The 230,686-nt window shown below is 70.4% G+C and carries 212 protein-coding genes, 3 tRNA genes and 1 pseudogene (1 of these 216 cut by a window edge); 120 read left to right on the top strand and 96 right to left on the bottom strand.

Going from position 1 to position 230,686, the window contains the following annotated elements; all coding sequences use genetic code 11:
- Together OQ02_RS01875 and OQ02_RS01870 are read left to right on the top strand one after the other, a co-directional pair.
- Positions 1–885, top strand: the 3' portion of a protein-coding gene (locus tag OQ02_RS01875; RefSeq protein ID WP_033436930.1) for a 3-oxoacyl-ACP reductase. The gene continues 423 nt to the left of window position 1, outside the view; only the last 885 of its 1,308 coding nucleotides appear in the window; its start codon lies beyond the left edge, outside the window; its stop codon occupies positions 883–885.
- Complete coding sequence (locus OQ02_RS01870) at positions 885–1,694, top strand: MaoC/PaaZ C-terminal domain-containing protein (RefSeq protein WP_033436397.1); 810 nt, start codon at positions 885–887, stop codon at positions 1,692–1,694. The genes OQ02_RS01875 and OQ02_RS01870 overlap by 1 nt, the downstream gene beginning before the upstream one ends.
- Here the strand turns inward: OQ02_RS01870 and OQ02_RS01865 are convergent.
- The gene (locus tag OQ02_RS01865; protein ID WP_051771526.1) at positions 1,691–2,377 is read right to left on the bottom strand and encodes a TetR/AcrR family transcriptional regulator; all 687 of its coding nucleotides are present in this window, start codon (positions 2,375–2,377) and stop codon (positions 1,691–1,693) included. The genes OQ02_RS01870 and OQ02_RS01865 overlap by 4 nt on opposite strands.
- Positions 2,378–2,479: 102 nt before the next feature.
- Between OQ02_RS01865 and OQ02_RS01860 the strand changes: the two genes are divergently transcribed.
- Together OQ02_RS01860 and OQ02_RS01855 are read left to right on the top strand one after the other, a co-directional pair.
- Positions 2,480–3,124 (top strand): SCP2 sterol-binding domain-containing protein, encoded by a 645-nt coding sequence (locus OQ02_RS01860; protein ID WP_033436396.1) that lies wholly within the window; start codon positions 2,480–2,482, stop codon positions 3,122–3,124.
- 7 nt (positions 3,125–3,131) lie between these two features.
- Complete coding sequence (locus tag OQ02_RS01855; RefSeq protein ID WP_033436395.1) at positions 3,132–4,346, top strand: acyl-CoA dehydrogenase family protein; 1,215 nt, start codon at positions 3,132–3,134, stop codon at positions 4,344–4,346.
- 105 nt (positions 4,347–4,451) lie between these two features.
- Here the strand turns inward: OQ02_RS01855 and OQ02_RS01850 are convergent, their stop codons facing one another.
- From OQ02_RS01850 to OQ02_RS01835, 4 genes are read right to left on the bottom strand one after another with little or no spacing between them, the layout of a single operon-like run.
- The gene (locus OQ02_RS01850; RefSeq protein WP_033436394.1) at positions 4,452–4,667 is read right to left on the bottom strand and encodes a hypothetical protein; all 216 of its coding nucleotides are present in this window, start codon (positions 4,665–4,667) and stop codon (positions 4,452–4,454) included.
- Between the two features lie 50 nt (positions 4,668–4,717).
- Entirely contained in the window at positions 4,718–5,014 is a 297-nt protein-coding gene (locus tag OQ02_RS01845) for an AMED_5909 family protein (protein WP_051771522.1), read from the bottom strand.
- A complete protein-coding gene (locus OQ02_RS01840) occupies positions 5,011–5,286 on the bottom strand; it encodes a hypothetical protein (RefSeq protein ID WP_033436393.1) in 276 nt (91 codons plus the stop codon). Before OQ02_RS01840 ends, OQ02_RS01845 begins: the two co-directional genes overlap by 4 nt.
- Before the next feature lies 1 nt (position 5,287).
- Positions 5,288–5,746 carry a hypothetical protein gene (locus OQ02_RS01835; RefSeq protein ID WP_033436392.1) on the bottom strand — a complete coding sequence of 153 codons (459 nt, stop codon included), beginning with the start codon at positions 5,744–5,746 and terminating at the stop codon, positions 5,288–5,290.
- Between the two features lie 225 nt (positions 5,747–5,971).
- On the opposite strand from OQ02_RS01835, the gene OQ02_RS01830 reads away from it, so the two are divergent.
- Together OQ02_RS01830 and OQ02_RS42110 are read left to right on the top strand one after the other, a co-directional pair.
- Positions 5,972–6,814: a GntR family transcriptional regulator gene (locus tag OQ02_RS01830; protein ID WP_197043193.1), complete on the top strand. Its 843-nt coding sequence runs from the start codon at positions 5,972–5,974 to the stop codon at positions 6,812–6,814.
- Entirely contained in the window at positions 6,811–7,518 is a 708-nt protein-coding gene (locus tag OQ02_RS42110) for an HAD family hydrolase (protein WP_081915325.1), read from the top strand. Before OQ02_RS01830 ends, OQ02_RS42110 begins: the two co-directional genes overlap by 4 nt.
- Before the next feature lie 5 nt (positions 7,519–7,523).
- Here the strand turns inward: OQ02_RS42110 and OQ02_RS42105 are convergent, their stop codons facing one another.
- Positions 7,524–10,781 carry an NACHT domain-containing protein gene (locus OQ02_RS42105; RefSeq protein ID WP_081915384.1) on the bottom strand — a complete coding sequence of 1,086 codons (3,258 nt, stop codon included), beginning with the start codon at positions 10,779–10,781 and terminating at the stop codon, positions 7,524–7,526.
- 785 nt (positions 10,782–11,566) lie between these two features.
- On the bottom strand, positions 11,567–12,301 hold the full coding sequence (locus OQ02_RS44655; protein WP_197043219.1) for a DUF3885 domain-containing protein: 735 nt from the start codon (positions 12,299–12,301) through the stop codon (positions 11,567–11,569).
- 37 nt (positions 12,302–12,338) lie between these two features.
- Between OQ02_RS44655 and OQ02_RS01815 the strand changes: the two genes are divergently transcribed.
- A complete protein-coding gene (locus OQ02_RS01815) occupies positions 12,339–12,710 on the top strand; it encodes a VOC family protein (RefSeq protein ID WP_033436390.1) in 372 nt (123 codons plus the stop codon).
- A 1-nt stretch (position 12,711) separates the two neighbouring features.
- Here OQ02_RS01815 and OQ02_RS01810 read toward each other — a convergent pair whose 3' ends face one another.
- Positions 12,712–13,617: a helix-turn-helix domain-containing protein gene (locus OQ02_RS01810; RefSeq protein WP_033436389.1), complete on the bottom strand. Its 906-nt coding sequence runs from the start codon at positions 13,615–13,617 to the stop codon at positions 12,712–12,714.
- Between the two features lie 73 nt (positions 13,618–13,690).
- Here OQ02_RS01810 and OQ02_RS40700 point away from each other — a divergent pair, with 73 nt between their 5' ends.
- Positions 13,691–15,046, top strand: a complete 1,356-nt coding sequence (locus OQ02_RS40700; protein ID WP_156076835.1) for a pentapeptide repeat-containing protein — start codon at positions 13,691–13,693, stop codon at positions 15,044–15,046.
- On the opposite strand, the gene OQ02_RS01800 is transcribed toward OQ02_RS40700, so the two are convergent.
- The 3 genes from OQ02_RS01800 to pdhA are packed head-to-tail and all read right to left on the bottom strand — an operon-like array spanning position 15,040 to position 18,666.
- Positions 15,040–16,440, bottom strand: coding sequence for a dihydrolipoamide acetyltransferase family protein (locus OQ02_RS01800; protein WP_033436388.1), 1,401 nt, complete (start codon positions 16,438–16,440; stop codon positions 15,040–15,042). The genes OQ02_RS40700 and OQ02_RS01800 overlap by 7 nt on opposite strands.
- 10 nt (positions 16,441–16,450) lie before the next feature.
- Positions 16,451–17,473: an alpha-ketoacid dehydrogenase subunit beta gene (locus OQ02_RS01795; RefSeq protein WP_033436387.1), complete on the bottom strand. Its 1,023-nt coding sequence runs from the start codon at positions 17,471–17,473 to the stop codon at positions 16,451–16,453.
- The gene (gene pdhA / locus OQ02_RS01790) at positions 17,473–18,666 is read right to left on the bottom strand and encodes a pyruvate dehydrogenase (acetyl-transferring) E1 component subunit alpha (RefSeq protein WP_033436386.1); all 1,194 of its coding nucleotides are present in this window, start codon (positions 18,664–18,666) and stop codon (positions 17,473–17,475) included. The genes OQ02_RS01795 and pdhA overlap by 1 nt, the downstream gene beginning before the upstream one ends.
- A gap of 471 nt (positions 18,667–19,137) precedes the next feature.
- Between pdhA and OQ02_RS01785 the strand changes: the two genes are divergently transcribed.
- Entirely contained in the window at positions 19,138–20,550 is a 1,413-nt protein-coding gene (locus OQ02_RS01785; RefSeq protein WP_033436385.1) for a M20/M25/M40 family metallo-hydrolase, read from the top strand.
- A gap of 19 nt (positions 20,551–20,569) precedes the next feature.
- Here OQ02_RS01785 and OQ02_RS01780 read toward each other — a convergent pair whose 3' ends face one another.
- Together OQ02_RS01780 and OQ02_RS01775 are read right to left on the bottom strand one after the other, a co-directional pair.
- On the bottom strand, positions 20,570–21,043 hold the full coding sequence (locus OQ02_RS01780; RefSeq protein WP_033436924.1) for a hypothetical protein: 474 nt from the start codon (positions 21,041–21,043) through the stop codon (positions 20,570–20,572).
- Positions 21,040–23,073: a hypothetical protein gene (locus OQ02_RS01775; RefSeq protein WP_033436384.1), complete on the bottom strand. Its 2,034-nt coding sequence runs from the start codon at positions 23,071–23,073 to the stop codon at positions 21,040–21,042. Before OQ02_RS01775 ends, OQ02_RS01780 begins: the two co-directional genes overlap by 4 nt.
- Positions 23,074–23,232: 159 nt before the next feature.
- On the opposite strand from OQ02_RS01775, the gene OQ02_RS01770 reads away from it, so the two are divergent.
- The 5 genes from OQ02_RS01770 (at position 23,233) to OQ02_RS01750 (ending at position 30,773) form a co-directional block, all read left to right on the top strand.
- Positions 23,233–25,914 (top strand): MGH1-like glycoside hydrolase domain-containing protein, encoded by a 2,682-nt coding sequence (locus OQ02_RS01770; protein WP_231499829.1) that lies wholly within the window; start codon positions 23,233–23,235, stop codon positions 25,912–25,914.
- A gap of 156 nt (positions 25,915–26,070) precedes the next feature.
- The gene (locus OQ02_RS01765; RefSeq protein ID WP_033436383.1) at positions 26,071–26,889 is read left to right on the top strand and encodes a transporter substrate-binding domain-containing protein; all 819 of its coding nucleotides are present in this window, start codon (positions 26,071–26,073) and stop codon (positions 26,887–26,889) included.
- Positions 26,890–26,962: 73 nt separating this feature from the next.
- On the top strand, positions 26,963–27,787 hold the full coding sequence (locus OQ02_RS01760; protein ID WP_033436382.1) for an amino acid ABC transporter permease: 825 nt from the start codon (positions 26,963–26,965) through the stop codon (positions 27,785–27,787).
- Positions 27,784–28,545 carry an amino acid ABC transporter ATP-binding protein gene (locus OQ02_RS01755; RefSeq protein ID WP_033436381.1) on the top strand — a complete coding sequence of 254 codons (762 nt, stop codon included), beginning with the start codon at positions 27,784–27,786 and terminating at the stop codon, positions 28,543–28,545. The genes OQ02_RS01760 and OQ02_RS01755 overlap by 4 nt, the downstream gene beginning before the upstream one ends.
- Before the next feature lie 68 nt (positions 28,546–28,613).
- Positions 28,614–30,773 (top strand): hypothetical protein, encoded by a 2,160-nt coding sequence (locus OQ02_RS01750; protein ID WP_051771514.1) that lies wholly within the window; start codon positions 28,614–28,616, stop codon positions 30,771–30,773.
- Positions 30,774–30,837: 64 nt separating this feature from the next.
- Here OQ02_RS01750 and mctP read toward each other — a convergent pair whose 3' ends face one another.
- From mctP to OQ02_RS01715, 7 genes are all read right to left on the bottom strand, one after another.
- Positions 30,838–32,472, bottom strand: coding sequence for a monocarboxylate uptake permease MctP (gene mctP, locus OQ02_RS01745; RefSeq protein ID WP_033436380.1), 1,635 nt, complete (start codon positions 32,470–32,472; stop codon positions 30,838–30,840).
- Positions 32,472–32,738: a DUF3311 domain-containing protein gene (locus tag OQ02_RS01740; protein WP_033436379.1), complete on the bottom strand. Its 267-nt coding sequence runs from the start codon at positions 32,736–32,738 to the stop codon at positions 32,472–32,474. The genes mctP and OQ02_RS01740 overlap by 1 nt, the downstream gene beginning before the upstream one ends.
- Positions 32,739–32,859: 121 nt before the next feature.
- Positions 32,860–33,594: a GntR family transcriptional regulator gene (locus OQ02_RS01735; RefSeq protein ID WP_051771512.1), complete on the bottom strand. Its 735-nt coding sequence runs from the start codon at positions 33,592–33,594 to the stop codon at positions 32,860–32,862.
- Positions 33,595–33,729: 135 nt separating this feature from the next.
- Positions 33,730–34,554, bottom strand: coding sequence for a hypothetical protein (locus OQ02_RS01730; protein ID WP_033436378.1), 825 nt, complete (start codon positions 34,552–34,554; stop codon positions 33,730–33,732).
- A 2-nt stretch (positions 34,555–34,556) separates the two neighbouring features.
- Positions 34,557–35,669 (bottom strand): WXG100 family type VII secretion target, encoded by a 1,113-nt coding sequence (locus tag OQ02_RS01725; protein ID WP_033436377.1) that lies wholly within the window; start codon positions 35,667–35,669, stop codon positions 34,557–34,559.
- 18 nt (positions 35,670–35,687) lie between these two features.
- Positions 35,688–36,011: a hypothetical protein gene (locus OQ02_RS01720; protein ID WP_033436376.1), complete on the bottom strand. Its 324-nt coding sequence runs from the start codon at positions 36,009–36,011 to the stop codon at positions 35,688–35,690.
- Positions 36,012–36,045: 34 nt separating this feature from the next.
- Complete coding sequence (locus OQ02_RS01715; RefSeq protein WP_033436375.1) at positions 36,046–36,759, bottom strand: YbaB/EbfC family nucleoid-associated protein; 714 nt, start codon at positions 36,757–36,759, stop codon at positions 36,046–36,048.
- 175 nt (positions 36,760–36,934) lie between these two features.
- Between OQ02_RS01715 and OQ02_RS01710 the strand changes: the two genes are divergently transcribed.
- On the top strand, positions 36,935–38,191 hold the full coding sequence (locus tag OQ02_RS01710; RefSeq protein ID WP_063746990.1) for a hypothetical protein: 1,257 nt from the start codon (positions 36,935–36,937) through the stop codon (positions 38,189–38,191).
- 5 nt (positions 38,192–38,196) lie between these two features.
- Complete coding sequence (locus OQ02_RS01705; protein WP_033436374.1) at positions 38,197–39,024, top strand: septum formation family protein; 828 nt, start codon at positions 38,197–38,199, stop codon at positions 39,022–39,024.
- Between the two features lie 51 nt (positions 39,025–39,075).
- Here the strand turns inward: OQ02_RS01705 and OQ02_RS01700 are convergent, their stop codons facing one another.
- The 10 genes from OQ02_RS01700 to OQ02_RS01655 form a co-directional block, all read right to left on the bottom strand.
- Complete coding sequence (locus tag OQ02_RS01700) at positions 39,076–39,552, bottom strand: hypothetical protein (RefSeq protein ID WP_033436373.1); 477 nt, start codon at positions 39,550–39,552, stop codon at positions 39,076–39,078.
- Positions 39,553–39,662: 110 nt separating this feature from the next.
- On the bottom strand, positions 39,663–41,474 hold the full coding sequence (locus tag OQ02_RS01695; protein WP_033436372.1) for a phosphoenolpyruvate carboxykinase (GTP): 1,812 nt from the start codon (positions 41,472–41,474) through the stop codon (positions 39,663–39,665).
- Positions 41,475–41,843: 369 nt separating this feature from the next.
- Positions 41,844–43,052 carry a DUF2716 domain-containing protein gene (locus OQ02_RS41835; protein WP_033436371.1) on the bottom strand — a complete coding sequence of 403 codons (1,209 nt, stop codon included), beginning with the start codon at positions 43,050–43,052 and terminating at the stop codon, positions 41,844–41,846.
- Entirely contained in the window at positions 43,049–43,519 is a 471-nt protein-coding gene (locus OQ02_RS01685; RefSeq protein WP_033436370.1) for a GNAT family N-acetyltransferase, read from the bottom strand. The genes OQ02_RS41835 and OQ02_RS01685 overlap by 4 nt, the downstream gene beginning before the upstream one ends.
- Before the next feature lie 90 nt (positions 43,520–43,609).
- The gene (locus OQ02_RS01680) at positions 43,610–44,284 is read right to left on the bottom strand and encodes a hypothetical protein (RefSeq protein WP_033436369.1); all 675 of its coding nucleotides are present in this window, start codon (positions 44,282–44,284) and stop codon (positions 43,610–43,612) included.
- A gap of 312 nt (positions 44,285–44,596) precedes the next feature.
- Positions 44,597–45,046: a class F sortase gene (locus tag OQ02_RS01675; RefSeq protein WP_197043192.1), complete on the bottom strand. Its 450-nt coding sequence runs from the start codon at positions 45,044–45,046 to the stop codon at positions 44,597–44,599.
- 253 nt (positions 45,047–45,299) lie between these two features.
- A complete protein-coding gene (locus OQ02_RS01670; RefSeq protein WP_197043191.1) occupies positions 45,300–46,082 on the bottom strand; it encodes a hypothetical protein in 783 nt (260 codons plus the stop codon).
- A gap of 257 nt (positions 46,083–46,339) precedes the next feature.
- Positions 46,340–48,157 (bottom strand): dynamin family protein, encoded by a 1,818-nt coding sequence (locus OQ02_RS01665; protein ID WP_033436368.1) that lies wholly within the window; start codon positions 48,155–48,157, stop codon positions 46,340–46,342.
- A 7-nt stretch (positions 48,158–48,164) separates the two neighbouring features.
- Entirely contained in the window at positions 48,165–48,545 is a 381-nt protein-coding gene (grpE, locus tag OQ02_RS01660; RefSeq protein WP_033436367.1) for a nucleotide exchange factor GrpE, read from the bottom strand.
- Complete coding sequence (locus OQ02_RS01655) at positions 48,542–50,137, bottom strand: dynamin family protein (protein ID WP_033436366.1); 1,596 nt, start codon at positions 50,135–50,137, stop codon at positions 48,542–48,544. Before OQ02_RS01655 ends, grpE begins: the two co-directional genes overlap by 4 nt.
- An 85-nt stretch (positions 50,138–50,222) precedes the next feature.
- Between OQ02_RS01655 and OQ02_RS01650 the strand changes: the two genes are divergently transcribed.
- From OQ02_RS01650 to OQ02_RS01640, 3 genes are all read left to right on the top strand, one after another.
- Positions 50,223–50,720 (top strand): hypothetical protein, encoded by a 498-nt coding sequence (locus tag OQ02_RS01650; RefSeq protein ID WP_051771506.1) that lies wholly within the window; start codon positions 50,223–50,225, stop codon positions 50,718–50,720.
- 100 nt (positions 50,721–50,820) lie between these two features.
- Positions 50,821–52,005: a sensor histidine kinase gene (locus OQ02_RS01645; RefSeq protein ID WP_442973564.1), complete on the top strand. Its 1,185-nt coding sequence runs from the start codon at positions 50,821–50,823 to the stop codon at positions 52,003–52,005.
- A gap of 27 nt (positions 52,006–52,032) precedes the next feature.
- Positions 52,033–52,689 (top strand): response regulator, encoded by a 657-nt coding sequence (locus OQ02_RS01640; protein WP_033436364.1) that lies wholly within the window; start codon positions 52,033–52,035, stop codon positions 52,687–52,689.
- Between the two features lie 24 nt (positions 52,690–52,713).
- Here OQ02_RS01640 and OQ02_RS01635 read toward each other — a convergent pair whose 3' ends face one another.
- Together OQ02_RS01635 and OQ02_RS01630 are read right to left on the bottom strand one after the other, a co-directional pair.
- Positions 52,714–53,625: an SDR family oxidoreductase gene (locus OQ02_RS01635; RefSeq protein WP_033436916.1), complete on the bottom strand. Its 912-nt coding sequence runs from the start codon at positions 53,623–53,625 to the stop codon at positions 52,714–52,716.
- Positions 53,625–54,194, bottom strand: coding sequence for a TetR/AcrR family transcriptional regulator (locus tag OQ02_RS01630; RefSeq protein ID WP_033436363.1), 570 nt, complete (start codon positions 54,192–54,194; stop codon positions 53,625–53,627). The genes OQ02_RS01635 and OQ02_RS01630 overlap by 1 nt, the downstream gene beginning before the upstream one ends.
- 67 nt (positions 54,195–54,261) lie before the next feature.
- Between OQ02_RS01630 and OQ02_RS01625 the strand changes: the two genes are divergently transcribed.
- Positions 54,262–55,056 carry an HAD family hydrolase gene (locus OQ02_RS01625; protein ID WP_033436362.1) on the top strand — a complete coding sequence of 265 codons (795 nt, stop codon included), beginning with the start codon at positions 54,262–54,264 and terminating at the stop codon, positions 55,054–55,056.
- A gap of 202 nt (positions 55,057–55,258) precedes the next feature.
- Here OQ02_RS01625 and OQ02_RS01620 read toward each other — a convergent pair whose 3' ends face one another.
- Positions 55,259–55,693, bottom strand: coding sequence for a PPOX class F420-dependent oxidoreductase (locus OQ02_RS01620; protein WP_033436361.1), 435 nt, complete (start codon positions 55,691–55,693; stop codon positions 55,259–55,261).
- A 213-nt stretch (positions 55,694–55,906) separates the two neighbouring features.
- On the opposite strand from OQ02_RS01620, the gene OQ02_RS01615 reads away from it, so the two are divergent.
- The 3 genes from OQ02_RS01615 (at position 55,907) to OQ02_RS01605 (ending at position 58,652) form a co-directional block, all read left to right on the top strand.
- Positions 55,907–56,827, top strand: a complete 921-nt coding sequence (locus OQ02_RS01615) for an ABC transporter ATP-binding protein (protein ID WP_033436360.1) — start codon at positions 55,907–55,909, stop codon at positions 56,825–56,827.
- Positions 56,828–56,833: 6 nt separating this feature from the next.
- Positions 56,834–57,598, top strand: a complete 765-nt coding sequence (locus OQ02_RS01610; protein ID WP_033436359.1) for an ABC transporter permease — start codon at positions 56,834–56,836, stop codon at positions 57,596–57,598.
- Between the two features lie 145 nt (positions 57,599–57,743).
- Positions 57,744–58,652 carry an ABC transporter ATP-binding protein gene (locus tag OQ02_RS01605; protein WP_033436358.1) on the top strand — a complete coding sequence of 303 codons (909 nt, stop codon included), beginning with the start codon at positions 57,744–57,746 and terminating at the stop codon, positions 58,650–58,652.
- 11 nt (positions 58,653–58,663) lie between these two features.
- Here OQ02_RS01605 and OQ02_RS01600 read toward each other — a convergent pair whose 3' ends face one another.
- A complete protein-coding gene (locus OQ02_RS01600; protein ID WP_156076834.1) occupies positions 58,664–59,836 on the bottom strand; it encodes a S8 family serine peptidase in 1,173 nt (390 codons plus the stop codon).
- 245 nt (positions 59,837–60,081) lie between these two features.
- Between OQ02_RS01600 and OQ02_RS01595 the strand changes: the two genes are divergently transcribed.
- The 4 genes from OQ02_RS01595 (at position 60,082) to OQ02_RS01580 (ending at position 64,100) form a co-directional block, all read left to right on the top strand.
- On the top strand, positions 60,082–60,663 hold the full coding sequence (locus tag OQ02_RS01595; protein ID WP_051771504.1) for a hypothetical protein: 582 nt from the start codon (positions 60,082–60,084) through the stop codon (positions 60,661–60,663).
- A 92-nt stretch (positions 60,664–60,755) separates the two neighbouring features.
- Complete coding sequence (gene trmB / locus OQ02_RS01590; protein WP_051771500.1) at positions 60,756–61,397, top strand: tRNA (guanosine(46)-N7)-methyltransferase TrmB; 642 nt, start codon at positions 60,756–60,758, stop codon at positions 61,395–61,397.
- Between the two features lie 181 nt (positions 61,398–61,578).
- Entirely contained in the window at positions 61,579–62,664 is a 1,086-nt protein-coding gene (locus tag OQ02_RS01585; protein WP_051771497.1) for a nitric oxide synthase oxygenase, read from the top strand.
- A gap of 275 nt (positions 62,665–62,939) precedes the next feature.
- Positions 62,940–64,100, top strand: coding sequence for a sensor histidine kinase (locus OQ02_RS01580; RefSeq protein ID WP_033436355.1), 1,161 nt, complete (start codon positions 62,940–62,942; stop codon positions 64,098–64,100).
- Positions 64,101–64,209: 109 nt separating this feature from the next.
- Here OQ02_RS01580 and OQ02_RS01575 read toward each other — a convergent pair whose 3' ends face one another.
- On the bottom strand, positions 64,210–65,718 hold the full coding sequence (locus tag OQ02_RS01575; RefSeq protein WP_033436354.1) for a hypothetical protein: 1,509 nt from the start codon (positions 65,716–65,718) through the stop codon (positions 64,210–64,212).
- 171 nt (positions 65,719–65,889) lie between these two features.
- Here OQ02_RS01575 and OQ02_RS01570 point away from each other — a divergent pair, with 171 nt between their 5' ends.
- Both OQ02_RS01570 and OQ02_RS01565 read left to right on the top strand, forming a co-directional pair.
- On the top strand, positions 65,890–67,191 hold the full coding sequence (locus tag OQ02_RS01570; RefSeq protein ID WP_033436353.1) for an amidohydrolase family protein: 1,302 nt from the start codon (positions 65,890–65,892) through the stop codon (positions 67,189–67,191).
- 65 nt (positions 67,192–67,256) lie between these two features.
- Positions 67,257–67,838 carry a hypothetical protein gene (locus OQ02_RS01565; RefSeq protein ID WP_033436352.1) on the top strand — a complete coding sequence of 194 codons (582 nt, stop codon included), beginning with the start codon at positions 67,257–67,259 and terminating at the stop codon, positions 67,836–67,838.
- On the opposite strand, the gene OQ02_RS01560 is transcribed toward OQ02_RS01565, so the two are convergent.
- From OQ02_RS01560 to OQ02_RS01550, 3 genes are all read right to left on the bottom strand, one after another.
- Positions 67,835–68,515 (bottom strand): SDR family oxidoreductase, encoded by a 681-nt coding sequence (locus OQ02_RS01560; protein WP_033436351.1) that lies wholly within the window; start codon positions 68,513–68,515, stop codon positions 67,835–67,837. The two genes, OQ02_RS01565 and OQ02_RS01560, sit on opposite strands and share 4 nt — an antisense overlap.
- A gap of 205 nt (positions 68,516–68,720) precedes the next feature.
- Positions 68,721–70,760 (bottom strand): PhoX family protein, encoded by a 2,040-nt coding sequence (locus OQ02_RS01555; RefSeq protein WP_231499828.1) that lies wholly within the window; start codon positions 70,758–70,760, stop codon positions 68,721–68,723.
- 220 nt (positions 70,761–70,980) lie between these two features.
- Positions 70,981–72,990, bottom strand: coding sequence for a PhoX family protein (locus tag OQ02_RS01550; protein ID WP_033436913.1), 2,010 nt, complete (start codon positions 72,988–72,990; stop codon positions 70,981–70,983).
- Positions 72,991–73,127: 137 nt separating this feature from the next.
- On the opposite strand from OQ02_RS01550, the gene OQ02_RS01545 reads away from it, so the two are divergent.
- On the top strand, positions 73,128–73,766 hold the full coding sequence (locus OQ02_RS01545) for an HAD family hydrolase (RefSeq protein ID WP_033436912.1): 639 nt from the start codon (positions 73,128–73,130) through the stop codon (positions 73,764–73,766).
- A 69-nt stretch (positions 73,767–73,835) separates the two neighbouring features.
- Here OQ02_RS01545 and OQ02_RS01540 read toward each other — a convergent pair whose 3' ends face one another.
- Positions 73,836–74,927 (bottom strand): inositol-3-phosphate synthase, encoded by a 1,092-nt coding sequence (locus OQ02_RS01540; protein WP_033436349.1) that lies wholly within the window; start codon positions 74,925–74,927, stop codon positions 73,836–73,838.
- A 74-nt stretch (positions 74,928–75,001) separates the two neighbouring features.
- Positions 75,002–75,547 carry a PadR family transcriptional regulator gene (locus OQ02_RS01535; RefSeq protein ID WP_033436348.1) on the bottom strand — a complete coding sequence of 182 codons (546 nt, stop codon included), beginning with the start codon at positions 75,545–75,547 and terminating at the stop codon, positions 75,002–75,004.
- Positions 75,548–75,716: 169 nt separating this feature from the next.
- Between OQ02_RS01535 and OQ02_RS01530 the strand changes: the two genes are divergently transcribed.
- From OQ02_RS01530 to OQ02_RS01495, 8 genes are all read left to right on the top strand, one after another.
- Positions 75,717–76,121, top strand: coding sequence for a DUF5318 domain-containing protein (locus OQ02_RS01530; protein WP_197043190.1), 405 nt, complete (start codon positions 75,717–75,719; stop codon positions 76,119–76,121).
- Positions 76,122–76,800: 679 nt separating this feature from the next.
- Positions 76,801–79,278, top strand: a complete 2,478-nt coding sequence (locus tag OQ02_RS01525; protein WP_231499827.1) for a transglycosylase domain-containing protein — start codon at positions 76,801–76,803, stop codon at positions 79,276–79,278.
- Positions 79,279–79,569: 291 nt separating this feature from the next.
- The gene (locus tag OQ02_RS01520) at positions 79,570–80,070 is read left to right on the top strand and encodes a hypothetical protein (protein WP_156076833.1); all 501 of its coding nucleotides are present in this window, start codon (positions 79,570–79,572) and stop codon (positions 80,068–80,070) included.
- An 89-nt stretch (positions 80,071–80,159) separates the two neighbouring features.
- Complete coding sequence (locus OQ02_RS01515; RefSeq protein ID WP_081915323.1) at positions 80,160–81,341, top strand: hypothetical protein; 1,182 nt, start codon at positions 80,160–80,162, stop codon at positions 81,339–81,341.
- Between the two features lie 96 nt (positions 81,342–81,437).
- Complete coding sequence (locus tag OQ02_RS01510) at positions 81,438–83,006, top strand: glycosyltransferase family 87 protein (RefSeq protein ID WP_033436909.1); 1,569 nt, start codon at positions 81,438–81,440, stop codon at positions 83,004–83,006.
- Between the two features lie 310 nt (positions 83,007–83,316).
- On the top strand, positions 83,317–86,712 hold the full coding sequence (locus OQ02_RS01505; RefSeq protein WP_051771495.1) for an RICIN domain-containing protein: 3,396 nt from the start codon (positions 83,317–83,319) through the stop codon (positions 86,710–86,712).
- Between the two features lie 162 nt (positions 86,713–86,874).
- Positions 86,875–91,158, top strand: coding sequence for a golvesin C-terminal-like domain-containing protein (locus OQ02_RS01500; RefSeq protein WP_231499826.1), 4,284 nt, complete (start codon positions 86,875–86,877; stop codon positions 91,156–91,158).
- A 16-nt stretch (positions 91,159–91,174) separates the two neighbouring features.
- A complete protein-coding gene (locus tag OQ02_RS01495) occupies positions 91,175–91,432 on the top strand; it encodes a hypothetical protein (protein WP_033436344.1) in 258 nt (85 codons plus the stop codon).
- Between the two features lie 11 nt (positions 91,433–91,443).
- Here OQ02_RS01495 and OQ02_RS42095 read toward each other — a convergent pair whose 3' ends face one another.
- From OQ02_RS42095 to OQ02_RS01475, 5 genes are all read right to left on the bottom strand, one after another.
- Positions 91,444–91,611, bottom strand: a complete 168-nt coding sequence (locus OQ02_RS42095; protein ID WP_081915322.1) for a DUF397 domain-containing protein — start codon at positions 91,609–91,611, stop codon at positions 91,444–91,446.
- A gap of 14 nt (positions 91,612–91,625) precedes the next feature.
- Complete coding sequence (locus OQ02_RS01490; RefSeq protein WP_197043189.1) at positions 91,626–92,474, bottom strand: helix-turn-helix domain-containing protein; 849 nt, start codon at positions 92,472–92,474, stop codon at positions 91,626–91,628.
- 193 nt (positions 92,475–92,667) lie between these two features.
- Complete coding sequence (locus OQ02_RS01485) at positions 92,668–94,251, bottom strand: hypothetical protein (protein ID WP_033436342.1); 1,584 nt, start codon at positions 94,249–94,251, stop codon at positions 92,668–92,670.
- Between the two features lie 21 nt (positions 94,252–94,272).
- A complete protein-coding gene (locus tag OQ02_RS01480; RefSeq protein WP_197043188.1) occupies positions 94,273–95,682 on the bottom strand; it encodes a glycosyltransferase family 87 protein in 1,410 nt (469 codons plus the stop codon).
- Positions 95,679–96,449, bottom strand: coding sequence for a deoxyribonuclease IV (locus tag OQ02_RS01475; protein ID WP_033436341.1), 771 nt, complete (start codon positions 96,447–96,449; stop codon positions 95,679–95,681). Before OQ02_RS01475 ends, OQ02_RS01480 begins: the two co-directional genes overlap by 4 nt.
- Positions 96,450–96,623: 174 nt before the next feature.
- On the opposite strand from OQ02_RS01475, the gene OQ02_RS01470 reads away from it, so the two are divergent.
- From OQ02_RS01470 to dnaB, 6 genes are all read left to right on the top strand, one after another.
- Positions 96,624–97,622 carry a hypothetical protein gene (locus tag OQ02_RS01470; RefSeq protein WP_033436340.1) on the top strand — a complete coding sequence of 333 codons (999 nt, stop codon included), beginning with the start codon at positions 96,624–96,626 and terminating at the stop codon, positions 97,620–97,622.
- Positions 97,623–97,779: 157 nt separating this feature from the next.
- Positions 97,780–98,133: a 30S ribosomal protein S6 gene (gene rpsF, locus OQ02_RS01465; protein WP_081915380.1), complete on the top strand. Its 354-nt coding sequence runs from the start codon at positions 97,780–97,782 to the stop codon at positions 98,131–98,133.
- Positions 98,134–98,145: 12 nt separating this feature from the next.
- Positions 98,146–98,643 (top strand): single-stranded DNA-binding protein, encoded by a 498-nt coding sequence (locus OQ02_RS01460; protein WP_033436338.1) that lies wholly within the window; start codon positions 98,146–98,148, stop codon positions 98,641–98,643.
- A 51-nt stretch (positions 98,644–98,694) separates the two neighbouring features.
- Positions 98,695–98,934 carry a 30S ribosomal protein S18 gene (rpsR, locus tag OQ02_RS01455; RefSeq protein WP_015805710.1) on the top strand — a complete coding sequence of 80 codons (240 nt, stop codon included), beginning with the start codon at positions 98,695–98,697 and terminating at the stop codon, positions 98,932–98,934.
- A gap of 13 nt (positions 98,935–98,947) precedes the next feature.
- A complete protein-coding gene (gene rplI / locus OQ02_RS01450; protein WP_033436906.1) occupies positions 98,948–99,406 on the top strand; it encodes a 50S ribosomal protein L9 in 459 nt (152 codons plus the stop codon).
- A 412-nt stretch (positions 99,407–99,818) separates the two neighbouring features.
- Complete coding sequence (gene dnaB, locus OQ02_RS01445) at positions 99,819–102,230, top strand: replicative DNA helicase (RefSeq protein ID WP_033436337.1); 2,412 nt, start codon at positions 99,819–99,821, stop codon at positions 102,228–102,230.
- Positions 102,231–102,434: 204 nt separating this feature from the next.
- On the opposite strand, the gene OQ02_RS01440 is transcribed toward dnaB, so the two are convergent.
- On the bottom strand, positions 102,435–102,959 hold the full coding sequence (locus tag OQ02_RS01440) for a GNAT family N-acetyltransferase (protein ID WP_051771488.1): 525 nt from the start codon (positions 102,957–102,959) through the stop codon (positions 102,435–102,437).
- A 70-nt stretch (positions 102,960–103,029) separates the two neighbouring features.
- On the opposite strand from OQ02_RS01440, the gene OQ02_RS01435 reads away from it, so the two are divergent.
- From OQ02_RS01435 to OQ02_RS01420, 4 genes are all read left to right on the top strand, one after another.
- Entirely contained in the window at positions 103,030–103,587 is a 558-nt protein-coding gene (locus OQ02_RS01435) for a hypothetical protein (protein WP_033436335.1), read from the top strand.
- Positions 103,588–103,712: 125 nt separating this feature from the next.
- Positions 103,713–104,276 carry a TetR/AcrR family transcriptional regulator gene (locus tag OQ02_RS01430; protein ID WP_033436334.1) on the top strand — a complete coding sequence of 188 codons (564 nt, stop codon included), beginning with the start codon at positions 103,713–103,715 and terminating at the stop codon, positions 104,274–104,276.
- 19 nt (positions 104,277–104,295) lie between these two features.
- Complete coding sequence (locus OQ02_RS40690; RefSeq protein ID WP_051771485.1) at positions 104,296–105,180, top strand: exonuclease domain-containing protein; 885 nt, start codon at positions 104,296–104,298, stop codon at positions 105,178–105,180.
- Between the two features lie 81 nt (positions 105,181–105,261).
- Entirely contained in the window at positions 105,262–106,029 is a 768-nt protein-coding gene (locus OQ02_RS01420; RefSeq protein ID WP_231499825.1) for a diguanylate cyclase domain-containing protein, read from the top strand.
- 63 nt (positions 106,030–106,092) lie between these two features.
- Here OQ02_RS01420 and OQ02_RS01415 read toward each other — a convergent pair whose 3' ends face one another.
- The 3 genes from OQ02_RS01415 to OQ02_RS01405 all read right to left on the bottom strand — a co-directional run bounded on the left by OQ02_RS01415 (position 106,093) and on the right by OQ02_RS01405 (position 113,062).
- Entirely contained in the window at positions 106,093–109,473 is a 3,381-nt protein-coding gene (locus OQ02_RS01415; RefSeq protein ID WP_156076831.1) for a hypothetical protein, read from the bottom strand.
- Between the two features lie 199 nt (positions 109,474–109,672).
- The gene (locus OQ02_RS01410) at positions 109,673–110,527 is read right to left on the bottom strand and encodes a hypothetical protein (RefSeq protein ID WP_033436331.1); all 855 of its coding nucleotides are present in this window, start codon (positions 110,525–110,527) and stop codon (positions 109,673–109,675) included.
- A 168-nt stretch (positions 110,528–110,695) separates the two neighbouring features.
- Entirely contained in the window at positions 110,696–113,062 is a 2,367-nt protein-coding gene (locus tag OQ02_RS01405) for a hypothetical protein (protein ID WP_231499824.1), read from the bottom strand.
- Between the two features lie 140 nt (positions 113,063–113,202).
- Between OQ02_RS01405 and OQ02_RS01400 the strand changes: the two genes are divergently transcribed.
- The gene (locus tag OQ02_RS01400) at positions 113,203–114,396 is read left to right on the top strand and encodes an AI-2E family transporter (protein ID WP_081915379.1); all 1,194 of its coding nucleotides are present in this window, start codon (positions 113,203–113,205) and stop codon (positions 114,394–114,396) included.
- A 1-nt stretch (position 114,397) separates the two neighbouring features.
- Here the strand turns inward: OQ02_RS01400 and OQ02_RS01395 are convergent, their stop codons facing one another.
- Positions 114,398–115,594 (bottom strand): GGDEF domain-containing protein, encoded by a 1,197-nt coding sequence (locus OQ02_RS01395; RefSeq protein WP_033436329.1) that lies wholly within the window; start codon positions 115,592–115,594, stop codon positions 114,398–114,400.
- Between the two features lie 203 nt (positions 115,595–115,797).
- On the opposite strand from OQ02_RS01395, the gene macS reads away from it, so the two are divergent.
- The 8 genes from macS (at position 115,798) to OQ02_RS01355 (ending at position 122,889) form a co-directional block, all read left to right on the top strand.
- Positions 115,798–116,904, top strand: a complete 1,107-nt coding sequence (macS, locus tag OQ02_RS01390) for a MacS family sensor histidine kinase (RefSeq protein ID WP_033436328.1) — start codon at positions 115,798–115,800, stop codon at positions 116,902–116,904.
- Positions 116,901–117,551, top strand: coding sequence for a response regulator (locus OQ02_RS01385; protein ID WP_033436327.1), 651 nt, complete (start codon positions 116,901–116,903; stop codon positions 117,549–117,551). Before macS ends, OQ02_RS01385 begins: the two co-directional genes overlap by 4 nt.
- Before the next feature lie 3 nt (positions 117,552–117,554).
- Complete coding sequence (locus OQ02_RS01380; protein ID WP_033436326.1) at positions 117,555–118,142, top strand: DUF1707 SHOCT-like domain-containing protein; 588 nt, start codon at positions 117,555–117,557, stop codon at positions 118,140–118,142.
- Between the two features lie 18 nt (positions 118,143–118,160).
- Positions 118,161–118,481, top strand: a complete 321-nt coding sequence (locus OQ02_RS01375; protein ID WP_197043187.1) for a type II toxin-antitoxin system TacA family antitoxin — start codon at positions 118,161–118,163, stop codon at positions 118,479–118,481.
- Positions 118,478–118,978 carry a hypothetical protein gene (locus tag OQ02_RS01370; RefSeq protein WP_081915320.1) on the top strand — a complete coding sequence of 167 codons (501 nt, stop codon included), beginning with the start codon at positions 118,478–118,480 and terminating at the stop codon, positions 118,976–118,978. Before OQ02_RS01375 ends, OQ02_RS01370 begins: the two co-directional genes overlap by 4 nt.
- Before the next feature lie 198 nt (positions 118,979–119,176).
- On the top strand, positions 119,177–120,640 hold the full coding sequence (locus OQ02_RS01365) for an SDR family oxidoreductase (protein WP_033436324.1): 1,464 nt from the start codon (positions 119,177–119,179) through the stop codon (positions 120,638–120,640).
- Between the two features lie 36 nt (positions 120,641–120,676).
- Entirely contained in the window at positions 120,677–121,711 is a 1,035-nt protein-coding gene (tdh, locus tag OQ02_RS01360) for an L-threonine 3-dehydrogenase (RefSeq protein WP_033436323.1), read from the top strand.
- A complete protein-coding gene (locus OQ02_RS01355) occupies positions 121,711–122,889 on the top strand; it encodes a glycine C-acetyltransferase (RefSeq protein WP_033436322.1) in 1,179 nt (392 codons plus the stop codon). The genes tdh and OQ02_RS01355 overlap by 1 nt, the downstream gene beginning before the upstream one ends.
- A gap of 1 nt (position 122,890) precedes the next feature.
- Here OQ02_RS01355 and OQ02_RS01350 read toward each other — a convergent pair whose 3' ends face one another.
- Both OQ02_RS01350 and OQ02_RS01345 read right to left on the bottom strand, forming a co-directional pair.
- Positions 122,891–123,076 carry a hypothetical protein gene (locus tag OQ02_RS01350; protein ID WP_033436321.1) on the bottom strand — a complete coding sequence of 62 codons (186 nt, stop codon included), beginning with the start codon at positions 123,074–123,076 and terminating at the stop codon, positions 122,891–122,893.
- 25 nt (positions 123,077–123,101) lie between these two features.
- Positions 123,102–123,851 (bottom strand): class I SAM-dependent methyltransferase, encoded by a 750-nt coding sequence (locus tag OQ02_RS01345; protein WP_033436320.1) that lies wholly within the window; start codon positions 123,849–123,851, stop codon positions 123,102–123,104.
- Positions 123,852–123,916: 65 nt separating this feature from the next.
- Here OQ02_RS01345 and OQ02_RS01340 point away from each other — a divergent pair, with 65 nt between their 5' ends.
- Positions 123,917–124,786 carry a LysR family transcriptional regulator gene (locus OQ02_RS01340; RefSeq protein ID WP_033436902.1) on the top strand — a complete coding sequence of 290 codons (870 nt, stop codon included), beginning with the start codon at positions 123,917–123,919 and terminating at the stop codon, positions 124,784–124,786.
- 80 nt (positions 124,787–124,866) lie between these two features.
- On the opposite strand, the gene ptsP is transcribed toward OQ02_RS01340, so the two are convergent.
- Complete coding sequence (ptsP, locus tag OQ02_RS01335; RefSeq protein WP_033436319.1) at positions 124,867–126,498, bottom strand: phosphoenolpyruvate--protein phosphotransferase; 1,632 nt, start codon at positions 126,496–126,498, stop codon at positions 124,867–124,869.
- 415 nt (positions 126,499–126,913) lie between these two features.
- Positions 126,914–127,777, bottom strand: a complete 864-nt coding sequence (locus OQ02_RS01330) for a ribokinase (protein ID WP_033436318.1) — start codon at positions 127,775–127,777, stop codon at positions 126,914–126,916.
- A 96-nt stretch (positions 127,778–127,873) separates the two neighbouring features.
- Between OQ02_RS01330 and OQ02_RS01325 the strand changes: the two genes are divergently transcribed.
- Both OQ02_RS01325 and OQ02_RS01320 read left to right on the top strand, forming a co-directional pair.
- Complete coding sequence (locus tag OQ02_RS01325) at positions 127,874–130,192, top strand: DUF2339 domain-containing protein (RefSeq protein ID WP_033436317.1); 2,319 nt, start codon at positions 127,874–127,876, stop codon at positions 130,190–130,192.
- A gap of 272 nt (positions 130,193–130,464) precedes the next feature.
- Complete coding sequence (locus OQ02_RS01320) at positions 130,465–131,481, top strand: YncE family protein (protein WP_033436316.1); 1,017 nt, start codon at positions 130,465–130,467, stop codon at positions 131,479–131,481.
- Positions 131,482–131,489: 8 nt separating this feature from the next.
- Here OQ02_RS01320 and OQ02_RS01315 read toward each other — a convergent pair whose 3' ends face one another.
- Positions 131,490–133,619: an MMPL family transporter gene (locus OQ02_RS01315; protein ID WP_033436315.1), complete on the bottom strand. Its 2,130-nt coding sequence runs from the start codon at positions 133,617–133,619 to the stop codon at positions 131,490–131,492.
- 122 nt (positions 133,620–133,741) lie between these two features.
- Between OQ02_RS01315 and OQ02_RS01310 the strand changes: the two genes are divergently transcribed.
- Positions 133,742–134,488, top strand: coding sequence for a TetR/AcrR family transcriptional regulator (locus OQ02_RS01310; RefSeq protein WP_033436314.1), 747 nt, complete (start codon positions 133,742–133,744; stop codon positions 134,486–134,488).
- Between the two features lie 127 nt (positions 134,489–134,615).
- On the top strand, positions 134,616–135,266 hold the full coding sequence (locus OQ02_RS01305; protein WP_156076830.1) for a hypothetical protein: 651 nt from the start codon (positions 134,616–134,618) through the stop codon (positions 135,264–135,266).
- 21 nt (positions 135,267–135,287) lie between these two features.
- Here OQ02_RS01305 and leuS read toward each other — a convergent pair whose 3' ends face one another.
- Both leuS and OQ02_RS01295 read right to left on the bottom strand, forming a co-directional pair.
- Positions 135,288–138,086 carry a leucine--tRNA ligase gene (leuS, locus tag OQ02_RS01300; RefSeq protein ID WP_033436900.1) on the bottom strand — a complete coding sequence of 933 codons (2,799 nt, stop codon included), beginning with the start codon at positions 138,084–138,086 and terminating at the stop codon, positions 135,288–135,290.
- Positions 138,087–138,235: 149 nt separating this feature from the next.
- A complete protein-coding gene (locus OQ02_RS01295) occupies positions 138,236–139,351 on the bottom strand; it encodes an esterase-like activity of phytase family protein (RefSeq protein WP_033436313.1) in 1,116 nt (371 codons plus the stop codon).
- A gap of 102 nt (positions 139,352–139,453) precedes the next feature.
- On the opposite strand from OQ02_RS01295, the gene OQ02_RS01290 reads away from it, so the two are divergent.
- Positions 139,454–139,858: an SdpI family protein gene (locus OQ02_RS01290; RefSeq protein ID WP_033436312.1), complete on the top strand. Its 405-nt coding sequence runs from the start codon at positions 139,454–139,456 to the stop codon at positions 139,856–139,858.
- Between the two features lie 39 nt (positions 139,859–139,897).
- On the opposite strand, the gene OQ02_RS01285 is transcribed toward OQ02_RS01290, so the two are convergent.
- Positions 139,898–140,479 carry a YqgE/AlgH family protein gene (locus OQ02_RS01285; protein WP_033436311.1) on the bottom strand — a complete coding sequence of 194 codons (582 nt, stop codon included), beginning with the start codon at positions 140,477–140,479 and terminating at the stop codon, positions 139,898–139,900.
- Positions 140,480–140,796: 317 nt separating this feature from the next.
- Between OQ02_RS01285 and OQ02_RS01275 the strand changes: the two genes are divergently transcribed.
- Entirely contained in the window at positions 140,797–142,092 is a 1,296-nt protein-coding gene (locus tag OQ02_RS01275; RefSeq protein WP_033436309.1) for an MFS transporter, read from the top strand.
- Here the strand turns inward: OQ02_RS01275 and OQ02_RS01270 are convergent.
- Together OQ02_RS01270 and OQ02_RS01265 are read right to left on the bottom strand one after the other, a co-directional pair.
- On the bottom strand, positions 142,081–142,323 hold the full coding sequence (locus OQ02_RS01270) for a response regulator transcription factor (RefSeq protein WP_197043185.1): 243 nt from the start codon (positions 142,321–142,323) through the stop codon (positions 142,081–142,083). The genes OQ02_RS01275 and OQ02_RS01270 overlap by 12 nt on opposite strands.
- A 112-nt stretch (positions 142,324–142,435) precedes the next feature.
- A complete protein-coding gene (locus OQ02_RS01265; RefSeq protein ID WP_033436307.1) occupies positions 142,436–143,902 on the bottom strand; it encodes a CCA tRNA nucleotidyltransferase in 1,467 nt (488 codons plus the stop codon).
- A gap of 136 nt (positions 143,903–144,038) precedes the next feature.
- Here OQ02_RS01265 and OQ02_RS01260 point away from each other — a divergent pair, with 136 nt between their 5' ends.
- Genes OQ02_RS01260 through OQ02_RS01245 form a run of 4 tightly spaced genes read left to right on the top strand, consistent with a single transcriptional unit; the run spans position 144,039 to position 150,019 of the window.
- The gene (locus OQ02_RS01260; protein WP_033436306.1) at positions 144,039–144,557 is read left to right on the top strand and encodes an NUDIX hydrolase; all 519 of its coding nucleotides are present in this window, start codon (positions 144,039–144,041) and stop codon (positions 144,555–144,557) included.
- Positions 144,554–146,821: a DUF6049 family protein gene (locus OQ02_RS01255; protein ID WP_033436305.1), complete on the top strand. Its 2,268-nt coding sequence runs from the start codon at positions 144,554–144,556 to the stop codon at positions 146,819–146,821. Before OQ02_RS01260 ends, OQ02_RS01255 begins: the two co-directional genes overlap by 4 nt.
- Positions 146,818–148,452, top strand: coding sequence for a murein biosynthesis integral membrane protein MurJ (gene murJ / locus OQ02_RS01250; RefSeq protein WP_081915318.1), 1,635 nt, complete (start codon positions 146,818–146,820; stop codon positions 148,450–148,452). The genes OQ02_RS01255 and murJ overlap by 4 nt, the downstream gene beginning before the upstream one ends.
- A gap of 37 nt (positions 148,453–148,489) precedes the next feature.
- Entirely contained in the window at positions 148,490–150,019 is a 1,530-nt protein-coding gene (locus OQ02_RS01245) for a protein kinase family protein (RefSeq protein WP_033436303.1), read from the top strand.
- A 21-nt stretch (positions 150,020–150,040) separates the two neighbouring features.
- Here the strand turns inward: OQ02_RS01245 and OQ02_RS01240 are convergent, their stop codons facing one another.
- Entirely contained in the window at positions 150,041–150,679 is a 639-nt protein-coding gene (locus OQ02_RS01240; RefSeq protein ID WP_033436302.1) for a TetR/AcrR family transcriptional regulator, read from the bottom strand.
- 257 nt (positions 150,680–150,936) lie between these two features.
- On the opposite strand from OQ02_RS01240, the gene OQ02_RS01235 reads away from it, so the two are divergent.
- The 8 genes from OQ02_RS01235 to OQ02_RS01200 all read left to right on the top strand — a co-directional run bounded on the left by OQ02_RS01235 (position 150,937) and on the right by OQ02_RS01200 (position 156,691).
- Entirely contained in the window at positions 150,937–151,311 is a 375-nt protein-coding gene (locus OQ02_RS01235; RefSeq protein ID WP_033436301.1) for a VOC family protein, read from the top strand.
- 92 nt (positions 151,312–151,403) lie between these two features.
- Entirely contained in the window at positions 151,404–152,021 is a 618-nt protein-coding gene (gene sigM, locus OQ02_RS01230; protein WP_033436300.1) for an RNA polymerase sigma factor SigM, read from the top strand.
- On the top strand, positions 152,018–152,767 hold the full coding sequence (locus OQ02_RS01225; protein WP_033436299.1) for a hypothetical protein: 750 nt from the start codon (positions 152,018–152,020) through the stop codon (positions 152,765–152,767). Before sigM ends, OQ02_RS01225 begins: the two co-directional genes overlap by 4 nt.
- 103 nt (positions 152,768–152,870) lie before the next feature.
- Positions 152,871–153,863, top strand: a complete 993-nt coding sequence (gene trxB / locus OQ02_RS01220; RefSeq protein WP_033436298.1) for a thioredoxin-disulfide reductase — start codon at positions 152,871–152,873, stop codon at positions 153,861–153,863.
- A 28-nt stretch (positions 153,864–153,891) separates the two neighbouring features.
- Positions 153,892–154,218: a thioredoxin gene (trxA, locus tag OQ02_RS01215; protein WP_033436297.1), complete on the top strand. Its 327-nt coding sequence runs from the start codon at positions 153,892–153,894 to the stop codon at positions 154,216–154,218.
- A gap of 170 nt (positions 154,219–154,388) precedes the next feature.
- Positions 154,389–155,531, top strand: a complete 1,143-nt coding sequence (locus tag OQ02_RS01210) for an N-acetylmuramoyl-L-alanine amidase (RefSeq protein ID WP_033436296.1) — start codon at positions 154,389–154,391, stop codon at positions 155,529–155,531.
- 46 nt (positions 155,532–155,577) lie between these two features.
- Positions 155,578–156,537, top strand: coding sequence for a helix-turn-helix domain-containing protein (locus OQ02_RS01205; protein ID WP_156076829.1), 960 nt, complete (start codon positions 155,578–155,580; stop codon positions 156,535–156,537).
- Complete coding sequence (locus OQ02_RS01200; RefSeq protein ID WP_033436294.1) at positions 156,512–156,691, top strand: DUF397 domain-containing protein; 180 nt, start codon at positions 156,512–156,514, stop codon at positions 156,689–156,691. The genes OQ02_RS01205 and OQ02_RS01200 overlap by 26 nt, the downstream gene beginning before the upstream one ends.
- Position 156,692: 1 nt before the next feature.
- Here OQ02_RS01200 and OQ02_RS39985 read toward each other — a convergent pair whose 3' ends face one another.
- On the bottom strand, positions 156,693–156,917 hold the full coding sequence (locus OQ02_RS39985) for a hypothetical protein (RefSeq protein ID WP_037329515.1): 225 nt from the start codon (positions 156,915–156,917) through the stop codon (positions 156,693–156,695).
- 40 nt (positions 156,918–156,957) lie between these two features.
- On the opposite strand from OQ02_RS39985, the gene OQ02_RS01195 reads away from it, so the two are divergent.
- A complete protein-coding gene (locus tag OQ02_RS01195; RefSeq protein ID WP_033436899.1) occupies positions 156,958–157,377 on the top strand; it encodes a hypothetical protein in 420 nt (139 codons plus the stop codon).
- 5 nt (positions 157,378–157,382) lie between these two features.
- Here OQ02_RS01195 and OQ02_RS01190 read toward each other — a convergent pair whose 3' ends face one another.
- Complete coding sequence (locus OQ02_RS01190; RefSeq protein ID WP_156076828.1) at positions 157,383–158,015, bottom strand: GNAT family N-acetyltransferase; 633 nt, start codon at positions 158,013–158,015, stop codon at positions 157,383–157,385.
- Positions 158,016–158,159: 144 nt separating this feature from the next.
- Between OQ02_RS01190 and OQ02_RS01185 the strand changes: the two genes are divergently transcribed.
- Positions 158,160–159,476: an aminotransferase-like domain-containing protein gene (locus tag OQ02_RS01185; protein WP_033436292.1), complete on the top strand. Its 1,317-nt coding sequence runs from the start codon at positions 158,160–158,162 to the stop codon at positions 159,474–159,476.
- A 14-nt stretch (positions 159,477–159,490) separates the two neighbouring features.
- The gene (locus OQ02_RS01180; protein WP_033436291.1) at positions 159,491–160,435 is read left to right on the top strand and encodes a D-alanine--D-alanine ligase family protein; all 945 of its coding nucleotides are present in this window, start codon (positions 159,491–159,493) and stop codon (positions 160,433–160,435) included.
- Between the two features lie 136 nt (positions 160,436–160,571).
- Here OQ02_RS01180 and OQ02_RS01175 read toward each other — a convergent pair whose 3' ends face one another.
- From OQ02_RS01175 to OQ02_RS01160, 4 genes are all read right to left on the bottom strand, one after another.
- The gene (locus OQ02_RS01175) at positions 160,572–161,570 is read right to left on the bottom strand and encodes a ParB/RepB/Spo0J family partition protein (RefSeq protein ID WP_033436290.1); all 999 of its coding nucleotides are present in this window, start codon (positions 161,568–161,570) and stop codon (positions 160,572–160,574) included.
- The gene (locus OQ02_RS01170; RefSeq protein ID WP_033436289.1) at positions 161,567–162,463 is read right to left on the bottom strand and encodes a ParA family protein; all 897 of its coding nucleotides are present in this window, start codon (positions 162,461–162,463) and stop codon (positions 161,567–161,569) included. Before OQ02_RS01170 ends, OQ02_RS01175 begins: the two co-directional genes overlap by 4 nt.
- Positions 162,464–162,591: 128 nt before the next feature.
- A complete protein-coding gene (rsmG, locus tag OQ02_RS01165; RefSeq protein WP_033436288.1) occupies positions 162,592–163,269 on the bottom strand; it encodes a 16S rRNA (guanine(527)-N(7))-methyltransferase RsmG in 678 nt (225 codons plus the stop codon).
- Between the two features lie 176 nt (positions 163,270–163,445).
- On the bottom strand, positions 163,446–163,904 hold the full coding sequence (locus OQ02_RS01160) for an NUDIX domain-containing protein (protein WP_033436287.1): 459 nt from the start codon (positions 163,902–163,904) through the stop codon (positions 163,446–163,448).
- A gap of 45 nt (positions 163,905–163,949) precedes the next feature.
- On the opposite strand from OQ02_RS01160, the gene OQ02_RS01155 reads away from it, so the two are divergent.
- On the top strand, positions 163,950–164,939 hold the full coding sequence (locus OQ02_RS01155) for a methyltransferase domain-containing protein (protein WP_231499823.1): 990 nt from the start codon (positions 163,950–163,952) through the stop codon (positions 164,937–164,939).
- A gap of 58 nt (positions 164,940–164,997) precedes the next feature.
- Here the strand turns inward: OQ02_RS01155 and OQ02_RS01150 are convergent, their stop codons facing one another.
- Genes OQ02_RS01150 through rpmH form a run of 5 tightly spaced genes read right to left on the bottom strand, consistent with a single transcriptional unit; the run spans position 164,998 to position 167,575 of the window.
- Positions 164,998–165,540: a Jag family protein gene (locus OQ02_RS01150; RefSeq protein WP_033436286.1), complete on the bottom strand. Its 543-nt coding sequence runs from the start codon at positions 165,538–165,540 to the stop codon at positions 164,998–165,000.
- Between the two features lie 18 nt (positions 165,541–165,558).
- Positions 165,559–166,602, bottom strand: coding sequence for a membrane protein insertase YidC (gene yidC / locus OQ02_RS01145; protein WP_033436285.1), 1,044 nt, complete (start codon positions 166,600–166,602; stop codon positions 165,559–165,561).
- A 3-nt stretch (positions 166,603–166,605) separates the two neighbouring features.
- Positions 166,606–166,878 (bottom strand): membrane protein insertion efficiency factor YidD, encoded by a 273-nt coding sequence (gene yidD, locus OQ02_RS42090; RefSeq protein ID WP_053714550.1) that lies wholly within the window; start codon positions 166,876–166,878, stop codon positions 166,606–166,608.
- Positions 166,875–167,417 carry a ribonuclease P protein component gene (gene rnpA / locus OQ02_RS41830; RefSeq protein WP_081915317.1) on the bottom strand — a complete coding sequence of 181 codons (543 nt, stop codon included), beginning with the start codon at positions 167,415–167,417 and terminating at the stop codon, positions 166,875–166,877. The genes yidD and rnpA overlap by 4 nt, the downstream gene beginning before the upstream one ends.
- A gap of 14 nt (positions 167,418–167,431) precedes the next feature.
- On the bottom strand, positions 167,432–167,575 hold the full coding sequence (rpmH, locus tag OQ02_RS42085) for a 50S ribosomal protein L34 (RefSeq protein ID WP_081915316.1): 144 nt from the start codon (positions 167,573–167,575) through the stop codon (positions 167,432–167,434).
- Between the two features lie 453 nt (positions 167,576–168,028).
- Here rpmH and dnaA point away from each other — a divergent pair, with 453 nt between their 5' ends.
- The 11 genes and pseudogenes from dnaA to OQ02_RS01090 all read left to right on the top strand — a co-directional run bounded on the left by dnaA (position 168,029) and on the right by OQ02_RS01090 (position 181,745).
- Positions 168,029–169,591 (top strand): chromosomal replication initiator protein DnaA, encoded by a 1,563-nt coding sequence (gene dnaA / locus OQ02_RS01135; RefSeq protein ID WP_033436284.1) that lies wholly within the window; start codon positions 168,029–168,031, stop codon positions 169,589–169,591.
- A gap of 2,048 nt (positions 169,592–171,639) precedes the next feature.
- Positions 171,640–172,776, top strand: a complete 1,137-nt coding sequence (gene dnaN, locus OQ02_RS01130; protein WP_033436283.1) for a DNA polymerase III subunit beta — start codon at positions 171,640–171,642, stop codon at positions 172,774–172,776.
- 40 nt (positions 172,777–172,816) lie between these two features.
- Complete coding sequence (gene gnd / locus OQ02_RS01125) at positions 172,817–173,731, top strand: phosphogluconate dehydrogenase (NAD(+)-dependent, decarboxylating) (RefSeq protein WP_081915314.1); 915 nt, start codon at positions 172,817–172,819, stop codon at positions 173,729–173,731.
- A gap of 4 nt (positions 173,732–173,735) precedes the next feature.
- Entirely contained in the window at positions 173,736–174,851 is a 1,116-nt protein-coding gene (gene recF / locus OQ02_RS01120; protein ID WP_033436282.1) for a DNA replication/repair protein RecF, read from the top strand.
- A gap of 118 nt (positions 174,852–174,969) precedes the next feature.
- Positions 174,970–175,470, top strand: coding sequence for a DciA family protein (locus OQ02_RS01115; protein WP_033436281.1), 501 nt, complete (start codon positions 174,970–174,972; stop codon positions 175,468–175,470).
- Positions 175,471–175,707: 237 nt separating this feature from the next.
- Positions 175,708–177,678, top strand: coding sequence for a DNA topoisomerase (ATP-hydrolyzing) subunit B (gyrB, locus tag OQ02_RS01110; protein WP_033436280.1), 1,971 nt, complete (start codon positions 175,708–175,710; stop codon positions 177,676–177,678).
- 50 nt (positions 177,679–177,728) lie between these two features.
- Positions 177,729–180,362: a DNA gyrase subunit A gene (gene gyrA / locus OQ02_RS01105; protein ID WP_269321582.1), complete on the top strand. Its 2,634-nt coding sequence runs from the start codon at positions 177,729–177,731 to the stop codon at positions 180,360–180,362.
- A 26-nt stretch (positions 180,363–180,388) separates the two neighbouring features.
- Positions 180,389–181,348: a DUF3566 domain-containing protein gene (locus OQ02_RS43515; RefSeq protein WP_033436279.1), complete on the top strand. Its 960-nt coding sequence runs from the start codon at positions 180,389–180,391 to the stop codon at positions 181,346–181,348.
- 63 nt (positions 181,349–181,411) lie between these two features.
- Positions 181,412–181,485: transfer RNA gene (locus OQ02_RS01095), tRNA-Ile, on the top strand.
- Positions 181,486–181,520: 35 nt separating this feature from the next.
- Positions 181,521–181,634: pseudogene (locus OQ02_RS45525) on the top strand (DLW-39 family protein); the annotation flags it as partial.
- Between the two features lie 38 nt (positions 181,635–181,672).
- A tRNA-Ala gene (locus OQ02_RS01090) sits at positions 181,673–181,745 on the top strand.
- 299 nt (positions 181,746–182,044) lie between these two features.
- Here OQ02_RS01090 and OQ02_RS01085 read toward each other — a convergent pair.
- Positions 182,045–182,470 (bottom strand): DoxX family protein, encoded by a 426-nt coding sequence (locus OQ02_RS01085; protein ID WP_033436278.1) that lies wholly within the window; start codon positions 182,468–182,470, stop codon positions 182,045–182,047.
- Between the two features lie 126 nt (positions 182,471–182,596).
- On the opposite strand from OQ02_RS01085, the gene OQ02_RS01080 reads away from it, so the two are divergent.
- Positions 182,597–183,145 carry a DUF2020 domain-containing protein gene (locus OQ02_RS01080; RefSeq protein WP_033436277.1) on the top strand — a complete coding sequence of 183 codons (549 nt, stop codon included), beginning with the start codon at positions 182,597–182,599 and terminating at the stop codon, positions 183,143–183,145.
- A 90-nt stretch (positions 183,146–183,235) separates the two neighbouring features.
- On the opposite strand, the gene OQ02_RS01075 is transcribed toward OQ02_RS01080, so the two are convergent.
- Complete coding sequence (locus tag OQ02_RS01075; protein WP_156076826.1) at positions 183,236–183,841, bottom strand: hypothetical protein; 606 nt, start codon at positions 183,839–183,841, stop codon at positions 183,236–183,238.
- 96 nt (positions 183,842–183,937) lie between these two features.
- Between OQ02_RS01075 and OQ02_RS01070 the strand changes: the two genes are divergently transcribed.
- Entirely contained in the window at positions 183,938–184,486 is a 549-nt protein-coding gene (locus tag OQ02_RS01070; protein WP_033436276.1) for a peptidylprolyl isomerase, read from the top strand.
- Between the two features lie 177 nt (positions 184,487–184,663).
- Positions 184,664–185,371 carry a rhomboid family intramembrane serine protease gene (locus OQ02_RS01065; RefSeq protein ID WP_231499821.1) on the top strand — a complete coding sequence of 236 codons (708 nt, stop codon included), beginning with the start codon at positions 184,664–184,666 and terminating at the stop codon, positions 185,369–185,371.
- 33 nt (positions 185,372–185,404) lie between these two features.
- On the opposite strand, the gene OQ02_RS01060 is transcribed toward OQ02_RS01065, so the two are convergent.
- On the bottom strand, positions 185,405–185,818 hold the full coding sequence (locus OQ02_RS01060; RefSeq protein ID WP_033436274.1) for a PH domain-containing protein: 414 nt from the start codon (positions 185,816–185,818) through the stop codon (positions 185,405–185,407).
- A gap of 216 nt (positions 185,819–186,034) precedes the next feature.
- Entirely contained in the window at positions 186,035–186,301 is a 267-nt protein-coding gene (gene crgA, locus OQ02_RS01055) for a cell division protein CrgA (protein ID WP_033436273.1), read from the bottom strand.
- A gap of 138 nt (positions 186,302–186,439) precedes the next feature.
- On the opposite strand from crgA, the gene OQ02_RS46905 reads away from it, so the two are divergent.
- Genes OQ02_RS46905 through OQ02_RS01040 form a run of 3 tightly spaced genes read left to right on the top strand, consistent with a single transcriptional unit; the run spans position 186,440 to position 189,376 of the window.
- The gene (locus OQ02_RS46905; RefSeq protein ID WP_331281518.1) at positions 186,440–188,521 is read left to right on the top strand and encodes a class E sortase; all 2,082 of its coding nucleotides are present in this window, start codon (positions 186,440–186,442) and stop codon (positions 188,519–188,521) included.
- On the top strand, positions 188,521–188,679 hold the full coding sequence (locus OQ02_RS44650; RefSeq protein ID WP_170185175.1) for a hypothetical protein: 159 nt from the start codon (positions 188,521–188,523) through the stop codon (positions 188,677–188,679). The genes OQ02_RS46905 and OQ02_RS44650 overlap by 1 nt, the downstream gene beginning before the upstream one ends.
- Positions 188,680–188,731: 52 nt before the next feature.
- Positions 188,732–189,376 (top strand): aminodeoxychorismate/anthranilate synthase component II, encoded by a 645-nt coding sequence (locus OQ02_RS01040; RefSeq protein ID WP_033436271.1) that lies wholly within the window; start codon positions 188,732–188,734, stop codon positions 189,374–189,376.
- 152 nt (positions 189,377–189,528) lie between these two features.
- On the opposite strand, the gene pknB is transcribed toward OQ02_RS01040, so the two are convergent.
- The 7 genes from pknB to OQ02_RS01005 form a co-directional block, all read right to left on the bottom strand.
- Complete coding sequence (gene pknB / locus OQ02_RS01035; RefSeq protein WP_033436270.1) at positions 189,529–191,532, bottom strand: Stk1 family PASTA domain-containing Ser/Thr kinase; 2,004 nt, start codon at positions 191,530–191,532, stop codon at positions 189,529–189,531.
- A gap of 72 nt (positions 191,533–191,604) precedes the next feature.
- Positions 191,605–193,032 (bottom strand): serine/threonine-protein kinase, encoded by a 1,428-nt coding sequence (locus tag OQ02_RS01030; RefSeq protein ID WP_033436269.1) that lies wholly within the window; start codon positions 193,030–193,032, stop codon positions 191,605–191,607.
- Positions 193,032–194,495, bottom strand: a complete 1,464-nt coding sequence (locus OQ02_RS01025) for a peptidoglycan D,D-transpeptidase FtsI family protein (protein WP_033436268.1) — start codon at positions 194,493–194,495, stop codon at positions 193,032–193,034. The genes OQ02_RS01030 and OQ02_RS01025 overlap by 1 nt, the downstream gene beginning before the upstream one ends.
- Complete coding sequence (locus OQ02_RS01020; protein WP_033436267.1) at positions 194,492–195,955, bottom strand: FtsW/RodA/SpoVE family cell cycle protein; 1,464 nt, start codon at positions 195,953–195,955, stop codon at positions 194,492–194,494. Before OQ02_RS01020 ends, OQ02_RS01025 begins: the two co-directional genes overlap by 4 nt.
- Before the next feature lie 4 nt (positions 195,956–195,959).
- A complete protein-coding gene (locus OQ02_RS01015; protein WP_033436266.1) occupies positions 195,960–197,372 on the bottom strand; it encodes a PP2C family protein-serine/threonine phosphatase in 1,413 nt (470 codons plus the stop codon).
- The gene (locus tag OQ02_RS01010; protein ID WP_033436265.1) at positions 197,369–197,830 is read right to left on the bottom strand and encodes an FHA domain-containing protein FhaB/FipA; all 462 of its coding nucleotides are present in this window, start codon (positions 197,828–197,830) and stop codon (positions 197,369–197,371) included. The genes OQ02_RS01015 and OQ02_RS01010 overlap by 4 nt, the downstream gene beginning before the upstream one ends.
- 70 nt (positions 197,831–197,900) lie before the next feature.
- Positions 197,901–199,094, bottom strand: a complete 1,194-nt coding sequence (locus OQ02_RS01005) for a DUF3662 and FHA domain-containing protein (protein ID WP_033436264.1) — start codon at positions 199,092–199,094, stop codon at positions 197,901–197,903.
- A 116-nt stretch (positions 199,095–199,210) separates the two neighbouring features.
- Between OQ02_RS01005 and OQ02_RS01000 the strand changes: the two genes are divergently transcribed.
- From OQ02_RS01000 to OQ02_RS00990, 3 genes are all read left to right on the top strand, one after another.
- Positions 199,211–199,293: transfer RNA gene (locus tag OQ02_RS01000), tRNA-Leu, on the top strand.
- 460 nt (positions 199,294–199,753) lie between these two features.
- Complete coding sequence (locus OQ02_RS00995; RefSeq protein ID WP_033436263.1) at positions 199,754–200,371, top strand: hypothetical protein; 618 nt, start codon at positions 199,754–199,756, stop codon at positions 200,369–200,371.
- Between the two features lie 14 nt (positions 200,372–200,385).
- Positions 200,386–201,018: an NAD(P)-binding oxidoreductase gene (locus tag OQ02_RS00990; protein ID WP_033436262.1), complete on the top strand. Its 633-nt coding sequence runs from the start codon at positions 200,386–200,388 to the stop codon at positions 201,016–201,018.
- On the opposite strand, the gene OQ02_RS00985 is transcribed toward OQ02_RS00990, so the two are convergent.
- Positions 201,015–202,319 carry a D-arabinono-1,4-lactone oxidase gene (locus OQ02_RS00985; protein ID WP_033436261.1) on the bottom strand — a complete coding sequence of 435 codons (1,305 nt, stop codon included), beginning with the start codon at positions 202,317–202,319 and terminating at the stop codon, positions 201,015–201,017. The genes OQ02_RS00990 and OQ02_RS00985 overlap by 4 nt on opposite strands.
- 71 nt (positions 202,320–202,390) lie before the next feature.
- On the opposite strand from OQ02_RS00985, the gene OQ02_RS00980 reads away from it, so the two are divergent.
- Entirely contained in the window at positions 202,391–203,578 is a 1,188-nt protein-coding gene (locus OQ02_RS00980) for an amino acid deaminase/aldolase (protein ID WP_033436260.1), read from the top strand.
- An 80-nt stretch (positions 203,579–203,658) separates the two neighbouring features.
- On the opposite strand, the gene OQ02_RS00975 is transcribed toward OQ02_RS00980, so the two are convergent.
- The gene (locus tag OQ02_RS00975) at positions 203,659–204,273 is read right to left on the bottom strand and encodes a TetR/AcrR family transcriptional regulator (RefSeq protein WP_033436259.1); all 615 of its coding nucleotides are present in this window, start codon (positions 204,271–204,273) and stop codon (positions 203,659–203,661) included.
- Between the two features lie 102 nt (positions 204,274–204,375).
- On the opposite strand from OQ02_RS00975, the gene OQ02_RS00970 reads away from it, so the two are divergent.
- Genes OQ02_RS00970 through OQ02_RS00960 form a run of 3 tightly spaced genes read left to right on the top strand, consistent with a single transcriptional unit; the run spans position 204,376 to position 207,642 of the window.
- Positions 204,376–205,620, top strand: a complete 1,245-nt coding sequence (locus OQ02_RS00970) for a GH1 family beta-glucosidase (RefSeq protein WP_033436258.1) — start codon at positions 204,376–204,378, stop codon at positions 205,618–205,620.
- Positions 205,621–205,667: 47 nt separating this feature from the next.
- Positions 205,668–206,840 (top strand): MFS transporter, encoded by a 1,173-nt coding sequence (locus OQ02_RS00965; RefSeq protein WP_081915374.1) that lies wholly within the window; start codon positions 205,668–205,670, stop codon positions 206,838–206,840.
- A gap of 16 nt (positions 206,841–206,856) precedes the next feature.
- Complete coding sequence (locus OQ02_RS00960) at positions 206,857–207,642, top strand: SDR family NAD(P)-dependent oxidoreductase (RefSeq protein ID WP_231499818.1); 786 nt, start codon at positions 206,857–206,859, stop codon at positions 207,640–207,642.
- Positions 207,643–207,901: 259 nt separating this feature from the next.
- Here OQ02_RS00960 and OQ02_RS00955 read toward each other — a convergent pair whose 3' ends face one another.
- Positions 207,902–208,264 carry a hypothetical protein gene (locus tag OQ02_RS00955; protein WP_033436255.1) on the bottom strand — a complete coding sequence of 121 codons (363 nt, stop codon included), beginning with the start codon at positions 208,262–208,264 and terminating at the stop codon, positions 207,902–207,904.
- Between the two features lie 13 nt (positions 208,265–208,277).
- Positions 208,278–208,607, bottom strand: coding sequence for a hypothetical protein (locus OQ02_RS00950; protein ID WP_156076825.1), 330 nt, complete (start codon positions 208,605–208,607; stop codon positions 208,278–208,280).
- A gap of 270 nt (positions 208,608–208,877) precedes the next feature.
- Here OQ02_RS00950 and OQ02_RS00945 point away from each other — a divergent pair, with 270 nt between their 5' ends.
- From OQ02_RS00945 to OQ02_RS00935, 3 genes are all read left to right on the top strand, one after another.
- Complete coding sequence (locus OQ02_RS00945) at positions 208,878–210,200, top strand: helix-turn-helix domain-containing protein (protein ID WP_197043212.1); 1,323 nt, start codon at positions 208,878–208,880, stop codon at positions 210,198–210,200.
- Between the two features lie 19 nt (positions 210,201–210,219).
- Positions 210,220–211,110: an aminoglycoside phosphotransferase family protein gene (locus tag OQ02_RS00940; RefSeq protein ID WP_033436252.1), complete on the top strand. Its 891-nt coding sequence runs from the start codon at positions 210,220–210,222 to the stop codon at positions 211,108–211,110.
- 95 nt (positions 211,111–211,205) lie between these two features.
- Positions 211,206–211,502, top strand: coding sequence for a hypothetical protein (locus OQ02_RS00935; protein WP_231499817.1), 297 nt, complete (start codon positions 211,206–211,208; stop codon positions 211,500–211,502).
- Between the two features lie 119 nt (positions 211,503–211,621).
- Here OQ02_RS00935 and OQ02_RS00930 read toward each other — a convergent pair whose 3' ends face one another.
- From OQ02_RS00930 to OQ02_RS00915, 4 genes are read right to left on the bottom strand one after another with little or no spacing between them, the layout of a single operon-like run.
- Complete coding sequence (locus OQ02_RS00930; protein ID WP_033436251.1) at positions 211,622–212,644, bottom strand: copper resistance D family protein; 1,023 nt, start codon at positions 212,642–212,644, stop codon at positions 211,622–211,624.
- Positions 212,641–213,183: a copper resistance CopC family protein gene (locus OQ02_RS00925; protein WP_033436250.1), complete on the bottom strand. Its 543-nt coding sequence runs from the start codon at positions 213,181–213,183 to the stop codon at positions 212,641–212,643. The genes OQ02_RS00930 and OQ02_RS00925 overlap by 4 nt, the downstream gene beginning before the upstream one ends.
- The gene (locus OQ02_RS00920; protein WP_033436249.1) at positions 213,180–213,935 is read right to left on the bottom strand and encodes a YcnI family copper-binding membrane protein; all 756 of its coding nucleotides are present in this window, start codon (positions 213,933–213,935) and stop codon (positions 213,180–213,182) included. The genes OQ02_RS00925 and OQ02_RS00920 overlap by 4 nt, the downstream gene beginning before the upstream one ends.
- A gap of 46 nt (positions 213,936–213,981) precedes the next feature.
- A complete protein-coding gene (locus OQ02_RS00915; RefSeq protein ID WP_051771465.1) occupies positions 213,982–214,506 on the bottom strand; it encodes a hypothetical protein in 525 nt (174 codons plus the stop codon).
- Positions 214,507–214,598: 92 nt separating this feature from the next.
- Here OQ02_RS00915 and OQ02_RS00910 point away from each other — a divergent pair, with 92 nt between their 5' ends.
- Entirely contained in the window at positions 214,599–216,284 is a 1,686-nt protein-coding gene (locus OQ02_RS00910) for a BCCT family transporter (protein WP_033436248.1), read from the top strand.
- 4 nt (positions 216,285–216,288) lie between these two features.
- On the opposite strand, the gene OQ02_RS00905 is transcribed toward OQ02_RS00910, so the two are convergent.
- Entirely contained in the window at positions 216,289–217,014 is a 726-nt protein-coding gene (locus OQ02_RS00905) for a hypothetical protein (RefSeq protein WP_033436247.1), read from the bottom strand.
- A 127-nt stretch (positions 217,015–217,141) separates the two neighbouring features.
- Here OQ02_RS00905 and OQ02_RS00900 point away from each other — a divergent pair, with 127 nt between their 5' ends.
- On the top strand, positions 217,142–218,593 hold the full coding sequence (locus tag OQ02_RS00900; RefSeq protein ID WP_033436246.1) for a flavin monoamine oxidase family protein: 1,452 nt from the start codon (positions 217,142–217,144) through the stop codon (positions 218,591–218,593).
- A gap of 18 nt (positions 218,594–218,611) precedes the next feature.
- The gene (gene mtnK, locus OQ02_RS00895; protein WP_051771459.1) at positions 218,612–219,874 is read left to right on the top strand and encodes an S-methyl-5-thioribose kinase; all 1,263 of its coding nucleotides are present in this window, start codon (positions 218,612–218,614) and stop codon (positions 219,872–219,874) included.
- Between the two features lie 29 nt (positions 219,875–219,903).
- On the opposite strand, the gene OQ02_RS00890 is transcribed toward mtnK, so the two are convergent.
- A complete protein-coding gene (locus OQ02_RS00890; protein WP_033436245.1) occupies positions 219,904–220,335 on the bottom strand; it encodes a DUF6474 family protein in 432 nt (143 codons plus the stop codon).
- Positions 220,336–220,454: 119 nt separating this feature from the next.
- Between OQ02_RS00890 and OQ02_RS00885 the strand changes: the two genes are divergently transcribed.
- Positions 220,455–222,089 (top strand): TM0106 family RecB-like putative nuclease, encoded by a 1,635-nt coding sequence (locus tag OQ02_RS00885; RefSeq protein ID WP_033436244.1) that lies wholly within the window; start codon positions 220,455–220,457, stop codon positions 222,087–222,089.
- Between the two features lie 46 nt (positions 222,090–222,135).
- Here the strand turns inward: OQ02_RS00885 and OQ02_RS00880 are convergent, their stop codons facing one another.
- Positions 222,136–222,888, bottom strand: a complete 753-nt coding sequence (locus OQ02_RS00880; RefSeq protein WP_033436243.1) for an SDR family NAD(P)-dependent oxidoreductase — start codon at positions 222,886–222,888, stop codon at positions 222,136–222,138.
- A 280-nt stretch (positions 222,889–223,168) separates the two neighbouring features.
- Between OQ02_RS00880 and OQ02_RS00875 the strand changes: the two genes are divergently transcribed.
- The gene (locus tag OQ02_RS00875) at positions 223,169–224,467 is read left to right on the top strand and encodes a UDP-glucose dehydrogenase family protein (RefSeq protein WP_033436242.1); all 1,299 of its coding nucleotides are present in this window, start codon (positions 223,169–223,171) and stop codon (positions 224,465–224,467) included.
- Between the two features lie 85 nt (positions 224,468–224,552).
- Positions 224,553–226,334 carry a gamma-glutamyltransferase family protein gene (locus OQ02_RS00870; protein ID WP_033436241.1) on the top strand — a complete coding sequence of 594 codons (1,782 nt, stop codon included), beginning with the start codon at positions 224,553–224,555 and terminating at the stop codon, positions 226,332–226,334.
- A gap of 97 nt (positions 226,335–226,431) precedes the next feature.
- Here OQ02_RS00870 and OQ02_RS00865 read toward each other — a convergent pair whose 3' ends face one another.
- Both OQ02_RS00865 and OQ02_RS00860 read right to left on the bottom strand, forming a co-directional pair.
- Positions 226,432–226,758 carry a hypothetical protein gene (locus tag OQ02_RS00865; RefSeq protein WP_033436240.1) on the bottom strand — a complete coding sequence of 109 codons (327 nt, stop codon included), beginning with the start codon at positions 226,756–226,758 and terminating at the stop codon, positions 226,432–226,434.
- A gap of 65 nt (positions 226,759–226,823) precedes the next feature.
- Complete coding sequence (locus OQ02_RS00860; protein WP_033436239.1) at positions 226,824–227,081, bottom strand: hypothetical protein; 258 nt, start codon at positions 227,079–227,081, stop codon at positions 226,824–226,826.
- 101 nt (positions 227,082–227,182) lie between these two features.
- On the opposite strand from OQ02_RS00860, the gene OQ02_RS00855 reads away from it, so the two are divergent.
- The 7 genes from OQ02_RS00855 to OQ02_RS00825 all read left to right on the top strand — a co-directional run bounded on the left by OQ02_RS00855 (position 227,183) and on the right by OQ02_RS00825 (position 230,668).
- The gene (locus OQ02_RS00855; protein ID WP_051771734.1) at positions 227,183–228,001 is read left to right on the top strand and encodes a helix-turn-helix domain-containing protein; all 819 of its coding nucleotides are present in this window, start codon (positions 227,183–227,185) and stop codon (positions 227,999–228,001) included.
- 10 nt (positions 228,002–228,011) lie between these two features.
- The gene (locus OQ02_RS00850; protein WP_033436237.1) at positions 228,012–228,194 is read left to right on the top strand and encodes a DUF397 domain-containing protein; all 183 of its coding nucleotides are present in this window, start codon (positions 228,012–228,014) and stop codon (positions 228,192–228,194) included.
- Positions 228,195–228,227: 33 nt separating this feature from the next.
- Positions 228,228–228,404, top strand: coding sequence for a DUF397 domain-containing protein (locus OQ02_RS00845; RefSeq protein ID WP_231499816.1), 177 nt, complete (start codon positions 228,228–228,230; stop codon positions 228,402–228,404).
- Between the two features lie 46 nt (positions 228,405–228,450).
- Positions 228,451–228,738 carry a type II toxin-antitoxin system Phd/YefM family antitoxin gene (locus tag OQ02_RS00840; RefSeq protein ID WP_033436235.1) on the top strand — a complete coding sequence of 96 codons (288 nt, stop codon included), beginning with the start codon at positions 228,451–228,453 and terminating at the stop codon, positions 228,736–228,738.
- Entirely contained in the window at positions 228,735–229,145 is a 411-nt protein-coding gene (locus tag OQ02_RS00835) for a type II toxin-antitoxin system VapC family toxin (protein ID WP_033436234.1), read from the top strand. Before OQ02_RS00840 ends, OQ02_RS00835 begins: the two co-directional genes overlap by 4 nt.
- 64 nt (positions 229,146–229,209) lie before the next feature.
- Positions 229,210–230,112 (top strand): sensor histidine kinase, encoded by a 903-nt coding sequence (locus tag OQ02_RS00830; RefSeq protein ID WP_051771456.1) that lies wholly within the window; start codon positions 229,210–229,212, stop codon positions 230,110–230,112.
- The gene (locus OQ02_RS00825; protein WP_033436233.1) at positions 230,009–230,668 is read left to right on the top strand and encodes a response regulator transcription factor; all 660 of its coding nucleotides are present in this window, start codon (positions 230,009–230,011) and stop codon (positions 230,666–230,668) included. The genes OQ02_RS00830 and OQ02_RS00825 overlap by 104 nt, the downstream gene beginning before the upstream one ends.
- The last annotated feature ends 18 nt before the right edge of the window (positions 230,669–230,686 follow it).

Here is a 230,686-nt window from a genome sequence, read left to right as displayed (position 1 = left end):
GGCACGGCGCAGCTCGTGTACGTCGCGCCCGGCGCCGAGGACGCGATCGGGTCGACGCTGCGGTTCCTGCTGTCCGGGCGGTCCGCGTACGTGTCGGGGCAGGTGATCCGGATCGGGCCGGCCGACGTGACCGAGCCGGAGGACTGGGACCGACCGCTGGCCGGGAAGGTCGCGCTGGTCACCGGCGCGTCGCGGGGCATCGGCGCGGCGATCGCCGAGGTGCTGGGCCGCGACGGCGCGCACGTCGTGTGCCTGGACGTGCCGGCGCAGGGCGACGAGCTGTCGACGGTGGCGAACCGGGTCGGCGGCACCGCGCTCCAACTCGACCTCACCGCGCCGGACGCGCCCGCGCGGATCGTCGGGCACGTCACGCAGCGGCACAGTGGTGTGGACGTCGTGGTGCACAACGCGGGCATCACGCGGGACCGCACGCTCGGCCGGATGGACGAGGACCGGTGGAACGCGGTGATCACGGTGAACCTGGCCGCGCAGGAACGGGTCGACGAGGCGTTGTTCGAGGCGGATGGCGTGCGGCCCAACGGACGGATCATCGGCGTGTCGTCCATCGCGGGCATCGCCGGGAACGTCGGCCAGACCAACTACGCCACCAGCAAGGCGGGCGTGATCGGCATGGTCGACTCGCTGTCCCGGCGGGTCGCGGGCCGGGCCACGGTGAACGCGGTCGCGCCGGGGTTCATCGAGACGAGGATGACGGCCGCCGTGCCGCTGTTCATCCGCGAGGCGGGGCGGCGGATGAACAGCATGTCGCAGGGCGGGCTGCCGGTGGACGTCGCCGAGACGATCGCGTGGTTCGCGCACCCGGCGTCGGCCGGCGTGAACGGCAACGTCGTGCGGGTGTGCGGGCAGAGCCTGCTGGGGGCGTGATGGCGAACCTGACCTTGTTGTACGCCAAGGCCGCGCTGACCGGGTTCACCCGGCGCGGCGACACCCTGCCGGAGTCCTCTTTGGACGCCGAGCTCACGGTCGACCCGGCGCACGTGGCCCGGTACGCCAAGGCGTGCGGTTTCGGCGTGCGCGACGAGCTGCCGATCACCTACCCGCACGTGCTCGGGTTCGAGCTCCAGCTCCGGCTGATGACTGGTCCCGGCTTCCCGTTCCCGCCGGCCGGTCTGGTGCACGTGGCCAACCGGATCACGCAGCACCGGCCGTTGACGGTGTCCGAGCCGCTGTCGCTGCACGTGGCGTTGGCGAACCTCCGGCCGCACGAGCGCGGGCAGCAGTTCGACGTGGTGACCGCGGTGTCCGTCGACGGCGAGGAAGCGTGGGTCGACGTGTCGACTTATCTCCGGCGGAGCGGGAGTGCGGTGTCGGCGCGCGAGAACCCGGAGCCGCCCGTGCCGACGGCGCGGTGGCGGCTGCCCCGCGACCTCGGGCGGCGGTACGCGGACGTGTCCGGCGACCGGAACCCGATCCACCTGAACGCGTTGGCGGCCAAGGTGTTCGGCTTCCCCCGCGCCATCGCGCACGGGATGTGGTCGAAGGCGCGGTGCCTGGCCGCGCTCGAAGGCCGGCTGCCCGACGCGTACGAGGTCGACGTGCGGTTCAAGGCGCCGATCCTGCTGCCGGGGGCGGTCGACTTCTCGACCTCGCCCACCGGTGACGGCCGGCGGTTCTCGCTGTGGTCGGACCGACCGCACCTGGAGGGCGTGATCAGCCCTTCCCGGCGGACCTAGGCGTCTTCGGCGGCGTACTCGGTCCGCCGTGACGGCGGGTGCCACACCTCGCCCGCGACGAGGTCGCCGAACCCCATCCAGACCAGGTTCATCAGCCGGGCGGCGACCACGCCGGCCGGCTCCGCGGGGTTGTCGAGCCACCAGTCGGCCAGCGACTCGCCCGCACCGACCAGTGCCGCGGCCAGCGACTCGGCTTCCTTGTCGCCCGCGCGTGGCACGTTGGCGAAGTCGGACGAGTGCACCAGCAGCGCCGCCACCAGGCTGATAGCCCGGCCGCGCATGTCGGCCAGCTCCGCGGCGAACGGGCCGCCCTGCGAGGACGCCTGCCGGTGCAGGACCTGCCAGCCGGCCCGGTTCGCGCCGACGAACCCGAAGAAGGCCCGAAGTCCGCTCCACAGCTGGACGTCCGGTGGGGCCTCGGCCTCGACGCCCTCCGAGATCGCTTCCATCATCCGGGTCGCCTCGCGGCGGATGCAGGTGGCGAACAGCTCTTCCTTGGAGCCGAGGTACGCGTAGAGCATGGGCTTCGAGATGCCCGCGACCTCGGAGATCTCGTCCATCGACGCGGCGTGGAACCCCAACCGCGAGAACACGTCCACCGCGGCGTCCATGATCTGCCGTTCGCGCACGGCGCGCGGCAGTCTCTTGGCCCGACCCGAGCGGACCGGTTGCTCTGCGTGCATCGCACCCCCTGGATGGCTGGGACAAGATTACTCCGAGGGCCTTGCCGCCTTACCTACTCACCAGTAGGCTTACCCCGTAGTAGGTAGCCGGAGGTGTCACACATGACCATCGACCTCACCACCGAGGCGATCTCGAAGCTCAGCCCTCGGGAGTTGATCTCCACGCTCCAGCAGGTCGATCCGGGTGATCCGGCGCTGAAGGACGTCGACATCGACGTGATCGCGCGCGGCGTCGACCCGAAGAAGCTGGGCCAGGACGAGTTCGCGGATCTGCTCGCCGCGCTCGGCGTGTTGGCCGACGGCGGAGCCGACCTGGACCTGGCGAAGATGGACGCGCAGAACTTCGCGCGGATCATCTCGCGCGCGTCCAAGGAGCAGGTCGAGGCCGTGACGTCCCGGCCGGGTCTGCGCGAACGCGTGCTGGACGAGGTGTTCCGCCGCATGGAAGCGCACTTCCGCACCGACCGCGCGGGTGCCACGCGTGCCGTCGTGCACTTCCGGCTGACCGGCGGTGCCACCTCGGACGACGTGTACGAGGCGGTCATCGAGGACGCGACGTGCACGATCAACAAGGGCGAGACCCGTGAACCCCGGGCGACCGTGACCCTGGGGCCGGTGGAGTTCCTGAAGCTCGCGACCGGCAACGCGTCGGCGCCGGTGCTGTTCATGACGGGGAAGCTGAAGGTCAAGGGCGACCTGGGCTTCGCGGCCGGGTTCATGACCCTGTTCGACGTTCCGAAGGCGTGAGGGGATCATGGGCGGCTTTTCGCTGGAGCTGAACGAGGACCAGGTCGACCTGCGCGAGTGGGTGCACGGGTTCGCGAAGGACGTGATGCGGTCCGCGGCGTCGGAGTGGGACGAGCGGGAGGAGACGCCGTGGCCGGTGATCCAGGAGGCGGCGAAGATCGGCCTGTACGGGTTCGAGTCGCTGGCCACGTGGTTCGCCGACCCGGTCGGCCTGTCGTTGGCCATCGCGACGGAGGAGCTGTTCTGGGGTGACGCCGGGATCGCGCTGGCGCTGATGGGGACGGGCCTCGCGGCGGCGGGGATCTTCGCGTCCGGGACGCCCGAGCAGCTGGCCGAGTGGGTACCGGAGTGCTACGGCAGCGCGGACGACCCGAAGGTGGCGGCGTTCTGCGCGTCGGAGCCGCAGGCCGGTTCGGACGTGGCGGGGTACCGGACGCGGGCCGTGTACGACGAGGCCAGCGACGAGTGGGTGCTCAACGGGCAGAAGGCGTGGGCGACGAACGGCGGCATCGCGAACGTCCACGTCGTGACCGCGGTGGTGGATTCAGCGCTGGGATCGCGCGGCCAGGCCGGCTTCGTCATCCCGCCGGGTACGCCCGGGTTGTCGTCACCGGGGAAGATCAAGAAGCACGGGATGCGGGCTTCGCACACGGCGGACGTGTTCTTGGACGACGTGCGGGTGCCCGGACGGTGCCTGTTGGGTGGCAAGGAGCGGTTGGACGCCCGGCTGGCACGTGCCCGTGAGGGGCAGAAGGCCGGTGGGCAGGCCGCGATGGCGACGTTCGAGACGACCCGGCCGACGGTGGGTGCGATGGCGGTCGGCGTCGCGCGGGCGGCGTACGAGTACTCGCTGGAGTACGCGAAGGACCGTTCGGCGTTCGGCCGGAAGATCATCGAGAACCAGGCCATCGCGTTCGACCTGGCGAACATGAAGATGGAGATCGACGCGGCCCGGTTGCTGGTGTGGCGGGCGGCGTGGATGGGCCGCAACAACGTGCCGTTCACGGCGGGTGAGGGGTCGATGTCGAAGCTCAAGGCCGGTGAGGTGTCGGTTTGGGCTACGGAACGCGCGATCCACATCCTGGGCGGGGCGGGGTACACGCGCGAGCACCCGGTGGAGCGGATGCACCGCGACGCCAAGATCTTCACCATCTTCGAGGGGACGTCGGAGATCCAGCGGTTGGTGGTGGCGCGCGCTATCTCTGGCATCCACATCAAGTAGGCCTGGCTGATCAGGTCACCCGGTCTGGGCGGGGTCTTCAGGACGCGGAAGACCCCGCCCACTGCTTGCAGTTGTTGTCACCCGAACCGCTGGCACCTGACCTAGTCAGCGGTCCTCAACGACTTCGAAGAGGTCCGCGAAGCTCATCATCCTGAACGCGCTCAACGCACCGGCGATGAACACCGGACCGGGCCGCAGTTCGTCGGCCAACACCCGACCCACCGTCGAACGGTGAACCCCAAGCGCGTCGGCGATCTCGTAGTCGGACTCCAGGCCCGCGACGCGCGTCGCCAGGTCGAACCGGTCCACTCGTAGCCGCACGGTGTACCGAACTCCGCCACCGTCGGCACGCGACCGCCTACGCCGACGCCTCACCGGTCACCTCCGCCGTCCCCGGCACGTCCGGCATCGGTCGCGGCAGCGATGGCCTCACCTTTCTCCCGCTCACGCTTGGCCCAGTACAACGCCTCGTGGTGGTGCCCACGGTCGATCTCCGCGACCCGCCCGTACACCTCCGCCGACCGCAGGTAGAACGCCCGCCGCACAGCCGGTTCCGCGTCAGGTGCCGGCATCACCCTGACCAGCGCTTCATGCGCGTCTTTCAACGACGTGACAGCCCACGCTGCCCGCCACAGTCCCTCATTCGAAGCCCGCTTCGCCTTGCTCATGTCCCGTCCTCGTCCGGGTTGGCACGGGCGTGCTCGATCCGCGCCCGACGATCGAATTCCTCGGCAGCAATGGCGCAGGCGTGACGAGCCCACAAGGGCACCGCCAGATCAGCGGCCAAGATCCGCCACGCCCACGCCACCGCCGAGTAGCTGTCAGCCAACCGAAGCCGTGCCGCCGCCCCGTCCTCAGTGGACGCCGCGAACAGGGCTTCGGTCTGCTCCGCGTACGCGAGGTTCCAGCGAGCGACCGCCTCACGAGACGGCCGCGCCACCTCAAGCCGCCTTCTGCTCGCCCTGGGGCTTGTCCGCACGCTTCGGGGCAGCGCCCACCTGCGGCGACACGATGCCCGTAGCCCGGATCGTGAACCCCTGGTACTTGTACCGATCACCCATCACCCGCGGCTCGACCGTCAGCCCTTCGAACGCCACCGGCCGCACCTCCACACCAGGCATCACCTGCACGGCCTGCGGCGGCACCGGCTGCACGTCAGCCAGGATCGTCACCGTCACCGACGCGTCCCGCTCCTTCTCGGCGGACGGGTCCGTGGCCACGACCTTCCACTGCCGCTTGCCCGTGCGCTCGTCCACACGCTGTTTGGCCTGCCGACCGCGCCCCTTGTCCTCCGCGCTCATGTACTCCATGTCCGGCGCGACCTCACCGACCATCAGCGCCCCCATCGGGAACACCTGGTCAAACGACGCCTCGAACCGAGTTCCGTACGGAACCGCCACCAGCCACCTCCGTCACCTTGCCAGCCTGCCTATGCGAGCTAGCCATGTTACGAGAGTAAGACAGCTTGGCTAGCCAAGTCAAGCAAGTGGCGAGCGTCAGCCGATCGAGCTAGCCCTCTAGGCGGTCTAGCCAAGTGCGAACAGACACTGCGAACATGGTGCAAACCGACAGCTTTGCGGCGCTTTGCGTCCCGCTTTGCACTGGACGACACCAGACGAGGAGTCATGGCACTCGACCCGGATGACCCGCGACCGCCGTACGTGCAGGTCGCGAACGCACTGCGCGCCGCCATCCTGACCAAGGTCTTCAAGGCGGGCGACAAGCTGCCGTCACGCGCGGAGCTGGCGAAGAAGTACGAAGTCGCGCCGATGACCGTGCAGAGCGCGCTACGCGAGCTGCGCGACGAGGGCTTGATCGTCTCCCGCCAGGGCAGCGGCGTGTTCGTCCGAGAGCGCACCGAGCGCCCGGTTGGCCTGCGCCCGCACATCGAGCAGGCGTTTACGTCCGACCGCGTGACGATCGACTTCGCCGGGTTCTCCGGCGAGACCCTTCACGGCATCCTTCAGGAGCCACTGGACAAGATCCGCATCGGCCGGCTCACACCCGAGACGATCCACGTCCGCATCCTGGTTCCGGACCCCACCGTCCCGTGGTCGGTGCCGTGCACCGTCGAGGACCGGTCCGACAGTCCCGCCTTCCGCGAGCGCGCCGCCGAGATCATGCGCCGCCACACCCTCGCCATCGTGGACAACGTCACGGAGCTGGGCGAACTGGGTCTGGTCAAGGACGCCACAGCAGAAGTCCGCGTCCACCCAGCGGCACCACTCTTCAAGCTCTACCTGATCAACGACAACGAAGCCTTCTTCGGCTTCTACCCCGTCCGCGAGCATGTCCTATCCCTAGGCGGCCAACCCCAAGCCATCTACGACCTCATGGGCAAGGACGCCATCCTCTTCCACCACAGCACAACCGACGATGACACCAGCACCGGCAGCCAATACGTAGACCAAGCCCGCACCTGGTTCGACAGCCTGTGGATGAGCATCGCCATGGAGTACTCGCGATGAACACCAGTCAGGCACCCGCATCCGACCCAGACGTGTTGCGTCGCATTCTCCGAAACACAGAGGTCCTCCTGCTCGACTTCGACGGTCCGATCTGCTCGGTCTTTTCCGGCATTCCCGCGCGGTACGTCGCCCGCCAACTTCGCGACATACTGGCAAACGAAGGACACATCGACTTACCAGCTGAGATCGGCAAGACCGGGGATCCGTTCGACCACTTGCACTACGCCGCCACGCTGGGGCCGGAACAAGCCCGCTACGTCGAAGCCGCACTCCGAGCATACGAAATCGAGGCCGTCGTCAGCGCCGAGCCGACGCCTGGCGCACACGAACTCATGCGTACGTGGAGCAGTATCCGCGGCAAGGTCGGGATCGTCAGCAACAACTCGGAAGCTGCCGTCTCGACCTACCTACGTCTACACGACCTAGTAGGCGTTGTGCGCCTCATATCTGCCCGCACGCAAGCCGATCCTCTACTACTCAAACCGGACGGACACCTAGTTGAGCAGGCCATCAGAGCAATGGGCGTCGAGCCCATACTCTGCACGCTTGTTGGCGACTCGATTTCCGATATTCAGGCGGCAAAGGCTGTCGGCGTCCGTTCAATCGGTTACATCAATAAAAAGTGGAAGTGGTCCACACTAGCTAGTGCTGCCCCCGACGCATTGACGTCGAGTATAACGCACCTTATCGACTTTACGAAGTAAAGACACTACATAAGCTCCACCTTTGCCCTACGTCCCAGCTTGTCTTTCCCCATCACCTTAATCCCCTTCGGTCCCCTAACCCTGACCCGTACATCATCTACACCAGAAAGTTCCGAAAGATCGATAGAATCCTCAGGGGTATACAAGAACAGCATCCGCAATTTAGTCAAGTCGCGAAGTGGCTTAAGGCTCGGCAACGGGACGAAAGCACTCCCCAGATGGAGAATACTCAGCTTTTTGCAGTCTGATACGACACCTGCGTCGGTGACCGGAGTATCGGCGAGATTAGCAAACTCCAAATTCGGAATCTCCTTAAGTACTGACAAATCCGTAAGTTGGCGAGCCCTAATGTAGACACCCGTGAGCGTAGTCCGCCATTTACGAATAGCATCAATAGAAGTTAATGAATGCGCTTTTGACAGAAGGAGGAACTTGAGCTTTTCCAGTTGATGAAGATCTGCCAATTGCTCCAAGCTCGCCAGTTCACTGGCATGCCAGAACCCGATGCGTTCCAGCATTAGAGAAGCAGCAAAGTTATCCGTCAAGGAGTTCATTGACGACAGGTTCAATACTTGAATTTGTTTTAGACTGGTCAGAGCGGATAGTCCATTGTCAGCGCTTACAGATGCAGCATCAAACTCCAACTTCGTCAAATTTGAGAGGCGTTCAAGTTGTGACAGGTCTACACCTTCTCCCACATCACCAAGGTGGATGTCCTGTAGACTTTGCTGGTCGCAAATATCCGAGATATCATGAAGCAGCTTGTCTTCATAAACGTTAAGAGTCCTGAGTCTCGCCATATTAGGAACGAAGGAATAGTCGCCATACCCTTCCGAGAAACGGCAAACAAGAGTACCGCAGCTAACATTACTCAAGTACGCGGTTCTATCTGAGTCTTTGATCTCCAGATAGTCGATGCGGCGACGCTTCGACATCACCTCCGCACCAAACTCCGCTACGTCAAACCTATCCCAAGCAGCCAATAGTTCCGCGTCAATGTCAGAATTTGAGTCATTTGACAGGTTGGCAATTAGCGATAGAGCCAAGTCCCCGCCAATAAGGCTAGCCATTCTGATGGTTGCCGCCACCTGCCTGGCATTACGCGGTGGCTGGCTTGATACCAACTCCAGTGCTAGATCCCCTGCGCCAGCCAACGCAGCAGCATCGCGCATGGATCGCGGAGGGATGAGTTTCTTGGCAACCTCTTGAATCTTCGCATTCAACGGAGCTGCTATCTGAGCCGACGTCTGCAGGCACCCAATTGCCAGCAGTTGGAGTGCGTGTCGATTGTTTGACTCGGCAAGACTTCGATCTAGAATGCCTCTTACTAGGTCGTCTCGCTGTTGCTGATGGGCGTGACCAGAAGCCATAACTATGACTTCGCGCCATTGATCATCATGTGCGTGACGAATTAGAACACCAATGTCGTCAGTTTCTACCGCCGCAGCAGCAGCGAGATATTCTTGGAAGGTCTTGTGCACGAAGTCGATCCGATCGATTACTGGCTTCCGCAACAGACCGCTTCGCGCGAGTAGAGTGCTGAGGACATCGCTAGCTTCGCCCAGATGACGCGTCATCGTCTGCAAACGAGCCGAAATGCGTTGGGTGAGTCGGTCGATACTCGCGTCCGCTTGGCCGTTCCTTATTAGCCAGTATGCGATATCTTGTAGGATTATTAGTTTTTCAGTTCTGGACATCACAATATTTGTTCCACCTACCTGACGCTCGACATCACGCCTTTCTAATAGCATCTCAAGGGCTACCGCGTAAAGCTCCATACGATCGTTGGGCAGCTGCATCCTACGATCTAAATGAAGAGCGCATATTAGTGCCGCGAGTAGTGGGCTTGTCGTGAGCTGGCGCAGATGCTTCCGCAGCCTTATGGTTCTTAGAATTTCCTCTTCTGATCTTTGCAGACGTTCAATCATTTCTACGTCGACAGCCGTCTCACGGAAAGCCTTGTGCCAATGCGTCACGAAGTTTCCGATGTCCGCGTTAGTCATCGGCTGGATTTCGACAACATCGAATCCCGCGTGTCTAAGCCAAGCATCACCTACGACAGCGGGCCTCGAACTCACGATATAGCTAGTTCTCGGAAAGGTCTCGACCAATTCAATTAGCCAGGAACGGACATTATCGCGACGTACTTCTGAGACCTCATCAAGGCCATCGATGAGAACCATTGCTGATCCACTACGTAGAGCATCATGTACCCAGTTGTCGGGCATCTCATTAGAAATATGTCGGCCGAGACTTTCTAGGAGCTGCTCGGGCCGAGGCAGATCTCGATCAGAGCACGAGCGAAGTCTAATCATGAACGGAATTTTTCCGTTCCAGGCGTCCAAGGGTTCATCGAAGCTCCGACGAGCGGCATTAACGGCCATCCACTGGAGTAGCGTTGTTTTTCCCGAGCCTGCTTCGCCGCGAAGGAAGATCCTGTTGGTGACAGCCAATGCCCTCTGAATAGTAGTATCATCGAGAGCTTTAGTCGTTCCCTTATCATCGTCTATGCGGTCGACCTCGTTCGTCCGGATTCGTTCAGCGAGCGAAGGCGAAAGAACGCTTAGACTAATATAAGCAGTACTGAGGGTGTATGTACGCAGGGTATCTGAAACTGAAATACCGAACAGTTCGATCTTGTCGAGCTGCGTAGCGACCAGTTGACGGTATGCAGCCTCAAAAATCCCGACCCGATGACCTGCGTTTCGTTGTGGAACACGGTCGAGAAGTTGGCCGATTTGCCTAGAAATGTCGGATTGACGCGCTAGCAGATTACTGAACGCATCGACAGTAAATCCCGGAAATGTACTGCACATCTCGACAATGTATCCACAACACATGGATACAATGCGGTCGTAAAGCTGGATGGCGTCTAAGCCAAGGCCGTCCACCGCAGCAACGCTATCAGTTCGTAGTTGGCGCTCGAGGAAGAGTGGGTCCAGATCGGCAGCGAAAAGGTCCTTGTTGTCAAGCTTAACTTGATCGAAGACCTCTTTAGCAGCTAGAATAGCGGAATTGCGATCATTTTCGGGCAGGTCCCTGAATTCCGCCTCAAGGGACGTCAATAGTTTATCCGCTACCGTCTCCTCGAGTTCCTCGAACATGCGCTTTACCCGACGTTGTTCACGCCATCCAGATACTTTTAGCTCGATAATGTCGACTACGCGTATGCTCGTATCCTTCGCGATTTCGTTATCTTTCAGCCAAATCTTGCATACAGCCTTTACTACGGCCGCACCAAGAGCAACCCCTGGATCGATCATATCGCTATTATCGTCCGCACGAGACGATGTGTTTCACTTACGGTGATCGACAGTTGCCGAACTTGGCTATATGGGATCAAGGCGCGCCGCCTGCGGCGGCGCGCGGTGCGGTCCGACGCACGTTCGCACCGACTCCCCGCATCACGGCACGCCGGGCTCCCGCTTCGCTCCGCCCGTCGGCGTGCGCGGAGTCGGTGCACGTGGTCGGGTGGCGGCGCGCCTCAACGGCCGCCAGGACGACGAGCTCCCAGCGGCATCGGTCGGGACGATCGCGCGGTCACGCGGCTTGGTCGGGCTGGGCACGGCGATCGACGCCCGCCGACGCTCCGCGCCAGCGGCCAACGGGGAGTGTCCGGGCATGGCGGAGGGCACCACCTCGGCACGTGAGTCGTCGCGGTTGGCGACTGGGTGCCGTGGTGGTGCCCTCGGTTGTTGATCAGATCTCAGGCCGTCTCCAGGCCGTGAGAGGTCGAGAAGGGTTGGTCAACGACGACGAACGTTGATTAGGTATGCGCAGGTCAGGCCGCGATTCCAAGTGATGTGGGCACGTCAGGGCCACCCCAGCGCAAGATCTTCACCATCTTCGAGGGGACGTCGGAGATCCAGCGGTTGGTAGTGGCCAGGGCCATTTCGGGGATGCACATCAAATAGGCCTGGCTGATCAGGTCACCCGGTCTGGGCGGGGTCTTCAGGACGCGGAAGACACCGCCCACTGCTTTCGGGACGTTCGGCGGTTTGATCGTGTCCCGGCGCAGCGGTGGTGTCTTCGTCCGCGATCACACCGATCACAAGCCCTGCGGATGGTTGGAGAGCCAGTCTGCGTGCCTGGCCCTCAGTGCGTCACGCTCCTCGCTGGTCGGGAGCAGGACGTCGGCGCCGCCGTCATAGGGGTGGTGGATGCGGGTCATCGCCACGTCGGTGATCATCACGTTGGCCTCGACGTCATCCGCCACGTCGCGGAGCAGGGGGTCGATCGCCCCGGTGGTCCACGGGATCCGTTTGGCGTACAGGTGCCAGTACGACGGTCCGTCCGGGTCCGGGTCGATGCAGATCGTGGTCCAGTAGTCGGTCCCCGGCTTCGGATCGTCGCGCCACTCCATGGTGATGACGTAGACGTCCTCACCGGCGAAAAGCTCGTCCAGCACTGTGTTGTAGCGCTCCAGGACGATGGCGTACTCCGCTTCGGTCTCGGCGTACCGCTTGGACTCCGGCAGGCTGTGGAAACGCACCCAGCGTTCCCAATACACCTGTTTCAACATGTAGGCCACCGGCTCGCAGCGGCTCCAGTTGCGGTTCCACTGGTGGAGTAGGTCCGGGACGGGGTACGACGCGAGTAGCCAGTTGTCCAGACAGGCGACGATGTCGGTCGAAGTGGGGCGCAGCTCGACCGCGGCGTGCCGGAGAGGCCCGGTCAGCTCCAGGACCAGCACTTCACCACGGGTGTAGAAGGTGGGCACGATCGCCTGTCGTAGCCAGTAGTCCTGGTGGTCCGCCACCCATCGGCACACGGCGTCGTTCAACGAACGTCCCTCGGATCTCGCGGTTAGGCTCGGGTGCATGGTCGGGGTGTTGCAGTGCGTTGTCATTGATTGCCCGGAGCCTAAGGCGTTGGCGTCGTTCTACCAGGGGGTTTTCGGCGGCGAGGTGGACAAGCCGGACCGCCGGTGGAAGCTGGACGACGACTGGTCGACGTTGCACCTCGACGGAGGGCTGGTCCTCGGCTTCCAGCGTGCCGCGGAGTACGTGGCGCCCGAGTGGCCTGATCCGGGCAAGCCCCAGCAGTTCCACCTCGACGTCGGGGTGAAGGACCTCGGCTCGGCCAAGGCCGAGGTCCTCCGACTGGGCGGGACCTTGTTGGACGACTCCAACGAGGTCTGGTGGGTGTTCGCCGATCCGGCCGGCCACCCGTTCTGCCTGGTCTGGGAGTGAGTCAGCTGCCCGCTTCGGTCAACCAGCGCCGTTCGGCGGTGTTGTCGGGAACGGGGTTCTCCCAGCCGTTGATCGTCGCGAGCAACGCCCAGTAGCGCTCGGCCCTCGGATCGCCGAACTCCTCCAAGCGCTTGGACAGCTCCGGGCCGACCGGCAGGTTCAGGGCCGTCGACCACCTCTCGTCGACCCGCGCGACAACGGCTGCCGCCTCGGCCGAGTCGGGGGCGATGCCCGCGTCCAACGCCTCACGGGCCTGGGCGATCGAGTACTGGAACGCCTCCATGGCCTCCTCGGAACGACCGGACATGTCGACGCCTTCGGCCCGCATCTCCTGGTGCCGCTCCGACATGTTCCTGATCGACGCCCGGAAGTCCGGGTCGCGCACCATGTTCGCGAGTTCGACCCACGCCTCCAGCTGCTCGGTCGTCGGGTCGTCCGGCAGCTCGACCCGGACCGACCGCATCATCTGCTCGAATCCGGGATCCAGCTCCAACCCGCCGAACACCTCGTCGAAGAAGTCGTCGAGGATCGCTTGCCGCTCTTCCTCCGACAACCGCGCCAATTCGTGCACCAGCTCCACCTCCCCGTTCCGCGCCACGACCCGCAGCACGGCCCGGCGCAACCGGAGCGTGCGCATCTGCGCGTCGATGGCTTCCGCGTGCGTCCGGGCCACGTCGGCCACGGACACCTCCCGCGCCAACACCCGCTGCGCCGTGGGCAGGTCCACGCCCAGGTCACGCAGGGTCCGCACGAGCTTGAGCCGCGCCAACCCGTCGACGTCGTAGGTGCGGAACCCGCCCACCGTGCGCCCCGCCACGGGGATCACGCCGGAGTCGGAGTAGAACCGGACCGTCCGCGTGGACAGCCCGGTCATCCGCGCCAGTTCGCCGATCGAGTAGTGCGTCACGGGGACCACCTTGAACTCTCCAGTTACTGGAACTTCAACCGATTAACGCCATCGTCCGGCAGGATTGCACCTCGTGCTGGACCACCTCGCCCCCTACCTGCCGGCCGGTCTCACGTTCCTGGGGTGGCTGTGGCTGGTGGCGTGGTTCACCGCCCGCCAGCGGCGCAAGCGCGCGTCGGTGACGACTCTCGAAGTCCCCACCGCAGGGGTCGCGCCCGTCCGACACATGCCCGCGAGCGTCAAGGGGTCGATGGCGGGCGCACTGGTCAAGTGGCTGTTCGTGGCCGCAGTGCTCGCCGCCGCCACCGGGTACGGGCTCTACCGACTACTCGGCCGGCCCGCGCTGCCCTCGTCCACCAGCTTCACCACCGCCGAGCTGCTCGACCTGCTGAAGATCGGTCTGGCCGTGGTCGGTGGGCTGGGTGCGGTCGTGGCGCTGGCGGTCGGGTACCGCAAGCAGCAGGTTTCGGAGGCCGCGCACGTGATCGCCAACCGGCAGGAGGAGCGGGAGCGAACGAAGTTCTTCAACGAGCGCTACGGCAGGGCGGCCGAGCAGCTCGGCCACGAGAGCTTCGCGGTCCGCCTCGCCGGGGTGTACGCCATGGTCGGTCTGGCCGACGACTGGCCGGAGCAGCGGCAGATCTGCGTGGACGTGCTGTCCGGCTACCTGCGCACGCCCTACCCGCAGGACGACCGGACGGAGCGCGAGGTGCGGCAGGAGATCATCAACGCCCTGCTGGACCACACGTTGCAGCGGCGGTGGCAGGTCGGAAAGATCCGAATGGACTTCCGCGGCGTCGAGTTCGAGGACCTGGACCTGTCGCGGCGGACGTTCAGCGGCACCTTCAGCTTCGACAACGCGATCTTCCACGGCAAGCGCACCGACTTCGCCAACTGCCGGTTCAACGGGACGGTCAGCTTCCGCAAGGCGAAGTTCATCTCGAACACCACCTCCTTCGAGGGGATCTCCGCGCTGTCTTCCACGTTGGACTTCAGCGAGGCCGAGTTCACCGGCGACGTCGTCGACTTTTCGACGGCGGACCTGGTCCGCAGCACCGTCGACCTGACGGGCGCAGTCCTGCGCGACACCGTTCTCACCTTCCGCGGGCTCGTCGGCCGAGCCCTGACCATCGCGCTCGACTCCGTCGAGCTGAGCCGCTCGACCGTCGACCTGTCGATGATGCACCTGCCCGTTCAGCAGACGAAGTCGGTGATCGGACTTCGCGCCGTCGACGCGCAGCAGTGCGCGTTCCGGTTCGGCGGTGGCTATTTGCCGAACACCGACGTACGGCTGACCGACGCGGAGTTCACCGAATGCACGGTCGAAACGGATGGCACGGAGCCGGCAGACGTGGTGCGGGCGCTGCGCGGGATCGGTGGCGTCGGGAGCCCGGACGGGACTCCCGACGCCACCGGGGAACCTCAGTAGGTCATCGCCACGCCGGGGTCGGCCAGCAGTGCGCCCACGTCGGCCAGGAACTGCGAGCCCTGTTGGCCGTCGACCACCCGGTGGTCGAAGCTGAGCGCCAGCTGGCAGACCTTGCGCGGCACCACCTGGCCGTCCACCACCCACGGCATGTCCCGGATCGCGCCCAAGGCGAGGATCGCCGACTCGCCGGGGTTGATGATCGGGGTGCCGGTGTCCACGCCGAAGACGCCCACGTTCGTGATGGTGATGGTGCCGCCCATCATGTCCGCGGGTGTCGTCTTGCCGTCACGGGCCGTCGTGGCCAGTTCGTCCAGGGCCACGGCCAACTCGCGCAGTGACATCCGGTCGGCGTCGCGGACCTTCGGGACCACCAGGCCACGCGGCGTCGCGGCGGCGATGCCGAGGTGCACGTAGTCCTTGTAGACGATCTCCTGCGCCGCCGCGTCCCACGTCGCGTTGACGTCGGGGGTGCGGCGGGCGGCCAGGACGACCGCCTTGGCGGCGAACGCCAACGGCGTGATCTTGACGCCGCGGAACTCGCGCGTCTCCTTCAGACGCGCCCGCAGCTCCATCATCGGCGTCACGTCGACCGTCAGGAACTCGGTGACGTGCGGCGCGGTGAACGCGCTGTCCACCATCGCCTGCGCGGTCGCCTTGCGGACGCCCTTGATCGGGACGCGGCGCTCCCGCGTCCCGCTGTCCACGAGGGACGCGGTCGGCGCGGTGGGTGCGACGGCCTGTTCGACGTCGTCCCGGGTGATCACGCCGCCCGGACCGGAGCCGGCGAGGGCGAAGAGGTCGACGCCCAGGTCCTTGGCCAGCTTGCGCACCGGCGGTTTGGCCAGTGGCACGTAGCCACCCCTAGCCGCCGGAGCCGAAACAGGAACCGGGGCAGGGGCAGGAACCGGCGCAGGCGCAGGGGCGACCGGCGCAGGAGCAGGAGCGGCGACGGGAGCAGGAGCCGCGGCTGCGGGAGCCGAGGTGTCCTTGCGCGCACGGCGCTTCGCCGCACCCGCCCGGGGCCCGTAGCCCACCAGCGTGGCGATCCGGCCGCCCGGCATCTCCTCACCGATCTTGCCGTTCGACTCCGCCGGAGCGGGAGCAGAAGCAGCAGGAGCGGCGGGAGCGGCGGGCGACGCCGCGCCGGACGGGTCCGTGTCGATCGTGATGATCGGGACGCCGACCTCGACCGTCTGACCGACCTCGGCCAGCAACTCGGTCACCACGCCGTCCCACGGGCACGGCAGCTCGACGGCCGCCTTGGCCGTCTCGATCTCGACGATGACCTGGTTGACCTTCACCGCGTCACCCGGCTTGACGTGCCAGGTGAGGATCTCGGCCTCGGTCAGCCCCTCTGCCGTGTCGGGCATGGGGAACTGCTTGAACTGCGGCACAGCTATCCCCCTACCAGGCCAGCGAGCGGTCGACGGCGTGCAGCACGCGGTCGAGGTCGGGGAGGAATTCCTCTTCCAACTTCGACGGCGGGTACGGGGTGTCGAAACCGGTCACCCGCAGCACCGGCGCCTGCAGGGAGTAGAAGCACTCCTGCTGCACCTTGGCCGCGATCTCGCTGGAGATGGAGGACTCGCTCGGCGCCTCGGTCACCACGACCAGCCGACCGGTCCGCCGCACCGACTCGTACACCGGCGCGAGGTCGAGCGGCGACAGCGTGCGCAGGTCGATGACCTCCAGCGAACGCCCCTCCTCCTCGGCCGCCGCGGCAGCCTCCATGGACGTCCGCACGGACGGGCCGTACGTCACGACCGTGACGTCCGTGCCGGTGCGCAGGGTGCGCGAGCGGAACAGCGGTCCGGGCGCGGCGGTCGTGTCGACCTCGCCCTTCTCGTAGTAGCGCCGCTTCGGCTCGAAGAACAGCACCGGGTCGTCGCAGTCGATCGCCTGCTGGATCATCCAGTACGCGTCGGCCGGGTTCGAGCACGTCACGACCTTGAGGCCGGCGGTGTGCGCGAAGTACGACTCGGGCGACTCGGAGTGGTGCTCGACCGCGCCGATGCCGCCGCCGAACGGCACCCGGATCACCATGGGCAGCTTGAGCCGGCCCTGGGTGCGGTAGTGCAGCTTGGCGACCTGCGACACGATCTGGTCGAAGCCGGGGAAGATGAAGCCGTCGAACTGGATCTCGCACACCGGCCGGTAGCCCCGGATCGCGAGGCCGACGGCGGCGCCGATGATGCCGGACTCGGACAGCGGCGTGTCCAGCACGCGCTGCTCGCCGAAGTCCTTCTGGAGGCCGTCGGTGATCCGGAAGACGCCGCCGAGCTTGCCGACGTCCTCACCCATCACGATGACCTTGGGGTTGGCCTCCATCGACGCGCGCAGGCCGTTGTTCAACGCCTTCGCGATGGTCAGCGTCTGCACCGCGGCGGGCGCGGCGGACGTGGGGCGGTCCATCGTCGGAGCAGCCATCAGTGCTCACCTCCCGCGAACCCGGCGTGGTACGCCAGGAACTCGTCGCGTTGCGCCTCCAGGACCGGGTTGCCCTCGGCGTAGACCTCGCTGAAGATCCGCCCGGGGGGCGGGTCGGGCAGGTTGACGCAGTAGTCCCGCAGCTCGATGGCGATCTGCTCGGCCTCGGCCTCGATGGACTCGAAGAACGCCTGGTCCGCCCACTGCTGCTTGACCAGGTGCACCTTGACCCGCTCGATCGGGTCCTTGAGCTTCCACAGCTCCAGCTCGTCGGACAGCCGGTAGCGGGACGGGTCGTCGGAGGTGGTGTGCGCGTCCATCCGGTAGGTGAACGCCTCGATCAGGATCGGGCCGTTGCCCTGGCGGCACTCCTCCAGCGCCCAGCGGGTGACCGCGAGGGTGGCCAGCACGTCGTTGCCGTCGACCCGGATGCCGGGGAAGCCGTAGCCGCGGGCCCGCTGGTAGAGCGGGAGCCGGGACTGGCGCTCGGTGGGCTCGGAGATGGCCCACTGGTTGTTCTGGCAGAAGAACACCAGCGGCGCGTCGTAGACCGCGGCCCAGACGAAGCCCTCGTGCACGTCGCCCTGGCTGGTGGCGCCGTCGCCGAAGAAGCAGATGGTGGCCTCGCCGTCGGAGTCGCCCACCTTGCCGTCGAACTTCTGGCCCATGGCGTAGCCGGCGGCGTTGAGCACCTGGTTGCCGATGACGATCGTGTACGGGTGGAACCGGGTCGCGACCGGGTCCCACGTGCCGTTGTCGGTGCCGCGGAAGATGCCGAGCAGCTCGGTCGGCTTGACGCCCCGGGTCCACGCGATGCCGTGCTCGCGGTAGCTGGGGAACGCCATGTCCTCCGGGCGCATGGCCCGGCCGGCGCCGATCTGCGCGGCTTCCTGGCCCAGCAGCGGCACCCAGATGCCGAGCTGGCCCTTGCGCTGCAGGGCGTTCGCCTCGCGGTCGACGCGGCGGACGAGGACCATGTCGCGGTACAGCCCGCGCAGTTCCTCGGCCGTGATGTCGATGTCGAAATCCGGGTGCTGGACGCGCTCGCCCTCGGGGGTGAGCAGCTGCACCAGGTCGGCGCCGCCCTCGTCTGTCGCTCGCAAGCCTGCGATCACCTGTTCGGCTGTCGGTTTGGCAGCAGTTGCCGGGGCGGCATCCGGCCCTGGGTGCGTCCATTTCTCGGGGGACGACATGCGCCTTGTCTCCTCGTCTACGAGACCGCCCGGTCGCTTGTGACGACACTGCGCGGCTGCACCGCCAGTCGCCGTGCCCCTCGGTGTCGGGGTCGGTCAACCGTCGGCGCTGACGGTGTTCTCATCCACATCCTGACATGGCACCTGCCCCGATGGTGAGCCCCATCCCAGTTCGTAACTCTTCACGCAGCGGCCTGACGTGCACCAACGGTCGGAAGACCAATCTTCGGCAGTCCGAGTAGGCCGTTCGTTGATCGAACACCCTTGTCCAGGTTATCGCCGGTTAACTACCGAACGTAGGCTTCCGCACACGTCCGGTCGGCCGAACTGCCCACGTGGGCACCCCTTGCTGTGGATGGACTACCGACCATCGGCAGACGCACCATTTCCACCACGCGAAATCTCCGGATCGGCCGTCGGATCGCCCGCTCACCGGTCCGCCGGTGAAACGGGTCGTGACAGGATCGGGGCGTGGACCGTTCAGCGCTGACCCGTACCGTTCGCGGGCTCTGGGAGGACGACATCCTCCCGAGCCTGTCCGCCTTGGTCGCGATCCCCGCGATCTCCCCCTCGTTCGACCCCGCGTGGGCATCGCACGGCCACCTGGCCGCCGCGGTGGAGCACGTGCGCGCCTGGCTCGCCGACCGCGATCTGCCGGGCGCCACCGTCGAGGTCGTCCAACTACCCGACCTGACGCCGTTGCTGCTGGTCGACGTGCCCGGCACGGCGCCGACGTCCGACACCGTGCTGATGTACGGGCACCTGGACAAGCAGCCGCCGGTGGGTGGCTGGGGCGAAGGGCTCGGGCCGTGGACGCCGGTCCTGCGCGACGGGCGGCTGTACGGCCGGGGTTCCGCCGACGACGGGTACTCGGGGTACGCGGCGATCGCGGCCATCGAGGGGGTGCGACAGGCGGGCGGCACGCACTCGCGGTGCGTCATCCTGCTGGAGACCGGCGAGGAGTCCGGCAGCCCGGACCTGCCCGCGTACCTGGACCACCTGCGGTCCCGGCTCGGTGACGTGTCGCTGGTCGTGTGCCTCGACTCGGGCGGCAGCGACTACGAGCGGATGTGGCTGACCACGTCGCTGCGCGGGCTGGTGCAGGTCACCATGACGGTGAAGGTGCTGGAAGGCGGGCTGCACTCGGGGCTGGCGAGCGGGATCGTGCCGTCGTCGTTCCGGATCGCGCGGCAGCTGCTGGACCGGCTGGAGGACGCGGCGACCGGTGAGGTGCTGCTGCCGGAGATGCACGTCGAGATCCCGGAGGACCGGGTGCTCGAGGTGCGCGACTCGGTGGCCAGCGCGCCCGGTGTGCTCGTCGGCAGCGTGCCGTGGGCGGGCGGGACGCAGCCCGTGGCGTCGGACGAGGTCGAGTTGGCGCTGAACGCCGGGTGGCGGCCGACGCTGTCGGTGACCGGGGCGGACGGGCTGCCGGCGCCGGACGACGCGGGCAACGTGCTGCGGCCGTCCACCACGCTGGTGCTGAGCTTCCGGCTGCCGCCGACGGCCGACTCCTCGGCGGTGGTCGAGGCGATCCGGCGGGCGTTGACGACGGACGTGCCGTACGGGGCTTCGGTGGAGCTGTCGCGGATCGAGGCGGCGGACGGGTGGAACGCGCCGACGCTGGCGCCGTGGCTGCGCGAGACGCTGGACCTGGTCGGCAAGGAGGTGTTCGACGCGCCGTGGCGGACGGTGGCGCTGGGCGGCTCGATCCCGTTCATGGCGCTGCTGCCGGAGGCGTACCCGGAGGCGCAGTTCCTGGTCACGGGTGCGGTGGGGCCGGACTCGAACTGCCACGTGCCGGACGAGTGGCTGCACCTGGCGCAGGCGGCGCGGATCACCGAGGCCGTGGCCGTGGTGCTGGACGCGCACGCCCGGCGTTGATCGAGTCTGGTCGAGCGGTTCAGCCGGTCAGCCGGTCGAGTTCGGCGGTGAGGTCGGCCCGCAGGTCGTCGTGCTGCGGGCCGAGGGCGGTGGCCGGGTCGGTCCAGCGTTCCGCCGGGTAGAGGTAGACCGGGTGGCGCACGACCGGCTCCGGCTCCCAGTGGTAGCGGGCGCGGACGTGGGCGTGCAGCCACGGGTCGGTGTTGCCCAGGATCTCCAGGTTGACCCGGCGGAACTCCGGGTCACGCCGGCCGCACACCCGTTCCACCGCTTCGGCCAGCAGCTCCATGTCCGCGAGGAAGTCCAGCCGGCGGTGGCGCGGCAGGTCGGTCAGGCGGTGGACGCCGGGTGTGTCGGTGAGCAGCACGCAGTAGCCGGGGAGGAACTGGACGTCCCCGATCACCGCGAAGCCGGCGGAGAGCCGCCGGAGCACGGTCGGGTTCTCGCCGCGCAGGGCCGAGCCGATGCGGTCGTTCTTCCAGTCTTCGGTCACGCCGACCATCTTCGGTCGATGTCCCGGAGCAGGGCCAGGCCCGCGTCCGGGTTCGTGCCCGCGTAGCGGCGGGCGCGGGCGAGTTGGTCGAAGTCCAGCTCCCGCATCCGCTCCTCGGTGAGGTCCGCGGTGAAGGTTTGTCGGACCGTGGCGAGGAAGCGGGTGCGGGCGGCGATGGCGTCCCGCAGGTGGCGGACGCGGTCCGACCTGTCCTTGTAGGAGTCGCGGACCTTGTCGCTGAACGCCTTGAGGTCGGTGGTCGGGCGTTCGTCCAGCAGGCGCAGGAGGTCGGTGACGCCGTCGCGGTCGTCCACGGCGGTCAGGGCGTCGGCGGTGGCCTGGCAGGCTCGGGTCAGCTCGGCGTCGGCGAGGGCCCGGACCACGTCCGCGATATCGCGTCCGGGCCGTTCACGGCCCAGTTCCACGATGGCCCGCGCGGTGCGGACCAGTTGGCGGGCCAGGCCGCCGGAGAACACGTACGCGAGGGCCTGGAACTGCTCGGACAGGTCGAGGACGTAGCGGCGCAGGAGCTTCCGGGCGTACTCGAAGTCGAGGTAGTCGACCCGGACCACCTCGTCGAACGAGCTGTCGAAGACGCTGCGCAGGCCGATGCCGGACAGCTCGAAGTCGTGCTGCGCCTCGGTCGAGACGGAGACCAGGTAGTAGCAGCCCTGGACGTCGAAGACCGCCTTGATCTCGTTGAGCAGGCGGCGGGCGGGCTCGCCGGTGCCGATGCGGTCGAGCTCGTCGACGCCGATGACCACCCGACCGGGTTTCACCTCACGTTCGGTGGCCTGTTCGGCGGCGATCCGGCTCAGGAACCCCCGGAAGCGTTTGACCACCTCCGGGTAGGTGAGCGCCCGACCGGCCATGGTCACGGCCCGCTTGCCCGCCAGCTCGAACCCCTTGAACCCGCCCTTGCCGCTGATCTCGTCCGCGTACGTGCGCACGTAGTTGAGGGCGGCCAGGTGGTCCCGCGCGACGGCGACCAGCGGGTGCGGCCGGACCTTCCGCGCCAACCGCCGACTCCCGCCGCGCTGCCCGAACCGGTCGACCACCGCCTCGCACACCTCGGCGAACAGGTGGACCACGAACTCCTGCGGCACGTAGTCGACCGGCGCGGACACCAGGACGGCCAGGTCGGGCGCGCGGTCCGCGGACCGGTACCGGCCGCCGCAGAACGCCCGGAGCAGGTTCGTCTTGCCCGCGCCGCGCGGCCCGGCGACGGCGAAGCTCCCGCCGTCCAGCCTCTCGACCAGCCCGGCCAGCACGGCGCCCGCCGGTGTCGGCACGTGCATCCGCAGCGGGTCGGCGCGGACCAGGGACGACACCTCCCGCACGGTCAGGACGGTGGCGTGGACGGGCGGCGTGACCTCGTTCAGCTTGCTGTAGAGGACCGGCAGCACGCCGTCGACCAGCACGCTCTCCTCCCACGCCACGAGCGCGGCGCGCGCCACCTCGCCCTGGCCCGAGTGCCGGAAGCTCCTGAACAACGTGCGGACGGAGAGGACGGCCGAGGCGTTGACCAGGCCGAAGCCCACGAGGGCCAGGAGGAACGGCCAGCGCGGCGGGTCGAGCCGGGACAACGGCTCCACCGCGGTCAGGGGCAGGAACCACCCGCAGGCCAACCAGGCGATCAGCAGCCGGCGGCCGACGCGCCCCTGCGACCAGTGCACCACCAGGAGCGCGCTGAGCACGACCGCGAGCGCCGCCGCGCCGCCGACGACCGCGAGCACCCCGGCCGACGGCAGACCGGCCAGGAGTGCGACGAACGAACCGAGGGCCGCGAAGCCCAGGACCGGCGTGACGAGCAGCACCCACCGGCCGATCGGGGCGTTCGGCGCGAACAGGGCCCACCAGCCCGGCCGCTCGTCCCGGTAACGCTGTTCCGCCTGGCCCGCCGCGGCCAGCACGGCGGCCTCCGCGCCGGACAAGGACTCGATCAGGGCTTCCCGCGTCACCTGCTTCGACGTGACCGCCCGCGCGACCTCCGGGCGTTCCAGCGCCGCCGTGACCGCGCGCTCCAGCACCCGTTCCGGGTGGTCCGCGCCGCTGTGCCCAGGGAGGTAAGTCGTAGTCCACGGAGAGTGACGATCGCAGTCCACTGACAGGGTTTGCAAACACCGGTCAGGACCGTGACCTAACCGACCGGTAACCGGTTAACTGGATCGATGCCGCACACTGGCGGAGTGAACGAGCAAAGCCGGCAAGCCGAGCGGACGCGGTTGGCGGACTCCGACCCGCCCACCGCACCGTGGCGACTCTGGGGCCCCTACCTGGCCGGACGCCAGTGGGGGACGGTCCGGGAGGACTACTCGGCGGGGGGCGACGCGTGGACGTCCTTCCCGTTCGACCACGCCCGCTCACGCGCCTACCGCTGGGGCGAGGACGGCATCGCCGGCATCTGCGACGTGCACGGCTTCCTGAACCTGGCCGTCGCTCTCTGGAACGGCCGCGACCCGATCCTCAAGGAGCGCTACTTCGGGCTCACCAACAACGAGGGCAACCACGGCGAGGACGTCAAGGAGCACTGGTGGGTCACCGACGGCACGCCGACGCACTCCTGGATGCAGGTCGTCTACCGCTACCCGCAGGCTGAGTTCCCGTACGCCGAGCTGCGCGAGACGGCCAAGCGCGCCGGCCGCAACGAGCGCGAGCCCGAGCTGTCCGACACCGGCGCGCTGGACGAGAACCGGTTCTTCGACGTCCGGGTCAGCTACGCCAAGGCCGGTCCGAAGGACGTCTGCGTCGAGCTGACCGCCACCAACCACGGCCCGGACCCGGCGCCGCTGCACCTGCTCCCCCAGTTCTGGTTCCGCAACACGTGGGCGTGGGGCCGCGACGACCGCATGCCGAGGCTCACCGCCAGCACGAGGGACGGCTGGCGCCGGATCACCGCCGAGCACGGCGCTCTCGGCCGCTACACGCTGCACGTCGAGGGCACGCCGACCCTGCTGGTCACCGACAACGAGACCAACGAGGTCGAGCTGTTCGGCACGTCCGCGAACCCGACCCGCTACACCAAGGACGGCATCGACCGGTACGTCGTCGGCCGCGACCCGAAGGCGTGCCAGGTCGTCGGCCCGGACGACACGGGCGAACCCGGGACGAAGGTCGCCGCCTGGTACTCGTTCGACCCGGTCGAGCCGGGCGAGTCGGTCACCGTCCGGCTGCGCCTGGTGGAGGGCGACGGGCACCTCGACGCGTTCGGCCCGAGCTTCCAGGACACCCTGGACCAGCGCAAAGCCGAGGCGGACGAGTTCCACCACACCGATCTCGACCCGAAGCGCGCCGCCGTCGTCAGGCGCGCGCTCGCCGGGCTGATGTGGAACAAGCAGCACTACCGCTTCCGCACCCGCGAGTGGCTGGACGGCGACCCGGCGCAGCCCGCCGCGCCGACGTCCCGCAAGAACATGCACGCCCGCAACGCGCACTGGCGGCACTTCGACGTGGCCGACGTGATCTCCATGCCGGACGAGTGGGAGTACCCGTGGTTCGCCGCGTGGGACCTGGCGTTCCACACCGTGCCGTTCGCGAAGGTCGACCCGGCGTTCGCCAAGGAGCAGCTGCTCCTGCTGTGCCGCGAGTGGCTGATGCACCCGAACGGCCAGCTGCCCGCGTACGAGTGGGAGTTCGGCGACGTCAACCCGCCGGTGCACGCGTGGGCGGCGTTGCAGGTCTACCGGTCCGAGGAGCGGAAGGACCGGAAGTTCCTGGCCAAGGTCTTCCACAAGCTGCTGCTGAACTTCTCGTGGTGGGTGAACCGCAAGGACGCCGACGGCAGCTACCTGTTCGAGGGCGGCTTCCTCGGCATGGACAACATCGGCCCGGTGAACCGGTCCGAGCCGATGCTCGGCCAGTGGCGACTGGAGCAGTCGGACGCCACGTCGTGGATGGCGGCGTACAGCCTGCACCTGATGCAGATCGCGCTGGAGCTGGCGCGGCACGACGAGTCGTACGAGGACGTGGCCACGAAGTTCGTGGAGCACTTCCTGAGCATCGCCGAGGCGTCCACCCAGTTCGGTTCGGGCGGGCGCGGCATCTGGGACGAGACGGACGGGTTCTGCTACGACGTGGTGTCCCGCCGGCTGCCGGACGGGCACGTGGAGTCCCAGCCGGTGCGGGTGCGGTCGATGGTGGGCCTGATCCCGGTGCTGGCGTGCGCCGTGCTGGAGCCGTGGGTGTTCGAGGAGCTGCCCGATTTCGCCCGGCGGCTGGAGCACCTGCTGTCGAAGCGGCCGGAGTTGCAGCAGTTCCTGAGCCGCAGCGGCGGCGGTGCGCTGCTCAGCCTGCTGGACGAGCGCAAGCTGCGGCGGGTGCTGAGCCGGATGCTGGACGAGGGCGAGTTCCTGTCGCCGCACGGCATCCGCAGCTTGTCCGCGGCGCACCGCGAGGGCCTCGAGGTGCAGGTCGCGGACCAGGAGCACCGGATGGGCTACGAGCCGGGCGAGTCGCGCACGCCGATGTTCGGCGGCAACTCGAACTGGCGCGGCCCGGTGTGGTTCCCGACGAACGCCCTGCTCGTGGAGGCCCTGCGGACGATCGAGGAGTTCCACGGCGGAAGGTTCCACGTGGAACTTCCCACTCGCAGCACCCGGCACGTGACGGCCGGGCGGGCGGCGGACGAGCTGGTCCGCCGACTCGTGTCGCTGTTCATGCCCGACCACGACGGGCGCCGGCCGGCCGACGGCAAGCGGATCGAGGCGACGGACTCGCCCCTGTGGCGCGAGCACGTGACCTTCAGCGAGTACTTCGACGGGGACACCGGCGAAGGGCTGGGCGCGACGCACCAGACCGGCTGGACGGCCCTGGTCGCGAGCTTGTTGACAGATCGTCGCCAAACCGGCGCTGTGGGTGAATCAAATGAGTGATTTAAGCCAAACGACTGAACATTTTGTCGCTGAACGTCACCTGTGACGCAAGATTCATGCACACCGAAGCTCTGTAACACGCGCGTGCTGTGCACCCAGTCACCCAAGTGGCAGTATGCCGAACACTCGACCGACACAGTTACAAGGAGTGACGCCGTGGCCCGTCGTACCAGGCACGCTGCGCTCGCCCTGTTCCCCGTGCTCGCCTTGGCGGCCACGATGACGGCGTGCGCGACCAAGGTCAACACCGGCTCGTCTAGCGACGGGTCGAGCATCAACCTGGTCCAGAGCGGCAAGCTGACCACCTGTACGCACCTGTCCTACAAGCCGTTCCAGTTCAGCGAGGGCGACAAGACCGTCGGCTTCGACGTCGAGCTCGTCGACCTGGTGGCCAAGGAGCTGGGCGTCACCCAGCAGATCTTCGACACGCCGTTCGAGACCATCACGTCGGGCACGAGCTTCAGCGCGAACCAGTGCGACCTGGCCGCGGCCGGCATGACGATCACCGACGAGCGCAAGGCGGTGATCGACTTCTCCGACCCGTACTTCGAGGCCTCGCAGGCGCTGCTGGTCAAGAAGGGGTCCGGGATCAAGGACCTGGCCGGGCTGAAGGGCAAGAAGCTCGCCGTCCAGCAGGACACCACCGGTGAGAAGTACGCGAACGACAACGCGGCGGCCAACGGCTACACCGTGGTGCAGTTCGAGGACCTGCCGCTGATGGAGACCGCCGTGCGCACCGGCGCGGTCGACGCGGGCATCAACGACAACGGCGTGCTCTTCGACTACGCCAAGGAGTTCCCGGACACCGAGGTGACCGCGGAGTTCGACACCGGCGAGCAGTACGGCATCGGCGTCAAGAAGGGCAACACCGCGCTCCAGAGCAAGATCAACGAGGTGTTGAAGAAGGCCAAGGAGAGCGGCGAGTACGACACGATCTACGAGAAGTGGTTCGGCAAGAAGCCGGAGAGCAAGTAACCGGCTGACGACGGGGCCGGTGCTGTGACAGGCACCGGCCCCGTGCCTTGTCCACCCACTGCGAGGAATCCACATGGCACTCTCGAAACGACAGCGGGCGCGAGCGATCCGCATCGGTCAGTACGCCCTGCTGGTCGTGGTCGTCGTCGCCCTGGCCCTGAGCGCGGACTGGGAGCAGGTCCGCAAGGCGTTCTTCAACACCGAGATCGCGTCGGCGATGTTCCCGAACGTCATCACGGTGGCGTTGAAGAACACCATCATCTACACCGCCCTCGGCTTCGCGTTCGGCCTGGCGCTCGGCCTGGTCCTGGCGCTGATGCGGCTGTCGTCGGTCGCGCCGTACCGCTGGATCGCGATGGTCTACATCGAGGTCTTCCGCGGTGTGCCCGCACTGCTGGTCTTCATCGCCATCTACTACGGCGTGCCGATCGCGTTCCAGCTCCAGTTCGACCCGCTGAGCACGGTGATGCTGGCGCTCGGCAGCGTCGGCGCGGCCTACATGGCGGAGACGATCCGCGCCGGCATCCAGGCCGTGCCCAAGGGCCAGATCGAGGCGGCCCGCTCGCTGGGCATGTCCAGCGCCCGCGCGACGGTCACCATCGTGATCCCGCAGGCGTTCCGGATCATCCTGCCGCCGCTGACCAACGAGCTGATCCTGCTCACCAAGGACTCGTCGCTGATCTACATCCTGGGCCTGTTCCGCGAGCAGTACGAGCTGACCAAGTTCGGCCGCGAGACGCTGAGCCGGTCGCCGTCCCTGACGCCGATCCTCATCGCGGGCCTGTGCTACCTGATCATCACGCTGCCGCTGGGCCACCTGTCGCGGTACCTGGAGAAGCGCACCGGCGGCAAGAAGATCAGCACGCCGGAGTCGACCGGATTGGGGGTGTCGGCGTGAGCGACGTCGTCGTCGAGGTCACCGGCCTGAAGAAGTCGTTCGGCACGCTGGACGTTCTGAAGGGCATCGACCTCCAGGTCAACCGCGGTGATGTCGTGTGCATCATCGGGCCGTCCGGCTCGGGCAAGTCAACGCTGCTGCGCTGCGTGAACCTGCTGGAGGAGCCGACCGGCGGCAAGATCGTGGTGGACGGCGCCGAGCTGACCGACCCGGACGTGGACATCGACAAGGCCCGCACCAAGATCGGCATGGTGTTCCAGTCGTTCAACCTGTTCTCCCACCTGAACGTGCTGGCGAACCTCACGGTCGCGCAGCGCAAGGTGCTCAAGCGGGGCGAGCAGGAGGCGCAGGAGGTCGCGCTGCGGAACCTGGAGCGGGTCGGGCTGTCGGACAAGGTCAACGCCATGCCCGCGCAGCTGTCCGGTGGGCAGCAGCAGCGGGCGGCGATCGCGCGGGCGCTGTCGATGGACCCGGACGTGATGCTGTTCGACGAGCCCACCTCGGCGCTGGACCCGGAGCTCGTCGGTGACGTGCTCGGGGTGATGCGGCAGCTGGCCGACGAGGGCATGACGATGCTCGTGGTGACGCACGAGATGCAGTTCGCCCGCGAGGTGGCCGACCGGGTGCTGTTCATGGACGGCGGGTACGTCGTCGAGGAAGGGCCGGCCGAGCAGGTCATCGGAGCGCCGCAGCACGAGCGCACGCAGTCGTTCCTGGCCCGCGTGCTCGACCCGACGCACCACGGCCCGCGCGACTGACCCACCCCGGCCCGGCGCACGCCGGGCGCTCCTTGCCAACGGGTCGGTCGACCAGCATTGTCGATCACATGACCGATGAGGGGGCGCGGGGGCTGGACGTGTTCGACCCCAGCCCGCCGCGCTCCGCCCGGCTCGCCGCGGCCGAGGTGCTGCGCGGCGTTGGCGAGCCGGACGGGACGTGGCGGTTACCGAGGCGGCGGGCCGGTATCCCGCCGGTGGTGCGGGTGGCGGACCGGTTCCTGACCGGTGTGCTCGACCTGCGCGCGGTGGAGTTCCCCTACCTGCTGGAGTTCGTCCGCTGCCGGTTCGAGGAGCCGCCGGACCTCCGGCAGGGCAAGCTGGCCGGTATCGGGTTCGCCGACTGCTGGCTCCCCGGCCTGTCCGCGCGGAACTTGAGCAGCGCCAACGAGGTCTCCTTGGCCGGCAGCACGGTCGACGGCCTGGTCGACCTGGTCGACGCGGACGTGGCCGGGTCGCTGTCGTTGCAGGACAGCACGTTGCGGGCGCCGGACGGCATCGCGTTCCACGCGGACCGGTTGAAGCTCGCGGGCGGGTTGCTGGCGCAGCGGGTCCAGGTCGTCGGCGAGCTGCGGATGGCGGGCGCGCACGTCGGCGGGTACTGCAACTTCAGCGGCGGGCTGCTGAACAACCCGCTGGGCCACTCGTTCAACGGCACCGGGCTGCACGTGGGCGGCAACCTCCTGATGAACGGCTGCGCGCTGAACGGCACCGTGCTGCTCGCGGGCGCGCGGGTCGACTCCGCGCTGACCCTGCGCGGCACGACGGCCGCCGACGGCCGGGCCGACGACGACGCGCTGGACCCGCACTCCGACCCGAACGCCACCCTCGTCTTCGACCGCATCACGGTGGACGGCGACGTGCAGCTGGACCGAGGTTTCCGCAGCTCGGGCACGGTGCGCATGGTCAACGCCACGCTCGGCGGCACGCTGTCGCTGTCCGGCGGCACGTTCGACTCGCTGGACGACCGCACACCGGTCGACGGTGCCGCGACGACCGACCCCACGGGCTACGGGCGGGCGCTGCACCTCGACGGCACGCAGGTCGGCGGGGACATCATCGGCCGTCAGGCGCACGTGCGCGGCCAGTTCCGCATGGTCGACCTCCAGGCCAAGGGCAGCCTCATCCTCGACGGGTCCACGCTGGACAACCCGCGGGCGGACGCCGTGCTGGGCAACCGGTCCCGCATCGGCAGCAACCTCACCGCCCGCGAGGTGGAGGTGACCGGCGGGCTGGAGCTGCGCGGCGTGCACGTCGGCGCGAACCTGGACCTGCGCGGCAGCCGGATCACGAAACCCGGCCGCTACCGGCACCAGCCGGCGGGCAAGCCGTCGGTGGACGTCGGCGGCGCGACCATCGGGCGTGACCTGATCTGCGCCGGCGGTGCGAAGGAGTTCGTGGCGCACGGCGGTGTGCGGGCCAGGCGGGCGCAGATCGGCCGGATGGCCACGTTCGCGGGCTCGGTGCTCGGCGACAAGCTGGACGCGCACCCGTTGAACCTGCTGGGGATGCAGGTGCAGGAGCTGGTGGTCACGCCGGTCAGCCCGCCGCGCGGTGATGTGACGTTGCGGCAGGTGCGCTGCACGGTGCTGGACGACAACGAGTTCTTCTGGGGCACGACCGGCCGGATCGACCTGGAGGAGTTCCGCTACGACTCGCTGCGGCACCCGATCGACCTGCGTGACGACGAGGAGGTCGACCGGCGGCTGCGCTGGCTGCGGCAGGCGATGCGGCGCACCTACCGGCCCGGCCCGTACGACCAGTTCGCCGAGATGCTGCGGGCCGGCGGCAACGACGAGCACGCGGCGACGGTGCTGGTGGAGAAGCAACGGCTGCGGTACCGGGCCGTCGCCGAGGGCCGCCGCTGGCTCCGGCCGCTGGTGCTGCTGTGGAGCTGGCTGCAGCGCGCGATGGTCGGCTACGGCTACCGCCCGGCCCGCGCGCTGGCGTGGCTGGTGGTCGCGTGGCTGCTGGGGAGCACCTGGTTCGCCACCGGGCCGGAGCTGGACGAGATCAACGCGGACGACGAGCTGTCGTGGAACGCGTGGCTGTACACCATCGACCTGGTGGTGCCGATCGTCGACTTCGGCAACAAGAACCGGTGGAACGTGCCGGGCATGTCGCAGTGGATCGCGTCGGGGCTGATCGTGACGGGCTGGGTGCTGGCCACGACGGTCGCGGCGGGCATCACCCGCATGCTGAAGCGCTGACGCGACGAGCCCCGCCCGGCTGGGTGCCGGACGGGGCTCGTCGGTGTCGGTAACCGGTGGGCGGTCAGTGGATGGCGACCGGCTTGACCCGCTCGCTGTCCTCGTCCACGTGGTAGTCGTCGGCTTGGGTCTGGTCGGTCCCGTTGAACCACCGTGCCCGCTTGGCGATCAGCGTGACGAGCACGGCGACCACCAGGTTGGCCACGACGGCGACCGCGCCGACGTAGATCTGCACGGCCGACCCGGCGAACGGGTGCCAGCCGAACAGCGACAGCTTGTCCAGCGGCAGCGCGGAGCCGGCGAAGTGCGACTTGCCGACGGCCGGGTTGCCGATGTTGTACAGCAGGTACATGCCGTAGCCCATGCCGGCGATCCAGCCCGCGATCAGGCCGTACACGTGGAACCACCGCGTGTAGAGCGCGATCGCCACGGCCGGCAGCGTCTGGAGGATCATCACGCCGCCGATGAGCTGGAGGTCGATGGAGAACTGCGGGTCGATGAACACGATGAACACGACCGCGCCGAACTTCACCACCAGCGACGCGAGCTTGGCCTGCTTGGCCTCCTGCTTCGGCGTCGCGTCCTTCTTCAGGTACTCCTTGTAGATGTTGCGCGTCCACAGGTTCGCCGCCGCGATCGACATGATCGCCGCGGGCACCAGGGCGCCGATCGCGATGGCCGCGAACGCGACACCGGCGAACCAGCCCGGGAACTCCTGGCCGAACAGCACCGGCACGATGGTGTTGGTGTCCGGGCGGCCGGTGGCCTGGTTGGTGATCGGCTTGACGCCGGCCGTGATGGCGACGAAGCCGAGCATCGCCAGCAGGCCCAGGAGCAGCGAGTACGCGGGCAGCGCGACCATGTTCCGCTTGATCACGTTGCGGCCGCGCGAGGCGAGGATGCCGGTCAGCGAGTGCGGGTAGAGGAACAGCGCCAACGCCGAGCCCAGGGCCAGCGTCGCGTACTGGAGCTGGTTGTTGCCGTTGAGGATGATCCCGTCGGCCTTGCTCTCGGACGCGGCGTACTTCGCCTGCGCGCTGTCGAAGATCGCGCCCCAGCCGCCGAACTTCGACGGCAGGTAGATCACGGCGACCAGGATCACGATGTAGATCAGCGTGTCCTTGACGAACGCGATCAGCGCGGGCGCGCGCAGGCCCGACTGGTACGTGTAGAGCGCGAGGATGACGAACGCGATGAACAGCGGCAGGTGGCCGAGGATGCCGGAGCCGTTGAGGCCCATCGTGCGCAGCACGGCCTCCAGGCCGACGAGCTGCAACGCGATGTACGGCATGGTGGCGACGATGCCGGTGATCGCGACCAGCAGCGCGAGCCAGTGCGAGCCGTACCGGCCCCGGACGAAGTCCGCCGGCGTCACGTAGCCGTGCACGCGGGAGACCGACCACATGCGCACCAGCGGCAGGAACACGATCGGGTACAGGATGATGGTGTAGGGCAGGGCGAAGAAGCCCATCGCGCCGGCGCCGAAGACCAGCGCGGGCACGGCGACGAACGTGTACGCGGTGTACAGGTCACCGCCGACCAGGAACCAGGTGATCCAGGAGCCGAACTTGCGGCCGCCGAGGCCCCACTCGTCCAGGTGGTCGAGGGTGTCGCCGGCTTTCCACTTCGCTGCGAAGAAGCCCAGGACGGTGACCAGCAGGAACAGCGCGCTGAACACCACCAACTCGGTCCACTGCATTACTTGGCCCCCTCGTCCAGGTCGTCCACGCCCAGCTTGTCCGGCTTGCCCGTGACGACGGGGTCGTCCTTGGTCTTGAGGTAGACCAGGCCGACGCAGACGACACCCACCGGAACCCAGACGAACTGGTACCAGTAGAAGAACGGCAGCCCGAACAGCCTCGGCTCATCGGTGTTGAACCAGGGCGTGACGAGCATCAGGAGCGGAACGAGCAGGAGCAGGTTCCAGTTGCTCCAGCGGAGGCTGGATTTTCGAGCTGACGGCATGTGCCCCTCCGTACGGCGGCCCAGTGACGCGGTGTCGCGCGATGCTAGGCCGGAGGGAGGACAGTCGTCACCATGTCGAGTGGGTTACCGACCGATGAAGTAGCAGGATCGTGACCAACTTTCACTCGCCAGGCACGGTGCCGGGGAGGTCACCGCGCAGGTCGCCGCGCAGGCCGGTCACCAGGTGGTTCTCTGCCTGGTCGAGGTACGCGAGCAGGGCGTCTTCGGCCTGCCGAACCAGGCCGGCGTCCAGGTGTCCGACGATGGCCTGGTTCTGCGGCAGGTAGTCGCGGTAGAAGTCCTCGTGGTCGCCCATCACGTGGAAGGCGAGGCGCAGTTCGGCGAGCAGGCGCTTCACCTCCTCGTCCAGCCGGGCGCTGCCGGCCAGGGCGGTGAGGGCCTGGTGGAACTTCACGTTCGCGGTGCCGACGCCCGTCCAGTCGTCCTTCTCGCGGCTGGTCAGGCCGAGGTCGACGGCGTCGCGCACGGCCTGCCTGGCGCGGTCGTCGGCGTCCGGCCAGCGTCGGACGGCGCCGCACTCGATGATCCGGCGGGCGGCGTAGAGGTCCACGACGTCGGCCGCGTCGGGGCGGCGGACGAAGACGCCCTTGCTGTACTCGTGCACGAGGAGGCGTTCGTGGGTGAGCAGGCGGAACGCCTCGCGCAGGGTGTTGCGCGAGACGCGGAGGGCTTCGCCGAGTGCCTTCTCGTTCAGCTGCCGACCGGGCTTGATGTCGCCGTCGAGGACGCTGGTGCGGAGCTTGTCGGCGACGCGTTCGGCGGTGCTGGAGCGGTCGAGGTCGCCGCGGTCCTTCGCGAGGGCGTCCAGCCAGCCGTCTGCCGCAGCGGTCGTCATGCGAACGAGTCTAGTGACGGTGAACGCGAGTGACGTTGAACGAGGCTACTGCCCCACGAGTGAAATGGGGGATTGAAGTATCGTTGAACAATATTCGATGGTGATGCGGTGGAACGCTGGCTCAGGACGTGAGCGTCAGGCCGGCGCGGGCGGGTGGGCCGGTGTCACGTGGGGCATCCGGTCGAGCAGGCCGAGGATCACGTCGACCTTGTCCAGGACCTGGTCCGGGTCGATCCGGCCGTGCACCGTGCCGAAGACCAACCCGGACTCGAACGTCAGGTCGAAGGGCATCGGGCTCCTGAAGGACGGCGATTCCACCTGGCCGAGCATCAGCTCGACGACCTCCGGGCTGAACGTCCGTGCCGCAGCGGACAGGTCGGCGGTGAACACGACGAAGTGACCGTCCACGGGTTCAGGCAACCTGACCTTCAGCCACTGCCGCTGCTCACGCGCCACCGTCGACGGCGCTTCAACGGCTGGTTCGCGGTCCGGGTCGGGAATGCGCTTCGGCGGCAGCGGTCGGCCCAGGTAGTCCACGAGTTGCCGCCGGCTGATCTTCATGGGCGCTACGATCGAGGTGGCCACCTCGATCCGGTACTCGTAGTGCGTAGTCGTACCGGCCGTCGGGACGGTCTTCTTCATCGACGCCTCGCTCACGCGCACCGACCACCTGCCCCGACGGAAGGCCAGCGCGGTGTCGAAGCGTGCCCGCCGCACGGTCCCGAAGCGGTTGATCAGGCCTTCGCTCTCCCTGTGCAGCGGCGGCAGGAGTTCGGCCGACCACGCGCGAGCTTCGGCGGGACCGCTGATCCTCCCGCCGAGGCGGCCCGCGAACGCGGCCAGCGCCTCGGCGTGCTCACGCTCCTCCTTCCGCTCACTGCGCCACTTCCACCAGAACACCAGGCCGATCAAACCCGCCATGACGGCGAGGAGCGGGGAGAGATCCAGCAAGTACTCCATGATCAGATGTCCAGGTACCCCTCGGTCTGCTGCTTGGACTGGTCTTTGCCGGTGTCGTCGTAGTCGGCCGCCTTCTGACCGGCGCCGTAGTTCCGGACCGGCTTGTCGACGCCGGCGTTCGCGCGGGTGCCGACCCCCAACTGCGATCGCGTCGCGTCGACGACCGCGCCCTTCAGGGATCCGGCGAACCCGTCCTGCATCCGTTCGCCGAGCATGCCCTTCTCTGCCCACAGCTTGTCCAGCATCGACTTGTTCCTGACGCCGTTGGCCTCCAGGCTTCTGGCCTGCTTACCCGCCATCGAGCGCTGGAAGGCCGCCTTGACGTTCCCGGCACGCTTGCTCAGGTTCCGCAGGAAGTCGAGGATCTTGGTCAGGAACTGCTTCAGCTTGGCCACGATCCGGGCCACCTTGCTACCGGTGGTGGCGACCCGCACGCCGGTCGCAGCCCCCGCCGCAGCCGTCGATGCCCCGAAGCTGGGCACGGCAGCGGCCAGGGCCGGGATCCAGATCATGATCAACCAGGTGATCAGCTCGGTGAGGATCGCCTTGATGAAGTCCTCGACGATCGTCATGATCATGCTGGAGATCTGGAGCACCTGAGCGATCTCACCGGCCTGACCGGCGACGCCGTCGATGCCGTCGGCGAACTCGCCCAGTTTCGTGCTCGCCGCCTCGGCAGCGTCTCCACCCCAGCTCGTCACCGAACTCGCCAAGTCCTTCTCGAACGTCTCGCGCAGGGTGGCCACGCCCTTGCCGATGGCGTTGAAGTTCTCTGCGGCCTGGGCGAGTGCGGGGCCGTCGCCACTGACGAAGTGGATGGCGTCCTCCAGCGGCTGCACCACGCTGATCAAGAAGTTCAGCCCTTGTCCGACCAGCCAGCCGATCGGGTCGACCGCGATGCTGTAGGCGGACGTGCCGACCGCCCCCATGACCGCAGCGCCTTCGGAGATCAGGCCGGTTACCTCGGCACCGCCTTTGTCCTGTGCCTTGCCCCACGCTTCCTTGGTCTTGAGGTAGTTGCCGTAGAAGGGGACGGCTTCCGCCATCTTCTGGCTGGTTTCCTTCTCACCGACGGTGATCTCGACACCGCCGGCCGTGGTTTTCTCTTCAGCCATCGCCGTGTTTCCCCCTTCCTACTGGATGTCGAGCTCGACTTGCAGGCCGTTGAAGAGTTCCTTCACCGCTTGTTCCTGCTCGTCGTAGTCCTGAGCCGCGCCGTTGAACTTGTCCGCCCCGGACTGGAGGCCGTCTTGAAGAGCCTGGAAAAGGTCGCCGAGGTCACCGAGCATTTGTGTGTACTGGCTCTTCACGAACAGGCCGACCACGCCCCAGGACTTGTCGGAGACATCCGCCTTGGCCACGAGGCCGGCGATCTCGGCGGCAGTGCCGCGGTGGCCGTCGAGCTTGCCGGCGAACTGCCGCAGTTCCTCGACGTTGACGTCGAATCCGCCGCTCAACGCGCACTCCTCATCTGCTTGCCCAAGAACACTGTCAGCGGTCCTCGTCGTCGAAGAGGTTCAGGAAACGGCCGTTCTTGTCCTGCGTGGGACCGGAAGGCGGGGGCGTCTTGGGCTTGTCGTCGTCGCGCAGGAACCGCTGCTGCGAGAAGTCGTCCGGCTCTTCCGGCGCCGGCCTTCGGGGCGGGGGAGGCGGTGCCGCGGGGCCGGGCGGTGGCATCCGGTGTGGCCCCGGGCCCGTCATCGGCGGCGGTGGCATCGGTGGCCTGCCGGCGGGGAACGGGCCTGCCGGGGGCGGACCGGGACGTGGCGGGACGGGCGGTGGCGTCTGGCTCGGAGGGGGCTGCTCCGTCATCGCCCGCAGTTCCTGCGGTGAGACGCCGAACAGCTGGGCCTGGGTCTCCAGCACCTGCTCGGTGAGGTTCATGTCGTCGCCGAGCGCGTTCTCCACGATCCCCGCCTGCCGCCGCGCCGCCTCGGCCACGGCCTGCCGCAGGGTCGCCATCAGCGCGCCGGCCAACGCGTGCGGCGGACGGCGCATGGCCTGGTCGGTCAGCCGGATGTCCTTGATCGCCCCGGACGGCCCCGCCACCACGGTCACCGCCCGGTCCGGCGATGTCGCCACCACTTCGAGGGCGGCCAGCTCCTGCTGCATCTCCCCGATGCCCGCGACCTGCTGGTCGACCCGCTGGATCCTGGCCTGGAACTGCTCGAACTGGGCGACGAGCTGGTCGAACGCGGCCGACACGACAAGACCTCCGGGAAAGTGGCGAACTCCGGCGACGGGTACCGGCCGGGCGAACGTCGCCCATGGTGGCAAGGCGGTGACTGGCTGTGTGGCAGAACGGACGAACTGCCGCCGTGAAACCTCCGCGCCGTTCGGCGGGTTTCACCACCCGGCGGTCGTTCGGGAGTATCGGTGGGTGATCAAACGACTCCGCGCGGTCATCCCGTTGGCCCTTGGCCTGTCCCTCCTCGCCCTGCCCGGCACGGCCCACGCGCAACGCGCACCCTGCTTCGCCCCGACCGCTCCCACCACCGTGGAGGAACAGCGGTTGGACGACCGGCTCACGCCGACCGGTCCGGAGGTCGGGCCCGAGTTGGTGCGGTTGGGCGGTTTCGACGACGACGTCAGCCGGTTCACCGACCGGCTGTGCGGGCCGACCTCCCGTTCCGAAGCCCTCCGGCTCACCCTGTCCAGCGGCACGGAGTTGTGGCGTGCGGCGGTGGAGCGGGCCCGGTCGGCGCAGGCGTGGGACGCCTATGACGACCGGCCGCTGTACTGGGCCCGGCTGCTGGGCACCAAGGCGCTCCGGCAGTGGCAGCCGCGCGGGTGGCAGCTCACCGCCGCCGAGCGGGCCGCGCTGGTCGACTCGTTCGACCGGGCCTCGCGGGGAGTCTCGGACCTGCGGTTCGCGCCGGGCGTCCGGCGGATCGCGGTCACCGGGTTCGACCCGTTCCAGCTCACCGGCACGTCCGTGCGGCGCAGCAACCCGGCCGGGGCGGCGGCGTTGCGGCTCGACGGGAAGGTGATCGACACGCCGTCCGGTCCCGTGGTGGTGGAGGCCGCCGTCCTGCCGGTGCTGTGGGGTTCGTTCGACCAGGGGATCGTCGAGCGGTTCTACGGCCCGGCGCTCGGGTTCCGGCCGGACGCCCTGGTCACCGTCAGCCAGGGCCGGCCTGGGCGGTTCGACGTCGAGCGGTGGGCGGCTCGGTGGCGGGGCGGGTTCGCGGACAACAACGACGTCGGCGCGCTCGGTGTCGTGCCGGACGCGGCCGGGTGGCCCCAGCCGGCGCACGAGTTCATCGAGACGACGTTGCCGCACCAGCGGATGGTCGACGCGGGGACCACGCCGTTCCCCGTGCTCTACAACCGGTCGTTCTGCGAGTGGCCGTTGGGCACCACCCCCGGCACCGGCACGCCGAGCTGCCGCACCGACGAGCCGACGCCCGGCGCGGCGGCGGCGCAGGGCAGCGGCGGCGACTACCTGTCCAACGAGTCGATGTACCGGGCGAACCGGCTGCGGCTGGGTCTGGGCGCGACCACCACCGCCGGCGGCCACCTGCACACGCCCGTGCTGGGCCAGCCCGCCGACCCGACCGCGCTCACCGACCCGGCGTTCGAGCGGGAACGCCGTGCGATCGCCGATCAGGTGGCCGCGCTGGTGTCAGTAATCTGACCGACGTGAGGGGCTGGCGGGCGACGGTCGTGGCACTGTCCGCGCTGTCGCTCGCCGCCTGCACGGCCCACGTCCAGGGCGCGCCGGACGCCGAGGTGGTCCGACCCTCCCTCACCCCGACGGTCGACCAGCTGCCCAAACCGGGCCAGTGCACGAACACCGGCCTCGAAGTCCTCGACTGCGGGACCGAGCACGAGGCCGAGGTGACCGAGGTCGGCTCGGTCGAGTTGGGCGCCGAGTACCCGAGCGACCGCGACCTGCGCCGCGCCGTCCTGCCCGCGTGCCGCGCCGCCCTCACCGCGTACCTCGGCAGCGCCGACCACGACGCCACCCGCCTCCAGTCGCACGCGTTCTGGCCGAGCCGTGACGGCTGGGCGAAGGGCGACCGCTGGCGCGTCTGCGCGGTGGTCGAGCTGAAGCCGGACGGCAGCCGGGTGCGGCGCAAGACCACGGCCAAGGACCTCCTCAAGGCGGCCGGGTTCGCCACGGTGCAGCTGTGCGCCTCCGCCTCACCGGGTGAAGCCAAGGACGCCGGGATCACCGCCTGCGACGGCCCGCACAAGGCCGAAGCGGTGCCGGGCGTGCTCACTCTGGGCAATCCACAGGACCCGGCACCGTCCCTTGACCAGGTGAACGCCCAAGCCGCCGAGCACTGCGCGAAAGCGGTCACGAACTACGTCGGCGCACCGCGCGCGGACGTCTTCGCGTCGTGGCGGGCGTTCGGCAGCCAAGCCTGGTCCGAGGGCCACACGTCGGCGATCTGCTACGCCGAGGCGACCCGCCCGTTCACCGGCCGGCTGTGGGGTCTGGGCGGCAACCCGCTCCCCGGCTGATCCACAGCAACCCACAGGCTGTGCACAGCTCTGTCCACAACCTGTGGACAACTACCGCCGTCGCCAGGCGAGCAGCACCAGCAACACGCCGACCAGAATCGGAGCGCCGCTCGCGAAAACGGGCCTGAGCACGGGCAAGAAGGCGACCACGCCCAGTTCGTAGAGCACCGAAGCGGTCAACGCGATGACGCCGGCGGTCAGCGGCGCGGCTGGGGACAGCTTCCCCAGGCCCACCACTCCCACCACCAGTCCCGCCAGTCCCAGGGCGACCAACCCCCGGACGCGCACCTCGTCGAACTGGTCCAGCCCGTAGCCCCACGCGAGCCCCGCGACGGGCGTCGCGAGCGCACCGAGCAGGAACCCGCCCAGCTGCCACCACGCCGACACCCCCGTCCGAACGGGTGCCGCGGCGCCCTCGGTCGACCCACCGACCGGGTAGTACCGCACGTTCCCCGGAGTCGGACCGACCTGTGGTTCGGGTGGGCCGTCGTAGTGCAGTCCGCCGAGGAAATCGTCCTGCTGGGTCACTCTTCCTTGGTACCTCCGGACGAGCCGGAAATCACCCAGAGCAACCAAAAAGAGACCCGGTGGACGCCGTTGGCCACCGGGTCTCACGCCATGAAGCGCAGGGGAAGGGCTCAGCCGAGCCGGAGCTTCAGCGCCTCCAGCTCGTCGCGCAGCGAGGTCGGCACCTTCTCGCCGATCTTGGCGAACCACTCCTCGATCATCGGGATCTCGGCCCGCCACTCGTCGGCGTCGAACTCCAGCGACGCCTCGACGTCCTCGCGCGACGCGTCAAGGCCGGACAGGTCCAAGTTGTCCGCCGTGGGCACGTGGCCGATCGGCGTCTCGACCGCGGCGGCCTTGCCCTCGATGCGCTCGATGGCCCACTTCAGCACGCGCGAGTTCTCGCCGAACCCAGGCCACAGGAAGCGCTTGTCGTCACCGCGGCGGAACCAGTTGACGTAGAAGATCTTCGGCAGCTTGTCCGCGTCGGCCGACTTGCCGGTGTCGATCCAGTGCTGGAAGTAGTCACCGGCGTGGTAGCCGATGAACGGCAGCATCGCCATCGGGTCGCGGCGCACGACGCCGGTCTTGCCGACGGCGGCGGCGGTCGTCTCGCTGGACAGCGTGGCACCCATGAACACGCCGTGCTGCCAGTCGCGCGACTCGGTGATCAGCGGAACGGTCGTGGCGCGCCGGCCGCCGAAGAAGATGGCCGAGATGGGGACGCCGTTCGGGTCCTCCCACTCCGGCGCCTTGATGTCGCACTGCGCGATCGGCGTGCAGTACCGGGAGTTCGGGTGCGACGACAGCTCCTCGCCGCCCGGCGTCCAGTCCTGCTTCTTCCACGAGGTCAGGTGGGCGGGCGGCTCGCCCATGCCCTCCCACCACACGTCGCCGTCGTCGGTCAGCGCGACGTTCGTGAACAGCGAGTTCCCCTTCTCGATGGTGCGCATCGCGTTGGGGTTGGTGTGGTAGTCGGTGCCGGGCGCGACGCCGAAGAAGCCGTTCTCCGGGTTGACCGCGTACAGCCGGCCGTCCTCGCCGAACCGCATCCAGGCGATGTCGTCGCCCAGGGTCTCGACCTTCCAGCCCGGGATGGTCGGCTCCAGCATGGCCAGGTTGGTCTTGCCGCAGGCGCTCGGGAACGCGGCGGCGATGTAGTACGCCTTCTGCTCCGGCGAGGTCAGCTTGAGGATCAGCATGTGCTCGGCGAGCCAGCCCTCGTCCCGCGCCATCACGGAGGCGATGCGCAGCGAGTAGCACTTCTTGCCCAGCAGCGCGTTGCCGCCGTAACCCGAGCCGAACGACCAGATCGTCCGCTCTTCGGGGAACTGGGTGATGTACTTGGTTTCGTTGCACGGCCACGGGACGTCGTCCTGGCCCGGCTCCAGCGGCGCGCCGATCGAGTGCAGCGCCTGGACGAAGTCGGCGTCCTCGCCGAATCGCGCCAAGGCCTTCGTGCCCATGCGCGTCATGATGTGCATCGAGACGACGACGTACTCGGAGTCGGTGATCTCCACGCCCAACATCGGCTTCTCCGCGTCGAGCGGGCCCATGCAGAACGGGATCACGTACATCGTGCGACCGCGCATCGAGCCCCGGTACAGCTCGGTCATGATCGCTTTCATCTCGCCCGGGTCCATCCAGTTGTTCGTGGGACCGGCGTCGGCCGGGTCCACGGAACAGATGAAGGTGCGCTCTTCGACCCGGGCGACATCCGTGGGGTCCGAGGCGGCCCAGAAGGAGTTGGCTTTCTTCTTCAGCGGAACGAAGGTGCCCGCGTCCACGAGTTTGGCGGTGAGCCGGTTCCACTCTTCCTGGGAGCCGTCTGCCCACACCACTTCATCGGGGCAGGTCAGCTCGGCGACCTCGCGCACCCAGGACAGGAGGCGCGGGTGGTTGGTGGGTGCCTGGTCGAGACCGGGAATGGTCACTGCCGTCATCTCGTCTCGTCTCCTAGCTGAGCGCCAGCCCACGGTGGACGCCGTTGTCCTGGTGGGACGTCCTCGGGAATGGCTCCGCCCGCCCGGTGGAGGGCGTGCCGGTTAAGGGGATAGACGGAGGTTAGCCGGGTTAATCCCGGGTAACGCACATCTGACCTGTCGGCTGGCTCACAAAACCGATTCTGGAATCGATTCAGCACCCGATCACCACAAATCGGCCTGTGACCTGGGCTTTAGTTCGGGGAATGCAAGGGCGCGCAGGTGCGTCGATCACCACACGACCGGGTGTACGGGTGGTGACGCGTGGGAGCGCTCTCATCGTGGCGCGCAAGAATTGCTGCGTCGAAATGCCCGAATTTCTCGACCGTTTCAGGAACGGCGGACCGGCGGTCCCAACAAGTTCGTCAGCGGTTGTTCCACGTGTGCCACGAGGGATTCGCCGAACACGCACAGCGTGTGCTCCCAAGGGTGTCCGAACGTGCCGAACCGCAGATCCCTTGGGACGTAGAGGAAGTAGTCCCCGTCCGGGTGCACCCCGCCCGGCCACGGCGGCTGCCCCGGCCGGCCGACGCGGTCCGGGTCGAACCGGTAGCCGACGTGCTGCCAGTCGAGCCAGTGCAGCTCCTCCCGCGCGACGGCGCGCAGACCGGCGACGACCACGTCCTGCAACTCGTCCACACCGTCGTCGTCGTCGACGTTGAGGTGCCAGGTCACCGAGCCCGGCGGCTCCGCGATGCCGGGGAAGGCGTGCACGCTCGGCCGGAACCTGAACCGACTGCCGAAGTCGTCCCAGATCTCCGTGTACCCGGGTTGGTCGAACAGCGGCACGACCGGGCGGGTCGCGGCGGGCGGCCCCGGCGGCGTCCAGAGGTAGGAGCGCGCCGTGGTGACCTCGCGGAAGCCCGCGTCCAGCAGGACGTCCCGCAGCCCGCCGTCCGCTTCGGCGTAGAACGTCGACTTCGGCGGTGCCCACCGCGCCCAGTCCGCCAGCACGGCCGGCACCCGCGACCACGGCCCGGTGAGACCGCCGATCACCACCGAGCCATCGCCCGTGATCTCCGCCCAGCCGACGCCCACGACCTCGCCGCCGGAGAGGACGACCCGGACGTTCGCGTCGTAGAGCCGGATGGGGCCGTCGGCTTCAAGGTCCGCGAACGGCGTGCGGTGGTGGCCGTCGGCCCGCCGGCGGACTTCCGGCAGGTCTTCGTCCCGCAGTCCGCGCACGTCCGGACCTGTCGGCGCGGTGATCTCGTGCGCGGTGATCTCGTGCGCGGCGAGGACGGAACGCTCCCAGCCGGGCGTGAACCCGGCGGCGAGCAGGTGGACCGGGAGGTCGGGTGACTCGTGCGCGTAGGTCTTCCACTCCACCGGCTCGCAGCGTTCGGCGAAGTGCGCCTTCTGGCGTTCGACCAGATCGGCGAGGTCGACACCCGTGAGGTCGTGGTGCTCAACGGTGCCGTGCGTGCCGTAGTGGACGCGGGTGACCGGACCGTCCTGCTCGACCACCGCGCCGACCGGCGGGTGCCACGGCATGCGCGGCCAGGCGTCGTCGGCGGGTCGGTTCTCGCGCGTGGTCATCGGTCGAGCCGCTTGTAGTACTGGACCTGGGGGAACGCGGTGAAGCCCGCGCGTTCGCAGGTGCGGCGGGCCGGGGCGTGGCCGGGGTCGCCGCCCGTGCCGACGACGGCGAGCGCGACGCCCGCTTCCCGGAGTCGGTCCACGGCGAACTCGGTCAGGGCGGTGCCGATGCCCTGGCGTTGGTGGTCGGGGTCGACGGCCAACATGTGGATCTCGCCGTTGCCCGCGCGAACCGCGACGAACCCGACTGCGCGGTCCTGCCGGTCGGCCACCCACACGGCTGTCGCGTCGTCCCGGCAGACGTCCTCGACGGCTTTCGCCTGCGTCGGCTCCCAGTCCGGGAAGAGCGCTTCGTAGATCGGAACGCCCAGGGCTGCGCGGAACGAGTCGAACACCGGGGTCCAGGCGCGGAGCGAGAACTCCACGACGGCGGCGATGTCGTCGGCCGTCAGCGGGCGGATGACCATGTGGCCATCATCGCGCCATGCGCACCACGTCCGCACCCGTGTTTGCGGTGCCGGCCCCGGCCGCGCCACGCACGGTCAGGGCCGGGGTGATCAGTTCGGGCTGATCCACTGGCCGGTGACGGCGTCGATGCGGACCACGCCGGAGACGGTGACCTTCTCCTCCGACCAGGCCTCGTCGCTGTCGGGCGTGTACTTGCCGTCCTCGCCGATGCGGCCGTGTTCGACCTCGGTCCACTCGTCGTCACCGGTGTGCTTCGAGACGGTGACCTCACCGTCCTGGGTGATCTCGGTGGCCAGGTCGGCGTTGCCGTCACCGTCGGCGTCGGTGAAGAGCCAGGTGTCGCCCTCTTCGTCGCGCACGACCGCCGTGTCCGCACGGCCGTCGCCGTCGGTGTCCTCGGTGGCAGGCCCGACGTTCTGGTCCGCGCCGTCCTCGGTGTCGACCACGATCGACTTGCCCGCGTTCGTGTTCGTCTGCTGGCTGTGGTCGTCCGACGGCTCCACCGCGATCCACTCGCCGGAACCCTCGTCGAACGCGGCCTGGCCGGTCAGCTCGCCGTCGGCGTCGAACGTGCTCATCAGGTCGGCCTGGCCGTCGCCGTCCGTGTCGCTGAACGCGAGGTGCCCGCCGTCGTCGGTCTCCACGACCGCGCTCTCCTCGACACCGTCCTGGTCCAGGTCGTAGGTCGCCTCGGCGGTGTACTCCTCGTCACTGACCGTGACCTTCAGCTCGCCGTCGGTCGCGCCTGTTTCGTCGATGTACACCTTTTCCCACCCTCTCGCGTGTTCCTCCAGGTCTGACTCACGTTATGCCTGTTCGGTTCCGCCGGGGAAGGCTCGGTACCGGGCTCGCCGGAAACCGAGTGCACGACGGGTGAGCACCACAGCTCGATGCGGTCCCACGATCGGAGGCCGGCCGCACTGACGTCTTGTCACCCAGGGTGATCACCAGAAGGCGCGCGCGAACTCCTCGATCCGGTCAGTGGCAAGCCCGGTCGTGAACTGGTTCCTCAACGGCCCCGACTACGAGTTGTTCTCCGGGAGAAGAAATCGATTCACCCGACCCGGGTCGGTCGATCAGGGGTGGACGTCAACGAGCTTGGCATAGGCGACGATGTTGTCGGTATAGGTGTTGCGCGATTCGTCGAATTCGCCGCCACAGGTGATCAGGCGCAGACCGGCGTGATCGATCGCCCCGTAGACGTCGTCGGTCGGGAAACCGTTCTTCGGGTGCTGCCGCACCGACGTCACGGCGAAGGTCGCGATGCTGTCGTCCTCACGGCGGACTTGGACTCGGTCACCCGGTTGGAGGGTGCCGAGCCGGTGGAACACGCCGGGCTCGCCGTTCCAGTCGACGTGGCCCGCGATGATCGCCGGTCCGAGAGCGCCGGGGGTCGGGGCGCCCGTGTACCAGCCCGCGTCGTCACCGTTGCCGGGAACTTCCAGGGCGCCGTCGGCCGTCAGTCCCAGATCGACCAACGGGGAGGAGACCCGCAGAACGGGAATGGTGATCTCGACCGGCGCCACCGAGTCCATCAGCGGCCCCGTGGTGGGAGTCCGGGGTGCCTCGGCTGACGACTTCGCCTCCTGCGTGGAAGTGGTCGTCGCAGGTGGGCCGACCGCTCGTTCGGGCAGTCCCGGCGCTGCCGACCAGTGGGTCGGCAGACCGAGGGCGAGCAGGACGGCGCCCGTCACAGCGAGACCGACCGCCACCACGTTCCAGCGTGCTCGGCGGCGGTCGGTCTCGCTGCGGTCCCGCAGGCCCATCACTGCCCTTCGGCTACTGCCGACCGAGGCGCCGACGTGCCGGCACCGTCCCGGCCGCGCCGAGCAGCGCGAGTCCGCCGAGCAGCAGCAGTGCCTCCGAACCGATGCCCGCGGACGGGCCGGTACCGGTCTCGACCCCACCTGCCGGGACCGAGCCCGGAGCCGCGGCGGTGACCATGCCGCAGGTCGCCGGGTTGGTCGCCTCCTCCGGGATGCCGTCGACCCCCAGCGACTTGGCGAACGTCGATTCGCCGAGGGCCTCCATGTCGTAGGTGCCGTTGCCGTTGACATCGATACCGTGCTGCACGATGTGCAGGTTCTTGAGGTTCGCGATGGTGCCGGGGGGAAGCGCGCTCGCTTCGATGGTGCGTTCGTAGGTCAGCACGCCTTCGGCGTTGGCCTTGGGCATGCGGTCCACCGCCAACCCGCTGGCCTTGGTCGTGTCGCCCTCCGTGGTCAGCGAGACGAAGATGTCGCCGTAGGCGGGCAGGCCCTCTTCGGTGTTGATGAACCCGTCGCCGTCGGTGTCGGCGGACTTGTCCGGGCACCTGAAGTGGCCTGACGCCGCACCGTGGATGTGCTGGGCGTGCGGCGCGTTGGGGGTCATCCCCTTCGACTTGATCGACACCTTGAGCGCGCCGCCCGTCGGCGTCAGGGTGGCGGTGCCGGTGGCACCGGTGCCGTTGATGTCCCCCAACTGGAGGGTGAAGGATTCTTCGTTCGCCTGGGCGACAGGCCCGAACACCAACGCCAGCCCTGTCACCGGGATCACCAATAGGACGTTTCGCAACTTCATCGCCGGAATCCCTTGTTCGATTGGACCCGGTTCTGCCAGTTCGTCGCCGACGCCGGATCAGCTCGACGTTAGGACACACGTCGGGGAGGTGCAGCGCGAAGCTCATCCGCATTCCGCTTATTGCACTCGCCAGGGTGAACTGGTGTCCTGATCTCGTTTACCTGACCGGGTGAGATTGCCGCGCCCGGCAACGCGAAATTTTCAGGGGATCGGGTGAACAGCCGGCTATAGCCGCTTCACCCGCACCGAGCGCGAGGTCAAGCGCGGTCGCGCACCGCGCGGATCCGGGCCAGCAACTCGTCCACCTTGACCCGGCCGGCGGTCAGCTCGGCCACCTTCCGCGTCACCGCCTGCAACGCACGGGCGCGTTCACCGGCTTCCATCCGCAGCGCCTTGTCGACCTCGCGCAGTTCCGCCTCGATCGCGTCGACCCGCTTGCCCAGCGCGTCGTCCAGCGCCAGCGACAACTGCTGCTCGGCCTCGATCAACTGCTCCGCCACCAACTGGTCCACGGTGGACCGCGCGTCCGCGATGGCGTCCGACAGCCACTGCTTCAAGTGCTGCTTGTCGGCCGAGTGCTTGCGGGTCCGGGCCATCCACCAGCCCGCGCCGAGCCCCAGCGCGATCGTCACCGGCAGCACGATCGGGTTCAGCGCCGCCACCCCGAGCCCGGCCAGCGGCAACGCGGCCAAGCGGCCCGCGCCCAACCCGCCGGACACGCCCATGAACACCAGCAACTTGTCCTCGGCCGTCGGCGCGCGCTTCTCCGGCGGCCTCAGCACGACCGGCGGCGTCACGCCCCGCGCGAACTGGCTGCGGATCACCGCCAGCTCGTCCGCCGAGAACAGGTCCGCCAACGCCGAGTCCGCCACCTTCGACAGCCGCACCGCCAACCCGGCGCTGATCCGCCCGGACACCACCTGCAACGCCGCGTCCACCTGCTGCGGCAGCGCCGCCAGCCGTTCGCGGTCCGCCGCGTCGATGGCCGTGCGGAACCACGTCTGCACGTCCCGCATCTGCCGGCTGACCTCGTGCGCGCCCTCCACCCGGGCCCGCTGCACCTCGCCGCGCAACCGCACCTGCCAGCTGCGCGTGGACGAACGGCGTTGGGAGTTCAGCTCGTCACGCCGTCCGCGCAACGTCTCGGCTTCCTCTTCACCGGACGACAACGCGCGCTTGTCCGCCTCGTTCCGCGCGATCAGCTCGTCCAGCACGGTCGCCAGCGCGCGCAACCCGTTGGCCTCGCCGAGCATCGCCGCCCGGCCGACCACCAGCTCCTGCAACGCCTCCTGCAACTCCCCGATCCCGGACCGCTCGCGCAGCATCGCCGCCGCGTCCGGGTTCGGCGCCTTCGACGCCAGCTCGAACATCCGCGACGACACCGGGTGGAACTTGGCGCCGCGGAACCGGGGCGCGTGCTCGGCCAGCAGCGCCTGGTCGGCCTCCAGCACCTGCCGCCACCCCCGGTACTGGTCGACCTTGGTCAACGCGAACACCACGGTCTCGACGCGTTCACCGACCGTGCGGAGGAAGTCCAGCTCACCACGGGTGAACGGGGCCGACGCGTCGACCACGAACAGCAGCGCGGTCGCGGTGGCGGCGGCTTCGGCGGCCAGCTCGCCGTGCACCGAGTCGAGCCCGCCGACGCCCGGCGTGTCCACAACGGACAGTCGTTCCAGCAGCGGGATCGGCGCGTCGACCTCGACGTACCGGGGCGGCAGCATGCCCTCGGGCAGCTCGTGCGCCGCCGACACCCAGTTCACCAGCTCGGACCGGTCGAACGGCACCGGCGACATCGACCCGGCGTAGCAGGCGCGGGCGTCCCACTCCTCGCCGTACCGGAACACGAGGTACGTCGCGGTCGCCACCTCGGCGTCGACCGGCGACAGTCCCGGCGTCGCCAGCAAGGCGTTGACCAGCGAACTCTTGCCCCGGTTCGTCTCACCGACGACCACGACCGACGCGGGACCGGCGCGGCGGGTCTCCACGAACGACGCCGCCGCCGGGTCGAGGGTGCGGACCAGGTTCGTGAGCTTCTCCCTGGTCTGCCGGACGATCTGCGGGAGGGTGCTCATCAGACCTTCACCGTGCGGTGTAGACGGTGACGATCGGCGCGCGCAGCGTCCGGCCGCGATCGGCGAACCCGACCACTTCGGTCTCCGCGACCACACCGTCGAGCGACGCGTCCTCCGTCGGCGCGGTGCCGCCCGCCTCGTGCCGGGACGGGTCGAACCGCTCGCCGTCCGGCCGCACCGCTGTCACGCCGATGGCCGCCAAGCCCTCTTCCAGGCGTTCCACCACCCCGGCGCTGCGGGCCCGGTCCAGCGCGTAAAGGCAGAGCTGCACCAACGCGCGCCGCTCCGCCAGCGCCTGGTCGAGCAGCTCGCCGGCGATGGTGTGCTCCAGCGTCGTCGTCTCCACAGCGTGGTCGGACGCGGACGCGCCCGGTTCCGTTCCGCTCATCGCCGTCCCCGCAGTTGTTGCCAGATCAGGAAGTACGCCCGGTGCACCACGTGCGCCACCCGGCTCTGCGCGGGCGTGGCGCCGAAAGAAGCGAAGGAACGCCACCAGCCCGCCCGTTCCAGCGCGTACGCCATCAGCTCCTGGGGCGGACGGCCGCGCAGGCCGAGCTGCTCCGAGAGGTCCGGTGAGCTGCCGAACCGCAGCACCTCTTCCACCAGGTCGGTCGGCATCGCCACGGCGCCGGACGCGACCAGCGTCAACGCCTCCAGCAGCCGCAGCTGGTGCGCCTCGGGCTTGGCCAGCAGCACCTCGATCGCGTCGTGCACGCGCTGCCGCTCGTTCGGGTCACCGGAGGCTGCGGCCAGCGACGTGACCGACGCCAGCGCGGCGGCGGCCTTGATGCCGTCGGCCCGCGACCGGAACACCGCGTTGAGCTTCGCGCGCACGCCGTCCAGCCCGGAGGCGTCGAGCAGCTTGCGGCGCAGGGCTCCCGCCGTGATGTTCGGTTCGCCGTCGATCGCTTCGAGCGCCTTGCCGATGCCGTAGAGGTCCAGCTTCTCCAGCAGCCGGGTGCGGGTGCCGACCGGCACGTCGCACTCCCAGCTCACGAACAGGTCCGCCGAGATCATCATCGTCTCGCGGGTCGCCTCGTCCAGGTCGGCCAGCCGGCGCAGCGCGTCCGCGTCGGCCGACGTGAAGCCGCCGGTCTCGGTGGACTCGGCGACCAGGCCGATCACCGGCAGCACGTCCGCGACCCGCGGTTTGAGGGTGTGCGCCTGGCGTTCGGCGAGCAGCACCGCGGCCTGCCACGTGTCGCCGTTCGAGCCCTCGACGGTCTCGGCCGCGATCGTGTCGGCCTTGTTCAGCACCGCGATCGCGTTCACCGGGCCGGCCTCGCGGCTCGCGGTGGCGGCGGTGAACGCGGCGAGCGCCTGCTGGTCGTCCGCTCGCACGCCCTGCGTGACGACGTAGAGGACGGCTTCCGCGCCGGCGACCGCGTTCCGGGACACCGGGTCCAGCCCAACAGAGTCGGACACAGCGGAATCGGACACAGCGGAATCGGTGCCGGCGGAGTCGGAGTCAGGCCCGGTGTGCGACAACGTGCCGAGCAGCGCCTCGGTGCGCGCCACCGACGCCGCGTCCAGTGATCCGAGGCCGGGGGTGTCGATCACGGTCAGGTCCCGCAGCACCGCGTTCGTCAGGTACGCCTCGACGTGCGACACCTTGTCGATGTCCACGCCGAGGTCGGGCGGGATCGACCCGTTCGGCTGGAACGGCAGGACCTGCTTGCGGCCGTCGGTGAACACGACCTCGATCCGGTCCACCGTCCCGTACTGGAAGCGGGTCACCAGCCGCGTGCACTCGCCCACGTCCGTCGGCGCGACCCGGCGTCCGATCAGCGCGTTGACCAGCGTCGACTTCCCGGACTTGATCCGACCGGCGACGGCGACCTGCAACGGCGCGGACAGCCGGCGCAGCACCTCGCGGAACCCGGCCGCGGTCGCGGGCGACACCTGCGGCTGCAAGCCGACGCACAGGTTCGCCACCGCCGCCGAAAGCGGACCGGCGAGCTGCTGGGCCTGCGTCTTCACGCCGGAGATCGTGCCACGTCAGCCGGTCACGCGGTTTGCCAACACGACCACCGGGGTATTTCGGCGATCGACGAGGAGGTGCGCCATGGAACAGGGCTATGCGGTGTTCCTGCTGCTCGGCGTGGTGCTGGTGCTGATCGACGGCCAGCTGATCTACCGCGGCGGCAAGGGGTACATGAACCGCGCGTACGGCGACCCGGAAGCCGCGAGGTCGATGACCAGGCTCGCGACCGTGCTCTTCCACCTCGTGGTGCTGGGACTGCTCGCCATCGTGTCGATCATCTCCGTGAACACCGGCGACCCGGTCAAGGACGTCGTGGTGAAGCTCGGCGTCATGCTCCTGGTCCTGGCGCTGGTGCACGCGGTGACGATGTTGATCCTCGGCCGGATCCGCGACCGCCAGCTCCAGCAGCAACTGGCCGACGAGATGGCCGAGGAGCACCGGCAGTACGAGCAGCAGCGGGCGGTGCCGCCGCAGACCCGCGTCGAACAGGCCGCCGCGGAGCCCGCTCGGGCGGAACGCCCGCATGCGCCGCGGGCCGAGGACCTGGTCGACCCGACGCAGGTCAAGACCACGAGGTAGGCGGCCGTGGCGGTGTCCACGCTCATCCGCCCTGAGGATTAGCCGGGGGTCAACCCGTGGCGCGACGCGCGGCGGGCAGACCCCTATCTACCCTGGTCACGTGCGGCGACTGAGCCTGTGGATGCGAGCGCACCCGGCCTTCGGGGACTCCCTGATGGCCGGGTTGCTGTTCGTGCTCGACATGGTCGCGCTGATCAGCGACGGCACCCGCGTGCCCGGCTCCACGCTGCTGTTCGTCGGCGCGATGCTGATCGTGCCAGTGGTGTTCCGCCGGCAGTACCCGCTGGGCGCGTCGTACGTGATCCTGTTCGGCGGCGCGGTGCAGCTGGTCACGCACGGCGACCTTCACACCGGGTTGCCGGTCCGGCTGGCCGACTTCGCGCTGCCGATCGCGCTGTACACGGTCGTCGTGTACGTCGGCCGCCGGCAGGGCCTGCTGTTCGCGATCTGGCTGGCCATCGGCACGTTCATCTGGGCCTTGTGGCCCATGGGGGCGAGCGGCGAGGCCGCGTTCATGGTGTTCGTGATCGCGGTCGTGTTCGGGTTCAGCTGGGCGATGGGCGAGTTCGTCGGCGCGCGCCGGGCGTACCACTGGGAGCTGGAGCAGCGGCTCAAGCTGCTGGAGACCGAACGGGACCAGCAGGCGCGGATCGCGGTCGGCGAGGAGCGGTCGCGGATCGCGCGCGAGCTGCACGACGTGGTCGCGCACGCGGTGAGCGTGATGGTGGTGCAGGCCGACGGCGCGAGCTATGCGATCAGGACCAACCCCGACCTGGCCGAGGCGGCGGTGCGGACCATCGCGGACACCGGGCGGCAGGCGTTGACCGAGCTGCGGCGGCTGCTGGGCGTGCTGCGTTCGGAGGACCAGTCGGGCACCCAGTGGATGCCCCAGCCCGGCGCGGGTGACCTGCTCGAACTGGCCGAGAACTGCCGGGCGGCGGGCTTGCCGGTGCGGCTGGAGACGCAGGGCGACCTCGACGCGTTGCCCGCGGGCCTGGGGCTCGGCGTGTACCGGATCGTCCAAGAGGCGTTGACCAACACGTTGAAGCACGCGGGCGCGGGCGCTTCGGCCACCGTCCGCGTCACGCAGGCCGTGGATCAGGTAGAGGTGGAGGTGGCGGACGACGGGTTCGGCACGCCGCACGACCTGGTCGCGGTGTCCGGCGGCAACGGGCTGATCGGCATGCGGGAACGCGCCGGCGTGCTCGGGGGCTCGCTGGAGGCCGGTCCGAACCCCGGTGGCGGGTGGCGGGTTCGCGCCGTGCTCCCGCTGGTCCCGGCATAGGGTGCCGGTGTCTACGAAGGGGACGGTGTGATCCGCGTACTGCTGGTGGACGACCAGGAACTCATGCGCATGGGCTTCCGCATGGTGCTCGGCGCGCAGGAGGACGTCGACGTGGTCGGCGAGGCGGCCAACGGGCTCGACGCCGTGCACCTGGCGGAACAGCTGCGGCCCGACGTGGTGCTGATGGACGTGCGGATGCCGGTGCTCGACGGGGTCGAGGCGACCAAGCGGATCGCCGAGGCGGGCACCGCGAAGGTGCTCGTGATGACCACGTTCGACCTGGACGAGTACGCGTTGTCGGCGTTGCGGAACGGCGCCTCCGGGTTCCTGCTGAAGGACACCCCGCCGGGTGACCTGGTGTCGGCGCTGCGCGCGGTGGCCAGCGGTGACGCGGTGGTCTCGCCTTCGGTGACCAAGCGGCTGCTGAGCCGGTTCCTCGGTGACGGCGGCGGTGAGCTGCGGGACGCGGCGGTGCTGGAGGCGTTGACCGAGCGGGAGCGCGAGGTGCTGGTGCTGATCGCCAAGGGGCTGTCGAACACCGAGATCGCGCGGAAGCTGTTCCTGTCGGAGGCGACGGTGAAGACGCACGTCGGTCGGATCCTGGCGAAGCTGGAGCTGCGGGACCGGGTGCAGGCCGTCGTGCTGGCGTACGAGACGGGGCTCGTGCGGCCCGGCGACGTCTGACCCGGTCCCTCCTCAGCCGGGCGGTCAGCGGTAGTTCGCGACGTCCACGGTGGTGGGGTCGACGCCCGCCTTGAAGACCTCTTCGAACCACCGGCCCCAGTCGGGCCGTGAACCGTCCAGGTCGGTGAAGCCGTACTCGCGCATGAGGGTCCACGACGCGAGCGCCTTGCCGGTGAACCGGTGGCGGTCCGGATCGGCGGCCAGCGCCGCCACGCCGCGCCCCACGTAGCGCGGCGTCTCGGACATCGCGTAGTGCGGCTCCTTGGCGATCGCGTCGCGCCAGTTGTCCTCCGTGACGCCGAAGTGCTCCAGCATCTGCTCCGACCTCAGGAACCCGGGCGTCACGGCGACGGACGTGCCGCCGAACGGCTCCAGCTCCTTCGCCATGACCGTGCCGAACCGCCGGATCGCGACCTTCACCGAGTCGTACGCCAGCGACTCGCTGTAGAACTCGTCGCTGTCGCCGTCGGTCACCTCGACCAGCAGCCCGCCCGGCTGCCTCACCAGCAGCGGCAGCAGGCGGTGCAGCGTGACCAGGTGCGCCTGCACGCTGTTGCGCCACATCCGCAGCTGCCGGTCGAGGTCCTGCTCCCAGAAGACCTTGAACTCGGTGTCCGCCTCGCCGCCCCACACGTCGTCCACGAGGACGTCCAGCTGTCCGTCCACTTCGGACTCGACGCGGGCGCGGAACGCGTCGACGTCGGCCGGCACGGTGAAGTCGCAGCGCACCGGGATGCCCCGGCCGCCGGCCGCCGTGACGAGCTCGGCGGTCTCCTCGATCGTCTCGTCGCGGCCGATCGGCGACTTCTGCTCGCGGGTCGACCGGCCGCCGACGAACACCGTCGCGCCCGCCGCGCCCAACTCGACCGCTATCGCCCGGCCCGCACCTCGCGTCGCACCCGTGACCGCCGCGACCTTGCCCGTCAGATCCGCCATCATCTCCCCTTCCACGCGTCCAGCACCGCGTCCACGTCCTGCGCCAGTCGGTCGGCGAGCACGCCGCGCGGCCGGATCGACCAGTCCATCGACACGCCGTAGAGCAACCCCGTGAGCACCCGCGCCGCACGTTCGGGTGGCGGACCGTGCGGAAGATCCACCCGTCGGGTGATGTCCGCCACGGTCTGCTCGGTCGCCGCGTACAGGTCGGCGAGCAGCGCGCGCAGCTCCGGGTCGATCAGGTCGACGCCGAGCTGCGCCAGGTGGTTCTGCGCCTCGGCCGGGTCCGTCACGTCCTCGAACCACGAGAGCAGCGCCGCCCGCAGGCCTTCGAGCGGGTCTTCCCGTGCCGCCGCCTGACGCATCCGGCGCGTGACGTCGGCCGCGGTTTGCCTGGTCAGGGCCTGGAGCAGGCCGCTCTTGGAGCCGAACCGCTGCGCCACCGTGCCGACGGAGACCTCCGCTCGCGCGGCCACGTCGGCGATGGTGAACCCCGGCCCCTTGCGGGCGATCACCTGCGCCGCCGCGGCCAGCAGGCGTTCGTCCGTGATCGTCTTCGGTCGTGCCACGTGGTTATTGAACCACGGTTCAGTAATGGCCGCACACCCGGTTCGGTCGCCCAGTAGGGTGAGGCCAGTGACCTGGAGACCGCGCCTCATCGCCCTGGACATCGACGGCACCATCACCCCGGTCGGCCGAGAGGACGTCGCGCCGGCGGTGCGTGCGGCGATCAAGCGGGCCGTCGATCACGGCGCGCACGTCGTGCTGTCCACCGGGCGGAGCCTCATCGGGACGCGTCCGGTCGTCGAAGACCTCGGCCTGCACGGGACCACCGCCATCAGCTCCAACGGCGCGGTGTGGTGGGACACGGACTCCGGCGAAGTCGTGCGGAAGGTCGAGTTCCTGCCCGGTCCGTCGGTCGAACGCCTGCGTGACCGGTTGCCCGACTCGGTGTTCGCGGTCGAGCTGACGGGGGTGGGGAACTTGTCGCTCGGCCGGTTCCCGGACGGTGACCTGTGGGGCGAGGTGCGCGAGGTGACGTTCGAGGAGCTGGCCGCGACGCCCACGTCACGGCTGGTCATGCGTTGGGTCGGGCGTGCGCCGGAGGAACTGGCGTTGCGGATGCTGGACATCGAGCTGCCCGGCGTTTCGGCGTCGTGCGACCACAACGAGCCTTGGCTGACGTTGTCGCCGCCCGGGGTGACGAAGGGTGCGGCCTTGGAGGAGTTGCGGCGGCAGCTCGGGGTGTCCGAAGAGGACACGTTGGCCATCGGGGACGGCTCGAACGACGTGGAGATGCTGCGGTGGGCCGCGCACGGCGTGGCCATGGGTCAGGCGCCGGCGGCCGTGCAGGCGGTCGCGGACGAGGTCACCGGGACGATCCTGGACGACGGCGCGGCGGCGGTGCTGGACCGGTACTTCGCCGCCTGACCGTGCGTTCCGACAGCTCGGGGGCACGTCGGCACGGCAGCGGCTCGGCACGGCAGCAGGTCGGCACGGCAGCGGCACGCCTCCGAGCGGTCGCCCCTCGACCCCGAGCGGTCGCCTTGCGAAAGCTCCCGGCGTTCTGAGCGTTGAATTCAGGTGTTCCGAACGTAGGACTCACGCGTCCCGAACGTAGGACTCACGCGAGTTAGTCGGCGATGGCGATCTTGGCGACGATCTTGGCGTCGCGGATGCGGACCACCACCTCGCCGGGCACGCCGTTGCGCTCGGCGTACTCGTTCGCGCGGTCCGCGCCCATGTACCGGGCGCCGATGCGGCCCGCCCAGTAGCGCACCTGCTCGGGGTCGTCGACGACCTCGGCCCGGCCGGACACGGTGACGAACGCGAACGGCGGCCGTTCGTCGTCCAGGCAGACCGACACCCGCCCGTCGCGCACGATCGCCTTGCCCTTGATCGACTCCAGGTACGTGGTGAACACCAGCGTGCCGCCGTCCAGGTCGACCCACACGGGTGAGACGTGCGGCGACCCGTCCTTGCGCACGACCGCGAGCTTGCCGGTCCGCGCCGGCGTGGCCGAAACGAACTCGCGCCACCAGCCGGCGGGCGCCTCGGTGTAAGCCATGACCGGACACCGTAGTTGCCGCCCGTCCCTGAGAGTTATCCGGTCCACGCCTCAGGGACAACTCAGGGTAGTCACCGATTACTACGACCGAGGTCTTGGACACGATAAGACTGAAGTCGCACGGCCGCGTCAACTACAGACCGATGTGCGAGACCCCGTGGACCGGGCAAGGTTTACCCGAGTCCGGGGGATGTGCCGTCCAGGGGAGAGATCATGATCGAGGCTATCGGCCTCACCAAGCGCTACGGGAAGACGGTTGCGGTGGACGACCTGTCCTTCGCCGTCGAACCCGGTCGGGTCACCGGATTCCTCGGTCCCAACGGCGCGGGCAAGTCCACCACCATGCGGATGATGCTCGGCCTCGACCGGCCGACCGCGGGGAAGGTGCTGATCGACGGCAAGCCGTACGCGCAGCTCGACCGTCCACTGCGGACCGTCGGTGCCCTGCTCGACGCGAAGTGGGTGCACCCGAACCGCTCGGCGCGGGCGCACCTCCAGTGGATGGCCAAGTCGAACGGCCTGCCCGACAAGCGGGTGGACGAGGTGCTCGACCTGGTCGGTCTGACCAAGGTGGCCAAGCGCCGCGCCGGCGGCTTCTCGCTGGGCATGTCCCAGCGCCTCGGCATCGCGGGTGCCCTGCTGGGTGACCCGAAGGTGTTGCTGTTCGACGAGCCGGTCAACGGCCTGGACCCGGAGGGCATCCTCTGGATCCGCCAGTTCATGCAGGGCCTGGCCGCCGACGGCCGGACCGTGCTGGTGTCCAGCCACCTGCTGTCCGAGATGGCCGTCACCGCCCAGGACCTGGTGGTCATCGGGCGCGGCAAGCTCATCTCGCAGTCCAGCACCACCGAGTTCGTCGAGCGGTCGACCGAGAACACGGTCAAGGTGCGCAGCCCGCACGCGGACAAGCTGGGCGCGATGCTCATCGACAAGGGCTTCACCGTCCGTGAGGACGACGACGGTTCGCTCGTCGTATCGGGTGTGGCCAGTGACGAGATCGGGGACATCGCGGCGGCGAGCGGTGTGGTGCTGCACGAGCTGAGCCCGCAGCGCGGTTCGCTCGAACAGGCATTCATGCAGCTCACCGGCGATTCTGTGGAGTACCACGCCGAGCTCGCCGAGACGGGGAAGTGACCAGCGATGACTCTGCTCGCCGTTGAACGGATCAAGCTCTTCACCACGCGCTCGCCGTGGTGGTCCATGCTGCTGGCCCTCGGGTTGACCATCGGCATCACCGCGATCATCGCGGCGAACTGGGGCGCGGAAGCGCCGATGCCCGTGCTGGGCGCGGTCTTCGTGCACAACCTCGGGCTGTACGTGATCATGGTGATGGCCGCGCTGGCGGTCACCACCGAGTACCGCTTCGGCACGATCAAGGCGACGTTCCAGGCGGTGCCGGACCGCATCTCGCCGCTGGTCGCCAAGGCGGTCGTCGTGGTGCTGCTGGCCGGCCTGGTCGGCCTGGTCTCCGCGTTCGGGTCGTGGGGCCTGAGCTGGCTGCTCGCGGAGAACACCTCCGAGCTGGCGCTCGAATCGGCCAACGACTGGCGGCACGTGGCCGGCGTCGGCCTCGTCTACGCGGCGGGCGCGCTGCTCGCGCTGGGCGTCGGCGCGCTGGTGCGGCAGACCGCGGGCGCGGTGTCGATCATCCTGGTGTTCGCGCTGGTGCTGGAGAGCGTGGTCGGGTTCATCCCGAACATCGGCGACGACATCCAGAAGTGGATGCCGTTCACCGTGGCGGGCAAGTTCATCTTCGGCAACCCGGACCCGAGCGTCATCCCGGACGGCCAGGGCCCGCCCGCCATCGGCGAGCTGAGCCCGTGGGGTTCGTTCGGGTACTTCGCCGCAGTGGCGCTGGCGATCTACATCATCTCGCTGGTGGTCGTGAAGCGGCGGGACGCGTAAGGGGGAACCCGCGTGGCCGGCGTCGGGGATCGGCGCGCGGGACGTCATGGGGGGAGAGGAGGAGCTCGGGTCGCCTTGTCGGGAGGTGGCCCGAGCTCTTCTGCCTCAGGTTTCGCCACCAGCGTTTGATCGGACGGGAGATGTCATGATCGAAGCGACCGGCCTCACCAAGCACTACGGCAGGACGGTGGCCGTGGACGACCTGTCGTTCACCGTGCGACCGGGCCGGGTCACCGGCTTCCTCGGCCCCAACGGCGCGGGCAAGTCCACCACCATGCGGATGATCCTGGGCCTCGACCACCCCACCCGCGGCCGGGTCACCGTCGACGGCGAGGACTACCGCTCGCTGCACCAGCCGCTGCGCGTCGTCGGCGCGCTGCTCGACGCGAAGTGGGTGCACCCCAACCGGTCGGCGCGGGCGCACCTGCACTGGCTGGCCCGGTCCAACGACATCCCCACCACGCGTGTGGACGAGGTGCTGGAGATGGTCGGCCTGACCCAGGTCGCCAAGCGCCGCGCCGGCGGTTTCTCCCTCGGCATGTCCCAGCGCCTCGGCATCGCGGGCGCGCTGCTCGGCGACCCGCGGGTGCTGATGTTCGACGAGCCGGTCAACGGCCTCGACCCCGAGGGCATCCACTGGATCCGCCAGTTCATGCACCGGCTCGCCGACGAGGGCCGGACCGTGTTCGTGTCCAGCCACCTGCTGTCGGAGATGGCCCAGACCGCGCAGGACCTGATCGTGATCGGGCGCGGCAGGCTCATCGCGCAGACCAGCACCGAGCAGTTCATCAAGGACGCCACCGAGGACACGGTCCGCGTCCGCACACCGGAGGCCGACCGGCTGCGCGGGCTGCTGAGCGGACGCGCCCGCGTCGCCGACGCCGCGGCCTCCGACGGCGCGCTCGTCGTGCACGGCGTCGAGTCGTCGTTCATCGGCGAGCTGGCCGCCGCGAACGGCATCACGCTGCACGAGCTGAGCCCGCAACTCGGTTCGCTGGAGGAGGCCTTCATGCAACTCACGAAGGAATCCGTCGAATACCACGCGCACGAGTAATCGGTCTATCACTACCGGTCGCCGCGCCAGAAGTCGTCGGACGGCGGCGGGATTTCGGTGACCACCGGAACGGGGGTCCGGCGGGCGCGGTTCCGCCGGACCAGCAGCAGCGCCACCACGAGGACGACCGCGGCGAGGCCGCCGGCGGCGATCAGGACCAGGTCGTCATCGCCCGACCCGGGCGGCGGCGCAGTCAGGCTCTCGACCGACGTCGGTCCGGGCGTGGCGGACGACGTGAGCGGCGGCGGCGCGAGCGGGTTCCGCTCGACCGGCGGCACGTCGGCTGTCAGCGCTCCCACCGGGTTGACCAGGCCGAACCCGGTCCGGCTGTCCCGTCCGGGCGCCATCAGGTCGGTCGCCGTGACGATGAGCCGGTTCACCACGTTGCCCGCGTCCAGCTCCGGGTAGCGGGCCCGGACCAGCGCCGCCGCGCCGGAGACCAGGGCCGTCGCCGCGCTCGTGCCGTCGACCCCGGCGTACCCGGTGTTCTGCACCTTCAGCGGCATGGCGGTGACGATCCCCTGCGCGGGCGCGGCCAGCACCGCCTCCGGGCCGGTGTTCGACTCCGGCCACGGCCCGTTGCCCTCCACCGTGCCCGAGACCGCGATGACGCCCTTGATGTTCGCGGGCGCGCCGATGTGCTCCTCGCCCTCGTTGCCGGTGCCCGCGATCACCACGGCGTCGTGGTCGAGCGCGTAGTTGATCGCGCGCAGCAGGTCGGGGGTGAGCGTCGCGAGCGAGGTCAGGGACAGGTTGACCACGTCGGCGCCCTGGTCGACGGCCCAGGTCACGCCCTCGGAGACGGACGCGGTGGTGAACTTCTCGCCGTCCGCGCCGACCGACACCGGCAGGATCATCGCGCCGGGCGCCACGCCGAGCGCACCGCCGTCCACGCCCCGGCCGGCGATCAGCGTCGCCATCGCGGTGCCGTGACCGTCGTCGTCCCGGGTGCCGTCCGTGCCGCTCGCCGTGCCGAACCCCGTGCCGGGCAGCAACGCGCCCGCGAGGTCCGGCACGTCCGCGTCCACGCCCGAGTCCACCACCGCGACGACCACGCCGTCGCCACGCGTGATCGCGTGCGCGGCCGGTACGCCGAGGGCGGCGAGGTGCCACTGCTGCTCCTCGATCGTCTGCGCCCCGGCGACCCCCGGAATGATCGTCGCGAGCAAGATCGCGACGGCCACCGCTCTCCCCGTCACCCAATCCCCCTTGTGTTCGGGATCACAAATATTCCATGTCGGTCATGTTTCACAGTTCCCGATTCGGGCAAGCGGAGTAAGGCGTTCGTTAAGACGTCGTGAACTCCGGCACAGGTCCATGACAAGCGCATCTGAACCGGGTCAGATGGAAAGCGCGAATCGTGAGGTGGGCACCTGCCCGCACGCGAATTCGGATACCCCCCGTCAAGGAACCCTCCGGAGGTGAACCCGTGACGGTGCTTGATCCGGACCTGAACGCCGACCACTCGGCAGCCGGGCCCAAGGAACTGCCACGGCAACGCGACCACGCCCTTCGCGTCGAACCGATGCTGGCGCTGGAATGGTCGCATGCGATCGAAGCCGCGGGAGGCGTCGGTGTCGCCGACTCGCCCGCGCAGACCCGTCGGGCCTGGATCCACCGGGCCGACGAACAGCAAGTGCTCGCGCTCTTCCGCGCGGTGGGCAAGGAGGCACCGGCACCCTGGTGGCTCCGCGCCCTCGACCGGGGCAGGATCGCCTCGCGCGCGGCGGCGTTCGCCGTCGAGGACGAGGTGACCAGCCTGCTCGGCAGCCGGCCGGGTTGGGTGTTCGTCCCGTGGGCGACCGAGGGCGAGGTCGGGTACTGGGAGTTCGTGCCGTCGGAGAGCGGCGTCTACGGCCCGGCCGAGCCCACCACGGTGCAGTTCACGGACCGGCACCCCGGTTTCGTCGACCTGCTCCCGGCGCACCGGGGCCCCGGTCAGCGCCAAGCCATCGAGTTCACCCCGGCCGCGCTGCGCGAGCAGATCGAGGACCTGGAGAACATCGCCTAGCGCACCACCTAGGCTGTACGCCCGTGACGTCCAGCCACCAGCGACCGCAGCACCACCGATCCGTCGTCAGCTACGTACAACGCGGCGAACGGATGACCGTGGGGCAGCAGCGCGCATGGGACCGCCACTGGGAGCGCTTGGGCCAAGAGGTCAAGGCGCTCCCGGCCGGTCCCGTGCACTTCGACGAGTGGTTCGGCCGCGAGGCCCCCGTGGTGCTCGAGATCGGTTCCGGCATGGGTGAGACGACCGCCCAGCTGGTGGCCGCCGCACCCGACGTGAACTACGTGGCCGTCGAGGTCTACAAGCCGGGCCTGGCGCAGCTCCTGCTGCGCGCCGAAGCGCTCGGCGTGACCAACCTGCGGGTCCTGCGCGGTGACGCGGTCGACCTGCTCACCGACCACGTCCCGGCCGGTTCGCTGTCCGGCGTGCGGATCTACTTCCCCGACCCGTGGCCGAAGAAGAAGCACCACAAGCGGCGGCTCGTGCAGCCCGAGTTCGTGCACCTCCTCGCGACGCGCCTGCGTCCGGGCGGCACGCTGCACCTGGCCACCGACTGGGAGCAGTACGCCGACCAGATGCTGGAGGTGTGCTCGGCCGAGCCGCTGCTGCGCAACCGGTACGACGGGTGGGCGCCGCGGCCGGAGTGGCGGCCGGTGACGAAGTTCGAGCAGCGGGCCGTCGAGGAGGACCGGATCAGCCACGACCTGATGTTCGAGCGGAACGAACTCACCTGACCGTGGCATGCAGTTCGGGCCCGGTTCGACCGATGCGGCGACTGCCTGTCGTTTCGTCACCGGATCGAGTGGACTCTGTTGATCACTCGATGTGCCCCGTCTGGCAGTGACGTGTGACACCGTTCCGCAACTACGGTTGCCGCCCGTGACCGCAGTTGACAACGGACCGATAACGTTCGACGTGGACGCGGCGGAGGGTTTCCTCCGCATGTTCCACATCGCCCACCCCGGAGCGGGCCCCGTCGGGCCCCGGCTGAGCCGCATGCGCGACGAGGTCGCCGAGACCGGCACCTACCGCCAGACCACCGAGGAACTGGCCTACGGCGCGCGGATCGCGTTGCGCGACTCCGGCTGGTGCACCAGCGGCGTGCCGTGGCGCCGGCTCAAGGTCCGCGACCTGCGCGGCTTCCGCAACGCCGCCGCCGTGGCCGGAGAATGCGTCGAGCACCTGCGGCTCGCCACCAACGGCGGCGCGATCCGCCCGCTGGTGACGGTGTTCGCGCCGGACACCCCGGACACGCCCGGACCGTGCATCTGGAACGAGCAGCTGATCCGGTACGCGGGTCACGGCGTCGGCACCGGCGACCGCCGCTACACCGCGTTCACCGAGGCCGTCCAGGGCATGGGCTGGCGGCCACCGGCCACACCCGGCCGCTTCGACCTGCTGCCGCTCGTGGTGGAGACCGCGCACGAGGGCGCGAAGCTGTTCACCGTCCCGCCGGACGTCGTGCACGAGGTGCTGCTCGAACACCCGGAACTGCCCTGGTTCGGGCAGCTCGGCCTGCGCTGGCACGCGGTGCCCGTGATCACGAACATGAGGCTGACCATCGGCGGCATCACCTACCCCGCCGCGCCGTTCAACTCGTGGTTCGTCGGCTCCGAGATCGGCGCCCGCAGCCTGGCCGACGAGAACGCCTACGGCGCTGCCCGGCCCGTCGCCGAAGCCCTCGGACTCGACACGGCCACCGAGCGCTCGTTGTGGCGGGACCGCGCCGTGGTGGAGCTGAACCGGGCCGTGCTGCACTCGTTCGACCTCGCCGAGGTCACCATCACCGACCACCACGCCGAGTCACGCCACCGGCTGTCGTGGCTGCGCTCCCGTCAGCGCACGTCCGGCAACCGCCCCGCGTTCCGACTCGACCCGACCGCCGCCCTCCGCGCCCGGACCGGCGGCCCCGCCCGCTTTTCCCACTCGCCTTCGGAAACGACCCGTCCTCATTCACCCGGACGGCTCGCCGAACTGCTCCGGCAGCGCGCCGGCGGATGAGCCGCACGGCTATTCCTGGGAATCGATCAACAACCCCGACAACGCCATCAACACCAGCACCAGCAGGCCGAGCACCGCACCCGCCCAAGTAGCGACCACTCCGAACACGTGTTCCTCCGTTCCCCGACTCGCTCCTCCAGAGTCACCTCCGAATTCGTCATCCGACATCGGCCACTGGTGTGTTTCGCGTAGCGTTCGGGTCAGCCTTGCGGTTGACACCCCACCCGACCGGGGAGGGACGCGCTCTCAGCCGCGAGGACCTACCGTGGCACCCCGTGGAGAGCACTCACCTCGGGTGGCGGCCCCTGATCCGCCGCCAGTGGCCGCTTGCCTGCGCCCTCCTCTTCTTCCTCGGCAGCGAGGTCATCGGCCGGACGGCCTGGTGGCAGCTCCCCGGCACGGCCGTCGTGTGCGCGCTCGCCGTGCTCGCGCCCCGGCGACCGTTCGACGCCGCGCTGGCCGCCGCGACGGCCGTGGCGGCGAGTTCCGTCGTGCTCCGGGTGCTGGACGTCGTGCCCGAGGTGCCGCTCGTCAGCGGGTTGGTGCTGTCCGAGTCGGCGGCGGTGATGGCGATCATCGCGGTCGTCGTCCGGCACGCGCCGCTGCTGCGGGCCGTCGTCGGCGTGGTCGTGCTCGTGGTGGTGTCCGCCGGCACCGGTGTCGTCCGGCCGGACTACTGGGCGCGGACCTGGCCCGACTACGACCCGTCCATCTGGCAGCACCTGATCGGCGGCGGGGTGCTGCTGACGCTGTCGGTCGGCACCGGGCTGTACTTCCGGGCCCGTGACCGGGAACGCGCCACCGCCGTGCGGGCCGAGGTGGCGGCGGCGCAGCACGCCGAGCGGATGGCGTTGGCGCGCGAGCTGCACGACGTGATCGCGCACTACGTGACCGGGATGGTGGTGCACGCGCAGGCGGCGCAGGCCGTGCCGGCTGCCGTGCCGGAAGTGCTGCCGATCATCGTGCGCAGCGGCAACGAGGCGTTGACCGAGATGCGCCGGCTGGTGGGGACGTTGCGCGGCACCGACGGTGACGCGCCGACGGTGACCAGCGACCTGGCCGACGACGTGCGCGGGGTGGTGGAGCAGTCCGGTCAGCCGGTGCGGCTGCACGTCGACCTGCCCGTGCCCGTGCCGCCGTCGTTGGGGCGTTCGGTGCTGCGGTTGGTGCAGGAGTCGTTGACCAACACCCGGAAGCACGCCGGCGGTCTGTCCCGTGTGGACGTTTCGGTGGTGGTGGAGGACGGGGTGGTGAACGTGGTCGTGGCCGACGACGGGCGGGCGCCGAGCGCGAACCCGGCCGGTGGGAGCGGTGGGTACGGGTTGGTCGGCATGCGGGAGCGGGTCGAACTGCTCGGCGGTCGCTTCAGCGCGGGTCGGCGGGCCGGTGGGGGCTGGGAGGTGCGCGCCGCGCTGCCCGTCGCGGAGGACGGGTGACTCGTAGTCGGGGATCGGTGCCGTCTGTGCCGTCTGTGCCGTCGGGGTCGGTGCGGTCAGGGTCGGTGCGGTCAGGGTCGGTGCGGTCAGGGTCGGGCGTGCCGTCGGGTCAGGGGAGTTCCGCCGGCAGCGGGTAGGTGAAGGGCTTCGGCGGGTCGTCCAAGGCCAGGTGGCGATCCGCGACCGGCCTGTCCGGACGCGTTCGTCGAGCCTGGTCGGGGATGGTGGGGCGGTGGTCGTCCGCGCGGTCGTCCGGGTGGTCGTCCCGGTGGTCGGCGGCGGTAGTGGTGGTTGTGGCTGCGGTGGCGGTGGCGGTGGCGGTGGCGGACAGCCTGAGGTTTTGCTCGCGCAACTGCTCCACCTGGTGCTCCAGCTCGGCGATCCGCGTCTGCGCTTCGCGGTGGACCCGGACCACCGTCCACAGGAGCTGGTACGCGTGCCGCTCGCCGTTCTCCGTCCCTTGTGGACCGGGCGGCTGGGCCTTCGGGCGCCGTGCCTTCGGCCGTGGTGATGTCGGCGTCCGGTCTTCCGGCTTGCGGGTTTCCTGCTTCCGGGCCTCCGGCTTTCGGGGTTTTGGTCGCTGCGACGTCGGTGGCCGGGGCACCGGCGGCTTGGGTTCGGGGGGCTTGGGCGTGGGTGGTTTGGGTGTCGGTGGCCGGGGCACCGGCGGTCGGGGCGCTGGAGGCTTGGGCGAGGGAGGCTTGGGCGCCGAGGGATCGGGGGTCGAAGGATCGGGGTTCGAGAACTTGACCGCCAACGGGGTCGGTGCCGAGAGCGTCGGCGCCGAGGGACTTGCCGCCGCGGACCTGAGCGTTGACGGAGCGGGTGCCGCAGGCTCGGGTGCAGCAGAATCGAGCGCTGCGGGCTTGAGGGCTGCGGGCTTGGGTGCAGCAGACTTGAGCGCTGCCGGCTTGAGCGTTGCGGGCTCGGGTGCAGCAGGCTTGAGCGCTGGGGACATCGGCGCTGCGGGCTTCAGGGCTGCGGGATCGAGGGCTGCGGGATCGAGGGTCGGCGGTTCCGGGTTCGGTTCCGGTTCCGGGTTCGGTTCGGGTGCCGGTAGGCGGGGTTCGGGCACCGGGGTTTCGGCGTCGGTCTCGGGCAAGCCGTGCTTCCGCGCCCAGCCCGGCCCGCCGATCATCGTCGTGGTGATGTCGTCCATCCCGGCCTCCAACCACTTCGGACGGTGGAGTTCGGCGTCGTTCTCCACGCCGGCTGCGAGGCAGTGCAGGTAGCGGGCCGTCGCCAGCACTTCCAGCGCGCGCCGCGGGTGCACGGCGTCGTTGATCAGGTCGGCGATCCGGTCCCACGGCGGCAGGCTGTCCGCCCGGGCCTCCACACCGATCCAGCGCGTGACGTCGGCCCGCACCGCGGCGAGCGACAGGCCTTCGGCCCAGTGCCCGGGAACCCTCGCCGCACGCCGGAGGACCCGCCGGTACGCGGAACCCATCCGGCCGTGCTCGTCGACGAGGTGCACCAGCAGGAACAACCCCAGCCAACGACGTTCCCGGGACAGGTCCGGGTCGGTGAAATCGGCCTCCGAACGGAGGATCGTCACCGCGGGCCGTTCCCGACCGCGCCGCGCGCCGGACTCACCGTCACTTCCACCGACACGAGCCACTGCCACTCCTTCGCCGGATCAGCGGGACCACCACCTCACCCAACGTTTCGGAGGCTACGTCCGTCCGGCGGCCGACACCGTCCAAAACGGTCAAACCCACTGTTCGGGTTACGGTGTGCCGCGCGCCGCCACGTCGTGTGTCGCTCGATCGGGTGCGGCAGGATCGTCGTCATGTCACTGCGTCTGCACGCCCCCGTCGTCCTGCCCTGCGATCCCGCCTGCACCGTTCTCCGCGACGCCGTGGTCGACGTCGTCGACGGTCGGGTCGCGTACGTCGGCTCGGAGGCCGACGCCCCGGAGTTCACCGGTGAAGTCCGCCGGTTGAGCGGAATCCTGCTGCCCGGTCTGGTGAACACCCACGCGCACAGCCCGATGGTGCTGTTGCGCGGCATGGGCGGTGACCTGCCGCTGATGCGCTGGCTGCAGGAGGCGATGTGGCCGGCCGAGGCGAAGATGAAGCCCGAGGACATCCGGGTCGGCATGCTGCTCGGCGCGGTGGAGATGCTGCGCAACGGCGTGACCACCAGCGCCGAGATGTACTTCCACGGTGAGCAGCTGGCCGACGCGGTGCTGGCGGCCGGCTCGCGGGTGCTGTTCGGCGCGGCGATCATGGATCTGCCGGGGATGCCGTGGCGGCCGATGACCGACGAGATCACCCGGTGGATCGACGCGGACGGCCTTCGGTTCGGGCCGGACGAGCGGATCGAGCTGAGCTACGGGCCGCACTCGGCGTACATCCTCACGCCGGAGGCGCTGGGCGAGATCGCCGGCGAGGCCCGTGAACGCGGGGCGTTGTTGCAGGTCCACGTCGCCGAGTCGGTGGAGGAGGACGTGGCGCAGCGCGCGTCGCACGGCTCCGTGCCGCGGTTGCTGGAGCAGGCCGGCGTGCTCGGCGGGCGGGTGTTGTCGGCGCATTCCGTGCACCTGTCGCCCGAGGACGTGCAGATCTACGCCAAGCACCAGGTCGGGATCGCGCACTGCCCCGGCTCGAACACCAAGCTGGCGTCCGGCATCGCGCCGCTGCGGTCGTACCTCGACGCCGGTGTGCCGGTCGGGTTGGGCACGGACGGTCCGGCGTCCAACGACGACCTGGACCTGTTCGAGGAGGCCAGGTTGGCGGCGCTGCTGGCGCGGGTGACGTCGCAGGACGCGACGGCGATGCGTGCGGCGGACGCGTTGCTGCTGGCCACGCGCGGTGGGGCGGCGGCGTTGGGCCGGAACGACCTCGGTGCGCTGGAACCCGGCCGGTGGGGTGACGTCGTGCACGTGGACGTGGACGACCCGGCGTTCGCGACGGGCTTGGACGCGCCGGACGAGCAGGTGCTGGCGAACCTGGTGTGGGCGTCGGGGACGCGGCGGGTCAAGGACGTGTGGGTGGCCGGCAAGCAGGTCGTGGCGGACGGCGAGACGACCAACGTGGACCGGCGTGAGGCGCAGGCCGCTGTGCGCACCGTAGCCGCTCGGCTCCGGTAGGCAACGGATCTCGCCCCCAGTGCGTTTCCACCAGTGGATGGTTCCGAGCACTGAGGGGATTCGTGATGATTCGCAGGACGTTCACCGCCGTGTTGGTGGCGGCTTCGCTGGTGGGTTTCGGTGGCTCGGCGGTCGCCGCGGAGTCGGCGGAGTTCACGTGGCCGCCGGCCGACATCACGCCGGTGCACGAGACGGTGGCGCAGTTGGAGGTCCGCACGGCCGGGTTCGACGCGCGTGAGGTGGAGTTGGTGCCCCAGGTGGTGCGCGGCGCTTCGGACGTGCTGACCGGCACGTGGGGGCATGAGGCGGCAGGGCTGTTCGACGGGCAGCAGTACGTGAACAACAACGTCCGCTTCACCACGCCTCGCGGTGCGACCGGGTTCTTCATCCAGATCCACGCGCCGGGCTTCTTCACCACCGCTCCGGCGGGGATGTGCGAGATGTCGACGTGCACCGGTTCGGTGCGGACGGCGGACGGCGGCCTGGTGCTGTTCACCGAGCACACCGGTGAGTGGGGTTCGCGCACCGCGTACAGCTACCGGCCGAACGGCGAGGTCGTGTACGTGTCGACCGGCTACTCGTCGGTGGTGTCGAACCGGCAGTTGGCGCTGTTGGCGACCGACCGGGCGTTCACCTTCGTGAGCTAGCGGGGCCGGGGTCGGACGACGATCTCGGTGACGTGGGCGTCGTCGGTCGCGTTGACGGCGGTGGCCACGGCGTGGGCGACGGAGTCCGCGTGCAGGTAGAGGTGCGGCTGGTAGTCGCCGCTCTCCTGCTCGCGGACTCCTCGCTGCATGTCGGTGTCCACGCGTCCGGGGTGGACGGACGTGACGCGGAGGTCTTCCTCTTCGGCGCGCAGGACGTCACCGAAGGCGCGCAGGGCGAACTTGCTCGCCGCGTACGCGCCCCAGTTCGGGTTGGCGCGCAGCCCGGCGCCGGAGTTGATCAGGATCACGTGGCCGCGGGCGGCGCGCAGGAGCGGCAGTGCCAGCCGGGTGAGTTCGGCGACCGCGACGACGTTCAGGTCGAACGTCCGGCGCCAGACGTCGGCGGTCGTGTCGGCGATCGTGCCGAGTTCCGCGATGCCCGCGCTGTGCACGAGGACGTCCAGGCGGGTGAGGCCGGCGGTGGCGGTGGCCAGGGCGTCGGGGTCGGTCAGCTCCACCGGCCAGGGGCGGGCGGACTCCAGTGACCCGGCCAGTCCGGCCAACGCCGTTTCGTCCCGACCGCCGAGGAGCAGGTCGTGCGTCGGGGCGAGGACACGGGCGACAGCCGCACCGATGCCGCGTGACGCACCGGTGATCAGGGCAACGGGTCGGGTCATGGAACGACCCTAACCGGCGGGTTCGACGTGGCGCACCGGAGGACTCGCGGCGTGCCGAGCGTTCAACTCACGCGTTCTGAGCGTTGAACTCAGGTGTCCTGAACGTAGGACTCACGGGGCCTGAACGTAGGACTCACGGGTCCTGGATGTAGGACTCACGAGGGGGGAGGGCTCGGGCACGGGCGCGAGCCCTCCTCCTCGGGGGTCAGCCGCAGATGCGGCCCTTGTCCTTCTTCCACACCGCGACGACGGACGGGCGCGGCTGGGAGGTGCCGCCGTCCGGCCAGTGCGACAGCGGGTTCTGCGCCGACGCGCCGTCGATCTCACCCGGGTGCTGCACGGCCACCAGCACGAAGTCGTCCTCGATGACCGGGCCGCAGGTCTCGGCGCCCTTCGGCACGGTGAGGAACTGCTTCACCCGGCCGCGGTACGGGCCCTCGACCGGCACCGCGAACAGGCCGTCGTTGGACTTCAGCGCGTTGCCGTCGGTGGAGATCCACAGGTTGCCCTGCGAGTCGAACGCGACGTTGTCCGGGCACGAGATCGGCGAGACCTGGGTCTTGTCGTAGCCGCCGAAGTACGTGTCAGGCGACGTCGGGTCGCCGCACACCAGCATCAGCTTCCAGGAGAACGTCGTGGCGGTGTTGTCGCCGCGGCGCTCCTCCAGCTCCAGCACGTGCCCGTGCCGGTTGTTGAGGCGCGGGTTCGGCTCGGTGGCGCCTTCCTTGCCCGCCTTGCCGCGGTCGGTGTTGTTGGTCAGCGCCGCGTACACCCGGCGGTTGCGCGGGTTCGGCTCGACGTCCTCGGGGCGGTCCATCTTGGTCGGGCCGACCGCGTCCGCCGCGAGCCGCGTGAAGACGTAGACCTCTTCGGCGGTGAAGCCGGGCACGAACGACCGGTTGCCGCTCGCCAGCGGGATCCACTCGCCGGTGCCGTCGAACTCGCCGTCGGCGGGCAGCTTGCCGGTGCCGTCGATCTCGGCGACCGGGCTGTCGCCGAGGAACTTGGCGACGTACAGCGTGCCGCTGTCCAGCAGCTTCCTGTTGTGCTCACGCGCGTGCTTGCTGTTGCCCGGCTTGAACTTCTCGTCGGACACGAACTTGTACATGTAGTCGAAGCGCTCGTCGTCGCCCATGTACGCGACCACGCGGCCGTCCTCGGCGATGATGACGTTCGCGCCCTCGTGCTTGAAGCGGCCGAGCGCGGTGTGCTTGACCGGCGTCGAGGTCGGGTCGAGCGGGTCGATCTCGACGACCCAGCCGAACCGGTTGACCTCGTTGGGCTCCTGCGCCACGTCGAAGCGCTTGTCGAACCGCTCCCACTTGCGCTCGGACGCCGCGCCGCGCAGGCCGTACCGGGCCAGCCGCGCCTGGGTCGCCGGGTCGGTGACCGAGCCGGCGTTGCCGAAGTACTGGTTGAAGTTCTCCTCGCCGGACAGGATCGTGCCCCACGGGGTGACGCCGCCGGCGCAGTTGTTCAGCGTGCCGAGCACCTTCGTGCCGGTCGGGTCCGCGGAGGTCTTGAGCAGGTCGGAGCCCGCGGCCGGGCCGGTGACCTTGAACTCCGAGGTCGCGGTCAGCCGCCGGTTGTAGCGCCGGTCCACCTTGGGCACCAGGTTGCCGCTGCGCCGGTCCCGCTCGACCAGGACGACGGAGGCGCCGTGCGCGGCCCACGCGATCTCGGTCTGCTCACGGGTCGGGTTGGCGGAGTCCCAGTTCCGGAACAGGAACTCCTCGCTGGTGTACTCGTGGTTGGCCACGAGCAGCCACTGGTCGTGCCTGCCGACCGGCACCAGGCCGAGGAAGTCGCAGTTGTAGCCGAACTGCTTCGCCTGCGCCGCCGGGGTCTGGCGGTCGAAGTCGAACTCCGGCGCGCCGGGCAGCACCGGGTCGCCCCAGCGCAGCACGACGTCCTGCTCGTAGCCCTCGGGCGTGACGACCCGGTCCTCGGTGTTGGGCGCGACGGCGGTGAAGTTGAGGCCGTCCTTGCGGCGTCCGCCACCCAGGTCGACGTCGGCGTCGGGCTTGGGCTTCGCGGCGGCGCTGCCCGCACCGACCAGCCCGACACCCGCGCCCGCGACGGCGAACACCGCGCCCGCCTTCAGCAGCCCGCGGCGACGCACGACCTCGCCGACGACGTCGCCGAAGTAGGCGTTGCCGGAGGTGTTGGGCGCCTCGTGCGCGCACGCGTCGCCGCAGCGGTTCTTGCAGGTGATCGCCGAACGCCCGAGGGGATGGTTGGCCAACAGGGGCAGCAGGCGACGGCCCCGATCGGTGGATGAGGACACACGGACCTCCGAGATAGCTCAGTGGGAACCGGCCGACCGTAAGAGGGCAAGTACTCCACCAGCGGACTTCGAGGTGAACGCGAAGCGAACACCTCGACCGTCCGTCCGGAGAAACCGCCTGCTCACACGCGGTGTGGTCGGTCGATCGCACTGGGCGACCCCGAAGTGCCGTGCGGCGTCACCCGCCGATGCGGTGCCCTTCCCGCCAGACCGCGACCACCGACGGGCGCGGTTGCGAGTCACCGCCGTCCGGCCAGTGCGAGGCCGGGTTGTCCGCGCTCGCGCCGTCCACCTCGCCGGGGTGCTGCACGCACACCGTGATCACGCGTTCGCCGATCACCGGCCCGCACGTCTCCGCGCCGCGCGGCACGGTGAGGAACGCCTTCAGGTGACCGCGTCGGGCCCCCGACACCGGCACCGCGTACAGGCCGTCGTTGTAGCCGTTGAGCGCGCCGGCCGAGTCGCTGGAGATCCACAGGTTCCCGTGCCGGTCGAACGCCACGTTGTCCGGGCTGGAGATCGGGGAGACGCGGGACTTGTCGTAGCCGGCGAAGTAGGTGTCCGGTGACGCCGGGTCGCCGCACACCAGCATGAGGTTCCAGGAGAACGCGAGCGCGAGGGCGTCGCCACCGCGTTCGGTGAGCTCCAGCACCTGCCCGTGCTTGTTGTTCACCCGCGGGTTGGGCTCGGTCGCGCCTTCCTTGCCCGGCTTGCCCCGGTCGACGTTGTTGCTGAGGGCGCAGTAGACGACGCCGGTGTGCGGGTGGGTCTGGATGTCCTCGGGACGGTCCATCTTGGTCGCGCCGACCTTGTCCGCCGCGAGCCGGGTGAAGACGTAGACCTCCTCGGCCGTCATGCCGGGCACGAACGACCGGTCGCCGGCGGCGAGCGCGACCCACTCACCGGCGCCGTCGAAACGGCCGTCGGACGGCAGCTTCCCGGAGCCGTCGATCTCGGCGGGCGGGCTGTCGCCGGTGAACCTGGCGACGTACAGCGTGCCGTCGTCCAGCAACGTCATGTTGTGCCGGCGGGCGGCCTTGCTGTTGCCCTTGCGGACCTTGCCGGTGGAGATGAACTTGTAGATGTACTCGAACCGCTCGTCGTCACCGGAGTAGGCGACCACGCGCCCATCGTCGGCGACGCGGACGTTGGCGCACTCGTGCTTGAGGCGGCCCAGCGCGGTGTGCTTGACCGGCGTCGAGTCGGGGTCGGTCGGGTCGAGTTCGACGACGTACCCGAACCGGTTGGCCTCGTTGGGCTCCTGCGCGAGGTCGAACCGCGCGTCGAACCGCTCCCACTTCCGGGTGGTCGCGGTGCCGGTGATGCCGTAGCGGGTCAGGCGCGGGTCGGCGAGCGCTTCGGCGTTGCCGAAGTACTGGTTGAAGTTCTCCTCGCCGGACAGGATCGTGCCCCACGGGGTGACGCCGCCGGCGCAGTTGTTCAGCGTGCCGAGCACGAGGGTGCCGGTCGGGTCCGCGGAGGTCTTGAGCAGGTCGGAGCCGGCGGCCGGGCCGGTGAGCCGGAACGGCGTGGTGGCCGTGATGCGGCGGTTGTAGCGGGAGAACTGCGGGGTGAGGCGGCCGTTGTGCGCCTGCTGGACCTGCACCACGGACAGGCCGTGCGCGGCCCACGCGATCTCGACCTGCTCGCGCGTCGGGTTCTCCGGGTCGTAGCCGCGGAACATGAACGGCTCGCCGGTGTACTCGTGGTTGGTCACCAGCAGGTTCGTCCGGCCCACCGCGTCCTGCGGCAGCAGCGCGGCGAAGTCGCAGTTGTAGCCGAACTGGCGGGCCTGCGCGGCGGCGGTCTGGTGGTCGAAGTCGAACTCCGGCGCGTCGGCGAAGAGCGGGTCGCCCCAGCGGATCACGACTTCCTGGGTGTAGCCCTCGGGGATGACGACGGCGTCGAGCGCGTTCGGCGCGACCGGGTCGAAGTCCAGCCCGGCGGCGTGCGGTTCGGCCGCCGCGACGCCCGTGCCGCCGGCGCAGCCCGCGGTGGCCGCCACGCCGCCGAGGGCCGCGACGACCACGCCGGCCTTGATCGCGGTGCGCCGGTCGACCAGGTCGCCGAAGTACGGGTTGTCCGACGTGTTCGGCACGTCGTGGAAGCACGCGTCACCGCAGCGGTACTTGCAGGTGACGGCCGCGCGACCGGCGGAGTGGTTGGGCAGCAGTGGAAGGTGAAGCACCAAGGCGCGGCCTCCTACGCTCAGTACGGGACCAACCGACAGTAGGCCGGCGTTCACCGCTTGTTAACCCACCGATTCCGTTCCGACCAGAACGAGTTCGGTCGGCACCCGCGCCTCGCGGCACTACGGTCATGGGCGTGGATGCTGTGGTGTTCGACCTCGACGGCGTGCTGGTGGACTCCGAGCGGATGTGGGACGAGGTGCGGCAGGCCTTCGCCGCCCGGCACGGCGGCACGTGGCTGCCCGCGTCGACCCGGGCGATGCAGGGCATGAGCACACCCGAGTGGGCGACCTACCTGGTGACCGAGGTGGGCGTCCGGCTGACCCCCGCCGAGACCGCCGCGGGCGTGATCGGCGAGATGGCCGAGCGCTACGCCGAAGGGCCGCCGGTGCTGCCGGGCGCGGTGGAGATCGTGCGCGAGGTGGCGTCCCGGTACCCGGTGGCCATCGCGAGCTCGTCACCGCCGGTGCTGATCAAGTCGTTCCTGGCCGCGACCGACCTGACCGACGTGGTGCCGGTGGCGCTGTCCAGCGAGCAGGCGGGCGCGGGCAAGCCGGCGCCGGACGTCTACCTGCTGGCGGCGTCCAAGCTGGGCGTCGAGCCGACCTTCTGCGCCGCCGTGGAGGACTCGACCAACGGCCTCCGCTCAGCCCTGGCCGCGGGCATGGCCGTGTACGCCGTGCCCAACCCGCACTTCCCACCGGACCCGGAGGTGTTGCGGCAGGTCACGGTGTTGCGCGCGCTGTCGGACCTGCCCGCCGCGCTGGCCGGCTGACCGGACGGCGAACACCCCCTGCACTCGGTGAGCGCAGGGGGTGGGCACAGACGCACAATGCCGAACGGGTCAGCGCTCCACGTCACCGCGGATGAACGCCTCGACCGCCTCGTGCGCCTCGGAGTCCGAGTACTGCACCGGCGGGGACTTCATGAAGTACGACGACGCGGAGAGGATCGGGCCGCCGATCCCCCGGTCCAGCGCGATCTTCGCGGCGCGCACCGCGTCGATGATGATGCCCGCCGAGTTCGGCGAGTCCCACACCTCGAGCTTGTACTCCAGGCTCAGCGGCACGTCGCCGAACGCACGGCCCTCCAGCCGCACGTACGCCCACTTGCGGTCGTCGAGCCACGCCACGTAGTCCGACGGTCCGATGTGCACGTTGCGCTTGCCCATCTCGCGGTCGACCTGCGACGTCACCGCCTGCGTCTTGGAGACCTTCTTGGACTCCAGCCGCTCCAGCTCCTTCATGTTCAGGAAGTCCATGTTCCCGCCCACGTTGAGCTGCATCGTGCGGTCGAGCTGCACGCCGCGGTCCTCGAACAGCTTGGCCAGCACGCGGTGCGTGATGGTGGCGCCGACCTGCGACTTGATGTCGTCGCCGACGATCGGCACGCCGGCCGCGCGGAACTTCTCCGCCCACACCGGGTCCGAGGCGATGAACACGGGCAGCGCGTTGACGAACGCCACCCCGGCGTCGATCGCGGCCTGCGCGTAGAAGCGGTCCGCGTCCTCGGAGCCGACCGGCAGGTAGGACACCAGCACGTCGACGTCGGCGTCGCGCAGCACCTGGACCACGTCCACCGGCTCGTCGTCGGACTCCTCGATGGTCTCCCGGTAGAACCGGCCGAGCCCGTCGAGGGTGTGCCCGCGCTGCACGGTGACGCCGAGCGGCGGCACGTCCGCGATCTTGATCGTGTTGTTCTCACTCGCCCCGATGGCCTCGGACAGGTCCGTGCCGACCTTCTTGGCGTCCACGTCGAACGCGGCGACGAACTCGATGTCGCGCACGTGGTAGTCGCCGAACCGGACGTGCATCAGGCCGGGCACCTTGGCGGCCGGGTCGGCGTCGCGGTAGTAGTGGACACCCTGCACCAGCGACGCCGCGCAGTTGCCGACCCCGACAATGGCCACTCGAACGGTGCGGCGGTTGTCGCCCATGCCGAGTCCTCCTTCGTTCTTCCGTGTTCGCTTACTCGGGCGTTGCTTCTTCGGGGTTTGCTTCTTCGGGGTGCTCATGGGTCCTGCTCGCGCTGTTCGGCCTGCTCGTGGGCGATCAGCTCGTTCAACCACCGCACCTCGCGCTCGGTGCTCTCCAACCCGAGCCGGTGCAACTCCCTGGTGTACCGGTCGATGCGCTCGCTGGTCGCTGATAACGAGGTGCGCAGCCCCTCACGACGTTCCTCGACCCGCCGCCGGCGGCCTTCCAGGATGCGCATCCTGATCTCGGCCGGAGTGCGGGAGAAGAAGGCGAGGTGGACGCCGAACGAGTCGTCGTCCCACGTCTGAGGGCCGGCGTTGGCCAGCAGGTCGGCGAACCTCTCCTTGCCCTCGGCGGTGAGCCGGTAGACCTTGCGCGCCCGGCGGCCCCAGCGGGCCGAATCGTCGTCGGGGACCTCCTCGACGATCAGCCCACCACGTTGCAACTTGCGCAGCGTGGGGTAGAGCGTTCCGTAGGAGAACGCGCGGAACGCTCCCAACAGCTCGTGCAAACGCTTGCGCAGCTCGTAGCCGTGCATCGGCGCTTCGTGCAGCAGGCCGAGGATCGCGAACTCCAGCACGCGGGCACCTCCTCGCACCAGTGAGCGCCGATGTGTGGGCTCAGTATATCGGCCCGATACATCTGCGCATCCTGATGCGATGTCGCGTGCCCCACAGTGGCCCCTGCCTTCGGCCCACTGCCCCGAACGGCCCATCGACCCGATTCGGGCGGCACGTACTCTGGTCGTCGTGTTGACCCAACGCCAAGTCGTGGACTACGCCCTGCAGCGCCGCGCGCTGCTGGCGGAGGTCTACGCGGGTCGAGTGGGCACGATGGAGGTCTGCGACGCCAGCCCGTACCTGCTGCGAGCTGCGAAGTTCCACGGCCAACCGAGCCAGGTGACCTGCCCGGTGTGCCGGAAGGAACCGCTCACCCACGTGTCCTGGGTCTACGGCGACGAGCTCAAGCACGCGGCCGGGTCCGCGCGCACCGCCGACGAGCTGGCCCGCATGGCGAACCTCTTCGAGGAGTTCACCGTGTACGTGGTCGAAGTTTGCCGCACATGTAGTTGGAACCACCTGGTGCAGTCATACGTCCTGGGTACGCGTGGCCTGGATTCTCGCAAGCCGCGCAGGAGGACCGCGGCGGAGTGAACCGGCTCCGGCCACGGGCGCCGCTCCCACAAGGAGCAGTGGCGTACGACCACCGAACCGCGTGCAGGAGCACGCCGGTCTGGGAGGCCATTTCGTGAACGACCAGCATGACGACAGGCATCGTGGCGCGGAGCCGCAGTGGCCGACCGGGGAGGACCCGGACGGCGGCCTGCACTCACCGCGGCACGGAGCCGGGGATCAGCCGGAGCGTCCGAACACCCCACCAGGTGGTTTCGCGCGCACTCCGGCCGACGGCCCCGGCCCTCGGCACGGCGCACCCCCGCAGGGGACTCCGCCGGGAGGGTTCTCCCGCCCGGCGACCCCACCGGGCGGAATGCCACCGCAGGGAGGAACACCGCCCGGCGGCATCCCCCGTGGCGGCCCCCGCCGACCCGGCGGTCCTGCCGGTCCCGGCGGTCCTGCCGGTCCCGGTGGTGCGGGCGTTCCCGGCGGTTCCAGCGGTGCGGGCGGCCCTGGTGGTGCGGGCAGTCCCGGTGGTTCCAGCGGTGCGGGCGGCCCTGGTGGTGCGGGCAGTCCCGGTGGTTCCGGTCGTGCGGGCGGTCCTGGTGGCCCCGGTGGTCCTGGCGGTCCCGGCCCGAACGGCGGCAGGCACGGCGCGCCGGGTGACGGCCCCGGCCGTCCCGGTGCCCGGCCCGGCGGTCCGGGCGGTCCCGATGGCGTGGCGGCGGCCGGCAGCGTGCCCGGCGGCCCGCCCCAGCGCCCGAACACCCCTCCCGGCGGCGTGCGCCGACCCGGCGCGCCCGGTGGACCGGTGCCGCCCGGCGGCCGTCCCCCGATGGCCGGCCCCGGCGGTCCGCGCCGGCCCGGCGGCGGACCAGGCCCGGAACGGCGTCCCGGCGAGGAGCCGACGGACCTGCTGCCCCCCGTGTACCAGTCCACGCCTCGCGAACCGGAACTCCTCACCCACCGCGAGGACGAGGTCGAGCTCGAACCGTTCTACGACGACGAGTACGACGAGGAGCTGACCGAGGAGGAGGCCCGCGCCGTGCGCCGGAAGAAGATCTGGCGCCGGGTGCGCCGCACCACCTACGTGGCCTTCGGCCTGATGCTCGTCGCGCCGGTCGTCGCCTTCGCCATCGCCTACCAGGTGGTGGAGGTGCCGAACCCCGAGGTGGAGGCCGCCAAGCAGGACAAGGCGATCACCATCCTCTACTCCGACGGCTCGCCGATGACCAAGATCGCCCAGGCCGAGGGGAACCGCACCCTCGTCAAGTACGAGGACCTGCCGCAATCCATCAAGGACGCGGTCATGGCGGCCGAGGACCCGACGTTCATGACGAACGTCGGCTTCGACCTGACCGCCATCGCCCGCGCCGGCTGGTACCAGCTCAAGGGCGAGCAGAGCGGTGGCTCCGGCCTCACCCAGCAGTACGTGAAGGCGGCCACCGAGCAGGACGGCATGACCCTGAGCCGCAAGTTCACCGAGGCCGTCACCGCGTACAAGATGTCCCAGCAGCAGGACAAGAAGGACATCCTCACCGCGTACCTGAACACGGTCTACTTCGGCAAGGGCGCCTCCGGCATCAAGACCGCGGCGAAGGCGTACTTCGGGCACGACGACCTCAAGAACCTCACGCACTCGCAGGCCGCCCTGCTCGCGGGCATGATCCAGAACCCCGGTCGCGACTGGCAGCCCGCGTACCTGCTCGAGCGCTGGAACTACGTGATGGACCAGATGGTCGAGCACAAGATGATCGAACCGGCCTACCGCGCGAGCGAACCGTTCCCGGAGCCCGTGCCGGACGCCGAACAGGCCGGCCTCGCCGGACCGCGGCTGCACATCCTCCAGCAGGTCAAGCAGGAGATGTCCGAGCTGCAGTGGGGCGTCGACCGGTTGAAGAAGATCGGTGGCACCGTCCACACCACCATCGACCCGCCGATGCAGGCGGCGGCGGAGGCGGCGGTGGACGACGTGATGAAGGGTCAGGACCCGATCCTGAAGACCTCGATGTCGGCCATCGACCCGAACACCGGCGCGGTCAAGGCCTACTGGGGCAGTGCGACCGGCGACGGCCTCGACTACCAGACGGGCGTGCTCCAGGAGCCCGGGTCGTCGTTCAAGCCGTTCGACTTCGTCGCGGCCCTCAAGCAGGGCGAAGGCGCGGGCGAGGCGTACGACGGCAGCTCGCCGCGCGAGTTCCCCGGCCGCATGGGCAACAACGCGGTCCGCAACTCGCCCGGCGTGGCGTGCAACACCCCGAAGCGGTGCAGCGTGCGCGAGGCCATGGTGAAGTCGGTCAACACCGTCTTCTTCGACATGGCCCTCAAGTTCGGCACCAACAAGGTCGCCGAAGCGGCGTTCGCCGCGGGCATCCCCAAGGAGGTGACGATCGGCGACAAGACGACCCAGCTCCTGGTGGACGAGGGCGGCGCCCAGCCGAACGGCAACATCTCCATCGGCGGTTACCTGGTGCGGCCGTTCGACATCACCTCCGCTTACGCCACGTTCGCGGCGCGCGGTGTGTACCACAAGCCGTTCTTCGTCTCGAAGATCACCAACGCCGAGAACGTCGCGATCTACCACCACATCGACGAGACGCGGCCCGCGTTCGACGACGACCCGACGAAGAGCCAGGACATCGCGGACAACGTCACCGACGTGCTCAAGGGCATCCCGAAGGGCGCAATCGCGTGCGCAGGCGGGCGCGATTGCGCCGGCAAGACCGGCACGCACGAACTCCAGGGCACCAGCCGGAACGCGAAGGCGTGGATGGCGGGCTACACGCCGACGCTCGCGGCCAGCGTCTGGATCGGCACCGACGCGGGCAACATCGCGCTCGTCAACGCCGCCGGCAAGGACATCTACGGCAGTGGCCTGCCGGGTGAGATCTGGAAGAAGTTCATGGACGGTGCCCTGAACGGCACGGCCATGGAGAAGTTCCCGAAGCCGAAGCCGATCGGCCAGTTCGAGGAGCCCAAGCCCCTCACGACGACTCCGCCCACCACGACGAGCGAGAAGACGAAGGAAAGCGACAAGAAGCCGACGACGACCGAGCCGGCCACGACGACCCGGACGACGCCGACGACGACCCGCTCGACGAACCCGTGCCGGCCGCCGCTCTGCGCGCCGACCACGACGGGGGAGCCCGAACCGTCTTCCGACCCGATCGTCGGCGGCACGGCACCGACCGGTTAGCGAATCGGATCACGCACGTCAGAAGGGGCCCGGCCATGTGCCGGGCCCCTTTTTTTCGTCTGGAGCGCAGGCAGGCGGGTACGACCCCGGTCTCACCGGCGGGCGTCGATTCGTTGACACTGGGCGACCAGCCGGGTTTACTCACGTTATCCGCCGCTTTGCCAGGCCGAAAAAGGCCGGCAAGCCATAGGCGGTAACCATTCACCAGGACACCCCCAGCCTTTTTGAGCTTGGGGGGAATTCCGCCATCCCCTGATTCGACCGCGGTCGAGAAGTCGAGAGGAAACCACGGTGAGGAACGCCCGAAAAGTTCTGGCAGGCATTGCCCTGTCACTGTTCGCAATAGTCTCGATCAGCGGTCCGGCGCAGGCCGACCCGGTCACCGAGCACTGCGTCGTGGTGACCGGCAAGTCGCCGAAGGACGCGGTCCGGAAAGCGTGCTCGACCGACCCGAACGCCCCCGAGCTGAAGACGCTCGCGGTGGGCGTACAGCTGATGACCTGGTACGACAACTGGCAGTGGGACGGCAGCAACGGCCAGGTGACCTGGTACGGGTACGCCGGGACCTGCGACGCCGAGGGCTACCTCATCTACTTCGACGAGAACAACTTCCCCACGTGGAGGAACCGCATCTCGTCCTTCGCCGTGCACGGTGGCTGCTGGACCACGATGGCGTACGACGTGGCCTACGACCCGTTCGCGGGCACTAACCGCTACCAGGGTGACACTTCCTACGTCGGCGACGGCATGAACGATTTCATCGAAGGTTTCTGGGTCACCACTCCTCGTTGACACCCGGCCCCGCCGATCTCGCCGGCGGGACACGCCGCCCGCACCACGGCGGGTTTTCACCGGAACACCTGACAGCAAGGAGATTTGTCATGCGCAAAAACAGGATCGCCGCGGCGGGAATGCTCGCCGCGGCGGGGGTCGCGCTGCTGGGTGTCCAGCCCGCCGGCGCCGACACGACCGGGCCGATCGACCTGGGCACGCTGCCCGGCGGCACGGAGAGCAGGGCCGTCGACATCAGCGAGACCGGGGTGGTCGTGGGTGAGGCGACCACGGCCGCCGGCGAGACGCACGCCGTGCGCTGGGGCGTCGACCACGCGATCAGTCAGCTCGGCACGCTGCCGGGCAGCACGTGGAGCACCGCCGTCGATGTCGACGACACCGGCGCGGTGATCGTCGGCGTCGCGGAGTTGTCGGGTCAGCGGCGGCCGGTCCGCTGGGACGCGACCGGCGAGATCACCGCGCTGCAGCTCCTGCCCGGCGGCGTCAGAGGCGAGGTGGCGGAGGTCAACGCGTCGGGGGTCGCGGTCGGTCACTCGTCCGCCGCGGACGGCCGGACGCACGCGGTGAAGTGGTCCGCCGACGGCACGGTGACCGACCTGGGCTTCCTGCCCGGCGGCACTTACACGTCGGTCGGCCAGAGCGTGACCGACCGGGCGTCGTCGATCAACGACGCCGGTGTCGTCGTCGGCGCGGTCTACACGCCGGACGCCAAGATCCACGCGGTGCGCTGGGACGCGGACGGCACGATCAGCGAGCTCGCCCCGCCGGCCGCCGGGCGGGCCTGGGCGAACCTCGTCAACGACGCGGGCGACGTGGTCGGGTCGTTCCAGCCAGGCACGGCGCCGACCGAGGCGGTTCGGTGGACCGGGACCGGCGCGAGTGCGCTGAGCACGGCCGGCAGGACCTACTACGACCTGGTGGGGTTGAACGAGTCGGGCGTCGTCGTGGGCAACGCGGTGGTCAGCCGCTGGCGCTACCTGGCCCTGTCCTGGGACGCGGCGGGGCAGCTCACCGAACTGCCCCCGTTGGCGGGCGACGTGTCGAGCGTTGCCGTGGACGTGACCGCGAGCGGTTCCGTGGTCGGCAACTCCGAGTCGGCCGGTGAGACCGACCGCGCGGTGCGCTGGACCGGTGGCGCCATCCAGGAACTCGGCGCACCGGCGGGTTCGACGTCGACCAGCGTGGTCGCGGCGAACGACGGCGGCGCGGTCGTCGGCTACACGGTCCTGCCCGGGTTCCACGCGCACGCCGTGCTCTGGCCCACGAGCTGACCCGGCTCGGGCTCGCCGCGGACCTTCGGGGCCGCGGCGGGCCCGAGTGCCGGACCTCACAACCTCCATCGACCCGTGCCCGTAGCATCCGTGCCCGTGGCCAGCCCTTCGCAGCACCCGCAGGCGAACGCCGACGACGCCGACTCGCTCGGTCCGGACGAGCGGGTCAACCCGACGTGGACCGAACCGCTGGCGCGGAAGGCGAGCAAGCCGCTGGGCGGCCCGGTGGGCAGGCACGCGTCGGTCGGGCGGCAGTGGTTCTGGACGCCGTTGCGGGTGGTGCTGCTGTTCGCGGTCGTGACACTGGCGCTGTCGTGGTTCCAGAAGTCCCCGTGCATCCAGCAGTACGTGGACGGCAACGGCGTGGTGCAGCTCGACTGGCGGGGCAGCAAGCAGTTCACCGCGATGTGCTACTCGGACACCGTGCCGCTGTACACGGCCGAGCGCTTGGACAAGCCTGACACGTTCCCCTACAAGACGTCCTGGGTCGACGACGAGGGCAAGCCGACGGCGCACGTGCGGTACATGGAGTACCCGGTGTTGACGGGCATGTTCCAGCTGCTCAACGCCCGGATGGCGCAGGGGTGGACGGTGATCGCCTCGTCGGGGTGGCTGCCCAACCCGATGACGGTGATCGTGTACTTCAACATCACCGCGCTGTGGTTGGCGCTGGCGTGGCTGGTGACGGCGTACGCGGTGGCGCAGCTGGCCAGGCGGCGGCCGTACGACGCGGTGCTGGTGGCGGTGTCACCGCTGGTGATCGTGCACGCGTTCACGAACTTCGACACGTTGGCGACGGCGTTCGCGACGGCGGGCATGTTGGCGTGGGCGCGGAAGAAGCCGGTGCTGGCGGGCGTGCTGCTGGGGCTGGGCGGCGCGGCGAAGCTGTACCCGTTGTTCCTGCTGGGTCCGTTGCTGCTGTTGTGCTGGCGGTCGGACCGGATGCGCGCCGGTTTGACGACCCTGGGCGCGACGATGGCCACGTGGGCACTGGTGAACGCGCCGATCGCCTTCCTCTACCCGGACGGGTGGCGTGAGTTCTTCCGCCTGAACACCGAACGCGGGGTGGACCCGGATTCGCTGTACAACGTGGTCGCCCAGTGGACCGGGTGGCCCGGTTTCGACCCGGGCCTAACGCACGGTCAGGCGCCCGAGGTCTTGAACACGGTCAGCGCGGTGCTGTTCCTGGTGTGCTGCGCGGCGATCGGTTTCGTCACCCTGTCCGCGCCACGGCGGCCCCGGTTCGCGCAGCTGGCGTTCCTGGTGGTGGCGGCGTTCCTGCTGACCAACAAGGTGTGGAGCCCGCAGTACTCGCTCTGGCTCGTGCCGCTGGCGGTGCTGGCGCTGCCGCGGTGGAAGCTGCTGCTGGCGTGGATGGCCGTGGACGCGTTCGTGTGGGTGCCGCGGATGTTTTTCTACCTCGGCGAGGACAACAAGGGCCTGCCGATCGACTGGTTCCTCGGCGCGGTGGTGGCGCGGGACGTGGCGGTGCTCGTGCTGTGCGCGTTCATCGTCCGCGAGATCTACCGACCCGCCCGTGATCTGGTGCGCCAAAGCGGCGATGACGACCCGTGTGGCGGTTTCCTGGACGGCGCTCCGGATCGCCGCGTGCTGCGTTTCAAGCCCTATCGCGGGGCCACCACTGCATCCGTTGACAATTCATGATCAGCCCGTTTTACTGAGTTGACCGGTCACTGCGGAGTGCCGGAATCAGGGGGGCTGATGAATACTTTTCTTTTGCGCCCGTCGTTTTCCCGAAACAGTTCGGGCGCTTTCTGAGCTGACGTTCACCAGCTCCTCCACACCCGCCTTTCTCGGGCGGTGATCACGTTCTTCGACACACCCCCGCTCAGTCGTGGCGGCCGGGTGCGCTCAAGGACGCCCAATTAACGGCACGTGCCGAAGAATAGTTCCACCGTGCGGCGAAATCGCCGTGCGGTGTCGGCGCGCGCCTCGATGACGATGAAAGGCAACCATGTCAAGAACGTGGTCGCGAGCCGCGCTGTGCGCGTTCTCGCTGCTGCTGCTCGGCCCGGTGGTGGGTACCGCGCAAGCGGAACCGACGCTTCCGCCCGGGTCCGTGCAGGCAACGCAGGCGGCGGCACCGCCGGTGGAACCGCCCTCGATCGACGACGGCAAGCGCGACGAGCTCCTCGGCCCGGGGTGGCAGGAGTCGGGCGACCTGCTGTGGACGACCTCCGGTGACGCCGAGGGCTTCCACCTGCTGACCGCCGAGGCCAGGACGGGCTACACCTGGCGCACCACCGCCTCGCTGCGGCAGCCCGGTCTGCCCGCCGACCAGTGGATCGGCAACGCCTGCGTGACGGGGTCGGGTAAGCGCGCGGTCGTCGTGTACGCGCCCCGCACGTTCACCAACGACGACAAGCTCGCCAACCGCGGCGGGTACACGGCCGTGGTGGACCTCGCGTCCGGTGCGGTGACGGAACTCCCGGTCCGCACCAGCCTCGCCTACTTCAACCCGGGCTGCGGCGCGGGCGACGTCGTCGCCCTCACCCAGGGCGCGGACACGGACCTGGGCAAGACCGGCGTGTTCACCCTGGACACCGCGACCGGGGCGCTCAGCGGGCGCACCGAGCTGCGCAGCCAGCTCACCTCGGCCGTGCCGACCCCGAAGGGGCTGGTCGTGGCCGCCGCGGGCACGTTGGCGCTGGTCGGCGCGGACGGCAAGCTCGAACGCCTCACCCCGACCCGCGGCGTGGCGTACAACCTCACGCCGGACGCGGACGGTGGCGTGGTCTACGCACAGGGCGCGGACAAGGACGGCGTCGAGGTGCGACGCTTCCCCGGTTCCGGCAAGGAATCGGAGCTGCTGGCGACGGGCCGCACCGGCGAGGTCGGCATCGCCCGCGGCACGGCGGGCCGGGTGTTCCTGACCGGCAAGCCCGCGAAGGTCGAGAAGCTGCCCAGGAGCGTCACCGAGCTCGACGTCGACGCCCGCGCGGAGGTCTCCACCTCCGGTGAGGCCGCGGTCACCGGGCTGCGCGCGTCCGGCAAGGCGACCCTCGCCACCCAGCCGGTGCACATCGCGGCGAAGAGCACGAAGACCGGCCGCGACCTCGGGTTCACCGTGAACCCGGCGGACAACCCGGTCCGCGGCACGGGGTCGGAGGCGAAGGGCGTCGAGGTCCGGCAGCCACCGGCGAACGGCGACGCCACCACCGGCGAGGTCGGCATCACGGCCGACGACCCGGACTCGCTGTGCTCCGTGCCGCGCAACGACCCGGCCATCCAGGTGATGCAGCCCAAGCCGAAGCAGGTGGAGTGGGCGGCGGACATGGCGATCGAGGGCGGCCTGACCATCCAGCGGCCGGCGAACTGGCACAGCAACGGGCTACCCGCCTACAGCCCGCAGGGCCTCTTCCCGCCCCGCATCATGACCGGCAAGGTCCCCGCGCAGGTCATGCTCGGCATCCTGGGCCAGGAATCCAACCTCTGGCAGGCCAGCAGGTACATCATGCCGGGCGACTACGGCAACCCGCTGATCGGCAACTACTACGGCCTCGAGAGCTACGACGACGACCCGGACAACGACTGGATCATCCGGCCCGAGCACGCCGACTGCGGCTACGGCGTGTCCCAGATGACCGACGGGATGCGGCGCGGCGGCAGCCTGTCGTCCCTGCAGCAGAAGGCGGTCGCGACCGACTACGCGGCGGCCATCGCCGCCGGGATGCAGTTGCTCCAGGACAAGTGGATCCAGTTGCAGGCCGCCGGCGTGCGGATGAACGACAACGACCCGTCGAAGATCGAGAACTGGTTCGCGGCGGCGTGGGCGTACAACTCCGGCTACCACCCGCCGGGCGAGGAAGGCTCGAACGGCGCGCACGGCCTCGGCTGGGTGAACAACCCGGCCAACCCGCGCTACCCCGAGGGCCGCGCGCCGTTCGGCAAGGACCCGCGCGACTTCGCGAAGCCCCAGCAGTGGCCCTACCCCGAGCGGGTCATGGGCTTCGCGGCCAACCCGCCGTCCGGGTACGAGGCGCCGGGCGTCGAGGTGCCGTTCTTCCGCGCCGCCTGGTGGAACTCCGAGGCGTTCCGCGACGGCGTCAAGCCGAGCTGGTGGACCTTCTGCGACCCGGCGAAGAACTCGTGCTCCAAGGACAACGACTACCTCCCGAACCACCCGGACGTGGTCGGTGAGCCGGCAGGGCCGTGCGGGCACAAGTCCGTGGACGGGTACTACGACCTGAAGTGCTGGTGGCACGACGCGGTCAGCTGGAAGGACGACTGCCCGAACACCTGCGGCAACGAGTTCATCCGCTACGACTACCCGGCGTACGCCAACGCCGAGCCCGCCGACGGCACCAGCTACCCGCCGACGTGCGGCACGGCCGGGCTGCCGACCAGCGCCCTGGTGGTGGACGACATCCCGCGGCTGACCCCGCCGGTCCGGAACGTCGGCTGCAAGCGCACCAACTTCGCCGACGGCACCTTCCAGCTGACCTTCGGCCGCAACGCCGCGGGTCAGGAGTCCGGGAAGATCGCCCTCCAGCAGTCCGGCGGCGGGTACGGCTCGCACTTCTACTTCACCGACCTGGGCATCGCCTCCGACGTGGTGAGCGAACAGCTGGCGGTCTCGGCGCGGTGGACGCTGGGCCAGGTGCTGACCTCGCCGGCGGAGGTGTGGGTCAACCGGCCGATGGCCATGGAGGACAGCCGGCAGTCGATCGAGTACGTGGTCGACACGGCCAACGGGCCGCTGACCGTCAACGCGGTGTGGCCGGGCACCGGCGACAAGTGGATCAACCTCGGCACGTTCCCGTTCAACGGCAAGCCGTCGGTGTCGGTCAGCTCCCTCAAGAAGACCAGCTTCGCCACCCCGGACAAGATCGCTTTCGACGCGGTCGCGTTCGTCCCGGCGGAAGCGTCGAGCGGCAAGGTCGCCAAGATCACCAGTCACGCGAACCTGTGCCTGGCGCCCCAGGGCAGCGGGGTCGATTCGGGCGTGCCCGCCGTGCAGCGGACGTGCACCGGTGACTTCGCGGAGAAGTGGGCCGTGAACTGGATCACCACCTACACCGACGCGAACGGCCTCAAGCGCTACGTCTACCAGTTCCGCAACGAGAACAGCGGCAAGTGCCTGGAAGTCCCGGACAACCGGACGGACGTGGGCGCACCCGTTCAGCAGGCGAATTGCGTGTGGGGCGCCTACAACCAGCAGTGGGCGTCCGGCAGCACCATTCTCGACATCAACGGCAAGAACGACTTCGCCAACCGCAACAGCGGGCTGTACATGGGTCTCGCGGGCTGCAACACGACGCCGGGCGCTCCGGTGCAGCAGATCCCGTTCGGCCTGGTCTGCAACAACGACGCCTATGCCACCACCTGGCGTTTCTCCTTCCTGAACTGATCGGTCGGGCTGACCGCGAACAACCGCGTCATCACGGTCGGAGCGATTCCGACCGTGATGACGCGCGCCCTGGAACTCGAAAGGAAAAGAACCGTGAACCGAGCGGTAGAGATGACGAGCAGAGGACGCAGTCGTACTGCGTCCCGGTCGGAGGGCTGAGCCGTGCGACTGCGACAACCACGACGACGAGCGCGGGGCGGCCGGATCGCCTCGGCGGGCGCCGCGGCGGTGATGCTGGTGTCGGCCTACGGTCCGCCGGCCGCCGCGCAACCCGCCGACCAGGACCTCCCGGTGCAGGCCGCGAAGGCGACCGCTCCCGTGGCCGTCCCCGAGGACCGGCGCGAGGCCGTGCTGGGCGCGGACTGGCGCACTTCGGGTGACCGGGCGGTGCTCACCAGCGGTGACGGCGCGGGGTTCCACCTGCTGGTGGCCGACGCCGCCGTCGGGTACCAGTGGCGGCGCATCGCGTCGCTGTCGGAACCGGCGGTCGACACCGACCAGTGGATCGGCAACGCCTGCGTGACCGGTTCCGGCAGCCGGGCGGTAGTGGTCTACGCGCCGAGGACGTTCACCAACAAGCCCACCCTGGCCCGGCGTGGCGGGTTCACCGCCGTGGTCGACCTGCGGTCCGGCGAGGTCACGAAGCTGCCGGTCACCGCGAGCCTCGCCTACTTCAGCCCGTCCTGCGGACCCGGCGAGGAGGCGCTGCTGACGCAGGAGGGCGACGAGGACCTGGGCCGCACCCGACTGGTGCGGGTGGACGCGGCGGGCGCGAGCGTCGGCGCACGGGTCGAGGTGGCCGGGCAGGTCACGTCCGCCGTGCCGACGGCCCACGGGATCGTGGCCGCCGACAGCGGCGCGATCGTGCGCATCGACGACCAGGGCGCGCGGCACGTGCTCGCGCCGACCACGGGCGTGGCCTACGACCTGGCCGCCGACGCGGAAGGCGGCGTCGTGTACGCCGAGCGCGACGGGAGCGACAAGGCGCTGGTGCGGCGGCTCGCCGTGCCCGCCCCCGGTGCCGCTCCCGGTGCCGCCACCACGCTCGCGAACGGCGGCCTCACCGACCTCGGCGTGACCGCCCCGCGTGGCGGTCGGGTCTTCGTCACGGGCGTCGGCCGCGACGCCGCCAAGAAGGCCGCGCCCGGCGGTGTGTCCCTTGTGGACGTGCCACGGGGTGCCCGGCTCTCGCTGGACGGCCGGCTCGCCGTCACGTCGGTGCGCCGGGCCGAGCAGCCCGACCCTAGGGCGCCGGTCGCCGACCCCACGTCTCCCCAGCCGCTGGCCCTGTCGGCCACCGCGGTGGGGACGGGCGAGGGCGTCGACCTCTCGGTTCCCCTCCAGCCCGCCGAGGGGACGCCGTTCGCCGAGGCCGGCCACGCGCTGACCCCGGCGCTGACCGCGGGCGGCGGGGTGTCCGCCTCGGCGAGCGACCCGAACAGCCCCGCGGACCTCGCGGACCGGACGTGCGCGGTGCCGCGCAACGATCCGGCCAACCAGGTCATGCAGCCCAAGCCCCGGCAGGTGGAGTGGGCCGTCGACCAGGCGGTGCGCAACTCCCTGACGGTCGGCCGACCGGCGAACTGGAAGAACCTGGGCATGCCGGCCTACACCCCGCAGGGGCTCTTCCCGTCGGTGCCGCTCGACGGCGGCGGGAACGTGCCGGCGCAGGTGATGCTGGGCGTGGCCGCGCAGGAGTCCAACCTGTGGCAGGCGGCGCGGTTCGCGCTGCCCGGCGTGACGGCGAACCCCTTGATCGGCAACTACTTCGGGGTCGACATCTACAACGGCGACCCCGGTGACGACTGGACGATCAGGTGGGACGAGGCGGACTGCGGTTACGGCGTCACGCAGCTCACCGACGGCATGCGGCTGGCCGGTCGCGAGCGCCCGAACGAGACGGCGCTGCCGTACCAGAGCCAGCGCGCGGTGGCGCTCGACTTCGCCGCCAACGTGGCGGCGGGCCTGCGAGTGCTCCAGTCCAAGTGGAACCAGGTGGCGCGGGCCGGCCTGAAGGTCAACAACGGCGATCCGTCGAAGATCGAGAACTGGTTCTTCGCGGCGTGGGCGTACAACTCCGGCTTCTACCCCGACAAGGGTGACGGCTCGCCCTGGGGCGTCGGCTGGCTGAACAACCCGGCCAACCCGCGCTACCCGGCCAACCGGCCGTCCTTCCTGGACACCGGGTACGGGGACGCCGCGCACCCGCAGGACTGGCCCTACCCGGAGAAGGTCATCGGCTGGGCGGGCCACCCCGTCGAGGTGCTGGAGTCACCCGGCGTCCTGGTCAGCGGGTACCGCCCGGCGTGGTGGAACGGCGACGAGATCAGCGCGCCGCGCAACCGGGCGCGAGCGCAGCCGCCGGTGAACCAGTTCTGCGACTCGTCCAACTCGTGCGAGCCGGGTGCCCGGCACACGCCCGACGCGCCGGAGGTGATCGGCGAGCCCGCCGGGCCGTGCGCCCACAAGAACGCCTCGGGCCAGTACGACCTCAAGTGCTGGTACCACCGGTCGAGCACGTGGAAGGCCGACTGCGACTACACCTGCGGCAACGAGCTGCTCCGGTTCGACCCGGGCTGGGCGTACCAGGACGACGGCACGTCCTACCCGCCGCAGTGCACGCTGAGCGGCCTGCCGTCCGGCGCGAGGATCGTCGACGACGTACCGGACAACGCCCCGGTGGTGCGCCCGAACTGCCCGAAGCCGTTCACCAACGCGGGCACGTTCCAGTTCACCTTCGCCGACGACGGCACGGGCCACCACCCCGGCAAGATCGACACCCACCAGATCGGCGGCGGCTTCGGCGGCCACTTCTGGTTCACCCACACCAGGACCGCCGCGGACGAGGGCGGCAAGCTGCGGGTCCGTGCCGGCTGGCGGCTGGCCAACGCCCACACCGGCCCGATGTCGGTGCTGGTGGCCCTGCCCGACCACGGCGCGCACACCAACCTGGCGTCCTACGTGGTGAAGACCGCGCGGGGCGACGTGACGCGCACCGTCAAGCAGCCCGGCACGGGCAACCGCTGGGTGCGGTTGGGTTCGTTCATGTTCAACGGCGTGCCCGAGGTGGTCCTGGACTCGGTGACCCCCAACGGGAACGGCACCGAGGACATCGCCTTCGACGCGGTCGCCTTCGTGCCGATCAGCGGCGACTTCCACGAGGAGACCGTGGAGGCCGTGGCCGTGTTCGACGAGGACCAGAACATCGACACCCCGCTGGTGGCGTCATGGCTGGCGGGCACCCTCGGCGACCGGGTCAAGCTGTACGACTGGGGCGTCAAGTCGTCCGGCGACATGATGGCGCTGTCGGGTTGCTCGACCGCGACGAGCGGTTGCCTGCCCCCGGCGACGAAGGCGGCGGCTTCCCGGTGGCGCGACGAGGTGCTGGCGGCGGGCAGCGAGGCGGTGAACCACCCGGACGGTGCCAGCGGACCGCTGTGGATCGGGTTCGCCCAGCCCTACACCGACCGCCCGACGACCGACCAGCGGCCGGCGCACTTCAGCGACGACGACCGGTACAAGATCCGCACGAAGGCCACGGTCACGTTCGTGACCGGTCCCGACGGCAAGATCATCCCCGGCAGCGAGGCCGCCTACTACGAGAACCGGACGGGGAACACCCACCTGCCGAAGATCATGGTGGAGCTGATCCGGGCCGTGCAGCAGGACTACGCGATCCCCGCGCCCGACCTGAGGTTCCGGCTGCCGGACCTCAACGCGCACGACGGCGCGTGGACCTCGGTGGACCCGTTGGCGAAGGGCATCGCGCCGGGTCGGGCGTACTCCTCGGGCGGCACCGCGCCGGTGCTGCTCGACGCGTCCGGCGCGCAGACCACCACCAACGCGGTGTGCGTGCAGGCGGTGACGGGCGCGGGCGGCTCCATCGCGTACCGGCCGATGCTGGCCGCGTCCGGTCCGGCCGACAACATGACGGCGTGGGCGGAGCGGCTGGCGCAGGACAGCCGGGTCGCCGAACCGGTGAAGCGGCTCGCGGCGGACCTCCGCGACATGTTCTTCAACCGGGGCTGGGTGTCCGGCGTGACCGCGTCGATCTTCGCCGACGCGCCGCCCATCTGGCAGGAGCTGTACTTCAAGGCGTGCGCGGACGGCTCCGTGCAGCCTGCCCGATCGCAAACTCCGGTGCTGGTCAGCAGCCTGATGCCCGACCAGTACCTCTACCACAACGGGCGGGCGATGGACCGGACCGGTCGCTACTCCGGCAGCAACCAGCCCGTCGCCAAGGGGGACTTCTTCCGGTTCGCCGCCGTGCCCGAGTTCTCGTCGGAAACCGGGTACGGCCTGTGCAGCGCGGTTTCGTCGCAGGAGCGGCTGGGCAACCCGTGGCAGATCAACCCGATGGTCCCGACCGACCCCGGGATCAACCCGCCGTTCAAGAAGTTCTGCTCGCTCGGGACACTGGTACCCGATCCAGGGCACAGCGGCTGATCGGGAGGATGGACGAGTGGGGCTGATCGTGGTCGCGTTGGCGTTCGTCGCCGCGGGTATCTGGTTCGCGGTGGCGCTCGCGCCGGTGCGGAACGTGCCGGCGCGGCTGGCCCTGTTCGCCGTGCACCTCGGGCTGTCCGCTTGGGCGGTGACGGCGACCGCCGCCGAGTTCGGCGCGTCCGACGACCTCGTCCTGGCGTGCGCGGTCGTCGGGCCGGGAGTGCTGGTGGTGTTCGTCCGGCTCGGCGCGCTGCTGGTCCGGCGCAACGACTGACGGTGCGCCGGTCAGCGCACCGTCGTCAGGAAGCTCCGCCACGCCTGCGGGCTGACGGCGAGCCGGTGGCCTTCGGGGTTCTTGGAATCCCGAAGGCCGACCACCCGCTCGCCGTGCGCGACCTCGACGCAGTTCTGGCCCGCAGTGCTGTAGCTGCTAGTACGCCAGGTCAAGGTCATGTCTGCCCCTCTGGTCAGTAGGGGATGGTCTCCCCCGACAGCTCGTCGATCACCTGACCGATCAGCTTCGCCGAGCGCCCGACGTCCAGCGCGTCCGCGATCAACCGGTCGAACGTGAGGTTGTACCGCTCGATGTCGGCTTTGTCCTCCAGGTAGAGGCCACCGGTCTGGTTCTCCAAATAGATCACGTCGGGGTCCTGCCGGCGATCCTCGAACCGGGTGATCACGAACGGACCGCTCATCGCCGGGTGCTGTCCGGCGGAGAACGGCAGCACCTGCAACGTCACCGATGGTTGGTGCGCCAGCTCCAACAAGTGCTGCAACTGCTCGCGCATCACCCGCTCACCGCCGACCACCCTCCGGATGGCCGACTCGTTCAACACCACCCAGAGGTTCAACTCGCCGTTGAGGACCCGCTCCTGCCGAGCCAGCCGCACCTCGGTGTAGCGCTCGGCATCGATGTCGTCCCGTGGGCGAGTGACGTGGTTGACGGCATTGGCGTAAGCCTCGGTCTGCATCAGGCCGGGTACCACTTCGGCCTCATAGGTGCAGATCCGAGTGGCCTCGGCTTCGAGGTTGGCGTAGGTGATGAACTTGGACGTCATCACGCTCGCGTGCTTGTGCCAGCGACCCTGCTCGCGGGCCTCCTTGGCCAGGGCGATCAGCGGCTCCCACTCGGGCTCCGGAACGGCCAGGTAGTCGAGCACCACCTTGACCTCCATCGGCCGGATGGCGAGGAACCCGGCTTCGATCTTGGAGATCCGCCCCTGGGTGCAGTCGAGGACCTTCGAGATGTCGATGTGCGTGCGGTTCGCCTCTTCGCGGAGTCGGCGCAACTCGTGCCCGAGTCGCCGTCGGCGCAAGGTGCTCCCCCGTGGCGCGGTCATGCTGATGATGCCTCCGTCAGGACAGGATTGGGATGACCGCCACCCTGGCCCGGGGGCGCCACCGACGACCAGCCGGACCGCACAGGTTCACCCGATGGTGAGCGATATTCCTCTGGCATATTCCGGAGTTACGCCCCGGAGGTACCGACCCGGGGTTGCCGACCTGGAGTCACCGGTGCCCGTCCAGGCGAGCGCGGAGACCGGCGAGCCGCTGGTCGGTCGGCACCGCGTGCACGGCGTCGAGCCGGTCGAGCACGTCCAGCAGCGCCGGGCTCTCCGCTACCGCCCGCCCCAGCTCGGCCGCGTCCACGACGTGCGGGAACGGGGCGAGCGCCGGGTGGCCGCGGGTCAGCGGCTCGTTGTCGGCGCGCGGCAGCAACACCCGCGAGAACGGGTCGGAGCCCGGGGCGTCGAGCACCACGAGCGTGTCGTCGGTCCGCCGTTCGGCGACCAGGGCGTCGAGTTCGCGCGCGAGGCCGGGGCTCAGCTCGGCCGCCCAGACGATCACCTGGTCGGCGACCCCGATCAGCGTCGAGACGGTGTCGAACCACGTCTCGTCCGGCAGGTATAACCGGACCGGCGCGGTGAACTGGCCGAAGTCCTGCCCCAGCTCCAACTCGGCCGCCGTGGTGCTGGCCACGAGGACCAGTGGTACCGCCGCGGCCAGTTCGCTCAGCGCGGACGCGCCGGGACTGAAGTTGATCACCTGCACGTGGTCCGCGGGCACGTCGTCCGGGTCTTCCCCGAAGGGCGGCGACGCCGCGATCCCGGACCGCTCGGTCAGCTCGAAGTTGCGGAGCAGCAGGACGAACGGCTCGCCGGCGCACAACCACGCACGCACCTGACCGACGGACCTCCGGTGCCGATCACGGGCCTCCCGGGCCAGCTGCCGCATCCGGTTGCGCGGCGCACCCGCCAGCAGCCAGTGCACGAACCCGAGGCCCTTGAACCGACGCCGACGGTCCCAGTACCGCTGGCGCTCCAGGTAGTCGAGCTTCAGCTCGGCCTCGCCCACGTCGAACCGGTCCAGCACGCCGACGGCGTGCCGCGCGCGGCCGACCCACCGGTCCACGTCCGGCGACGCGCCCGGCGCGTCCGCACCGAACTCCGCGGTGATCTCGGCGAACCGCCGACGCGCGTCGGTTTCGCGGTCGACCTGCAGCCACAGCAGCGCCTCGTTGCCCAACGCGTGCGCCCGCCACCCGCGCAGCTCGGGGTCGTCGCTGCCGCGGCACCGCCCGGCGAGCTCCCGCCAGAGCGCGGCCAGTTCGCGGGTCTTGGCCTGGTCGAGCGCGGCGGACCTGCCGCTCAGCTGCACGAGGCCGGACAACGCCCGGCACACCGCCCGCTCCACCCGCACGTCGACCGGGCCGCGGACGGCGTCGACCGCCTCACGCAGCACGCCGACCGCGCGGGCGGTCGTCCCCCGGTCGACCGCCCGCCCGGCGCAGGTGTCGGTCAGCGCCATGATCGCGCGGGCCGTCAGGTCGGGCTCGACGCCGCGGGCGACGTGCCGCCCCAGCCTGCCCAGCACGAGGAACGCATCACCGCCGCGCCCGCGGTCGAACAGCTCCACCGCGACCTCGAACCCCAGGAACGCGAAGGTGTCCGGATCGCCGTGCGCCGACAAGGTGTCGAAGAACCAGTCCAGGAACCGCTCGTCACCGACCCGCGGCCCCGACTCATGCCGCAGCGCGTCCCACCGCACGAGCACCGAACCCACGACCTCCGCCGCGGTGAACTCGTCGTCCATCGGCGTCGACCCCCTGGTCGATCAGGCGGCGGGTGTGGAAGCGGAACGTCGGCGGAGGGCGGGTTTCCGGTCCTTGAAAGTGACCTCGGAGCGGAGGAAGACGAAGAACAGGGCCACCAGGAGCGCCGCACGACCCCACACGCCGATCACCACGGCCTGCGCCGAGAACCCGTCGTAGATGCCCGACGGCTCACCGAACTCGATCGCGTAGTACCACCGGAAGATGCCGACGCCCATCGCGAAGTCGGCCGCGAAGTACGCCGCGACCCAACCCCAGTTCACCCGCAGCAGCACGAACATCGGCACCAGCCACAGCGTGTACTGCGGCGAGTGCACCTTGTGCAGCAGCAGGAACCCGCACAGCATCGCCGCCGACACCGGCACCCACGGGTACGTGCCCTCGCGCAGGTACCGCCGCCACCCGATCCAGCACGCCAGCGCGAACGACGCCACGATCCCCACCGGGGACAGCACGCCGACCACCGTCTGCATGGTCAGGTCCGACATGAACGGGCGCATCGACCAGAACCAGACCGAGTTCGTGGTGATGTCCACCCGCCGCAGGCCCTGGAACGCGAACGACGCCTTCCAGCCCTCCAACCCGACCACCACGAACGGCAGGTTGATCAGCACCACGGTCAGCACGGACGCCAGCGCCACCCGTGCCGCGCCGACGAAGTCGTACCGCGTCCCGCGCGGCAGCCCTCGCCCACCGGGACCGCCGGTCAGCACGTACAGGCACAGCGGCAGCACGAAGATCGCCGGGTAGATCTTGAACGCGAACCCGATGCCCAGCAGCACCGACGCGGCCACCGCGCGGTCCACCAACGGACGCTCACGCCGTCCCCAGCCCCGGTGCACGACGTACACCGCCGCCACCGCGCAGAACACGACCGGCAGGTCCCAGTTGTGGAACGCGTACAGCACCATCGGCGGGCCGAGCGCCCAGATCAGCGCCCGCCACCGGCTCAGCTTGCCCAGCAGCCACCCGGTGGCCAGCCCGAACGGCGCCATCAGCAGCGCCGAGAACAGCAGGAACGCCGCGTCGGTCTGCGCGAAGATCGCACCCGCCCAGATCAGCAGCCCGGTCAGCACCGGGTACTCGACCACGCCCCCGACCAGCACGCCCTTGCTGTTGATGCTGCCGTGCACGTACGGGAACACGTGCCGGTCGACGTCACGCCCGATCCACAGGTGCTGGATGTCCGAGTAGCAGACTTCGGCCTTGTTGCGCTCCTCGTAGTCCGGCGCGCTGCGGCCCCACTGGTCGAACTCCGGGCCGGTGCAGCGGTCCTTGTTCAGGAAGCCGACGAACATCGTCAGCCCGCACAGGAGGACGACCGCGGCGAGCGCGACCCGACCGAACCGCGGCAACCGCGACCCGGCGTCCGCGCGCTCGGGCACGGCCACCACCTCCCGTGTCACGCTCATCGGCCCAAGTGCTCGCGGAGGAACGCGATGTCCGCGGCCTGGCCCTCGTCCGGTGTCTCGACCAGCACCGGCGAACCGGCGGCGGCGGCCACCGCGACCAGTTGCTCCGGGTCGATCGTGCCGGACGCGATGTTGGCGTGCCGGTCGCGCGCCGAGCCGAACTCGTCGCGCGAGCTGTTCAGGTGGACCAGGTCGACCCGGCCGGTGATGGCCTTCACCCGGTCGACGATGCCGACCAGGTCCTCGCCGGAGGCGAACGCGTGGCACGTGTCGAGGCAGAACCCGGCGCCGAACTCGCCGACCGCGTCCCACAGCCTGCCGAGCATGTCGAACGTGCGCGCCATGGCGTTGTCGCCGCCCGCGGTGTTCTCGATCAGGATCGGCACGGCGAAACCGCCGCTCTCCGCCTGCCGCTCGAACATCTTCCGCCAGTTCGCGATGCCGGCGGCCGGGTCCTCGCCCTTGGTGACGTGGCCGCCGTGCACGATCAGGCCCTTGGCGCCGACCTTGGCCGCCGCCTCGGCGTGCTGGAGCACGATCTTCCGGGACGGTATCCGGATCCGGTTGTTCAGCGACGCGACGTTCGCCAGGTACGGCGCGTGGATGAAGACGTCCAGGTCGGACGCCAGCAGCCCGTCGGTCTGCGGGTGTGGTGCGGGCGCCTTCCAACCCTGCGGGTCGGCCAGGAAGAACTGGACCACGTCGGCACCGCGCTCGACCGCGGCGCCGAGCGGGTCGTCGTCGCGGACGTGGGCCCCGATGCGCATGACTGTGCAGGGTAGTCGGGCGGTGCAACGCACCGCCGACGGCCGCCGATACGAAATATGTCACCGCGCGGGGGTGGTTCGCGTCACCATCAGCACCTACGCTCGTTACTTGCAAGTAGGTACCCGTGCTCGCACGGTTCGGAACCCGGACCAGGCACTGCCAGGAGGCCAGACATGCGGACCCGGCTCACCCGACTGCTGAGCGCGGGCGCCGTCGTCTTCGCGGTCGGCGCGGCGGGGGCCGCAGCCGGGTCCGGAGCCGCCGTGGCGGCCGAACCCGTCGTCGTGGGCAGCTGCGCGACCACCGTGCAGGGCGCGCCGGGCACGCCCGTGTCGCTGAGCACGACCGCCGTGCTCGACCCGGTGGTCGACCTGATCCGGGCCATCCCGCTGCTCGGTCCGCCGCTCGCGGACCCGTTCCAGCAGGCGTTCTCGGCCCTGCCGCCCATCCCGATCGGGGTGATCCCCACCGGCACCGGTGTGATCACCGGCGGCGAGATCGCGGACAAGGTCAACGCCGAGCTGGTCAAGCTGCCGCTGCTCGGGCCGATCATCGTCACCCTCTCCACCGGCGTGCGCACCGAGCTGACCAAGCTGTGCGGCGTCGCGGTGCAGGGCGTCAACACCGCCGTCGCGCCCGTCCAGGACGGGTCGAAAGCGATCGCGGACGGCTCGCAGCAGGTCGTCGGCGCGATCCCCGGCCTGCCCGGCGCCAAGCCGTCACCGACCGAACCGCCGCAGGCGGGGAAGCCGGGCGAACCGGGCACCCCGAACCCCGGCGCCCCGACCGAGCGGCAGGACCCGCTCGCCCCGGTCGGCGGTGTCGACGGGCGGCTGGACGTGCCGCTGTACGGCTCGAACCCGTGGGGCGGCAACTTCGGCCGCGTGCCGCTGTTCGGCTACGGCTCCCTGCCGTTCGCCATCCCCGGCCGGTACGCGCCGGCACCGGGCGTGCGCTACGGCGGCGGGGTGAGCGGCTACCGGCCCGGACACGGGCTGCCCGGCGCGGACGACTCGGACGGCGTGCAGACCGCGGGCCGTGCCCAGGCGCTGCCCGGCATCGGCCGGATGGGCGGTGGCGTCGCGGCGCCCGTGTTGCTCGCCGTGCTGCTGCTGTCCTGCGTGACGGGCGCGCTCGTGCGGACGTGGGTGCTGCGGCGCGCGGTGGCCTGAACCCCGCTCGAACACCCGGCTCGAACACCCGGTCGGCTCCGAGGCCAGGTAAAGAGCACGTCCGGGGCCTGTTACCCTTCGTGGAGTTGCTGACGCGACGACCCTCCTGCCACGGAACGTCCGTGGCCGCCGAGTCCACAGGAGGTGAGTGGTCTTCATGCGTCATTACGAAGTGATGGTCATCCTCGACCCCAGTCTCGACGAGCGCACGATCGCGCCGTCCCTCGACACGTTCCTCAACGTCATCCGCACCACGGGTGGCAACGTGGAGAAGGTCGAGGTGTGGGGCAAGCGCAGGCTGAGCTTCGAGATCAACAAGAACCCCGAGGGCATCTACGCCGTCCTCGACCTGATCTCCAGCCCGGAAGCAGTGAAGGAACTGGACCGCCAGCTGGGCCTCCAGGAGACGGTGCTCCGGACCAAGGTCATCCGCCGCGAGCCCGCCAAGGCCGCGAAGGTCGCGGCGAGGATCGCCGCCAAGGCCGCGGTCAAGGCTGCCAAGAAGGCTTAGGAGCCGCTCACCATGGCTGGCGAGACGACGATCACGGTGGTCGGGAACCTGACCGCCGATCCCGAGCTGCGCTTCACCCAGTCCGGCGCCGCGGTGGCGAGCTTCACCGTGGCATCCACCCCTCGCACGTTCGACAAGGCGAGCGGCGAGTGGAAGGACGGCGAAGCGCTGTTCCTGCGGTGCAACGTGTGGCGTCAGGTCGCGGAGAACGTGGCCGAGTCGCTCACCCGCGGTTCGCGCGTGCTCGTTTCCGGGCGGCTGCGCCAGCGTTCCTTCGAGACGAAGGAAGGCGAGAAGCGCACCGTCATCGAGCTTGAGGTCGACGAGATCGGCCCCTCGCTGCGCTACGCGACCGCGAAGGTCAACAAGGTGAGCCGCGGGGACGGCGGCGGCGGCTTCGGCGGCGGCGGTCAGTCTCGCGGTGGCGGCGGCAGCGCCCCGGCCGACGACCCGTGGGGCTCCGCGCCCCCGGCCGGCTCCGGTGGCTTCGCCGACGAGCCCCCCTTCTAGACCGGCACCGGTCCACTCCACACTTCACTGCGTAATACCAGGAGTCCACACATGGCCAAGCCGCCTGTGCGCAAGCCCAAGAAGAAGGTCTGCGCGTTCTGCAAGGACAAGAACGCCAACCTCATCGACTACAAGGACACCACCCTGCTCCGGAAGTACATCTCGGACCGGGGCAAGATCCGCGCCCGCCGGGTCACCGGCAACTGCTCCCAGCACCAGCGCGACGTCGCGGTCGCCGTCAAGAACGCCCGCGAGATGGCGCTGCTGCCCTACACCTCGACCGCTCGCTGAGAAAGGGGAGGGCATCGTGAAGCTCATCCTCACCGCTGACGTGACCGGCCTCGGCGGCCCCGGCGACATCGTCGAGGTCAAGGACGGCTACGGCCGCAACTACCTGCTGCCCCGCGGCCTGGCGATCGTCGCCACCAAGGGCGCGGCCAAGCAGGTCGAGGTCATCCGCCGGGCGCAGGACAACCGCCGGGTCCGCGACCTCGACCACGCCAAGGAGATCAAGGCCTCGCTCGAGGGCCTCGGCTCCGTGACGCTGAAGGCCAAGGCCGCGGCGGGCTCGAAGAAGCTGTTCGGCTCCGTCACCTCGTCCGACGTCGTGTCGGCCGTGCGTGCGGCCGGCGGCCCGACGCTGGACAAGCGGGCCGTCGAGATCGCGGGTCACATCAAGACCCTCGGCAAGCACTCGGTGAGCGTCCGGCTCCACCCGGAGGTCACCGTGTCGCTCTCCGTCGAGGTCGCGAACGCGGGCTGACGTTTCCACCGGAAGCGCCGTTCGACCAGGTGTTCTGGTCGGACGGCGCTTTCGTGCGTTCGGCTGTGGACAACCCTTGTGACGGGTGGACCGCGACACGCCGTGCCGACGGTCACACGCGACACGCCGAAGGTGTGACCCACTACTTTTCCACAAACTTATCCACAGGGTTTGACCTGCGGATACTTTTGTTCAGGGCCGAGTTGTACCCAGGTTGTCCACAGCTTTCCCCAGGCCTGTGGTCAGCTCGGCGCGACCATCCCCAAGCTGTCCACCGGCTTGTCCACAGGCTCGTTTGCCTACGCCATCCAGGTGGCTCTAGCGTCGCTGGATCGCCGGGCGTGGCCTAGCCGAAATTGTCGGACCCACGGGGTACAACATCCGCACGGCAGCAGAATGGGGTGAGCTCACGGTGGCGCTGGTGGACGACCGGGGCATGGCCGAGCCCGGCTTCGAACGGCAGCCGCCGCAGGACCTCGCCGCCGAGCAGTCGGTGCTGGGCGGGATGCTGCTGAGCAAGGACGCGATCGCCGACGTGGTCGAGGTCCTGGCGCCCAACGACTTCTACCGGCCCGCTCACCAGGCCGTGTACGACTGCGTCCTCGACCTGTACGGGCGGGGTGAGCCGGCGGACCCGATCACGGTGTCGGCCGAGCTGGAGCGCCGGGGTGAGCTGCTGCGCGTCGGCGGCGCCCCGTACCTGCACACCCTCATCGCCACCGTGCCGACGGCCGCGAACGCGTCCTACTACGCCGAGATCGTGGCGGAGAAGGCGGTGCTGCGGCGGTTGGTCGAGGCCGGGACGCGGATCGTCCAGCTGGGCTACAACGGCGCCGAGGGCGCCGACGTGGACGAGGTGGTCGACCGGGCGCAGGCCGCGATCTACGAGGTCACCGAGCGCCGCACCACCGAGGACTACGTGGTGCTGGAGGAGCTGCTCCAGCCGACCATGGACGAGATCGACGCCATCGCCTCGCGCGGCGGCTCGTCCCTCGGCATCCCCACCGGCTTCGCCGACCTGGACGAGCTGACCAACGGCCTCCACCCCGGGCAGATGATCATCGTCGCGGCCCGGCCGGGTGTGGGCAAGGCCCTCGCGCTCGACACCCCTCTCGTCACCCCCACCGGGTGGACGACCATGGGCGAGGTCGCCGTGGGCGACCGGCTCATCGGCGCCGACGGCCGGCCCACGACGGTGGTGGCCGCGACCGAGGTGATGCGTGGCAGGCCGTGCTACGAGGTCGAGTTCTCCGACGGCTCGGTGCTGGTGGCCGATGGCGAACACCAGTGGCTCACCGAGACCAGGGCGTCACGCCGTTCGGCACGGGAGACCGAGGTGGGGCGACAGCGCGCCATCGGTGGTGTCCGCACGACGCAGGAGATCGCCGCGAGCCTGCGCTGCGAGACGGCGGACCGACGGCTCAACCACTCGGTGTCCACCACCCGACCGCTGGACCTGCCGGACGCGTCGCTGCCCATCGGTCCGTACACGCTCGGCGCGTGGTTGGGTGACGGACACCCCGCGAGCTCCAGGTTCACCGCGGCGGATCCCGAGATCGCGTGGAACATCGAGGCCGAGGGCTACGACGTCGTGCCTCGGGGCGGACTGCTCCACGACATCGAGCTGCCCGTTCCCGGTTCGCCCACGTCGAGCCCGGTGCAGGCGCTTCTGCGCGGCCTCGGCGTGCTGGGGGACAAGCACATCCCGACGACTTACCTGCGGGCATCCGTCGCACAACGGCGGGCGCTGCTGGCGGGGCTGCTCGACACCGACGGCACGGTGACGGCCGGCGGGTCCGTGCAGTTCGCGGTGACCGACCGGCGCCTCGCCGAAGACGTCCGTGAATTGGTGGTGAGCCTCGGCTACCGGTGCTCGACCACCACCAAGCGGGTTCGCGGGCGCGGCGAGCTCACTTCCACCGCCTACGTCCTGACCTTCGGCACCGACGACGACGTGTTCCACCTGGAGCGGAAGCGACTGGTGCTCAAGGAACGGCGGCGCAGCCGGAGCGCGGTCCGAACCGGGTCGCGGTTCATCGTCGACGTCCGCCCGATCCCGAGTGTGCCGGTGCGCTGCGTCGAGGTGGACAACGCCGACCACCTCTACCTCGCCGGCCGGTCGATGATCCCGACCCACAACTCGACCCTGGGACTCGACTTCGCGCGGTCGTGCTCGGTGAAGCACGGGTTGACCAGTGCGATCTTCTCGCTGGAAATGTCGCGGACCGAGATCGTCATGCGCATGCTGTCCGCCGAGGCGCGGATCAGGCTCGGTGACATGCGCGGTGGGCGGATGAGCGATGACGACTGGACGAGGCTCGCCCGGCGGATGAGCGAGATCAGCGAGGCGCCGCTGTTCGTGGACGACTCGCCGAACCTGACCATGATGGAGATCCGGGCCAAGGCGAGGCGGTTGAAGCAGCGCCACGACCTGCGGCTGGTGGTCGTCGACTACCTCCAGCTGATGTCGTCGGGCAAGCGGACCGAGTCGCGGCAGCAGGAGGTGTCCGAGTTCTCCCGGAACCTGAAGCTCATCGCCAAGGAGCTGGAGGTGCCGGTCATCGCGATCAGCCAGCTGAACCGTGGCCCGGAACAACGCACCGACAAGCGTCCGCAGCTGTCCGACCTGCGTGAATCCGGTTCGCTGGAGCAGGACGCCGACATGGTGATCCTGATCAACCGCCCGGACGCGTGGGAGCGGGACGACCCGCGGGCCGGCGAGGCGGACCTGATCATCGCCAAGCACCGCGCCGGCCCCACCGCCACCATCACCGTCGCCCACCAGCTGCACTACAGCCGTTTCGCCGACCTCGCCCAGGGCTGACGGGACCGGCGTCGAACCGCCGTTGCTGCTCTTGGTGGTGGACGAAGGCGCCCGCACGTCCCCATGGTCGGTGGGCAGGGAGGTGCCCAGTCCCGCCTCGACCGCTGCCCAGTCGACCCGTTCGTCGGCGCCGAAGTCGGCGGGCATGATGCGCAGCAGCGCGTCGACGTCACCGGGGCTTGCCGTCGTTCCCTCCGCTGTCGGTCAGGTCAGGTCGTGGTGGAGGCGCAGTTCGGTCAGCTCGGTGCCGCCGGGTCCGCGGTCGAGCTGGGAACGTCCGGTGTCCGTCCAGCCGTTGCGGTGGTAGAAGCGCAGGGCGGGTTCGTTGGTGTCGAGGACCCACAAGCCGGCGTGGGTGAAGCCGGCGGACCGGAGCCGGTCGAGGGCGGCGGCGTGGAGCAGGGTGCCGATGCCGCGTCGCCAGACGTCGGGTGCCAGGTACAGCGCGTAGAGGTCGCCGAGCGCTGGGTCGGCGCGGTCGGCGGGCACGAGCGGCGGGCCGGTCGAGGCGAAGCCGACGACGGCGTCGGCGATCGTGGCGACGACCGCGCCGGTGCGCGGAGCGCGGGCGGTGAGGACCTTCGACCAGAACTCCTCCCGCTCGGGGACGGACAGGCCGGCCAGCACGTCGTCGGGGAGCAGACCTCGGTACGCGGCGCGCCAGGACCGCACGAGCACGTCGGCGATGGCGTGGGCGTCGGCTTGCGTCGCGTCTCGGAGCTCGACCACGCTGCCGATGCTTTCATGGTCGGAAGCCCGCGAACGCCATCACCGCGGTGGTGGGTGGAGAGGTGTCCCGGTGTGCGAAGTAGATCATGAGGCGGCGGTCGCGGCGGTCGCGGAGCTGACTGTGGCGTACCCGCACCTCGTGCGGGAGCCTCCCCGGCACCTCGCGCTGGTGGGGTGCGAGGACGTGGCGTGGTCGGCGATCCCCGGCTGCCCGGAGGACGTCCCGGTCGTGCTGCGCGGCCTGCTCGATCCCGACACGGCCGAGGAAGCCGAGCGCGCGCTGAGCCTGCTGGTGATGTCAGGGCCGATGCGCATCAGTGCCGTGATGCCGGCGGTCGTGCCGTTCCTGCTGCGACTCGCGGCCGACCCCTCGGTGCCCCGCCGTGGTCGTCTGTTCGACGTCGTGCTGGTGGCCGCGGCCCTGTCCGAGCCGACCGACCCCGACAACGCGGCGGCCCTGGCGATGAGTGGTCGGGAGGAGGACCACCCCGAACGAGCCCTGTGCCGGGCGGCGTTCGCAGCCGACGCGGAGTGGGTGCGCCGGCTGCCGGCCGACGACGGACTGCCGGAAGGCGCGGAGCTGCGCGACTACGAACGCGATTACCTGGTCGAAGCCGCCGGGCTGTGACGCGCACGAACCCGTTGCCCTGACTCGAACTGCTCCCGGGATCCGGCGCACGACCCGGTGTCGGGCACTGGACAGCTCAAGTCCGAAGCGTTCCCGGACCGCAGAAGTGCGCATACGATCAAGGGATGCCACCCGACGCGGCGCGGCGCAGCGACCGTTCGAGGCGGGCGATCCTCGTGGCCGCGCTGGAACTGGTCGAGGCGCTCGGCTACTCGAAGTTGACCATCGAGGCGGTGGCCGCCCGAGCCGGGGTCGGCAAGCAGACGATCTACCGGTGGTGGCCGTCCAAGGGTCCGCTGCTGTTCGAGGCGTTCGTGGAGCTGGGACCGGCGTGGGCGGACGCGGTGCCCAGTGGGGACCTGGCCGCCGACCTCAAGCGCGAGTTGCTGGTCGCGGTGGAGGAATCGGCGGAACGGCGGTTCGACCAGGTGTGCCGGGTGCTGGTGCACGAGTCCCGCACCGACCTGGTGACGTTGCTGCTGATGCCGCGCCGGGTGGTGCTGGAGGAACGGCTGCTCGCGGCCAAGCGGTCGGGCGAGGTGCGGGTCGACGTCGACGTGTCGGCGGCGGTGGAGTTGCTGCTGGGGCCGGTCTACCAGCGCTGGTTGCTCCGGACCGCGCCGTTGACCGGTGACTTCGTCGACGCGATCGTCGATCTCGTGCTCCGCGCGCTGAGGGAACGACCATGATCGGTAGTCTTCGCCGATCATGGAGTACGCCGTGGTCGACGTGGAGACGACCGGCTTCGCCGCGCGTGGTTCGGACCGGATCGTCGAAGTCGCCGTCGTGCAGCTGGATTCCGCCGGTCGGGTGACCGGCGAGTGGTGCACCCTGCTCAACCCCGGACGTGACCTCGGGCCGCAGCACGTGCACCGGATCCGGGCGGCGGACGTGTGGCACGCGCCGACGTTCGCGGACGCGGCCGGCGCGTTGGCGGCGCGGCTCGCGGGGCGGGTGGTCGTCGCGCACAACCTGTCCTTCGACGCCCGGTTCCTGACCGCCGAGTTCGCCCGCATCGGGGTGGACCTGCCGGTGGGCGGGCTGTGCACGATGCGGCTCGCCGCCCGGTACCTGCCGGAGCGGGTCGGGCGTTCGCTGAGGGCGTGCTGCGAGGCGGCCGGGGTGGTGCTCGAATCGGCGCACTCCGCGTTGCACGACGCCCGCGCCACGGCCCGGTTGTTCGCCCACTACGTCGGCTTCGGCGTGCCGGACGCCGAGCCGGTGCCGGACGTGCCGCTGCGCGGGGATGTCGCCGAGGTGCGACGCGGGGCGGCGGCGGTGCCGCGGCGACGGTCGGAGTCGGTCACGCTGGCCCGCGGTGACCGGGTGGTGTTCACCGGGCAGATGCGCTCGCCGCGCGACGAGTGGATCGACCGGGCGGCGGCGCTCGGGCTGGTCAGCCAGGGGTACGTGACCAAGGCGACCAGGGTGCTCGTGGCCGCGGACCCGTTCACGTTGTCGAGCAAGGCGCAGCGGGCGCGGGCGTACCGGGTGCCGATCGTGTCCGAGGTGGACTTCGCCGGGATGCTCGGCAGCCTGGGTGTTACACCGCCGGCCAAAGATCACCGGACCGGGTGGCCTCGGGCCTATTGAAAAGCCCGTGGCCCGAGTGGAGGCTCTTCACGGACAGGCGCTGCGCTCGGCGGAAGGCACGAGCCCATGAGTACCGTGCAGATGACGGCTTCGCTTGCGGTGTGGGACGAATTCGTCTCCGCGCTGCCGGTCGGGGTGCTGCTCCAGGACGAGAACGGCGTGGTCCTCGCGGCGAACCGGCTGGCGTCGACGCTGCTCGGCGACGCCTCGGCCCGTGACGACTCCGGTGCGCCGTTGCCCAGTTGCGCCGAGCTGGCCGCGCAGGTGCTGCGCACCGGGTCGCCGCTGACGATCCCGGTGGTGCTGCCGCACGCCCAGGTCTGGGCCGACTACCACCCGATCACCTCGCGCAGCCAGGTCCTGGTGCTGCTGCGACCGGTGCAGTCGGACGTGCCGCACAGCGCCGGGCTGCTCGACGCGCTGACCGGGCTGCCGGGGCGGGCGCTGCTGCTCGACCGGCTGGACCAGGCGTTGATCCGCGCCCGGACGCAGGGGACGCTGGCGACGCTGGTGCTGGTGGACGTGCACCGGATGGCGGCGGTGAACGCGGCCCACGGCTTCCGGCGCGGTGACGAGCTGCTCGCGGTGCTGGCCCGCCGGCTGCGGGAGGGCTTGCGGGCGGACTACACGGTGGCGCGGTACGGCGGTGATTCGTTCGCCGTGGTCGCGGAGCACCCGGACGGCAGCGGTGAGGCGGTCGCGGAACGGGTGCACGAGCTGGCCGGTCGCGCGGTGCGGCTCGGCGGCGCGCGGGTGCGGCCCGGCGTGCGGGTGTGCTGGGTGACCAGTGACGGTGACGCGCCGCCGCACTCGGTGGTCGCGCACGTCGAGGAACGCCTGCGCACCTGACCCGACACGGGACAGGGCCCCTGGCACGTCGTGCCAGGGGCCCTGTCGCGGGAGGGTGGTGGATCAGATGCGCGGCATCACGGTCGTGTCCTCGAGCGAGTTGAACACGGTGCGGGCGTCGATGCCGGCCAGCGCGGGCGCCTGGGTGCGGTTCGTGAGGTCGTTCGTCCGCAGACCCTGGTGCGGGTTGACGTTCAGGCCGGTCAACGCCATCTGCGGCATGGCCGGGGCCGCGGTGCGCGGCTGGGCCAGACCCGGCGTCGGCAGCACGAACGGCAGCGCGGCCGGGACCGCGACGGACGCGCCGCGGGCGATCCGGCCGACGACCGGCACGCTGTTCAGCGGCAGCTGCTGCTGCAGACCGGGCGTGGCGCCCAGGTCGCCGACCAGCGGCAGGGTGCCGCCGAACGAACGGTCCTCGGCGGCGTCGGCCCGCGCGGCGCGGGACAGCTCGGCACCGGACATCCCGGAACGCGTCGCCGCGGCGCGGGACACGCCCGACACCGCGGACACGACGGGCAGCTCACGGGTGACGCCGCTCAGCCGGTCCACGATCGTCGGCAGCGCGTGCCGGGTGTCCTCGACCTTGCCGAGCGGGTCGATCACACCGACCTGCGGCAGCTGGTCGGTGACGGGCGCGAGAGCGTCCACCTGCGGCACGGCGGGCAGCTGCTCGGTCGGCAGCTCCAGCTTCGGCAGCACGGCGGTCGCGTCGTCCAGGCCGGAGGTCGGCCCGGCAACGGCGGGCTTCGGCGCCTGCGCCACCACCGCGCGGGTCGCCGGGTCGACGCCCGCCAGGCCCTTGACCGGCAGGCCTTCGAGCCCGCCGAGGCGCGGCGTGTGGAGCGTCATCAGGTACCCCGGCAGCGTTTGCAGCATGTCCAGGCTCGGCAGCTCGGTGGCGCCCAAGAGGCTGTCGACCGAGGCCGGCAGCTCGATGCCCCGGGTCACGCCGACGGCCGGTGCCTCGCCCGCCCTGTCCGCGCCGGTCCGCACGTCGTTGCGGTCCTGCGTGTTGGCGGTGGCGGTGCCGAGCACGTCCAGCGGGATGCCGAACAGGCGGGCGAACGCCTCGGTGGGCACCTCGATGTCCCGCGCGCTGGCGGCGCCGTAGCCGGACGTGGTGGTCTCGCCACCGGACCGGCTGGACGACCGGCTGCCGGTCGCGGTGTCGGCGAGGCCGCCGACGCTGACCGCGTCACCGTGCACCGCCGGCGACACGCCCGCGGGCGCGGTGACCAGGTTGCCGGACCACGCGCTGTCCTCGCCCGACGTCAGGTGCCGGCCGCCGGCGGTCAGGCCGGCCTTGTTGTCCGTCCGGGACGTGCCGTTGCCGGCGACCGAGACGGCGTCGCCGAACACCTGGAGCGGAACCGCCGGCTGGGCGCCGACGCCGTTGCCCGAGAACGAGCCGTCGTCACCGGAGGTCTGCACGTCGCCACCGGAGCGGGAGGCGAAGTCGTTGGTGCTGTCGGACCGGGCGTTGCCGCCCGCGCCGACCGCGCTGCCGAACACCTGCGGGGACGACGATTCCGGCAGCGACACCACGTTGCCCGAGAGCGAGCCCTCGTCGCCGGTGGTCATGGCCGAACCGCCCGAGCGGGAGTCGAGCCGGTTGTTCGTGGCGGACGCGCCGTTGCCGACGCCGACGACGGAGTCGCCGAAGACCTGCGCCGGGTTCGAGGTGGGCGCGTGCACGACGTTGCCCGACACCGATCCGTGGCGGCCGTTGGCGCTCGGCGGGTTGCCGAGGTCGATCGTGGTGTCGCTGTCGGTCCGCGACGTCGGGTTGGCGACCGCGCCGCCCGAGTTGCCGAACACCTGGCCGCCCAGGGCGGTCGGGGTGGACACGACGTTGCTGGACACCGTGCCGTTGTCGTCGATGCTGGTCGGCACGCGGCCCGAGCGGATGACCTTGGTCTCGGTGGCCCGGCCCGACGGGGTGCCCACCGCGCCGGTGCCGTTGCCGAACGCCTCGGCGGGCGCGCCGATCGGGACCTGGCCGACGTTGCCCGAGCCGACCGCGTCGTTGCCGGTCGTGCCGTTGTAGCCGCCGGAGTCCGCGATGACGTCGTTGCGGCAGCCGCCCTCGGCGATGCCGCCCGCGGTGGTGCCGTTGCCGCACAGGTCGACCGCGCCGGCCGGGGGCAGGTGCGCACCGTTGGACGACAGGACGGACCGGTCGCCGTTGGTGAACGTGTCGCCGCCCGCGGTCGCGGTGGCCTCGTTCGAGTGCCGGGCCGTGGTGGTGCCGACGCCGGACGTCGCGTTGCCCGCGTTGGACACCGGCAACGCCACCGGCGAGTCGGCGAAGTTACCGGACAGCACCGAGTCCTGGCCGGAGGTGGAGCTGTTGCCGCCGGCTTCGGCGGTGTGCTCCATCGAGTTGTCGACCCGGGCGAGGCCACCGCCGGTCAGGGCGTTGCCGCCGGTGGCGACGGGACCGGCGAAGGCGGGCTGGACGGTGTTGCCGGCGAGGGTGCTCCCGTTGCCGGAGGTGGTGGACCACATCGGCGTGCCGTAGCGGTTCACGCGGGTGTCGCCCGCGTCGGCGGACGCCTGGTTCTCGGCGATCGCGTCGGCGGTGCCCGCGGCGGCGACACCGTTGCCACTGACCGCGACGATCGGGGCGAGCGGCGCGCCGAGGACGTTGCCGCCGCCGGAGCTGCGGTCACCGGTGGTGGTCAGCGAGCCGCCGGCGGCGGTGCTGTTGGACGCCGAGGCGTCGGTGTGCGAGTTGCCGCCCGCGGCGACCGCGTTGTCGGTCACCTGGACCGGCACGGCGCCCTGGACCGCGGCGATGTTGCCGGACAGCGAGCCGTCCTGGCCGGAGGTCTGGACGTCACCGCCCGCGACCGCCCGCTGCTCGGAGGAGCCGCGGGCCTCGGCGTTGGCCAGCGCGGCGATCGCGTTGCCGTCGACCTGCGGTGAGACCGCCGCAGCGCCTTGCGCCACGTTGCCGGCCAGGGTGCCGTACGAGCCGTCGGTCTTGGTGTCGCCGGTGCTCGAGACGGACCGGGTGCAGGTGTTGTCGCTGTAGGCGTCGCCGCCCGCCGCGATCGCGTTGCCGCACGCGCTGACCGGCACGACCACGTCGGCGTCGGCGGTGTTGCCGCGGGTGAGGTGCGACGTGTCCACCGAGTCCAGCCGGTGCTGCGCGCCGCGGACCAGGGGGTTGGCCGGTGCGGCGGCGCGGCCGGGGAGCAGGCCCGCGACGGTCGGCGTGGCGATCTCGCGGTGGATCGTCGGCAGGTCGCGGTTGCCCGCCGGGGTGCCCAGGTTGTTGTGGTCGACGTCGACCGGGATGCGCACCTTCGCGTCGAGCGGGTTCGGCGGTGCGTCGGGGTTGACGTTGTCCTGGGCTGAAGCGATGCCCGTACCGAGCATCAGCAAACCACCAGTGACAAGTGCGGTCTGGAGACCGCGCTTGGCCCAGGTTTGCATGAGTTCTCCTTCTTTCGGTGTCCCTTGCGGGAGGTGAGGGGTGGTCGGACGCGGAAACCGCGTCACAGACGGACGACCACCCTGATCGGGGGGCGTGGAAGGCGCGGCACGTCGACCGGGAAGGCAGCGCAGACGAACAGCGCGCCGGTCGATCACCGGGTCAGCTCGTGGACGAGCTGCCGCGGACCGCGCGCTGTGGTCAGTCGGGCGTGGTGCCGGGCTGCTTGCCCGGTGCCACGACGTTCCGCTCGGTGGCGGGGAACAGAGCCCTGGCCACCGCGGCGTCGAAACGGTCGGTCGAGACGGCCGAGAACGGGCCGTTGCCGCCGCCGGAGGAACCGGAAGCGTCGCCACCGCAGGAGCAGTGGACCGGCGCGCCGAGCGGCGCGAACGGCATCAACGGCATTCCGGAGGGGCCGCCGGGCAGCGACGAACCGGTGTCGGCCGGCAGCGCGGTGTTCGCCTGCCGGGTCAGGTCCAGCCACATCGGGCCGGCCTTGCGGGACACCCCTTGCACCACCGGGGTACCGGCGGGAACCGGCGCGGCGGTGGCGGCCGGGGTGGCCTCGGTGACGCGCTGCGCCGAGTCGCCGCCGGCCACCGCTTCGGTGGTCGACTGCTCGGACGTGCGCGTCTGGAACCAGCCGCCGAAGTTCTCGACGGCGTCGCGGAGGTCTCCGGTGACGCGGCCGATGTCAGGCGGGCCGGATTCGCGCACCCGTGGGGTGCGGATCGTGGTGTCGAGCTCTCGCACGGCTTCGCCGACGGGGACCGGCACGACCTGGTCCAGCGTGACCGGGGTTCGGCCGACCGGCGTCCGGGTGGCCTCGTCGAGCGTGGCCTCGAACGGGTTGTGCCGCGCCACCGTGACATCGGTGAGCGAGGTGGTGCCGGTGACCTGGTCGACCGGTTCCTGCGCCGACGCCGGAGCCGCGGCCAGCGCCCAGGCGGCGGCGGAGCCGGCCAGCGTGCCGCCGACGACCAGCAGGGCGCGGGAGAGCAGCCGCCGAACGCGGCTCGCCCCCGATCCCTCTCGCTGGTCGACGTGCGACATCGCTGCTACCTCCGCCTGGAAGCCCTGGGTTTCGCCGGCGACGTGATCCGGTGATCAAGCCGACGACGAGAGCGTGCCAGTAGGTGCGTCGCCGGCGCACTCGATCGCCGCCCTGTTCGCCGTATCGTGTGACGAACACTCCGTGTTGTCGACCGTCACGGCGTGTGATCAGACGCGCTTGAGCACCCGTGCCGCGCCGGCGGCGGCCGTGGACGCCAGGATCCAGCCCACCGCGATCAGCGTGCTGGAGATCCACTGCGAGGCGCCGCTGAACCGCCACTTGCCGTCCTGGCCGAGGTCCACGATCGGGATCAGCAGGTCCATCGACAGCAGCCACGCGTTCCACGACGGCGACTCGTCCTCGTTCAGCTTCGGCATCTCGTGGCCGAGGAACCACCCCGAGCCGGCCAGCCAGAACGCGGCCAGCCAGGCGATCGCGAGCCACGGCCGGTAGCCGTAGCCGACCGTCCAGCGCTGGAGGAAGCCCCACACCCGGCCCGCGACACCGAGTTCCGAGTAGCGCCGGTGCTGCTTCTCCAGCTGCACGGCCTGCGCCAGCTCCTCCTCGCCGCCGTCCCGGTACACCGCCGCCAGCTGCTCGTACGGTCCCGGCGCGAAGTCCGGCTGCACCTCGCGCAGCCACCGCAGCCGGGTGCGCACGCCGACGTGCGGCGTGGACGAGATCGAGCTGAACGTGAAGTCCTCCACGTCCACACCGCCCGTCGCGGCCCACAGGCCCGGCCCGTCCAGCACCGTCGTCGCGCGCACCCTGGTCAGCACGACCCGGCCGACCGGGGTGCGGTCCTCGGACAGCCGCAGCACGAGCTGGCTCACCGTGAGCCCGTAGGCGTTCAGCGCGATGTCGCTGCCCGGACCGCCCAGCCGGGCACCGGCGAACGTGGCCATCTTGCCGACCTCGGCCAGCCTGGTCCGCACGCCGCCGACGGCGGTGAAGCCGTGGCTGCACAGGAAGTCCTTGCCGATGGTGGCGACGCGGGCGTCCAGCGACGGTTTCACGGTGCCGTCCGGGCGGCGGCGCGGTGCGAGCAGGGACGCGCCGGAGCAGTCGAGGGTGGAGCCGATCTCGGCGTTCTGGAGGCGCAGTGAGCCGCGGGCGCGCAGGTCGCGGAGGAACAGGGTGCCGCCGACCCGGAGGCGGTCGGCGAACAGGACGTCGATGCCGGGGCCGTGCAGCTGGACGCCGGAGAGCGACGCGCTGCCCCGCACGTGCGCGTCCACCAGGCGCACCTGCCCGTACGCGCACAGGGCGGAGTCGCGTTCGCCGTCGCCCTTGAAGCCGCCGTCGACCGCGCCGCGCGCTTCGAGGTCGCCCCGCACCCGGATGCCGTCGGCGTGCAGGGCCACCGGGATGCGCTGGTCGCCGGTGTGATCGGTCTGCTCCCGCACCACGTCCTTCCGGCCGATCACCGCGCCGGACAGCCGCAGGTAGCCGCCGATGTCGGCGTTGGGCAGGCGGACCGTGCCGGACGAGGTGAAGCCGTCGTCCAGTTCCACGTTGCCGTCGACCCGGAGGCGGTCGGCGACGAGCGCGGCGGCCTCGTCGGCCGTGCCGCGCGGGATCACCAGGACCGGGCGGTCGACCACGCTGGCGTGCAGGCGGGCGCCGGAGAACACGACGCTGCCACCGACGCGCGCGCCGTCGAGCAGGATGCGGCCCTCGGCGGTGAACCGGCCGCCCTCGGCGTCGCAGAACAGGTTGCCCGCGATGGTGGCGCCGGTGGCGTCGAGGGCGTTCTGGCCGGCGTTGAGCAGGCGCGCGCCGCCGAGGTGCACGTTCCCGCCGACGTTCGCGCCGCGCAACCGCACCTCACCGCCCGCGCGCAGCGCGATGGCCTGGAGGGAGCCGGACAGCCGGATGCGGGCGGCGAGCAGGGCGTGGTCGCCGCCCTTGCTCCGCAGCACGGCGCCGGCCAGCCGGAACGTGCCGTCGACCGTGGCGTCGGTCAGGTCGACCACGCCGTCGCTGGTGAAACCGGCCTCCAGCACCAGGTCGCTGGCGACGCGCAGGTTCCGACCCCACAGGCCGGGCACCTTGCAGCCGCGCATCCGCAGGCCGATCAGGCGTGCCATCCGGAGGTCCGGTGGCCGTTCGAAGGTGCAGTCGAGGAAGTCGATCACGTGCTCGACCCGAGCACCCTCGACCGCGAACAGGCCGACGACGTTCGCGCCGACCAGGCGGAGGGCGGCGTTCCGGGGGCCGTCGGCGAGGAGGGACGACAGGAGTTCGCCCCGGACGGTGCGCTCGCGCTTGGGTGCCTTCGGGTCGAACCGCAGCGGGCGTCCGGCGGCGAACGCGGCGCGCACGGCGTCTTCGACGCTCCGAGGGGTGGCGGCGGCTCGTCTGGTGGTGGCGGACGGGGCGGTGGCGGCGGACGGGGCGGTGGCGGCGGCGATCCGGGCGGGTTCGACCGCAACGGGGGTGTCTGCGGGCTTGGCGATGTCTGCGGGCTCGGCGGCTGCGGCGGGCTCGGCGTCGACGGTCGCGGCGGTGTTGGCGGGGTCGTCGGCGGTCACGGTGCGATCCGATCACTCGTGGCGTGGGTCGCGCCAGGGTTTGCCGGAAGCCGAAACGTGTGGTTCGACATGCCCCGACGCGACACCCGCCATGTCCGACCAGCACACTCTCGCGGTCGGTGCGGGCTACCGTGATCGGCGTGACGGGGACGGAAGCGGAGATCGGCAAGAGGGTGCCGCGACTGCTGCGGGTGTCAGCGGCGTTGAGCTGGCGGTTCGTGGCGGTGGTCGCCGCCCTCTACGTGGTGTTCCAGGTGGTCGGGTTCCTGGCCACGATCGTCATCCCGACCGGGGTGGCGCTGTTGCTGGCGGCGTTGCTGTCGCCGGCGGTCTCGCAGCTGACCCGGTCCGGCATGCCGCGCGGGCTGGCCACGGGCGTGGTGCTGGTCGGCGGCATCGCGGTCGTCGGCGGTGTGCTCACGTTCGTCATCACCGAGTTCTCCAAGGGCCTGCCGCAGCTGCAGGAGCAGGTCAGCGCGAGCCTCGACACGATCCGCGGCTGGCTCAAGGACGGCCCGCTGCACCTGAGCGACCTCCAGCTCCAGCAGTACCTCGACAAGGTCGTCGAGACGGTCAAGGAGAACCAGTCCGAGATCACGTCCGGCGCGCTCACCACGGCCGCCACCGTCGGCGAGCTGCTGACCGGGTTCATCCTCGCGCTCTTCACGCTCATCTTCTTCCTGCACGACGGCGACGGGATCTGGAAGTTCATGATCCGGATCGTGCCGCGCGACGTGCGCGAGCGGGCCGACGTGGCGGGGCGGCGCGGGTTCTCCTCGCTCGTGTCGTACGTGCGCGCAACGGCGCTGGTCGCGGTGGTGGACGCGGTCGGCGTGGGCATCGGCCTGTGGATCGTGGACGTCCCGCTGGTGGTGCCGCTGTCGGCGCTGGTCTTCCTCGGCGCGTTCATCCCGATCGTGGGCGCGGTGATCACCGGCGCGGTGGCGGTGCTGGTGGCGCTGGTGGCCAACGGGCCACTGGAGGCGTTGATCATCCTGGCGGTGCTCATCGGGGTGATGCAGCTGGAGAGCCACGTGCTGCAACCGCTGCTGCTGGGACGCGCGGTGAAGCTGCACCCGTTGGCGGTGGTGCTGGCGATCACCGCCGGCTTGGTCGTCAGCGGCATCGCGGGCGCGTTGCTGTCCGTGCCGCTGCTGGCGGTGCTGAACTCGGGGATCAGGTCGTTGCTGTCGGAGTCGGACCGGGCCGTCGAGCCGCGCCAGGTCGACGTCCTCGAACCGCAGGAGAGCGGTCCCGTGGACACCGGCGGTGAACGGGTCGAGGACGTCGACGACCGGGAGGAACCCGACTCGGACCACAGCGGGAAGCAGTAGGTCAGGCCATCTCGACCAGGTTGCGGCCGTAGCCCTTGGCGGCGAGCAGCGCGGCGTCGGCCGCGACCAGCAGGTCCGGCAGCTCGTAGCCGAACCGCTGGGTGGTGGCCACGCCGATGCTCACCGTCAGCCCCGTGAGCAGGTGTTCCCTGCCGTCCGTGCCGACCGTGGGCACGGCCAGGTCGGCCACGGCGTGCCGCACGCGTTGCGCCACGGAACGCGCGATGGCCGGTTCCGCGTCGGGCAGCAGCACGACGAACTCCTCACCGCCGAACCGCCCGACCAGGTCGCCGCTGCGGACGGTGTTGGTGAGCAGCAGCGCCACCGCGCTCAGCGCCGAGTCGCCCGCGAGGTGGCCGACCTCGTCGTTCACCCGCTTGAAGTGGTCGAGGTCGAGCAGCATCACGGCCATCGGCCGGCTGCGGGTCCGCGCCTTCGACAGCTCGTACCGCGCGCGGCCGTCCCAGTGCACGGCGTTGGCCAGGCCGGTCTTCGCGTCGCGCTGCGCGGAACGCCGCCAGTGCGGCAGCTGCGCGGCGCGTTCCAGCAGGGCCAGCGGCGGCCCGGCCATCAGCGCGTGGACCGCGGTGGTGGCGGAGGAGAAGCCCATCAGGCCGCCGATGCTCACCGCGACGATGCCCAGCACGACGTCGATCGGCTCGCCGACGACCTCCTCGCCGGGCGCGCTCGGGTTGCGCAGCTTCAGGCCGAGCGCGATCACGCCCGCCCGGACCACCAGCAGCACCGTCGCGCCGAGCACCATGACCGCCAGGTCCGTGCTCGGCTGGGCCCAGCCGATGACGTAGCGGGTGCTGAACACGGCCAGCGCGGTCGCGGAGAGGGTGAACACCCAGCGGTGCGACTCGGGGCGTTGCGCCAGCACGCCGTGCAGCGCGGGGCCGAAGAGCAGCAGCACGAGCAGGTTGCTCGGCAACGCCACCAGGCCCGCGGTCAGGTAGCAGAGGTGCGCGGCCCACGGGTTCCGCTCGGGCTCGCCCACCCGGTGGCTGTAGATCGAACTGCCGATGATCACGGCGCCGGCGGTGCCCGCGACGGCCGCGAACCGGCCGATCTCAGCCGGTGTCGGCTGGGGTGACGACACGATCGCGAAGACGACGACGGCCAGTGCGCCGAGGTCGACGAGCAGCCAGTAGACCAGCGCGGACCGCTTGAGCGTCCACAGTGGCCAGCGGCGCACGCTGAGCCCTCCCTCGCCAGCAGCAGCCTGCGAGCGTCCCCTCCCCCGAGGTCACGCTCCGTGACCTCCGTCAGCCTTCCACAGATGTCGATGTCGGAACAGACGGCCACCTGGGGGTTAGCCACGCCACTCGGACACGGCAAGATTGGGTGCGAAGGGAGCACACTGTGCACACAAAGCCAACCGATCAGGCTCCATCGGTGATGGAGGACCCGGTCGCGCACCTCTGGCGGGGAACGGTTGCTCTACGCATAGTGACGTTCCTGTTCGCCCTGGGGAACGTCCTGGTCCAGCGCGACGACTACGAGCGCGAGTGGCTCGCGTGGTCGGCGGTCGGGGCGATGGTCCTGTGGTCGGCGTTCACCGTCCACGCCTACAGCCGGGAGAGCGGGCGGCGGCCGTGGGTCGTGGTCGCGGACCTGCTGGTGGCGTGCGGGCTGATGTCCCTGTCGCCGTTGATCATGACGGACTCCCAGTTCCTCTTCAACGTCCCGCTGATCACCACCATCTGGGCGGCCGGGCCGCCGGTGGCGGCGGGTGCGCTCGGCGGGCAGGTCGCGGGCGCGCTGTCCGGGTTCGCGGTGGGGTTGAGCACGTACCTCAACCGCGCCGGGCTCACCGTCGACCTGGTGCGGGACGTGGTGCTGCTGACCGCCGCGGGTTTCGTGGTCGGCATGGCGTCGACCACGGCGCGTCGTTCGGCGGTGCGGTTGGCGCAGGCGTTGCGGACCGAGGCGGCGACGGCGGAGCGGGAACGGCTGGCCCGGTCCATTCACGACGGTGTGCTGCAGGTGCTGGCGCGGGTGCGCAAGCGCGGTAGCGAGCTCGGCGGTGAGGCGGCGGAACTCGCCGAGCTGGCCGGTGAGCAGGAGGTGGCGCTGCGGTCGCTGGTGGCCGCCGCGCCGACCGAGTCCACTGTGGACGGCGACGCGGACCTGCGGCCGGCGCTGCAACTGCTCGCCACCCCCCGGGTCCAGGTGTCCACGCCGGCCACGCAGGTGATGCTGCCGGCCGCGACGGCGTTCGAGCTGACCGCCGTCGTGCGGGAGGCTTTGTCCAACGTGGACAAGCACGCGGGAGCGGACGCGCGGGCGTGGGTGCTGCTCGAAGACCTCGGCGAAGAGGTCGTGCTGAGCATCCGCGACGACGGCCCCGGCATCCCCGACGGTCGGCTCGCGTCCGCCGAGGCGGAAGGGCGAATGGGTGTCGCCCAGTCCATCCGGGGCCGGGTGGAGGCGCTTCGTGGGACCCTGGAGCTGCAAACGGGGCCGGGGGAGGGCACCGAGTGGGAGGTGCGGGTCTACCGATGAGCGTTTCCGTGATGGTGGTGGACGACCACCCACTGTGGCGTGACGGTGTCGCGCGCGACTTGGCCGAACGCGGCTTCGAGGTCGTCGCGACGGCCGGTGACGCCGCGTCGGCGGTGCGGATCGCCCGCGCGGTGCGGCCGGACGTGGTGCTGATGGACCTGAACCTCGGTGAGACCACGGGGGTCGAGGCGACCACGATGATCACCGGCGCGCTGGAGGGCACCAGGGTGCTGGTGCTGTCGGCCAGCGGTGAGCACAGCGACGTGCTGGAGGCGGTGAAGGCGGGCGCGTCCGGCTACCTGGTGAAGTCGGCGTCGGCCGAGGAGCTGGTGGAGGCGGTGAACCGGACGGCGGCCGGTGACGCGGTGTTCACCGCCGGCCTGGCCGGGCTGGTGCTCGGCGAGTACCGGCGGATGGCCGCCACGCCGGACGAGGACAAGCCGCAGCTCACCGAGCGGGAGACCGAGGTGCTGCGGCTGGTGGCGAAGGGGCTGACGGCGCGGCAGATCGCGAACCGGCTGGTCATCTCGCACCGGACGGTGGAGAACCACGTGCAGTCCACCCTGCGCAAGCTTCAACTGCACAACCGCGTCGAGCTGGCGCGGTACGCGATCGAGCACGGACTGGACGTCGAGCCGGAGGGCTGAGCCATGACCGAACCCGCGATGACCGATCCGAAGGACTACCGGGTGTCCGACGGCGAGCGCGAGCACGTCGTCGAGATCCTGCAGAAGGCGATCGGCCGGGGGCTGATCACGTTGGACGAGTTCACCGAGCGCACCGACACGGCGCTGGCGGCGCGGACGCGGGGGCAGCTGAACTCGGTGCTGCTGGACCTGCCGGGCGTGGTGAACCACGAGCAGGTGATGCCCGTGCCGCAGGACCGGCAGGAGCTGAAGGCCACCATGTCCACCGTCAACCGCAAGGGTGCGTGGGCGGTGCCGCGGCAGCTCGTCGTGCGCAGCCGGATGGGGACGACGGACCTGGACTTCCGCGAAGCCTCCATCCCGCACTCGGTGGTGGACATCGAGCTGGACGTGACGGCCGGGTCGGTGAAGCTGGTGCTGCCGGAGGGCGCGACGGTGGACGCGGACGGCGTCGAGCTGGCCGCGAGCACCCTGAAGGACAAGGTGGGCACGGGCTCGAACGGCCGGCCGCACTTCGTGGTGCACGGTCACGTGCGCGCGGGCAACGTGGAGATCAAGAAGAAGAAGGCCCGCTGGCTCCGGAGCGCGTGACCTCGCACGATCGGGTGGTTGATCACCACCGCAGTCGCGCCGTCCGGACGAAGTACGTACATTGGCGGCGTGTCGCACAAAGATGCCCGTCTAGAGCTTCGACTCGATCCCGTCACCAAAGCGCAACTCGAAGAGGCAGCCGAGTTGACCCGACAATCCACCAGCGCCTTCGTCCTCGGAGCCGCGATCGCCGCTGCGGAGAAGGTGCTCGGGCACACCAACGTGACGATGATGCCTGCCGAGCAGTTCGACGAGCTCATGGCCACCTTGGACATCCCGGACGACGCTCCCGCACTCGCCGAACTGGCCACCAGGTCGCGCAGGTTCACGCGCAAGTGATCGACTGGAACTCGACGGCACTGACGCCGGAACACGATCCGACCGAGTTCGGCTGCGGTGTGCCGGTGCTCGACCACTGGCTCAAGACCCATGCCATCGACGCGGACCGACGAGGTACAGCACGCACACATGTGTGGACCCCGCTCGGCAACAACCGGGTCGTGGCCTACTACTCACTCACCCCGTATTTGGCGGCGAGGAGAGGGCTGACAAGCGCGCTCGCGGGTGGCGTCAACGCCTCGGTGCCCGGATACCTGCTGGCCAAACTCGCTCTCGACAAAACCCTGCACGGCAGGGGGCATGGCGCGGAGCTCCTTTACGACGCGCTGAGCCGGGTCGCGCAGGTCGCCGATCTCGCGTCCGGACGACTGCTCGTCGTGGACGCGATCGACGAGAGCGCCGCAGCGTTCTACCGGAAGTACCAGTTCACACCCGTAGCCGACACCCCCCACCGGCTGGTGATCAAGATCGCGACGATTCGACGGGCATTCGGCTGACAGGGGGCTGCCCGATCACCTGCGCCAGGCCGAAACCGTCCTCGACCGGGCCGCACAACATCGAGGCCGACGCCGTCGACCTGGGCGTTGCGGCGATCTTCGACCCGTTCTGCGACACCGTGCACACCGCCCTGCCGTTCCTCGTGACCACCGCTTTCCCGCCGTGCGAGGTGACCGCGGTCCGGCGAGGATCGTGACGTGCACTGCCTCGTCACCGGCGCGACCGGCTACCTCGGCGGACGGCTCGTGCCCCGGCTGGTCGCGGCGGGCCACCGGGTCAGGTGCCTGGTCCGCGACCCGCGCAAGCTGCGGGACGTGCCGTGGGCGGGGCAGGTGGAGGTCGTGCGCGGCGACGTGCTCGACCCGGCGTCCCTGGACGCGGCGATGCGCGACGTCGACGTCGTGCACTACCTAGTGCACTCGTTGAGCGATCCGAACTTCGCCGACGCGGACCGGCGTGCTGCGGAGAACACAGCACGCGCTGCGGCGGACGCGGGGGTGCAGCGGATCGTCTACCTGGGCGGGCTGCACCCGCCGGGGGTGGCGTTGTCGCCCCACCTCGCCTCGCGCAAAGAGGTCGGGGACGTGTTCCTGCGCAGCCCGGTGCCCTCCGTGGTGCTGCAAGCGGCCGTGGTCATCGGGTCTGGTTCGGCGAGCTTCGAGATGCTGCGCTACCTCGCCGAACGGCTGCCGGTCATGATCACGCCGCGCTGGGTGCGCAACCGGGTCCAGCCGATCGCGGTGCGGGACGTGCTGCGGTACCTGGTCGAGGCGGTGGGGCTGCCGGCCGAGGTGAACCGGACGTTCGACATCGGCGGCCCGGACGTGCTGACCTACCTGGACATGATGCTCCGGTACGCCGAGGTGGCCGGCCTGCGCCGGCGGCGCGTCCTGCCCGTGCCGGTGCTCACGCCGCGCCTGTCCGCCCACTGGGTCAACCTGGTCACGCCCGTGCCGCGCTCGATCGCCGCGCCGTTGATCGAGTCGCTGGTGCACGAGGTGGTGTGCCGGGAGCACGACATCGAGACGTTCCTGCCGGGCGGGAACACCGGCTACGACCAGGCGGTGGCCTCCGCGCTGACGAAGGTCCGCGACGCGGACGTGGAGACCCGCTGGTCGGGCGCGTCGGTGCCGGGCGCGCCCGCCGACCCGCTGCCGACGGACCCCGAGTGGTCCGGCGGCTCCTCGTACGTCGACGTGCGGGAACGGCGGACCGCCGCCTCACCGGAACGGCTGTGGCAGGTCGTGGAGGGCATCGGCGGCGAGCACGGCTGGTACTCGTTCCCGCTGGCCTGGGCGGTGCGCGGGTGGCTGGACCGGTTGGTCGGCGGGGTCGGTCTGCGGCGCGGGCGGCGTGATCCCCGGCGCCTGCACGTGGGCGAGGCGCTGGACTTCTGGCGGGTGGAGGAGCTCGACCGCGGGCGGCTGCTGCGGTTGCGCGCGGAGATGCGGGTGCCGGGGTCGGCCTGGCTGGAGCTGCGGGTCACGGCGGCGGACGGCGGCGGGTCGACCTACCGGCAGCGGGCGGTGTTCGTGCCGCGCGGGCTGGCCGGGCACGTGTACTGGTGGCTGGTGTGGCCGTTCCACGGTGTGGTGTTCGGCGGCATGGCCCGCAACATCGCCAGTGAAGCTGCGCTTACGAGTGAATTCAGAAAGTCCTGATGGACTGCACAAGCGTGCGCGGGCACACTCGCCGGCATGAAGGCACTGGTCAAGGCGACCGCCGGGCCGGGACTGTCCTTGACCGACGTCCCGGACCCCACCCCCGGCCCGGGTGACGTCGTGGTGCGGGTGCTGCGCGCCGGCATCTGCGGCACCGACCTGCACATCGACTCGTGGGACGACTGGGCCGCGCACAACATCAAGGCGCCGCTCGTGCTCGGGCACGAGTTCGTCGGCGAGGTGGTGGAGACCGGCGCCTCGGTGACCGGGGTGAAGGTCGGGGACCTCGTCAGCGGCGAGGGGCACCTGGTCTGCGGCACGTGCCGGAACTGCAAGGCCGGCCGCCGCCACCTGTGCGCCAACACGCGCGGCCTCGGCGTGCACAGCGACGGCGCGTTCGCGCAGTACGTGGTGCTGCCCGAGCAGAACGCCTGGGTGCACCGCACCGCCGTCGACCTCGACGTGGCGGCGATCTTCGACCCGTTCGGCAACGCCGTGCACACCGCGCTGTCGTTCCCGGTCATCGGCGAGGACGTGCTGATCACCGGCGCCGGCCCGATCGGGATCATGGCGGCGGCCGTGGCCAAGCACGCCGGCGCGCGCAACGTCGTGATCACCGACATCAGCGAGCACCGGCTCGACCTGGCCCGGAAGGTCGGCGTCGACCTCGCGCTGAACGTCGCCGAGCGCACCATCGCCGAAGCGCAGACCGAACTCGGCCTGTCCGAGGGCTTCGACGTCGGCATGGAGATGTCCGGCAAGCCCGTCGCCCTGCGGGACATGATCGCCAACATGACGCACGGCGGCCGGATCGCGATGCTGGGCCTGCCCGCCGAGGAGTTCGCGGTCGACTGGAGCAGCGTCGTGCTGAAGATGCTCCAGATCAAGGGCATCTACGGCCGGGAGATGTTCGAGACCTGGTACTCGATGTCGGTCCTGCTGCAACGCGGCCTCGACCTGACCCCGGTGATCACGCACCGGTTCGACTTCACGGCGTTCGAAGAGGCGTTCGCGACGGCTCGCGAGGGCAAGTGCGGCAAGGTCATCCTCGACTGGACGGGAGCTCACTGATGTACGGCGCGATGCGCGAGGACCTGCGGACCGGCCTGGACGAGATCCGGGCGGCCGGGCTCTACAAGGCGGAACGGGTGATCGGCACGCCGCAGAACGCCGCCGTCCGCGTCGGCTCCGGCGCCGAGGTGCTGAACTTCTGCGCCAACAACTACCTGGGCCTGGCCGACCACCCGCGCCTGGTGGAGGCCGCGCACGAGGCGTTGGACCGGTGGGGCTTCGGCATGGCGTCGGTGCGGTTCATCTGCGGCACGCAGGAGCCGCACAAGGAGCTGGAGCTGCGGCTCTCCGAATTCCTCGGCACCGAGGACACCATCCTCTACAGCTCCTGCTTCGACGCCAACGGCGGCCTGTTCGAGACCCTGCTCGGCGCCGACGACGCGATCATCTCCGACGAGCTGAACCACGCGTCGATCATCGACGGCGTGCGGCTGGCGAAGGCCCGGCGGTACCGGTACAAGAACCGGGACATGGACGACCTGGAGCGGCAGCTCAAGGACTCCGCCGACGCCCGGTACCGGCTGATCGCCACCGACGGCGTGTTCTCGATGGACGGCTACCTGGCCCCGCTGGACGAGATCTGCGACCTGGCCGACCGGTACGACGCGCTGGTGATGGTGGACGACTCGCACGCCGTCGGCTTCACCGGCCCGAACGGCCGCGGCACGCCGGAGCTGTTCGGCGTCCAGGACCGGGTGGACATCGTCACCGGCACGCTCGGCAAGGCGCTCGGCGGCGCCAGCGGCGGGTACACGTCCGGGCGGGCGGAGATCGTGGAGATGCTGCGGCAGCGGTCACGGCCGTACCTGTTCTCCAACTCGCTGGCGCCGTCGATCACGGCCGCCGCGATCACCGCGCTCGACCTGCTCAGCTCGTCCGGTGAGCTGCTGACCCGGCTGCGCGAGAACACCGCCCTGTTCCGGTCGCGGATGACCGAAGAGGGCTTCGACCTGCTGCCGGGGGAGCACCCGATCATCCCGGTGATGATCGGTGACGCGGCGAAGGCGTCCCGGATGGCCGACCTGCTGCTGGAGCGGGGCATCTACGTGATCGGCTTCTCGTACCCGGTCGTGCCGCACGGCAAGGCGAGGATCCGGACGCAGATGTCGGCCGCGCACACGACCGACGACGTGAACCGGGCGGTGGACGCGTTCGTGGCCGCACGAGCCCACATGTGAGCTAGCGCCTGCCCCAGATGCCGAGGAACACGAGCAGGATCGCGGGCACGATGATCGCGCCGATGACCACCGCGCCGCTCACCGCGAACCCGCCCGCCCGGATGCTGGGCCAGACGATCCCGAACACGACCAGGACCAGCAGGCCGAGGCCCGTGATGACCAATTCCGGGGTGCGGTTCCGACGCATGCCCCTTGGTACCGCACCCGGCGCGCTACCGCTTGACGGCCTCGATCAAAATCCGCTGGGAGTGCGCCACGAACGGGCCGTGGCGCTCGATGAAGTCGTGCAGCCGGGCCAGGCGGTCGCGGTAGGCGTCCGCGGTGAAGCCGGGGACGATCCAGATGACCTTGCGCAGGAAGTGGACCACCGCCGCGATGTCGTGGAACTCCATCCGGAGGGCTTCCTGGCGCACGTCGACGACCTCCAGCCCGGCCTCCTCCGCCTGGGCCACGAGCACCAGCGGGCTCCGGCCGGGGTCCACCGGCTGCGGGCCCATCATGAGGTCGGTCAGCTCCCGCACCGAGCCCGCGCCGACCTGCTGGGACAGGTGGGCGCCGCCCGGCCGCAGCACCCGGCGCACCTCGTCCCAGCGGGTCAGCACCGGGTGCCTGGCGACCACCAGGTCGAAGTGGTCGGACGGGAACGGCAGGTCCGCCGCGTCGTCGACCTCGCGCACGTCGGCGTCGAACTTCGCCAGCGCGCGCCGGGCGATGTCGAGGTTCGGCGGCCAGGACTCGGTCGCCGCCAGGACCGGTGGCGCCACCGGGATCGCGGCCAGCACCTCGCCGCCGCCGGTCTGGAGGTCGAGCGCCGCCCCGGCCTTCGCCATCCGGTCGGCGAGCAGGCGCGCGTAACCCCACGACGGTCGCTGCTCCGTCGCGCGACCCGTGAACCAGGAGAAGTCCCAGCCCTCGGTCGGCACTGCTTCGCCCTCGGCGACGAGGTCCTCGAACGTCGGCATGGCACGAGGGTGGCAGGTGGCGGTTTCCCCCGCACCGGCATTTCGCCGTGGGTGAGGATGTGCCGGTGATCGACCCACGACGGCTCCGGGTGCTGCGCGCGCTCGCCGACCACGGCACCGTGACCGCGGCGGCGCAGGCGTTGCACCTCACGCCGTCCGCGGTGTCGCAGCAGTTGGCGGCGTTGGAGTCCGAGGTGGGGCAGTCGCTGCTGCGGCGGCGTGGGCGGCGGGTGTCGTTGACGGCGGCCGGTGAGCTGCTGGTCCGGCACGCCAACGCGGTGGCGGCGGAGCTGGAACGGGCCGAGGCGACGTTGGCCGCGTTCACGTCGGGCAGCACCGGGCCGGTGGAGGTGGGCAGCTTCGCGTCCGCGATCACGCAGGTGGTGGCGCCCGCGCTGGCGGCGTTGCGGGTGGCCGCGCCGGGCGTGACGCTGCGGGTGCGGGACGTGGAGGGGCACGCCAGCGTGCCGCTGCTGCTGGACGGCGAGATCGACCTGGCCATCACCGAGGAGTACCGGCTGCGGACGGACGACCGGCGGCTGACCCGGTTCCCCCTGTACACCGAGCCGTTCGACGTGGTCCTGCCGCCGGAGCACCGGTTGGAGGGGCAGCCGGACGTCGACCTGGCGGAGCTGGCCGACGACGACTGGGTGGTGACGCTGCCCGGCAACCCGGTGCGGGACGTCGTGCAGCAGGCCTGCGAGCACGCCGGCTTCGCGCCGCGGATCACGCACACGTCCGACGACTTCCGGGCCATCGGCGCGTTGGTGCGCGCCGGTGCCGGCGTTGCCTTGGTACCGCGCAACGCGGTGCGAGGCGTGCCCGTCTGCGGCACGGCCCCGCTGCGGCGGGTGGTCGCGGCGGTGCGGCGGGGCAGCGAGGAGCACCCGTTGATCAGGCTGGTGCGCGACGCGCTGCTGGACGCCGTGCGCTAGTGCGCGGGGCGGTCACCGTGCGTCCGGATCAGCCTGACCGCCGAGCGGGCGAAGGAGCTGCGATGAACTGGACTCGATCCCTAGTGGGGGGCGCGGGCGGCGAGCTTCGCTGAGGCCGGGTCGGCGGCGGCGAGGGCGCCGGCGGCGGCCAGCTGGCACAGGTCGAAGCTGGTGGACGCGAGCTTCGCGCCGACGCCCGCCAGCGCGGTGTGGTTCATCGACAGGCTGGTGACGCCCAGCCCGGTCAGCACGCACGCCAGCAGCGGGTCGGCGGCGGCTTCACCGCACACGCCGACGGGCTTGCCCAGGGCCGTGCCGGCGTCGCCGACGAGCTTGATCAGCCGGAGCAGCGCGGGCTGCCACGGGTCGTTGAGGGCGGCCACCGCGCCGACCTGCCGGTCCGCCGCGAAGACGTACTGCGCCAGGTCGTTGGTGCCGATGGACGCGAAGTCGACCACGGCCAGGATCTCGCGGGCGACGAGCGCCGCCGCCGGGATCTCGATCATCACGCCCGCGCGCCGCAGACCCGCCGCACGCGCCCGTTCCACGAACCACGCGGCCTCGGCGGCGGTGGCGACCATCGGCGCCATCACGGACACCTCGGCCCCGGTCTCCGCGCCGGCCGACGCGATCGCTTCGAGCTGGCGTTCCAGCACGTCCGGGCGGTCGAAGGCGACCCGCAGGCCGCGCACGCCGAGCGCCGGGTTCGGCTCCGGCTCGGGGGACAGGAACGCCAGGGGCTTGTCCGCGCCGGCGTCCAGGGTCCGCACCACCACGGGCTTGCCCTCGAACGGCGCGAGCACCGCGACGTACGCCGCCCGCTGCGCGTCCACCGACGGCTCCGACGACGCCGACAGGAAGCAGAACTCGGTCCGGAACAGCCCGACGCCTTCCGCACCGCCAGCGGCGGCGGCCACCGCGTCCGCGGCCGAGCCGACGTTGCCGAGCACCTTCACCCGGTGCCCGTCGCGCAGCACGCCGACGCCGTTCCACGACGCGCGACCGGCCACGTGCGCCGCCCGCACCGTCCCGTCGGACACGTCCACCACACCGGTGTCACCGTCGACGGAGAGCGCCGACGCCTCCAGGTCCAGCACGCCCCGGCACGCGACCACGGCCGGGATGCCGAGCGAACGGGCCAGGATCGCGGTGTGCGAGGTGGGGCCGCCTTCCTCCGTGACCAGCGCCAACACCTTGGTCGGGTCGAGCCCGGCGGTGTCGGCCGGCGCGAGGTCGCGGGCCACCAGCACGGACGGCGACGTCAACGACGGCACACCGGGCGCGGCGACGCCGAGCAGTTCGGCCACCAGCCGGTCCCGCACGTCCCGCACGTCACGGGCGCGTTCGGCCATGTACCCGCCGGCCGCCTCCAGGGCCGAGATGAACCCGGCGGCGGCCTGGTGCACGGCCCGTGCGGCGGGCAACGACTCGGACGTCACCAGCTTCTCGGCCTGGGACAGCAGCGCCGGGTCGGCCGCCATCGCCGCGGTCGTCTCCAGCACGTCCTTGGCGTCACCGCTCGCGTTGGCCGCCCGCGCGTGCAACCGGGCCACCACCACGTCCGCGGCGGGCCTGATCCGCGCCGCCTCGGCCGCAGGGTCCGCCGGCGCGGGCACCGCGGGTGGCTCACCCAGCGGCTCGGCCACCCGGACCACCGGACCGGAAGCCCGACCGGAACTCACACCGACACCGCTCAGCCGCGCGCTCGACATGGTCTAGACCATACCCTCCCCGTCGACAGGACGTGAAGGTCAAGCCAACGCCACTCCGCGCGAACCCGCTACCCCATCCGCTGCTTCAGCCACCGCAACGCCGGCACTCCCTGCGCCGCCTGGAACGCCCGCGGCGTCCGGGCACGATGGCGGCGACCTCGGCACTCCGGTACATGGCCGGGCTGTGCGGGTTGGCGGACGTCCCGACTGCCTTCGCGAACACCCGCCGCCCGTCGGCCGGCTCCGGCCGTGACGCCGGCCTCGGCGAGAACCCGCCCGCGCAGTTCACCGCCCGGACGACCGCCGACCGATGCCGTCCACGATCGCGGCACGGACCTCTGCGGGCACCTGTGCCCAGGTCGACCGGTTGCCGCCGATGCCTTCCACACGATGGTCCGGCTCGCGCGGTCGCAGGTCACCTGGTTTTCCGGACCTGCTCCAGCGTCGGGTACGACGGCTGCGCGCCGGCGGACGTCACCGACAGGGCGGCCACGCGGGCGGCGAACCCGGCGGCGTCCGCCAACGACGAGCCGGACGACAGGCCGAACGCCAGCGCGCCCGCGAACGCGTCACCGGCACCGGTCGTGTCCACAACGGACACTTCCGGCGCGCCCACCTCCACCACACCGGACGACGTGACCACGGCCGCGCCGAGCGCGCCCAACGTGACCACGGCAGACCGCGGACCCAGCTCCAGCAGGCCTTCGTACGACGACGCCAGCGACGCGGCCTCGTGCTCGTTCACGATCAGCGGGTCCAGCAGGGCCAGCGTGTCGGCCGGCACCTCGACCACCGGCGACAGGTTCAGCACCGGCCGCACCCCACGCGAAGCCGCCACCCGCACGGCGTGCGACACCGTCGGCACCGGCACTTCGAGCGAGCACACCAGCACCGTCACGTCGTCCCAGGTCAGGGCGTCCACATCGGACGCGGTGACGTCCGAGTTCGCGCCGGGCGCGACGACGATCGAGTTCTCGCCGTCCGGCGTCACGGTGATGTAGGCGATGCCGGTCGGTCGGGACGACCGGCGCACGAAGTCCGTCCGGACGCCCGACGACGACAGCGAGGACAGCAGCAGGTCGCCGTACTGGTCCGCGCCGACCGCGCCGACGAACCCGACCGGGGCGCCGAGCCGGGCGGCGGCGACGGCGGTGTTGGCGCCCTTGCCGCCGGGCAGCACGACCGTGTCGCCGCCGAGCACCGTCTCACCGCCGGCGGGGCGGCGTGGCACGGACACGACGAGGTCGGCGTTGGCCGAACCGAGCACGAGAACCGTCACGGGGGAACTCTGCCAGGTCCCGGCGTGACCTGTTCGGTACCGGGTTGAGTAGTGGTACGGATTCCGGATACCCGCGCGAGCGGCAATTCTGGTCACATGACCGGGACTGGGCAGGAACCTCTGATAAGGCTGGCAGACGAACTCGGCCACCTGGGCCGCCGCTTGGAGGCGGTGGGGCAGGAGTTGCACCGGGTGAGCAGCGCCCAGTCGGTGGCCACCTTGCCGCACCCGGCCTCCACCAGCACCGCCACCATTAGCGCCGCAGCCACCAGCACCGCCGGTGAGCCAGGGCCGGCCAGGCTGGACGCCGATCGGCAAGACACCCCGGCGCAACCCACCCCGGCGCAGCCCGACGCCGCCGCACACGCCCATGCCGCAAGCCAAGCCGGCGCGGCACAGGCGGCAACCCGGCCCATCAGCCCGACCACGCACACCGCAGCCCTGGCCAACCCGACCGGGCACGCCCCGAGCCAGGCCGGCTCAACCGCACAGACCGCGAGCCAGACCGGCCCGACCGGACACGCGCAGAGCCAAGCCGCCGCCATCCCGGGCCACCCCGGCGCCACCGGCCAGCCCAACCCCACCGGGCACACCGCAGGCCAGCCCGGCACCACCGCACACACCGCAGGACAGCCCGGCACCACCGCACACACCGCAGGACAGCCCGGCACCGCCGGGCACACCGCAGGCCACCCCGGCGCCACCGGACATGCCACCGGCCAGACCGTCCCGACCGGGCACACCACAGGACAGCCCGGCACCACCGGATACCCGACCGGATACCCCACCGGCCAGGCCGGCCCGGCCGCCTACCCGCCGCCGCAGCCCAACCAGACCTGGGCCGCACCCTGGACACCGGCTCCTCCGCAGCCGCCCCGCCCCTCCCTCTTCGACCGCCTCGGCCAGGACGGCGCGGGCAGCAAGCTCCTCGCCTGGGTCGGCGGCGCGGTCACCCTGCTCGGTGTCGTCCTCCTCCTGGTCCTCGCCGTGCAACGCGGCTACCTCGGCCCGCTGCCCCGCGTCCTCGGCGGCGCGGCGCTCGGCGGTGTGCTGGTCGGCCTCGGCCTCTGGCTGCACCGCACCCCCGCCGGCCGCACCGGCGCGTTCGCCCTCGCCGCCACCGGCATCGCCGTCCTCTACCTGGACGTCATCGCGGCCACCTCGATCTACGAGTACCTGCCCGCGGGCGGTGGCCTGGTCGCCGGTCTGCTCATCGCGGGTGGTGGGCTGCTCCTCGCGCTGCGCTGGGATTCGGACCTGCTGGCCATCGGCGTCGTCGCCGCCTGTGCCGTGTGCGCCCCCGTCCTCACCCAGGGCTTCACACCACTGCTCGTCGCGTTCCTGCTTGTCCTGAAGATCGCGGCCAGTCCCGTCCACCTCAAGAAGGACTGGCCGTGGCTCGCCGTCACCGCCGGTGTCCCCCCGCTGCTCACCTCGGTCCTCGTCATCGGGCGCACCGACCAGTACACGCTCGCGGGCATCGCCCTGCTGGCCGCCGTGATCGGCGTGGCCGCCGCTGTCCTCACGATCAGGGCACGGCCGAACGACTTCACCGCCCTCGCCCTCGCCGTCGGCTCACCGATGCCCGCCCTGCTCACCACCGCCGTCCTGGACCGCTTCCTCGGCGCCGCGGTCGCCGGCGCGGTCGCGGTGATGATGATGGCCCTGTGGGCGGCCGGACGGCGCGCGTTGCCGGCGAAGTTCAGCGCGGCGGTCGGCGGTGTCGGTGTGTTCGCGTTGTTCCAGGCGACTTCACTCGCCTTGGACGGCAGCACGCGTGCCGCCGTGGTGCTGGCCGAAGCCTTGTTGTTGGCGTTCCTGGCCAAGGTCCTCTCGTCGCGCGGTCCGCTGCTCGGTTCCGCCGTGTTCGGCGCCATCGGGTTCCTGCTCACCGCTTCGCAAGCCGTGCCGCCGCGGTTGATCCTGGACGAACCGTGGCGCGTGGACAGTGCCGGTTTCCTCGTGTCCGGCATGCTGACCTCACTGGTCCTCGGTGTCCTGATGGTGGTGCTGCCGTGGGTGGCGACCAGCCTCAACGTCCTTGGCAGGCACCCGTTCCCGTGGGTCGTGGGCGGTGTCGTCCTGCTGTACGCGGCGGCCGGTGTCGTGTTGTGCGCGGCGCTGCTGGTGTCGCAGGACGTGACCGGGTTCCTCTTCGGTCACTCGATCGTGACGGTGTCGTGGACGGTCGCCGCGCTGGTCCTGCTGGTACGCGGCATCGACCGGAAATCCCTGCGGGTGGCCGGATTGGTGCTGGTCGGAGCAGCGGTGGCGAAGCTGCTCCTGTTCGACATGGCCGCGTTGGACGGCATCGCCCGCGTGCTCGCGTTCATCGGCGCCGGTCTCGTCCTCCTGACAGCGGGCACCCGTTACGCCAAGCTGGTGGCAACTCGACGAATTTCGGTTGATTCGTAGCTCTCGGGATCCAAAACGGCACGAATTACGTCAACCTGGTGGTAGTTCTAAGTCGTCGGGGTGCGACCACCGGTGCATCGCACCGGGAGGTGTCCGGCGTCGGTCGTTTCGCCCCCCGAGCGACCGGCGCCGGGCAGACAACCCCGCTGCCGCCCGTACCGCCGTCGCGGGCGGCAGCCGGCCGCGGTGCGGGTCACCCGGTCCGGCACACATGGCACCCGTCCGTAGGACGAGGGTAGAAGCCGATCACGCGACGGTGTTCCCATCCAGCCATGTGGGGACGACGACGCATCGCAGCCCTCGGCACCGCCGCCCTCCTGATCACCGCCGCGGTCGCCGCCGCCGGCCAGCCCCGACCACACCTGATCACCACCACCGGCAGCCCCGCGCCCAAGGCGTACGTCATCGCCCACAACGGCCGCATGCAGCTGCTCGACACGACCGACGGCAAAACCCTCGCCGGCGTGAGCACCGGGGCGTGGGCGACCGGCGCCGCGGTCGGACCGGACCGCCGCCGGGTGTACGTGGTCAACGGCTGGGCGGGGCTGATCACCGCGATCGACTCGGCGGAGGGCAAGGTCGTCGGGCGCATCGACGCCGGCGCGCGACTCGCCCAGGCGGTGCTGCGGCCGGACGGCGAACGCCTCTACGTCACCGGGAGCGGCGCGGTCGCCGTGGTCGACCCGGTGACGTTCCGCCTGATCGCGGTGATCCGGGTGGGCGGTCAGCCGCAGGGCATCGCGGTCACCCCGGACGGGCTGCGCCTGTACGTGGCCAACGCGCAGGACGGCACGGTGAGCGTGCTCGACACGAGGACCGCCAGCCCCAAGACCACGATCGACATCGGCGGCCTGCCGCAGAACGTCGCGATCAGCCCGGACGGCGACGCGGTCTACGTCAGCTCGCTCGACCTCACCGAGGGCACCGGCACGGTGTCCGCGATCGACCCGCGCACCGACGAGCTCCGCTGGTCGACGCCCGTCGGCAAGGGCGCGGGCAGCATCGCCGTCACCCCCGACGGGCGGCACGTCTACGTCGCGCTCGACCGCGGGGTCGCCGTGCTCGACACGGCGACCCACACCACCGAGACCCTGCCGTTCACCGCCAGGACGTTGGCCATCGCGCCCGCCGACCGCCGCGTGTTCCTGGCCACCGGCAACAGCATCACCGTGCTGGACAGCGCCGACAACGAGGTGCTGACGACGTTCCAGCTGAGCGGCCTGGACGGCGATGGCCGCGGCTTCGCAGCCGCGGCCATCGCGTTCGAACCACCCGAGTACGTGTCCTAGACCCCGGGCTAGACCCGTTGCGGCACCTTGGTGTGACCGCCTTCGCCACCGGCGTTCTCGTCCTCCACCGGCGCTTCCTCGTGGATCGCCATCCGCTCCTGGATCCGCCGCAGCGGTCCCGGAGCCCACCACACCGCGTCGCCGAGCACCTTCAGCACGGCGGGCACCAGCAGCATCCGGACCACGGTGGCGTCCAGCGCGAGCGCCAGGATCATGCCGACGCCGACGAACCGCATGAGCGTGATCTGCGAGAACGCGAACGCGCCGGTCACCACGATCAGCAGCAGCGCCGCCGCCGTGATCACCCGCCCGGTCTTGGCCAGGCCGGTGGTCACCGCCTCCTCGGTCGACGCGCCGCGACCGCGCGCCTCGACCATCCGGGACAGCAGGAACACCTCGTAGTCCGTGGACAACCCGAAGACCATGGCCGCCATCAGCACCACGATCCCGGACTCCAGCGGCGCGGGCGTGATGCCGAGCAGCGAAGTGCCGTGGCCCTCCTGGAACACCCACACCAGCACGCCGAACGTCGCGGCCAGGCTCAGCGTGCTCATCAGCACGGCCTTGATCGGCAGCAGCACCGAGCCGAACGCCAGGAACATCAGCACGAACGTCGCGCCGACCAGCAGCAGCACCATCCACGGCAGCTTCTCGCCGATCGCGTCGAGGCTGTCGGTCACCAGCGCCGTGCTGCCGCCGACGAGCACTTCGCTGCCCGGCGCGGGCAACGCGCGCACGTCCCGCAGCGCCTGCTTCGACTTGTCGCCGAACGCGTCCTGGTCCAGCCCGGCGTTGATCAGCCAGACGCCGTTGGCGGGCTCGGCGCTGATCTGCGCTTCGCCCACACCGGGCACCGCGCTCACGTCACCGACGAACTCCTGCACGTCGGCGGGCGACGGGTCGCCGGTGATCACGATCTTGAAGCCGGAGTTGGACAGCGCGGCGAAGTCGGAGTTGACGGTCTCGACGGCGACGCGCGCGGCGTGGCCCTCCGGCAGCACCTTCTCGGTGACCTCGCCGAACTTCACGCCCAGGAACGGAGTGCCGAGCGCGAGCAGCACCAGGACGATCGGCAGCGCGAACAGCACGGGGCGCTTCATCACGCGGCCGGCCAGCCGGCGCCAGCCCGCCTCCGACGGCGGCTTCTTCTTGCGCCACGGCATGGCGAACTTGTCCACGCGGTGGCCGAGGATGCCCAGCAGGGCGGGGAGCAGGGTCAGCGACACGATCGCCGCGATCGCCACCGCGGCCATGCCGCCGTAGCTGAGGGACTTCAGGAAGCCCTGCGGGAACAGCAGCAGCCCGGCGAGCGCGATGACCAGCAGCGTGGCCGAGAACATCACGGTGCGTCCCGCCGACATGACGGTGCGGCGCACCGCGTCCGGCGTGCTGCGACCCGCGGCCAGTTCCTCGCGGAACCGCCCCACCATGAACAACCCGTAGTCGATCGCCATGCCGAGGCCGAGCAGGCTGGCCACGTTCACCGCGAACGTGTTCACGTCGGACGCGTACGAGATGGCGTGCAGCACGCCGAGCGAGCCCATGATCGCCAGGCCGCCGACGAGCACCGGGAGCGACGCCGCGACCAGGCCGCCGAAGATGATGATCAGCAGCACCAGCACGATCGGCAGCGAGACCGTCTCGGCCTTGGCGAGGTCGGAGGCGGAGAGGTCGTTGATCGCCTTCTGGGTCGGCACGAGGCCGCCGACCTGCGTTTCCAACCCGTCGACCGGAAGTTGGCCGGAGATCCGCTCGTACTGCTCGATCTGCGCGTTCGGGGAACTCGACCGCAGCGTGATCACCGCGAGCGACTTGCCGCTGTCCGGTGACGGGAACAGCGGCTGCACCTTCAGCACGGCGTCGGTCGGCAGACCGGACAGCTGATCGGTGATCTTCTGGAGCTGCGTGGGTTCAACGGTGTTGTAGACCACGAGGACGTCGCCGCCCTGGCGGCCGAACGCGTCCTGGGCGACCTGGTTGGCGCGCGCGGCCTCGCTGTCAGGGGCTTCGTAGCCGCCCTGGCCGAGGCGGTCGAACACGCCGAGGCCCCAGATGCCGCCGACCACCGCCAGGGCCACTGTCGCGACGAGCACCACCCATCTGCGGCGGTACGCCAGCGATCCCCACTTCGCGAACACGCGTCCTCCCAGGACTGATGCGTTACCGTTTGGGTGAATGGCGTCAACTTCGTAAACGGCGTTCACCGACAGTTCCGAAGCTATACCCGGTGAACACCGTTTACAACTCGATTGGGTGACATATGACCGAGGCCACTCGCCGAGAGCGGCTACGCGCTGAGACCGAGCGCGACATCCGGCGACAGGCCCGTGCCCTGCTCGTCGCGCGCGGTAGAGACGCCGTGACGCTCCGTGCCATCGCGCGCGAGCTGGGCATCACCGCTCCCGCGCTGTACCGGTACTACGACTCGCGGGAGGACCTGCTCCGCCGGCTCGCCGACGACATCTGCACCGACCTCGCCGCGGAGCTGAACGCCGACCTCCGGCAGATCGGCGAGGACGACATCAGCGCGCAGGTCTACTCGGTGTGCCGCGGCTTCCGGCGCTGGGCCCTCGCGCACCCGCAGGAGTTCGCGCTGGTGTTCGCGTCCACAGAGGACACCCTGGGCAGCTGCGGGCCGGACGGCGAGCGCGGCCACGTCGGCGACCAGTTCGGCCGGGTGTTCCTGGAGGTCGCGGGCCGGCTGATCGCGAGCCACCCGCTGCCGACCGGCATCGGCGCGGACGTGCCGGAGAACCTGCACGCCGACCTGGCGGAGTTCCAGCAGATCCTGCTCGCCACCGTCAACGACCGCGGGGTCGCCGTGGACGAGCAGGGCCTGCCGCTCGGCGCGGTCTACCACATGACGCAGTCGTGGGTCCGCATCTACGGGCACGTGGCACTGGAGGTGTTCGGCCGCTTCCCGTTCGCCGTGTCGAACCCGGAGCCCATGTACGACAGCATGCTGGCGCAGATCCTCGGCGAATTGGGTTTCCCTCCGCAACCATGAGCTGCGACTTCCGGGCACACCTGATGGGCCGTTCGAGGGCTTTTCACCCTCCCGGGGCAACTTGTGCCCGTGATGACGGTTCCATGGGGCGTCCGCGAAGGCGAGGACGTCCGGGACCGGGGGAGTGGTGGCGCGGAAGGCAGGCGGGTCCGACAAGGGATCAGGCGGTGTGGCGTTCGCCGCCGCGGTGCTGGTCGTGCTCGCCGCGGCGGGCGGCGCGGGCGGCGCGGCGATGAACTCGGGCGCGAGCGGCGGCGGTGGCGCGGCGCCGGCAGCGGCGGAGAGCATCGGCGTCCGCAAGTGGGACGCCAAGCGCGCCGCGCGCAGCGGTGACACCGAACGCGCCATGGGTCACCTGGGCGTCGCGATCACCAAGCAGGCGCTCAAGCAGGAGCTCGACTGCGCGGAGAACTCGTTCGGCCAGGTGCGCGACTTCTTCCTCCGCACCCCGTGCACCTCGCTGGACCGCCTGCTGCTGGCGGTCGGCGACCGGGCGGGCAACGCGGCGATCGTGTCGGTGGCGTGGGTGACGTTCCCCGGCCGCAACCAGGCGCGGCAGTTCGACCGGGTCATCGACGTGGCCGGTTCGGGTGACGTGAAACCGTTGGGCGGTGCGGTCGTCGGACTGCCGGACGTCCAGTTCACCGCCCGGCACTACTCGTCGGAGACCAAGGACACGACGATCACCATCGCCGAGGCCGAACCGGCAACCGGGCACGTCGAGCCGGACCTGCTCGACGCCATGACCGAAGTCGCCGCCCAGTTGCCGCGTCCGTAGTCCTCGTCCTGGCGAACCGCCTCACAGCACCAGGTTCACCAGCCGGCCCGGCACCACGATCACCTTGCGCGGCGTGCCGCCGTTCAGCAGCTCGGCCACCTTCTCCTCCGCCAGCGCCGCCGCCTGCACCTCGTCGACGGACGCCGACGCGGACACCACGACCCGCGCCTTCACCTTGCCGTTGACCTGGACCGGGTACTCCACCGTGTCCTCGACCAGGTACTTCTCGTCCGCCTTCGGGAACGGGCCGTGCGCCAACGACTCGCCGTGACCCAGCTTCGACCACAGCTCCTCGGCGATGTGCGGGCTCAACGGCGCCAGCATCAGCACCAGCGGCTCGGCCAGGACGCGCGGCGCGCCACCGGAGAAGTGCTTGGTGACGTAGTTGTTCAGCTCGATCAGCTTCGCGCCCGCCGTGTTGTACCGCAGGTTCACGAAGTCCTCGTGCACACCGGCGATCGTCTTGTGCAGCAGCCGCAGCGCTTCCTCGCCCGGGTCCGCATCGGTGACCCGCACCGAGCCCGTGCTCTCGTCGACCAGGTTCCGCCACAGCCGCTGCAGGAACCGCTGCGCGCCGACGACGTCCTTCGTCGCCCACGGCCGCGACACGTCCATCGGGCCCATCGACATCTCGTACAGCCGGAACGTGTCCGCGCCGTACTTCGCGCACATGTCGTCCGGCGTCACGACGTTCCGCAGGGTCTTGCCCATCTTGCCGTACTCGCGGCGCACCTCTTCGCCCTCGAAGAAGAACTTGCCGTCGCGCTCCTCGACGTGCTCGGCGGGCACGTACGTCCCGCGCGCGTCGGTGTACGCGTACGCCTCGATGTAGCCCTGGTTGAACAGCCGCCGGTACGGCTCGTCACCGGACACGTGCCCCAGGTCGAACAGCACCTTCTGCCAGAACCGCGAGTACAGCAGGTGCAGCACCGCGTGCTCCACACCACCGATGTACAGGTCGACGCCGCCCGGGTCGGACCCGCCGTGCTCGCCGGTGCGCGGGCCCAGCCAGTACCGCTCGTTCTCCGGGTTGACGAACCGCTCCGTCTCCGTGGGGTCCACGTACCGCAGCTGGTACCAGCACGAGCCCGCCCAGTTGGGCATGGTGTTGGTCTCGCGCCGGTACTTCCGCGGCCCGTCGCCCAGGTCCAGCTCGACGGTGATCCAGTCCTGCGCCCGGGACAGCGGCGGCGACGGCTCGGAGTTCGCGTCCTCCGGGTCGAACGTCCGCGGCGAGTAGTCGTCCACGTCGGGCAGTTCGATGGGCAGCATCGACTCCGGCACGGCGATCGGCGCGCCGTCCTCGTCGTACACGATCGGGAACGGCTCGCCCCAGTACCGCTGGCGCGAGAACAGCCAGTCGCGCAGCTTGTACTGCACGGTGCCCTCGCCCCGGCCCTGCTCCTCCAGCCAGGCGATGATCTTCTTCTTCGCCTCGGCGACGTCCAGCCCGTCCAGGCTGACGCTGCTCTCGTGGCTGGAGTTGATCGCGGGCCCGACGCCGGTGTACGCCTCGCCCTCGAAGTCCGCCGACGGCTGCACGGTCCGGATGATCGGCAGGTCGAACGCCTTCGCGAAGTCCCAGTCGCGCTGGTCCTGGCCCGGCACCGCCATGATCGCGCCGGTGCCGTACCCCATCAGCACGTAGTCCGCGACGTACACCGGGATCCGCGCGCCGTTGACCGGGTTCACCGCGTGCGCGCCGGTGAAGACGCCGGTCTTCTCCTTGTTCTCCTGCCGGTCCAGTTCGGACTTGCGGGCCACCTCGCGCCGGTACGCCGCGATCTCCTCGACCCGATCGGCGGACGCGATCACGTCCAGCAGCGGGTGCTCGGGCGCCAGCACCATGTACGTCGCGCCGAACAGCGTGTCGGGCCGGGTGGTGAACACCTCGATGTCCAGGGACGAGCCCTCGACCGCGAACTTGACCCGCGCGCCGTGCGAGCGCCCGATCCAGTTGCGCTGCATGGCCTTGACCTTCTCCGGCCAGTCCAGCCGGTCCAGGTCGTCGATCAGCCGGTCCGAGTACGCGGTGATCCGCATCATCCACTGGCGCAGGGAACGCCGGAACACCGGGAAGTTGCCGCGCTCGCTGCGGCCGTCCGCGGTGACTTCCTCGTTCGCCAGCACGGTGCCCAGACCGGGGCACCAGTTCACCGGTGCCTCGGACAGGTACGCCAGGCGGTACTGCCCCAGCAGCTTCTGCCGCTCCACGCCCGTCAGCTCGGCCCACGGCTCGCCCGGCGTCGGCCGCTCACCCGAGGCGAACTCCGCCTCCAGCTCGGCGATCGGCCGGGCCTTGCCCGCCGCGGTGTCGTACCAGGAGTTGAAGATCTGCAGGAAGATCCACTGGGTCCACTTGTAGTAGCCCGGGTCGATGGTGGAGATCCGGCGGCGCTCGTCGTGGCCCAGACCCAGCGAGCGGATCTGCCGCAGGTAGGTCTGGATGTTCTCCTCGGTGGTCTTGCGCGGGTGCTGGCCGGTCCGCACCGCGTACTGCTCGGCGGGCAGGCCGAACGCGTCGAAGCCCATCGTGTGCAGCACGTTGCGGCCGGTCATCCGGTGGTACCGGGCGAACACGTCGGTGCCGATGAAGCCCAGCGGGTGGCCGACGTGCAGGCCGGCGCCCGACGGGTACGGGAACATGTCCTGCACGAACAGCTTGTCGGCCGGGACGTCACCCTCGAGCGGCCCGACCGGGTTCGGCGCGTGGAAGGTGCCGTGCTCCTCCCAGTGCTGCTGCCACCGCTGCTCGATCTCGCCCGCCAGTTCGGCGGTGTAGCGGAAGGCGGGCGTCGCGTCCGCCGCGTCGGTGCTCATCGGGATGTCCCTCTCCATCGGTACCTGCCCCTGACATGACGAAACCCCCCAGCCCGGAAGGGCGTGAGGGGTTGCCGCGCGGACCTGGTTGACGAGGTCTGCGCGGCTAGCTAAGGAGCAGGCGGGCCTTGCTCATGCCGTCAACGGTATCAGCGCACCGCAAGTGCGATGAACCGGGTGAACTCCTCGGCCGCGAAGTTGTCGTCGCTGACCAGTAGCAAGGTGCGCTCGCCGGTGCGCAGCCGCGGGCCCCAGGTCAGGCCTTCGACGTTGTCGATCACGGGTAGCGGGAAGTCGTGCAGGTCGGCGAGGAGCCTCTTGCGGACCGGGCGCACTCCGTCTTCCAGGACGTCCTGGTCGCGCACGTCCGACGCGCCCGCGATGTCCACCTGGAAGAGGCGGACCTTGTAGTCGGCGCCGGGCACCCAGCTGCGTTCGAGCGCGTAGTACCGGCCGGGCACCTGCTGGTCGGCGAGGATCGCGGGCACGCCGGTGTCCGGGCCCCACGGGCCGGGCTCGGGCTCGGCGAACAGCGGCTCCAGCGGGTAGGCGTGCTGGGCGAGGACGGCGCCGTCGCGGCCCTGCACGGTGAGGCGGGTGAGCGCGCCGCGGTCCGCGGTGGGCAGGTCGCCGTCCTGCAGGAGCGGACCCTCGACCACGCTGGTGACGAGCGCGCCGCGGGCGGAGAACGTGATCGCTTCGAGGGCGAGGTTGCGGCGCGGGCCGCGGTCCGGGGTGATGGCGTAGTTCGCGGGCAACGGCAGGCTGCCCGCGTACGAGCCGTCCCGGCGGGCCTGCTGGATGGACGGCTGGACCACGGCCGGACCGGTGGTCTTGGGCCGCTCGCCCTCCTGGCTCCACCAGTAGTCACCGGTCACCGGGTCGATCCGGATCTCCTCCGGGTCCACCGTGCGGCCGTCGTCCAGCGGCGGCAGCGAGTAGGTGTTCCCGTCCGGGTGCAGGAGCGCCCGGGTGCCGGTGATGCGGACGTCGTGCACGCCGGAGTCGTCGACGGCGAGTTCGGCGGTGTAGAAGCGGGCCGGGTTCGTGTACGAGCGGTCGTCGCTGATCAGGACGTACTCGCCGGTGCGCGGGTCGCGGTCGACGCCGGACAGGCCGCCGACCGTGGTGCCCTGGAACTGGAGGCCGTGCGGGAGGGTCGTCTGGCCGAGGAAGCGGACCTGCGGCGCGGCGCCTGCGGCCGGAGCGGCCGATACCAACGCCGCCGCGACGCCCACCGCGGCCAAGCAAGATCGAAGCTTCATTGTGCTGAGCTTGCCGAGCGGGAAGTCCGACCGTAAGAGCACCTTCGGGTGAAGCCGGGGCTGGTTCGACCAAGATCGAAAGACCCGCCTACCCTCGGCAGGGTGAACATCGTGCTGCCAGTGGTGCTGGGTCTGATCGGCGTCGCCTTCGGGACGATCGGTTTCCTGGGCGTGCGGGGCCTGCTGCACCGCAACCGCTTCTTCGGCGTGCGCACCAAGGCCGCGCTGCGTGACGACGAGACGTTCGCGCTGGCCAACAAGGTCGCCGGTGTGCCGAACGTGACCGCGGGCGCGATCGCCCTGGTGGCGGCCGTTGCGGCGGCGGTGACCCCCGGGTCGGCGCTGGTGATGGGCCTGGTCGGGCTGGTCGGCAGCCTGGTGCTCGCGGGTGCGGGCGGCGTGCTGGGCCACCGCGCGGCCGAGGCCATGCCCGCGCAGGCGCCCGCGGGTTGCGGCGGCTGCGCGTGCTCCACCGGTGGCGGCTGCGGAGTGCTGACCCGCGCCTGAGCCGTTCGCGACGCCGGGGTCGCCGGGTCGCCGGATCGGCTAGTTGCGGCGGGTGTCGGTGGGGTAGGTCGCCAGCAGGGCGGTCGGCATGCCCTGACGGCGCAGCACGCGACCCCACAGGTCGACGTTCGGCGGGGTGAGGACGTCGTCCGGCAGGCCCTTCACCACGATCCAGTCACCGCGGGCGATCTCGTTGCCCAGCTGGCCCTCGCCCCAGCCCGAGTAGCCCGCGAACACGCGCATCCCGCGCACCTTCGCCACCAGGGCGTCCGGGTCCGCGTCCAGGTCGACCAACGCCACCGGACCGTGTACGCCGACCACACCGTCGAGTGACGCCAGGTTCTCGCCGGTGCGCAACGCGGCCAGGCACAGCGCCGTCTTCTGCTCCACCGGCCCGCCGATGTACACCGCCTGCGGCCGGGTCACGTGCGGCCCCCACGCGGGCAGGACGTCGTGCACGGCGACCTCGCTCGGCCGGTTCAACACCACCCCGAGGGTGCCTTCGCCCCGGTGGTCGATGATGTAGACCACGGTCCGGCGGAAGTTGGCGTCGGTCAGGCTGGGTGCCGCGACCAGCAGGGAACCCGGTTCGACGTCGGCATCAGGGCGCACGGTGTGCATGATCCCAGACGGCGCCCGCCATCCCCGCCGCGCAGCACGTCCAAGGCGTCATGGGCGGAACATCCGGGCTACCGTGTTCGTTGTAGGGAGCGTCAGGCGCCATCGAGTCCCCCGGGCCCACTTCACAGCCTGCGCGGAACACCGTTCGGCTGGAGCCGCGTAGTGCCACCCGCCGAGAGGCGACCGGGCGCCTGGCGCCAGGGAGGCCGGACCCGTTCGGGTCCGGCCTTCGTGGTTCCCGGGGTTCCCGCACCGTTGGCGTTCCGCTTCCCTTCCCGGCACGTCGTGCGCGCACGTCGAGGCATAGGCTCACCGACGTGACCACTGCCGGCAGCACCGCGGCGAAGCACCACCTCGGTGTCCGGAAGCTCCTCGCGGTCGCCGATTTCCGCAGGTTGCTGGCCTCCCGGCTGGCGGCCCAGTGGGGCGACGGCCTGTTCCAGGCGGGTCTCGCGGGCGCGGTCCTGTTCAACCCGGAGCGCCACGCCGACCCGCTCGCCGTCGCGGCCGGGTTCGCCGTGCTGCTGCTCCCGTACTCCCTGGTGGGGCCGTTCGCGGGTGCCCTGTTGGACCGGTGGGACCGCCGCCGGGTGCTGGTCGTGGCGAACCTCACCCGCGGGCTCTTCATCCTGCTCACCGCCGCGGCCGTCGGCGCCGGGCTGGACGGCGTGCCGCTGTACGCCTCGGCGCTGTTCGTCACGGGGGTGAGCCGGTTCGTCGGCTCCGGCCTGTCCGCGTCCCTGCCGCACGTCGTCGACGGCGACCACCTGGTCGAGGCGAACGCGTTCGTCACCACGCTCGGCGCGTTGACCGCCGTGCTCGGCGCGGGGTGCGCGGTCGGGTTGCGGGCGCTCCTGGGCTCGGGGGACGGCGGCTCGGCCTGGACCACGACGTTCGCCGTCGCGGGGTCGCTCGGCGCCGCTTTCCTCGCGTCCCGGTTCGCGCGTGGCGTCCTCGGGCCGGACGAGGTGGACGAGCCCAGCCGGACGGTCACGGCCGTCGCCATGGGCCTGCTGGACGGCGCGCGGGCCGCGTGGCGCGCTCCCAGCGTCGCCGCCGCCCTGCTGGCGCTGCTCGCGCACCGGGCCGGGTTCGGGGTGTCGCTGCTGCTCACGCTGCTGCTGATGCGCAACTCGCTCACCGACTTCGGGCCGTTCAAGGCGGGCATGGCGGGGCTCGGCGAGGTCGCGATCGCGGGCGGCGCGGGCATCCTGCTGGCGGGACTCGTGACCGACCGCGTGGTGGACGTGCTCGGCCGGCGCGGCACGGTCTGCGGCGCGCTGCTGCTGGCCTCGGCGACCCAGCTCGGCCTCGGCCTGCCCATGCTGCTGCCGACCATCCTGGCCGCGTCGTTCTTCCTCACGTTCGCGGGTCAGGTGGTCAAGCTGTGCGTGGACGCGGCCGTGCAGGGCGACATCGGCGACGAGGTCCGCGGCCGGGTGTTCGCCCTGTACGACACGCTGTTCAACGTCACGCAGGTGGCCGCCGTCACCGCCGCGGCGGCCGTCGTGCCGCTGGACGGCCGCTCACCGGGTCTGGTGATCGCCGCGACGGTGGCGTACCTGCTCGGCCTGCTCGGCTACCTCGTGCTGACCAAGCGGTCACCGCGGTAGCGGCAACCGGATGATCCCGGTCTCGTGGGCGTAGACCACCGCGGCCATCCGGTCGCGCAGGTTCAGCGCCCGCAGGATCTCGGACACCACCGCGCCCACCTGGTGCTGGCTCAGCGCCAGCACCCTCGCTATCTCGTGGTCGGCGAGCCCTCTGGCCAGGCAGCGCAGCACCGCGCGCTGCCGGTCGGTCAACGCGTCCAACCCCTGTGCCCGGGTGCCCCCCTCGGACAATCCCCAAGCATTCATACGACACCACCCCCAGTGCGCGTGCGACGCACACAGTCATGGTCTCGCAACAGGCTGTCACTGGCCAAGCCGTAAGCCCGAGATTGGGCAGTTGGTGTCAATCACCAGGCGGCCGGACGCCCTCCGCACGCGCCCACGCGAGCAGTTCGGCCACCGCCTCGTCGTGGTCCAGCGGACCCCGGTCCAGGCGCAACTCCTTGAGGAACTTCCACGCCTTGCCGACCATCGGGCCGGGCGGCAGCCCCAGCAGCCGCATGATCTCGTTGCCGTCGAGGTCCGGCCGGACCCGGTTCAGGTCCTCCTCGGCGGCGATCCGCTCGATCCGGCGCTCCAGGTCGTCGTACGTCCGCTGGAGCGCGTTGGCCTTCCGCTTGTTCCGGGTGGTGCAGTCGGCCCGGACGAGCTTGTGCAGCCGCGTCAGCAGGTGATCGGCGTCGGTGACGTACCGGCGCACCGCCGAGTCCGTCCACTCACCGCTGCCGTAGCCGTGGAACCGCAGGTGGAGGTACACGAGGTTGGCGACGTCCTCGATGATCTCCTTCGAGTACTTGAGGGCGCGCAAACGCTTGCGGACCATCTTCGCGCCGACCACCTCGTGGTGGTGGAACGACACACCGCCGCCCTCCTCGAACCGCCGGGTGTCCGGCTTGCCGATGTCGTGCAGCAGCGCGGCCAGCCGGAGGACCAGGTCCGGTTCCGGCCCGCTCGCCGGGTCCGCGGCCTCCAGGTCGATGGCCTGGTCGAGCACGACCAGCGAGTGGTGGAACACGTCCTTGTGCTGGTGGTGCTCGTCGATCTCCAGCTTCATCGCGGGCAGCTCGGGCAGCACGACGTCGGCGAGCCCGGCCTCCACCATCAGCTCGACGCCCGCGCGCGGGTGCGCGCCGGTGAGCAGCTTGGACAGCTCCACCTGCACGCGTTCGGCGGTGATGCGGGTCAGCTCGCCGGCCATGGCGGTCATCGCGTCGAGGACGCGGGGCGCCACGGTGAAGCCGATCTGGGACACGAACCGGGCCGCGCGCAGCATCCGCAGCGGGTCGTCGGAGAACGACTCCTGCGGCGTCGCGGGGGTGTCCAGGACCTTGGCCTCCAGCGCCGCACGCCCGCCGGTCGGGTCGATGAGCCGCCGTTCGACCACGTCGTACGCCATCGCGTTGACGGTGAAGTCGCGGCGGACCAGGTCGCCCTCGATGGTGTCGCCGAACGTCACCTCGGGGTTGCGGGTCACGCCGTCGTAGGCGTCGGCGCGGAACGTGGTGATCTCGACGGTCTGCCCGTGCTTGGTCGCGCCGACCGTGCCGAACGCGATGCCGGTGTCCCAGATCGCATCCGCCCAGCCCTTGACCAGCGCCATGATCTGCGGCGGGCGGGCGTCGGTGGTGAAGTCCAGGTCGCCGGAGAGCCGGCCGAGCATCGCGTCCCGCACGCTGCCGCCCACCAGGTAGAGGCGATGACCGGCCGCGGTGAAGCGGGCGGCCAGGTCTTCGGCGACGGGGAGGGCGCTCAGCAGTTCCACCACGGCATTGTCCTGCCCAGCGGCGGTGGAGGTGACGGGTCCGGACACGAGGAGCCAGCCTACTGGTCGGGGGCGGGCCACCCGAACGAGTTGTCCACAGAGGAGCACCCACGGGTAACGGCGATCACTGATCGCTACAGGGCTGTCACGTCCCGTAATTGCAGGTCGCCACTACCATCAGGGCATGCCCCAGTCGTCCGGTCGCTCCGGCGGTCCCAAGCCGAGGCGCCGGAACAGGCGTCGCGGCCGGCGGCTGAAGACCGTCGACGAGACCTCGGCGGGCGGACTGGTGCTGGACTTCGAGCAGCACGTCGCCGCGGTGATCGGGCGGCTCGACCGACGCGGCCGGTTGTTGTGGTCGCTGCCCAAGGGGCACATCGAAGCTGGTGAGACCGCGGAACAGACCGCGGTGCGCGAGGTCGCCGAGGAGACCGGTATTCATAGCAGGGTGCTGCGACCCCTCGGTTCGATCGACTACTGGTTCGTGGCCGAGGACCGGCGGGTGCACAAGACCGTCCACCACTTCCTCCTGGAAGCGCTGGGCGGCGAGCTTTCCGACGAAGACGTGGAGGTCACCGAGGTGGCGTGGGTGCCCCTTGGCGAACTGGACGACCGGCTCGCCTACGCGGACGAGCGTCGACTGGTGCGCCGAGCCGCCGAACTGCTCTCCGAGTACCAGACGGACGGGGCGGAGTCGGCGTGAAACGGCTGCTGGCCGCACTCGCGGCGGCGGGGGTCCTCGTCGTGACGACGGGAACCCCGGCCCAGGCGGCGCCCTCCGACGGCGAGCGGTTGCCGGTCAGGCCGGCGCCCGCGACCCAGGTGTGGTCGACCAGGGCGCTGTCCGGCCAACCAGGTCAGCAGTCGCAGGTCTTCCTGCGCCTGGACGTCGAGGAGATGACCCCCCGGGTGATCACCGCGGACGGGCCGGAGACGATCACCATCGCCGGCCAGGTGGTCAACGTCAGCGACCGGACGATCAAGGACATCGAGCTGCGCCTGGAGCGCGGCGACCCGCTGACCAGCGAGGACGAGGTCCGCAAGGCGCTGCGCGAACCGACCGACGCGGAGGTCGTGCAGCCGTACTTCACCCGGATCGCGGACCGCCTCGACCGCAACGAGTCGAAGCCGTTCACGCTCACCGTCCCGCTGCGCGGCGGCGCCGACCCGACCGCGCTGCGGATCAGCGAGCCGGGCATCTACCCCATCCTGGCCAACATCAACGGCGTGCCCGACTACGGCGGCCGGGCCCGGCTGGCCGCGTTGAGCACCCTCCTCCCCGTGCTCGCGATGCCGGGCGGCACGCCGCCGCCCGCGCCCGCGAACCCGGCCAAGATCACCCTGCTGTGGCCGCTGGCCGACCGGCCTCGGCTCGTCTCCACCGGCCCCACCGTGCTCACCGACGACGAGCTGGCGGGCTCGGTCGCCATGGGCGGCCGGCTGTACGGCCTGCTCAAGGCGTACGAATCGGCGCTGACCAGCCCGTTGGGCGCGGGCGTCTGCCTGGCCGTCGACCCGGACCTGCTGCGCACGGTCGCCGCGATGGGCGAGGGCTACGAGGTGCGCGGACAGGGCGCGGGCAAGGGCGCGAACGAGGCCGGGCTGTGGCTGGCCCAGCTGCGCCTCCTCGTCGCCGGCCGCTGCGTGATCGCGCTGCCCGACGCGGACGCCGACCTGGTCGCGCTGTCCCGGGCCCAGCTCACCGAGCTGAGCGGCCTCGCGCTGAACGGCGCCGACGTGGTCCGCCAGATCCTCGGCGTGCAGCCGACCCAGGGCCTGACCTGGCCCGAGGACGGCGTGCTCGACGAGCAGACGCTGGCCTCCCTCACCACGCAGGGCGTCACGTCGCTGGTGATCGACCAGTCGGCCGTCGCCGGCACGCCCGGCACCGGGCCCGTCCGGCTCGACGCGGCGGCCGACCGGCCGGTCACGGCGGTGCGCGTCGACGGCATGGTGTCCGACGCGCTGCGCGGTGCGGCGGCGACCCGGCCGGTCGCGGGCGTGACCACGCCGAGCGAGACCCGGCCGGTGTCGGTGCAGAACGCGCTGGCCGCGCTGACCTTCCGGGCCGGGTTCCAGGACACCGGCCAGAACGTGGTCATCGCACCGCCGCGCCGGTGGAACGCGCCGACCGGCGAGCTGCGCACGCTGCTCCAGACCACGAACGCGCTGATCGACGACAGGTTCGCCGCCCCGGCGGCCCTCGGCTCGCTGCTGGAGGCCACGCCGCAGCAGCAGGCGATGTTGAGCTACCCCGTCGAGTCCGGCGCGCGCGAGGTGCCGCCCACGGTGACCGCCGCGATCGGCGAATCGTGGCGGCGGGTGCAGCAGCTGTCCGACGCCATGCGGCAGGAGGACGCGGCGTCCACCGACCCCGGTGACCTGGTCGGCCCGCTGCGACTGGACCTGCTGCGCGCGGCGTCCGGGGCGTGGCGCGGTGACGAGGACGAGGCTCGCGCCTCCCTGGCGATCGGCCGCGCGCGGATCGACGAGTTGCAGAGCCAGGTCTCGGTGACCGAGCCGAACAGCCCGATCCTGCTCGGCTCCGGCGACAGCCCCATCCCGCTGTCGATCAAGAACCGGCTGGACGTGCGGGTCACCGTGCGGATCGTGATCGAGGACACCCCCGGCATCGTGGCCCAGGAGTCGACGAACATCGAACTGCCCGCGCGCGGCGACCGCCTGGTGCGCATCCCGGTCGAGGTGCAGCGGTCCGGGCGGTTCCCGGTGCACGTCAGGCTGGTCACGCCGAGCGGGGTGGAGCTGGGCGGACGGGCCCGGCTGGAGGTGTCGTCCTCCGCGTACGGGACCATCACCGTCGTCATCACCTGCCTGGCCGGCGCCGCGCTGGTACTGCTGTCCGCCCGGCGCATCTACCGTCGTCTGCGGGCGGCGAAGGCCGCCGCCGCGCAGGTGCCGGACGACGCCAGCGGGGTCACGCCGCCGGAGAGGTCGAGCACGAGTTGAGCGGAACGAGCACGGTGGCCCAGGAGCAGCAGCAGCAAGGCCCGTCGCTGGCGCGCGCCAGCGGTTCCATGGCCATCGCCACCATCGTCAGCCGGGCGTCCGGTCTGCTGTCCAAGCTGCTGCTGATCACGATCATCGGCGTGGACGTGCTGAGCGACTCCTACCAGGTCGCCACCACGCTGCCGACGATGATCAACGAGCTGCTGCTCGGCGGCGTGCTGACCAGCGTGGCCATCCCGCTGCTGGTGCGCGCCGAGAAGGAGGACGGCGACGGCGGCGAGTCGTACGCCCAGTGGATGATCACCATGTCGGCGGTGGTGCTGGGCATCGGCACGGTCGTCGCGGTCGCGTGCGCGCCGCTGCTGACGGCGATGTTCATCGGGTCGTCGCAGGCCAACCCGGCGCTGGTCACCGCGTTCGCGTACCTGGTGCTGCCCGGCATCGTGTTCTACGGGCTGTCGGCGATGCTCGGCGCGATCCTCAACACCCGGCACGTGTTCGGCCTGCCCACGTGGGCGCCGGTGCTGAACAACGTCGTGGTGATCGTGACGCTCGGCGTCTACTGGCTGATGCCGGGGGAGGTCTCGCTCGACCCGGTGCGGATGGGCGAGCCGAAGCTGCTGGTCCTCGGCCTCGGCACGATGCTGGGCGTCGGCGTGCAGGCCGCCGTGCTGCTGCCCGCGCTGCGGCGGACCGGTTTCCGGTTCCGCTGGCGGTGGGGCTGGGACCGGCGGCTGTCGGAGTTCGGCGGCCTGGCGTTCTGGGTGCTGCTGTACGTGGCCCTCGGTTTCGTCAGCATGATGGTGCTGACCAGGGTCGCGACCCACGACGACGGCGCGATCACGGCGTACAACATGCAGTGGTTGATCGCCCAGGTGCCGTACGGCGTGCTCGGTGTGTCGCTGCTGACCGCGTTGATGCCGAAGATGAGCCGCGCGGCGGCGGCGGACGACAAGGACTCGCTGGTGGGCGACCTGTCGTTCGGCAACCGGATGTCGGCGATCCTGCTGATGCCGTTCAGCGCCTTGATGACGGTCGCCGGTGTGTCGATCGGCCTGGCCCTGTTCTCGTTCGGCGCGTCCGGCAACGACGGCGGCGAGGCGATCGGCACGGCGCTGGCGCTGTCCGCGTTCGGCCTGGTGCCCTACGCGATCACGCTGCTCCAGCTCCGGGTGTTCTACGCGATGAAGGACGCCCGGACGCCGACGCTGATCCAGGCGGTCATCGTGGTGGTGCGGATCGCGCTGCTGTACGGGTTCCTGGCGTTCTCGCCGCCCGGGAAGCTCGCGGTGGGGGTGTCGATCGCGATGTCGCTCAGCTTCGTGGTCGGCGCGCTGGTGGGCCAGGTGTGGCTGCGCTTCCGGCTCGGCCGACTGCGCACCGGTTACACAGCGTGGACGATCTGCCTCACGGTCGTGGCGTCCGCGATCGCGTTCGGAGCAGCGACCGGACTGGCCTGGCTCGCCGTCCGCGTGGTGGGAATCGAGTCCCGCTTCGTGGGTGCGTGGGTGGAAGTCCTGATCCAGACGATCGTCGGACTACCGCTGAGCTTCCTGCTGCTGGCACTGTTCCGAGTACCCGAGGTGAAGCCGGCCGTCGCCAAGATCAGTCGTTTGGTGGGCCGCCGATGACCCCTGCGGCACGCTCCGTTCACGTACCCTCGGCCCCGTGAGCAGCGGTCCGATCCAGAACACCTCGCTGGTACCCGGCGGGGTGATCGGCGACGGCCGGTACCGGCTGCTGGCGCAGTCCGGTGTGGACCGCAGGTGCGACGCGCACCTGTGGCGGGCCCGGGACGGGCAGCTCAACCGGGACGTGGCGCTGACCGTCCTGGTGGGCAACCCGGCCGACCACGCCGCGGCGGCGCGGGCCAAGCGGACCGCGGAACGCGCGATGCACGCGGCCAGCTTCACGCACCCCGGTGTGTCCCGGGTGATCGACGTGCTGACGCCCGGCGCCGGGATCAAGCCCGAGGAGGGCATCCTCGGCGTGATCGTGGCCGAGTGGACCCAGGGCACCGACCTGATGGACCTGATCGCCGAGGGCCCGTTGCCGGCCGGCGCGGCGACGCGGCTGCTGGAGCCGTTGGGCGCGGCGATCGAGGGCGCGCACCACGCCGGCCTGGTGCTGGGCGCGGACCACCCGCACCGCATCCGCGTGACGTCCGACGGCCGGCTGCGGCTGGCGTTCCCCGGCCCGCGGCCGGACGCGATCGCGCGCGACGACGTCAAGGGCCTCGGCGCGATCCTGTACCTGCTGCTGACCGGGAAGTGGGCGCTGCCGGACGGCCCGGACGGCGTGCCGGTGGCGCCGACGGCGCCGGACGGTTCGGTGCTCCCGCCGAGCGCGCTGCACCCGTACGTGCCGCACGAGCTGTCGTCGGTCGCCGTGCGGAGCCTCGAGGACACCAGCGTCGGCGGCATCCGGACGAGCGCGGCGATCCTCCAGGTGCTGGACCAGATCGCCCAGTCCGAAGCCCAGACCGCGCTGATCCGGCCGGTCCAGGACGACGGGTCGGACGACGGCGCGGTGTGGACCACGCAGCGGCCGGCGCGCGACAAGGGCCGCAAGCGGAAGCTGCTGATCAGCGTGGCGGTGCTCGCGGTGGCGACGCTGGCCGTGATCGTCTGGCTCGGCGTGCAGATCGTGAGCTTCTTCAGCGACGAGCCGTCCCGCGGCGGCGGGCCGACGGTCGTGATCGGCCAGTCCAACCCGCCGGGGGAGAGCGGCCAGCCCGCGCCGCCCGCGCCCCAGCCGGCCGGTCCCGTGCAGCCCGCGTCGGTGGGCGTGTACGACGTGACCAACCAGCCGGACAACGCCAACCGGGCGAGCCGCGCGGCCGACAACAACCCGACCACGGTGTGGCAGACGGAGAACTACTTCCAGCCGTTCCCCGCGTTGAAGCCGGGGATCGGGCTGATGGCCGGGTTCGCCGAGCCGGTGAAGCTCGCGTCGGTGACGATCACGTCGCCCAGCGCCGACACCATGGTGGAGATCCGGGTCGCCGGCGCGCAGGGCGCGCCGCTGAACGAGACCAAGGTCATCGCCACCGCGACCCTGTCCGCCGGGCAGACCCAGATCCAGCTCAACGACCACGACCCGACGCAGCACGTGCTGGTGTGGATCACGAAGCTCTCGGGCAGCGGCAAGAACAACAAGTCCGAGATCGCGGAACTCGTCTACACCCGCGCCCAGTAGCCCGACCTCGGCGCCCGTGGTTCAGGTGCGGGTCGCGTAGTCGCCGAGGGCCGGTTCGAGCAGGTCGAAGACGCGCTCCGCGGCACGGGTGACGGTGGCGGCGATGCCGGCGTTGTCGTGTCCCGCCACGGTCAGCCGCAGGACCTCCCCGAACAGCAGCCGGTGCGCCGCCCCCAGCTGGGTGGCGACCGCCCTCGGGGTGATGTCGTCGGGCTCGGCGGCGGTTTCGGTGGTCAGGGTGGCGGCGAGGGCGTCCTCGCGCGCCTCGTGCAGCTCACGCAGGCGCGCGGTGAGGGTCGGGCTGTCCACGATCATCCGGGCGAACGGCTGACCCGAGAAGCCGATCACCGGGTCGTGCCCGGCCACCGACCGCAGGAACGCCGCCCGCAGCGCGGCCAGCGCCGACTCGCCGACGGCACGCCCGGCGACCGCGCGCGCCAGGCCGGCGGTGAACTCCTCGTGCTGGTCGAGGGCCAGGTCCTCCTTGCGGGCGAAGTAGTTGGTGACGGTCTTCTTCGCCACCCTCGCCGCCTCCGCGATGTCCGCGATGGTCGTCTCCTCGAACCCCCGCTCGATGAACAGCCGGGTGGCGTGGTCGGAGATCAACTGGCGCGTCTCCTGCTTCTTCAGCTCTCGCAGGCCGGGGTTTGTGCTGGTCATGACGTTAGCCTCGCAGATTTTTACGTCGGGAGCAAACTTCCTCTTGACTTTTAGTAGTACCGAACTATAATTACACTCGTAGCAAGCAACCACCGAGGAGAACACCTTGCGCCGAGAGCACCAGGGCCGCCGCCCCACCCGCGTCACCCACCAGCCGTTCCCCGGCAAGCAGCAACCGACCAGGCCCACCCGGGCCACCGGCGTGCCGCGCCGCCGCTCGTACTGACCCACCCCCGACCCCCACCGGAGGAGAACCCTTGATCACCAAGTCCACGCTGTCCCTGAACGTCGACGACGTCACCGCGTCGAGCGACTTCTTCACCACCCACTTCGGCTACACCCGGCAGATGGCGGACGACGGCTTCGCGTCGCTGGGCCACGAGGGCGCGGTCGACATCGTGCTGCTGCGCCGGGGCATCGAAGTGCTGCCCGAGGGCTTCCGCGACCAGCACGCGGCCGGCCTGATCGTCGCCTTCACGGTCGACGACCTCGCGGCGGAGCACGACCGGCTCGTCGCCGCGGGCATCGAGATCACCATGCCGCTGCGCGAGGAGCCGTGGGGTGAGCGCCTGTTCCAGGTGACCGACCCGAATGGCGTCATCGTCCAGCTCGTCGAGTGGGCGAACTTGTGACGCGGGGTCGTGGCGGGCGAGTGCCGCGGGCAACGGCACTCGCCCGTACAGGTGACCGGAGCAGGGTTGCCCGGGACCGATAGGCTCCCTGCGTGACCGCCGCAGCCAGCTCGGACGCAGACCTCATCGCGGCGCACGCCGCGGGTGACCCACACGCCTTCTCCGAGCTCGTGCGCAGACACCGGGATCGCATGTGGGCGGTCGCGCTGCGCACCCTGCGCGATCCCGAAGAGGCCGCGGACGCCCTCCAGGAGGCGTTCATCTCGGCCTTCCGGGCGGCGGCGAGCTTCCGCGCCGAGTCGCAGGTGACCACGTGGCTGCACCGAATAGTCGTGAACGCCTGCCTGGACCGGATGCGCCGGCGCCAGACCAGGCCGACGGTACCGCTGCCCGAGGCAGGCCCTGGTGAGCCCGTCGCACCCAGGGACGCGATGGCCGAGCGGGAGACCCGGCTGGTCGTCCAGGCAGCCCTCCTCGAACTCCCCGAGGAGCAGCGCGCCCCGATCGTGCTGGTCGACGTCGAGGGCTACTCCGTCGCCGAAACCGCCCAGCTCCTGGGCATCGCGGAGGGCACGGTCAAGTCGCGCTGCGCCCGTGGACGGGCCAAGCTGGCCAAAGTTCTGGGTCACCTCCGGAACCGGAGTGCAGATGCGAACGTCCCAATGAACGATGTGCAGGTGCAACAGGGACGTCAGTTGGAGGAACGATGACCGGCAATGCGCGGCGTTCAGGGCCGCCGTGGTCCGTCGACCTGCTGGCTGATCTGCACGCGGGGGCTCTGGACCCGCGGACCGAGGCCGAGCTCCGGCCACTGGTCGAGAACGACCCCGAGGCGCGGGAGATCCTGGCCGCCCTCGACGCGACGCTCGAAGACCTGCACGACCTGCCGCCGATCCCCATGCCGCGCCACGTGGCCGACCGGATCGACGCGGCACTCGCCGACGAGGCGCGCCCGACCGCACCGGTGATCGACTTCGCGCAGGCCAAGGCCCGCCGCAACAAGCGCCTCGGCTGGGGCGCCGGTTTCCTCGCCACGGCCGCCGTAGCCATCGGTGTGGCCGTGGTGGCGATCCCGCAGAACCCGACCGCGGGTGACGGCGGTATCGCCCAGGAAGACCGGACGTCGACCCCGGTCGCGGGCAGCGCGGCGCCCGAGGACCGGATGCCCGCGGTGCGCGGCCAGAACTTCGGCCCGGTCGTCGGCGACGTGCTCAAGGCCCAGAACTACGGCCCCCTGGAGAACCAGGACCAGCTGGCCGGCTGCCTGCGCGGCGCGAACGTCACGGCGGGCAAGCCGCTCGGGGTCAGCCCGATCACGCTGGACGACAAGCCGGCCGTGATGGCGATCCTGCCCGGCGGCTCGCCCGGCGCGTACCGGATCGTGGTGGTCGACCCGGCCACGTGCGGTCCGGACAACCCCGACGGCGTGCTGGCGAACAGCGTCATCAGCCCGTAGCCCAGCTCACTCCCGTGCGCGGAATTCCCGCGCCCTACGATCCGTTGTGCGAAGTGCCGGGCCGGGTTGATCCCGGCCCGCAGGCGACTAACGGAGGTCGAGGGTGTCGGACGTTCGGAACCTGATCGTCGTGGGATCGGGGCCCGCCGGGTACACCGCGGCGGTCTACGCCGCACGGGCCCAGCTCGAACCGCTGGTGTTCGAGGGCTCGCAGTACGGCGGCGCGCTGATGACCACGACCGAAGTCGAGAACTACCCCGGTTTCCGCGACGGCATCATGGGCCCCGACCTCATGGAGCAGATGCGGGAGCAGGCGAAGCGCTTCGGCGCCGAGCTGCGCTCCGAGGACGTCGAGGCGGTGGAGCTCGACGGCCCGGTCAAGTACGTCACCGCCAACGGTCAGCGGTACGCCGCCCGCGCGGTCGTCCTCGCCATGGGCGCGGCGGCGCGCTACCTGCACGTCCCCGGTGAGCAGGAGCTGCTCGGCCGCGGTGTGTCGGCTTGCGCCACGTGCGACGGCTTCTTCTTCCGCGACCAGGACATCGCGGTGATCGGCGGCGGCGACTCGGCGATGGAGGAGGCGACGTTCCTGACGAAGTTCGCCCGGACCGTCACGATCATCCACCGCCGCGAGGAGTTCCGCGCCTCCAAGATCATGCTGGAGCGCGCGCGCAGCAACGAGAAGATCAAGTGGCTGCTGAACGCCGAGGTGGTCGAGGTGCTGGGCACCGGTTCGGTGTCCGGCGTGAAGACCCGCGACACGCGCACCGGCGACGTGACCGAGCACCCGTTCACCGGGTTCTTCGTCGCCATCGGCCACGACCCGCGCAGTGAGCTGGTCAAGGGCCAGGTCGACGTGGACGGCGAGGGCTACGTCCAGGTCGTCGGTCGGACGACCCACACGAACGTGGACGGCGTGTTCGCCGCGGGCGACCTCGTCGACCACACCTACCGCCAGGCGATCACCGCCGCCGGGTCGGGCTGCGCCGCCGCGATCGACGCCGAGCGCTGGCTCGCCGAGCACGGGTCCGCGGAGGCCGCGGTCAGCTCCGAGCACGTCGGCGGCGGCTACGGCGACCCCGTCTCCACCAGCTGATCCACTTCTTTCCCGAGGGAGAAACAACATGGCAGGGTCCACCGTGGTCACGTCCGCCAAGACGTTCGCCGACGACGTGCTGACCAGCGAGAAGCCCGTTCTGGTCGACTTCTGGGCGACCTGGTGCGGCCCGTGCAAGATGGTCGCCCCGGTGCTCGAGGAGATCGCCGCCGAGCACGCCGAGAAGATCACCGTGGCGAAGCTGGACATCGACGCGCACCCGTCGATCGCGCGGGACTACCAGATCATGTCGGTGCCGACCCTGATCCTCTTCCAGGGTGGCCGCCCGGTGAAGCAGATCACGGGCGCGAAGCCGAAGGCCGCGCTGCTGAAGGAACTCTCCGACGTCCTGTGATCTTGCCCGTCCGAGTGACCCGTCCGTCTTCCCGGAAGGCGGACGGGTCACTCGTTTGTGGACAGTTGACCACTCGCAGTAGCCCCGTCCGTGGCATCGGCGCGAGCAAGGCACAATAGGGCGTCAAGTTCGCGTCGACGGATGTCGGCGCCTTAGTGAGCGAGGGGTGCATGCCGCTACTCCGCCGCGGGGATTTCGGTCCGGACGTCGCCGAGGTCAGGGCAACGCTGACGAAGCTCGGTCTGCTGTCCGATCCGCAGCCGTCACAGGTGTTCGACCTGCCGGTCGAGCACGCTGTGCGCGCGTTCCAGCAGCAGCGGGGTCTGATCACCGACGGCACCGTCGGCCCGGCCACCTACCGCGCGCTGCGCGATGCGACGTACCGCCTCGGCGACCGGCCGTTGGCGTTCCTGATGGCACAGCCGGTGACCGGTGACGACGTGTCCGCCCTGCAGGAGCGCCTGCTGGAGCTGGGGTACGACGCCGGGCGGGCCAACGGTGAGTTCGGTCACCAGACTGAGCTGGCCCTGCGGAGCTTCCAGCGCGACTACGGCCTGATCGTCGACGGCATGTGCGGTCCCGACACGGTGCGCGCGCTGCGGCAGCTCCAGCCCAAGGTGCGCGGTGGCCGGCCGGTGTTCCTGCGCGAGCAGGAGCGGGTGCGGCGGGCCGGGCCGAGGCTGTCCGGGAAGCGCATCATCATCGACCCGGGTCACGGCGGCGACGACCGCGGTGTCGTGGTCGACGGCGTGTCCGAGGCCGACGTCATGCTCGACCTGGGCAGGCTGCTCGAGGGCAAGATGGCCGCCACCGGCATGGAGGCCCTGCTCACGCGTGGGCCGAACAACAACCCGGACGAGGGCGAGCGCGCGCGGTTCGCGAACGACGCGGGCGCCGACCTGATCCTGTCGCTGCACTCCGACCGCAACGCGTCGCCGTTGGCGTCCGGGGTGGCGACGTTCCACTTCGGGACGGGCAACGGCACGTCGTCCACGGTCGGTGAGGCGCTGGCCGGGTTCATCCAGCGGGAGATCGTGGCGCGGACCGGGATGCTGGACTGCCGGACGCACCCGAAGACGTGGGACATGCTCCGGATGACCCGCTGCACGGCGGTTCGGGTCGAGGTCGGCTACCTGACCAACGAGGGCGACCGGCAGCGGCTGGCGAACCCGTCGTTCCGGGACGTGGTGGCCGAGGGCATCCTGGTCGCGGTGAAGCGGCTGTACCTGTTGGGCAAGGACGACCAGCCGACCGGCACGTTCACGCTGGACGACCTGCTGCGGCACGAAGTGGCGACCGGCAAGATCCGCTAGCCGGTTTGCCCACCGGGCAAGATCGCGCCCACCGTGCCCCCTTGAGGTGGATTACCGGCCTGATCAGCACTTTTACCCCCAGCGGGGCACTAGTTTCGGCGTCATGGAAGAGCGATTGACGCCGTTGCGGGTGTCCACGGTGCGCACGAGGGAGCTCGGCGCGGAACTCCGGCTGGCCCGGACGCGGCTCAAGGTGCCCGCGGAACACGTGTCCAGGTCGTTGGGCTGGTCGCTGGGTCGGCTCAGCAGGCTCGAGCACGGCGAGCGGGGCACCAACGAGCTTGACCTGGGTGCTCTGCTCGGCCAACTCGGTGTCGACAAAGCGACGAAGGAACGTGTCCGCTTGTTGGCCCGGGAACGGGACTTGGGGCACTACCTGCGCTCACACGAAGGCAAGCTGTCCGACAACCTGCTGAGCCTCGCGATCCACGAGCAATCCGCCGTCACCATGCACAAGTACGAGCCCATGGTGATTCCGGGCTTGTTGCAGACCGAGGCCTACGCCCGAGCGGTGATCGAACTCCACGGCGTCGAATCGCCGGACGAACTGGAAACGTTCGTCGACGCCCGAATGCGGCGGCAATCCGTTCTGACCTCGCCGAATCCGCCGGGAACGGTGTTCTACATCCACGAGATCAGCCTGCTCAGCCGGATCGGCAACGCCCGGATCATGCACGACCAGGTGATGCGGCTGCGGTTCATGTGCGACTGGCCTCGACTGACCCTGCGGGTGATCCCGATGTCAGCGCCGGGTCACCCCGCCCTCATGCGCGGGTTCAACCTGATGACCTTCGCCGAGCCGGTGAATCCGGTCGCCTACGCCGATACCGATGCCGCCACTGTGTTCACCGAAGACCCCGACTCGATCAAGCTCTACCAGCGCAAGCGCAACGCCCTCGCGACCCTCGCTCTGGATGCGGAACAATCAAGGTCGACGTTCGCCCACTGGGCGGACTTCTACGACCTTCGAGGGGACCGCGATGACGAAGGTGCCGACCTGGCGTAAGAGCAGCTACAGCGGCGGGGGGCAGACCGACTGCGTCGAGGTGGCCCACACCGAGCCGGGCGTGGCCGTTCGGGACTCGAAGAACACCACCGGCCCGACCCTGGCCTTCCCACTGCGCACCTGGCTCGCGTTCCTCCGCACCCGGAACGCCTGACCTACCAGTCCGCGAGCACGTCCAGCACGTCCAGCACGAACTCCTCGTCGTCCGCGCGGTTCTGGGCGCGCAGGTCGAACATGAGGTCGGTCAGCTCGTCCACCAGGCGATCCGCCGGCACACCCTCGGCCTGCCACCCGTCGAGCAGTGTGCGAATCTTTGCGAAATCCCGCGATCCCTCGGTGATCGCGAGTACCTTGCGCTGGATCTCAACCCCCACGTCCACAAGTCGATCTTATTGGCCGGCGCCGCCGGTGAGGAGCACGATGGAGTTCTACCGCCTCGATCCCGAGGTCGCCGGTGCGCTGGACGAAGGAACCGTCATCGACGCCGCGGCACACCCGCCGCGCATCGAAGCGGTGCACTACGAGATCAGCGACTGGTCCGGCGACGACCTCATCGAAGCGTTCCCGGTGTACCTCGTCACCGACGACCTGGCCGACGTGCTGGTCGACAGCGGCCTCGACGCGTTCCGGGTCCGCCGGGCCACGGTGACCCTCTCCGAAGAGGCACAGGAGCTCCTGGACGGCAAGGAGCTGCCGACCTTCCACTGGCTCGAGGTGACCGGTCAGGCCGGCGTGGACGACCTCGGCGTCACCGACCAGGGGCAGCTCGTCGTCAGCGAGCAGGCGCTCGAACTCATCCAGGGCGGCACGCTGGTGAACTGCGAGATCGACCGCTTCTGAGCCGATTACGCGGGTCGGAAGCTCGGCTCCGCGGTGGAGACGGTCACCGAGTTGAGCAGCTGCTCCAGCGCCGCCTCGACGTCTTCCTTCCACGAGGACGCGCTGCGCAGCTCAAGGCGCAACCGCGGCCAGCGGGGGTGGGGGCGGACCGTCTTGAAGCCCACCTGCAGCAGGAAGTCGGCGGGCGTGACGCAGCACTTCGCGCCCTCGTCCGGCCGGGTGTCGCCGAACGCCTCGATCGCCTTCACGCCGCGCCGGGTGAGGTCCTTCGCCACCGTCTGCACCAGCACCCGGCCGAGGCCGCCGCCGCGGAACTCCGGCAGCACCTCGACGCCCGTCATCAGCACCGCGTCGGCGCTGGCCGGGGAGGTGGGGAACGCCAACGACCGGGGCACCGCGGCCGGCGGCGCGTAGAACGCGGAACCGGCGGGTATCCCGTCGACGTAGATGATCCGACCGCAGGAGCCCCACTCCAGCAGCACGCTGGAGACCCAGGCTTCCTTCTCGAACTCGGTGTCCCCGAACTCCTCGGCCTGTTCCTTCAGGTGCGGCGCGAGTTCCCAGAACACGCACGTCCGCGCATGTTTGGACAGGTGCTCCAAGTTGTCCAAGGTGACGCCCACGACACGACGCGACACCCCGACCTCCAAGCCCCCGGATACATCCCCTCACGAGGATAGGCGGATGTGACCCCCGCCCGGAAGGCAGATGCCCCGAACGGGACGGCCGTTACACTCGGGCGGGAACAAACCCGCCGGTAACAGCCACCTACGGAGTTTCCCGTGAACCTACCCGGACAGCCTCCCAAGCAGGGAGCCAGAAGCCTTGATCCCCACCTGCGCCGGTACGCGGCGCGGACGGCGGGCATGACGGCATCGGAGATCCGGGCACTCTTCGCGGTGGCGAGCAGGCCGGAGGTGGTATCCCTGGCGGGCGGGATGCCGCACCTGGCAGCACTGCCGCTGGACTCGCTCAGCGCGGAAGTGGCGGACGTGATCGCCACGGACGGCCTGGTCGCCCTCCAGTACGGCAGCGCGCACGGCCTCCCCGAGCTGCGCGAGCAGATCTGCGAAGTGATGGCGCTGGAGGGCATCAACGCCCACCCGGACGACGTCGTGGTGACGGTCGGTTCCCAGATGGGCCTCGACATGGTCACCCGCATCTTCTGCGACCCCGGTGACGTGGTGCTGGCCGAAGGCCCGTCGTACGTGGGCGCGCTCGGGTCGTTCGCCGCCTACCAGGCGCAGGTCGTGCACGTCGGCATGGACGCGGACGGCCTCGTGCCGGAAGCGCTCCGGGAGGCCATCGCGTCCGTCCACCGGGCCGGCCGGCGGATCAAGTTCCTCTACACGATCCCGAACTTCCACAACCCCGCCGGCGTGACGCTCGCCGTCCAGCGCCGGGCGGAGGTGCTGGACATCTGCCGCACCCACGGCATCCTCGTGGTCGAGGACAACCCGTACGGGCTGCTCGGCTTCGACGGCACCACGTACCCCGCGCTGCGGGCGAGCGACCCGGACAACGTGGTCTACCTCGGCTCGTTCTCCAAGACGTTCGCGGCGGGCCTGCGGGTCGGCTGGGTGCTCGCGCCGCACGCCGTGCGGGAGAAGCTGGTCCTGGCGGCCGAGTCGGCCACCCTGTGCCCGCCCACGCTCAACCAGCTGATCGTGTCGCGCTACCTGTCGACGCACGACTGGAAGGGCCAGATCAAGACCTACCGCGAGGCCTACCGGGAACGGCGTGACGCGGCGATCTCGTCGCTGGAGCAGCACATGCCGCTTGGTTCCACGTGGAACAAGCCGAACGGCGGGTTCTACGTGTGGGTCACCGTCCCCGAGGGCATCGACACCAAGGCGATGCTGCCGCGTGCCATCACCCAGCGCGTCGCGTACGCGTCCGGCACCGGCTTCTACGCCGACGGCCTCGGCAGCCGCCAGCTCCGCATCTCGTACTGCTACCCGACGCCCGAGCGCATCCGGGAGGGTGTGCGACGGCTCGCGAACGTGATCAAGGACGAGATCGAGCTGCACGAGACGTTCGGCCCCACGGTCGGCCGCGCGGTCTCCGGTCCGCACAGCCCATCGCCCGACACCGCGTGATCAGGAGTAGAGAGTTGTCCAACCGCTGGGTCGCAGTCCTGTCCGGGGGCCTTTCGCACGAGCGGGAGGTGTCGTTGCGATCCGGTCGCCGGCTGTCGGCCGCCCTCCGCTCGGCCGGTCTGGTCGTGGAGGAGTGGGACGCCGACCGCAACCTGCTCACGCGGCTCAAGGAACACCGGCCGGACGCCGTGGTGGTGGCGCTGCACGGCGGTGAGGGCGAGAACGGGTCGGTGCAGACGATCCTGGAGCTGGCGGGCGTGCCGTTCGTCGGCACCGACTCGCGGGCGTGCCGACGGGCGTGGGACAAGCCGACCGCGAAGGGCGAGCTGGCGCGTGCGGGCCTGGCGACTCCGGAGTGGGCCGTGCTGCCGCACGCGACGTTCCGGGAGCTGGGCGCGCAGCCCGTGCTGGACTCGATGGTGGAACGGCTTGGGCTGCCGTTGATGCTCAAGCCGGACCAGGGCGGCTCGGCGCTGGGCGCCCAGGTGGTGCGCGACGCGGCCGACCTCCCGGCCGCGATGGTCGGCTGCCTGGCGTACGGGAACACCGTGCTCGCCGAGCGGTACGTGGAGGGCGTCGAAGTGGCCGTCGCGGTGGTGGACGGTCCGGACGGGCCGCACGCCCTGCCGCCGGTGGAGATCGTCCCGGAGAACGGCGTCTACGACTACACCGCCCGGTACACCGCCGGCCTCACGGACTTCCACGCGCCGGCGCGGTTGGACGAGAAGGCGGCGCAGGCGGTCGGCGAGCTCGCGGTGGCCGCGCACCGGCTGCTGGGTCTGCGCGACGTGTCGCGGACCGACGCGATCGTGGCGGCGGACGGCACGGTGTACTTCCTCGAAGTGAACGTGTCGCCCGGTTTGACCGAGACCTCGCTCCTGCCGATGGCGGTCGAGGCGGCGGGGGAGTCGCTCGGCGAGATCTACGCGGGGCTCGTGGAGCGCGCGGTCGCCCGTTAGACCCTCTCACTTATTGACTACGGCCCGTGTCCGATTGGACGCGGGCCGTATTCATCACCGTGACATAAGGCCCTGGGGTGATCCCTTGCGGGCCAAACGTATCCGTTTTGTCCGATTTTTCGTTGCCGTCGGCAACCTACTCCGAGGGCCTCGTTCGCTGCGCCGCTTCCGGTGACATGAGCTGAATGATGCGTTCGAGGTCGTCCACGGACCCGAACTCGACCACGATCCGGCCCTTCCGCTGACCCAGCTCGACCTTCACCCGGGTGTCGAAGTTGTCCGACAGCCGCTCCGCCAAGTCCTGGAGGCCGGGCGCCTGGATCGGCTTGCGCCGGACCTGCTTCGCCTTGGCGGGCTCGGCGCCCTTCGCGAGGGTCACCGCTTCCTCGGTCGCGCGGACCGACATGCCCTCCGCGACGATCCGGGCCGCCAGCTCTTCCTGGGTGCCGGGGTCCTCGATGCCGAGCAGCGCGCGGGCGTGACCGGCGGACAGCACGCCCGCCGCGACCCGCCGCTGCACGGGGAGGGGGAGCTTCAGCAGCCGGATCGTGTTGGTGACGACCGGGCGGCTGCGACCGATGCGGTCCGCCAACTCCTCGTGCGTCACGCCGAACTCCTCCAGCAGCTGCTGGTAGGCGGACGCCTCTTCCAACGGGTTCAGCTGGACGCGGTGGATGTTCTCCAGCAGCGCGTCGCGCAGCATCACGTCGTCGGCGGTCTGCCGGACGATCGCCGGGATCGTCTTCAGCCCGGCCAGCTGGGTCGCCCGCCACCGCCGCTCGCCCATGACGAGCTCGTAGGTGTCCGTCCCGGTCGCCCGCACCACGATCGGCTGCATGAGCCCGAACTCGCGGATCGAGTGCTCCAGCTCGCGCAGCGCCTCTTCGTCGAAGACCTGCCGCGGCTGCTTCGGGTTGGTGCGGATCGAGGTGACCGGCAGCTCCTGGTACACCGCACCGGCCACGTCGCCGGAGGGTGTCGCGTCGGACTGCCCGGAAGACGAGAGCGCAGAGGACGACGAGCCGTTCGGCACCGCCCGCAGGGGAGTCGTCGCCGCCGGTGTCCCCGGAGGCGGTCCGCTCGGGATCAGGGCCGCGAGGCCACGGCCTAGGCCACCCTTGCGCTGTTCCGTCATGCCGATCCCATCTTCGCGCCGAACTCGGCGATCTCCCGTGCCGCGTCGAGGTAGCTCATCGCACCCCGTGAGCCGGGATCGTAGGTGAGCACCGTCTGACCGAATCCTGGTGCCTCGGAGACCTTCACGCTGCGCGGGATCACCGTTTTGAGGACTGTGTCGCCGAAGTGGCCGCGCACCTCGCTGGTCACCTGGTCGGCCAGCTTCGTCCGGCCGTCGTACATGGTGAGCAGGATGGTGGACACGTTCAGCGCCGGGTTCAGGTGCGCCTGGACGAGCTCGATGTTGCGCAGCAGCTGCCCCAGGCCTTCCAGCGCGTAGTACTCGCACTGGATCGGGATCAGCACCTCCTGCGCGGCGACCATCGCGTTGACGGTCAGCAGGCCGAGCGACGGCGGGCAGTCGATGAACACGTAGTCCGGCTGGATCGGGTCCAGCGCCTCCGGGCTCAGCGCCTCCTTCAACCGCGACTCGCGGGCCACCATCGAGACGAGTTCGATCTCCGCGCCGGCGAGGTCGATCGTGGCGGGCACGCAGTAGAGGTTGGGGGACTGGTTGCTCACCTGGGCCGCTTCGGCGACCGACATCTCACCGATCAGCACCTCGTACACGGACGGCGTGCCGGAGCGGTGGTCGACGGCCAGCGCCGTGCTCGCGTTGCCCTGCGGGTCGAGGTCGATGACGAGAACCTTCAGCCCGTGGATGGCCAGCCCGGCGGCCAGGTTCACCGTGCTCGTGGTCTTGCCGACGCCGCCCTTCTGGTTGGCGACCACCATGACGCGGCGACGGTCCGGGCGGGGGAGTTGGAGGGAGTCGGGGTGCAGGACGCGGGTGGCGCGTGCCGCTTCTTCCGCGATGGGGGTCCACACGGTGTTGTCTCCTGCCGGTTCCACGTTGTCAGTCGAGTCTGCGTTGCCTGCCGGGCGGAGCACTTCGCCTGCGCCCACTGCTCCTTCGGGCTCGGTTTCACGTGAAACACCGGCCGCTTGGAACACTGGTTGCAGGGGGTCGGGGTACACGTTCACCGAGCCTTCCTTCCGCGACGCGCGCCTTCCCGGCGGCTCGCCTGCTCATCGCGCTCCACGAGCACGACCGTCGTGGGCAGTTCGAGGACTTCACCGCCGCAGGTGACGACGCGCGGCCGGACGCCTCCGGCCCGACGCACCGCTGCGGCGTCGCGTTCGAGTTCTTCGGCGGCGCTCTCGCCCTTGAGGGCGACCAGTCGTCCACCGGGCCGCAGCAGTGGGATGCACCACCGCGTCAGCCGATCCAGCGGGGCCACCGCGCGGGCCGTCACGACGTCGCTGCCGGACAACTGGTCGAGCACCGGCCCCTCCTCGGCTCGTCCGCGGATCACGTTGACGTCGAGGTCGAGAGCCTCCACGCACTCCGTCAACCACGCCACCCGGCGCGCCATCGGCTCCAGGAGCGTCAGGGCGAGATCCGGTCGTGCGATCGCCAGGGGGATGCCCGGCAAGCCCGCGCCCGAGCCTACGTCCACGACCCGCGAACCTTCGGGAAGCAACTCCGCGACGACCGCCGAATTCAGGACGTGGCGGTCCCAGAGCCGGTCGACCTCCCGGGGACCGATCAGGCCGCGCTCCACGCCGTGCTCGGTGAGCAGTGCCGTGAAGGCGACCGCCTTGTCGTAGTGGTCACCGAAGACCTTCTTCGCGCGGTCTTCCACCTCTTCGGCCATGGCTCCATCCGGGGACGTTTCACGTGAAACCACACACGACGCCAGCGGCGGTCGGTGTGGGCGATGGGGTCGGGCGTCTCGCCAGGAGGCGGTGAGCCCCGGGAGATGTGCCGGTGCCCACTATGACGGATCACCCCGGCGACACGCCAAATCGACGCGACGAGTTCTGCCGCGTTTCACGTGAAACTTGCGATCCGACCGTCCTTGGGCGACGTGCGGAGGAGTTCGAGCGCGTAGTCGACCGACTCGACGTGGTCGAGGTCCGGGACTTCTTCGAGCGGGAACCACGCCGCCTGGTCCGTGCTGCCGTCCACCTCGAAGGTGAGTTCGCCGCCGATGACGTGTGCCTCGTACATGATTCGGAGGCGGTGGTAGTCGATCTCGACGCCGTCGCGTTCCAGCGGGCCGTGGACGTTCTGGATGCCGAGCAGGCGGTCGACCTCGGCGTGGTAGCCGGTCTCCTCGAACACCTCGCGGATGACCGCGCGGTAGGGGTCCTCGCCGTGGTCGACGCCGCCGCCCGGCAGGATCCACATCGGCCGGTCCGGGCCCAGCCACCGGGACAGGAGCAGCCGACCGTCCTCGATGATCACGGCGTAGGCGGCGACACGAAGCTTCCGGATGATCTCAGTCATGCCGCGACCGTTTCACGTGAAACCCGACGAGGGGAAGGTTTTTGGATGTACTCCGTCACACCGGGGGTGCTGAGCACCATGGGGCACCCCCACGACCTCCAGCACGTCGCCGAGCTGGCCGCGGCCGGCGTCTCCACCATCGTCTGCACGTTGACGGAGACGGAGCTGGCGGAGCTCGACCTGACGGGGGAGGAGGCGGCGGCGCGGGACGCGGGGATGGCGTTCCACTGGGTGCCGATCCCGGACTTCGACGTCCCAGCCGCCGCGCTGGAACTGGACGCCGTGGTCGAGGAGATGCGTGCGGGCCGGCACGTCGTGGTGCACTGCTGGGGCGGGATCGGGCGGTCGTCGTTGGTGGCCGGTGCGCTGCTGGTGTCGGACGGTGCCTCACCCGAGGCCGCGTGGCAGGCGATCTCGGCGGCGCGCGGGCGGGACGTGCCGGCGACCGACGAGCAGCGGGCGTGGCTGAGCACGTTCGCGCAGGCGCGGTTCTGGGACGGGCAGGCGGCGACGTTCGACCGGGAAGCCGACCACGGGCTGACCGACCCGGACGTGCGGCGGGCGTGGGCGGACCTGCTCCTGCCGTTGCTGCCGCCCGCGCCGGCGTCCGTCGTGGACCTCGGGTGCGGCACCGGCAGCCTCACCGCGTTGCTCGTCGGAGCCGGGTACGACGTGCGCGGGCTCGACCTGTCCGAGCGGATGGTCGCCGCGGCACGGGCGAAGGTCGCCGACGTGGAGTTCCGCCAGGGTGACGCCGCGCGCCCGCCGTACCCGCCGGGATCGTTCGACGTGGTGCTCGTGCGGCACGTGCTGTGGGCGTTGCCCGACCCGGCCGCCGCGATCGAGCGGTGGCGTGCCCTCCTCAAGCCAGGCGGGCGGCTCGTGCTGGTCGAGGGGCGCTGGCACACCGGCGCCGGGGTCACCGCCGCCGACTGCGTCGCGCTGCTGGGGGAGGCGGACGTCCGGCCGCTGACCGACCCGGCGCTCTGGGGCCGGGAGATCACCGACGAGCGGTACGTCGTGCTGTCCCGCTGACCAACGAGAACGGCCCCGGCTCCCACAAGGGGGCCGGGGCCGTTCCACGTGAAACCACTCAGGGCTTCGGCAGCACCACCACGCGGCGCTGCGGCTCCTCGCCCTCGCTCTCGCTGTGCACGCCCGCCACCGTGGCGACGGCGTCGTGCACGACCTTCCGCTCGAACGGCGTCATCGGGTGCAGGCGCACCTTCTCACCGGACGCCACCACCTTCTCCGCCGTCGTCCGGCCGAGGTCGGCCAGTTCGGCCCGCCGTCCGGCACGCCACCCGGCGATGTCCAGCATGAGCCGGCTGCGCACGCCCGTCTCCTGCTGCACCGCGAGCCGGGTCAGCTCCTGCAACGACTCCAGGACCGTGCCGCGGGTGCCGACCAGCTTCTCCAGGTCGTCACCGCCGTCGATGCTCACGATCGCCCGACCCGCCTCGACGTCGAGGTCGATGTCGCCGTCGTAGTCGAGGAGGTCCAACAACCGCTCGAGGTAGTCCCCGGCGATGTCGCCCTCCTGGACGAGCAGGTCCTCCGAACTCCCCGACCGCGCCGACGGGGCCGGTTCGACCTCGGGCGTGTCCACGTCGGCCGCCTGCAACGTCTCCGACACGATGTCTCCTCTCCAGGGTCAACGACGCTTCTTGTTGCCCTGCTTCTTGCCTGGGGATCGGTCTGGGCTCAGACCGGGAATCTCGGTGGACGGCTTCGCGGTCCCGTTGGACCCGCTCCCGTCCGATTCGGCCTCGGTCGGCGCCGGCTTCGCGGTCCCCGTGGACTGCGTACCTGCCGGCTTGCGCGGCTGCGGCTTCTGACCGGGCCTCGGCTTGACCGCCGGCTTGGCGCCCGGCTTCGGCGCCAGCGCCTGGCGCTGCGTGGTCGCCTCGACCTTCTTCTGCTCTTCCTCGCGGTCGATGCGGTGGTACACGACGTACTGCTGACCCAGCGTCCACGAGTTGTTGCTCAGCCAGTACAGCAGGATCGCGATGGGGAAGAAGAGGCCACCGACGAGCACGCCGATCGGGAACAAGTACAGCGTCAGCTTGTTCATGATCGCGGTCTGCGGGTTGTCCGCCGCGGCCTGCGTCTGGCGTGCCACCGAGTGGCGGGCGGTGAAGTGCGTGCCGATCGACGCCAGGATCATCAACGGGATCGAGACCAGGAGCACGCTGCTGCGCTCGGTGGCGAACGCCGCCAGCTCGTTCTCGGGCATCGTGATGAACGTCGAGAGGTTCGCGCCGAACAGCTTCGCGTTGACGAACGACTCCACGCCCTGGGCGTCGAAGAAGTAGACCTCGCCCCAGCCGGGCTTGAACGAGCGCAGCACGTGGAACAGGCCGATGAACACCGGGATCTGCACCAGCATCGGCAGGCAGCCGCCCAGCGGGTTGACGCCGTGCTCCGACTGGAGCTTCTGCATCTCCTGCGCCTGGCGCTGCTTGTCGTTCGCGTACTTCTTCTTGATCTTCTGCAGCTCCGGCGCGAACTCCTGCATCTTGCGCATCGAGCGGACCTGGCCGACGAACGGCTTGAACAGGATCGCGCGCAGCGTGAAGACGAGGAACACCACGGCGAAGGCCCACGCGAACCCGCTCGACTCGCCGAAGACGTGGCCGAACACCCAGTGCCAACACCACAGGATGAAGGACACCGGGTAGTAGATGAAGTTGAGCACTAGCTACTCCTCGGCAGGAAGGTCGGGGACCGCGTTTCGCCTCGGCGGAACCGGGTCCAGGCCACCAGGGTGCCAGGGTCCGCAGCGACCCAACCGGCGGAGGGTCAGCCAGGAACCGCGCAGCGCACCGTGGACGGTCAACGCCTCCACCGCGTACGCGCTGCAACTCGGGTGGAAACGGCAGGTCGGGGGCAGCGCGGGCGAGATGAACTTCCGGTAGAAGCGCACCGGGAGCAGCAGAGCCCGAACGACGGGACTCACCTGGACGGTCGTCATCTCAACACCTTGTGCAGCGCCGCGTCGAGGTCACGGCCGAGCTCGGCGCTGCTCGCCTCCGCTGACGGTGCCAACGCGCGCACGACCAGGGAAGTTCCGGGGGGCAGCCGGTCGAGCCGGTCCCGGACGACGTGCCGGAGCCGGCGGCTCACCTGGTGCCGGACCACGGAGTTGCCCACGGCTTTGCTCACGACGAAGCCCACCTTGGACTGGTCCAAGGTGGGCTGCGCCGAGGTGCGTGTTCCCGCCGAGGCGCCGTTCGATGCCGTCGACGTACGTGTTCCCGCCGAGGCGCCGTTGGACGCCGCCGAGGTACGTGTCTCCGCCGGGGCGCTGGTCGATGCCACTGCCGCCCCGGTGTCGACCGTCGCCGCTGTGCCATCGGACACCGCCGCTGTGTCGTCGCCGACCGCAACTCGCGCGGTCACCGACGGCAACAGGACGTGCACGACCAGCCGTGACCGGCCGGCCCGGCGGCCTCGGCGGACCACCAGGCCGAAGTCCTGGCTGCGGGTCAGCCGATTGGCCGCCGGTAGCACGGCGCTGCGGCGATCTAGGCGGACAGCTCTTTGCGACCCTTGCCGCGGCGCGCGGCCAGGATGGCGCGACCGGCACGGGTGCGCATGCGCAGCCGGAACCCGTGCGTCTTCGCACGGCGACGGTTGTTGGGCTGGAAGGTGCGCTTACCCTTGCTCACGGTCGGACTCCCGGTGCTTAACTGCCAAGCAGGTCTGTGGTGTCCCCAGCCGAACAAGCCTTAGGCGCGCGAAAAGCACCCCACGCAAGCGGGAGACGGTACGAGGGTACGCAGGCCAGGGGGCGCGGTTCAAATCGGGGTCGCACCCGGGCACGGCGAGCGGTCCCGCACCTGCGTTAAAAGCTTGCGAGCCGGTACGCCTTGTGGCATGGCCCGCACCTTGTTAGCGTGCTGCCTTCGCGGGTAGACGCGGGCCGTGCCGACGAGGCGGGGCAGAGCCGCCGCCACGCGGACCGCAGGTGCTCGGGAGCAACGGGGGGACCGCTGCGCGCCGAGCCGCGTTCGTGCACAGTTGTGGATAACTCTGTGGATGCCTCTATTCTCCGTGTCCACGTCGTGGAAGTTCCCGGGGACTGACCGCGGAGCCGTCACCGAGGGGAGGGGAGCGCGGAGGTGTCCGACCACCAGGCCGATCTGGGTCTCGTGTGGGAGCAGGTCGTGCAGGAGCTAGCCGCCAGCACGTTGTCTCCCCAGCAGCGCGCGTGGATGCGCGTCACCAGACCCATCGGGCTGCTCGACGGGACCGCCCTGCTCGCCGCGCCGAGCGACTTCGCGAAGGAAGCCATCGAGCGCGCGCTCCGCGAACCCATCACCGCGGCGCTGTCGCGTCGCCTCGGTCGTGCCGTGTCGCTGGCCGTCAAGGTCGACTCGCCCGACCCTCCCGTGACCACGCCGATCCCGGTGCCCACCCCCGTGCCTGTCGCCATGTCGACATCGGTGTCGTCCTTCGCGTCCTTCAACGGCGGCATCGCGGTCGAGGCGGAGACCGAGGGTGACACCGACGGCGAGGGTGAAGAGGTCGACGAGGAAGGCGAAGCGCTCGCCGCCGTCACCGAGATCTGGCCGACCTACGGCGGCGGCAACGCCGCGCCGAGCGGCACCCCGTACACCCGGCCGGCGAACCCGGTGGCCTCGCAGACCAGGTTGAACGAGAAGTACAACTTCGACACGTTCGTGATCGGCGCGTCCAACCGCTTCGCGCACGCCGCCGCGGTGGCCGTCGCCGAAGCACCGGCCCGTGCGTACAACCCCCTGTTCATCTGGGGTGAGTCGGGGCTCGGCAAGACGCACCTGCTGCACGCGGTCGGGCACTACGCCCAGCGCCTGTTCCCCGGGATGCGCGTGCGGTACGTGTCGACCGAGGAGTTCACCAACGACTTCATCAACTCCCTGCGTGACGACCGGAAGGTCGCGTTCCAGCGCCGGTACCGGGACATCGACGTGCTGCTGGTCGATGACATCCAGTTCCTGGAGGGCAAGGAAGGCACGCAGGAGGAGTTCTTCCACACGTTCAACACGCTGCACAACGCGAACAAGCAGATCGTCGTGTCGTCCGACCGTCCGCCCAAGCGGCTGGAGACGTTGGAAGACCGGTTGCGGACGCGGTTCGAGTGGGGCTTGATCACGGACATCCAGCCGCCCGAGCTGGAGACCCGGATCGCGATCCTGCGGAAGAAGGCGGCGCAGGACCGCCTGGCGGCGCCGGCCGAGGTGCTGGAGTTCATCGCGGCGCGGATCGAGCGGAACATCCGGGAGCTGGAAGGCGCCCTGATCCGCGTGACGGCGTTCGCGTCGCTGAACCGGCAGCCGGTAGACGTGCAGCTGGCGGAGATAGTGCTCCGCGACCTCATCCCGGACTCCCACGCGCCCGAGATCACCGCGCCGACCATCATGGCCGTGACGGCGGAGTTCTTCAGCGTGTCCATAGACGATCTTTGTGGGCCCGGTAAGACGAAGGTGCTGGCGCAGGCGAGGCAGATCTCGATGTACCTGTGCCGGGAGCTGACGGACCTGTCACTGCCGAAGATCGGCCAGACGTTCGGTGGACGGGACCACACGACGGTCATGCACGCGGACAAGAAGATCCGCAAGGAGATGGCCGAGCGCCGGCGCGTCTACGAGCAGGTCCAGGAACTGACGTCGCGCATCAAACAGCGCGCCCGCCACACCCCCTGACCCTCCGCAAACGCTTGCGCCACCCCGGGGGCAAGGTCAGCCCGCCGAACACTTTCGGGTGATCAACGCCCAAATATGTACGGAAACACCGTTACCGCACATCGGTTGATCAGACCGCCCCCGCAACCACCCCTCCCGCCTCCCGCCTTCGCTCCTCCCACCCCTGCCGGCCACGCCGCCTCGGCCTCCACCACCCCGGCCACGAGCCCAGCCCGCAGCCGGCGAGTGCCGCAGCCAGGACACGCCCCAGCCCGGCGCCCCCGAACCCACCCGAGCCGCCAGCACGACGCGGCCCAGGCACCACGCCGCAAGCAGGCACCGCCACGCCACCGCCGGTCCGAGCCGAGCCGGCCAGTCGCCTGTCCGGCTCGGGCCCTGTCCGGCTCGGACTGGGCCGGCTCGGACCTGACCCGGCGGCGGACGCTCGCGCAGGCATCCCGCCGAGCCGTGCCACTCATCGCTGCGGCGAGCCTGCCCCCAGCGCGCGAACGAACGCGCCCGAGCCTGGTCGCACCCCCGCCCGCGCCACCGCGCCGTCCGCGCCCGCCCACCGCCTCACCCGCCCACCGCGCCACCGCGCCACCGCGCCACCGCGCCACCGACGATGAGCCGCCCGACCGCGGTGTGCCGTCCCGCGAGGTCAACGGGAGGTCGACGGGGGTCGACGGGGGTCGACGGTCAGGCGGATCGGCAATGCCGGGCGGTCGAAGCGGGGCGAGGGCCGGAGGCGTCGACGGGGTCCTGAGGCAGACGGGTCAAGAGATTGGGCGTCGGCGGTCGCCGGGGTCGGGGCTGGAGTTCGGGCACGCGGCGATTGGTGACCACCGACATCGGCGCCCGGCGACCGGCGGGGGTCGGGCAGGACGGGCCGGGTGGGTGGTTGGGAGCGCGCGGCGGTCGGCGGGGGGCGGGACTTGCGGCGGCGATCGGGCGGTCGGTGGGCGGCCGGGGTGGCGGCAGGCGATTGGGTGGTCGGTGGCGGATGGGCGGGTCGCGGGTCGCGGATGGCGGGTCGCGGATGGCGGGTCGCGGATGGCGGATGGCGGGTGGCGGGTGGGCCCGGCGAGACACGGTTGGCGCGATCGGCAGGCGCGGGGGCGCAGCGGGGCCGCCGCGAGGCGCGGGCCGTGGTGGAGAGAGGCAGCAACTGCGGGGGTGCCGTCGCGAGGGCACGGGTCGGGGTGGGGTGGGGTGGGGCGGGGCGGGGCTGAATGCTGCGCTCGTCCCCGGGTGACACCGACCGCACCCGGGGACGGCGCGAACCGCACCCGGGTGCGGTCGGGATCGAGGATCGGACCGTCGCCGGCACCCGGGTGCGACGCCCGCGTCCCCCCGCGACGGCCGACAGAGCCGCACCGAACCCGGGCGCGAAGGCCACTCCGCCGACCGGAACGACCCCAAAACCGGCCCATTCACCGCCAACCCCCGCGCATCACCCTGACGTGGTCGCAGGTACCGGTTGGGCGTGGTTCCCGGGCAGGCCTTGGGGTTCCCGCCCCGCACCCGCCCCCGGAAACGCAGGTGAACGACCGGCTACGAGTTGTCCACAGCCCCAGAAAAGTGCCCCGTCGGGGGAGATCCGGCCCACCATCACCCTGTGCAGCACCCGGGTACAACTCGGCCCACACCCGGGGATTAACCCGGGGACAACTCGGCCTACCTGTGGACCGAACGGACCATCCCCATAGTTCTCCCCGGGGACGCCGACTTGTCCCCGGGTGACACCCCGTACTTGTCCACACCTCCAAGCGGGCGACACGCTGCGAGAACGAGGGTTGTCCACACAATCCACAGCCCCTACTGCTGTTGCTGTTGTCTTCCCTTGAAGAGAAGAACAAAAGAAAAACAGGCGGCGGTCGAGCCCGGGGACGGACGCTCGGCAGCGCCCCACCCCGGGTGTGGCCCCGAGGTGACGAACCGCGTCCCGACGCTCTACGGTGGGGACCCTCCGCTCCGTGGGTCGAAAGATCCGGCGAGGGACGCGGCTCCCTAACCCCCACCGCAACGCATGCTGTTGTTGGTCATGCCGACTTGAGGAAGGACGCCTCATGAAGATCCGCGTCGAGCGCGACGGCCTGGCCGACGCCGTCGCCTGGGTCGCCCGCAGCCTGCCGTCCAGGCCGCCTGTCCCGGTGCTCGGTGGAGTCCTGCTCGACGCCGGGGCGGAGGACGGCTCCGGCGAAGCGCTGACGGTCTCCGGCTTCGACTACGAGGTGTCCGCCCAGTGCGGCGTCCCGGCCACCATCGCCGACGGCGGCAAGGCGCTCGTCTCCGGCCGCCTGCTCGCCGACATCACCAAAGCCCTCCCGAACCACCCGGTCGAGATCGCGGTCGACGGCTCCCGGATGACGATCTCCTGCGGCAGCGCCCGGTTCAGCCTGCCGACCATGCCGGTCGAGGACTACCCGCAGCTGCCGTCCATGCCGCAGCACGCCGGCGAGCTCCCGGGCGAGATCTTCGGCGAGGCCGTCGCGCAGGTCGCCGTCGCGGCCGGCAAGGACGACACCCTCCCGATGCTGACCGGCGTCCGGCTGGAGATCGGCGAGGGCAAGCTGACCCTCGTCGCCACCGACCGCTTCCGCCTCGCCATGCGCGAGTTCCCGTGGGAGCCGAACGAGTCGCTCGGCGAGGTCGCCGTGCTCGTCCCCGCCAAGACCCTGAACGACGCCGCGAAGACGCTCGGCGCGTCCGGCGCGAAGATCACGCTCTCCCTCGCCGCGAACGACGGCCTGCTCGGCCTGTCCGGCACGGGCCGCCGCACGACCACCCGCCTGCTCGACGCCGACTTCCCGAAGTACCGCCAGCTGCTGCCCAGCGAGCACTCGGCCGCCGCGATCATCGAGGTCGACGCGCTGGTGCAGGCGATCAAGCGCGTGTCGCTGGTCGCCGAGCGCGGCACCCAGGTCCGGCTCGAATTCGTGGACAACAGCCTCCGCCTGTCCGCCGGCGGCGACGACGAGGGCAGCGCCGAGGAAGAGCTCCCCGTCGAGTACACCGGCGACCCGGTCACCATCGCCTTCAACCCGACGTACCTCCAGGAGGGCCTGCAGGCCGTCCGCACCCCGAGGGCGCACTTGTCCTTCACCACACCCAGTCGGCCCGCGCTGCTCAAGCCGGTGGACGAGGATGGGAACGTGGCGCCGGGCTACCTCTACCTGTTGATGCCCGTGCGCCTGCCCGGCTGATCCACAACGCCATCCACAGACGTAGGGAAGAGGAACGACCGTGCAGCTCGGACTCGTCGGCCTCGGCAAGATGGGCTTCAACATGCGCGAGCGGATCCGCCGCGCGGGGCACGAGGTGGTCGGCTACGACCGCAACCCTGAAGTCTCCGACGCCGAGACGCTCGCCGACATGGTGGGCAAGCTCAGCGCACCGCGCCTGGTGTGGGTGATGGTGCCCGCGGGCGACATCACCCGGCAGACGATCACCGACCTCGGCGGCCTGCTGGAGCCGGGCGACCTGGTGATCGACGGCGGCAACTCGCGCTTCACCGATGACGAGATCAACGCGAAGGCGTTGGCCGACAAGGGCATCGGCTACATGGACGCCGGTGTGTCCGGCGGCGTCTGGGGCCTGGAGAACGGCTACGGCCTGATGGTCGGCGGCGAGGCCGAGCACGTCGAGCGCGCCATGCCGATCTTCGACGCGCTGCGCCCGGAGGGTCCGCGCGAGGAGGGCTTCGCGCACGCGGGCCGGATCGGCGCCGGCCACTTCGCGAAGATGGTCCACAACGGCATCGAGTACGGCCTGATGCAGGCGTACGCCGAGGGCTTCGAGCTGCTGGAGGCGTCGAAGCTGGTGGACGACGTGCCGGCCACGATCAAGGCGTGGCAGCGCGGCACGGTGGTCCGCTCGTGGCTGCTCGACCTGCTCGTCCGCGCGCTGGAGTCCGACCCGGAGCTGGACGACCTGCGCGGTCACGTGGAGGACTCCGGTGAGGGCCGGTGGACGGTCGAGGAGGCCATCAAGCACGCGGTGCCCGCGCCGGTGATCTCCGCCGCGCTGTTCGCCCGGTTCGCGTCCCGCCAGGACGACTCGCCGGCCATGCGGGCGGTCGCGGCGCTGCGCAACCAGTTCGGCGGTCACGCCGTGCAGGCCGCGGGACCTTCGTCCGGTTCCGGCTCGACCCAGAGCTGACCCGTTGTACGTCCGGCACCTGCAAGTCGCCGACTTCAGATCGTGGGAGCACGCCGACCTGGCGTTCGAGCCGGGGGTGACCGTGCTCGTCGGGCGCAACGGCCAGGGCAAGACGAACCTGGTCGAGGCGCTCGGGTACGTGGCCACCCTGGGTTCGCACCGGGTGGCCACGGACGCGCCGCTGGTCCGGCACGGCGCGCAGCGCGCGGTGGTCCGCACGGCGGTGGTCAACGAGGGGCGCGAGCTGCTGGTCGAGCTGGAGATCACGCCGGGCAAGGCGAACCGGGCGCGGATCAACCGCGGCCCGGTGCCGCGACCGCGCGACGTGCTGGGCATCCTGCGCACGGTGCTGTTCGCGCCGGAGGACCTGGCGCTGGTGCGCGGCGACCCGGGCGAGCGGCGGCGGTTCCTGGACGAGTTGCTGACGACGCGCGCGCCGCGTTACGCGGGAGTCCGCAGCGACTACGAGCGGGTGCTCAAGCAGCGGGGCGCGTTGCTGAAGAGCGTGCGGGCGTCGCGGAACGCGGACATCAGCACGCTCGACGTGTGGGACGGGCACCTGGCCCGGCACGGCGCCGAGCTGCTGGCGGCCCGGCTGGACCTCGTCGCGGACATCGCGCCGCACGTGGCCGCGGCGTACGCGGAGGTGGCGCCGGAGTCGCGGCCCGCGCGGGTGGCGTACCGGTCGAGCCTCGGTGAGTCGTTCCCGGGGTCGCACGACCGCGAGGTGCTGGAGGACGCGTTGCTCGCCGAGCTGCACCGGGTGCGCGGGCAGGAGATCGACCGGGGCGTGTGCCTGGTCGGGCCGCACCGCGACGACCTGGACCTGGCGCTGGGTGACCTGCCCGCGAAGGGGTACGCCAGTCACGGAGAGTCATGGTCCTTCGCCTTGGCGCTGAGGCTCGGCGGGTACGAGTTGCTGCGTGTCGAGGGGGCGGAACCGGTGCTCGTGCTGGACGATGTGTTCGCCGAACTGGACCGCGGCAGGCGTCGCCAGTTGGCGAAGGTGGCTGCCGGCGCGGAGCAGGTGTTGATCACGGCGGCGGTCGCGGAGGACGTGCCCGAGGAACTGGACGGGCTGCGGTTCGACGTTCGCGACGGGGAGGTGCGTCGTGTCTGACGAGTTGCCCCAAACGGGTGTGACCCCTCGCACAGCTGGGGACAACCCTGTGGATGGTGTGGATAACTCCGGGGCGAAATCGGACATATCCACACCTGGTGCCACTCCATCGAGTGGTTTGCGTGGTCCGGACCTGGCACGCGCCGCACTCGAAGCCGCCCGCGCCTCCGCCAAGGCCCGTGGTGCGCGGGGTGCCCGCAAGGGTTCGGTGCCCGCCGCGGGCCGCCGTCGACGGCGCCGTTGGTCCGGTCCCGGCCCGGACGACCGCGACCCGCAGCCGCTCGGCAGGCTCGCCTCGCGGATGGCGGCCGACCGCGGCTGGGCGGAACGGCTGGCGGGTGGCCAGGTGTTCGCCCGATGGGCGAAACTGGTCGGTGAGGACGTGGCCGAGCACGCGAAGCCGGTCGCGCTGAGTGACAACGAGCTGACCGTCCAGGCCGACTCGACGGCGTGGGCCACGCAGCTGCGGCTGTTGCAGCGGGACCTGCTGAAGCGCATCGCGGCGGGTGTCGGCGACGGCGTGGTGCAGAAGCTGAAGGTCCAGGGTCCGGCGGCCCCCAGCTGGCGCTACGGCCCCAGGCACGCTCCAGGTCGCGGACCACGTGACACCTACGGGTGACGAGCGCCAGGCCCGCAGCGGCGATTCTGTGGCGCGGTGAGCGCTCACCAGGCGATTTTGACCCCGTGAACGGCGGTCGGCACCCATCTGCGTTCACTTCGGGCCGCCTGTGAGCAAACCAGGGCCGTCCTCGGTGGGTTTCTGTCGGACCGCCCCGGTAGGATCGAGGGGTAGCGTGACCCCAGCGTCGCCAGGCGACGAACGCAGTCGTCAGAAGTCTGAGGAGACACCGAGCCCGTGGCAGCCAAGAAGAGTGAGTACAGCGCGTCTTCGATCACCGTCCTCGAGGGCTTGGAGGCGGTCCGCAAGCGGCCCGGCATGTACATCGGGTCGACCGGCGAGCGGGGTCTGCACCACCTGATCTGGGAGGTCGTGGACAACTCCGTCGACGAGGCGATGGCGGGCTACGCCACGGTCGTGGACGTGACGCTGCTGGCCAACGGCGGTGTCCGGGTCATCGACGACGGTCGCGGCATCCCGGTCGGCATGCACCCGGTCGAGAAGAAGCCGACGCTGGAAGTGGTGCTGACCAAGCTGCACGCGGGCGGCAAGTTCGACAGCGACTCCTACGCGGTGTCCGGCGGCCTGCACGGCGTCGGCATCTCCGTCGTGAACGCGCTGTCGAGCGCGGTCGACGTCGAGGTCAAGACCGACGGTTTCACGTGGAACCAGCGGTTCGAGAACACCAAGCCCGCGCACGAGCTGATCAAGGGCGAGGCGACCGAGCGGACCGGCACGGCCATCACGTTCTGGGCCGACCCGACGATCTTCGAGACCACCGAGTACAACATCGAGACGATCTCCCGCCGGCTGCAGGAGATGGCGTTCCTCAACAAGGGCCTCACCATCATCCTGCGCGACGAGCGCACCCAGGACGGTGACACGGAGGCCGACGCCGAGGGGCACGTCGCGGTCGTGCGCGAGCGCACGTTCCACTACCCCGGTGGCCTGGAGGACTTCGTCCGCCACATCAACCACACCCGCGAGGCCGTGCACCAGAAGATCGTCTCCTTCGAGGCCAAGGGCGAGGACCTCGAGGTCGAGGTGGCGATGCAGTGGAACACCGGCTACACGCCGTCGGTGTACACGTTCGCCAACACGATCAACACGCACGAGGGCGGCACGCACGAGGAGGGCTTCCGCGCCGCGCTGACCCGCGTGGTCAACGAGTACGCGCGCGAGAAGAAGGTGCTCAAGGAGAAGGACGCCAACCTCACCGGCGACGACATCCGCGAGGGCCTGGCCGCGATCATCTCGGTCAAGCTCAAGGAGCCCCAGTTCGAGGGCCAGACGAAGACCAAGCTGGGCAACAGCGAGGCCAAGTCGTTCGTGCAGAAGTCCACCAACGAGCACTTGGCCGACTGGTTCGAGCGTCACCCGAACGAGGCGCGCACGATCGTCACCAAGGCGGTGTCGTCGGCGCAGGCCCGCATCGCCGCCCGCAAGGCCCGCGAGCTGGTGCGCCGCAAGGGCGCCCTGGACATCGGCGGCCTGCCCGGCAAGCTCAAGGACTGCCGCTCCACCAACCCGGAGGAGTGCGAGATCTACGTCGTGGAGGGCGACTCCGCGGGCGGCTCGGCCAAGGAAGGCCGCGACTCCATGTTCCAGGCGATCCTGCCGATCCGCGGCAAGATCATCAACGTGGAGAAGGCGCGCATCGACCGCGTGCTGAAGAACACCGAGGTCCAGTCCCTCATCACCGCGTTCGGCACCGGCATCCACGAGGACTTCGACCTCTCGAAGCTGCGCTACCACAAGATCGTGCTGATGGCCGACGCCGACGTCGACGGCCAGCACATCCGGACCCTGCTGCTGACCCTGCTGTTCCGCTTCATGCGCCCCCTGATCGAGCACGGCCACGTGTACCTCGCGCAGCCGCCCCTGTACAAGATCAAGTGGCAGCGCCAGGAGCCCGAGTTCGCCTACAGCGACCGCGAGCGCGACGGCCTCGTCCGCGAGGGCCTGGCCGCCGGCAAGAAGCTCGGCAAGGACGACAACATCCAGCGCTACAAGGGCCTCGGCGAGATGAACGCCTCGGAGCTGTGGGAGACCACGATGGACCCGGCCCACCGGGTGCTGCTCCAGGTGACGATGGACGACGCGGCCACGGCCGACGAGCTGTTCAGCGTGCTGATGGGCGAGGACGTGGAAGCCCGCCGGTCGTTCATCACCCGCAACGCCAAGGGCGTGCGGTTCCTCGACGTCTGATCCATCCCCGGGCCCGATCCGCGCTGGCTGCCTGTTAAGGAAGTAGAACTGTGAGCGAGACGACGCTGCCCCCGGCGACCGGTGGAGACCGCACCGAGCTGCGGGACATCGAGCAGGAGATGCAGAACTCGTACATCGACTACGCGATGAGCGTGATCGTGGGACGAGCGCTGCCCGACGTGCGCGACGGCCTCAAGCCCGTGCACGTCCGCGTGCTGTACTCGATGTTCGACTCGGGCTTCCGCCCCGACCGCAGCTACAACAAGTGCGCCCGCGTGGTCGGCGACGTGATGGGCAACTACCACCCGCACGGCGACTCGGCCATCTACGACGCCCTCGTGCGCCTGGCCCAGCCGTGGTCGATGCGCTACCCGCTGATCGACGGCCAGGGCAACTTCGGCTCCCAGGGCAACGATCCTGCAGCCGCCATGAGGTACACCGAGTGCCGGCTCACGCCGTTGGCCATGCAGATGCTGGCCGACATCGAGGAAGACACGGTCGACTTCCGGGACAACTACGACGGCCGCATCCAGGAGCCGACGGTCCTGCCGTCCCGCGTGCCGAACCTGCTGATCAACGGCAGCTCGGGCATCGCGGTCGGGATGGCGACCAACATCCCGCCGCACAACCTGCGCGAGGTCGCCGAGGGCGTGGTGTGGGCGCTCGACAACCCCGAGGCGTCCGACGAAGAGACGCTTGAGGCGATGATCGCCCGGATCAAGGGTCCGGACTTCCCGACGCACGGCCAGATCCTGGGTACCGCGGGCATCGAGGACGCGTACCGCACCGGCCGCGGCTCGGTGAAGATGCGCGCGGTCGTGGAGATCGACGAGGACGCCAAGGGGCGGACCATCCTGGTCGTCACCGAGCTGCCCTACCAGGTGAACCCGGACAACCTGGTCGAGAACATCGCCACCCTGGTCCGCGACCAGAAGCTGATCGGCATCGCGAACATCGCCGACGAGTCGAACCGGCGTTCCGGCATGCGGATCGTCATCACGCTGAAGCGCGACGCCGTCGCCAAGGTCGTGCTGAACAACCTCTACAAGCACACCCAGCTGCAGTACTCGTTCGGCGTGAACATGCTGTCGCTGGTCGACGGCGTGCCGCGCACGTTGCGCCTGGACCAGATGATCCGGCACTACGTGAAGCACCAGATCGAGGTCATCGTCCGGCGCACGCGGTTCCGGCTGCGCAAGGCCGAGGAACGCGCCCACGTGCTGCGCGGTCTGGTCAAGGCGCTCGACCAGCTGGACGCGGTGATCGCGCTGATCCGCCGGTCGGACACGCCCGAGTCGGCGCGCACCGGCCTGATGGAGCTGCTGGACGTCGACGAGATCCAGGCCAACGCGATCCTGGAGATGCAGCTCCGCCGCCTGGCGGCCCTGGAGCGGCAGAAGATCATCGACCAGTTGGCCGAGATCGAGCGGGAGATCGCCGACCTCAAGGACATCCTCGACAAGCCGGAGCGGCAGCGCGCGATCGTGCGCGAAGAGCTGATGGTCATCGTGGACAAGCACGGTGACGACCGGCGGACGAAGATCGTGCCGTTCGACGGCGACGTGTCGATGGAAGACCTGATCGCGGTCGAGGACGTCGTCGTGACGATCACCCGCACGGGTTACGCGAAGCGCACGAAGACGGACCTGTACCGCTCGCAGAAGCGCGGCGGCAAGGGCGTGCAGGGCGCCCAGCTCAAGCAGGACGACATCGTGCAGCACTTCTTCGTGTGCTCCACGCACGACTGGATCCTGTTCTTCACCAACAAGGGCCGGGTGTACCGGGCGAAGGCGTACGAGCTGCCCGAGGCCAACCGCAACGCGCGCGGCCAGCACGTGGCGAACCTCCTGGCGTTCCAGCCGGAGGAGGAGATCGCCCAGGTCATCCAGATCAAGAACTACCTGGTCGCGCCGTACCTGGTGCTCGCGACGAAGAAGGGCCTGGTCAAGAAGTCGAAGCTGTCGGACTTCGACTCCAACCGGTCCGGCGGCCTGATCGGCATCAACCTGCGGGACGACGACGAGCTGGTCGGCGCGGTGCTGTGCTCGGCGACCGACGACCTGCTGCTGGTGTCCAAGGACGGCCAGTCGATCCGCTTCCACGCGAGCGACGAGGCGTTGCGCCCGATGGGCCGGGCCACGTCCGGCGTGCTGGGCATGCGGTTCAACAGCGGTGACGAACTGCTGTCGATGGGCGTCGTCCAAGAGGGTCTGTTTGTTTTGGTCGCCACCGACGGTGGGTACGCCAAGCGCACGCCGATCGAGGACTACCCCGTCCAGGGTCGCGGTGGCAAGGGTGTGCTCACCATCCAGCACGACCGCAGGCGTGGCAGGCTGGTCGGCGCGCTCATCGTCGACGTCGACGACGAGCTGTACGCCATCACCTCTTCCGGCGGGGTCATCAGGACCAGCGCCAAGGAGGTGCGCAAGGCAGGGCGGCAGACGAAGGGCGTCCGGTTGATGAACCTCGGTGAAGGGACCACCCTGATCGCCGTGGCGCGCAACGCGGACGAGCCCACGGACGTCACCACTGGTGACGACAGCTTGATCGTCGGCGCCGCTGACGGTGGCCCGGCCGTCGACCCCGCCGGTGACACCGCCGACGGTGGTGCGGCGGAGGACCCCGCCGGTGGTGGTCGGATTGCCGACTCCGCCGAGGGTGACCAGGCTGGGCCTGCCAACTAGCGCGAACGAGAGGTTGAGGACTGCTCGTGACTCCACCCGAGAAGCCAGAGGACAAGACCGCGGTGATCACCCGGCCCGGTGCCGAGCCGACACCGGCGCCGGGCGCCACACCGACCGGCGCCGAGAAGCCGGCGGTCGACGCCTCGGGGGCGTCCGAGCAGCCCGAGACGCCCGCGGCCGGCGCCACCGCGGCCGGCGCCAGTGCGGCTGGTGCCGGCGGGGCCGGTGCCACTGCGGCCGGTGCGGCGACGCCCGGCCCGGTGGCCGACCAGGCGACCGCCAAGGCCGAGCCCGAACAGAAGACCGAAAGAGCGGTACCGGAGAACGAAGGGCACCACGTGGCCGCGCCGCCGCCGTGGCAGCGCGTCACGAGCGACGCGCAGTACGCGGAGGCGCAGCAGGTCGGTCCAGCCGACCTGATGGCGGGTCCGGACCACCCGACGGTCGAGTCGTCGCAGCCCTCGTACCCGTCTAGCGACCCGGACACGGTGGCGGTGGCCCGGCCGGTGCTGCCGGGGTCGGCCGCGCAGGGCGCGCCGGGTGGGGCGCGGACGCAGGTGAACCTGGGTGCGGCGAACGGCCGTCCGGCCGCCGCCGCGCCGTCGGCCCGCCGTCCGGGGCGCGGGCCGCGCCGGGCGAGCCTCCAGGTGAAGCGGATCGACCCGTGGTCGGTGCTGAAGCTCGCGCTGGTGTTGAGCGTGGCGCTGTTCTTCGTGTGGCTCGTGGCGGTCGGCGTGCTGTACGGCGTGCTGAACGGCATGGGCGTGTGGGACAAGATCAACAACACCGCGAACGACCTGCTCCAGGGCAACGAGTCGGGCGGCGACCCGCTGATCAGCGCGGGACGCGTGTTCGGCGTGGCGGCGATCATCGGCGCGGTGAACATCGTGCTGTTCACCGCCCTGGCGACGGTCGGATCGTTCGTCTACAACGTTTCCGCTGATCTTGCGGGTGGTCTCGAAGTGACGTTGTCCGAGCGGGAGTGATCAAGGACCACCCGATTTGGGGCCGCGACGGGAGGTGCTGTAGTCTTGCCGTCGTTGCCCCGAGGGCCTATAGCTCAGACGGTTAGAGCGCTTCGCTGATAACGAAGAGGTCGGAGGTTCGAGTCCTCCTAGGCCCACCGGAAGTTCACAGGTGTTGCAGAGGGGAATCGCCGTGAAGAAGATCATCGCACTGGTTGCCGTGGCAGGTGCGGTCCTGTTCTTCGTCAAGCGCAGCCGCTCGACGAAGGCCGACGCGGACTTGTGGCGCGAGGCGACCGCCCCGACCGGCTGACCCGCGAGGGCGGTAGATCTGCCGCCCCGTGAGGGGACGTAGCTCAATTGGCAGAGCACCGCCTTTGCAAGGCGGGGGTTAGGGGTTCGATTCCCCTCGTCTCCACGATCCAAGAGGCGAGCTGTGTTCGCGTGGTACGCGGACCGGCTCGCCTTTTCGTGTTTCCGCACGTGGTGTCGCTCGGCTGGTGGCGTTCAGCGGGTGTCGTTCGGTGGATGGCGCTCGGCGGTGGCATTCGACAGGTGTCGTCGGTCATCCGGGGGCAGCGCAACTTTCGGTTCTCGTGTTAACTGGGTGTTGCGACCCGCATGTCCGGATGGGCGTGCGGTCGCGTTCGCGGTATGGCAGCAAGGTGAGGGCCCGCACCCAATGCCGCTGGGTGCGGGCCCTCGTTGTGCCCACTGCTATGCGGAAACGAGCGACTCGGACTGCTTCTCCTTGCGCGCGGCGAGCATCGTGTCGACGGCCCACGAGCCGGGACCGATGAACGCCAAGAGCAGGAACACCCAGCAGTACACGGCGGCCAGCTCGCCGTTGTTCTGGATGGGCATGAGCGCTTCGGGCTGGTGGACCACGAAGTACGCGTATGCCATCGCACCCGAGGAGAGCAACGCGGCGTACCTGGTACCGAGGCCGATGATGATCAACGCGCCACAGACCAGCTCGATCAGACCGGCCGGGCCGCCAGGCCAGCTGGTGATCGACACGGCGCCCTTGGTGGACCCGAGCACGCCGAAGAGGGTCTTCGCACCGTGGCACAGGAACAGGAAACCAACGACGACCCGGAACACTGCGATTACATGCTCGCGACCGCGGTCAAAGATGTTCATCTTGACTCTGTCCTTACATTGCAGGGGCGGCCGGCAGGGTAAGGACAACCTAACGGGCATCACGTCATGTGCCTAGATGGTGACCCTGTCGATTCACGATTCGCCATCTGATTGACTGGCGGCCCTATGAACCGAGCGCTGCACACCGCCCTGCCGTCCCTGTTGGTCCTCGGTGCGTTGGTCGCCTGCGGCACCGCAGATCCTCACCCGGCACCGGCCACCCAGACCAGCACCGTCGCGACGACGACCACCGCCGGCCCCGCGGAACCACCGCCCGTACCGGGGCCCACGACCGACGGCCAGTGCCCCTACCTGGCCTCTTCGGTCGTGCAGGAGGCCAACGGGCAGCTGGTGCGAAAGGTTCGGCTTTCCGCTGACCAGCCGAACCCGGCGTGCTTCTTCTACGCGAACGCAAGCGACATCCAGCTGTCCGTCTGGGTGTTCCAAGGTGACGCGAAGACCGCCAAAGCGGTGGTGGACCGGGCTGCGCCGGTCGCCGACTCGAACCCGGCGACGGAGCCCGCGGGGTGGAACGGCGGCTCGTCGACCACCGACACGGGCGCGGTCTACGCGATCGCCAAGGACGGCACCGCGGTGGTCGTGACGAGCAACCAGAAGCAGACGATCAAGACCCGCCGGGTGGCCGAGACGGTCGTCGTCAACCTCGGTCTGTAGGGCTCGGTCTGCGGGGACGCACGACGTCCGAAGGGACGCACGACTTCGCGCCCGTCCCGGAGCGGGGCGGGCGCGAAGTGCTTCCTGCGGTCAGCTGCGGCTGTGCTGGTCGGTCACCTGGCCGTTGCGCGCGGCGTGGGGGTGCGTGGAGTCGGTGGTGGGTTCGGTCGTGTCGACCGTGTCCAGCGTCGGCTCCAATTCCTCCTCCAAGCGCACCTCCTGAGGCCGCTTGGTCAGCGCGACGTACCCCGCCACGGCGGCAGCCGCGAACACGCCCAGCACCCAAGGCCAACGGCGGCGCTTGTGCTGCGCCGACCCCATCTCCTTGCGAGCCTGCTTCGCGGCCTTGCGCACGTCCTTCGCGCGCACCTTGGCTTCCTTGCGCGCCCGCTCGGCGGCCTTGACCACGTCCTTGCGGACGGTCTTGGCCCGCTTCGCGAGCTGCTTTCGACCGCGCCTGGTGGACTTCTCGTACTCCTCGGCCTTCTCCACCAGCGCGCCCGCCTTGTCGGCGACGATGGCCCGGACGTAGTCCCTGGTCACGCCGCGCTCGGCGAGCTTGCCCTCGGCGCGCCCCGCCAGCTGAACGGCGGCATCCGCACCGGCGTGACCTGCACGGACGGCACCGAGGCGGGCTGCGCGCACCGCCTTGCCGACCGACTCCCCGGCCCGGGTCATGGCGTCTACTTCATCCATATCTCGCTCCAGCAGCTGTCGGTCAGTCACGTTCCAGGCAATACCCATCGTGCCCCTTCCCCAACCCCCTCGCCCGGTGATGGCACGATGGTGTGCGTGGCTGACAGCAACGAATCGTTCGTCGGGACCAAGGTGACGGCAACCCTGCACACGTCGCAGGGCGCAATCCGCATCAACCTGTTCCCCGACCACGCTCCCAAGACGGTGGCCAACTTCGTCGGTCTCGCCGAAGGCACCAAGAGCTACACCGACCCCAACGCCAAGGGCGAGGCGTCCGGCCCGTTCTACGACGGCTCGATCTTCCACCGGGTGATCGCCGGCTTCATGCTCCAGGGCGGTGACCCGACCGGCACCGGCCGCGGTGGCCCGGGCTACAAGTTCGCCGATGAGTTCCACCCCGAACTCCAGTTCAACAAGCCCTACCTGCTGGCGATGGCGAACGCCGGGCCCAACAGCAACGGCTCGCAGTTCTTCATCACGGTCGGACCGACCACGTGGCTGAACTTCAAGCACACGATCTTCGGCGAGGTCGCGGACCAGGACTCGCGCACCGTGGTGGACGCGATCGGCGCCACCCCGACCGGCGCCGGCGACCGCCCGGTCACCGACGTGGTGATCGAGAAGGTCACGGTGGAGCGGTCCTGAGTGGCCGACTCGCCGACATCCCCGCCGTCCGGTGAGCCGACCGGGGCGCGTCCAGGCCTGCCGGCCTGCGTGCGCCACCCCGATCGGGCCACCGGGTTGCGGTGTGTCCGCTGCGACCGGCCGGCGTGTCCCGCGTGCCTGCGCGAGGCGTCGGTCGGTCACCAGTGCGTCGACTGCGTGAACGAGGGCCAGGCCACGGTGCGCCAGTCGCGCACCGCCGTCGGCGCCGAGGTCTCGCAGACCATCGTCGTCACGCTGGTGCTGATCGCGCTGAACGTGCTGATGTTCGCGATCACCGCGGTGCAGGCGCGCAGCCTGGTGGACAACCAGCTGTCGCCGCTGTTCGGCGACTTCGTGATGTGGACCAGGGCCGTGGCGGGCGGCGACGAGTGGTGGCGGCTGGCGACGTCCGGGTTCCTGCACTACGGACCCGGGCACCTGGCGTTGAACATGATCGCGCTGTACGTGCTGGGCCGGTTCCTGGAGCCGCAGTTCGGCAAGCTGCGGTTCTTGGCGCTCTACGTGCTGTCGCTGTTCGGCGGCAGTGTCGCGGTGTACCTGTTCGGCGACATCGACGACGGGGTGGCCGGTGCCTCCGGCGCGGTGTACGGCCTGATGGGCGCGATGCTGGTTGCCGTGCTGAAGTTCAAGCTCAACGCGAGCTCGGCCCTGGTCGTGATCGGGTTGAACCTGGTGCTCAGCGTCACCCTGCCGGGGATCTCGCTGCTCGGGCACCTCGGTGGGCTGGTGATCGGCGCGGCGGTGGCGGCCGGCATGGCTTACGCGCCGCAGGAGAAGCGGGCGAACTGGCAGGCGGCGGTCGTGGTGGGCGCGTTCGTGCTGCTCGTGGTGATGACGGTCGTGCGCACCGGGCAGCTGGTCTGACGTCCGGTCGTTCCGGGCGGGCAACCGCGGTGGTCACGGGCGCAGGGCGTGCAGGACGTCCGCCACGTCACGCGGGTCGGTGCCGAGGTCGATCGGGGTCAGCACGAACAGCTGCTCGTCCTCGCCGCGCTTCCAGTCGAGTTCCAGCGTGGCCGTCTCCCGGCCCAGCCGGCGGGTGCGGGCCAGGCGGACCTTCACCTCGTGCCACGGCAGCCGCCGCGCCCCGTTCAGGGTGCGGACGGTGAGCCCTGAGTCGTCCACAAGCAGCCGGGGGCGCACGAAGGTGCCGTAAGCGCCCAGGGCGAGCAGGAGGAGCGTGGCGAGGCCGAGGAAGACGCGGCCGGTCGCGTCCGCGGTGAGGATCGTGACCAGCAGTGACACGGCGGCAAGGCCCCAGGCGAGGCCGACCATGCCGGGTTGCGGTGACCAGGAACGCGTTGGGTTCACGCGTTCGAGTCTGCCGCACTTGTGGACAACTAGAGCCTTCGACCGGCGCTTGTGCAAACTGGCGCAAAGTTGTCCACAGGAGTTGTCCCCATTGGGGATGACTTACACCCGTGTGCTTCGGTGACCGTCCGGTTAACCCGGTGAACTACGGGGTAACGCGAAACGGCCCGGACGTGGTGCTCGTCCGGGCCGTCCGCCACTCGGCGTAGCGCGTGGTCAGCGCCATTTCATGGTCATCAGCAAGCCGACGATCATCAGGGCGAATCCGATGCCGAAGTTCCAGGACCCTAGGTCCATCATCACCGGGACCTTCTCGCCCGCGATGTAGTTGACCACCAGCCACGCCAGCCCCAACAGCATCATGCCGAGCATCACGGCGACGTAGACAGGGTGCGACGGCCCCGCTGCCTTGACCTTCACCGGGGTGCGGCGATCGGCAGGCGCCGTGTAAGCGGCCTTCTTGCGGACCTTGGACTTGGGCATGCTGTCCTCGCCTGACGGGTGGATAGGCCTCCAGTGGCCGTGAGTTCACGTCCACTGCTGGATGAACACGTTAACGTAACCGGGCAGGTCCCTGAAGCACTGTGTAGTCCTGGAACGTTCGGCATGGGAGGTTTTCCGGTGAGCTACGACCCGCCCCCGCCGCAAGGCGGCCCGCCGGGCCGACCGCCGCGTCCCAGGCCACAGCCACCCCAGGCACCCGGTGAACCACCACCTCCCGGCTACCGGCCACCCACGCCACCTGCGGGTTTCGACCGGCCGCCGACCCCGCCGGGCGGGTTCGACCGGCCCGGCGCCCGCCCCGATCGACCGCTGACGCCGCCCGGTGGGTTCGACCGTCCGCCGCCCGTCCCGCCGGGCGGGCTCGATCGCCCCGCCTCCTGGTCCGGAGAACTGGACCGGCCGGTCACGCCACCCGGCGGTTTCAGCCGGTCAGGTGACTACGGCTCGCCTCGCTCCGAGCCGCCGCGCCCGGAGGCGCCGTACGCCGAGCCGTCGTACGCCGAGCCGCCGCCCGCTGGACGCCGTGCACGCCGTGACGACGTGCCGCCACGAGAGCCCAGGTCGGAGCCCTACGGCGAGCCGCCGCGCCCGGAACCGCCGCGCGCCGAGCCGCCCCCGACCGGTCGCCGTGCGCGCCGCGAGGACGTGCCGGCTCGGGAACCGGGGCCGATGCCGCCGTACGGCGAGCAGCCGGCCCAGGTCGAGCCGCCGGCGGCTGGTCGTCGTGCCCGTCGTGAAGACGTGCCCGCCCGCGAACCCGTGCCGATGCCGCCGTACGGCGAGCAGCCCCCGGTCGAGCCGCCGCCGGCCGGACGTCGTGCCCGCCGTGAAGACCCGCCCGCCCGCGAACCCGGGCCGATGCCGGCCCAGGTCGAGCCGCCCGGCGGACGCCGTGCCCGCCGTGAAGACCCGCCCGCCGGCGAACCCGGGCTGACGCCGTCCCCGGTCGAGCCGCCGCCGGCCGGTCGTCGTGCCCGCCGTGACGACGCGGGGCCGGGTGTCGAAGCGACGTCCTACCTCGCGCCCGCGCGGGTGGAACCGCCGTCCGGCCGTCGTCACGTGCCGGAGGACCCGGCGAACCGGCCACCGGACGTCGCAGCCCGCCTCGGCGGCGCACCTCCCGGCCCCCGCCCACGGCCGACCGCACCGCCGGAGGCCGACGCCACCCGCTACACCAACGCGTTCTCCGGCAGCCTCCCGCCGCCGGCGGCGGGCGCCCGACCACCCGCACCGCAGCGCCGCCCCCGTCCCGTCGAACCGCCCACCGAGTACATCGCCCCCGTTGCCGACGGCTACGCCGACGACGACTACGCCGACGAGTACGAGGACTACGCGGACGAGGACTACGTCGACGAGTACTACGAGGACGAGGACTACTACGACGACGAGGAGCCCTCGCCGCCGCCGGACAGCACCGCCCGCAAGGCCGTCCGCACCGTCGGCGAGCTGCTGATCACGGCCGGCCTGGTCATCCTGCTCTTCGTCGTCTACGAGGTGTACGTCACCGACCTCATCTCGGCGGGCAAGCAGGGCGACGCCACCGAGGCGCTGGACGAGCAGTGGAGCTCGAACACGGTCGAGGCCGACCCGCAGCGGCAGGCGCAGTACGAGCTGCTGGACGGCCAGGCGTTCGCCAAGATGTACATCCCGGTGTTCGGCCCGGACTACAAGTTCTCCATCGTCGAGGGCACCACCGACAAGGACCTGGAGATCGGCCCCGGCCACTACAAGGGCACCGCGCTGCCGGGCCACCCGGGCAACTTCTCGGTCGCCGGCCACCGGGTCGGCAAGGGCGCCCCGTTCAACGACCTGGACCTGCTCAACCCGTGCGACGCGATCGTCGTCGAGACGCAGACCGAGTGGATCGTCTACCGGATGCTGCCGAAGACCGGTGACGTGGCCGGCTGGGCGGAGAAGCAGGCCGCGAACCCCAAGTGCGCGAAGGTGTCACCGCTCGGCGCGCCGTACGACAAGACGGTCGGCCAGGAGATCGTGCTGCCCACCCAGGGCGAGGTCATCGACGTGGTGCCGCACTTCGTCGGCGAGCCGCCCGCCCCGGCGCAGCAGGCGGCGTTGATGACGCTGACCACCTGCCACCCGCGGTTCTCCGACAAGCAGCGGCTGATCGTGCACGCGGTGCTGTCGGACAGCTACCCGAAGGCCCCCGGTTTCCTCCCCGAAGAGATGAAGGAGCAGTGATGTACGGGTGGATCTGGCGGCACCTACCCGGTCCGCTGCCCGTGCGCGTCCTCGAAGCGCTGGTGCTCGTGGCCGGCGTGGTGGCGCTGCTGATGTTCGTGGTGTTCCCGTGGGCGGAGCCGAAACTGCCGTTCAACAACGTGACGACGCCCCAGTAGCCGCAGTCGATATCACTTCGGGCGCGAAGTTTGTCACAGCTAGGCTGACGGCATGCGCGTGCTCGTGGTCGACAACTACGACAGCTTCGTCTACAACCTCGTCCAGTACCTGGCCCAGCTCGGGGTCGAGTGCGTGGTGCGGCGCAACGACGCCGTCGAGCTGGACGAGATCGGCGAGGTCGGCGGCGTCCTCGTCAGTCCGGGCCCCAGCACGCCGGACAAGGCGGGTCGGAGCATGGACGTCATCCGCCACTGCGCGGACCATGGCGTTCCGGTGTTCGGGGTGTGCCTCGGCCACCAGGCGATCGGCGCGGTCTGGGGCGGCACGGTCGACCTCGCGCCCGAGCTGCTGCACGGCAAGACCAGCGTGGTGCACCACGACGGCAGCGGCGTGCTGGCCGGCGTGCCGGACCCGTTCACCGCGACCCGCTACCACTCGCTGACCGTGCTGCCGGACACCATCCCGGCCGAGTTCGAGGTGACCGGCCGCACCGAGTCCGGTGTGGTCATGGCGATGCGCCACCGTGAACTGCCGGTGGAGGGCGTCCAGTTCCACCCCGAGTCGGTGCTGACCGACGGCGGTCACCGGATGCTGGCGAACTGGCTCGCGGTGTGCGGTTTCGAGGTGCCGGAGACGACCGTGGCGCACTTGGAGAACGGCATGCGCCAGCTCGCCGCGGCGGCCCGGCAGAAGTAGGCCGGCCGAAGTAGGCCGGCTGAAGTACGCCGGCCGAAGAAGCGAAGCCCGGCACGAGCAAGCCCCACCACGAACAAGCCCCGATAACGAGCAAGCCCCGATACGGCGATGGCCCCCTCCGCGCGGAGGGGGCCATCGCCGTTGTCAGGCCGCTACCTGGTCGGGGTCGTCGTGCCGATCTTGAAGTCGCCCATCGACACGTTGATCCGAGCGGTCTTGCCCACCGGCGCGTCGGTCGCGATCTCCTGCTTCTGGATCTTCTTGTCCTGGCCCAGGTCGGAGACCGGCACCTTCTCGCTGATCACCAGGTCGTTGCCGGTCCAGCCGGCCTGGGCGAGCTTCGACCGGGCCTGGTTCTCGGTGAGGCCGCGCAGGTCGGGCATCTTGAACTGGTTGTTCTTCGACACGCTCAACGTGACCAGCGTGTTCTTCTCGGCCCGTCCCGGCGCGGGGTTCTGGGCGACCACCTCGTTCAGGTCCTCGAGGCTGTCGACTTCCTTGGTCTGCACCTTGAACCCGCTGCCCTCCAGCGTGGCCCTGGCGTTCTCGAGCGTCTGCCCGGTCACGTCGGGCAGCTGGATGGTCTCCGGGGCCTTGCCCAGCTTCACGGTGATCGCGCTGCCCTTGGGCGCGGTGGTGCCGGAGGCCGGGCTCTGCTCGACCACCTTGCCGACGAGGTTCGGGTCGTCGGTCTCGACGGTCTCGGTGGCCTGCTGGTAGACCCAGCCCTCGGCCGACAGCTTCTTCTGCGCGTCCTGCGGCAGCAGGTTCATCACGTCCGGCACCGGCGCGGGCTGCGGGTTCGTGCCGATCACCAGCTTGATCTCGGTGCGCTTCTCCACCTCGCGGTTCGCCGGTGGGTCGGACGAGATCACCTTGCCGATCTGGTCGGCGGTGCAGGTCGGCTCGGGCCCCGGCTGGCACGGCAGCATCTCGACGACCCAGCGCAGCTCCAGCGCCTCCAGGTCGGCCTGCGCCACCGTCTGCTGCTTGCCGACCAGCGCGGGCACGGGGACCTTCTCGGTCGCCGCGTTGTTGCCGTCGCCGCTGTTCATCAGCGTCGTGGTGATCCACGTGGCGAGCGCGAGCACGGCGATGCACAGCAGCACGACCACGGTGACCATGATCGCCTTCTTGCGCCGCGCCTTCCGCTCCGCCTCTTCCTCGGCCAACGGGTCGTAGTCGTCCGGCTCGTCGCGCTGCTGCGCCGGCCGGTGCCGACCGCCGCTCGACGCGACCTCGGTGCGCGGCGACGAAGTCTGGTTGAGCACCGCGGTGCGGTCCTCGGGCGTCATCACGGCGGGCGCGGACGGGCGCTGGCCGGACAGCACGCGCACCAGGTCGGCGCGCATCTCGGCGGCGGACTGGTAGCGGTTGGCCGGTCCCTTCGCCATCGCCTTCAGCACGATCGAGTCCAGCGCGGGCGTCACCTTCGGGTTAAGCGACGACGGGGACTTCGGTTCTTCCCGCACGTGCTGGTAGGCCACCGCCACGGGCGAGTCGCCGGTGAACGGCGGCTCGCCGGTCAGCAGCTCGAACAGCACGCAGCCGGACGCGTACACGTCGGAACGGCCGTCCACGGCCTCGCCGCGCGCCTGCTCCGGTGAGAGGTACTGAGCGGTCCCTATCACCGCGGCCGTCTGGGTCACGGCGGCCTGGCCGTCGTGCACCGCGCGGGCGATGCCGAAGTCCATCACCTTCACCGCGCCGGCCCGGGTGATCATGACGTTGGCGGGCTTCACGTCCCGGTGCACGATGCCGTGCCGGTGGCTGAAGTCCAGCGCGGCCGACACGTCGGCCATGACCTCCATCGCCCGCTTGCCCGACAGCGGCCCCTGCGTCTTCACGATGTCGCGCAGCGTGCGGCCGTCGACGAACTCCATCACGATGTAGGGCAGCGGGCCGTACTCGGTCTGGGTCTCACCGGTGTCGTAGACCGCGACGATGGCGGGGTGGTTCAGCGCCGCCGAGTTCTGGGCCTCCCGCCGGAACCGCTCCTGGAACTGGGTGTCGCGGGCGAGGTCGGCGCGCAGGACTTTGATGGCCACGTCCCGGCCGAGTCGGACGTCCCGGCCCTTGTGCACCTCCGACATGCCGCCGTAGCCGAGGGTCTCACCCAGTTCGTAGCGGTTGGAGAGCAGTCGCGGAGTGCTCATCAGTGCTTCGTCCCGCTCCTCGTCAACGGTCTCACCATCAAGCCTTGCGTTCGCTTTCGTACCGTTTCACCGTCAAGTCGGTACACACGTCACCGTGACCCGTGAGCCGATCGCAACCTCTCCGCTCGGTGTCACGTCGGACACCAGGCACCGCTCGAGGTCCCGCGGCACGCCTCCGTCGTCGGAGTGCACCTCGGGCGCCAAGCCGTACCCGGTGAGCGTCGTGGCGACCTCGTCCACCGGCAGGTCGACGTAGTCCGACTCCGTGATCGTCACCTTGGGTTTGCCGGGGAGCCGATCGGTGGAGTCGTCCAACGGGCGGGCACTCGTGGTGCCTTGCAGGCTCGCTCCACCAGGCACCTCGTCCTTCAGCACCCAGCGGAGGACGACGACGCCCAGCACGAGCAGCGCGACCACCAGCACAGCGACCATAACCCACACGACGGCACGGTATCGCCCCGGTGGTCGAGGGCCGGAGGGCAACGGACGGAAAGCGCCCGTGTGCGGAGTGTTCACCACGGGCGGCACCGGCTGCATCCCCGGACGTGATCCGGGGTGCGTGACCGGGATTCCCGGGTGGGTCGGCTGAGCGGGCGCCTGGGGCATCGCGGGAGCCAGGGGCGGCGCGCCGACGGCCATCGCGAGGCCGGACGGCGCGGGCAGCGGCTGGCCGGCGCGCACCGCGCCCACCGCGGACGCGAACTCGCCGCCGTTGCGGTAGCGCTGGCGGGGGTCCTTGACCAGCGTCGCCTCGATCAGCGCCCGCGGGCCCGGCGGCACGTCCGGCGGCAGCGGCGGCGCCATGTCCCGGATGTGCATCATCGCGACCGTCACCGCGTTCTCGGACAGGAACGGTCGGTGACCGGTCAGGCACTCGTAGCCGCAAACCGCCAGCGCGTACACGTCCGACGCCGGTTCGGCGGCGTGACCGAGGGCCTGCTCCGGCGCGATGTAGTGGGCGGTGCCCATCACCATGCCGCTGTGTGTGACCGGCGCCGCGTCGGCGGCCTTCGCGATGCCGAAGTCGGTGATCTTCACCTTGCCCACCGGCGTCACCATGATGTTGCCCGGCTTGACGTCCCGGTGCACCAGCCCGCGCTCGTGCGCCGCCTGGAGCGCGTTGCCCGCCTGCTCCAGCAGGTCGAGCGTGCGGTCCGCGCCGAGCCTGCCACGGGCGATGATCGCGGCCAGCGGCTCGCCCTCGACCAGCTCCATCACCAGGTACGCGGTGTCCTCCGGCCCGTCCGGGATGGACGCGGTCTCGCCGTAGTCGTGCACCGAGGCGATACCGGGGTGGTTGAGCGACGCGGTGGTGCGCGCCTCGATCCGGAACCTGTTCAGGAACTCGGCGTCACCGCTCAGCTCGGCTTTCAGCACCTTCACGGCGACCTTGCGGTCGAGCCTGGTGTCGTCGGCCTCCCAGACCTCGCCCATGCCGCCGACCGCGATCCGCCTGCTCAGGCGGTACCGCTCGGCGAGCAACTGGCCGGAGGTCAGCATCAGCGGCCCCCGAGGTAAGCGCCGATGACCGCGCGGCCGATCGGTGCGGCGACCCGGCCACCCGTCGCCGAGAGGCCCTGCTGGCCGCCGTTCTCCACGATGACCGCGATCGCGATCTCCGGCTTCTCGGCCGGGGCGAACGCCACGTACCAGGCGTGCGGGTTGGTCGACTTCACGTCCTCGCCGTGCTCGGCGGTGCCCGTCTTGGACGCGATGGTCACGCCGTTGAGCTTGCCGCCGCCGCCGGTGTTGTTCTCCGACTTGATCATCATGTCGCGCAGCGCGAGGGCGTGGTCGGGGTCCATCGCCTCGTCGACCTCGTCCGGCTTGGTCTCGCTGATCACCTGGAGGTCGGGCGCGAGGACCTTGCCGATCAGGTGCGGCTGCATCCGCACGCCGCCGTTCGCGATGGTCGCCGCCATCATGGCGTTGACCAGCGGCGTCACCCGGACGTCCTTCTGGCCGATGCCGGTCTGGTAGATCGACGGCTTGTCCGCGACGGGGCCGAGCGTCGACGGCACCACCGACAGCGGGATCGTCAGGTCCTGCTCGCCGATGCCGAACTTGGCCGCCTGGTCGCGCAGCTTCTCCGCGCCCAGCTCGTTCGCCAGCACCGCGAACGCCGTGTTGCACGACTTGGCCAGCGCCTCTTCGAGGGTGGCGGTGACGCCGTTGCCGCAGGTGGTGTCGTTGAAGTTGGGCAGCGGGGTGTTCGTGCCCGGCAGGGTGATCACCGGCCGGCCGTCGACCTCGCTGTCCTTGGTCTTGCCCTCGGCCAGCGCCGCCGCGGTCACCACCAGCTTGAACGTCGACCCGGGCGGGTAGTTCTCGCGCACCGCGCGGTTCAGCATCGGCTTCGACTCGTCCGCGTCGAGCGCCTTCCACGCCTCTTCCTGCACGTCCACGTCGTGGCTCGCGAGCACGTTCGGGTCGTAGGACGGGGTGCTGGCCATGGCCAGGATCTCCCCGGTCTGCGGTCGGATCGCGACGACCGTGCCGGTCACGCCGTTGAGCCGCTCGTACGCCACCTGCTGGAGCTTCGCGTCGATCGTCAGCTGGAGGCTGCCGCCCTTGGGGTCGCGGCCGGTGATCAGGTCGGACACCCGGCGCGCGAACAGCCGGTCGTCCGAGCCGTTGAGCAGGTCGTCCTCGGCGCGTTCCATCCCGCCGGCGCCGTAGATCGTGGAGAAGTAGCCGGTGACCGGCGCGAACGCGGGGCCGTTCGGGTAGGTGCGCAGGTACCGCAGCCGGTCGTTGGTCTTCTCCACCCCGGCCAGCGGCGTGCTGTCGGCCGCGATGATCTGCCCGCGTTCGCGCGAGTACTGGTCCAGGATCACCCGCCGGTTCAACGGGTCCTTGCGGTAGTCGTCGGCCTTGATGACCTGCACGTACGTGGCGTTGCCCAACAGCAGCAGCATCATCGCCATCATGGCGAGGCCGACCCGGCGGAGCGGTGTGTTCATTTCGGACGCTCCACCATGACTGTGAACTGGTCGGCGATGGCCGGTTGCTGCGGGCGCGGCTTCGGCGTCGTCTTCGGCGCGCGTGCCGCGTCCGAGATCCGCAGCAGCAACGCGACCAGGATGTAGTTGGCCAGCAGCGACGAACCGCCCTTGGACAGGAACGGCGCGGTGATGCCGGTCATCGGGATCAGCTTCGTCACGCCGCCGACGACGATGAAGATCTGGAACGCCACGGCGAACGCCAGGCCACCGCCGAGCAACTTGCCGAACGTGTCCCGAACCGACAGCGCGGTGCGCAGGCCCCGCATCGCGAACACCATGTAGATCAGCAGCACCGCGGCCAGCCCGACGAAGCCCAGCTCCTCGCCGATCACGGCGGTGATGAAGTCGGTGTTGGCCTCCGGGATCTGGTCCGGCCGCCCACCGCCCAGGCCCGCGCCGAACAGCCCGCCCGTGCCGAGCCCGAACAACGACTGCACGATCTGGTAACCCGTGCCCGACGGGTCGGCGAACGGGTCCAGCCAGTTCTGCACCCGGATCTGGACGTGCCCGAACAGCTTCCACGCCACGACCGCGCCGACGCAGAACATCATCACGCCCAGCACGACCCACGCGGCCCGCTCGGTCGCCACGTACAGCAGCACCAGCACGATGCCGAAGAACAGCAGCGAGCTGCCCAGGTCCTTCTGGAGCACCATGATGCTCACGCCGACCGCCCACGCGGCGATCAGCGGACCCAGGTCGCGGGCGCGCGGCAGGTCCAGCCCCACCACCCGGCGGCCCGCGATGGTGAACAGGTCCCGCTTCGACACCAGGAACGCGGCGAAGAAGACCATCAGCAGGATCTTGGCGAACTCGCCCGGCTGGATGGAGAACGCGCCGAAGCTCAGCCAGATCTTCGCGCCGTTGATCTCCGGTGCGATGAAGCTCGGCAGCACGCCCGGCAGCACCAGCGCGACCAGGCCGAGCAGGCCCGCGGTGTAGCCGTAGCGCGCCAGCGTGCGGTGGTCGGACAGCACTTTCAGCACCGTGCAGAACAGCACCAGGGCGATCGCCGTCCACAGCACCTGCTTGGGCGCTGCCGAGGACCACACCTGGTTGCCGGGCAGCTTCACGTCCGCCATGGCCAGGTCGATCCGGTGGATCATGACCAGGCCCAGGCCGTTCAGCAGCGCGACGCACGGCATGATCACCGGATCGGCGTAGGGCGCCCACTTGCGCACCGCGAGGTGCGCCACGGTCAGCAGCCCCAGGTACGCCAGACCCAGCCACAGGATGCGCATGCTGAGTTCCTGCTCCTGGTTGGCCTCCACCAGGATCAGTGCGCCCGTGACCAGCATCGCGGCGAACGCGAGCATGAACAGTTCCGTGCTGCGTCGCGTGGGCGGCCTCAAGCCGGGCGACGTGCTGCTCGCCGCCGCGAGCGGTGTGCCCTCCGCGCCGGGAACCGGCGAACCCATGCGACTACTGACCCTTTCGACAATCCGTGCCCGGCTTCTGCACGGGCGTGGTGAGGGGGGTCCCCTCCACCGTGGTGGTCGCCGGCGCCGCGGACGAGGTCGCCGGTGGCGTCTCGGTCGCGGTCGTCGGCGGTGCCTCGATCGTGGACGTGCCCGCGGTGTTCTCCGTGGTCTCCTTCGAGCACAGCGGCAGCGTCTGCTCCGTGCGCAGCCTGCGGATCGCCTCCCGGGCGCCCTCCAGGCCGTCCACGTCGGTGATGCCGTTGCGCACCACGTCCCGGGTGGCCACCTTCAGGTCGTCCACCGTGATCGGCTCGCACGCCTGCGCTCCCGGCGGGCACGAGCCCTCCACCCGGCTGTGCAGGTCGAAGCCGAACACGCTGCCGGTCACGCCGCGGAACACCGACACCTCGCCGCTGTCCGCGTTCGTGCCGACGTAGTACTGGCGCAGCACGTACCAGCGGATGCCCAGACCGGCCGCGACCAGCATCAGGAGCAGGAACACCACCAGCGCGAGCGCCTTCAGCCGGTTGTTGCGCGCCCGCCGGGGGTCCGGTGGCGGCTGCATCGGCTCGACCCGCTGCGGGATCGGCCGGGGGCCGGTGATGGAACTCGCCCGCGAGGCGGGCGAGTCCGGTGGTGGTGGGTCTTCGCTGCCGTCCCCGGCCGCGCCGCCCACTATCGGGGCGTCCTCGCCGAAGTCGACGTCGACCACGTCGGCGACGACGACCGTCACGTTGTCGGGTCCGCCGCCCTTGAGCGCCAGTTCGATCATCCGGTCCGCGCACGTCTGCGGATCGGGGATGCGGATCGCCTCGTCCAGCGTCTCCATGCTGACCACGCCGGACAGGCCGTCCGAGCACAGCAGGTAGCGGTCGCCCGGTCGGGCCTCCCGCACCATCAGCCTCGGTTCCACCTCGTGGCCGGTCAGCGCGCGCAGCAGCAGCGAGCGCTGCGGGTGCGTGGCGGCCTCCTCCTCGGTGATCCGGCCCTCGTCGATCAACGACTGGACGAACGTGTCGTCGTGCGTGATCTGCGTGAACACGCCGTTGCGCAGCATGTAGGCGCGCGAGTCGCCGATGTGCACCATGCCCAGCCGCGTGCCCGCGAACAGCACGGCGGTGAGCGTGGTGCCCATGCCGTCCAGGTCGGGGTCGCTCTGGACCAGTTCGGAGATGGCGCCGTTGCCCGAGATCACCGCGTCGCGCAACTGGCCGAGCAGGTCGTCGCCCGGTTCGTCGTCGTCGAGCGGCGCCAGGGCGGCGATCACCACCTTGCTGGCGACCTCGCCCGCGGCGTGGCCGCCCATGCCGTCGGCGAGCGCGAGCAGGCGCGGACCCGCGTACACGGAGTCCTGGTTGTTCGAGCGGACCAGGCCCCTGTCGCTGCGGGCCGCGTATCGGAGGACGAGGGTCATGAGCGCAGCTCGATCACCGTTTTGCCAATTCGGATCGGGGAGCCGAGCGGGACCCGGAGTGGGGCCGTGACCTTCGCCCGGTCGAGATAGGTGCCGTTGGTGGAGCCCAGGTCCTCCACGTACCAATCGGTTCCGCGCATCGACAACCGAGCGTGCCTGGTCGACGCGAAGTCGTCGTCCAGCACGAGCGTGGAGTCGTCGGCCCGGCCGATCATGATCGGCCTGCCGTCCAGGGAGATGCGCGTGCCCGCCAGCGCGCCGTGCGTGACGACGAGCTGCCGGGCCGCCTTGTTGCCCCGGGCGGCCTTGCCGGCGCCTCTGCCGAACTTCGGTGTCGGCACGCGGAGCCCCGACGCCGCGTAGAGGTCGGAGCGGACGACTCGAAGCGCAGCCAACACGAACAACCAGAGCAGGACGAGGAAACCCGCTCTGGTCAGCTGCATCACCAGCTCTGGCACCTGTTGTAACCGCTCCTGCCTTGAGTGCCGTCACGCCAACGCCCGACCCGACCGGACCGGACCGACCAGGTCAGCCCTGTGTGCGGTAGACCAGCGATGAATGGCCGATGCGGACGACGTCGCCTTCCGCGAGCTGCCAAGTCTGCACCGGAGTGCCGTTCACCGTGGTGCCGTTTGTCGAACCGAGATCAGCGAGCATGGCACTGTGCCCGTCCCACGTGATTTCCAGGTGCCTCCTGGAGACCCCGGTGTCGGGCAGGCGGAAGTCCGCTTCCTGCCCGCGGCCGACCACGTTGCCGCCCTGCTTGAGGTTGTAGGTGCGGTTCGAACCGTCGTCCAGGTGCAGCGTCGCGTTCAGCTGCCGGGGACCGGACTGGACCGCCGGCGGCGCGTAACCCGCCGCCGGGTCGCCGTAGCCCTGCTGGCCGTAACCCTGGTCGTAGCCGGCTGCCTGCTGGCCGTAACCGGCCGCCTGCTGCTGCCCGTAGCCCTGGTCGTAGCCCTGCTGGCCGTAGCCCTGGTCGTAACCGGGCTGGCCGTAGCCGGGCTGCTGCTGGCCGTAGCCCTGGTCGTAGCCCTGCTGGCCGTAACCCTGGTCGTAACCGGGCTGCTGCTGGCCGTATCCCTGGTCGTAACCGGGCTGCTGCGGCTGCTGGCCGTAGCCCTGGTCATAGCCCTGCTGCTGCCCGTAGCCCTGTTCGTAGCCCGGTTGCTGCTGGCCGTAACCCGGCTGGTCGTAGCCCGGTTGCTGCTGGCCGTAGCCGCCCTGTGCATAGGGGTCGTAGGCGGGCTGGCCCTGTCCTTGTCCGTAGCCGGGAGGCTGGCTCATGGATCCGTCTCCAGAAGTGCGAGGTGGTGCTGACCGTCGGCTGGCAACTTTCACGTCGGGGTCGACGGACGAGCTGGTTCGGAACTGTCCCGTGTGCAGCGCGTCGGAGCGCTCCAGGGAGACTACGACGTCACCATAGGTATCCCATCCGCTCTCTTCGAGGTGCTCCCGGACGGAGTCCCCCAGAAGCTGGGTGATGCGTAGTTCATCCTGGCCGTCCCCGGCAAGCCGATCGTGGTCCTGCGGACCCAGCAGGACCTTGAAGTGGTTCGGCGCGAGCAACCTGCCGCCCGCCAACTCGCGGACGTTGCCCTCCGCCTCCCGCTGTAGTGCCTGGGCCACTTCCTGCGGGACGACGTTGCCACCGAACACACGCGCGAAGGTATTGCCCACGATGCCTTCGAGACGGCGCTCGAAGCGCTGTACGAGGCCCACTGCAACCCTCCGACCCGGTCGACTTCTGGTACCGATCGTATCCGGGCTGACGTGCCGGTACACGGGCCAGTTGGTAACCCGTGCGGGCACCATGCTAGTGTTCTCCACGTCGCTCCGGGCGAGTGGCGGAATGGCAGACGCGCACGGTTCAGGTCCGTGTGTCCGAAAGGACGTGGGGGTTCAACTCCCCCCTCGCCCACCGAAATCAGAAGTCCCATCCACAGTCGTGGGTGGGACTTCTGGTTTTTCGCGTGTTGCGCTCTCGGTGGACGCGTGATGTGTGTCACCCGGCCGGCCGCGGCCGAACGTGGACGCCGGTGGGCGGTCGGTCGGTTTCGCGCGGCGAGCGGTCGGTGGGCGGTCGGGGAATGGGGAGCGAGGCCTCGGTGAGGGGGCCGGACCGAGGTCGATCCAGGCGAGCCACGCACACGCTGAGCATCCAACGCCCGGTTTTCGGGCCGGCGGTGTCACCCAGACGGCAGCACCGCCGGGCCGAAGTCCCATTTCCGGTCGGCGACCGGTTACCGACCGCTCGACGCCGTCGATCGCAGGAGGTCCGTTGACCTGGGGGTGCGGCGGTTCGCACCTGGTACGCCTTATCCAGAGCACGAGTCGAAACGCGGCGGACGTCCCGCCGTGGTTGCCGAGGAGGCCCTGGCGTGAGCAGCACACCAGCACGGATCGCGGACACCGATGACGCCAGGGCGCTGTCGGCAACCGCTGTTCCGGTTCCCGAACTGCCCGGTTCCGTCGAGGACCTGGCCACCGCCGCGGCCGTGCGCCTCGGCTGGCACGGAGTGGTGCTGCCCGAGATGGTCCTCATGGGGCGCAAGGTGATCGTGGTGGCGGAGCTGCTGGCCGACGCGCACGCCGAGCGGCTGTGCCTCGGCGCCGGTCCCGAGTCGGACCGCACCACGGTGTCCACGTGGGTGTGGCCGGAGATGGACGGCCGCGTGCCGCCCACCGCGGTGCGGATCATCGGCGTGCTGGCGGTGGCCAGGCACTGGCGGACCGCGCTGGCCTCGGCGGTGCCGTTCGCCCGCTTCGGCAACGCCGCCGCCGTGCTGCCGTCGTCGGTCGCGTTCACGCACGACTACCTGGCGAACTGCCTGCCGCGGGTGCGCCGGTACGGCGTCTCGGTGCTGCTGGCCGACGAGGAGCAGCAGCTGAGCACGGATGTCGCCGGCCGCAACGAGACCGTGCCGGTCGAGGACACCGCGACCACGCGCTGGGTGAACGAGCTGGTGTACGAGCGGGTGCTGGCGACCGCGTCCTGACTTACCGTCGGACCATGCGGGTAGTGATAGCGGGCGGGCACGGCAAGATCGCGTTGCTGGTGGAGCGGCTGTTGGCCGCGCGGGGTGACAGCGCCACGGCGCTGGTGCGCAACCCGGACCACTTCGCGGAGGTCCTGGACGCGGGCGCGGTCCCCGTCCACTGCGACCTGGAGGCGACCGACGTCGCTTCGGTCGCGCAATTCCTGAACGGTGCGGACGCCGCGCTCTTCGCGGCGGGCGCCGGGCCCGGCAGCGGGGTGGAGCGCAAGGACACCGTCGACCGGGGCGCGGCGGTGATGTTCGCCGACGCCGCCGAGCTGGCGGGGGTGCGGCGGTTCGTGCAGATCAGCACCGCCGGCATCGGTCGGAGCACCGGTGACGAGGTGTTCGACGCCTACCTGGCGGCCAAGGGCGCCGCCGAGGACGACCTCCGCGGGCGCGACCTGGACTGGACGATCGTGCGGCCCGGTCGGCTGACCGACGACGAGCCGACCGGGTTGGTCGAGTTGGCCGAAACGCCCCTGCGGGGTTCCGTAGCCCGCGCGGACGTCGCCGCCGTCGTGGTGGCCGTCCTGGACCGACCCGCCACCGTCCGCCGCACCTACGAGCTGATCACCGGCTCCACCCCGATCCCCACCGCCTTCTAGGCGCCGTCGCCGGTCCCGGACGGGTCGCCGAGGACGCGGTCCAGGTAGGGGTTGGTGAACTTGCCGCCCGGGTCCGCGTCGGCGCGGACCCGGCGGAAGTCGTCGAAGCGGGGGTAGCGGTCGCGCAGGGCGCCGGCGGTGAGGCTGTGCAGCTTGCCCCAGTGCGGCCGTCCGCCGACCGCGCCCGCGATCTGCTCGAACGCGTCGAAGTACCGGCGGTAAGGCATGCCGAGGTACTGGTGGACGGCGATGTACGCCGTGTCGCGGCCGTGCGCGGTGGAGAGCCAGATGTCGTCGCCCTGCGCCACCCGGACCTCGACCGGCACGATCACGCCGTGGTCGAGGCGGGCCACGGCCGCCCGCAGCTCCCGCAGCACGTCGTGCAGGGCGGCACGGGGCACGGCGTACTCCGTCTCCACGAACCGCACCCGGCGCGGTGTGACGAAAACCCGGTGCGACACGTCCCGGTAGACGCGTTCGGACACCAGCGCCCCGCACACCCGGTTGAGCGTCCTGGTGGTGGACGGCACGGCACGCGCCAGCTTGCAGACCAGCCCGAACGCCCCGTTCTCCATCACCTCGTACTCGTAGAACCGGCGCAGCGCGGACAGCGGCGCGGCCGGCTCGTCCACCCGGTTGTTCCGCTTCACGATCACCCGGTCGGAGTGCGGGAACCAGTGGAACTCCACGTGGTCCTCCACCGCGGTCAGGTGGTCGAACTCGTCCAGCACCGCGTCCAGCCGACCCGGGAACTCGCGGGCGTGCAGCACGAACGCAGGCACGCACCTCAGGGTCACCGTGCTGATCACGCCCAGTGCGCCCAGCCCGATCCGGGCCGCGCCGAAGAGGTCGGGGCGCTCGGAAGCCGAGCACCGCACCAGCGACCCGTCGGCGAGCACCAGCTCCAGCGCGACGACCTGCGTGGCCAGCCCGCCGAGCTTCGCGCCGGTGCCGTGCGTGCCGGTGGAGATGGCGCCGGCCACGGTCTGCGCGTCGATGTCACCGAGGTTCGCCATGGCCAGCCCGAGCACGTCCAGCAGGGCGTTGAGCTGGTGCAACGTCGTGCCGGACCGGACCGTCACGAGGTCCCCGGACACCTCGACGATCCCGGTCCACGCGTCCAGGTCGATCGCCACGCCGGGCGCCACCGCGATGTCGGTGAACGAGTGCCCGCTGCCGCGAGGCCGCACGAGGGACGCGCCCGCGACCGCGGTGGCGAGTTCGTCGATGCTCGCCGGGTGCTCCACCCGGTGTGGGTTCGCGGTCGCGGTGCGCGCCCAGTTCGTCCAGGGGGTCCCCATCCGCACCTCCGGTGTGACGCGATCCACGAACCGTAGGTGAAAGCTATTCACCTTTCAAGTACCGTGGGCCAATGCACCCCCGCACGCGCCTGGACGCCGCGACGAAGGACTACGACCCACCGTTCGCGATCGTCGACCTGGACGCCTTCGACAGCAACGCCGCCGACCTGGTGCGGCGTGCCGGCGGGCTGCCGATCCGGGTCGCCAGCAAGTCAGTCCGGGTCCGCGCGCTCCTCGAACGGGTGCTCGCCAAGCCGGGTTTCGCGGGGGTCATGTGCTACTCGCCGGCCGAGGCGCTGTGGCTGTCCGACGTGGACCTCTCCGAAGACCTCCTGGTCGCGTACCCGACCGTCGACCGCTCGGCGTTGCGGCGGCTGGCGGAGGACGACAAGGCGCGCGGCCGGATCACCATCGTGGTCGACTCGATCGCCCACCTCGACTTCGTCCAGCACACGCTCGGCGCCGGCCACCCGGAGATCCGGGTGTGCCTGGAGCTGGACGTGTCGTGGAGACCCGTGCCCGGCCTGCACATCGGCCCACGACGTTCTCCCGTCCACACGGCACGTGAAGCGCGCGCTCTGGCCGAGGCGATCACGCGGCGGCCGGGGTTCCGGCTGGTCGGCGTGATGGCGTACGAAGGGCACATCGCCGGCCTGGGCGACCAGCCGCCGGGCAAGCCCCTGCGCGGTGCGGCCCTGCGCTGGATGCAACGCCACTCCGCCGTCGAACTGGTCGAGCGCCGCACGGCCGCCGTCGCCGCCGTCCGAGAGGTCGCCGACCTGGAGTTCGTCAACGGCGGCGGCACCGGCAGCCTGGAGGTCACCGGTGCCGACCCGTCCGTGACGGAACTCGCGGCCGGGTCCGGCCTGATCGGGCCGACCCTGTTCGACGGCTACCGGGGCTTCCGGCCCGCGCCGGCGGTGCTGTTCGCGCTGCCGGTGGTGCGCCGGCCGAAGAAGCACGTGGCCACGCTGTTCTCCGGCGGCTACATCGCCTCCGGCACCGCGACCGCCGACCGCCAGCCGTCACCGCACCTGCCGGTCGGGCTGAACCTGCTGTCGGTGGAGGGCGCGGGCGAGGTGCAGACCCCGGTGGTGGGCCGGGCGGCCGACCCGCTGCGCCTCGGCGACCGCGTGTGGTTGCGGCACGCCAAGGCGGGCGAGTTGGCCGAGCGGTTCACCCACTACCTCGCCGTCCGGGGCGACGAGGTGGAGCGGACCATGCCCACCTACCGGGGCGAAGGGCTGTCCTTCGGGTGAGCGAGCGGTCCGGGTGAGCTGAGCGGTCCGGGTGGTCCGAGCGGTCCGGGTGATCGGGTGATCGGGCTGTCCCGATCCGGTCAGCTCGGCAGCCTGGTCGACAGGTACCCGCGGACCAGGGCCTTGGCCTCGTCCAGGATCCGCTGGTCACCGGCCGCGTCCCGGCGGAACGCCAGGTCAAGCACGCCGTCCGCCGCCTCCACCGCGATCGAGATCGGCAGCTGCAGCTCGGCGAGCGGGATGTCGAACTTGGTCGAGATCATCTCGGCGATCCGGTCGGAGATGACCGTGTTGTTGTCGCGCCGGTCGTCCAGCAGCCGCATGTCGACCACGTCGCCGAAGTGCAGCTTCGAGAACGCGGGCACCTCGCGGTGCATCGACACGTACACGTCGAAGATCGAGTCGACCGCGTCCCACCAGTGGGCGAGCGTGGTCGAGGTGAACCGGCCGTCCACCGTCTGGATGAACTTCTCCAGGTTGCGCAAGGTCAGCGCCTGCACGACCGCCCGCTTGTCCGGGAAGAACTGGTACAGCGAGCCGACCGCGACACCCGCGCGTTCGGCGATCAATGTCGTGGTGACTCCGTCGTAGCCGACCTCCTCGATGAGCTGGGCGCAGGCTTCGAGCATCCGCTCGACGCGCTTGGCGCTGCGCTGCTGCACCGGCTGACGGCGCAGTGGGGTCGTACTGGTCACGGCGACTCCTGCGGAAGGGGGTGACGGGTCTCCATAGTGCCCGGTTGTGGACCTCTCCACTTCACTTGACACCTCAACACGCCTACGATCCGAATCAATTTCATGTTCCGGGAGGCTCGCGTGACGTCATCGGACGACTTCCTCTGGGGTGTGTCCACCTCCGCCTTCCAGATCGAGGGCGCCTTCACCGCCGCCGGCAGGCAGCCGTCCGCCTGGGACGCGTTCCCGGCGTTCGAGGGGCAGGACGCGTCCGTCGCGTGCGACCACTACCACCGCTATCGCGAGGACGTCGCGCTCATGCGGTCCCTCGGCGTCGGCGCCTACCGGTTCTCCGTGTCGTGGCCGCGCGTGCTCGCGGGCGACCTGGCGTTCTACGACCGGCTGGTGGACGAGTTGCTGGCGTCCGGCATCGCGCCCGTCGTCACCCTGTACCACTGGGACACGCCGCTGGCCCTGGAAGAAGCGGGCGGTTGGCTCGTCCGCGACACCGCCCACCGGTTCGCGGAGTACGCCGCCGCGGTCGCCGACCGCCTGGCCGACCGGGTCGCGATGTGGATCCCGATCAACGAGCCCGCGATGGTGACGCTGCTCGGGTACGCCATCGGCCAGCACGCGCCGGGCAAGACCCTCCTGTACGACGCGCTGCCGACCGCGCACCACCTCAACCTGGCGCACGGGCTCGCGGTGCAGGCGTTGCGCGCCGCCGGAGCGCGCGCTGTGGGCACGGCCAACAACCACACGCCCGTGTGGCCGGCGAGTCCGTCGGACGTCGAGGCGGCGCAGGCCTACTCCGATCTGCACAACTGGCTCTACGCCGACGCGCAGCTGACCGGGCGTTACCCGGACTCGCTGGTCGACCGCTTGCCGATCGTGGACGGCGACCTGGCGATAGCCTCCCAGCCGCTCGACTTCTACGGCGTGAACTACTACAACCCGACCCGGCTGCGGTCGCCGTCCGAGCTGAACCCGCTGCCGTTCGAGTTGGTGGACATCGACGAGTACCCGAGAACCGGGTTCGGCTGGCCGGTCGTGCCGTCCGGGCTGTCGGAGATGATCACGTCGCTGCGGGATCGCTTCGTCGACCTGCCGCCGGTGTACGTGACCGAGAACGGGTGCAGCTACCCGCACTCGCAGGACGACACCGAGCGGATCGAGTACCTGGACCGGCACATCGAGGAGGCCCTGAAGGCCGACGTCCGCGGGTACTTCGTGTGGTCGCTGATGGACAACTTCGAGTGGGACTCGGGGTACTCGCAGCGGTTCGGCCTGGTCGACGTCGACTACGCGACGCAGCGCCGCACACCGCGTGCCTCGTTCGAGTGGTACCGCGATCGGATCAGGCGGTGACCGCGGAAGCGCTGGCCGAGCCGGTCGTCCCGGTCCGCCGGTCGTGGATGACGTGGCTGTTCCTGGCCAACCTCGGGCTGTGGCTCGCCATCTACGCGCCCGTCCAGGTGCTGCTGCCGCAACAGGCCGAACTGGTCGACGCCGTCGGCAAGGAAGCGGTGTTCGGCCTGGTCACGGGCGTGGGCGCGGTGGTGGCGCTGATCGCGAACCCGCTGATCGGGCTGTCGTCGGACCGGACCACGTCCCGGTTCGGCCGGCGGCACCCGTGGACGCTGGCCGGTGCGCTGATCGGCGCGGCCGGCCTCGCGGTGCTGTCGACGGCGTCCACCGCCGGGGTGATGGTGCTCGGGTGGTGCCTGGTGCAGGCCGGTCTGAACGGGATGCTCGCCAGCCTCACCTCCGCCGTTCCCGACCGGGTGCCGGTGCGGCAGCGGGCGAAGGTCGGCGGGCTGGTCGGCGTCTCGCAGATGCTCGGCACGGTGCTGGGCGCGGTCGTGGTGACGGTGCTCGTCACTGGCCTGGCGTCCGGCTACCTGGCGTGCGCGGTGCTGGTCGTGGCAGGGGCCACGGCGTTCGTGCTGATCACGCCGGACGTGCGGCTTCCGCTCGACGAGCGGCCGGCGCTGCGGTGGCGCGAGCTGTGGGTGTCGCCGCGGCGGCACCCCGACTTCGCCTGGGCGTGGTGCGCCCACTTCATGATCAACCTGGGCAACGCGTTCGGCACGCTGTACCTGCTCTACTTCCTCGGCGACGAAGTCCGGCACCCGTCACCCGAGGACGGCCTGCTGGTGTTGATGCTGCTCTACGGCGTGGCACTGGCGATCGGCGCGTTCGTCGTCGGCGCACACTCGGACCGGACCGGCCGGCGCAAGCCGTACGTGCTGGTGGCGGCCGGTGCGATGGCGGTCGCGGCGCTGATCCTCGCCGCGTGGCCGACGTGGACGGCGGCGCTGGTCGCCGCACCGCTGCTCGGCGTCGGCTTCGGCGGGTACTGGGCGGTGGCGCTGGCCCTGTTGACGCAGGTCCTGCCCGCCGCGTCGGACCGCGCGAAGGACCTCGGCGTGCTGAACGTCGCCAACTCGCTGCCGCAGGTGATCGCACCGCTGCTGACGACGTTCGTGCTGGCGTCACTCGGCGGGTACCGGGGGTTGTTCGCGGTGTCCGCGGTCGCCACGCTGTGCGCGGCACTACTGGTGAGCCGGGTTCGATCGGTGGCATAGGGGGAGTTCGTTGCGGTTGGCGGGGAAGACGGTCGTGGTGACCGGCGCGTCGCAGGGCATCGGTGCGGCGACGGCCCGGACGCTCGCGGGGCGCGGATCGGTTGTCGTGCTGGTGGCGCGGAGCGGTGAAGCGCTGGCCGAGCAGGTCGAGCGGATCACGGCGACCGGCGGGCGTGCGGTGGCGGTGCCGGCGGATCTCGCGGAGACCGACCAGATCCGCGCGCTCGCCGAACGGGTGCGCGACGAGGTCGGCGTCCCGGACGTGCTGGTGAACAACGCGGGCGTCGGGCGCTGGTTGTTCCTGGACGACACGCCGACCCCCGAACTGGCCGGGATGATCGCCCTGCCGTTCACCGCCGCACTGCACCTGACCAGGGAGTTCCTGCCCGGCATGCGGGCACGTGGTTCGGGCCGGGTGGTCAACGTGAACTCGCCGGTGTCCCGGCTGCCGATCCCCGGCGCCACCGGGTACGCGGCGGCCCGCTACGCGTTGCGCGGGCTGACCGCGGCGCTGCGGCTCGACCTGCGCGGCACCGGGATCGGGGTGAGCGAGGTCGTGCCCGGCAAGGTGAGCAGCCGGTACTTCGTCAACAACCCCGGCGCGGAGGACCGCATCCCGACCGTGGCCAGGCTCATCCCCACCGTGACGCCGGAAGACGTCGCGGCGAGGATCGCGTCGGCGGTGGAGCGGGAACGCGACGAGGTGGTGTTCCCGTGGCAGCTGAAGGCGTTCGACCTGGCCGGGCGGCTCTTTCCCGGGCTCACCGGCTACCTCACGTGGCGCACCGGCACCCGTCGCTGACCACGATCATCGGCCCCGATGTCCGCGCGGGAGGTGCGGACATCGGGGCCGAAGTGGTGCCCGCGGACCAGTGTCGGTCGGGGAGGGAAGGTGTGCACAACACCGGCCCGCGGCTGTCTGTGTAGTTGTCCTGCGGTGGAGCTGTAGCCGGCCGGCGATCCGTTCGTCGCGGTCGGGGGTTCGCACGTCCCGGACCGCCGGCCAGTAGGCGGGTGCTCGACCTGGTCGCGTCGGGGGAACGACAGGTCGGGGCCGCCCGCTAATGGGCTCGGGCCACCACTCCCCGGCGTGTCCTGGTGACCGGAGGGGTCACCGGCGCCGAACGGAGGTGCCGAGCCGGGCGCGGGGCCAAACCGCCCGCGACCAGGTGTTCGTACGCGGCGCGCCACACCGAGCACGGGCTCTTCTGCTGCCGCCAGCGACCGGAGCACTCGGGGCAGTTGCCCTTCGCGTCCGGTTCGTGCGCGGCGAGCAGCGCCCGCCAACCCTCGGTCAGCCGAGGGAGCTCGGAACGTGCCACCGACAGGAGGGACGGGGCGTCGGCTTCGTTGGCCAGCTCTGTGAGCAGGTCCAACCGCTCCCACACCGCGTTGCGAAGAACTTGTCCGAGGATCTCGTCCACCGAAACGTCACCGTCACCTTTCCGCCTGCTCGGCGGCCTCACGTAGCGCGGCCCTGAGTTGTACGAGTTGGTCGGCCGAAAGGACCGCCGTCTCACCCGGCGGACCGACCAGGACCACACGGCCCCGGTCGACCAGCACGGTGAGGCAGCGCTCCCGGTCGACCACGTCGCTGCAGCGAATACGCCACCAGCGACGCTGCCCGGTCGTGCCGCGCCATCCGGAGTCGAGGTCGGTCGACTCCTGGACGGACAGGGAAGCGGGAGTGGACGCGACCGCGGCGACGGCGGACGACACGGGTCCACCAGTGGTGGTCACCGCCCGCTCGATCAGGTCCACGGCCATGTTCCTCTCCGTACTCACTCGCTTACCGGATCCCAGATTGCGATGATTCAACCCGGATCGGGACGTCACAGCGGTAGCCGGTGGCCGTTCCACGGTAAGCGGTCAGCGGAGTTCGGCAGGGCCGATCAGCCTCGCCGATCGGTACTTCTCGCGGTCGGGGGAGTGCCCCTACTCTGCCGTTGACGCCCAATGGACTGTGAGGGGGCGCAATTGAACACCATCGGTTCGCCGAGCTCTCCTGTTACACCAGACGTCTGGGACCAGCAGGAGATGCGGGACGCGCTGGCCAGACGGGAGATCAGCTCGGTCTACCGGCTGCTCCGCAGGCACGGCGTCTCGCAACGCCAGATCGCGGCGCTGACGGGCCAGTCGCAGTCCGAAGTCTCGGAGATCCTCAAGGGACGCCAGGTCATGGCCTACGACGTCCTCGCCCGGATCGCCGCCGGCTTGGGTGTCCCCAGGGGGTACATGGGCCTCGCTTACGACGAGGCCACGGCAGTGAGGGTGGCCGCCACGGCGGAGTCACCCCATTCTGAGGAGGACGAGTCGGTGAAGCGAAGGAAGTTCCTCGCGCACGCCGCCGCCATCACCGTCGGCGCGGCCGTGTTCGGTACGGACTCCGGGTCTTGGGCTTCATCGCCCGCGCAGACTCCGGCCCCAGGCCGCATCGGCATGACCGACGTCCGCCAGGTCGAAGCGGCTACCAGGGCGTTGCGCACGTTGGACTACCAGTACGGCGGCGGCTCCTGCCGCGACGCGGTCGTGGCGCAGTTGTCGTGGGGGCAGCAGATGCTCGGCGCGAACGCGACGGACCTGGTCCGGGAACGGCTCTACGTCGCGCTCGCCGACCTGCACAACCTGGCCGGCTGGACCTCGTTCGACACCGGGCTCTACGACTCGGCCCGCAACCACTTCGGTCAGGCCCTCGGGTTGGCGAAGCAGGGCCGCAAGGAAGAGCTCGTGGCGAACATCCTGTACCGGATGGGCCGCGTCTACCTGCACCAGAACGCCCCGGACGACGCGTTGAAGGTGTTCCAGCTCGGCCAGCTGGCCGCGCAGAACTCCGGCTCCGAGCTCGCCGTCGGCATCCTGTGCGCGAACGAGGCCTGGGCCTACGCGAAGATGGGCTCCGACGACCAGGCGATGAAGCTGCTCGGCCGGGCGCGGGACGAGTTCGCCCGCGCGAACATCGGCGAGGCGCCTGCCTGGGCGAAGTTCTTCGACGCCAACGACCTGTCCGCGATGATCGGCACGGTGCACACCGAGCTGGCGCAGACGGTGGACCCGAAGTACACGCGCACCGCGGTGCCCGCGCTGACCAAGGCCATCGGCGGCTACGGCGAGGACATGACCCGCAGCAGGTCGTTCAACCTCACGTCGTTGTCGATCAACCACCTGCTGGACGGCGACATCGACCACGGCGCCCGGCTCGGCCGGCAGGCGATCGAGCTGTCCGAGGGCCTGAAGTCGGTGCGCACCAAGGACCGGATGAAGCCGCTCCAGCACGAAGCGGAGAAGCGCCGCAACAACCCGGACGCCCGCGAGCTGGCCGAACGCCTGGCCAAGTTCACCGGCAACGACAGCGCGGCCTGAGCCAGGGGGAGTCGGCGTCCTGGACGGCAGGTTCACCCCCGCCGCGTTGACCGCCGTGCTCGAGCGGCTGTGCGCGCAACTGGGGTTGGCGCACCGCGGTGCGAGGCTCGTGAAGTTCACCAGCAACGCCGTGTTCGACCTGCCCGTCGACCGGGTCGTGGTCCGGATCGTGGGGTCGATGAACCTGCGCCACCGGGCGCGGAAGGTGGTCGAGGTCGCGCGGTGGCTCGCGTCGCACGACGTGCCGGCGGTCCGGTTGGTGGAGGACGTGCCGCAGCCGCTGGTCGTGGGCGACCACCTGGCGACCTTGTGGCACACCGTGCCCTCGGGCGGCGCACCCGTCGACGGCCGTGACCTGGGCCGGGTGCTGCGCCAGGTGCACGCGCTGCCGGTGCCGGAGTTCGCGTTGCCGCGGTGGGCGCCGTTGGACGACGTGCACCGCAGGATCGCCGACGCCGAGGAGCTGTCCGGGCCGGACCGCAAGTTCCTGGAGGACCGGTGCGCCGAGATGGAGTACCGCCTGACCGGCCTGCGGACCGTGCTGCCGCCGGGCGTGCTGCACGGCGACGCGCACCTCGGCAACCTGATCCCCAGCCCGGACGGCCCGGTGATCTGCGATTTCGACTCCACCAGCGTCGGGCCGCGGGAGTGGGACCTGAGCACCCTGCCGGTCGGCGTCGCCCGCTTCGGTCACCCCGCCGAGTGGTACCGGCAGCTCTCCGACGAGTACGGGTTCGACGTGACCAGGTGGTCGGGTTTCCCGGTGTTGCGCGAGGTCAGGGAGTTGAAGCTGACCACGAGCGTGCTGCCGATCATGCGCAGCCACCCGGACGTCCGGGACGAGCTGCACGGCCGGCTCAAGGCTCTCCGTGCGGGCGACACCACGACCCGGTGGACCCCGTATCGCTGAACCGGTGTGAGCCGGGCACGAACCGGTAACGCTCGGCGCACGTTTTGCGAAGGACGCATCGACGGGATGCGGGATGCGGTTCGGGCGAGGTGCACGTGGTCGGGAACCTGTTGGGTGTGCGGCGGCTCAGCGCGCGGCGGGCGGTGAAGGCCGCCCGGATGTTGGACAAGGTCGTGGACACCCAGCTGCCGCTGCTCGCGTCCTTCGATGAGGGGCGCCGCCGCCGTTCCGCCGACTACCTGGCCGAACTGGTGAAGCTCGCGCACGACTACCGCTACTACGCGAACGGCTGGATCGACGCCGAGGAGCTCGAACGGCGGGGCAAGAGCGCGATGTCCGAGCTGACCCGGCTCCGCGGTGAGGACTCTTCTGCTCGGGTGATCACCGAGTAGGACGTTCGGCGCAGTTCGTCGCACCGAACGGACCACTCACCGATGGCCGTTCGGGACACCCTCGACCTTTCCGCGTTATTGCGGCTACGCCCCCTGATCAGGCGCGGGAGCAGGCGGGATCAGGCGACTTGGGCGCGCGAGAGGACGACGGCCAGGCCGAAGGCGATGCCCATGATGGCCAGCTCGGCGGACGCCCAGCCGACGATCGCCGTCGCCTTGTGCTGGGCGATGTGCGGCAGCAGGCGCCAGCGGATGTTCGCGCCGAGGACCGCCAGGAGCCCGGCGCACACGACCTTGCCGACCAGGACCAGGCCGTACGACGTGGTGAAGAGCGATCCGGGAAGGGACACCACGGGGTTGAGCACCAGTTCCAGCACGCCGTTGAACAGGCCGGTCACCGACACCAGGACCAACGCCACCGTGGCGAGCTTCGAGAACTTCGGCAGCGCCTCGGCCAGCAGTCCCCGCCGGTGGGCCACCAGCACGACCAGCGCCGCCAGGCCGCCGGTCCACGCCGCCGCGCCCACCACGTGCAGCTCCATCGAGATCATCGAGTAGTCGTGGTACTTCCAGTTCGACGCGTGACCGGTCACCGGCAGCGGCAGCAGACCGAACATCGCGATCAGGATGCGCAGTTCCGCGGGCACCGACTCGCCCCGGCGCACCGCCATCACGCCGATCCACAGGTACACCAGCGCGCACACGGCGCTGAACAGGAGCCCTTGGCCGGCGCCGACGCGCTGCACGTAGTCCACGACCATCGGCATGGTCAGGTCCGCGTCCGGCCGCGTCTCGTACGCCCGGATCACGATGGACAGCAGCGCCGTGAACGCCCACACCGCGGCGGCGACCACGGCGGCCGGCCGGGCGACGCGCAGCACCGGTTCGGTCGCGGCGGGCCTGGTGAACCCGAGCAGCTTGGGCAGCAGCGACAGGCCGACCACGATCGTCGCGGCCAGGTCGAGCAGCGTCCGCACCAACGGGTGCGCGAACCGGACCACCGCCCCCGGCTCGGTCACGCCCACCACTTCCGGTGTCGTGGACAGGCCGAGCCCCAGGAACACGCCGAGGGCTCCGCCTGCCAGCAGGCCGCCGACGACCCAGTACCTGGTCGTGGGGGTGGTGGTCCGGTTCACCGTCATCGCCGGCCGCTCCCCTTGGCGCCGCCGCGCAGCGCCAGGAACACCCCGCCGCCCAGCAGCACGACCGCGCCCGCGATCCACACCCAGATGGGCACGGCGTCGCTGTCGGTCGGAGCGACCGGGTCGGCGGCGGGCTTCGGCGCGGGTGTGCCGGTGCCCGCCTTGGTGAGGGTGAACTTGAGCGAACCCGTCACCGGGTGCCCGTCCGCCGACAGGACCCGGTAGCCGACCGCGTACTCGGCGGCCGGTCCCAGCGGTCGGAGCGGGAAGACGACGCTGTTGTTCTTGACCGTCGGCTCGCCCTCCGCCTCCCAGCGCGTGCCCTCGGGTCCGGTGACGGTGATCGTGTTGAACTTCTCGCCGGCCTGCACCGGCTGGTCGAAGGTCAGCGTGATCACCGCCGGTCCGGCCTCCAGCTGCGACCCGTCCTTCGGGTCACTGCTGATCAGCACGTTGTGCGCGAACGCGGGCGTGGCCGTGCCGAGCACGACCGCGCCCGCGACGAGGCCGGTCAGCAGCAGCGAGACGACGCGGTTCATGCCGTCGGCTTGCCCGCGCGGCGGGACCGCAGCACGGCGCCCGCACCCAACCCGAGACCCAGCGCGCCGACCGCGAGACCCGCGCCGCCGAGCCAGCGGGCGGTGTCGTCGGTCGACGTCGCCGCTGCCGCCGGTGCCGTCGCCGTGTCGTCGGCGGCAGCCGTGGCGACGGCGTGGGCGTCCGCCTTGGCGGCGACGAGCTTGAGCACGGGCGCGGGGCGTTCTGGCTCCTCGGCGCCCTCGGCGGGCGGCGGGGCGTTCCAGTCCACGACCTCGCCGCTGTCGTAGGTCTGCTTGGTCGGCAGCACCAGCTGGTCGGTGTTGTCGGGCAGCGGGCCGATGGACAGGTCGAACTCGTTGAACTGCCCCGGCTCGATCCGGTTGCCCGCGTCGGCGGTCCACGTGACGGTGCGGACCGCCTCGGTGACGTCCCGGCCGTGGCTCTTGACCGGCGTGGCCAGCTTCTCCTTGACCGCCTCGACCTTCCAGCCGGGCGTCGGCTTGGTGCTGACGGACGCCAGCGGGTACTCGGCGGGCAGGGTCAGCTCGAGCTTCACCGTGCCCGCGTCGGGGCGTTCGTTGGGCACGCGCAGCGTGACCTTGGTGTACCCGCCCTTCGCCGCGTCCTTCGGCGTGGACGCCGTGACGTGCGCGGACGCCGGGCCGGCCGTGGTGAGGGCGAGGATCGCGGCGGTCGCGAGGACGGCGCCGCCCTTGGCGAGCGTGCGCACGCCAAATCGATTTGTCGACATGAAGTTGTGGCTCCTGAGACCTGAGAGGTGTGCTGGACTCGGGTGATCAGGAACGAGGAGGACCGCGGCGGCCGTTCACCCGCCGCAACAGCACGTCGACCAGCGTGTTCGCCGGCGACGCCGCGGTCGGCGCCCACAGGGCACCGGCCGGCACCAGCGGTGCGTGCGGCGGCGGTACCAGTCGGGAGACGGCTCCGACAAGCGCGTCGAGCGCGGTGTCGGCCCTGGCCAGCAGCAGGCCGGTGAGGAGCGCGGCGACCACGTGCGCGGCGGTCATGGTGGTCGGGCTGAACCCCAGACCAGGGCCGTCGGCGGCGTGGTGGCCGAGGTCGAGCAGCAGGTGCTGCCCCAACTGGGCCACCCCGAGCGTCGCGGGCATCGTCCACGGGCGACGCCGGCGCTCGGTGATCGAGCCGGCGGCGAAGGCGACGAGCACGGTCAACGGCAGCGCCGGGGCGAACTCCGTGACCGAACCGCCCGCGGCGCCGTGCGCGGCGACGCTGAGCGCGGCGGACGTCACAGCCAGCAGGACCGCCCGCGCGATGCGGGTCGGGGCAGGCCGTGTGGTCACACCCAAAGAGTAGGAGGTCGCGCGTGGCCGGGGGGAGTCCCCCTTGGTCGACGACGAGTTTGCGCTACTCCGGTCGAGGGTATGGGGTACCCGTGACGATCCAGAGCAAACCTGTCCGAGAGCCTTTGCCCGGCGAGCCGAGGGCCGACCGACCGGCCCGCACGGACCGGGTCGTGTTCGGCGTCGCCGCCGTGGTGGCGCTCGCGTTCGTCGGTTGGGGCATCCTCGGCACGGAGTCCCTGGCTACCGCGTCGAAGACCGCGTTGACCTGGGTCATCAGCAACCTGGGCTGGGCCTTCGTGCTCACCGCGTCCGGTTTCGTGCTGTTCGCCCTGTGGTTGGCGTTGAGCCGCTACGGCCGCATCCCGCTGGGCCGCGACGACGAGGAGCCGGAGTTCCGCACGGTGTCGTGGATCGCGATGATGTTCAGCGCGGGCATGGGCATCGGCCTGATGTTCTACGGCGTGAACGAGCCGCTGTCCCACTTCGTGAAACCGCCGCCCGGCACCGTCGAAGGCGGCTCGGACCAGGCCGTGCAGACCGCGATGGCCACCACCCTGTTCCACTGGACGCTGCACCCGTGGGCGATCTACGCGGTGGTGGGGCTGGCCATCGCCTACGGCAGCTTCCGCCGCGGTCGCAGCCAGTTGATCAGCGCGGCGTTCGCGCCGCTGCTCGGCCGGCGCCGTGTCGAGGGCGGCGCGGGCAAGGCGATCGACGTGCTGGCGATCTTCGCCACCCTGTTCGGGTCGGCCACGTCGCTCGGGCTCGGCGCGTTGCAGATCGGCAGCGGCCTCCAGGTGGCGGGCTGGCTGGGTGAGGTCGGCAACGGGATCGTCGTCGGCGTCATCGCCGTGCTGACCCTGGCGTTCGTCGCCTCCGCGGTGTCCGGCGTGGCCAAGGGCATCCAGTGGCTGTCGAACATCAACATGGTGCTGGCCCTGGTGCTGGCCGTGTTCGTGTTCGTGGTCGGGCCGACGGTGTTCGTGCTGAACCTGGTGCCCACCGCGATCGGCGACTACTTCCGCGAACTGGCCGACATGGCCGGCCGCACCGCCGCGTCCGGTGGCGACGCGACCGAGACCTGGCTGTCCGGCTGGACGATCTTCTACTGGGCGTGGTGGATCTCGTGGACGCCGTTCGTCGGCATGTTCATCGCCCGGATCAGCCGTGGCCGCACGATCCGGCAGTTCGTGGCCGGCGTGATCGGCGTGCCCAGCCTGGTGAGCCTCGCGTGGTTCTGCGTCTTCGGCGGCACCGCGATCTTCATGCAGCGGACCGGCACGGACCTGGCGGGCACGGCCTCACCGGAGGGGCAGCTGTTCGGGCTGCTCGACCAGTTCCCGCTGGCCGCCGTCGCCGGCGTGCTGGTGATGGTGCTGGTCGCGATCTTCTTCGTGTCCGGCGCGGACGCGGCCTCCGTGGTGATGGGCACCCTGTCGCAGCGCGGCTCGATCATGCCGTCGAAGCCGGTGGTCGTGTTCTGGGGTGTGCTCACCGGTGTGGTCGCGGCGGTGATGCTGCTGGTCGGCGGCACGAGCGCGCTGACCGGGCTGCAGAACCTGACGATCATCGCCGCGCTGCCGTTCATGCTGGTCATGGTCGGGCTGTGCGTGTCGCTGGCCCGCGACCTGCGCAGCGACCCGATGATCCGGCACGAGGAACGGGTCGCCGAGGTGATGGACGAGGTCACCTCGCAGTACCGGCCGGACGGCGCCGACGGACCCGAGGAGGCCGCCTACCGGGCCGTCGAGCAGGTCACACGCCGAGGCGTTTGAGCAGTCACCGCGGTGGTGCGGTCACCCTGTCGAGGACGGGAGGATGGCCGTTCTCCCGCACGGGGGTGAGGGCGGCCCGGAGTTCGGCGAACTTCTCGCCCAACGGCCTGATCACGTTCTTCTCGACCTGGTAGTAGCTGGTCAGCGAGGCCATCGGCACGCGGCGCAGGTACCAGCGGCCGGTGAGGTTGCACCCGATCGCGAGGTGGCTGCGGAACCCGCCGACCAGCCAGCCGTCGTCCTCGGCCTCGACGGTGTTCTCCAGCCGGAAGTAGTTGAACAGGCTCTGCGCGGTGGCCCGGACGGTCTCGTCCTCGTCCTCCGGCTTCGGCTCGGCCACCCCGATCCAGCACTCCGGGTGGTCGGCGTCGCCGACGTAGGCGTCGTTGAACCCCAGCCACGGCCACACGTAGGCGATCAGCCGGGCCCGGGACGTGAGCAGGCCGTCGGCGTCCTGCCCGGCGCGCACGTGGTCGGCGTCGACGTAGAAGCGTCCGAGCCAGGTCGGGGTCCACAGGTAGTACGGGTACGCGCTGTCGTCGGACAGCCGGTAGCTGTTGGCGTTGCTGAACAACTCGTTGCCCGCCAGCGGTCGCAGCCGCACCCCGTACTCGGGCAGGGCGAACCGGACCGCGAGGACTTCGAAGAAGGCGCGGATGTCGCGGTAGTACTCGGTGAGCTGGTGGTACGCGGTCGCGGTCTCGGCGAGCACGTCTTCGCGAAAGATCATCCGGTCTCCGCTCCCGGCCGCACTCGGCAGCCCGTCCGGCACTGTCCGTGACGCTGAAGTTACATGAGGTTGCCAACGAGGCCAACGATCAGTGACCATTCGGGTACTGAGGGTTGACGGAGGCGCTGTGTTCGACGTGGCCGTGGTGGGAGCCGGGGTCGGCGGGTGCTACTGCGCCTACCGGCTCGTCACGGACACCGGGCCCGGCAGCCGGATCGCGCTGTTCGAACAGACCGACCGCATCGGCGGCCGGGTGTGGTCCCACCCCGTCGCGCCGCACCTGATCGCCGAACTCGGCGCGATGCGGCTGCACCGCGGGCTGCGCTCGGCGCTCGACCTGGTCCGCCACCTCGGCCTCGATCTCGCACCCTTCGAGTTCGGCCGACCGGAGAACCTCGTGCACCGGCGCGGCGTCGCCGTGCGCTGTCGTGAAATACCCGGTGACCGGATCGCGGAGGCGGCCGAACGCCTCGTTCCCGGGTTCGCCGAACTCCGCCGCCGCCACCACGAGGCCGGGGAACGCGGCGACCGGCACCGCTCCGAGTCGCTGCTGGACGCCTTCCGCGAGCAACGGGACCAGACCCGCGTCAGCGGACGTCCGCTGGGCGAGCTGACCTGGCCGCACGCCTTGGACTTCGCGCTCGGCCCCGCCGCCGTCGCGTTCCTCCACGACACCGGCGGCTACGACCTCCGCCACAGCGCGGAGAACGCGGCCACCCAGCTCGACCTGGTCTTCCGCACCCCGCCCGACGTCGAGTACGTGACCCTGCGGCACGGCATGCAGGGCCTGCCCGACGCCCTGCACGCCCGGTTCACCGCCGCGGGCGGAACCACGCGCACCGGTCACCGGCTCGTGCGCCTGGACAAGGACGCGGACCACTACCGACTGACCTTCTCGACACCGGGGGAAGACCGGCACACCCTGGCCCGCGCCGTTGTCCTCGCCCTGCCGCCGGAAGCGCTCCGCCGCCTCGACGGGCTGCCGCTCGCCCGACACCTGCGACCCGCGCTGGACGCCGTCGAACCCGTCCCGGCGTTCAAGCTCTTCCTCGTCTACCCACGGCCCTGGTGGCGCGAACTCGGCATCACCCGGGGGCGCAGCACCACGGACACCGCGCTGAGGCAGCTCTGGTACGGCGGGACCTGCCCCGCGACCGAGCCGACCGGGCCCGCGTTGCTCCTGGCCGCCTACCCCAGCGGCCACTCCGTCCACGCCTGGGCGCCCTGGCGCGGCGGCCCACAGCATCCCGCCGCCGGGGCCGGACACGCCGACGCGGCGGCGATGGTCGAGCACGCACACACCCTCCTCGCCCGGATGCACGACCTGCCTGAACTCGAACGCCCCCTGACCGCGTGCCGGCAGGACTGGACCGCCGCCTGGCACGTGTGGCGCCCGGGGCGCGACCCCCGCGTCATCGGCCCGCGCACCCGGCAACCCATCCCCGGTGAGGCGATCCACGTCGTCGGCGACTGCTGGACCCCCGACCCCGGCTCGATCGAGGGCACGCTCGCTTCGGCCGACGACCTCCTGCGCCTGTCCTTCGGACTGCCCGACCCGCACTGGCACACCGGCCGCTGACCCACCGCGAAGGACACCATGGACCCCACCACCCCGAATTCCACGGACATCGCCGGCTACCTCGCCGCCGTCCCGGCCCTGGTCGCCCGTCTCGGCGGCGCCCCGGCCGACTGGGACGTGCGCGAGATCAGCGAGGGGAACGTCAACCACGTCTTCTCGGTGCACGGCCCCGCCGGAGCCCTCTGCGTGAAGCAGGCGCCCGCGTACGTGCGCGTCGCAGGCGCCTCCTGGCCGCTGACACCCGAACGTGCCCGCTTCGAGCACCGCGCGATGCTGGAACACCGACGGCACGCGCCCGACTACGTCCCCACCCCGCTGCACTACAACCCGGCGCTGCACCTCCAGGTCATCGAACACCTCGACGGGCACACCGTCCTGCGTGACGAGCTGATCGACGGCCGGGCGCCCGCCGACGTCGGCCGCCACCTCGGCGACTACCTCGCCCGGACCCTGTTCCACACCAGCGACCTGGCACTGGCCGCGGCCCGCAAACGCCCGCTGGTGGCCGAGTTCGAGGGCAACACCGAGATGTGCGCGATCATGGAGGAGATGGTCTTCACCGAGGTCTACCACCCGTTCCACCGCAACCAGTGGACCCGGCCCCACCTCGACGCCGACGTCGACCGCCTCCGTGCCGACACCGCCCTGCTCGTCGCCGTCGCGCGGCTCAAGGACCACTACCTCACCAGCAGGCAGGCGTTGCTGCACGGCGACCTGCACACCGGGTCGATCATGGTCTCGGCGCACCGGACCCACGTCATCGACCAGGAGTTCGCCTGCTACGGCCCCATGGGCTTCGACATCGGCACCCTGCTCGCCCACCTGCTCATCAGCTACTTCGCCAAGGACACCCCGGGACCGGAAACGGCCGAGCAGGCCCGGTTGCTGGCCACCGTCGAGACGGTGTGGACGGAGTTCGACGCCCGCTTCACCGCCCTCTGGCGGTCCTCACCCACCGGCGACTCGTACCCGTCCGAGCTCTTCCCGCCGGGTTCCGATCTGCTGTCCCGCGAACGTCATGCCTATGTGGGCAGGGTCCTGCGCGACACCATCGGCTTCTGCGGCGCGGAGATCATCCGCCGCGTCATCGGGTTCGCCCGGCCGGCCGACTTCACCACCATTCCCGACCCCCGTCACCGGGCCGCCTGTGAACGCCGGGCACTGCACCTGGCCCGCGCCCTGCTCGTCGACGACCACCACGACATCCGCGACGTCGTCACGGCCGCCCGCGCGACGGCTCGTACCGCTGCCGAACCGCACGGGCTCCCCACGGCCCGATGACCCGTCCCACCTACCAGCGGTCGAGCAGGTCACACGCCGAGGCGTTTGAGCAGGTCCGCTTCCATCGCGTCGAGATCGGCCGAGACGGCGCGGTGCGCGGCCTTGCGCCGCGGTGCGGGCATGCGTTCCGCCGCCCGCACCGCGGCCAGCAGTTGCGCCAGTCGCCGCTCGGTGCTCTCCACGTACGTCCGCTCGGTGTCCCGCAGCTGGTCGAGGGCTTCGCTGAAGCCGGCGATCCGGGCGTGCAGGCCCGCGCCCTTGCCCGAGTACCGGGTCAGCTGGTCGACCGGGATGCCGAGCCGGGAGGCCCGGTAGTGGTCGTAGCGGTCGCTCAGCAGGGCGGCGGCGCGGGCCGCCACCGGCGCCATCACCGGGATCAACGCGGGCGCCAGCACCTTGGCCACGCCGACGAGGTTCTTCGCCCTGCCCGGTGTGAAACCCTTGCTCTTCTCACGCGCCATGGCCGTGCCCCTGTTCGCCGAGGTACTGCCCCAGACCCTAGAGCCGTTCGCGGAAAAGATCGACTCGACTCCGCGAGGTTGCCGGTACAAGCACCGACCCGGCGTCATACGCTGCACCGGTGACTTCCCAGGTGCAGCTCGACGCCGGTGTGGTCACTCGTTGCCGGCGGCGGGTGCACCTCGAACACGATCCGACCATGCGCGACGTGCCCAGGCTGCCGCCGGACCCCACGGGTCAGCAGCGCAAGGCCGACGCGGTGGAACACCGGCGCGGCGTCGCCACGGCGCTCGGCCGGGTCGTCGGGTCGGACCTGATGGAGATCCCGCAGGACGTGCCGTCGGCCGACCGCGAACGCGTGACGGCCGCCGCGATGCAGGCCGGTGTGCCGTTCATCTGGGGCGCCACCCTGCCGCGCGACCCGCTCGGCGGCCGGCGTGGCGGCATCGACCTGCTGGTGAAGGAGACCACCGGGTACGTGCCGGTGCTCGTGGTCCGGCACAAGGTCAGCGACCCCGGCCAGGGCGCCCGCACGTCACCGCTGTCCCACCCGCTGCCGGGCGGCGCGCGGGTCGACCCGCTGCGCAAGGTCCGGCCGCAGCCGCGTGACCAGCTCCGCTTGGCGCACGCGCAGCGGCAGCTCCAGGCGTCCGGGTTCGCGGCTCGCGGGCGGGCGACCGGCGGCGTCATCGGCATGGACGCCGACGTGGTGGTGTGGCACGACCTGGAAGCGCCGAACTGGCCCGGTGGCAAGAGCGCGTTGTCCGAATACGACACCCGGTTCTCCGACCGGCTCTCCGTGGCGTCGGCCGCCGCCACCGGCGCGGACCCGCTGGCCCGCCCGTCCCGGATCGTGGAGTGCCGCAGCTGCCCGTGGTGGTCGGTGTGCGAGGAAGACCTGAAGACCACCCGTGACGTCAGCCTCGTGGTGCGCGGCGAGGACGCCGTGGCGCTGCGCAAGGCCGGCATCGGCACGGTGGACGACCTGGCCGCGCTCGACCCGGCCGAGCCGGTTGTCCCGCTGGTCGGGATGCTGCACGCCGACGCCGTCATCCTGGCCCGCGCCTGGCTGCGCGACCTGACCGTGGTGCGCCGCATGTCCCGCATGGACGTGCCGCGCGCCGACGTCGAGGTCGACGTGGACATGGAGAGCTTCGGCGACCTGGGCGCGTACATGTGGGGCTGCTGGCTGTCCGGTCAGGACGTCGACGAGGAGCACGGCTACCGGGCGTTCGCCACCTGGGACCCGCTGCCGTGCGGGGACGAGGCGCGGTCGTTCGCCGAGTTCTGGTCCTGGCTGACCGGGGTGCGGCTGCGCGCCCGCGCGCGTGGGCTCTCGTTCAAGGCGTACTGCTACAACGAGCTGGCGGAGAACCGCTGGCTGCTCGGGTCGGCCCAGCGGTTCAAGGGGCAGCCCGGCATCCCGACGGTGGCGCAGGTGCGGGAGTTCATCTCGTCCGACTCGTGGGTCGACCTGTTCGGCATCGTGCAGGAGCAGTTCCTGTGCGCCCACGGCAAGGGCCTGAAGACCATCGCCCCCGTCGCCGGTTTCCGCTGGCGGGACCCGGAGGCGGGCGGCGAGAACTCGATGCGCTGGTACCGCGACGCCGTCGGCATGGACGGGCAGCTCCCGGACCCCGCTCAACGACGTCGACTGCTGGAGTACAATGAGGACGACGTCCGCGCCACCCACACCTTGCGGTTGTGGATGACGTCGGACGCCATGGACGACCTGCCGTTCGCCGGCGACCTCTGACATGGCCGCTGGTTCGGTTATCGGCCGGTGAGAGCAGCCGCAGAGGTCACCGCGGCGCCATGCGGAGGGCGCCGTCCATGCGGATGACCTCGCCGTTCAGGTAGTCGTGCTCCACGATCGACACGGCCAGCCGCGCGTACTCGTCCGGCTGCGCCAGCCGCTTCGGGAACGGCACGCCCGCCGCCAGCCCGGCCCGGATGTCGTCGGACACGGTCGCCAGCATCGGCGTGTCCACGATGCCCGGCGCGATCGTCATCACCCGCACCCCGACCGACGCCAGGTCACGCGCCGCGGGCAGCGTCATGCCCACCACCGCCGCCTTCGAAGCCGCGTACGCGACCTGCCCGATCTGCCCGTCGAACGCCGCGATGGACGCCGTGTTGATCACCACGCCGCGCTGCCCGTGCTCCAGCGCCTCGGTCTGCCCCATCGCCGCCGCACCCAGCCGCAGCACGTTGAACGTGCCGACCAGGTTGACGTCGACCACCTTCCGGTACAGGTCGAGCGGGTGCGGTCCGGACTTGCCCACCGTCCGCGCCGACGGGCCGATGCCCGCGCAGCTCACCACGATCCGCAGCGGCGAACCGGAACCGGCGGCCGTGCCGACGGCGGCCTGGACGTCGTCCTCCGAGGTCACGTCCGCCGCGAGGTAGGTGACACCCTCGACTTCCGGGGCGCCGTCGATCGAGAGGTCCAACGCGAACACCGTCGCACCGCGCGCCGCCAGTGCCCGCGCGGTCGCGTTGCCCAGACCGGACGCGCCGCCGGTGACGATCGCCGAGGTACCCGAGATCTCCATACATCCTCCTGTCCTGGCCCAGGAGGTTAACGGTCGTTCAGCTCCCGGCGCTCGGAGAAGTGGAGCAATGCGACCAAGGGCACGGCCGCGAGCAGCGCCAGACCCACGAACAGCAGCCCGATCACGACCAGTTCCATGCCCTCGACACTGCTCCTGTCCAGCCGAAACCGCTTCCTCCGCGAGGGGTGTTTCGACGTACACCCAGGGGACTACCCACCTCACTCTCCGCATACAGCTGGAGTTTGACCTGCGGCAAACTTCGGCTGACACCGTCACCTGCATGTTCGTCCGGCGGATCGCGGTCGTGGGAACGGGTTACGTGGGCCTGACGACGGGGGCGTGCCTCGCCTCCCTCGGTCATCGGGTCGTGTGCGCGGACGTGGACGCGCTGAAGGTCGCCCGGCTGCGCGCCGGGCGGGTCGACATCCTCGAACCCGACCTCGCCGACCTGGTCGTGGCAGGCCAGTCCGCGGGCCGGCTGGCGTTCGTCGAGGGCGCGCGGCACGCCGTCGCCGAGGCCGAGGTGGTGTTCCTGTGCCTGCCGACGCCCATGGGCGCGGGCGGCGCGGCGGACCTCGGCGCGGTGGAGGCGGTGGCGGAGGAGATCCGCGACGTCCTCCCCTACGGCGCGATCGTCGTGTGCAAGTCGACCGTCCCGGTGGGCACGTCGATCAAGGTCGCCGAGCTCCTCGGGCGGGAGGACGTCGCCGTCGTCTCGAACCCCGAGTTCCTGCGCGAGGGCAGCGCCGTCCGCGACTTCCTGCACCCCGACCGCATCGTGGTCGGCTCGGACTCGCCGCAGGCCGCCGAACGCGTCGGAGCGCTGTTCACCCGGCTCGGCGCGCCCACCGTGCTGATGGACGCGGCCAGCGCCGAGATGGTCAAGTACGCGGCGAACTGCTACTTGGCGATGAAGCTGTCCTACGTCAACGCGGTGGCCGAGCTGTGCGAACTCGTCGGCGCGGACGTCACGTCGGTGACCGAGGGCATGGGCTACGACAAGCGCATCGGCCAGTCGTTCCTGAAGCCCGGACCCGGCTGGGGCGGTTCCTGCCTGCCCAAGGACACGCACGCCATGGTCCGGATCGCGGACGCCGTGGGAGTCGACTTCTCCCTGGTCAAGGCCACCATCGAGACGAACGCGCGGCAGCAGCAGCGGGTGGTGGAGAAGGTGCGCCGGGCGGTCGGGTCGCTGGCCGGCGCCCGGATCGGCGTGCTCGGGCTGGCGTTCAAGGCGGGCACGAACGACCTGCGCGACTCGCCCGCGCTGGCGGTCGCCGAGCTGCTCGCGTTCGAGGGCGCCGAACTGGTGGCCCACGACCCGGAGATCACCCGGCCACTGGTGGGGATGACCGTGGTCGACTCGCCTTACACGGCGGTGAGCGGGGCGGACGCCGTGGTGCTGCTCACCGAGTGGCCGGAGTTCCGCACGTTGGACTGGACGCTGATGGCGTCCCTGATGTCCGGTTCGACCGTCCTCGACACCCGCAACCACCTCGATCCGGACGCGTTGACCCGCGCCGGCCTGGTGCTGCACGGGCTCGGGCGTGAGTTGCGGGTGCGTGACGAGGCGGTGTGACGAACAGTCGTGTTCAGCCGATCTTCAGGATGCGATCTAGTTAGCCGGGGTAACAAAAACGGGTTTCTGGACGTAGGTTGTTGAAATGTTCACCACCCGTCCTGAACTAGTCGGCACGCACGGAATGGTCGCGTCCACGCACTGGCTCGCCTCCAGCGCGGGCATGGCCGTCCTGGAGGACGGCGGCAACGCCTTCGACGCCGCGGTCGCGGCCGGGTTCGTGCTGCAAGTGGTGGAGCCGCACCTCAACGGACCCGGCGGCGAGGTGCCGGTGGTGTTCGCCGCCGCCGGCGAGACCGTGCCGCGGGTGCTGTGCGGGCAGGGCGTGGCCCCGGCCGGCGCGACGATCGGGCACTACCGGTCGCTCGGCCTCGACCTCGTGCCGGGCAGCGGGATGCTGGCCGCCACCGTGCCGGGCGCGTGGGACGGGTGGCTGACGCTGCTGCGCGACTACGGCACCAAGACGCTGCGGGACGTGCTGACCTACGCGATCGGGTACGCGCGAGACGGGTTCCCGCTGCTGGAGCGGGCGGCGTTCACCATCTCGACGGTGGCCGACCTGTTCCGGGAGCACTGGACGTCGTCGGCCGCGCTGTGGCTGTCGGGTGGTGCGCCGCCGGAGGCCGGAACGCGGTTCCGCAACCCCAAGCTGGCGGACACGTGGGAGTGGCTGCTGGCCGCCGCCGAGGCCGCGGGCGCGTCGCGCGAGCAGCAGATCGAGGCCGCGCGGCGGGCGTGGTCGCAGGGGTTCGTCGCGGCGCAGGTGGACGAGTTCTTCCGGATCGCGCACCGCGACGACTCCGGCAACGACCACGCCGGTGTGCTGACCGGCGAGGACATGGCGTCGTGGGAGGCGTCCTACGAGGACGCCGTGTCGGTGGACTTCGGGTCGTGGAGCGTGGTCAAGCCCGGGGCGTGGACGCAGGGGCCCGTGCTGTTGCAGCAGTTGCTGCTGCTGGAAGGGCTCGACCTGCCGTACGCGGACGGCGTGCCTTCGGCGCAGACGGTGCACCTGGCGGTGGAGGCCGCGAAGCTGGCGTTCGCCGACCGGGAGGCCTGGTACGGGGACAGCGGCGACGTGCCGTTGGACGTGCTGCTGTCCCGCGGGTACGCGGACGGGCGGCGCAAGCTGATCACCGACCAGGCTTCGCTGGAACTGCGACCCGGTTCGGTGCTGGGGGTGGACCCGAGGCTGCCGGCGCACGTCCTGCGCGGTCCGTGCGACGACGGTCTCGGCGGTGGCGGTGCGATCGGTGAGCCGACCGTGTCCAGCACCGGCGCGGTCAAGGGCGACACCGTCCACGTGGACGTGGTGGACCGGTGGGGCAACATCGTGTCGGCGACCCCGTCCGGCGGGTGGTTGCAGTCGTCGCCGACGATCCCGTCACTGGGGTTCTGCCTGGGCAGCCGGGCGCAGATGTTCTGGCTGGAAGAAGGTCTGCCGAACTCGCTGGCGCCGTGGAAGCGTCCTCGGATCACGCTGTCGCCGACCCTCGCCCTGCGGGACGGCCTGCCGACGATGGCCTTCGGCACGCCCGGCGGTGACCAGCAGGACCAGTGGCAGCTGGGGTTCTGGCTCGCGCACACGGTCGGTGGGATGAACTTGCAGGCGGCGATCGACTCGCCGATGTGGCACACGAACGCGTTCCCGAGTTCCTTCTACCCGCGGTCGTGGACGCCGGGTGAGGTCGTGGTCGAGTCCCGGTTCGGCGGGATGGACGAGCTGCGTGAACGCGGGCACTCGGTGGTGGACGCGGGTCCGTGGGCGCTCGGCCGGATGTCGGCGGTGGCGCGGGACTCCCGTGACGGCCTGCTCCGAGCGGCGGCCAACCCGCGCGGTGCGCAGGGGTACGCCGTCGGCCGGTGATGTCGCTGCGGCCGGTGATGTCGTTGGGAATCGCTTGGGTTGGAACGGTCCCGGCCCGAGGGGGAGGGGGCCGGGACCGTTCCGGCTCTGGGGTCCTTCAGGAACCGAAGCTGACACCCGTCTCCACGCCCGGCAGCTGACCGGGCTTGCCGCGCAGGGTGTCGAGCACGGTCGCCACCAGGTCCGCCGCCGCGGCTTCCGGGTCGGTGACGTCGATGTCCGCGGTGCTGAGCGGGTTGGTCAGGTCTTCGCCGTCGAAGCGGGCGATGTCGCCGATGGTGGCGATCTTGCCGGGCTGGGCGTCCAGCTGCGGCCGGGCTTCCGCGCCGATCTCGGCGGCGTGCGCGGTGCCACCCAGGCCGAGCATGACGGCCGTGCCGCCGAGGGCGACCGCGGCTCCCGCGATGGTCTTCCTGAAGTTCATGGGCGGGAAAGTGTCGTAACCGGGAGGGCCGGTGCAAGCGCGCTAACTCCGGCGAGTGGACTACTTCACCCGGTCCAGTGGAGCCCCACCGTGCAGACCCGCGTCGGACCCCGCCACACGGCCACGGAGTAGACGCCCCGCGCCGCGCCCTGCCGCGCCAGGAACTCCACCGCGCACCCCCGCGTGTACCGAGCCCGCCACTCCTCGCCGCGCGCGATGTACCAGCCGTGGTCGTCAACGGTTTCCACGTGCTCGCGCACGAGCGAGCCGTTCCGCTGACGCCGGAAGTACTCGATCCGGTGCAGGTAGGCCGTGTCCGTCATGCCACAACGGTCCGCGGCGGAAGCCCGGGTCGGGATTCCCACCCGCTGCTTCCGCCGCCGTAGCGTTGCGCGGTCAAGTGATCACGGGAGGTGGTGCCGAGGTGAGCAGGAACGAGCCGACCCATCGGATGCGCAGGCTCGGCGAAGTGCTCCGGGAACTGCGCAAGCGAGCCGGTATGTCGCAGCAGGAGGCAGCGGACCGCCTCAACTACAACCACCGCAAGATCAGCCGGATAGAGAAGGGCCAACGACCCGACTACCACGGCATGCGAGCCATGCTCGACCAGTACGGGATTCCGGTGTCCCAGTGGGACGAGTACATGGATCTCTACGCCTGGGCGTTGGAGAAGGGCTGGTGGACCAAGTACGACCTCGGTGACCACGGCTACATCAGCCTTGAACACGACGCCCACCGGATGCGGACGTTCGAACTCGCCTATGTGCCAGGGCTGTTGCAGGTGGAGGGCTACATCCGGCACATCACCGCCGGGGCGAGGGTGCGGCGGTCGGGGAGGTCCGTGGACAACCAGGTCGCGGTGCGCCTGCGGCGGCAGGAGAGGTTGGTCGGCACCGACCCGCTGGTCCTGCAAGCCGTCGTGGCGGAAGCCGCACTGGCGAAGGCGGACCGAACGCAACTGGCGCACATCGTCGAGCGAGGGCGGCTTCCCAATGTGACCGTGCAGGTCCTCCTCGACAGGGTCGGCCCGCACGACGGTGACAACGGCGCCTTCACCGTGCTCGATCTGTCGGGCAAGGAGAAGCGATCGGCGCTCTACGTGGAGCACGCGGCCGGGTCGCTCCACATCGAGAACCCTGCCGAGGTCAAGGTGGCTACACTCACCTTCGCCCACCTGTCGAAGCTGGCGTTGTCTCCCGACGAGTCCGCGGAGTGGATCGCGGCGCGGGCCGCCGAGCGGTAGAGAACGAGGTGTGACTTTGTGGCGGAAGAGCAGCCGTAGCAACAACGGGAACAACTCGAACTGCGTCGAGGTCGCGTTGGCGGGTCGGTCGGCGCGGGTGCGTGACTCGAAGAACCCGGCTGGCCCGACCGTGGCGTTGGTTGATTGGCCTGGTTTCCTGGCCGCAGCCAAGCGCGGGGTGTTCGACGCCTGAGCGGTGCGTTGGCAGAGGGATCGGGGTGTCACCGTGTGGCGCAAGAGCAGCCGTAGCAACAACGGGAACAACTCGAACTGCGTCGAGGTCGCGTTGACGGGTCGGTCGGCGCGGGTGCGCGACTCGAAGAACCCGGCTGGTCCGACCGTGGCCCTGCCGAACTGGGCCGGCTTCCTGACGGCGGTCAAGAACGGCTCGTACGACGGCTGAACGGTTGACCGTAGAGGTGTAGAACAATTTGTTCTACAGTAGTGGTATGAGTGAGTCCTCGACGATTGGCGTTCGTGAGTTGAACCAGCGCACCAGCGCCGTTCTCAAGCGCGTGCGCGACGGCGAGCGGATCACGGTGACCGAGCACGGCAAACCCGTCGCGTACCTGGTGCCCGTCCAGCCGGGCGCCGACTTGCTCGACCAACTAGTGGCAGCCGGCCAGGCGATCGCACCGGCACGCAGGGGGCCGGTCGTCATGCCGCCCGATTGGGGCGACGCGGAGGTCGACGTGGCAGCCGAACTCGTCGCCGCCCGTGACGAGGAGCGCTGGTGATCTACCTGGACACGTCCGCTCTGGTCAAGCTGGTGCGCCGAGAGCCCGGCACTGCCGAACTCGCCGAGTGGCTCAACGCGGAGGACCAGGTCGGTGCGCAGCGCGTCTCCTCCGTGCTGGCCGAGGTCGAGCTGTCTCGCGCCTTGCGGCGTTCGTCCCCGCGGGCGCTGGCCGGGGTGCCACTCGTGCTGTCCGACATGTACCTCGTCGAGATGACACCGATGGTGCGCCAAACCGCCGCGTCCTACAGCGATCCGCTGTTGCGCTCGCTCGACGCCATCCACCTCGCCACCGCCCAGGTTCTCGCCGGCGGCCTGCACAAGTTCGTCAGCTACGACAAGCGCCTGCTTGAAGCCGCTGCCTCCAGTGGCCTGCCCACGGCAGCGCCCGGCTCGTACGACGGCTGACGTACGTGCGTGAAGCGCTTCTCGGCTGACGCCGACCCGCGCGCCGACCCGTACCTTCATCCCCATGGCGTGGTTGGCGTGGGTCTGGTTCGCGGTGACGTTCGTGCCGCTGATCTGGCGCAAGCGCTTCCCCGTGGCCGTCATCGCGGTCACCGGGGTGTCCACCTGGCTCTACTACGTCACCGGCCACTGGGGTCCGCTGATCGCCGCACCCGCCATCGCCGTCCTCTCCCTGCGCCGCACCCGAGTCCTCGAACAGCGGAGCCGCCAGGTGGAAGAAGAACGGCTGCGCATCGCGCGTGAAGTCCACGACGTCGTCGCGCACAGCCTCGCCATGATCAACGTCCAGGCCGGCGTCGCCGCGCACGTCGCCGACCGGCGGCCGGAAGAGGCCGTCAAAGCCCTCAAGGCCATCAAAGCCGCCAGCGGGCACGCGTTGGACGACTTGCGGGCGACGCTCGGCGTGCTCCGGACCGGGGAAGGCACCACGCCGGTGCCCAGCCTGGCTCGGCTGGACGAGTTGGTGAAGCCGGTCCCGAAGGCCAGGGTCGTCGGCACGCCGGGCGCGCTGCCCGCTCCCGTCGACGCCGCCGCCTACCGCGTCGTGCAGGAAGCGCTGACCAACGCGATGCGGTACGCGCCGGACGCGTCCGAGATCGTCATCTCGTTCGAGCACACCGAGGACGCCCTGGTCCTCACCATCGCCGACGACGGCGGCACCGGCAGCGATCAGGTGCCGCAGGGCGCGGGCAGCGGCATCAGGGGTATGCGGGAACGGGTGGAAGCGCTCGGCGGCACGCTGGACGCGGGACCATCGACCCGGGGCTTCACCGTCAGGGCAGTCCTACCGTGGGAGGTTCGTGGTGATCAGGGTGGTGCTGGCCGACGACCAGGCGCTGGTGCGAGCGGGTTTCCGCCTGCTGCTGGACACCGAGGACGGGTTCGAGGTCGTCGGCGAGGCCGGTGACGGCGCGGAAGCCGTCCGGCAGGCGCACCTGCACCACCCGGACGTCGTGGTGATGGACATCCGGATGCCCGGCACCGACGGCCTCGCCGCCACCCGGCAGGTCTGCGCCGAGCTGCCGGACGTGAAGGTCCTCGTCCTGACCACCTTCAACGTGGACGAGTACGTGTTCGAGGCGTTGCGCGCGGGCGCGTCGGGCTTCCTGCTCAAGGACACCGATCCGGTCGAGCTGCTGCACGCGCTCACGGTGGTCGCTGAAGGTGACGCCCTCCTCGCACCGAGTGTCACCCGGAAGTTGATCGAGGAGTTCGCGAACCGGCCGGAGCACCGCCGTCCAGACCCGAAGGCCCTCCGCGAGCTGACCGCCCGCGAGCGGGAGATCCTGGCGCTCGTGGCCGCCGGGATGTCCAACGAGGAGATCGCCGAGCACCTGGTGATCAGTCCCGCCACGTCGCGCACCCACGTGAGCCGGGTGATGACCAAACTGGGCGCGCGGGACCGCGCGCAACTCGTCGTGCTCGCCTACGAATCAGGATTGGTCTCGCCGCGGCAAGGGTGAATATTCATTGTTCGGCAC

This window comes from Saccharothrix sp. NRRL B-16314, assembly GCF_000716595.1.
In the GTDB taxonomy this organism is placed as follows: Bacteria; Actinomycetota; Actinomycetes; order Mycobacteriales; family Pseudonocardiaceae; genus Actinosynnema.
The sequence above is the reverse complement of the archived record's forward strand: the minus strand, read 5'-3'. Positions and strand labels throughout refer to the sequence as shown.

Excerpts from the sequence above, each read along its gene's own strand:
- OQ02_RS01685 (WP_033436370.1), bottom strand. The coding sequence starts at position 43,519 with ATGGTCATCCGCCCGCTGACGGCCGACGACATCGCCGCCGTCGTGGAG.
- rpsF (WP_081915380.1), top strand. The coding sequence starts at position 97,780 with ATGCGTCATTACGAAGTGATGGTCATCCTCGACCCCAGTCTCGACGAG.
- grpE (WP_033436367.1), bottom strand. The coding sequence starts at position 48,545 with ATGAGCGGAACGGAACCGGGCGCGTCCGCGTCCGACCACGCTGTGGAG.
- OQ02_RS01480 (WP_197043188.1), bottom strand. The coding sequence starts at position 95,682 with ATGAGCGTGACACGGGAGGTGGTGGCCGTGCCCGAGCGCGCGGACGCC.
- trxA (WP_033436297.1), top strand. The coding sequence starts at position 153,892 with ATGGCAGGGTCCACCGTGGTCACGTCCGCCAAGACGTTCGCCGACGAC.
- OQ02_RS01380 (WP_033436326.1), top strand. The coding sequence starts at position 117,555 with ATGACCGAACCCGCGATGACCGATCCGAAGGACTACCGGGTGTCCGAC.
- OQ02_RS00880 (WP_033436243.1), bottom strand. The coding sequence starts at position 222,888 with ATGGAGATCTCGGGTACCTCGGCGATCGTCACCGGCGGCGCGTCCGGT.
- OQ02_RS01865 (WP_051771526.1), bottom strand. The coding sequence starts at position 2,377 with ATGCACGCAGAGCAACCGGTCCGCTCGGGTCGGGCCAAGAGACTGCCG.
- OQ02_RS01650 (WP_051771506.1), top strand. The coding sequence starts at position 50,223 with ATGGAACAGGGCTATGCGGTGTTCCTGCTGCTCGGCGTGGTGCTGGTG.
- OQ02_RS01160 (WP_033436287.1), bottom strand. The coding sequence starts at position 163,904 with ATGACTGAGATCATCCGGAAGCTTCGTGTCGCCGCCTACGCCGTGATC.
- OQ02_RS01260 (WP_033436306.1), top strand. The coding sequence starts at position 144,039 with ATGCCCCAGTCGTCCGGTCGCTCCGGCGGTCCCAAGCCGAGGCGCCGG.
- OQ02_RS01155 (WP_231499823.1), top strand. The coding sequence starts at position 163,950 with ATGTACTCCGTCACACCGGGGGTGCTGAGCACCATGGGGCACCCCCAC.
- OQ02_RS01560 (WP_033436351.1), bottom strand. The coding sequence starts at position 68,515 with ATGACCCGACCCGTTGCCCTGATCACCGGTGCGTCACGCGGCATCGGT.
- OQ02_RS01725 (WP_033436377.1), bottom strand. The coding sequence starts at position 35,669 with ATGGCTGAAGAGAAAACCACGGCCGGCGGTGTCGAGATCACCGTCGGT.
- OQ02_RS01860 (WP_033436396.1), top strand. The coding sequence starts at position 2,480 with ATGACCATCGACCTCACCACCGAGGCGATCTCGAAGCTCAGCCCTCGG.
- OQ02_RS00860 (WP_033436239.1), bottom strand. The coding sequence starts at position 227,081 with ATGACGGACACGGCCTACCTGCACCGGATCGAGTACTTCCGGCGTCAG.
- OQ02_RS01385 (WP_033436327.1), top strand. The coding sequence starts at position 116,901 with ATGAGCGTTTCCGTGATGGTGGTGGACGACCACCCACTGTGGCGTGAC.
- OQ02_RS00970 (WP_033436258.1), top strand. The coding sequence starts at position 204,376 with ATGTTCCGGGAGGCTCGCGTGACGTCATCGGACGACTTCCTCTGGGGT.
- OQ02_RS01420 (WP_231499825.1), top strand. The coding sequence starts at position 105,262 with ATGACGGCTTCGCTTGCGGTGTGGGACGAATTCGTCTCCGCGCTGCCG.
- rsmG (WP_033436288.1), bottom strand. The coding sequence starts at position 163,269 with ATGGCCGAAGAGGTGGAAGACCGCGCGAAGAAGGTCTTCGGTGACCAC.
- OQ02_RS01870 (WP_033436397.1), top strand. The coding sequence starts at position 885 with ATGGCGAACCTGACCTTGTTGTACGCCAAGGCCGCGCTGACCGGGTTC.
- OQ02_RS01605 (WP_033436358.1), top strand. The coding sequence starts at position 57,744 with ATGATCGAAGCGACCGGCCTCACCAAGCACTACGGCAGGACGGTGGCC.
- OQ02_RS00985 (WP_033436261.1), bottom strand. The coding sequence starts at position 202,319 with ATGGGGACCCCCTGGACGAACTGGGCGCGCACCGCGACCGCGAACCCA.
- OQ02_RS01285 (WP_033436311.1), bottom strand. The coding sequence starts at position 140,479 with ATGCACACCGTGCGCCCTGATGCCGACGTCGAACCGGGTTCCCTGCTG.
- yidD (WP_053714550.1), bottom strand. The coding sequence starts at position 166,878 with ATGACGACCGTCCAGGTGAGTCCCGTCGTTCGGGCTCTGCTGCTCCCG.
- tdh (WP_033436323.1), top strand. The coding sequence starts at position 120,677 with ATGAAGGCACTGGTCAAGGCGACCGCCGGGCCGGGACTGTCCTTGACC.
- OQ02_RS01020 (WP_033436267.1), bottom strand. The coding sequence starts at position 195,955 with ATGGGTTCGCCGGTTCCCGGCGCGGAGGGCACACCGCTCGCGGCGGCG.
- OQ02_RS00950 (WP_156076825.1), bottom strand. The coding sequence starts at position 208,607 with ATGGCCGTGGACCTGATCGAGCGGGCGGTGACCACCACTGGTGGACCC.
- OQ02_RS01695 (WP_033436372.1), bottom strand. The coding sequence starts at position 41,474 with ATGACGGCAGTGACCATTCCCGGTCTCGACCAGGCACCCACCAACCAC.
- OQ02_RS01830 (WP_197043193.1), top strand. The coding sequence starts at position 5,972 with ATGGCACTCGACCCGGATGACCCGCGACCGCCGTACGTGCAGGTCGCG.
- macS (WP_033436328.1), top strand. The coding sequence starts at position 115,798 with ATGGAGGACCCGGTCGCGCACCTCTGGCGGGGAACGGTTGCTCTACGC.
- OQ02_RS01475 (WP_033436341.1), bottom strand. The coding sequence starts at position 96,449 with ATGCGCATCGGGGCCCACGTCCGCGACGACGACCCGCTCGGCGCCGCG.
- OQ02_RS01075 (WP_156076826.1), bottom strand. The coding sequence starts at position 183,841 with ATGGATGAAGTAGACGCCATGACCCGGGCCGGGGAGTCGGTCGGCAAG.
- OQ02_RS01240 (WP_033436302.1), bottom strand. The coding sequence starts at position 150,679 with ATGACCAGCACAAACCCCGGCCTGCGAGAGCTGAAGAAGCAGGAGACG.
- OQ02_RS01610 (WP_033436359.1), top strand. The coding sequence starts at position 56,834 with ATGACTCTGCTCGCCGTTGAACGGATCAAGCTCTTCACCACGCGCTCG.
- OQ02_RS01485 (WP_033436342.1), bottom strand. The coding sequence starts at position 94,251 with ATGGACGACGAGTTCACCGCGGCGGAGGTCGTGGGTTCGGTGCTCGTG.
- OQ02_RS01175 (WP_033436290.1), bottom strand. The coding sequence starts at position 161,570 with ATGACGGAACAGCGCAAGGGTGGCCTAGGCCGTGGCCTCGCGGCCCTG.
- pdhA (WP_033436386.1), bottom strand. The coding sequence starts at position 18,666 with ATGTCGTCCCCCGAGAAATGGACGCACCCAGGGCCGGATGCCGCCCCG.
- OQ02_RS41835 (WP_033436371.1), bottom strand. The coding sequence starts at position 43,052 with ATGACCACGCGCGAGAACCGACCCGCCGACGACGCCTGGCCGCGCATG.
- OQ02_RS01750 (WP_051771514.1), top strand. The coding sequence starts at position 28,614 with ATGACCGATGAGGGGGCGCGGGGGCTGGACGTGTTCGACCCCAGCCCG.
- OQ02_RS01735 (WP_051771512.1), bottom strand. The coding sequence starts at position 33,594 with ATGACGACCGCTGCGGCAGACGGCTGGCTGGACGCCCTCGCGAAGGAC.
- rpsR (WP_015805710.1), top strand. The coding sequence starts at position 98,695 with ATGGCCAAGCCGCCTGTGCGCAAGCCCAAGAAGAAGGTCTGCGCGTTC.
- OQ02_RS00840 (WP_033436235.1), top strand. The coding sequence starts at position 228,451 with ATGAGTGAGTCCTCGACGATTGGCGTTCGTGAGTTGAACCAGCGCACC.
- OQ02_RS00830 (WP_051771456.1), top strand. The coding sequence starts at position 229,210 with ATGGCGTGGTTGGCGTGGGTCTGGTTCGCGGTGACGTTCGTGCCGCTG.
- OQ02_RS01515 (WP_081915323.1), top strand. The coding sequence starts at position 80,160 with ATGCGCAAAAACAGGATCGCCGCGGCGGGAATGCTCGCCGCGGCGGGG.
- OQ02_RS00875 (WP_033436242.1), top strand. The coding sequence starts at position 223,169 with ATGTTCGTCCGGCGGATCGCGGTCGTGGGAACGGGTTACGTGGGCCTG.
- OQ02_RS01855 (WP_033436395.1), top strand. The coding sequence starts at position 3,132 with ATGGGCGGCTTTTCGCTGGAGCTGAACGAGGACCAGGTCGACCTGCGC.
- OQ02_RS01320 (WP_033436316.1), top strand. The coding sequence starts at position 130,465 with ATGTGGGGACGACGACGCATCGCAGCCCTCGGCACCGCCGCCCTCCTG.
- OQ02_RS44650 (WP_170185175.1), top strand. The coding sequence starts at position 188,521 with ATGTACGGGTGGATCTGGCGGCACCTACCCGGTCCGCTGCCCGTGCGC.
- OQ02_RS01325 (WP_033436317.1), top strand. The coding sequence starts at position 127,874 with ATGACCGGGACTGGGCAGGAACCTCTGATAAGGCTGGCAGACGAACTC.
- OQ02_RS00990 (WP_033436262.1), top strand. The coding sequence starts at position 200,386 with ATGCGGGTAGTGATAGCGGGCGGGCACGGCAAGATCGCGTTGCTGGTG.
- leuS (WP_033436900.1), bottom strand. The coding sequence starts at position 138,086 with ATGAGCACCGACGCGGCGGACGCGACGCCCGCCTTCCGCTACACCGCC.
- OQ02_RS00945 (WP_197043212.1), top strand. The coding sequence starts at position 208,878 with ATGCGGGACGCGCTGGCCAGACGGGAGATCAGCTCGGTCTACCGGCTG.
- OQ02_RS42105 (WP_081915384.1), bottom strand. The coding sequence starts at position 10,781 with ATGATCGATCCAGGGGTTGCTCTTGGTGCGGCCGTAGTAAAGGCTGTA.
- OQ02_RS00920 (WP_033436249.1), bottom strand. The coding sequence starts at position 213,935 with ATGTCGACAAATCGATTTGGCGTGCGCACGCTCGCCAAGGGCGGCGCC.
- OQ02_RS01845 (WP_051771522.1), bottom strand. The coding sequence starts at position 5,014 with ATGAGCAAGGCGAAGCGGGCTTCGAATGAGGGACTGTGGCGGGCAGCG.
- OQ02_RS01670 (WP_197043191.1), bottom strand. The coding sequence starts at position 46,082 with ATGAAGTTGCGAAACGTCCTATTGGTGATCCCGGTGACAGGGCTGGCG.
- OQ02_RS01030 (WP_033436269.1), bottom strand. The coding sequence starts at position 193,032 with ATGCTGACCTCCGGCCAGTTGCTCGCCGAGCGGTACCGCCTGAGCAGG.
- dnaN (WP_033436283.1), top strand. The coding sequence starts at position 171,640 with ATGAAGATCCGCGTCGAGCGCGACGGCCTGGCCGACGCCGTCGCCTGG.
- OQ02_RS00870 (WP_033436241.1), top strand. The coding sequence starts at position 224,553 with ATGTTCACCACCCGTCCTGAACTAGTCGGCACGCACGGAATGGTCGCG.
- OQ02_RS01470 (WP_033436340.1), top strand. The coding sequence starts at position 96,624 with ATGCGGACCCGGCTCACCCGACTGCTGAGCGCGGGCGCCGTCGTCTTC.
- OQ02_RS00965 (WP_081915374.1), top strand. The coding sequence starts at position 205,668 with ATGACGTGGCTGTTCCTGGCCAACCTCGGGCTGTGGCTCGCCATCTAC.
- OQ02_RS00925 (WP_033436250.1), bottom strand. The coding sequence starts at position 213,183 with ATGAACCGCGTCGTCTCGCTGCTGCTGACCGGCCTCGTCGCGGGCGCG.
- OQ02_RS01015 (WP_033436266.1), bottom strand. The coding sequence starts at position 197,372 with ATGACCCTCGTCCTCCGATACGCGGCCCGCAGCGACAGGGGCCTGGTC.
- OQ02_RS01730 (WP_033436378.1), bottom strand. The coding sequence starts at position 34,554 with ATGGAGTACTTGCTGGATCTCTCCCCGCTCCTCGCCGTCATGGCGGGT.
- OQ02_RS01620 (WP_033436361.1), bottom strand. The coding sequence starts at position 55,693 with ATGGCTTACACCGAGGCGCCCGCCGGCTGGTGGCGCGAGTTCGTTTCG.
- mtnK (WP_051771459.1), top strand. The coding sequence starts at position 218,612 with ATGGACCCCACCACCCCGAATTCCACGGACATCGCCGGCTACCTCGCC.
- OQ02_RS01615 (WP_033436360.1), top strand. The coding sequence starts at position 55,907 with ATGATCGAGGCTATCGGCCTCACCAAGCGCTACGGGAAGACGGTTGCG.
- OQ02_RS01040 (WP_033436271.1), top strand. The coding sequence starts at position 188,732 with ATGCGCGTGCTCGTGGTCGACAACTACGACAGCTTCGTCTACAACCTC.
- OQ02_RS00930 (WP_033436251.1), bottom strand. The coding sequence starts at position 212,644 with ATGACGGTGAACCGGACCACCACCCCCACGACCAGGTACTGGGTCGTC.
- OQ02_RS00905 (WP_033436247.1), bottom strand. The coding sequence starts at position 217,014 with ATGATCTTTCGCGAAGACGTGCTCGCCGAGACCGCGACCGCGTACCAC.
- OQ02_RS01460 (WP_033436338.1), top strand. The coding sequence starts at position 98,146 with ATGGCTGGCGAGACGACGATCACGGTGGTCGGGAACCTGACCGCCGAT.
- OQ02_RS01350 (WP_033436321.1), bottom strand. The coding sequence starts at position 123,076 with ATGCGTCGGAACCGCACCCCGGAATTGGTCATCACGGGCCTCGGCCTG.
- OQ02_RS42110 (WP_081915325.1), top strand. The coding sequence starts at position 6,811 with ATGAACACCAGTCAGGCACCCGCATCCGACCCAGACGTGTTGCGTCGC.
- OQ02_RS01430 (WP_033436334.1), top strand. The coding sequence starts at position 103,713 with ATGCCACCCGACGCGGCGCGGCGCAGCGACCGTTCGAGGCGGGCGATC.
- OQ02_RS01410 (WP_033436331.1), bottom strand. The coding sequence starts at position 110,527 with ATGTCGCACGTCGACCAGCGAGAGGGATCGGGGGCGAGCCGCGTTCGG.
- OQ02_RS40690 (WP_051771485.1), top strand. The coding sequence starts at position 104,296 with ATGGAGTACGCCGTGGTCGACGTGGAGACGACCGGCTTCGCCGCGCGT.
- OQ02_RS01565 (WP_033436352.1), top strand. The coding sequence starts at position 67,257 with ATGATTCGCAGGACGTTCACCGCCGTGTTGGTGGCGGCTTCGCTGGTG.
- OQ02_RS01210 (WP_033436296.1), top strand. The coding sequence starts at position 154,389 with ATGCCGCTACTCCGCCGCGGGGATTTCGGTCCGGACGTCGCCGAGGTC.
- OQ02_RS01540 (WP_033436349.1), bottom strand. The coding sequence starts at position 74,927 with ATGGGCGACAACCGCCGCACCGTTCGAGTGGCCATTGTCGGGGTCGGC.
- trmB (WP_051771500.1), top strand. The coding sequence starts at position 60,756 with ATGACCGTGGGGCAGCAGCGCGCATGGGACCGCCACTGGGAGCGCTTG.
- OQ02_RS01760 (WP_033436382.1), top strand. The coding sequence starts at position 26,963 with ATGGCACTCTCGAAACGACAGCGGGCGCGAGCGATCCGCATCGGTCAG.
- OQ02_RS01025 (WP_033436268.1), bottom strand. The coding sequence starts at position 194,495 with ATGAACACACCGCTCCGCCGGGTCGGCCTCGCCATGATGGCGATGATG.
- OQ02_RS01505 (WP_051771495.1), top strand. The coding sequence starts at position 83,317 with ATGTCAAGAACGTGGTCGCGAGCCGCGCTGTGCGCGTTCTCGCTGCTG.
- OQ02_RS01085 (WP_033436278.1), bottom strand. The coding sequence starts at position 182,470 with ATGAACATCTTTGACCGCGGTCGCGAGCATGTAATCGCAGTGTTCCGG.
- OQ02_RS01200 (WP_033436294.1), top strand. The coding sequence starts at position 156,512 with ATGACGAAGGTGCCGACCTGGCGTAAGAGCAGCTACAGCGGCGGGGGG.
- OQ02_RS01345 (WP_033436320.1), bottom strand. The coding sequence starts at position 123,851 with ATGCCGACGTTCGAGGACCTCGTCGCCGAGGGCGAAGCAGTGCCGACC.
- OQ02_RS01635 (WP_033436916.1), bottom strand. The coding sequence starts at position 53,625 with ATGGCGGATCTGACGGGCAAGGTCGCGGCGGTCACGGGTGCGACGCGA.
- OQ02_RS01665 (WP_033436368.1), bottom strand. The coding sequence starts at position 48,157 with ATGAGCACCCTCCCGCAGATCGTCCGGCAGACCAGGGAGAAGCTCACG.
- OQ02_RS01225 (WP_033436299.1), top strand. The coding sequence starts at position 152,018 with ATGACCGGCAATGCGCGGCGTTCAGGGCCGCCGTGGTCCGTCGACCTG.
- ptsP (WP_033436319.1), bottom strand. The coding sequence starts at position 126,498 with ATGTCGAGCGCGCGGCTGAGCGGTGTCGGTGTGAGTTCCGGTCGGGCT.
- OQ02_RS01310 (WP_033436314.1), top strand. The coding sequence starts at position 133,742 with ATGACCGAGGCCACTCGCCGAGAGCGGCTACGCGCTGAGACCGAGCGC.
- OQ02_RS01795 (WP_033436387.1), bottom strand. The coding sequence starts at position 17,473 with ATGGCTGCTCCGACGATGGACCGCCCCACGTCCGCCGCGCCCGCCGCG.
- OQ02_RS00865 (WP_033436240.1), bottom strand. The coding sequence starts at position 226,758 with ATGAACTTCAGGAAGACCATCGCGGGAGCCGCGGTCGCCCTCGGCGGC.
- OQ02_RS42095 (WP_081915322.1), bottom strand. The coding sequence starts at position 91,611 with ATGACCTTGACCTGGCGTACTAGCAGCTACAGCACTGCGGGCCAGAAC.
- OQ02_RS00890 (WP_033436245.1), bottom strand. The coding sequence starts at position 220,335 with ATGGCGCGTGAGAAGAGCAAGGGTTTCACACCGGGCAGGGCGAAGAAC.
- OQ02_RS00980 (WP_033436260.1), top strand. The coding sequence starts at position 202,391 with ATGCACCCCCGCACGCGCCTGGACGCCGCGACGAAGGACTACGACCCA.
- mctP (WP_033436380.1), bottom strand. The coding sequence starts at position 32,472 with ATGCAGTGGACCGAGTTGGTGGTGTTCAGCGCGCTGTTCCTGCTGGTC.
- OQ02_RS01415 (WP_156076831.1), bottom strand. The coding sequence starts at position 109,473 with ATGCAAACCTGGGCCAAGCGCGGTCTCCAGACCGCACTTGTCACTGGT.
- crgA (WP_033436273.1), bottom strand. The coding sequence starts at position 186,301 with ATGCCCAAGTCCAAGGTCCGCAAGAAGGCCGCTTACACGGCGCCTGCC.
- OQ02_RS01195 (WP_033436899.1), top strand. The coding sequence starts at position 156,958 with ATGGAGTTCTACCGCCTCGATCCCGAGGTCGCCGGTGCGCTGGACGAA.
- OQ02_RS01815 (WP_033436390.1), top strand. The coding sequence starts at position 12,339 with ATGGTCGGGGTGTTGCAGTGCGTTGTCATTGATTGCCCGGAGCCTAAG.
- OQ02_RS01740 (WP_033436379.1), bottom strand. The coding sequence starts at position 32,738 with ATGCCGTCAGCTCGAAAATCCAGCCTCCGCTGGAGCAACTGGAACCTG.
- pknB (WP_033436270.1), bottom strand. The coding sequence starts at position 191,532 with ATGAGCACTCCGCGACTGCTCTCCAACCGCTACGAACTGGGTGAGACC.
- OQ02_RS01355 (WP_033436322.1), top strand. The coding sequence starts at position 121,711 with ATGTACGGCGCGATGCGCGAGGACCTGCGGACCGGCCTGGACGAGATC.
- OQ02_RS01570 (WP_033436353.1), top strand. The coding sequence starts at position 65,890 with ATGTCACTGCGTCTGCACGCCCCCGTCGTCCTGCCCTGCGATCCCGCC.
- OQ02_RS01080 (WP_033436277.1), top strand. The coding sequence starts at position 182,597 with ATGAACCGAGCGCTGCACACCGCCCTGCCGTCCCTGTTGGTCCTCGGT.
- OQ02_RS01295 (WP_033436313.1), bottom strand. The coding sequence starts at position 139,351 with ATGAAGCTTCGATCTTGCTTGGCCGCGGTGGGCGTCGCGGCGGCGTTG.